This window comes from Streptomyces sp. 351MFTsu5.1, from assembly GCF_000383655.1.
GTDB classification, from domain to species: domain Bacteria; phylum Actinomycetota; class Actinomycetes; order Streptomycetales; family Streptomycetaceae; genus Streptomyces; species Streptomyces griseorubiginosus.
This window is the reverse complement of the sequence record NZ_KB911777.1, coordinates 396,592-589,358: the sequence shown is the minus strand read 5'-3', so window position 1 is coordinate 589,358 and position 192,767 is coordinate 396,592. Positions and strand designations below refer to the sequence as shown.

The 192,767-nt window shown below is 70.5% G+C and carries 236 protein-coding genes, 1 pseudogene and 1 riboswitch (1 of these 238 running past the window's edge); of the genes and pseudogenes, 148 read left to right on the top strand and 89 right to left on the bottom strand.

Features of this window, described 5'->3' with window-relative positions; genetic code table 11:
- The 4 genes from H295_RS0109595 to H295_RS0109580 form a co-directional block, all read right to left on the bottom strand.
- Positions 1-390: MBL fold metallo-hydrolase (locus H295_RS0109595; RefSeq protein WP_020135141.1), on the bottom strand; the 390-nt coding region annotated here is incomplete at its 3' end.
- 9 nt (positions 391-399) lie between these two features.
- Complete coding sequence (locus tag H295_RS0109590) at positions 400-1,038, bottom strand: DsbA family protein (RefSeq protein ID WP_020135140.1); 639 nt, start codon at positions 1,036-1,038, stop codon at positions 400-402.
- A gap of 173 nt (positions 1,039-1,211) precedes the next feature.
- A complete protein-coding gene (locus H295_RS0109585; protein ID WP_020135139.1) occupies positions 1,212-1,715 on the bottom strand; it encodes a MarR family winged helix-turn-helix transcriptional regulator in 504 nt (167 codons plus the stop codon).
- A 132-nt stretch (positions 1,716-1,847) separates the two neighbouring features.
- Complete coding sequence (locus H295_RS0109580; RefSeq protein WP_020135138.1) at positions 1,848-3,980, bottom strand: nitrate- and nitrite sensing domain-containing protein; 2,133 nt, start codon at positions 3,978-3,980, stop codon at positions 1,848-1,850.
- A gap of 192 nt (positions 3,981-4,172) precedes the next feature.
- On the opposite strand from H295_RS0109580, the gene H295_RS0109575 reads away from it, so the two are divergent.
- Positions 4,173-4,916, top strand: a complete 744-nt coding sequence (locus H295_RS0109575) for an SDR family oxidoreductase (protein ID WP_020135137.1) — start codon at positions 4,173-4,175, stop codon at positions 4,914-4,916.
- Positions 4,917-5,367: 451 nt separating this feature from the next.
- On the opposite strand, the gene H295_RS0109570 is transcribed toward H295_RS0109575, so the two are convergent.
- The 6 genes from H295_RS0109570 to H295_RS0109545 form a co-directional block, all read right to left on the bottom strand.
- Positions 5,368-6,285: an RNA polymerase sigma-70 factor gene (locus tag H295_RS0109570; RefSeq protein ID WP_020135136.1), complete on the bottom strand. Its 918-nt coding sequence runs from the start codon at positions 6,283-6,285 to the stop codon at positions 5,368-5,370.
- A 52-nt stretch (positions 6,286-6,337) separates the two neighbouring features.
- Positions 6,338-7,459, bottom strand: coding sequence for a PP2C family protein-serine/threonine phosphatase (locus H295_RS0109565; protein WP_020135135.1), 1,122 nt, complete (start codon positions 7,457-7,459; stop codon positions 6,338-6,340).
- A gap of 238 nt (positions 7,460-7,697) precedes the next feature.
- The gene (locus H295_RS0109560) at positions 7,698-9,410 is read right to left on the bottom strand and encodes a sigma-54-dependent Fis family transcriptional regulator (RefSeq protein ID WP_020135134.1); all 1,713 of its coding nucleotides are present in this window, start codon (positions 9,408-9,410) and stop codon (positions 7,698-7,700) included.
- A gap of 223 nt (positions 9,411-9,633) precedes the next feature.
- Positions 9,634-10,872, bottom strand: coding sequence for a hypothetical protein (locus H295_RS0109555; RefSeq protein WP_020135133.1), 1,239 nt, complete (start codon positions 10,870-10,872; stop codon positions 9,634-9,636).
- 19 nt (positions 10,873-10,891) lie between these two features.
- On the bottom strand, positions 10,892-11,281 hold the full coding sequence (locus H295_RS0109550) for a hypothetical protein (protein ID WP_158691036.1): 390 nt from the start codon (positions 11,279-11,281) through the stop codon (positions 10,892-10,894).
- Positions 11,282-11,387: 106 nt separating this feature from the next.
- Positions 11,388-11,912, bottom strand: coding sequence for a helix-turn-helix transcriptional regulator (locus H295_RS0109545; protein ID WP_020135131.1), 525 nt, complete (start codon positions 11,910-11,912; stop codon positions 11,388-11,390).
- A gap of 216 nt (positions 11,913-12,128) precedes the next feature.
- Here H295_RS0109545 and H295_RS45340 point away from each other — a divergent pair, with 216 nt between their 5' ends.
- From H295_RS45340 to H295_RS0109420, 24 genes are all read left to right on the top strand, one after another.
- Positions 12,129-12,335: a helix-turn-helix domain-containing protein gene (locus tag H295_RS45340; protein WP_028809210.1), complete on the top strand. Its 207-nt coding sequence runs from the start codon at positions 12,129-12,131 to the stop codon at positions 12,333-12,335.
- Entirely contained in the window at positions 12,332-12,649 is a 318-nt protein-coding gene (locus H295_RS0109535) for a hypothetical protein (RefSeq protein ID WP_020135129.1), read from the top strand. The genes H295_RS45340 and H295_RS0109535 overlap by 4 nt, the downstream gene beginning before the upstream one ends.
- Before the next feature lie 103 nt (positions 12,650-12,752).
- Complete coding sequence (locus tag H295_RS0109530) at positions 12,753-13,559, top strand: phage antirepressor N-terminal domain-containing protein (RefSeq protein ID WP_078616605.1); 807 nt, start codon at positions 12,753-12,755, stop codon at positions 13,557-13,559.
- A complete protein-coding gene (locus H295_RS0109525; RefSeq protein ID WP_020135127.1) occupies positions 13,556-14,125 on the top strand; it encodes a hypothetical protein in 570 nt (189 codons plus the stop codon). Before H295_RS0109530 ends, H295_RS0109525 begins: the two co-directional genes overlap by 4 nt.
- Positions 14,122-14,853: a hypothetical protein gene (locus tag H295_RS0109520; RefSeq protein ID WP_020135126.1), complete on the top strand. Its 732-nt coding sequence runs from the start codon at positions 14,122-14,124 to the stop codon at positions 14,851-14,853. The genes H295_RS0109525 and H295_RS0109520 overlap by 4 nt, the downstream gene beginning before the upstream one ends.
- Positions 14,850-15,155, top strand: coding sequence for a hypothetical protein (locus tag H295_RS0109515; RefSeq protein ID WP_020135125.1), 306 nt, complete (start codon positions 14,850-14,852; stop codon positions 15,153-15,155). The genes H295_RS0109520 and H295_RS0109515 overlap by 4 nt, the downstream gene beginning before the upstream one ends.
- The gene (locus H295_RS0109510; protein WP_020135124.1) at positions 15,152-15,400 is read left to right on the top strand and encodes a hypothetical protein; all 249 of its coding nucleotides are present in this window, start codon (positions 15,152-15,154) and stop codon (positions 15,398-15,400) included. Before H295_RS0109515 ends, H295_RS0109510 begins: the two co-directional genes overlap by 4 nt.
- Positions 15,397-15,639: a hypothetical protein gene (locus tag H295_RS43005; RefSeq protein ID WP_020135123.1), complete on the top strand. Its 243-nt coding sequence runs from the start codon at positions 15,397-15,399 to the stop codon at positions 15,637-15,639. The genes H295_RS0109510 and H295_RS43005 overlap by 4 nt, the downstream gene beginning before the upstream one ends.
- Entirely contained in the window at positions 15,636-15,887 is a 252-nt protein-coding gene (locus tag H295_RS0109500) for a hypothetical protein (protein ID WP_020135122.1), read from the top strand. Before H295_RS43005 ends, H295_RS0109500 begins: the two co-directional genes overlap by 4 nt.
- The gene (locus tag H295_RS47170) at positions 15,888-16,061 is read left to right on the top strand and encodes a hypothetical protein (protein ID WP_020135121.1); all 174 of its coding nucleotides are present in this window, start codon (positions 15,888-15,890) and stop codon (positions 16,059-16,061) included.
- The gene (locus H295_RS0109490) at positions 16,046-16,243 is read left to right on the top strand and encodes a hypothetical protein (RefSeq protein ID WP_158691035.1); all 198 of its coding nucleotides are present in this window, start codon (positions 16,046-16,048) and stop codon (positions 16,241-16,243) included. Before H295_RS47170 ends, H295_RS0109490 begins: the two co-directional genes overlap by 16 nt.
- Positions 16,243-16,515 (top strand): DUF6197 family protein, encoded by a 273-nt coding sequence (locus H295_RS0109485; RefSeq protein WP_020135119.1) that lies wholly within the window; start codon positions 16,243-16,245, stop codon positions 16,513-16,515. Before H295_RS0109490 ends, H295_RS0109485 begins: the two co-directional genes overlap by 1 nt.
- Positions 16,512-16,955, top strand: coding sequence for a hypothetical protein (locus H295_RS0109480; protein ID WP_020135118.1), 444 nt, complete (start codon positions 16,512-16,514; stop codon positions 16,953-16,955). Before H295_RS0109485 ends, H295_RS0109480 begins: the two co-directional genes overlap by 4 nt.
- Positions 16,956-17,018: 63 nt before the next feature.
- Positions 17,019-17,237, top strand: a complete 219-nt coding sequence (locus H295_RS0109475; RefSeq protein ID WP_020135117.1) for a hypothetical protein — start codon at positions 17,019-17,021, stop codon at positions 17,235-17,237.
- A 68-nt stretch (positions 17,238-17,305) separates the two neighbouring features.
- Complete coding sequence (locus tag H295_RS0109470; protein WP_020135116.1) at positions 17,306-17,959, top strand: hypothetical protein; 654 nt, start codon at positions 17,306-17,308, stop codon at positions 17,957-17,959.
- An 18-nt stretch (positions 17,960-17,977) separates the two neighbouring features.
- A complete protein-coding gene (locus tag H295_RS47165; RefSeq protein WP_020135115.1) occupies positions 17,978-18,139 on the top strand; it encodes a hypothetical protein in 162 nt (53 codons plus the stop codon).
- Positions 18,136-19,245, top strand: a complete 1,110-nt coding sequence (dnaN, locus tag H295_RS0109460) for a DNA polymerase III subunit beta (protein ID WP_020135114.1) — start codon at positions 18,136-18,138, stop codon at positions 19,243-19,245. The genes H295_RS47165 and dnaN overlap by 4 nt, the downstream gene beginning before the upstream one ends.
- A 202-nt stretch (positions 19,246-19,447) precedes the next feature.
- Positions 19,448-20,401 carry a YqaJ viral recombinase family protein gene (locus H295_RS0109455; protein WP_051135522.1) on the top strand — a complete coding sequence of 318 codons (954 nt, stop codon included), beginning with the start codon at positions 19,448-19,450 and terminating at the stop codon, positions 20,399-20,401.
- Positions 20,401-20,772, top strand: a complete 372-nt coding sequence (locus H295_RS43000) for a hypothetical protein (RefSeq protein WP_020135112.1) — start codon at positions 20,401-20,403, stop codon at positions 20,770-20,772. The genes H295_RS0109455 and H295_RS43000 overlap by 1 nt, the downstream gene beginning before the upstream one ends.
- Positions 20,769-21,584 (top strand): recombinase RecT, encoded by an 816-nt coding sequence (locus H295_RS0109445; protein WP_020135111.1) that lies wholly within the window; start codon positions 20,769-20,771, stop codon positions 21,582-21,584. The genes H295_RS43000 and H295_RS0109445 overlap by 4 nt, the downstream gene beginning before the upstream one ends.
- Positions 21,585-21,649: 65 nt before the next feature.
- Entirely contained in the window at positions 21,650-22,048 is a 399-nt protein-coding gene (locus H295_RS0109440; protein WP_020135110.1) for a hypothetical protein, read from the top strand.
- Positions 22,045-22,383 (top strand): hypothetical protein, encoded by a 339-nt coding sequence (locus H295_RS42995; RefSeq protein WP_020135109.1) that lies wholly within the window; start codon positions 22,045-22,047, stop codon positions 22,381-22,383. Before H295_RS0109440 ends, H295_RS42995 begins: the two co-directional genes overlap by 4 nt.
- Positions 22,384-22,492: 109 nt before the next feature.
- A complete protein-coding gene (locus H295_RS0109425) occupies positions 22,493-22,777 on the top strand; it encodes a hypothetical protein (RefSeq protein ID WP_020135107.1) in 285 nt (94 codons plus the stop codon).
- Positions 22,774-23,727, top strand: a complete 954-nt coding sequence (locus H295_RS0109420; protein WP_020135106.1) for a hypothetical protein — start codon at positions 22,774-22,776, stop codon at positions 23,725-23,727. The genes H295_RS0109425 and H295_RS0109420 overlap by 4 nt, the downstream gene beginning before the upstream one ends.
- Positions 23,728-23,865: 138 nt before the next feature.
- Here H295_RS0109420 and H295_RS0109415 read toward each other — a convergent pair whose 3' ends face one another.
- On the bottom strand, positions 23,866-24,150 hold the full coding sequence (locus tag H295_RS0109415; RefSeq protein ID WP_078616604.1) for a type II toxin-antitoxin system Phd/YefM family antitoxin: 285 nt from the start codon (positions 24,148-24,150) through the stop codon (positions 23,866-23,868).
- 156 nt (positions 24,151-24,306) lie between these two features.
- Between H295_RS0109415 and H295_RS44725 the strand changes: the two genes are divergently transcribed.
- From H295_RS44725 to H295_RS0109335, 16 genes are all read left to right on the top strand, one after another.
- The gene (locus H295_RS44725) at positions 24,307-25,095 is read left to right on the top strand and encodes a hypothetical protein (protein WP_051135521.1); all 789 of its coding nucleotides are present in this window, start codon (positions 24,307-24,309) and stop codon (positions 25,093-25,095) included.
- A gap of 2 nt (positions 25,096-25,097) precedes the next feature.
- Positions 25,098-25,811, top strand: coding sequence for an ATP-binding protein (locus H295_RS0109405; RefSeq protein ID WP_020135104.1), 714 nt, complete (start codon positions 25,098-25,100; stop codon positions 25,809-25,811).
- Complete coding sequence (locus tag H295_RS0109400) at positions 25,808-27,181, top strand: replicative DNA helicase (RefSeq protein WP_020135103.1); 1,374 nt, start codon at positions 25,808-25,810, stop codon at positions 27,179-27,181. The genes H295_RS0109405 and H295_RS0109400 overlap by 4 nt, the downstream gene beginning before the upstream one ends.
- Positions 27,181-27,468, top strand: a complete 288-nt coding sequence (locus tag H295_RS0109395) for a hypothetical protein (protein WP_020135102.1) — start codon at positions 27,181-27,183, stop codon at positions 27,466-27,468. The genes H295_RS0109400 and H295_RS0109395 overlap by 1 nt, the downstream gene beginning before the upstream one ends.
- Positions 27,465-28,871: a DNA cytosine methyltransferase gene (locus H295_RS45335; protein ID WP_020135101.1), complete on the top strand. Its 1,407-nt coding sequence runs from the start codon at positions 27,465-27,467 to the stop codon at positions 28,869-28,871. Before H295_RS0109395 ends, H295_RS45335 begins: the two co-directional genes overlap by 4 nt.
- Before the next feature lie 30 nt (positions 28,872-28,901).
- Positions 28,902-29,459 (top strand): hypothetical protein, encoded by a 558-nt coding sequence (locus tag H295_RS0109385; RefSeq protein WP_020135100.1) that lies wholly within the window; start codon positions 28,902-28,904, stop codon positions 29,457-29,459.
- Between the two features lie 109 nt (positions 29,460-29,568).
- Positions 29,569-29,880 (top strand): hypothetical protein, encoded by a 312-nt coding sequence (locus H295_RS0109380; protein ID WP_020135099.1) that lies wholly within the window; start codon positions 29,569-29,571, stop codon positions 29,878-29,880.
- A complete protein-coding gene (locus H295_RS0109375) occupies positions 29,877-30,068 on the top strand; it encodes a hypothetical protein (RefSeq protein ID WP_020135098.1) in 192 nt (63 codons plus the stop codon). The genes H295_RS0109380 and H295_RS0109375 overlap by 4 nt, the downstream gene beginning before the upstream one ends.
- Complete coding sequence (locus H295_RS0109370) at positions 30,065-30,355, top strand: hypothetical protein (RefSeq protein WP_020135097.1); 291 nt, start codon at positions 30,065-30,067, stop codon at positions 30,353-30,355. Before H295_RS0109375 ends, H295_RS0109370 begins: the two co-directional genes overlap by 4 nt.
- A gap of 113 nt (positions 30,356-30,468) precedes the next feature.
- Positions 30,469-30,696 (top strand): hypothetical protein, encoded by a 228-nt coding sequence (locus H295_RS0109365; RefSeq protein ID WP_020135096.1) that lies wholly within the window; start codon positions 30,469-30,471, stop codon positions 30,694-30,696.
- A 20-nt stretch (positions 30,697-30,716) separates the two neighbouring features.
- Complete coding sequence (locus H295_RS0109360) at positions 30,717-31,775, top strand: hypothetical protein (protein ID WP_020135095.1); 1,059 nt, start codon at positions 30,717-30,719, stop codon at positions 31,773-31,775.
- Between the two features lie 2 nt (positions 31,776-31,777).
- A complete protein-coding gene (locus H295_RS0109355; protein ID WP_020135094.1) occupies positions 31,778-32,017 on the top strand; it encodes a hypothetical protein in 240 nt (79 codons plus the stop codon).
- A gap of 394 nt (positions 32,018-32,411) precedes the next feature.
- A complete protein-coding gene (locus H295_RS0109350) occupies positions 32,412-32,972 on the top strand; it encodes a DUF5565 family protein (protein WP_020135093.1) in 561 nt (186 codons plus the stop codon).
- A gap of 55 nt (positions 32,973-33,027) precedes the next feature.
- The gene (locus tag H295_RS0109345) at positions 33,028-33,348 is read left to right on the top strand and encodes a hypothetical protein (protein WP_020135092.1); all 321 of its coding nucleotides are present in this window, start codon (positions 33,028-33,030) and stop codon (positions 33,346-33,348) included.
- Positions 33,345-33,494 carry a hypothetical protein gene (locus tag H295_RS47160; protein WP_020135091.1) on the top strand — a complete coding sequence of 50 codons (150 nt, stop codon included), beginning with the start codon at positions 33,345-33,347 and terminating at the stop codon, positions 33,492-33,494. The genes H295_RS0109345 and H295_RS47160 overlap by 4 nt, the downstream gene beginning before the upstream one ends.
- Positions 33,491-33,850 carry a hypothetical protein gene (locus H295_RS0109335; RefSeq protein WP_020135090.1) on the top strand — a complete coding sequence of 120 codons (360 nt, stop codon included), beginning with the start codon at positions 33,491-33,493 and terminating at the stop codon, positions 33,848-33,850. The genes H295_RS47160 and H295_RS0109335 overlap by 4 nt, the downstream gene beginning before the upstream one ends.
- 58 nt (positions 33,851-33,908) lie before the next feature.
- Here H295_RS0109335 and H295_RS46590 read toward each other — a convergent pair whose 3' ends face one another.
- The 6 genes from H295_RS46590 to H295_RS0109310 form a co-directional block, all read right to left on the bottom strand.
- Positions 33,909-34,073: an FXSXX-COOH protein gene (locus H295_RS46590; RefSeq protein WP_106960794.1), complete on the bottom strand. Its 165-nt coding sequence runs from the start codon at positions 34,071-34,073 to the stop codon at positions 33,909-33,911.
- A 198-nt stretch (positions 34,074-34,271) separates the two neighbouring features.
- Entirely contained in the window at positions 34,272-34,625 is a 354-nt protein-coding gene (locus H295_RS0109330) for a hypothetical protein (RefSeq protein ID WP_020135089.1), read from the bottom strand.
- 219 nt (positions 34,626-34,844) lie between these two features.
- Complete coding sequence (locus H295_RS42980) at positions 34,845-35,156, bottom strand: hypothetical protein (protein ID WP_158691034.1); 312 nt, start codon at positions 35,154-35,156, stop codon at positions 34,845-34,847.
- 277 nt (positions 35,157-35,433) lie between these two features.
- Positions 35,434-35,847 carry an NUDIX hydrolase gene (locus H295_RS0109320; protein ID WP_020135087.1) on the bottom strand — a complete coding sequence of 138 codons (414 nt, stop codon included), beginning with the start codon at positions 35,845-35,847 and terminating at the stop codon, positions 35,434-35,436.
- Positions 35,844-36,428, bottom strand: a complete 585-nt coding sequence (locus tag H295_RS0109315) for an NUDIX domain-containing protein (RefSeq protein WP_020135086.1) — start codon at positions 36,426-36,428, stop codon at positions 35,844-35,846. Before H295_RS0109315 ends, H295_RS0109320 begins: the two co-directional genes overlap by 4 nt.
- A gap of 135 nt (positions 36,429-36,563) precedes the next feature.
- On the bottom strand, positions 36,564-36,899 hold the full coding sequence (locus H295_RS0109310; RefSeq protein ID WP_020135085.1) for a hypothetical protein: 336 nt from the start codon (positions 36,897-36,899) through the stop codon (positions 36,564-36,566).
- Between the two features lie 215 nt (positions 36,900-37,114).
- Between H295_RS0109310 and H295_RS0109305 the strand changes: the two genes are divergently transcribed.
- The 12 genes from H295_RS0109305 to H295_RS42975 all read left to right on the top strand — a co-directional run bounded on the left by H295_RS0109305 (position 37,115) and on the right by H295_RS42975 (position 44,614).
- Complete coding sequence (locus tag H295_RS0109305) at positions 37,115-37,570, top strand: hypothetical protein (RefSeq protein WP_020135084.1); 456 nt, start codon at positions 37,115-37,117, stop codon at positions 37,568-37,570.
- Positions 37,567-37,740 carry a hypothetical protein gene (locus H295_RS47495; protein ID WP_020135083.1) on the top strand — a complete coding sequence of 58 codons (174 nt, stop codon included), beginning with the start codon at positions 37,567-37,569 and terminating at the stop codon, positions 37,738-37,740. The genes H295_RS0109305 and H295_RS47495 overlap by 4 nt, the downstream gene beginning before the upstream one ends.
- Before the next feature lie 172 nt (positions 37,741-37,912).
- Positions 37,913-38,119, top strand: coding sequence for a hypothetical protein (locus H295_RS0109295; RefSeq protein ID WP_020135082.1), 207 nt, complete (start codon positions 37,913-37,915; stop codon positions 38,117-38,119).
- A 118-nt stretch (positions 38,120-38,237) separates the two neighbouring features.
- A complete protein-coding gene (locus H295_RS47155; RefSeq protein ID WP_020135081.1) occupies positions 38,238-38,414 on the top strand; it encodes a hypothetical protein in 177 nt (58 codons plus the stop codon).
- Between the two features lie 45 nt (positions 38,415-38,459).
- Positions 38,460-38,669 carry a hypothetical protein gene (locus H295_RS0109285; RefSeq protein WP_020135080.1) on the top strand — a complete coding sequence of 70 codons (210 nt, stop codon included), beginning with the start codon at positions 38,460-38,462 and terminating at the stop codon, positions 38,667-38,669.
- Between the two features lie 332 nt (positions 38,670-39,001).
- A complete protein-coding gene (locus H295_RS0109275; protein ID WP_020135078.1) occupies positions 39,002-39,298 on the top strand; it encodes a hypothetical protein in 297 nt (98 codons plus the stop codon).
- Between the two features lie 17 nt (positions 39,299-39,315).
- The gene (locus H295_RS0109270) at positions 39,316-39,582 is read left to right on the top strand and encodes a hypothetical protein (RefSeq protein WP_020135077.1); all 267 of its coding nucleotides are present in this window, start codon (positions 39,316-39,318) and stop codon (positions 39,580-39,582) included.
- A gap of 5 nt (positions 39,583-39,587) precedes the next feature.
- Complete coding sequence (locus H295_RS0109265) at positions 39,588-39,782, top strand: DUF4236 domain-containing protein (protein ID WP_020135076.1); 195 nt, start codon at positions 39,588-39,590, stop codon at positions 39,780-39,782.
- A 24-nt stretch (positions 39,783-39,806) separates the two neighbouring features.
- Positions 39,807-41,156: a hypothetical protein gene (locus tag H295_RS0109260; RefSeq protein ID WP_028809206.1), complete on the top strand. Its 1,350-nt coding sequence runs from the start codon at positions 39,807-39,809 to the stop codon at positions 41,154-41,156.
- Positions 41,153-43,165, top strand: a complete 2,013-nt coding sequence (locus H295_RS0109255; protein WP_020135075.1) for a hypothetical protein — start codon at positions 41,153-41,155, stop codon at positions 43,163-43,165. The genes H295_RS0109260 and H295_RS0109255 overlap by 4 nt, the downstream gene beginning before the upstream one ends.
- Positions 43,166-43,373: 208 nt before the next feature.
- Positions 43,374-44,144: a hypothetical protein gene (locus tag H295_RS0109250; RefSeq protein WP_020135074.1), complete on the top strand. Its 771-nt coding sequence runs from the start codon at positions 43,374-43,376 to the stop codon at positions 44,142-44,144.
- Positions 44,145-44,167: 23 nt separating this feature from the next.
- Positions 44,168-44,614, top strand: a complete 447-nt coding sequence (locus H295_RS42975; protein WP_020135073.1) for a hypothetical protein — start codon at positions 44,168-44,170, stop codon at positions 44,612-44,614.
- Between the two features lie 266 nt (positions 44,615-44,880).
- Here the strand turns inward: H295_RS42975 and H295_RS0109235 are convergent, their stop codons facing one another.
- Together H295_RS0109235 and H295_RS0109230 are read right to left on the bottom strand one after the other, a co-directional pair.
- Positions 44,881-45,072 carry a hypothetical protein gene (locus tag H295_RS0109235; protein ID WP_020135071.1) on the bottom strand — a complete coding sequence of 64 codons (192 nt, stop codon included), beginning with the start codon at positions 45,070-45,072 and terminating at the stop codon, positions 44,881-44,883.
- 53 nt (positions 45,073-45,125) lie between these two features.
- Positions 45,126-45,413, bottom strand: coding sequence for a hypothetical protein (locus H295_RS0109230; protein WP_020135070.1), 288 nt, complete (start codon positions 45,411-45,413; stop codon positions 45,126-45,128).
- 126 nt (positions 45,414-45,539) lie between these two features.
- Between H295_RS0109230 and H295_RS0109225 the strand changes: the two genes are divergently transcribed.
- The 8 genes from H295_RS0109225 (at position 45,540) to H295_RS0109190 (ending at position 48,189) form a co-directional block, all read left to right on the top strand.
- The gene (locus tag H295_RS0109225; RefSeq protein WP_020135069.1) at positions 45,540-45,935 is read left to right on the top strand and encodes a hypothetical protein; all 396 of its coding nucleotides are present in this window, start codon (positions 45,540-45,542) and stop codon (positions 45,933-45,935) included.
- 10 nt (positions 45,936-45,945) lie between these two features.
- Positions 45,946-46,227: a hypothetical protein gene (locus H295_RS0109220; RefSeq protein WP_020135068.1), complete on the top strand. Its 282-nt coding sequence runs from the start codon at positions 45,946-45,948 to the stop codon at positions 46,225-46,227.
- Positions 46,224-46,493 (top strand): hypothetical protein, encoded by a 270-nt coding sequence (locus H295_RS0109215; RefSeq protein WP_020135067.1) that lies wholly within the window; start codon positions 46,224-46,226, stop codon positions 46,491-46,493. Before H295_RS0109220 ends, H295_RS0109215 begins: the two co-directional genes overlap by 4 nt.
- A complete protein-coding gene (locus H295_RS0109210) occupies positions 46,493-46,834 on the top strand; it encodes a hypothetical protein (RefSeq protein WP_020135066.1) in 342 nt (113 codons plus the stop codon). Before H295_RS0109215 ends, H295_RS0109210 begins: the two co-directional genes overlap by 1 nt.
- The gene (locus H295_RS48360) at positions 46,834-46,965 is read left to right on the top strand and encodes a hypothetical protein (protein ID WP_020135065.1); all 132 of its coding nucleotides are present in this window, start codon (positions 46,834-46,836) and stop codon (positions 46,963-46,965) included. The genes H295_RS0109210 and H295_RS48360 overlap by 1 nt, the downstream gene beginning before the upstream one ends.
- 3 nt (positions 46,966-46,968) lie before the next feature.
- Positions 46,969-47,202 (top strand): hypothetical protein, encoded by a 234-nt coding sequence (locus H295_RS0109200; RefSeq protein WP_020135064.1) that lies wholly within the window; start codon positions 46,969-46,971, stop codon positions 47,200-47,202.
- A complete protein-coding gene (locus H295_RS0109195; protein ID WP_020135063.1) occupies positions 47,199-47,435 on the top strand; it encodes a hypothetical protein in 237 nt (78 codons plus the stop codon). The genes H295_RS0109200 and H295_RS0109195 overlap by 4 nt, the downstream gene beginning before the upstream one ends.
- Positions 47,436-47,571: 136 nt before the next feature.
- A complete protein-coding gene (locus tag H295_RS0109190; protein WP_020135062.1) occupies positions 47,572-48,189 on the top strand; it encodes a PASTA domain-containing protein in 618 nt (205 codons plus the stop codon).
- A gap of 60 nt (positions 48,190-48,249) precedes the next feature.
- Here the strand turns inward: H295_RS0109190 and H295_RS0109185 are convergent, their stop codons facing one another.
- On the bottom strand, positions 48,250-48,447 hold the full coding sequence (locus H295_RS0109185) for a DUF7218 family protein (RefSeq protein ID WP_020135061.1): 198 nt from the start codon (positions 48,445-48,447) through the stop codon (positions 48,250-48,252).
- Between the two features lie 148 nt (positions 48,448-48,595).
- Between H295_RS0109185 and H295_RS0109175 the strand changes: the two genes are divergently transcribed.
- The 23 genes from H295_RS0109175 to H295_RS0109065 all read left to right on the top strand — a co-directional run bounded on the left by H295_RS0109175 (position 48,596) and on the right by H295_RS0109065 (position 71,644).
- Complete coding sequence (locus tag H295_RS0109175) at positions 48,596-49,213, top strand: hypothetical protein (protein ID WP_020135060.1); 618 nt, start codon at positions 48,596-48,598, stop codon at positions 49,211-49,213.
- Entirely contained in the window at positions 49,210-49,449 is a 240-nt protein-coding gene (locus H295_RS0109170) for a hypothetical protein (protein ID WP_020135059.1), read from the top strand. The genes H295_RS0109175 and H295_RS0109170 overlap by 4 nt, the downstream gene beginning before the upstream one ends.
- A gap of 1 nt (position 49,450) precedes the next feature.
- Positions 49,451-52,024 (top strand): LAGLIDADG family homing endonuclease, encoded by a 2,574-nt coding sequence (locus H295_RS44710; protein ID WP_020135058.1) that lies wholly within the window; start codon positions 49,451-49,453, stop codon positions 52,022-52,024.
- A gap of 45 nt (positions 52,025-52,069) precedes the next feature.
- Positions 52,070-53,626 carry a phage portal protein gene (locus H295_RS0109160; RefSeq protein ID WP_158691033.1) on the top strand — a complete coding sequence of 519 codons (1,557 nt, stop codon included), beginning with the start codon at positions 52,070-52,072 and terminating at the stop codon, positions 53,624-53,626.
- Positions 53,626-54,639, top strand: a complete 1,014-nt coding sequence (locus H295_RS0109155) for a hypothetical protein (RefSeq protein WP_020135056.1) — start codon at positions 53,626-53,628, stop codon at positions 54,637-54,639. Before H295_RS0109160 ends, H295_RS0109155 begins: the two co-directional genes overlap by 1 nt.
- A gap of 17 nt (positions 54,640-54,656) precedes the next feature.
- Positions 54,657-55,199 (top strand): 3'-5' exoribonuclease, encoded by a 543-nt coding sequence (locus H295_RS0109150; RefSeq protein WP_020135055.1) that lies wholly within the window; start codon positions 54,657-54,659, stop codon positions 55,197-55,199.
- 55 nt (positions 55,200-55,254) lie between these two features.
- Positions 55,255-56,025, top strand: a complete 771-nt coding sequence (locus tag H295_RS46585) for a phage scaffolding protein (protein ID WP_028809204.1) — start codon at positions 55,255-55,257, stop codon at positions 56,023-56,025.
- 135 nt (positions 56,026-56,160) lie between these two features.
- A complete protein-coding gene (locus H295_RS0109140; RefSeq protein WP_020135054.1) occupies positions 56,161-57,066 on the top strand; it encodes a phage major capsid protein in 906 nt (301 codons plus the stop codon).
- Between the two features lie 65 nt (positions 57,067-57,131).
- Complete coding sequence (locus tag H295_RS0109135) at positions 57,132-57,551, top strand: hypothetical protein (RefSeq protein ID WP_020135053.1); 420 nt, start codon at positions 57,132-57,134, stop codon at positions 57,549-57,551.
- 1 nt (position 57,552) lies between these two features.
- Entirely contained in the window at positions 57,553-57,996 is a 444-nt protein-coding gene (locus tag H295_RS0109130) for a hypothetical protein (RefSeq protein WP_020135052.1), read from the top strand.
- Entirely contained in the window at positions 57,996-58,325 is a 330-nt protein-coding gene (locus H295_RS0109125; RefSeq protein ID WP_020135051.1) for a hypothetical protein, read from the top strand. Before H295_RS0109130 ends, H295_RS0109125 begins: the two co-directional genes overlap by 1 nt.
- Before the next feature lie 102 nt (positions 58,326-58,427).
- The gene (locus tag H295_RS0109120) at positions 58,428-58,799 is read left to right on the top strand and encodes a hypothetical protein (RefSeq protein ID WP_020135050.1); all 372 of its coding nucleotides are present in this window, start codon (positions 58,428-58,430) and stop codon (positions 58,797-58,799) included.
- Positions 58,796-59,263 carry a hypothetical protein gene (locus H295_RS42965; protein ID WP_020135049.1) on the top strand — a complete coding sequence of 156 codons (468 nt, stop codon included), beginning with the start codon at positions 58,796-58,798 and terminating at the stop codon, positions 59,261-59,263. Before H295_RS0109120 ends, H295_RS42965 begins: the two co-directional genes overlap by 4 nt.
- Positions 59,260-59,490, top strand: coding sequence for a hypothetical protein (locus tag H295_RS0109110; protein WP_020135048.1), 231 nt, complete (start codon positions 59,260-59,262; stop codon positions 59,488-59,490). The genes H295_RS42965 and H295_RS0109110 overlap by 4 nt, the downstream gene beginning before the upstream one ends.
- Positions 59,487-59,705 (top strand): hypothetical protein, encoded by a 219-nt coding sequence (locus tag H295_RS0109105; RefSeq protein WP_020135047.1) that lies wholly within the window; start codon positions 59,487-59,489, stop codon positions 59,703-59,705. The genes H295_RS0109110 and H295_RS0109105 overlap by 4 nt, the downstream gene beginning before the upstream one ends.
- Before the next feature lie 2 nt (positions 59,706-59,707).
- Positions 59,708-60,268, top strand: coding sequence for a hypothetical protein (locus H295_RS0109100; protein ID WP_020135046.1), 561 nt, complete (start codon positions 59,708-59,710; stop codon positions 60,266-60,268).
- A gap of 38 nt (positions 60,269-60,306) precedes the next feature.
- Positions 60,307-60,699 carry a hypothetical protein gene (locus H295_RS0109095; protein ID WP_020135045.1) on the top strand — a complete coding sequence of 131 codons (393 nt, stop codon included), beginning with the start codon at positions 60,307-60,309 and terminating at the stop codon, positions 60,697-60,699.
- Positions 60,633-61,094: a hypothetical protein gene (locus H295_RS47150; RefSeq protein ID WP_158691032.1), complete on the top strand. Its 462-nt coding sequence runs from the start codon at positions 60,633-60,635 to the stop codon at positions 61,092-61,094. Before H295_RS0109095 ends, H295_RS47150 begins: the two co-directional genes overlap by 67 nt.
- Complete coding sequence (locus tag H295_RS0109085; RefSeq protein WP_020135043.1) at positions 61,095-65,693, top strand: hypothetical protein; 4,599 nt, start codon at positions 61,095-61,097, stop codon at positions 65,691-65,693.
- On the top strand, positions 65,693-67,339 hold the full coding sequence (locus tag H295_RS0109080; protein WP_020135042.1) for a hypothetical protein: 1,647 nt from the start codon (positions 65,693-65,695) through the stop codon (positions 67,337-67,339). The genes H295_RS0109085 and H295_RS0109080 overlap by 1 nt, the downstream gene beginning before the upstream one ends.
- A 4-nt stretch (positions 67,340-67,343) precedes the next feature.
- The gene (locus H295_RS0109075) at positions 67,344-70,202 is read left to right on the top strand and encodes a fibronectin type III domain-containing protein (protein ID WP_020135041.1); all 2,859 of its coding nucleotides are present in this window, start codon (positions 67,344-67,346) and stop codon (positions 70,200-70,202) included.
- Positions 70,195-70,746: a hypothetical protein gene (locus H295_RS0109070; RefSeq protein ID WP_020135040.1), complete on the top strand. Its 552-nt coding sequence runs from the start codon at positions 70,195-70,197 to the stop codon at positions 70,744-70,746. The genes H295_RS0109075 and H295_RS0109070 overlap by 8 nt, the downstream gene beginning before the upstream one ends.
- Positions 70,739-71,644 carry a hypothetical protein gene (locus H295_RS0109065; RefSeq protein ID WP_020135039.1) on the top strand — a complete coding sequence of 302 codons (906 nt, stop codon included), beginning with the start codon at positions 70,739-70,741 and terminating at the stop codon, positions 71,642-71,644. Before H295_RS0109070 ends, H295_RS0109065 begins: the two co-directional genes overlap by 8 nt.
- Here the strand turns inward: H295_RS0109065 and H295_RS0109060 are convergent.
- The 16 genes from H295_RS0109060 to H295_RS0108975 all read right to left on the bottom strand — a co-directional run bounded on the left by H295_RS0109060 (position 71,641) and on the right by H295_RS0108975 (position 79,335).
- Positions 71,641-71,874 carry a hypothetical protein gene (locus H295_RS0109060; protein WP_020135038.1) on the bottom strand — a complete coding sequence of 78 codons (234 nt, stop codon included), beginning with the start codon at positions 71,872-71,874 and terminating at the stop codon, positions 71,641-71,643. The genes H295_RS0109065 and H295_RS0109060 overlap by 4 nt on opposite strands.
- Positions 71,871-72,110 carry a hypothetical protein gene (locus tag H295_RS0109055; RefSeq protein WP_020135037.1) on the bottom strand — a complete coding sequence of 80 codons (240 nt, stop codon included), beginning with the start codon at positions 72,108-72,110 and terminating at the stop codon, positions 71,871-71,873. Before H295_RS0109055 ends, H295_RS0109060 begins: the two co-directional genes overlap by 4 nt.
- Positions 72,107-72,316 carry a hypothetical protein gene (locus H295_RS0109050; RefSeq protein ID WP_020135036.1) on the bottom strand — a complete coding sequence of 70 codons (210 nt, stop codon included), beginning with the start codon at positions 72,314-72,316 and terminating at the stop codon, positions 72,107-72,109. The genes H295_RS0109055 and H295_RS0109050 overlap by 4 nt, the downstream gene beginning before the upstream one ends.
- On the bottom strand, positions 72,313-72,942 hold the full coding sequence (locus H295_RS0109045; protein WP_020135035.1) for a glycosyltransferase family 2 protein: 630 nt from the start codon (positions 72,940-72,942) through the stop codon (positions 72,313-72,315). The genes H295_RS0109050 and H295_RS0109045 overlap by 4 nt, the downstream gene beginning before the upstream one ends.
- Positions 72,939-73,160, bottom strand: coding sequence for a hypothetical protein (locus tag H295_RS42960; RefSeq protein ID WP_020135034.1), 222 nt, complete (start codon positions 73,158-73,160; stop codon positions 72,939-72,941). The genes H295_RS0109045 and H295_RS42960 overlap by 4 nt, the downstream gene beginning before the upstream one ends.
- A complete protein-coding gene (locus H295_RS0109035) occupies positions 73,157-73,576 on the bottom strand; it encodes a DUF6221 family protein (RefSeq protein ID WP_020135033.1) in 420 nt (139 codons plus the stop codon). Before H295_RS0109035 ends, H295_RS42960 begins: the two co-directional genes overlap by 4 nt.
- On the bottom strand, positions 73,573-74,097 hold the full coding sequence (locus H295_RS44705; protein WP_020135032.1) for a class I SAM-dependent methyltransferase: 525 nt from the start codon (positions 74,095-74,097) through the stop codon (positions 73,573-73,575). The genes H295_RS0109035 and H295_RS44705 overlap by 4 nt, the downstream gene beginning before the upstream one ends.
- Before the next feature lie 21 nt (positions 74,098-74,118).
- Positions 74,119-74,796 (bottom strand): glycosyltransferase family 2 protein, encoded by a 678-nt coding sequence (locus H295_RS44700; RefSeq protein WP_020135031.1) that lies wholly within the window; start codon positions 74,794-74,796, stop codon positions 74,119-74,121.
- Entirely contained in the window at positions 74,793-75,443 is a 651-nt protein-coding gene (locus H295_RS42945) for a 2OG-Fe(II) oxygenase (RefSeq protein ID WP_020135030.1), read from the bottom strand. The genes H295_RS44700 and H295_RS42945 overlap by 4 nt, the downstream gene beginning before the upstream one ends.
- Positions 75,444-75,449: 6 nt before the next feature.
- Positions 75,450-75,647 (bottom strand): hypothetical protein, encoded by a 198-nt coding sequence (locus H295_RS0109010; protein WP_020135029.1) that lies wholly within the window; start codon positions 75,645-75,647, stop codon positions 75,450-75,452.
- A complete protein-coding gene (locus H295_RS0109005) occupies positions 75,644-76,702 on the bottom strand; it encodes a glycosyltransferase family 4 protein (protein ID WP_020135028.1) in 1,059 nt (352 codons plus the stop codon). The genes H295_RS0109010 and H295_RS0109005 overlap by 4 nt, the downstream gene beginning before the upstream one ends.
- Complete coding sequence (locus H295_RS0109000; protein WP_020135027.1) at positions 76,699-76,974, bottom strand: hypothetical protein; 276 nt, start codon at positions 76,972-76,974, stop codon at positions 76,699-76,701. Before H295_RS0109000 ends, H295_RS0109005 begins: the two co-directional genes overlap by 4 nt.
- Positions 76,971-77,495: a DUF6221 family protein gene (locus tag H295_RS48355; RefSeq protein WP_020135026.1), complete on the bottom strand. Its 525-nt coding sequence runs from the start codon at positions 77,493-77,495 to the stop codon at positions 76,971-76,973. The genes H295_RS0109000 and H295_RS48355 overlap by 4 nt, the downstream gene beginning before the upstream one ends.
- Positions 77,492-77,830 carry a hypothetical protein gene (locus tag H295_RS0108990; RefSeq protein WP_020135025.1) on the bottom strand — a complete coding sequence of 113 codons (339 nt, stop codon included), beginning with the start codon at positions 77,828-77,830 and terminating at the stop codon, positions 77,492-77,494. Before H295_RS0108990 ends, H295_RS48355 begins: the two co-directional genes overlap by 4 nt.
- Positions 77,831-77,941: 111 nt before the next feature.
- Positions 77,942-78,973 (bottom strand): hypothetical protein, encoded by a 1,032-nt coding sequence (locus H295_RS0108980; RefSeq protein WP_020135023.1) that lies wholly within the window; start codon positions 78,971-78,973, stop codon positions 77,942-77,944.
- Positions 78,970-79,335, bottom strand: a complete 366-nt coding sequence (locus tag H295_RS0108975; protein ID WP_020135022.1) for a hypothetical protein — start codon at positions 79,333-79,335, stop codon at positions 78,970-78,972. Before H295_RS0108975 ends, H295_RS0108980 begins: the two co-directional genes overlap by 4 nt.
- A gap of 174 nt (positions 79,336-79,509) precedes the next feature.
- Between H295_RS0108975 and H295_RS0108970 the strand changes: the two genes are divergently transcribed.
- The 7 genes from H295_RS0108970 (at position 79,510) to H295_RS0108940 (ending at position 83,744) form a co-directional block, all read left to right on the top strand.
- The gene (locus H295_RS0108970; protein ID WP_028809202.1) at positions 79,510-80,430 is read left to right on the top strand and encodes an N-acetylmuramoyl-L-alanine amidase; all 921 of its coding nucleotides are present in this window, start codon (positions 79,510-79,512) and stop codon (positions 80,428-80,430) included.
- Positions 80,431-80,450: 20 nt separating this feature from the next.
- Positions 80,451-80,807 carry a hypothetical protein gene (locus H295_RS0108965; protein ID WP_020135020.1) on the top strand — a complete coding sequence of 119 codons (357 nt, stop codon included), beginning with the start codon at positions 80,451-80,453 and terminating at the stop codon, positions 80,805-80,807.
- A 15-nt stretch (positions 80,808-80,822) separates the two neighbouring features.
- Positions 80,823-81,119: a hypothetical protein gene (locus H295_RS0108960; protein ID WP_020135019.1), complete on the top strand. Its 297-nt coding sequence runs from the start codon at positions 80,823-80,825 to the stop codon at positions 81,117-81,119.
- Complete coding sequence (locus tag H295_RS45320) at positions 81,116-81,751, top strand: hypothetical protein (RefSeq protein WP_078616601.1); 636 nt, start codon at positions 81,116-81,118, stop codon at positions 81,749-81,751. The genes H295_RS0108960 and H295_RS45320 overlap by 4 nt, the downstream gene beginning before the upstream one ends.
- 14 nt (positions 81,752-81,765) lie before the next feature.
- The gene (locus tag H295_RS0108950) at positions 81,766-82,203 is read left to right on the top strand and encodes a hypothetical protein (RefSeq protein ID WP_020135018.1); all 438 of its coding nucleotides are present in this window, start codon (positions 81,766-81,768) and stop codon (positions 82,201-82,203) included.
- 159 nt (positions 82,204-82,362) lie between these two features.
- Complete coding sequence (locus H295_RS0108945; protein ID WP_158691030.1) at positions 82,363-83,460, top strand: hypothetical protein; 1,098 nt, start codon at positions 82,363-82,365, stop codon at positions 83,458-83,460.
- Positions 83,461-83,465: 5 nt separating this feature from the next.
- On the top strand, positions 83,466-83,744 hold the full coding sequence (locus H295_RS0108940) for a hypothetical protein (RefSeq protein ID WP_020135016.1): 279 nt from the start codon (positions 83,466-83,468) through the stop codon (positions 83,742-83,744).
- 153 nt (positions 83,745-83,897) lie between these two features.
- Here H295_RS0108940 and H295_RS0108930 read toward each other — a convergent pair whose 3' ends face one another.
- Entirely contained in the window at positions 83,898-84,176 is a 279-nt protein-coding gene (locus tag H295_RS0108930; protein ID WP_020135014.1) for a hypothetical protein, read from the bottom strand.
- A 229-nt stretch (positions 84,177-84,405) separates the two neighbouring features.
- On the opposite strand from H295_RS0108930, the gene H295_RS42940 reads away from it, so the two are divergent.
- Positions 84,406-85,032, top strand: coding sequence for a recombinase family protein (locus tag H295_RS42940; RefSeq protein WP_020135013.1), 627 nt, complete (start codon positions 84,406-84,408; stop codon positions 85,030-85,032).
- Complete coding sequence (locus H295_RS0108920) at positions 85,029-85,667, top strand: HNH endonuclease (protein ID WP_020135012.1); 639 nt, start codon at positions 85,029-85,031, stop codon at positions 85,665-85,667. The genes H295_RS42940 and H295_RS0108920 overlap by 4 nt, the downstream gene beginning before the upstream one ends.
- A gap of 293 nt (positions 85,668-85,960) precedes the next feature.
- Here the strand turns inward: H295_RS0108920 and H295_RS0108915 are convergent, their stop codons facing one another.
- Positions 85,961-86,299, bottom strand: a complete 339-nt coding sequence (locus tag H295_RS0108915) for a DUF6233 domain-containing protein (RefSeq protein WP_020135011.1) — start codon at positions 86,297-86,299, stop codon at positions 85,961-85,963.
- Between the two features lie 45 nt (positions 86,300-86,344).
- Between H295_RS0108915 and H295_RS0108910 the strand changes: the two genes are divergently transcribed.
- Genes H295_RS0108910 through H295_RS0108900 form a run of 3 tightly spaced genes read left to right on the top strand, consistent with a single transcriptional unit; the run spans position 86,345 to position 87,335 of the window.
- The gene (locus H295_RS0108910; RefSeq protein WP_020135010.1) at positions 86,345-86,566 is read left to right on the top strand and encodes a LexA family protein; all 222 of its coding nucleotides are present in this window, start codon (positions 86,345-86,347) and stop codon (positions 86,564-86,566) included.
- Positions 86,567-86,586: 20 nt separating this feature from the next.
- Positions 86,587-87,015: a hypothetical protein gene (locus H295_RS0108905; RefSeq protein WP_028809200.1), complete on the top strand. Its 429-nt coding sequence runs from the start codon at positions 86,587-86,589 to the stop codon at positions 87,013-87,015.
- Positions 87,016-87,035: 20 nt separating this feature from the next.
- The gene (locus H295_RS0108900) at positions 87,036-87,335 is read left to right on the top strand and encodes a hypothetical protein (protein WP_158691029.1); all 300 of its coding nucleotides are present in this window, start codon (positions 87,036-87,038) and stop codon (positions 87,333-87,335) included.
- 73 nt (positions 87,336-87,408) lie between these two features.
- Here H295_RS0108900 and H295_RS0108895 read toward each other — a convergent pair whose 3' ends face one another.
- Together H295_RS0108895 and H295_RS0108890 are read right to left on the bottom strand one after the other, a co-directional pair.
- Entirely contained in the window at positions 87,409-87,645 is a 237-nt protein-coding gene (locus H295_RS0108895; protein WP_020135007.1) for a hypothetical protein, read from the bottom strand.
- Positions 87,646-87,654: 9 nt separating this feature from the next.
- Entirely contained in the window at positions 87,655-87,840 is a 186-nt protein-coding gene (locus H295_RS0108890; protein WP_020135006.1) for a hypothetical protein, read from the bottom strand.
- Positions 87,841-87,912: 72 nt separating this feature from the next.
- Here H295_RS0108890 and H295_RS0108885 point away from each other — a divergent pair, with 72 nt between their 5' ends.
- Positions 87,913-88,551: a DUF262 domain-containing protein gene (locus H295_RS0108885; protein WP_078616600.1), complete on the top strand. Its 639-nt coding sequence runs from the start codon at positions 87,913-87,915 to the stop codon at positions 88,549-88,551.
- Between the two features lie 87 nt (positions 88,552-88,638).
- Here the strand turns inward: H295_RS0108885 and H295_RS42935 are convergent, their stop codons facing one another.
- Positions 88,639-88,839 carry a hypothetical protein gene (locus tag H295_RS42935; RefSeq protein WP_020135004.1) on the bottom strand — a complete coding sequence of 67 codons (201 nt, stop codon included), beginning with the start codon at positions 88,837-88,839 and terminating at the stop codon, positions 88,639-88,641.
- 69 nt (positions 88,840-88,908) lie between these two features.
- Between H295_RS42935 and H295_RS0108875 the strand changes: the two genes are divergently transcribed.
- Positions 88,909-89,151 carry a hypothetical protein gene (locus H295_RS0108875; RefSeq protein WP_020135003.1) on the top strand — a complete coding sequence of 81 codons (243 nt, stop codon included), beginning with the start codon at positions 88,909-88,911 and terminating at the stop codon, positions 89,149-89,151.
- On the opposite strand, the gene H295_RS0108870 is transcribed toward H295_RS0108875, so the two are convergent.
- A complete protein-coding gene (locus H295_RS0108870; protein ID WP_043217230.1) occupies positions 89,121-89,381 on the bottom strand; it encodes a GntR family transcriptional regulator in 261 nt (86 codons plus the stop codon). The genes H295_RS0108875 and H295_RS0108870 overlap by 31 nt on opposite strands.
- A gap of 167 nt (positions 89,382-89,548) precedes the next feature.
- Here H295_RS0108870 and H295_RS0108865 point away from each other — a divergent pair, with 167 nt between their 5' ends.
- Positions 89,549-89,893 carry a DUF6415 family natural product biosynthesis protein gene (locus H295_RS0108865; RefSeq protein WP_020135001.1) on the top strand — a complete coding sequence of 115 codons (345 nt, stop codon included), beginning with the start codon at positions 89,549-89,551 and terminating at the stop codon, positions 89,891-89,893.
- 223 nt (positions 89,894-90,116) lie between these two features.
- On the opposite strand, the gene H295_RS0108860 is transcribed toward H295_RS0108865, so the two are convergent.
- A complete protein-coding gene (locus H295_RS0108860; RefSeq protein WP_020135000.1) occupies positions 90,117-90,359 on the bottom strand; it encodes a helix-turn-helix domain-containing protein in 243 nt (80 codons plus the stop codon).
- 604 nt (positions 90,360-90,963) lie between these two features.
- Here H295_RS0108860 and H295_RS0108855 point away from each other — a divergent pair.
- The 5 genes from H295_RS0108855 (at position 90,964) to H295_RS0108835 (ending at position 96,990) form a co-directional block, all read left to right on the top strand.
- Positions 90,964-92,706 (top strand): FAD-dependent oxidoreductase, encoded by a 1,743-nt coding sequence (locus tag H295_RS0108855; protein WP_020134999.1) that lies wholly within the window; start codon positions 90,964-90,966, stop codon positions 92,704-92,706.
- Between the two features lie 48 nt (positions 92,707-92,754).
- Complete coding sequence (locus tag H295_RS0108850) at positions 92,755-93,624, top strand: intradiol ring-cleavage dioxygenase (protein ID WP_020134998.1); 870 nt, start codon at positions 92,755-92,757, stop codon at positions 93,622-93,624.
- Complete coding sequence (locus H295_RS0108845) at positions 93,621-94,688, top strand: maleylacetate reductase (protein WP_020134997.1); 1,068 nt, start codon at positions 93,621-93,623, stop codon at positions 94,686-94,688. Before H295_RS0108850 ends, H295_RS0108845 begins: the two co-directional genes overlap by 4 nt.
- 43 nt (positions 94,689-94,731) lie before the next feature.
- On the top strand, positions 94,732-95,646 hold the full coding sequence (locus H295_RS0108840) for a YceI family protein (RefSeq protein ID WP_028809197.1): 915 nt from the start codon (positions 94,732-94,734) through the stop codon (positions 95,644-95,646).
- Positions 95,647-95,883: 237 nt separating this feature from the next.
- A complete protein-coding gene (locus H295_RS0108835) occupies positions 95,884-96,990 on the top strand; it encodes an NAD(P)/FAD-dependent oxidoreductase (RefSeq protein WP_028809196.1) in 1,107 nt (368 codons plus the stop codon).
- Between the two features lie 46 nt (positions 96,991-97,036).
- Here the strand turns inward: H295_RS0108835 and H295_RS0108830 are convergent, their stop codons facing one another.
- On the bottom strand, positions 97,037-97,714 hold the full coding sequence (locus H295_RS0108830) for a LuxR C-terminal-related transcriptional regulator (RefSeq protein ID WP_020134994.1): 678 nt from the start codon (positions 97,712-97,714) through the stop codon (positions 97,037-97,039).
- A 191-nt stretch (positions 97,715-97,905) separates the two neighbouring features.
- On the opposite strand from H295_RS0108830, the gene H295_RS0108825 reads away from it, so the two are divergent.
- Positions 97,906-98,418 (top strand): GNAT family N-acetyltransferase, encoded by a 513-nt coding sequence (locus H295_RS0108825; RefSeq protein ID WP_020134993.1) that lies wholly within the window; start codon positions 97,906-97,908, stop codon positions 98,416-98,418.
- On the opposite strand, the gene H295_RS42930 is transcribed toward H295_RS0108825, so the two are convergent.
- A complete protein-coding gene (locus tag H295_RS42930) occupies positions 98,402-98,992 on the bottom strand; it encodes a GNAT family N-acetyltransferase (protein ID WP_234021582.1) in 591 nt (196 codons plus the stop codon). The genes H295_RS0108825 and H295_RS42930 overlap by 17 nt on opposite strands.
- 57 nt (positions 98,993-99,049) lie before the next feature.
- The gene (locus H295_RS0108815; RefSeq protein ID WP_020134991.1) at positions 99,050-99,886 is read right to left on the bottom strand and encodes a helix-turn-helix transcriptional regulator; all 837 of its coding nucleotides are present in this window, start codon (positions 99,884-99,886) and stop codon (positions 99,050-99,052) included.
- A 103-nt stretch (positions 99,887-99,989) separates the two neighbouring features.
- Between H295_RS0108815 and H295_RS0108810 the strand changes: the two genes are divergently transcribed.
- Positions 99,990-100,697: an SDR family oxidoreductase gene (locus H295_RS0108810; protein ID WP_020134990.1), complete on the top strand. Its 708-nt coding sequence runs from the start codon at positions 99,990-99,992 to the stop codon at positions 100,695-100,697.
- Between the two features lie 77 nt (positions 100,698-100,774).
- On the opposite strand, the gene H295_RS0108805 is transcribed toward H295_RS0108810, so the two are convergent.
- Positions 100,775-101,041 carry a hypothetical protein gene (locus H295_RS0108805; RefSeq protein ID WP_020134989.1) on the bottom strand — a complete coding sequence of 89 codons (267 nt, stop codon included), beginning with the start codon at positions 101,039-101,041 and terminating at the stop codon, positions 100,775-100,777.
- A gap of 133 nt (positions 101,042-101,174) precedes the next feature.
- A complete protein-coding gene (locus H295_RS0108800; RefSeq protein ID WP_020134988.1) occupies positions 101,175-101,633 on the bottom strand; it encodes a MarR family winged helix-turn-helix transcriptional regulator in 459 nt (152 codons plus the stop codon).
- 134 nt (positions 101,634-101,767) lie between these two features.
- On the opposite strand from H295_RS0108800, the gene H295_RS0108795 reads away from it, so the two are divergent.
- Positions 101,768-102,301 (top strand): 2'-5' RNA ligase family protein, encoded by a 534-nt coding sequence (locus H295_RS0108795; RefSeq protein ID WP_020134987.1) that lies wholly within the window; start codon positions 101,768-101,770, stop codon positions 102,299-102,301.
- Between the two features lie 93 nt (positions 102,302-102,394).
- On the opposite strand, the gene H295_RS0108790 is transcribed toward H295_RS0108795, so the two are convergent.
- Positions 102,395-103,399: a PucR family transcriptional regulator gene (locus tag H295_RS0108790; protein ID WP_020134986.1), complete on the bottom strand. Its 1,005-nt coding sequence runs from the start codon at positions 103,397-103,399 to the stop codon at positions 102,395-102,397.
- Positions 103,400-103,573: 174 nt separating this feature from the next.
- Positions 103,574-104,551 (bottom strand): alpha/beta hydrolase, encoded by a 978-nt coding sequence (locus H295_RS0108785; RefSeq protein ID WP_020134985.1) that lies wholly within the window; start codon positions 104,549-104,551, stop codon positions 103,574-103,576.
- 334 nt (positions 104,552-104,885) lie between these two features.
- On the opposite strand from H295_RS0108785, the gene H295_RS0108780 reads away from it, so the two are divergent.
- Positions 104,886-105,767, top strand: coding sequence for an LLM class F420-dependent oxidoreductase (locus H295_RS0108780; RefSeq protein WP_020134984.1), 882 nt, complete (start codon positions 104,886-104,888; stop codon positions 105,765-105,767).
- Here the strand turns inward: H295_RS0108780 and H295_RS0108775 are convergent.
- A complete protein-coding gene (locus H295_RS0108775; protein WP_020134983.1) occupies positions 105,764-105,970 on the bottom strand; it encodes a hypothetical protein in 207 nt (68 codons plus the stop codon). The genes H295_RS0108780 and H295_RS0108775 overlap by 4 nt on opposite strands.
- Positions 105,971-106,087: 117 nt before the next feature.
- Between H295_RS0108775 and H295_RS0108770 the strand changes: the two genes are divergently transcribed.
- On the top strand, positions 106,088-106,993 hold the full coding sequence (locus H295_RS0108770) for a LysR family transcriptional regulator (RefSeq protein WP_043217311.1): 906 nt from the start codon (positions 106,088-106,090) through the stop codon (positions 106,991-106,993).
- A 124-nt stretch (positions 106,994-107,117) separates the two neighbouring features.
- On the opposite strand, the gene H295_RS0108765 is transcribed toward H295_RS0108770, so the two are convergent.
- Positions 107,118-107,681 (bottom strand): NAD(P)H-dependent oxidoreductase, encoded by a 564-nt coding sequence (locus tag H295_RS0108765; RefSeq protein WP_020134981.1) that lies wholly within the window; start codon positions 107,679-107,681, stop codon positions 107,118-107,120.
- Positions 107,682-107,781: 100 nt separating this feature from the next.
- Between H295_RS0108765 and H295_RS0108760 the strand changes: the two genes are divergently transcribed.
- From H295_RS0108760 to H295_RS0108745, 4 genes are read left to right on the top strand one after another with little or no spacing between them, the layout of a single operon-like run.
- Entirely contained in the window at positions 107,782-108,462 is a 681-nt protein-coding gene (locus H295_RS0108760) for a TetR/AcrR family transcriptional regulator (RefSeq protein ID WP_020134980.1), read from the top strand.
- Between the two features lie 59 nt (positions 108,463-108,521).
- Positions 108,522-109,562, top strand: a complete 1,041-nt coding sequence (locus tag H295_RS0108755) for a LacI family DNA-binding transcriptional regulator (protein WP_020134979.1) — start codon at positions 108,522-108,524, stop codon at positions 109,560-109,562.
- A 20-nt stretch (positions 109,563-109,582) separates the two neighbouring features.
- On the top strand, positions 109,583-110,761 hold the full coding sequence (locus tag H295_RS0108750) for a 4-hydroxybenzoate 3-monooxygenase (RefSeq protein WP_020134978.1): 1,179 nt from the start codon (positions 109,583-109,585) through the stop codon (positions 110,759-110,761).
- Between the two features lie 30 nt (positions 110,762-110,791).
- On the top strand, positions 110,792-112,228 hold the full coding sequence (locus tag H295_RS0108745; RefSeq protein ID WP_020134977.1) for an aldehyde dehydrogenase family protein: 1,437 nt from the start codon (positions 110,792-110,794) through the stop codon (positions 112,226-112,228).
- 9 nt (positions 112,229-112,237) lie between these two features.
- Here the strand turns inward: H295_RS0108745 and trxA are convergent, their stop codons facing one another.
- Complete coding sequence (gene trxA, locus H295_RS0108740) at positions 112,238-112,624, bottom strand: thioredoxin (RefSeq protein WP_020134976.1); 387 nt, start codon at positions 112,622-112,624, stop codon at positions 112,238-112,240.
- Between the two features lie 130 nt (positions 112,625-112,754).
- Between trxA and H295_RS0108735 the strand changes: the two genes are divergently transcribed.
- Positions 112,755-114,194: a dihydrolipoyl dehydrogenase family protein gene (locus H295_RS0108735; protein WP_020134975.1), complete on the top strand. Its 1,440-nt coding sequence runs from the start codon at positions 112,755-112,757 to the stop codon at positions 114,192-114,194.
- On the opposite strand, the gene H295_RS0108730 is transcribed toward H295_RS0108735, so the two are convergent.
- Complete coding sequence (locus H295_RS0108730; protein ID WP_020134974.1) at positions 114,191-114,838, bottom strand: peptide deformylase; 648 nt, start codon at positions 114,836-114,838, stop codon at positions 114,191-114,193. The genes H295_RS0108735 and H295_RS0108730 overlap by 4 nt on opposite strands.
- 121 nt (positions 114,839-114,959) lie before the next feature.
- Here H295_RS0108730 and H295_RS0108725 point away from each other — a divergent pair, with 121 nt between their 5' ends.
- A complete protein-coding gene (locus H295_RS0108725) occupies positions 114,960-116,354 on the top strand; it encodes a PepSY-associated TM helix domain-containing protein (RefSeq protein ID WP_020134973.1) in 1,395 nt (464 codons plus the stop codon).
- 8 nt (positions 116,355-116,362) lie between these two features.
- Here H295_RS0108725 and H295_RS0108720 read toward each other — a convergent pair whose 3' ends face one another.
- On the bottom strand, positions 116,363-116,809 hold the full coding sequence (locus H295_RS0108720) for a winged helix DNA-binding protein (protein WP_020134972.1): 447 nt from the start codon (positions 116,807-116,809) through the stop codon (positions 116,363-116,365).
- A gap of 2 nt (positions 116,810-116,811) precedes the next feature.
- Entirely contained in the window at positions 116,812-117,315 is a 504-nt protein-coding gene (locus H295_RS0108715) for a MarR family winged helix-turn-helix transcriptional regulator (RefSeq protein ID WP_020134971.1), read from the bottom strand.
- Between the two features lie 191 nt (positions 117,316-117,506).
- On the opposite strand from H295_RS0108715, the gene H295_RS0108710 reads away from it, so the two are divergent.
- Positions 117,507-118,472, top strand: coding sequence for a pirin family protein (locus tag H295_RS0108710; RefSeq protein ID WP_020134970.1), 966 nt, complete (start codon positions 117,507-117,509; stop codon positions 118,470-118,472).
- A gap of 190 nt (positions 118,473-118,662) precedes the next feature.
- Here H295_RS0108710 and H295_RS0108705 read toward each other — a convergent pair whose 3' ends face one another.
- On the bottom strand, positions 118,663-119,256 hold the full coding sequence (locus H295_RS0108705; protein ID WP_020134969.1) for a TetR/AcrR family transcriptional regulator: 594 nt from the start codon (positions 119,254-119,256) through the stop codon (positions 118,663-118,665).
- Between the two features lie 79 nt (positions 119,257-119,335).
- Here H295_RS0108705 and H295_RS0108700 point away from each other — a divergent pair, with 79 nt between their 5' ends.
- The 6 genes from H295_RS0108700 to H295_RS0108675 all read left to right on the top strand — a co-directional run bounded on the left by H295_RS0108700 (position 119,336) and on the right by H295_RS0108675 (position 124,370).
- Positions 119,336-120,259, top strand: a complete 924-nt coding sequence (locus H295_RS0108700; RefSeq protein ID WP_020134968.1) for an oxidoreductase — start codon at positions 119,336-119,338, stop codon at positions 120,257-120,259.
- Between the two features lie 381 nt (positions 120,260-120,640).
- On the top strand, positions 120,641-120,808 hold the full coding sequence (locus H295_RS47145; RefSeq protein ID WP_020134967.1) for a hypothetical protein: 168 nt from the start codon (positions 120,641-120,643) through the stop codon (positions 120,806-120,808).
- 122 nt (positions 120,809-120,930) lie between these two features.
- The gene (locus H295_RS0108690; RefSeq protein ID WP_043217227.1) at positions 120,931-122,067 is read left to right on the top strand and encodes a molybdopterin-dependent oxidoreductase; all 1,137 of its coding nucleotides are present in this window, start codon (positions 120,931-120,933) and stop codon (positions 122,065-122,067) included.
- On the top strand, positions 122,064-122,468 hold the full coding sequence (locus tag H295_RS0108685) for a hypothetical protein (RefSeq protein ID WP_020134965.1): 405 nt from the start codon (positions 122,064-122,066) through the stop codon (positions 122,466-122,468). The genes H295_RS0108690 and H295_RS0108685 overlap by 4 nt, the downstream gene beginning before the upstream one ends.
- Before the next feature lie 154 nt (positions 122,469-122,622).
- The gene (locus tag H295_RS0108680) at positions 122,623-123,264 is read left to right on the top strand and encodes a hypothetical protein (RefSeq protein ID WP_051135518.1); all 642 of its coding nucleotides are present in this window, start codon (positions 122,623-122,625) and stop codon (positions 123,262-123,264) included.
- Positions 123,265-123,317: 53 nt separating this feature from the next.
- Entirely contained in the window at positions 123,318-124,370 is a 1,053-nt protein-coding gene (locus H295_RS0108675; protein WP_020134963.1) for an NAD-dependent epimerase/dehydratase family protein, read from the top strand.
- 147 nt (positions 124,371-124,517) lie between these two features.
- Here the strand turns inward: H295_RS0108675 and H295_RS0108670 are convergent, their stop codons facing one another.
- Positions 124,518-125,630 carry a sensor histidine kinase gene (locus tag H295_RS0108670; RefSeq protein ID WP_020134962.1) on the bottom strand — a complete coding sequence of 371 codons (1,113 nt, stop codon included), beginning with the start codon at positions 125,628-125,630 and terminating at the stop codon, positions 124,518-124,520.
- Positions 125,620-126,372 carry a response regulator transcription factor gene (locus tag H295_RS0108665; RefSeq protein ID WP_028809195.1) on the bottom strand — a complete coding sequence of 251 codons (753 nt, stop codon included), beginning with the start codon at positions 126,370-126,372 and terminating at the stop codon, positions 125,620-125,622. Before H295_RS0108665 ends, H295_RS0108670 begins: the two co-directional genes overlap by 11 nt.
- A 112-nt stretch (positions 126,373-126,484) precedes the next feature.
- Between H295_RS0108665 and H295_RS0108660 the strand changes: the two genes are divergently transcribed.
- The 8 genes from H295_RS0108660 (at position 126,485) to H295_RS0108625 (ending at position 137,430) form a co-directional block, all read left to right on the top strand.
- On the top strand, positions 126,485-127,282 hold the full coding sequence (locus H295_RS0108660) for a glycosyltransferase family 2 protein (protein WP_106960802.1): 798 nt from the start codon (positions 126,485-126,487) through the stop codon (positions 127,280-127,282).
- Positions 127,279-127,935: a TIGR04282 family arsenosugar biosynthesis glycosyltransferase gene (locus H295_RS0108655; protein ID WP_020134959.1), complete on the top strand. Its 657-nt coding sequence runs from the start codon at positions 127,279-127,281 to the stop codon at positions 127,933-127,935. The genes H295_RS0108660 and H295_RS0108655 overlap by 4 nt, the downstream gene beginning before the upstream one ends.
- Positions 127,932-128,741 carry a class I SAM-dependent methyltransferase gene (locus tag H295_RS0108650; RefSeq protein WP_020134958.1) on the top strand — a complete coding sequence of 270 codons (810 nt, stop codon included), beginning with the start codon at positions 127,932-127,934 and terminating at the stop codon, positions 128,739-128,741. Before H295_RS0108655 ends, H295_RS0108650 begins: the two co-directional genes overlap by 4 nt.
- Positions 128,738-130,174: a glycosyltransferase 87 family protein gene (locus tag H295_RS0108645; RefSeq protein WP_020134957.1), complete on the top strand. Its 1,437-nt coding sequence runs from the start codon at positions 128,738-128,740 to the stop codon at positions 130,172-130,174. Before H295_RS0108650 ends, H295_RS0108645 begins: the two co-directional genes overlap by 4 nt.
- Positions 130,175-130,498: 324 nt before the next feature.
- Positions 130,499-133,351, top strand: coding sequence for a PQQ-dependent sugar dehydrogenase (locus H295_RS0108640; protein ID WP_028809194.1), 2,853 nt, complete (start codon positions 130,499-130,501; stop codon positions 133,349-133,351).
- Between the two features lie 17 nt (positions 133,352-133,368).
- Entirely contained in the window at positions 133,369-135,153 is a 1,785-nt protein-coding gene (locus H295_RS0108635) for a ThuA domain-containing protein (RefSeq protein ID WP_020134955.1), read from the top strand.
- 214 nt (positions 135,154-135,367) lie between these two features.
- Entirely contained in the window at positions 135,368-136,567 is a 1,200-nt protein-coding gene (locus H295_RS0108630) for a glycoside hydrolase family 64 protein (RefSeq protein ID WP_028809193.1), read from the top strand.
- Between the two features lie 77 nt (positions 136,568-136,644).
- Positions 136,645-137,430 (top strand): DUF1963 domain-containing protein, encoded by a 786-nt coding sequence (locus tag H295_RS0108625; protein ID WP_106960801.1) that lies wholly within the window; start codon positions 136,645-136,647, stop codon positions 137,428-137,430.
- A gap of 31 nt (positions 137,431-137,461) precedes the next feature.
- Here H295_RS0108625 and H295_RS0108620 read toward each other — a convergent pair whose 3' ends face one another.
- Positions 137,462-137,914, bottom strand: a complete 453-nt coding sequence (locus H295_RS0108620) for an NUDIX domain-containing protein (protein ID WP_020134952.1) — start codon at positions 137,912-137,914, stop codon at positions 137,462-137,464.
- An 85-nt stretch (positions 137,915-137,999) separates the two neighbouring features.
- Positions 138,000-138,404, bottom strand: coding sequence for a DUF302 domain-containing protein (locus tag H295_RS0108615; protein WP_020134951.1), 405 nt, complete (start codon positions 138,402-138,404; stop codon positions 138,000-138,002).
- A 168-nt stretch (positions 138,405-138,572) separates the two neighbouring features.
- Here H295_RS0108615 and H295_RS0108610 point away from each other — a divergent pair, with 168 nt between their 5' ends.
- From H295_RS0108610 to H295_RS0108600, 3 genes are all read left to right on the top strand, one after another.
- Entirely contained in the window at positions 138,573-139,937 is a 1,365-nt protein-coding gene (locus H295_RS0108610; protein WP_020134950.1) for an MBL fold metallo-hydrolase, read from the top strand.
- A gap of 94 nt (positions 139,938-140,031) precedes the next feature.
- Positions 140,032-140,418: a rhodanese-like domain-containing protein gene (locus H295_RS0108605; protein ID WP_028809191.1), complete on the top strand. Its 387-nt coding sequence runs from the start codon at positions 140,032-140,034 to the stop codon at positions 140,416-140,418.
- On the top strand, positions 140,415-141,170 hold the full coding sequence (locus H295_RS0108600; protein WP_020134948.1) for a sulfite exporter TauE/SafE family protein: 756 nt from the start codon (positions 140,415-140,417) through the stop codon (positions 141,168-141,170). Before H295_RS0108605 ends, H295_RS0108600 begins: the two co-directional genes overlap by 4 nt.
- 18 nt (positions 141,171-141,188) lie before the next feature.
- On the opposite strand, the gene H295_RS0108595 is transcribed toward H295_RS0108600, so the two are convergent.
- Positions 141,189-141,476, bottom strand: coding sequence for a metal-sensitive transcriptional regulator (locus tag H295_RS0108595; protein ID WP_020134947.1), 288 nt, complete (start codon positions 141,474-141,476; stop codon positions 141,189-141,191).
- 81 nt (positions 141,477-141,557) lie between these two features.
- Between H295_RS0108595 and H295_RS0108590 the strand changes: the two genes are divergently transcribed.
- Complete coding sequence (locus tag H295_RS0108590) at positions 141,558-142,145, top strand: rhodanese-like domain-containing protein (RefSeq protein ID WP_020134946.1); 588 nt, start codon at positions 141,558-141,560, stop codon at positions 142,143-142,145.
- Between the two features lie 56 nt (positions 142,146-142,201).
- On the opposite strand, the gene H295_RS0108585 is transcribed toward H295_RS0108590, so the two are convergent.
- The 10 genes from H295_RS0108585 to H295_RS0108540 all read right to left on the bottom strand — a co-directional run bounded on the left by H295_RS0108585 (position 142,202) and on the right by H295_RS0108540 (position 151,992).
- Positions 142,202-143,038, bottom strand: a complete 837-nt coding sequence (locus tag H295_RS0108585) for an alpha/beta fold hydrolase (RefSeq protein ID WP_020134945.1) — start codon at positions 143,036-143,038, stop codon at positions 142,202-142,204.
- A gap of 147 nt (positions 143,039-143,185) precedes the next feature.
- Positions 143,186-144,199 carry a 4-hydroxy-2-oxovalerate aldolase gene (gene dmpG, locus H295_RS0108580; protein WP_020134944.1) on the bottom strand — a complete coding sequence of 338 codons (1,014 nt, stop codon included), beginning with the start codon at positions 144,197-144,199 and terminating at the stop codon, positions 143,186-143,188.
- A complete protein-coding gene (locus tag H295_RS0108575) occupies positions 144,196-145,158 on the bottom strand; it encodes an acetaldehyde dehydrogenase (acetylating) (RefSeq protein WP_020134943.1) in 963 nt (320 codons plus the stop codon). Before H295_RS0108575 ends, dmpG begins: the two co-directional genes overlap by 4 nt.
- Positions 145,155-145,961, bottom strand: a complete 807-nt coding sequence (locus tag H295_RS0108570) for a 2-keto-4-pentenoate hydratase (RefSeq protein ID WP_020134942.1) — start codon at positions 145,959-145,961, stop codon at positions 145,155-145,157. Before H295_RS0108570 ends, H295_RS0108575 begins: the two co-directional genes overlap by 4 nt.
- Positions 145,958-146,278, bottom strand: a complete 321-nt coding sequence (gene fdxA, locus H295_RS0108565) for a ferredoxin (RefSeq protein WP_020134941.1) — start codon at positions 146,276-146,278, stop codon at positions 145,958-145,960. Before fdxA ends, H295_RS0108570 begins: the two co-directional genes overlap by 4 nt.
- A gap of 6 nt (positions 146,279-146,284) precedes the next feature.
- Complete coding sequence (locus H295_RS0108560; protein ID WP_020134940.1) at positions 146,285-147,289, bottom strand: NAD(P)/FAD-dependent oxidoreductase; 1,005 nt, start codon at positions 147,287-147,289, stop codon at positions 146,285-146,287.
- 159 nt (positions 147,290-147,448) lie between these two features.
- On the bottom strand, positions 147,449-148,318 hold the full coding sequence (locus H295_RS0108555; RefSeq protein ID WP_078616599.1) for an IclR family transcriptional regulator: 870 nt from the start codon (positions 148,316-148,318) through the stop codon (positions 147,449-147,451).
- Positions 148,315-149,274: a 3-carboxyethylcatechol 2,3-dioxygenase gene (locus H295_RS0108550; protein WP_020134938.1), complete on the bottom strand. Its 960-nt coding sequence runs from the start codon at positions 149,272-149,274 to the stop codon at positions 148,315-148,317. The genes H295_RS0108555 and H295_RS0108550 overlap by 4 nt, the downstream gene beginning before the upstream one ends.
- On the bottom strand, positions 149,271-150,638 hold the full coding sequence (locus H295_RS42925; RefSeq protein ID WP_020134937.1) for a M20 family metallopeptidase: 1,368 nt from the start codon (positions 150,636-150,638) through the stop codon (positions 149,271-149,273). Before H295_RS42925 ends, H295_RS0108550 begins: the two co-directional genes overlap by 4 nt.
- Before the next feature lie 115 nt (positions 150,639-150,753).
- Positions 150,754-151,992, bottom strand: coding sequence for an aromatic ring-hydroxylating oxygenase subunit alpha (locus tag H295_RS0108540; protein ID WP_020134935.1), 1,239 nt, complete (start codon positions 151,990-151,992; stop codon positions 150,754-150,756).
- A 162-nt stretch (positions 151,993-152,154) separates the two neighbouring features.
- Between H295_RS0108540 and H295_RS0108535 the strand changes: the two genes are divergently transcribed.
- On the top strand, positions 152,155-153,654 hold the full coding sequence (locus tag H295_RS0108535; RefSeq protein ID WP_020134934.1) for an AMP-binding protein: 1,500 nt from the start codon (positions 152,155-152,157) through the stop codon (positions 153,652-153,654).
- Positions 153,655-153,768: 114 nt separating this feature from the next.
- Here the strand turns inward: H295_RS0108535 and H295_RS0108530 are convergent, their stop codons facing one another.
- The 8 genes from H295_RS0108530 to H295_RS0108495 all read right to left on the bottom strand — a co-directional run bounded on the left by H295_RS0108530 (position 153,769) and on the right by H295_RS0108495 (position 161,832).
- Complete coding sequence (locus tag H295_RS0108530; RefSeq protein WP_020134933.1) at positions 153,769-154,716, bottom strand: quinone oxidoreductase family protein; 948 nt, start codon at positions 154,714-154,716, stop codon at positions 153,769-153,771.
- The gene (locus H295_RS0108525; RefSeq protein WP_020134932.1) at positions 154,716-155,570 is read right to left on the bottom strand and encodes an alpha/beta fold hydrolase; all 855 of its coding nucleotides are present in this window, start codon (positions 155,568-155,570) and stop codon (positions 154,716-154,718) included. Before H295_RS0108525 ends, H295_RS0108530 begins: the two co-directional genes overlap by 1 nt.
- Positions 155,571-155,607: 37 nt before the next feature.
- A complete protein-coding gene (locus tag H295_RS0108520) occupies positions 155,608-156,456 on the bottom strand; it encodes an alpha/beta fold hydrolase (RefSeq protein ID WP_020134931.1) in 849 nt (282 codons plus the stop codon).
- A gap of 107 nt (positions 156,457-156,563) precedes the next feature.
- The gene (locus H295_RS0108515) at positions 156,564-157,343 is read right to left on the bottom strand and encodes an SDR family NAD(P)-dependent oxidoreductase (RefSeq protein WP_020134930.1); all 780 of its coding nucleotides are present in this window, start codon (positions 157,341-157,343) and stop codon (positions 156,564-156,566) included.
- A 79-nt stretch (positions 157,344-157,422) separates the two neighbouring features.
- On the bottom strand, positions 157,423-158,220 hold the full coding sequence (locus H295_RS0108510) for an enoyl-CoA hydratase/isomerase family protein (RefSeq protein ID WP_020134929.1): 798 nt from the start codon (positions 158,218-158,220) through the stop codon (positions 157,423-157,425).
- Positions 158,217-160,529 carry a CaiB/BaiF CoA-transferase family protein gene (locus H295_RS0108505; RefSeq protein ID WP_020134928.1) on the bottom strand — a complete coding sequence of 771 codons (2,313 nt, stop codon included), beginning with the start codon at positions 160,527-160,529 and terminating at the stop codon, positions 158,217-158,219. Before H295_RS0108505 ends, H295_RS0108510 begins: the two co-directional genes overlap by 4 nt.
- A gap of 130 nt (positions 160,530-160,659) precedes the next feature.
- The gene (locus H295_RS42920) at positions 160,660-161,511 is read right to left on the bottom strand and encodes an IclR family transcriptional regulator (RefSeq protein WP_020134927.1); all 852 of its coding nucleotides are present in this window, start codon (positions 161,509-161,511) and stop codon (positions 160,660-160,662) included.
- 87 nt (positions 161,512-161,598) lie between these two features.
- Positions 161,599-161,832 carry a hypothetical protein gene (locus H295_RS0108495; protein ID WP_020134926.1) on the bottom strand — a complete coding sequence of 78 codons (234 nt, stop codon included), beginning with the start codon at positions 161,830-161,832 and terminating at the stop codon, positions 161,599-161,601.
- Between the two features lie 207 nt (positions 161,833-162,039).
- Here H295_RS0108495 and H295_RS0108490 point away from each other — a divergent pair, with 207 nt between their 5' ends.
- The 5 genes from H295_RS0108490 to H295_RS0108470 all read left to right on the top strand — a co-directional run bounded on the left by H295_RS0108490 (position 162,040) and on the right by H295_RS0108470 (position 166,948).
- Positions 162,040-163,008 (top strand): ABC transporter substrate-binding protein, encoded by a 969-nt coding sequence (locus H295_RS0108490; RefSeq protein ID WP_106960799.1) that lies wholly within the window; start codon positions 162,040-162,042, stop codon positions 163,006-163,008.
- A gap of 143 nt (positions 163,009-163,151) precedes the next feature.
- Entirely contained in the window at positions 163,152-164,165 is a 1,014-nt protein-coding gene (locus H295_RS0108485) for an ABC transporter substrate-binding protein (RefSeq protein ID WP_020134924.1), read from the top strand.
- Positions 164,165-165,079 (top strand): ABC transporter ATP-binding protein, encoded by a 915-nt coding sequence (locus H295_RS0108480; protein ID WP_020134923.1) that lies wholly within the window; start codon positions 164,165-164,167, stop codon positions 165,077-165,079. The genes H295_RS0108485 and H295_RS0108480 overlap by 1 nt, the downstream gene beginning before the upstream one ends.
- A complete protein-coding gene (locus H295_RS0108475) occupies positions 165,076-165,909 on the top strand; it encodes an ABC transporter permease (protein ID WP_020134922.1) in 834 nt (277 codons plus the stop codon). Before H295_RS0108480 ends, H295_RS0108475 begins: the two co-directional genes overlap by 4 nt.
- 67 nt (positions 165,910-165,976) lie before the next feature.
- Complete coding sequence (locus tag H295_RS0108470; RefSeq protein ID WP_020134921.1) at positions 165,977-166,948, top strand: quinone oxidoreductase family protein; 972 nt, start codon at positions 165,977-165,979, stop codon at positions 166,946-166,948.
- Positions 166,949-167,299: 351 nt separating this feature from the next.
- Here H295_RS0108470 and H295_RS0108465 read toward each other — a convergent pair whose 3' ends face one another.
- The 5 genes from H295_RS0108465 to H295_RS0108445 form a co-directional block, all read right to left on the bottom strand.
- Positions 167,300-168,178 carry a carbohydrate ABC transporter permease gene (locus tag H295_RS0108465; RefSeq protein ID WP_020134920.1) on the bottom strand — a complete coding sequence of 293 codons (879 nt, stop codon included), beginning with the start codon at positions 168,176-168,178 and terminating at the stop codon, positions 167,300-167,302.
- Positions 168,175-169,155: a carbohydrate ABC transporter permease gene (locus tag H295_RS0108460; protein WP_020134919.1), complete on the bottom strand. Its 981-nt coding sequence runs from the start codon at positions 169,153-169,155 to the stop codon at positions 168,175-168,177. Before H295_RS0108460 ends, H295_RS0108465 begins: the two co-directional genes overlap by 4 nt.
- Positions 169,156-169,254: 99 nt before the next feature.
- Positions 169,255-170,565 carry an ABC transporter substrate-binding protein gene (locus H295_RS0108455; protein ID WP_020134918.1) on the bottom strand — a complete coding sequence of 437 codons (1,311 nt, stop codon included), beginning with the start codon at positions 170,563-170,565 and terminating at the stop codon, positions 169,255-169,257.
- 67 nt (positions 170,566-170,632) lie between these two features.
- Positions 170,633-173,599: a glycoside hydrolase family 2 TIM barrel-domain containing protein gene (locus H295_RS0108450; protein WP_020134917.1), complete on the bottom strand. Its 2,967-nt coding sequence runs from the start codon at positions 173,597-173,599 to the stop codon at positions 170,633-170,635.
- Between the two features lie 108 nt (positions 173,600-173,707).
- On the bottom strand, positions 173,708-174,706 hold the full coding sequence (locus H295_RS0108445; protein ID WP_106960798.1) for a LacI family DNA-binding transcriptional regulator: 999 nt from the start codon (positions 174,704-174,706) through the stop codon (positions 173,708-173,710).
- A 468-nt stretch (positions 174,707-175,174) separates the two neighbouring features.
- On the opposite strand from H295_RS0108445, the gene H295_RS0108440 reads away from it, so the two are divergent.
- The 5 genes and pseudogenes from H295_RS0108440 to H295_RS0108420 all read left to right on the top strand — a co-directional run bounded on the left by H295_RS0108440 (position 175,175) and on the right by H295_RS0108420 (position 180,623).
- Positions 175,175-177,970: a DNRLRE domain-containing protein gene (locus H295_RS0108440; protein ID WP_020665699.1), complete on the top strand. Its 2,796-nt coding sequence runs from the start codon at positions 175,175-175,177 to the stop codon at positions 177,968-177,970.
- 83 nt (positions 177,971-178,053) lie between these two features.
- Positions 178,054-178,251 (top strand): annotated as a pseudogene (locus tag H295_RS47855) (MFS transporter); the annotation flags it as partial.
- 298 nt (positions 178,252-178,549) lie between these two features.
- Positions 178,550-179,194, top strand: coding sequence for a hypothetical protein (locus tag H295_RS0108430; protein WP_020134914.1), 645 nt, complete (start codon positions 178,550-178,552; stop codon positions 179,192-179,194).
- 132 nt (positions 179,195-179,326) lie between these two features.
- The gene (locus H295_RS0108425) at positions 179,327-180,202 is read left to right on the top strand and encodes a glycine betaine ABC transporter substrate-binding protein (protein ID WP_020134913.1); all 876 of its coding nucleotides are present in this window, start codon (positions 179,327-179,329) and stop codon (positions 180,200-180,202) included.
- A 58-nt stretch (positions 180,203-180,260) separates the two neighbouring features.
- Positions 180,261-180,623, top strand: a complete 363-nt coding sequence (locus tag H295_RS0108420) for a hypothetical protein (RefSeq protein WP_020134912.1) — start codon at positions 180,261-180,263, stop codon at positions 180,621-180,623.
- Positions 180,624-180,732: 109 nt separating this feature from the next.
- Here H295_RS0108420 and H295_RS0108415 read toward each other — a convergent pair whose 3' ends face one another.
- The 4 genes from H295_RS0108415 to H295_RS0108395 form a co-directional block, all read right to left on the bottom strand.
- Complete coding sequence (locus H295_RS0108415; protein WP_020134911.1) at positions 180,733-184,425, bottom strand: WD40 repeat domain-containing protein; 3,693 nt, start codon at positions 184,423-184,425, stop codon at positions 180,733-180,735.
- A gap of 273 nt (positions 184,426-184,698) precedes the next feature.
- Entirely contained in the window at positions 184,699-185,796 is a 1,098-nt protein-coding gene (locus H295_RS0108410) for a ricin-type beta-trefoil lectin domain protein (protein ID WP_267974089.1), read from the bottom strand.
- Between the two features lie 73 nt (positions 185,797-185,869).
- The gene (locus H295_RS0108405; protein ID WP_020134908.1) at positions 185,870-187,285 is read right to left on the bottom strand and encodes a non-reducing end alpha-L-arabinofuranosidase family hydrolase; all 1,416 of its coding nucleotides are present in this window, start codon (positions 187,283-187,285) and stop codon (positions 185,870-185,872) included.
- A gap of 568 nt (positions 187,286-187,853) precedes the next feature.
- The gene (locus tag H295_RS0108395) at positions 187,854-188,780 is read right to left on the bottom strand and encodes a LysR family transcriptional regulator (RefSeq protein WP_020134906.1); all 927 of its coding nucleotides are present in this window, start codon (positions 188,778-188,780) and stop codon (positions 187,854-187,856) included.
- 132 nt (positions 188,781-188,912) lie between these two features.
- Here H295_RS0108395 and H295_RS0108390 point away from each other — a divergent pair, with 132 nt between their 5' ends.
- The 3 genes from H295_RS0108390 to H295_RS0108380 all read left to right on the top strand — a co-directional run.
- Complete coding sequence (locus H295_RS0108390; protein WP_020134905.1) at positions 188,913-190,031, top strand: PrpF domain-containing protein; 1,119 nt, start codon at positions 188,913-188,915, stop codon at positions 190,029-190,031.
- Complete coding sequence (gene dctA / locus H295_RS0108385) at positions 190,028-191,491, top strand: C4-dicarboxylate transporter DctA (RefSeq protein ID WP_020134904.1); 1,464 nt, start codon at positions 190,028-190,030, stop codon at positions 191,489-191,491. Before H295_RS0108390 ends, dctA begins: the two co-directional genes overlap by 4 nt.
- A gap of 150 nt (positions 191,492-191,641) precedes the next feature.
- A riboswitch (cobalamin riboswitch) is annotated at positions 191,642-191,818 on the top strand.
- 53 nt (positions 191,819-191,871) lie between these two features.
- A protein-coding gene (locus H295_RS0108380; protein ID WP_020134903.1) for an ABC transporter substrate-binding protein crosses the window boundary here: on the top strand, positions 191,872-192,767 show its 5' portion. 154 nt of this gene lie beyond the right edge of the window; only the first 896 of its 1,050 coding nucleotides appear in the window; it begins with the start codon at positions 191,872-191,874; its stop codon lies beyond the right edge, outside the window.

The following is a 192,767-nucleotide window of genomic DNA, read 5'->3' as shown; positions in this document are numbered from 1 at the left end:
CTCCAGGGTGAGGTCGCCGGTCAGCGGCTGCAGGGTGACCAGGCGGGTGGGGAGGTTGGGGCCGAGTGCTGCCCAGGCCTTGAGCTTGCCCTCGTAGGAGTGGGCGATGTGCTCGATGACGATGGGGGTGGCGACGAACGTGGCCTCGGGGAAGGCGTCGGCGATGACTTCGGCGCCGAAGTAGAAGTCGGGGTCGGCGTGGGAGACGAAGACGGTGGTCAGCGTCTTGCCGGAGTCGAGGATCTCGGCGACCAGGCGGTGGCCGTCGGCGCGGGTGAAGGCGGCGTCCACCAGCAGTGCTTCGTTCTCACCGGTGACCAGGGTGGCCGTCTTGTTCTTGCTGCCGGCCGGGAAGTCCAGGTCGAGGACCTTGAAATCGAGGGTGCTCATGGCGGTCTCCTAGTTGCGGGATGAGGAGGTGCGGGTGGCTTCGAAGGCCGTGAGACGCCGGTCCACGTCGTCGGCGGTGGCGTGTCCGAGGGCCAGCGGGACGACGTGCCCGCCGTCCACGGCCAGGAGCGTGGGGAAGCCGGTGACGCCGAGTTCGGCCGCGCGGTGGAAGTCGTCCGCCGCCGTACCGGCACCCTCGGGGCTCTCGAACGCGGTCACCACGGCATCGGCGTCGAGACCGGCCTGCTCGGCGAGCCTGCGGTAGGTGGCGGGGTCGGACAGGCTCAGTCCGTCGACGTAGAAGGCCTGCTGGAGCGCGGTGGCCAGTTCCACCGCACGGTCGGGGGCCACCCGGCGCAGGGCCGCGACACCGCGGGCGGCGGCCTCGGAGTCCATCACGAACGAGCCGTCGGCGATCAGTCGCTCGTAGCCCTCGCCGAAGCGGGCGCCGGTCTGTGCGGCGATCTGGGCGTTGGCCCCCTGGACGTAGCCGAACTCGCGGATCGGGACCCGGCGGCCACCGGTGAACAGGCCGCCGGAGACGACCTCGACCGGCAGTTCGGGGTGCCGGGAGACGGTCTCGCGCAGGGTGGCGGAGAAACCGTGGGACCAGCCGCAGTAGGCATCGAAGACGTAGACGAGCTTCATCGAGGACCTCGGGGGACGAGGCGCCCACCTGGTGCGGGCACTCACCCCTGAGAACATTATCTGACTCGTCAGATATTTCAACGCGGAGGGGTTCGATCGAGTGACGCGCGTCTCAGGGCCCCCGCTCCGGACCCGGCCGTACCGCCCCCGCTCGCCCCCCGCCCGGAGCCTCGTCAGGGCAGCTGCGGCAGGGCGTCCCGGGCCGAGTGGCTGAGGATCCGCAGGTCCTCCGCGAAGCGCTCCCGGTGATCCGCGGGCAGCGGGTTCAGGAAGTACCGCTTGATGTTCTCGACGTGCAGCCGGGCCGCGCGTACGACGGTCTCCTCGCCCAGGGGTGTCAGGCGCACCAGGCGCCCGCGCCGGTCGTCCGGGTCCGTGACGCGCAGCACGAGACCCGCCGCCTCCATGCGGTCCACCAGGCGGGTCGCGCCGCCCGTGCTGAGCACCTGCTCCTGGCCGATGGCCCGCATCGACATCCCCGGCTCGCCCGCCCGGCCCAGGATCAGCAGCACCTCGAACATCAGGTGGCTGATCCCGCACTCCTCCTCTATCCGCCGGCCCAGGAGGTACTCCAGCCGGTTCGCGGCGCCCTGCAACCGCCCGAACGCGAGGACCAGCGCGTCGTCGGCCGCCTGCTTCGCGGTCGTGATCTCCCTCTGAGCGTCCTGCTCGCCCACAACACCTCCGTAAGTTCCCAGACGCGGAACCTATCGTGCTCACCGCCCGGGAGGGGCACGACCGGGTTCGAGACCAGGACGTTCCCCACCGTGCGCCTGCGTCGACCACGGCATGGCGTGCCGCGCCGGCCCTCAGCGCTGCCTCGGACGGGTCGGCTCGTCGTCCCATGCCTCGAAGCCCTGGCCGAAGGTTTCCGGGCGCCCGGTGTCGGGGACGGCGGCCAGGGCCAGCGTGTCGGGGTCGGGGGCGGCTCCCGGGGCCCGGTAGGTGATCGTGTCGGGCAGCATCGCCAGCGCGGTCGTGCCCTGGCCCTGGTCGCCCGGGCGCAGCTGGACGCGGACGCCGTGCCGGTCCGCCAGCCGGCCGACCACGTACAGGCCCATGCGCTGGGAGATCGAGGCGTCCACGGTGGGCGGTTCGGCCAGGTGGTGGTTGATGTCGGCCAGGTTCTCGGGTGGCAGTCCGATGCCCCGGTCGTGGATCTCGACCATGATCCGCCCGTCGGGCAGCCGCGCCGCGGTGACCCGGACCTGGGAGTGCGGCGAGGAGAACGTCGTCGCGTTCTCCAGGAGTTCGGCGAGCAGGTGCACCAGGTCGGTGACGGCCCGGCCGTGGATCTCGGTCTCCGGGACCCCCGACAGCTCGATGCGCTCGTACTGCTCGACCTCCGAGGCCGCCGCCCGGATGACGTCGACCAGGGGCAGCGGCTGGTTCCACTGCTGGGCGGGGGTCTCGCCGCCCAGCACGAGCAGGTTCTCGCCGTTGCGGCGGACCCGGGTGGCGAGATGGTCCAGCTTGAACAGGTTGGCCAGCTGGTCGGGGTCGGCCTCCTTGCCCTCCAGGTTGGTGATCAGGGCGAGTTGGCGTTCGATCAGGGACTGGTTGCGACGGGCCAGGTTGCTGAAGATCGTGTTGATGTTGGCGCGCAGCAGGGCCTGTTCGGCGGCGAGCCGCACGGCCTCGCGGTGCACGTGGTCGAAGGCGCGGGCGACCTCGCCGATCTCGTCCGTGGTGGTGATCGGGATCGGTGCCACCTCGGACTCGACCCGGCCGGGTATGGCCCGGGTGAGCTGGGTCAGCAGTGCGGGGAGCCGCTGCTCGGCGATCTCGTGGGCCGAGGCGCTCAGCCGGCGCATGCTGGTGCTCATCGTCCGGGCCACCCACGCGGCGAGCAGGAAGGCGACCAGCACCGCGGCCAGCACCAGCACGGCGTTGACGACGGCGTCGTTGCGGGCGTCGTCGGCGATGCTGCGGCTGTTCGCGAGGGCCGTGTCGGTGAGCTGGACCTCGACGCTGCGATAGGCGTCGAAGCTGAGGGTGGACGCGGCGAAGAAGGTCTCGGGCGTGATGCCCTGCGCGGCGAGCTGCGCCGGGGACCTGCCCGAAGCGATCTCGCTGTTCATCTTCGCCAGGCCGGGCGGGACCACGAAGGTCCTTCCGGCCGCCTCGGCCTGTCCCTGGGCCGTCGCCACCTGCTCCTTGCCCCGTCGCTCCGCGTCGGTCAGGGCCTTGCGCAGCCGGGTCATGTCGTCACCGGTGCCGGCGCCCGCGTACTCCTGGAGGCCGACCTGTTCGAGGTAGACGTAGGAGCTGAACGAGCCGAGCAGGGACTGGAGTTCACCCGGCGCGAGCTGCGAGCGGTCCTCCGTCAGCAGGTGGGTGCCGATCGCCCGGATCAGGGACTCGGCGGCCTGTGTGAGCGAGACGGAGTAAAGGGTGCGGCCGTAGCTGGCCTGGTTGGTGCTGCCGTAGCCCAGCTCGTTGGATATCTCCATCAGCGGGTGCTGGACGGCGTGGTAGCTCTCCTCGGTCTGCACGCCGGTCATCCGCGCGGTGAAGGCGTTAGCGCGCACCGACGCGAGCTGCTGCTCGCCGGCGCGGACGAGCGCGACGCGGCGCAGCAGGCCGGGGGTCTGCGGCATCCGCCGCACCGCTTCGTCGAACAGCTTCGCGTCCGCGTCGGTGACGGCCCGGGCCCGGGTCACCACGCTCGACGTCCGGTCGCCCCTGAGCAGGGGGATGACCGACACGTCGCGTTCGTTGATGGCGTCGTTGGCGTACTTGTTGGCCGCCTGGACCAGTTCCGCCACCCGGACCGCCTGGTCGGCGTCCTGCCAGGTGTTCACCGAGCGGGTGACCCGGATGCCGCCGAGCACGAGCGCGATGAGCACCGGGATGAGAAGGATGGCCTGGAGTTTTCTGGCCACGCGCCAGTTGCGGGTCCCCAGGCCGCCCAGGCGGGCTGCGGACGGAGTCTTCGACAAGATGGCCTCACGGTTCTGGGTCGCCTGGTTACTTCACCCTTGAACAACGTGGGAGCCCTGTGGAGTTGTTCAGATTGCGGAGTATTTCGTCTCCTGTCACAGATTCCGCCGCTGCCCTGTCCTGTCACCGAGGGGTTCCGTCACCGAGGGATCCCGTCGCCGGGGAGACCCGGACACGAGAGGGAGACAGAGATGAAGATCGTCGTCATCGGAGGCACCGGGCGCATCGGATCGCAGGTGGTGCGCCTGCTTGAGGACAACGGCCACGAGGCGGTGGCCGCCGCGCCGAGCACGGGCGTGGACACGCTCACCGGGGAAGGGCTCACGGACGTCCTCAAGGGCGCGGACGTGGTGGTGGACGTGGCGAACTCCCCGTCCTTCGAGAAGGAGGCCGCCCACGACTTCTTCACGCGCGCGATGCGGAACCTCACGGCCGCGGAACAGGAGGCCGGGGTCCGCCACCATGTGGCGCTCTCCATCATCGGCGTCGACCAGGTGCCCGGCCTCGGCTACTACCTGGCCAAGGTCGCGCAGGAGGACGCCGTACGGGCGAGCGGTGTGCCCTTCACGATCGTGCGGGTGGCCCAGTTCTTCGAGTTCGTCGCGCCCGTGATGGACCTGACCACCCAGGGGCGGGACGTGCACCTGCCCTCGACCCAGCTGCGCCCGATCGCCGCCGCGGACGTCGCCGCGGTGGTCGCCGAGGCGGCGCAGGGCGAACCGGTGAACGGGCTGCGGCAGTTGGCCGGCCCCGAGATCCACCGCCTCGACCGGCTCGCCGAACTGACCCTCGCGGCCCAGCCGGACGGCCGCCGTGTCGTCACCGACCAGAGCGCGGGCATGTTCGCGGGCATCCCGGACGGCATCCTGACGGGCACCCCCACGGTCCCGACGGCCCCGACCCGCTACGAGACCTGGCTTCTCGGCGGGGACTGACTGGGGGCAGGCGGGGGAGGAGGGCGGAGGCGGAGGAGGAGGGGGAGGGGGGAGGTGGCTGGGCCGGGTGGTGAGGTCCGCCCAGGGCAGTACGGCCGGGTCGGGGCAGCGGGGGCTCAGGCCGGTGCGGGTCCAGGACGGGCGGCCCAGGCCGCGCGGGTTCTGGCCAGCCGGGTGAGGGGGGGCGAGGGCGGTCGTGGTCAGCTGGTCTGAGGGCGGCCGAGGGCGGTCCAGGTCAGCCGGTCTGAGGGCAGCCGGTTCAGGCGGGCCGGGTTCGGGTTAGACCAGTCTTGCCCGGCTCGGCCTGTGCCAGCCCTGACCAGCGCTGATCAGCTCAGCTCGGCCTTGCCAGGCGGGCTCCGCCGACCCATCCAGGTCAGCCCAGCTCGCCGCCCCCAAGGACCACCAGTCCCCCCGGCCGAACCACCCTCCACCCTCCGCCCCCGGACGCTCAGCCCCTCCCGGCCCGCACCCGTCCCGAAGACCTCTCGTACGCCCGCAGCTTCTCCGGTGCCAGGACCCAGTACAGGCCGTCGATGCCGTCCGGGCCCACCGTCGCGCTCACCAGGCCGACGGTCTCGCCGTTCCTGCGGAGCAGCAGGCCGGGCAGGCCGTTGGCCTCGGTGAAGGCGAACTCGGCGCCGGGGAGGAACTTCCTGACGAACGCGCTGATCTTCGCGACCCGCCCCGCGCCCACCACCTCCAGTCGCGCCACACCCCGCAGCCCGTTGCCGTCCGCGTAGGCGACGACATCGGCGGACAGCACGCTCTCCAGCCCGGCCACGTCACCGTCCCGCGCCGCCGCGACGAAGGCGTCGAGGAGCCGTCGGTGCTCCGCCGCCCCGACCCGTTCACGACGCTCCGCGGACAGCCGTTTGCGGGCCCGGCTGACGATCTGCCGCACATTGGCCTGGCTGAGCCGGACGATCCCCGCGATCTCGTCGTACGGATAGTCGAACGCCTCCCGCAGCACATAGGCCGCCCGCTCCACCGGATTCAGCTTCTCCAGGACCAGCAGCACGGCCAGTTCCAGCGCCTCGCCGCGCTCCGCGCCGACCAGCGGGTCCACGCTCGTGTCCACGGGCTCCGGCAGCCACGGACCGACGTACGCCTCGCGCCGCACCCGGGCCGACTGGGCCACGTTGATCGCCAGCCGGGTCGTGGTCTTCGCGAGGAACGCCCCGGGATTCAGCACCCCGGCCCGGTCGGCGCCCTGCCACCGCAGCCACGCGTCCTGCACCACGTCCTCGGCCTCGGACACACTGCCCAGCATCCGGTAGGCGATCCCGAACAGCCGGGGCCGCAGCCGCTGGAACGCGTCCGCCTCCGCGTCGAGAGAACCGTCGGCCGGCAGCGGAGGCTTGTCCATGGACCCGATGCTACGGGCCTCACAGCCCGCGCCACCTCACAGCCCCACCCCCTCAATGCCGCCGCGACCGCCGCACCGTCAGCACCGCCACATCGTCCTGCTGGCCGCCCCGCCCGGCGAACGTGCGGGCGTCCTCGTGCAGGGCCTGCGGCAGCTCGGTGGGGGAGAAGTCGACGTACTTCGTCAGCGCCTCGTCGACCGGGTAGAACGTGCCGTCCGCGGACCGCGTCTCGGTCAGGCCGTCCGTGCTCAGCAGCAGCGTCGCGCCCACGGGGAAGTCGAACCAGCCGACGGTCGTGGGTTCGGCGGCGAGTTCCGCCAGGCCCAGCGGGACACCCGCCTCGAGCTCCAGGGCGCTGACCTTGCCGTCGTACAGGACGTACGGCAGGACGTGCCCGCAGTTGACGGCCTGCACCTCCATCTCCGCGTCGACCCCGATGACGAGCGCGGTGACGAAGCGTTCGTCGTCACCGGTGTCCGTGGCGTAGGAGTTGTGCCGTACGACCGCCGCGTCCAGGGCGTCCACGAGCGCGGTGAGGGTGGGCTCGCGGTGGGCGGCCTCGCGGAAGGCGCCGATGACGGCGAACGCCGCGCCCACCGCGGTCAGCCCCTTGCCCTGCACGTCCCCGATCAGCACCCGGGTCCCGAACGGTGACGCGACGACGTCGTAGATGTCGCCGCCGACGAGCCGGTCCTCCTGGAGCGGCTCGTACACACCGTTGACCAGGACGTCGTCGGTGAGCAGGGGCAGCGGGTGCAGGATGTGCCGCTGCATCGCCGCGGCGGTGGACCGCAGCCGCAGCATCGCCTCCTCGCGCCTGATCCGCCGGTGACAGCCGTAGACCGAGGTCGCGGCCAGGCCCACGGTGAACAGGATCAGCAGGAGCCGGTCGAACCAGTGGCCCGCCTCCCGGTCCCGCAGCAGCACACTGACGGTGACGACGATCGTGGTCCACACGGCGACGAACGTCGTCTGCCGGACCGTGCCCAGCGCCGAGGCCGCGCCCGGCAGGAACACCAGGAGCCCGAGGAGCCACACCTCGGACCCCGACAGCACGCCGAGGGCCTCCACGAGGACGGTCACCGACACCACACCGACGACCACCTCGGCGTCGCCGGGGGGCTCGATGGCGTCGAAGGCGTCGCCGGGTGTCTTACGACGGCTACCGGACATGCGTGCTCCCGGGCAGGTGGTGATCTCCCCCTACGGTATGCAGCCTCGCTGTGACCCGGTGCGCCGCCCCGCCGATCGACGCGGCAAGTCCTCGGCACCTCCGTCCCTGCGGCACCTCCCGCCCCCGCGGCACCTCCGCCCTCGCGGCACCTCCGCCCTCGCGGCACCTCCGCCCTCGCGGCACCCCCCGCCCCCGCGGCACCCCTGCCCCTGCGGTACCTCCCGCCCCTGACGGGCCTCAGCCCTCGTACTCCCGCAGCTTGCGGTACAGCGTCGCCCGGCCGATGCCCAGGGCCGCCGCCGCGCGGGACTTGTTGCCGCCGTGGCGGTGCAGGGTCTCGAGGATCGTGGCGCGCTCGGCGTGCTCCATCGGGCTGAGCGGGCGGACGGCGGGTCCTTCGCGCACGGGGTCGGGCAGCTCGGCCCGGCGGACCGGTCCGGAGGATCGCCGGTGTTCCGCCAACGCCTGCACGACATGGGCGAGTTCGGTGACGTTCCCGGGCCACGGATGCTGTTCGAGCGCGCGCACGGCGTCCAGGGTCCAGGTGAGCGGCGGGCTGCCCGGCGCGGGTCGGGGCGCCAGGGCCGTCAGCAACTCCCTGATGTCCTCGGCGCGTTCACGCAGCGGTGGCAGAGTGACCGAGCGGGCGGCCAGCTTGTCGAGGAGGCGCTGGAGGCACGGTCCGGGCGGGGTGCCGGGCGTGTGGGTGACCAGCAGCCGGGCGTCCGGGTGCGCGTCGAGCAGGGAGTTCAGCGCGGCCACGGCGGGTTGTGTCAGCCGCTCCGCGTGCCGCAGCAGCAGCGGACCCCGTGCGGCCCAGCGCCCCAAGTCCCCTTCGAGCGAGCCGGCTTCGGCGGCGTCGACGACCTGGACGGGCGACTGCCCCAGCAACTCGCGGGCCAGCGTGGTCTTGCCCGTGCCGCGCTCGCCGGTCAGCAGCATCGGCTCCAGCGAGCCGGCCAGGTCGGCGGCGCGCTCGACGGCGTACCGCCAGGGAAGGGAGGAGCCGGCCAGGGCGGGGAGGGTGCGTGGCCGGGGCCGCGGTGCGGTCTCGATCCGTGATTCCAGGACGGCCACGATCCCGAGGACCGCGCCGTCCTGCCGTACCACCTCGATCCGGGCCGTGCACCCGGCATCCTCGGGCAGTGCGGCGGCCGGTGGCGGGTCCGAGTGCCGTGCCGTCATCGCCGTACGTTCGAGGGCTCGCAGCACCTCCTCGGTCGCCAGCCGTTCCGCCGCCGCGCTGAGCAGCCGGTTGCGGCCGTCCAGCGCGGCCACCGCACGGTCCTCACCGCGTGTGGCCCGCAAGTAGGCGTCGAGGAGCAGCTGTTCGGGGCGTCCCGCCCGGGCGAGCAGTTCGGCCTCCACCGCGGTGGCGGCGGCCTCGGCGAGAGCCGCCTGCGGATGCGGCGGGCGGCCGCCGCACAGCCGGCAGGCGACGGTGAGGGTGCCGAGCGCGTGGCCGCTCTTCGGTGCCAGCACGGGAACGCTGACCGCGGACACGTCCTGCCAGACGTCCAGGAAGTGCTCGGGTCCGTGCACCTCGGCCCGGCGCCGGTCGCGCAGCGCGAGTGCCGCGCTGTTGTGGCCGACCTCCTGCTCGGACAGGCCCGGGCACGGGGGCAGCCCGGGAGCCGCGCCGGACGTCCACAGCACCCGCAGCCGTGCGTCGGTCAGCAGGAGGACCGAGGGGCCGGGGCCCAGGGCGGGGGCGATCCGTTCGAGCACGGGCCGGGCGGCGCCGAGCAGGGGCGAGTCGCCGGGCCGGGGCGGGGGAGCGGAGGGTTCTCCCAGGTCGCGGGGCACACCGAAGAACCGAGCCCGGCGCCAGGCCGCGAGCACCTCCTCCGGTACCCACTCGGGCACCGGCCGCCCGGACAGGAAGCGTTCCCGCGCCACTCCCAGCGGCGGGAGGGCGTGGACTGCGGGCGACGGCTCTGTGGTGGTCACGAGGTATCCACCGTAACGGGTGCAGTTGAACGCGCAACGACCGCCCTGCGTGAGAACTCGCAACGACCGCCCCGCACGGGAACCCGCATGGACCGCCCCGCACGGCACGGACCCCTACACAACGAGCGGGTGTCTCGTATTGAGACACCCGCACGGCCTGACTTGCCTTGCGGGACAAGGTCTGAGGCGTCCGCTGGAGATCATTTAGGAGATATTCTGGAGATCAACTCTCCCAGATCTCCCGCCACCCCAGACTCCTCAACGCCCTCTCGAACAGCTCCTGCAGGCCGTCCAGCCGCTCCTGCCGCATCAACGGCGTCGCATGCTGATACGTGCCTTTGATGCCAGGGTACTTATGCCCCGCCTGCTCGAAGGCCAATACGGGCTTCACCCCGATCTGGGCCTGATAGGTGTCGTGCGAGTGCCGCAGATCCCGCAGCGACAAGCCCGGCTTGATGGGGGACCACGCCCTGGCGCCTTCGCCCGGGCGCCCGTCCGCGACCTTGCGAATCAGTTCCTGCAACGTCCCGCGCGGCCACCAGCTGCCGTCCGCGCGGGCGAAGACGAAGTCGTGCGGCCAGTCCTTCAGCCGCGCATCCAGCAGGCCGGCCAGAAACGGAGGCACGTCAATGGCCCGTGCGCTCTGCTCGTTCTTGAGCGGCTCCAGCCCCCGGAACTTGATGCGGCGGCCGTCCTCGCCGTACTTGTAGTACTCGACGAGCGCCCCCGTGTCCCCGTCGATCCGCACGGTGGGGCAGGTGAACACGCCGTCATCGTGCCGCTGCCTGCGCTCAAGCAGGGTGTTGTGGCGCCGCAGCCCCAGCGCTTCCTCCACCCGCAGGCCGAGGAAGGCGACGGCTACGACCAGCAGCCCATCGACCGGCCCCATCCGCCGCGCCATCTGGAGGACTTCCTCGGGCCGGGCCCACATCTCCTCGTGCTCGGTCTTCCTCTTCTTGGCCGTCTCCGCGGGCAGGCCGCTGAGGCGGCGCCCCTGAAGGGGGTTGACGGCCAGGTAGCGCGCGTCGACCGCGCCCTTGAGGATCTGCGACATGAGCCGCACGCAGATCTTCGTAGTGACGTGAGCGCACGTCAGAGTGCGGGCCCACGCCTCCACTTCGAACCAGGTGATGGAGATCAGCGGAACATGCCGCCAGTGCGGCAGGATGGTCTGCGTCAGCCGCTCTCGCCGATTCATGACGGTCTGGCCGCGCGGCCTCTGTGCCGCCATCCACTCCTCGGTGAACTCGCCGAATGTCTTGCGTGAAAGCACGGGGTCGACCCAGCGGCCGGCTCGGATGGCGGCTTCCTGCTCTTCGCCCCACTTCTCCGCGGTTCCCTTGGTGGGGAATCCGGGCTCGCTGCCCCATGTGCCGTCGGGCCTCTTGTACCTGGCGCGCCAGGTGTATTTGGTGGTCTTCTTTCCGTCTTTGACCTTGTAGACCTTCTCGGCGTAGGCCACGGTGCCCCCTCGCGCTCGGCTACTTGACGTCGTCGTGGTAGCCCTTGGGTACACGCTGCCAGTGGGGCGACCGTTCGGTGTCGAGTCTGCCGAGATAGTCGCCGGCGCGCTGGCTGAGGATGGACGAGTCCACGGTGTAGATGATGGCGTCCGGCCCGTCGTCGACTCCTATGGCGAAGGGCTCGGGAAGGTCCGGCACGCAGTCCCAGTGCACGGGGATGACGGGTCCGACCTCGTCGGCCGGCCGGGGGGCCCAGCGCTGGGCTTGTTCAGTGAGGAGGTCGGCAAGCATCTTCGTGCCGTCCTCGCTGATGTCCGACTCGTGAATTTTGAACAGGCAGCCGGTGCCGTCTTCCAGATCGATGATTTCGGGGTCTCGGTACTCCCCCTGGACGCGCTCAACTTGCATGACCCACATGCTCTTCCCCGATCCGAGCAGTGCCCCCCCTCGGTGACGGTCCGTGCATCGAAGCACAGTTTTGAGTCACCGTCGACCGTCTGAGGCCGGAATTGCCTCAGGTTTCCTGGGGGGTGTCTGTTTCGCCGGGGATTGCCTGAAGGTGACGTCGAGTCTTGCGCCATTTCTCCCAGGCTGCGTCGATCTCTTCCTCCGTCATGTCCTCTCCGCCCTGGAGGACGACGATGAGCCTGGTGTCGTCATCGGCCTCGCTGCCGAGGTTGACGACGGCGTGGTCGAGGGTGCGCCCGGAGCGCAGTTCGCGCTGCACGGCCATCGGGAGATCGGAAGCCGACTCGGACTCCGCACCCGAATCGGGGCGCGTGGCCTGTTCTGGCTCCTCCCCGCGGAGGATGCGTGCGGGGGAGTCCTCAGTCCAGCCGACAAGACGCGCGTAGGCGCGCATCGTTGCGGTGATCTTGTTGAACGGGTTGCCGTTCGGCTGCCTGCCGCGCTCGACGGCCTGGATCGGCGTCCGGGTCACGGACAGGCGCTGTGCGACCTCGACCTGCGTGAGGCCGGCTGCTTTGCGCGCGTCGGCGAAGGCGTTGCCCAGCCGTTCCCAGTCTCGCTCTGACTCCATGTCTCCACATCATGCACTACCGCCATGCAACCACCTAGCCGTGTTCCGGCCTTTTGACCTGCGGATGAGCGCACAAACAGAGCGTTTGGGTTGCATGGGGCGTGCAGTACGTACCGGCACGTCGGTGACATCTGAAGCATCGACAGCTCTAAAAAAGTGCCACCAAAGCTCTCCTGAGGCTTGCCGAAGGCTCTCCATGTGGCTAGGTTTTGAGGCGTGAGACCGCACTCCAGCGCTATCCGCTACAGAAGGAGGGCTCTCAATATGAGCCTGCGCACGCTCTCCGCCAAGACGGGGATCCACAGGTCGCATCTGTCCCGCGTCGAACGCGGACTCGCCGGCCTGAGCGACACCAACATCGAAATCGTGGCGGACGCGCTGGGTGTCACCCCCAACGACATCACCCACAAGGAGACCCCGTGACCACCCCCCAGGCCACGACTGACGCACCCATCCGCGACAGCGCCCCCCACGCCCCCGTCCGCAGGAAGCCCCCCACCTGGGACCAGATCCGCGAGGGCATCCCCGCGCCGGGCACGCCGGAAGGCGCCTACTTCCACTACACGCCGGCCGAGGCCGCCCAGTGGCTTCCGTTCGAGAAGCACAAGCTCAAGAAGATGGCGTTCGCCCGCCAGGTCGAGCATGTGAACAACGGCAACCGCATCTGGTTCTCCGGCATGAACATCCGGGCCATCTCCGAGCAGTTCACGGTCCAGCCGTTCAACAAGGCTGCCTGAGACGGCAAACGCCCCGACCGCCGGGTGCACACCGGCAGCAGGGGCGCCGCGGCCCTAGAGCCGCCGATCCACCCACACATCCCGTAGAGAACAGGAGTGGACCTTGTCCACATCGTCGCACGAGGTCGTGAAACTCGATCTCACTGCCGGCTCCGTTCAGACCGTTCTGGTCGACGGCGAGCCGCACGTGGTGTTCCGCCCCGCGGTCGAGGCGATCGGCCTCGACTACTCCACCCAGCTCCGCAAGCTTCGCGACCGCTCGTGGGCCAGTCGTAGGGATATCCCCACAACTGGCGCCGATGGCAAGACCTATCGCATGGCCGTGGTGGACGTCCGCACCTTCCTCATGTGGCTCGCCACGGTGAACGAGAACAAGGTCGCCGAGGACGTCCGCGAGACGCTCGTCGCCTACCAGAAGGAGACGACCTCCGCGGTCAACGCCTACTGGACCGAGGGCGGCGCGATCAACCCCCGCGCCACCGAGAACCAGCTTGACTCCCTGATTTCCCGCGCCAAGCAGCAGGCCGAGGTGCTGTCGATCCTCTCCGGGATCGTCTCGCCGGAGTGGCTGGAGACGAAGGGCCGCCTCGTCGCTGCCCGTGCCTTGGGCGAGGAGCCGGAGGTCGACCCGCTCGATGTCCCCCTGTACGTGCCGGACTTCCTGAAGGCGCTGGGGTTGAAGCGCAAGGACATCGAGTCGGTGCAGTCGTGGTTCGGCCGGTACGCGATCGAGATCTGCACGGAGCTGGGTGTTGAGGCTCCGCAGGAGCGTCAGTCGGAGCTGCCGAACGGTTCGGTGCGCAGGACGAAGGCGTGGACGGAGCGCCACCGGCCCGTGTTCGAGCTGACCTGGGCCCGCAAGTACGCCGCCAAGTACCCCACCACGCTCACCCTGGACGGTGCGGCATGACTGACTACCCGGACATGGACCCGTTCTGGGTCGAGGCCCGCGCCAAGCACCTGGCCGCGAAGAGCAGCCACGCCGACCCGTCCGCGTGCGGCACGTGCCGCGGCAATGTCGCCGCCGGTGAGCCGGTCGAGCACGATGGCTGCGCGCGGCGGGCCACCCTGCTGCAAGCCCCGGACCACCCGCACTACGAGCTCCTCGCGGGCTTCTCGCTGGAGGACAACGAGAAGCTTCCGGCCCGCTTCCACGTCCCCGTCTTCGACGGCTGCGGTGTGCCGAACTCGTGGCTGTGCGCGGTCTGCTGGGAGGAAGGCGAGGTCACCGGCTGGCCGTGCGCCACCGCCCAGAAGTACGGCACGCAGGTCTTCTCCCCGGAGCACGCAGCCGAGACGGCCCACGCCAAGCAGCAGGCCGAGCTCGCCGCGTTGCAGGCCGCGATGGCTGTGGCTGTCCAGCGCCTGCAGTTCATGCAGTCCACGGAGCCGGACCACGTGAAGGCTGCCTCGCTGTTCGAGGTCGAGATGGGCCTGCGGATCGCGGCCGGAACCCAGGACGAGGTGACGGCATGAGCGACTACGCAGAGATCGCCCGCCACTTCGCCTCCGACTTCGCCGAGGCCAAGCTCAAGGAGCAGCGCGAGGACGGCCTGTTCCGTCACATCGAGTTCGCCGCCCCGAAGACCATGAACCGTCTGATCGTCGTGACGTGGCCGTACAACCTGCTCGTCGCCGGCTCGCACGGCTCGTACCACTTCGAGCGGTACGGCAACGACACCAAGGACATGTTCGACTGGCTGCGAGGCCTGCGGGCCGATGCGGGCTCCTGGTCGTCGAAGCTGGTCAACGGTACCGACTCGGTCCGCGAGTACGACCGCAGCCGGATGGAGGCCCAGATCAACGAGCGGGTCGCGGAGGCGATCCGGGACGACTGGGCGCCGGAGGGCCTGGAGGCGGCGGTCCGCGAGGAGATCCTCGACAGCCACCTGCTGGACACCAAGGACACGGCATTCGAGCTCGTCAACGGGTTCGAGCACGAGGTGAAGTACCGGGCTGAGTGCTCGTGCGGCACCACCAGCGACGAGGGCTCCTACGACTCGGTGGCGCTCTGGAAGTACTACGACCACAAGGCGGACGGCAAGAAGCACACTGTCCGGCTCCAGCGTGTGAGCGGCTTCGACTTCGACGACTTCACCGAGTGGGACGTCGACAAGCTGAACTACCACTTCGTCTACCAGTGCCACGCCGCCGTGTGGGCGATCGGCCAGTACGACGCCGCCCGTAAGGCGGTGGCCGCATGACCCGCCGCAATCACATCAACCACTTCACCGTGGCCGCCGCATGCCGCGCGAACCCGGGCGTGTGGCAGCCGGTCGGCGAGTACAACTCGTCGCAGAGCGCCGAGGGCGCGGTCGACTACATCAGCAGCGCCTACGTGAAGACGTCGACGCAGCGGTCGGCGTACACCCCGGCCGGCTCGTTCGAGGCCCGCTACGAACTGACCGAGTTCGGCGCCCGGGTTGAGGCCCGCTTCGTGGGGACCGGCAACGACCTGGCGTGGGCTGACGCCCTGGCCGGCCTACCCAAGGCGGTGGCCCGATGACCCGCCCGGCCACACCCCTGGACATCCCCGTCGAGTTCGCGGGCGCCCTGCCGGTGCCGTTCGGTCACGCCAGCCCGATCACCCCGGCCCCGCGCATCGAGGCCGCGGATGTGCCCAGCACCCGCCTGAAGCAGCAGATGAACGACCTGGTTGCCCGGCAGCGCGAGCAGCTCGCCGAAGCCTCCGCCGCCCGCCTGCGGGCGTTCCTCGCACCCACCACCACGCCCGAGGAGGGCCAGTCGTGACCGGACCCGAGCACTACCGCACCGCCGAGGGTTTGCTGCGGCGCGCTGCGAGCCGCGACTACGCCGACCTCAGCCGCAACCTCGTGGACGCCGCCCAGGTTCACGCCACCCTCGCTCTCGCCGCGGCGACAGCCCTTAACGACCACGGGACCGAGGCGGACGGCGGCGGGATGCCGCTCGACGACTTCAACGAGTGGCGCGAGGCCGTCGGCACCAACCTTCAGAGGAGCACCTCATGAACCGTGCCGAGATCTACGGCGGGATCAACCTCGACCTGAACGACGGGCCGATCCGGACCAAGCACTTCCGGGACCACGACGGCAAGCCGTGCGCCCAGCTGATCATCGGTGAGGCCGGGCAGTCCGTGGCCATCTCCGTCACCCGCACCAGCCCCGACGTGCTGGACGAGCTCGCCGAAGCGGTTGCCGAGCTGAAGGCGTGGACGCTGCGCCAGCAGCAGCCGCAGCCGCTCAAGGCGGTGGTCTGAATGGCCTCCCCGATCCGCCTCGCCGACGTCGTCGAGGACGCGCTCATCAAGGTGTGGGCCGAGGCCCACCGCGAGTTCGGCCCGGACGAGCGGGATTGGACGTCGGGCCAGATCCGCGAGTACGAGCTGCGTCTCGACGCCGCACGCATCGACGCCGGATGGGTGGCCGCGTGATGGCCGTCCTCGACCTGCCGGCGATGCCCGACGACGCGAAGCCGGTGATCCTGCCGGGCCTGCTGTCCGCCCTCGGCGTCACCCGCCGGATCGTGCCCGCATGGATCACGGACCCGGACGTCATCGCCTCCATCGAAGCCGGGCTCCTGGAGCTGCCCGACGAGTTCACAGGCGGTGCCTGATGTCCGGCCAGGACTTGGGGACGCACGGGCTCGGCCCGGTCTGGCTGCCCCGGCACGTGCAGCGGGCCGCCGCCCTCAACATCGCCGCCCACGGCGCCCCCGTCTACACCGGGCGGTCGCTGCTCGTGTGGCGGGCCGAGGAAGCCCTCCTGGCCCGCATCGAGCAGGCCGCGATCGTCACCTGGAACGACGCCCGCGGCCACGGCAAGCGGGAGGCGGCCAAGCTGCTCCGAGACACCGCGGCCAGCGTGCGGGGGGTGGCGGCGAAGTGAGCCTCCTCCAGGACGTGAAGGCGAAGGCCAAGCATCGCGGCCTCACCCCGTGGCAGCTCGTGCAGAAGATCCGCCGCCTCGAAGCCGACCTCGACGAAACCACCTGCAAGGTCATCGAGCTGACCACCGAAGTCGACGAGCTGAAGGCCGAACGCAACCAACTGGAAGCCGACTTCGACCAGGCCGCCATCGACCTGTCCGGCAGCCGCGAAGACCTCCAGGCCGCCGAGGACGAGATCGCCTACCTGCGGGAGCGGCTCGCCCCGTACCTCGCCGCCGAAGCCAACGCCAACCGGATCGACGTGCCGGCGATGGAACGGGACACCAGCCACCCGGCCGACCAGGCGACCGCCCCGATCGACGTCCGGCCGCTGTGGGCCGCACTCGGCGTCGGGCCGACAAAGGCCGTCACTGACCCCGGCCGGGTCACCACCCCCTGAACGCGCCTGCCGGCCGGTGCCGTTCCTGGCCGGCAGGCGGACAACCCGACAAGGAGCCTTCACATGCCTGTCCGACAGATCACCTGCCATGTCGCCGAATGCGACGTGTGCGAGCAGCGACTCATCGTCGACGACGGGGAGCTTCGCCTCGACACCCCGGAACTGGCGGCCGACTGGGCCGTCAGTTCGGAGTGGACCGACCTCGGGGGTGGGCGTCTCGCCTGCACGGCCTCCGATGCGGCGCACGACAGCGCCCGCGACGCGGTGCTCAGCGCCGTCTGATCAAGAAGAAACCCCGCCGGGGTCCAGCCGGCAGGGGTCCACCACCGAGTTTCCCATGGAGGGATCCTGTGACCGCCACACCATCCGCCGTTGAGCGTATTGCCGCGATCCGCGACGAGTACGCCCGCTTCGGCGAGGACGTCACCAGCCTGTCTGACACGGAGCTGTTGCTGCGCCAGGTCGACCGGGCCTGGGCCGAGTCCCGCCGCCACGAGAACAACCACAGCAGCCTGCTGCAGGACCAGGTCAAGCATGACCGTTCCGTGTACGCGGCGGCCCGTGCCTCCGCGCAGGGTGACATCACCGCCCGCGCCGGCCTGTACCTGCAGGTGATCCTGCGCAACTCCGCCCGGCCTATCAACGAGGTCGTACACCGCGCCTCGGAACTCCCGGTTGACGGCAGGGCGCCGATCCAGCAGGTGCGTGACCTGAAGGCGGCAGCGGACAACGCGAAGTGGCTGCTGTCCGGAATGGTCGGCGACCGCCAGAGCCTCGAAGACGCCGCGAAGAACCCGGGCGTGCAGCTCGTGGAGAAGCTGAACGGTGAGATCCGGCGACTGCGTGAGGTGGTTCTGGCCGAGGGGCGGCGGCTGCACGCCGGCCACGGTCACCGCCAGGTCGGGTCGCGCTGTGAGTGCACCGGCTGCGAGCTGATCCGCGCCATGGACGACGTGCCGGCCGAGCAGGCAGACCCCACCCCTTCCGCGGCCGCGGCCGCCTGACCCCGCCAGGAGATCGTCATGGACGCCAACCAGCTCGCCTTGTTCCCCGACACCGCGGTCACCGGCAGCGGCCAGCCCAAGCCGTGGCCCGCCGTCGAGACGATGCCCGAGCCGAAGACGCCGGCCGTCGACCCCAACCAGTTCGCCTTCGACGACGAGGACGGGGAGGCGGCGGCATGAAACTCCGCATCGACCAGAAGGAGCTGGCGGACGCGGCACGCCGCGCACACCGCCGCCTCCCCAACAACCCGATCGCACCGATCCTCGCCGGGCTCCTCATCGAAGCCACCGAGGACGCGGTCACCCTGTCCGGCTTCGACTACGAGACCAGCACCCGGGCCGTCCTGGACGCGGAAATCCTGGAGCCGGGAACCGCGCTGGTGTCCGGGCGGCTGCTCGCCGACGTGTCCGCCACCTTCCCGGCCGGCCTCGTAGACGTGGTCGCCGACGAGCACGAGGTGACCGTCTCGGCGCCGGGCACCACGTTCGCACTGCCAGCGATGCCCGTGAGCGACTACCCGGCCCTGCCCGACGCCCCCGGGGCCGCGGGCAGCGTCGACGGGGATCTCCTGGCCGCCGCGGTTGGGCATGCCTCCCAGTGCACCCTGCCGATGAAGGAGGCGGTGGGCAGCCTCGTCGGCTTCGCTGGCGTGCACGTCCTCGTCGACGGCGACCAGCTGACCGTGTCGGCTTCGGACCGGTACCGCATCGTGCGCCGCACCCTGCCGTGGCAGCCCGACAACGACCGGGCCGGCGAACTGCTGATCCCCGCCGGAGAGTTCGCGGCCACCGTCAAACAGACCGCCGGCCGCCCCGTGCAGCTCGGCTTCGCCGACTCCTACGGGGCCGTCGCCTCGCTGGCCACCGACACCCTAACGGTGACCAGCCGCACCATCGCCGGCAAGTTCCCCGACATCGCAGGCTTCTTCCCCAAGCCGGAGGCCGCCGCAGGCTCAGCGCTCGTCGACACCGCCGAGCTGCTGGCCGCAGTGAACCGTGCCGCCCTGGTCATCGAGGACAAGAACCCGATCAACATCACCTTCGCCGAAGGCAAGGCCACGGTCCGGGGCGGCGGTGCGGGCCAGCGCGGCAGCAGCGAACTCGCCGCGGACGCCGACGTCGACGACTTCGCCATCGCCTTCAACCCGCACTACCTCGCCTCACTGCTCGCCCCCGTTGAGGGCCCGGTGCGGATCTGGCTGTTCACGCCCCGCAAGCCGGTGCTGATCGAGCCGGTCGACGACGACACCTACCGGGCCGTGTGCATGCCCGTCCGGCTCACCTAGACCGCCGCTGGCGCGCACTTCCCCCCAGCGTGCCGCGGCCGGGTCCCGCCGCCAACGCCCCCCCTGCGGCGGCGGGGCCCACCCCAACTTCACAGCCCGCCGCAGCGACCCCCACGCCGCGGCATCCGAGGCGGCCGGCCCCGCACCCCCCCCCCGGTCGGGGCCGGCCCGCCACCCATCAGCACACCTTCTGGAAGGTCACATGAGCACCGAAAGCACCATCAGTCACCCCTATCCAGCGCCGGAGGGAGTCTTGCTCGGCCACCTCACCCCCGGCTCGGAAGCCTGGGACGAGGCCCGCGCCGGACTGTGCATCACCGCCACCGAGATCGCCGCCGCCGTCAACCTCTCCCCGTGGATGTCCCGCTTCACGCTGTGGCACAAGAAGGCCGGGCTGCGGGTCGCACCGTTCGAGATGACCCCGGCGATCGAGTGGGGGAGCCGTCTGGAGGATGCGGTCGCCGGCAAGTGGCAGGACGAGCACCCCGGCCGGCTCGCCGCCCCCGCGGGCACGTGGCGGCACCGTGAGCGTGCCTGGCAGCGGGCCACCCCGGACCGGCTCATCTACCCGCAGCCCGCAGGCGAGTTCGAGATCCCGGAGCGCGCTGAGGAACTGCTGGAGGTGAAGACCAGCCCGTTCGGCGACGACTGGGGGCCGGACGGCGCCGAGGACGGGGTGCCGGTCTGGTACCGCTGCCAAGTCATCTGGCAGATGGACACGCTGGGCCTGCGCCGTACCCGCTTCGCCCTGCTGATCGGCGGCTGGGACTACCGCGAATACGTCGTCGACTACGACGAGGCCGAGGCGAAGATCCTCCGCGAGGCGGCCGTGAAGTTCCTCGAAGAGGTCCGCGACGGAGTGCGCCCGCCCATCGACACGGCGGACGACACCTACCAGACGATCCGCGTCCAGCCCGACCACTTCGACGACGTCGACGTCGAGATCCCCGCCGAAGACGCCGCCCGCTACGAGAACGCGCAGGCCGCCTCCAAGGCCGCTGCTGCCGAACTGACCGCCGCGAAGAGCGTCGTCCTCGACCACATCGGCACCGGCCGGCGGGCCGTCGTCGGCGAACGCCGCATCGCCTACCGCATCGCCAAGCCCGACGGCACCACCAAATCCCTCAACCCGTATCAGCAGAAAGCAGCCGCCTGATGGGCTCCATCGTTCACGACGTCATCGTCGTCACCACTGTCGACTTCAGGCCCGGTGGCCTGCCCGACATCGACTCCTTCCGAGCCTCCCTGCCGGAGGACTTCCGCCAGCTCGTCGTCGGCCCCATCCCGGCCGCACTCAACGGCTACGTCTCCTACGCCTTCCTGCCCGACGGCAGCAAGGAAGGCCGCGCCGCCTCAAACGAGGGCGACGACTACAGGGCCCGCTTCGCCGCCCTCTTCGACCAGAGCTTCACCGACGGCGACGGCCACGAAGACGTCGTGTCGCTCGGCTACGGCCCCGACCACCGCTCCCGCTTCCACCACCCCGTCGCCTGCTACATCGAGATCGAAAAGGACCACACCGCATGAGCCAGATCAGCAACGCCATCGAGAAGCGCGACCAGGGCCCCGGCGCTGTCATCGAGCAGTACAAGCAGGAGCTCGCCCTCGTCGCCGCCAGCCACGTCAAGGTCGACACCTTCGCCCGCCTCGCCGTCGGCGCGCTGCGCCAGAACCCCAAGCTCGCCGCCGCCGCACAGTCCAACCCGGGCAGCCTCATGTCCGCCCTGATGACCGCGGCCCGCCTCGGCCTGGAGCCCGGCACCGAACAGTTCTACCTGCGCCCCATCAAGCGCAAGGGCGTCGCCGAGGTGCAGGGCATCGTCGGCTACCAGGGCATCGTCGAACTCATCTACAACGCGGGTGCCGCATCCTCCGTCGTCGTCGAAGTCGTCCGCGCCAACGACCAGTTCAACTACGTGCCCGGCCTGCACGAGAGGCCCGTCCACAACGTCGACTGGTTCGGCGACCGCGGCGACCTCGTCGGCGTGTACGCCTACGCGGTCATGGCCGGAGGCGCCACCTCCAAGGTCGTCGTCCTCTCCCGCACCCACATCAACCGGGCCAAGGCCAAGTCCGACGGCGCTGACAGCGACTACTCGCCATGGCGCACCGACGAAGAGGCCATGTGGCTGAAGACCGCGGCCCGCCGCCTCGGCAAGTGGGTGCCCACATCTGCCGAACGGCTCACCATGCCAGCCGAGCGCACCGACACGGTCTTGCCGGTCGGGTCGGCGGCCCCGGCTCTGGACGCGGCCGACCCGGACGAGGACGAGGGCCCTGTCGACGGAGAGCTCGAACCCGCCGGCGGCTGGCCCGAGACCGCGCAGCCCCCGCAGTAGCCCGCACACGCGAACGGCCGCCCGCGGGCGAATCGCGGGCGGCCTCTCACCCCAAGGAGTAGCACATGACCAACTACAAGGCGTTGTACGGCCGCCTCGCAGATCTGTCCATGCCGTTCGACACCGACGGCATCGACTTCGACGAGTACCTGTGGGACGCGCTCTACGAGTACGCCGACGAGGGAAGCCAGATCCCCGAGCCGGGCCACATCGTCGAGGTCGCGAACCTGTGGGCCACCTCGCCCGAGGGGTACGGCTCCACCGACATCAACGTCCTCGGACGGCTCGTCGACGGCTGCTGGTTCACGGTCGTCGCCTGGTCCGACACGACCGAATTCGGATGCCGACAGGGCGTCGACTGGCGCATCAACGACACCCGCGAACTCGCCATCAGTCAGGGCCTCGACAAAGAAGCCCGCGCCCACCTCGGCCTGGCCCTCCCCGGCGAGGAGGCCGCGTCATGACCCACATCCAGCCCGCCTTCGACGGCACCGAGCTCGCCGCCCCAGCCCCGTCCGCGACCCGCCGCACCGTGGACGACTACGAGGCGTGGGAGTCCGAGGTGCGCCCCAAGTTCGTCGAGGTCGCCAAGACCGGCCGCCCCTTCCTCTGCTGGAAGATCGCCCGCGAATACGACCTGCCCGAGCCGCCCAACCAGAAGTTCGACTGGGCCCGGCTCATGTCCGGCCTCCACCGCGACCGCATCGTCCGCGTCGACGGCTTCGGGTTGGCGCGGGATAAGAGCGCCTGCCGCCGGTGGCGCGGCACCGCCGAGGCGATCAGCGGGAGGGCCGCGTGATGGACCGCTTCCTCGACAACGCGCTGTGGCCGTTCGCCGGCGGAGTCCTCCTCGGACTCGCCTGCCTCGCCGCCGCCTGGATCCTCGGCAAGCTCCGCGGGAGGCGGACGTGAACCACGACCTGTACGCCGCGATGCACACCGCGGGGGCGTGGCTGGCCGAACGTTGGACCGGGCTCGCCGCCTGGGGCATCGCGATCGCCGGCCTCACCGTCATCGCCTGGGTGCTCTGGCCGCGCGACGACTACCGCAGCCGCAACGACCAGACCGCGGCCCGCCTCATCACCGCCCTCGAAGCCCGGCCCGAACCCGACCAGCCCGGCAGTGACGAGCAGCTGCTCGCCGCCTGCCAGCAGATCTGCCCCGAACTCGCCAGGAAGGAGAACGAGTCGTGACCACCGACCAGGCAGTCCGCGAGGCCAAGAACCGGTGGGCGCGACGCCGCCGCCGGCTCATCGGATACGGGCAATGGCAGCCCTGGAGCGACGCCCAGCCCGTCCGCGAACACGTCCTCGCCATCAAAGCCTCCGGCATGGGGCTCGCCGGCATCGTCAAACACACCGACGTCAGCATCGGATCCCTTGAGCACCTGCTGTACGGCAACGACGGCTACCCGCCCGCCGTGAAGATCCGCACCGAGAGCGCGCAAGCACTCCTCGCCTACTGGCCGAGCCTCGACGACTACGAAGACGGGGCCATCGTCGACGGAACCGGAACACGCCGCCGCATGCAGGCCCTCGCGGTCGCCGGCTGGCCGTCCAAGTCAGTCCACCGGCGCGTGAACGTCGGCGGCGCACAAACCTTCGAACGGCTGCGCTACCGCACCAAGGTCACAGCCCGACTCGCCCGAGCCGTCCGCGACTTCTACGACGAGGTGTCCGCGAAGACCGCGGAGGACTACGGCGTCGAACCCTGGTGCGCCGCCCGCTGCCGCACCTATGCAGCAAAGCACCAGTGGGCCGGGCCCGAAGCCTGGGACTCCGACACCATCGACGACCCCGACGCACACCCCGACTGGACTGGGGAGTGCGGCACCGACCGCGGCTGGTGGATGCACACGATCAACGCAATCCCGGTCTGCCCCCGCTGCGAAACCGCCCACCAGGCGTGGCTTGCCGAACGACGCCACCTGTCCAGCCCTGAACGGTTCCGGCAGCTCGCCCTCGCCAAGGGCGCCGCCTCCCAGCGCGGGGCCGCCCTCGCCGCCGACGCCCGCGAACTCCTGCGCGTCACCGGCCACGACATCGAGCAGATCGCCGAACGCCTCGGCGTGACGAAGGCCCACCTCTACCAGGAGCTGCTCCGCCACCCGGAGACGGCCGCCGAGTTCGGGGAGGCGGCGTGACCGCCGGCCAGCAGCCGCCCGGCACGCCCTGACCCATCGCCGCAGACGACCACGTCGGCACCCCATGCCGGGCGGCAGCAGACACAGCAACGGCCCCGCACAGGCGAGGCCGGAGGAGAGGGAGGAGGGGAGATGCGATCAGTCCCAGTTGGTGGCCATGACGTCGTTGTAGAGCGTCGAGTAGTGCGCACGGAAGGTGTTCGCCACCGACGTGTCCTCATCGAACACGGAACGCAGCTGCGCGATGACGTCCGCGTGGGCGAGCGCCTGGTTGTGCCGCTTGATGGACATGAGCACGGCTTGCGGCTTGTCGCGGCGAGTGAGCACGAAGTCGACGTCGAGGAGCCGCGCTTCGGCGATGACGTCGGTCATGTTGGCGCGGGCGTCGGAGACGCCCATCTCGCGAATCTTCCTCTCACTCATGCGACCAGGATACACACAAGTCCTGTTGTAATGTCCGTCGCGTTGTACAATTCAGTGGTGAGCGGAACCCCAGCACCACGGGCAACGCCGCCCCCATGAGGGCTGCCTCAAAACAGCGAATCACCAGCAGAGACACCCCTCCGAGAGAAGAGATCCGTGAGCCTCGACGCGCAGGACTGGGTTTGGGAGCACTCCGCTTCCAAGGGCACAGCACGTCTCGTACTGCTCGCCATCGCCGACAAGGCGACCGGGCGGGACTGCTCGGCGTATGCCGGCACGACGCTGCTCGTGAAGCGGTCCAACGCGGCCCGGTCCTCCGTCGTGGTTGCCGTCGACAAGCTCGTCGAATCCGGCGAGCTGAAGGTCATCGAGGGGAAGCTCGGGCCGCGCGGCGAGACCTGGTACTGCCTGCCGAAGGCTGTCGGACACCGCCGCAAAGGGGGTCCGGATTCCGGACCGGTCCGGAATCCGGACCGGTCCGAAAACGAGACCCCCACCGGTCCGGATTCCGGACCCCAGGGGTCCGAAAACGAGACCCCCACCGGTCCGGATTCCGGACCCCAGAACAACAACAAACGCAAGCCACCAGAGAGAACCCATAAAGAAGATCGCGACCGAGGCCCGGCGGCTGACGATCAGCGCGACTATCGCTGGCCCACCTTCGGCGAGTTCTGGGTTTGCTACCCGAACCCGATGCAGATCGAGAAGACGAAGCGCGCATGGCGCGACGCCCTCGACCGCGGCGCCGACCCGGACCTGATCGTCAAAGCCGCCAAGGCCTACGCCTACGCCCGCCGCAACGAGGACGCCAAGTACACGCCGTACTCGGCCACCTGGCTGAACAACGGCGGCTACGACGACCCGATGCCAGCCGCCTCCTCGCAGGCAGATGGCCCGCACCGCAACCCCGACGACCAATCCGAATACGACCAGGGATGGAAATAGCCATGCAGTGGACGCCGCCGATCAACCCGAAGCGCTACCACCTCGAACAGCTCCTCGCCGCCCGCGGCGTCACCCTCGACTGGCTCAACTCGGGCGACACCGACCCGTACCACCCGGCCAACGTCGCCCGCTACTCCATCACCGAGGCAGCAAAGATCATCCCCGCGCACTACCGGGCCGCCTCCGTCGGCAGCCCCGAGATCCACGCCTGGCTCCAGGAGCTCATCGCCGCCGCCCGCCAGGACCAGGCCGAGCGCAGCGCCCCCGTCGCGTCCGTCTTCGAAGGCCGCTCGCTGCTCCTCCTCGGCCCGACCGGCACCGGCAAGACGCACCAGGCATACGGCGCCATCCGCGAGCTCGCCATCACCGGCGTCGCCGCCCGCTGGGGCATCACCACCACCGCCGACCTGTACGCCGCCCTGCGCCCCCGCCACGGCATCGACTCCGAAGCCGAGTTCCGCCGCTACCGCGACGCCCGCATCCTCCTCATCGACGACCTCGGAGCCGACCGCAAGCCCACCGAGTTCACCGAAGAGGTCAACTTCCGGCTGATCAACCACCGGTACGAGCGGCACATGCCGACCCTCATCACCTCCAACCTGCTGCCGAAGGAGATCTCCGAGCGCCTCGGCGACCGCGTCACCAGCCGGCTCGTCGAAATGTGCCAGCGCGTCGTCTTCAAGGGCACGGACCGCCGCCGGGGTGAGGCCGCGTGACCACCGAGATCGACCCGTGGCTCGACACGGCAGACCCCGACGACCTCGGCCCGCGCATGCCGCGCGACGTCGAAGCCGAACGCGTCATCGCCGCCTCCGCCATGGAACGCCCCGAGATCGTCGACGAACTCGCCGCCGAAGGCTTCGACCCCGCCGACATCACCACCGAGCAGTACCGGTGGGTGTGGTTCGCCGTCGAAGAACTCCGCACCCGCTTCAAGCACGGCGACATCCGCTGGCTGCCCATCGCCCGCCAGCTCGAAGCCTGGTACGCCGACGGCCATATGCCCGTCCGTCCCATGACCGAGCACGAACTCGCCGAGCTCTACCGCTGGTCGCAGCCCGGCGCCGCCGCCTGGCACGCCGAGCGCGTCGCCAAGAAGGCCGTCGCTGCCCGCATCGTCGCCCTCGGCCATGACGCCGCCAGCCGCGGCAACAGCGCCGCCTTCGACCCCGACACCGACGTCGCCGCCCTCCAGGACGCCCTCGACGGCGTCGCCAAGCCCGACGCCGCCCGGCAGGCCAAGCACGTCCGCGAGTTGATCGGCGCGGCCCTGGAGCGCTGCATCACCCCGCCCTCCAAGGAGGACCGCATCCCGACCGGCTTCATCGACCTGGACGCCCTGCTCTGCGGCGGCTGGGCGCCCGGCCAGATGGTCGTCATCGGAGCGCGGCCCGCCATGGGCAAGTCGACGATCGCCACCGGGTTTGCCCGCGCCGCCGCAGTCAAGAACGGCATCGCCTGCCTGCTCCACACCCTGGAAATGAGCGAAGACGAGATCGCCAACGGTGTGCTGTGCGCTGAGGCCCGCGTTGCCCTGCACCACCTCAAGCAGGGCATCGTCGACGACGCCGGTGTGGCCCGCGCCGCCGAAGCCGGCCAGCGCATCGCCGCGGCTCCCCTGTTCATCGACGACGTGTCCAACCTGACCCTGCCCGGGCTCCGGGCCAAGGTCCGCCAGCACGTCCGCACCGACGGGCTCCGCCTCGTCATCGTCGACTACCTCCAGCTGATGACCGCCCCCAAGGCGGAGAACCGGCAGAACGAGGTGTCGAAGCTCAGCCGTGGCATCAAGCTCCTCGCCCGCGAATTCGGCATCACGGTGATCATCCTTGCGCAGCTCAACCGCGGGCCAGAACAGCGCCAGGACAAGCGGCCCATGAAGTCCGACCTGCGCGAGTCCGGCTCCATCGAGCAGGACGCCGACATCGTCATTCTCCTCCACCGCGACGACGCCTACGAGCGCGAAAGCCCCCGCGCCGGCGAAGCCGATCTGATCGTCGACAAGCACCGGGGCGGCCAGATCGGCACCGTGACCGTCGCCGCCCAACTCCACTACGCATCCTTCGTCGACATGGCGGCCACCTGATGAAGCCCGAGATCGAAGACATCGCCGTCATGCGCCAGCAGGGCGACCTGAAGGACTACCTGCTCGCCCTCGTGAACGCGGCCCCGCGCCCCGAAACGGCCAAGCCGAAGCCCGCCCTGGCCGCGGTCCCGGCCCCCGCCTACCGGATTGCCCACACGGGCGGCTGGCCGCTCGGCACCGCCGCCACCGGCCCGACCCCGCCCCCGGACGCCTGCACCTGCGCCCGCTGCGGCGGCAACCCCGCCAGCCGCACCAGCCACCGACCCCAGCAAGGAGAAGCCGCGTGAGCGCCTTGCGTATCGGATCCCTGTTCACCGGCACGGGCGCCCTGGACCTGGCCGTCATGGACGTCTACGACGCCGAGGTGATCTGGCATTCGCAGTACGAGCCGCCGGACAAGAAGGGCCGCGAGGACAAGAACCAGTACGCGGCGAAGATCCTCGCCCGCCACTGGCCGACCGTCCCGAACCTGGGCGACATCACGAAGGTCGACTGGCAGGCCGTCCTCGACGAGCACGGCCCCATCGACATCCTCACCGGCGGCTTCCCCTGCCAGGACGTTTCCTCGGCGGGCCGCCGCGTCGGCCTCGCACCCGATTCCCGGTCCGGGCTGTGGACCCACATGGCCCGCGCCGTCGCCATCCTCCAACCACGATTGGTGATCATCGAAAATGTCGAAGGGCTCCTCTCGGCACCGGCTGCCAGTGACATGGAACCCTGCGCGTACTGCGTGGGAGACGGACGTTCTGAGCCTCTACTGCGGGCATGCGGAGCCGTACTTGGCGACTTGGCCAGCCTCGGGCTCGATGCGGAATGGGGTCGCTTCGGAGCGGATGAAGTCGGCGCCCCCCACCGCCGTCGCCGCATCATCATCCGCGCCTGGCCGGCTCATGCCGACACCGCGAACCTCGGACACGAACGGTTCGGGATCGCACGGGGACGGGGGAATGGACCTGCGGACCGCGATCTCGCTGCTGCCGACACCGCGGGCCACAAGGGGTGGGTCGGCGACCGAAACGATGTACGAGTTGGGTGCGGAGCGGACGGACGAGAGCCGGCCGCAGGGCGAAGTGAAGCTCTTGCCGACACCAGCAGCCTCATTCCCGGGGACGACCGCGAACTACCGGCCGGACGGGACGCCGTACAGCGAGGGGTACGGGATGACGCTCCTCGATGCGGTTCGACTGCTACCGACGCCAACGACGAGCGCTCAGGAGAAGAGCGCCAGGGCGCTCACCTCATCCACGGCCAACGGCAGGCGCAGCGGCGGCGGACAGTCCAGCAGCCTCGGACTGACGGAGATCGCGAAGCTGGTGACGGGGGAGCGGCCGGCGAACCTACCGGCGGACGACAAACTGCCGCCCGCCAGCAGGCGGATCGTCGAACAGTTCTCGACCTCCGCGACGGAGACCCCGACCTCGACTGGGGTGACTACGAACCCGCCATCCGACGGTGGGAGCGAGTCCTCGGACGCCCCGCCCCCTGGCCCACTGACCTTCTGGGACGACTGAGCCCCGTCTTCACCGAATGGCTCATGGGCCTGCCCGACGGCTGGGTCACCGACACCCCCGGCCTCACGCGGGCCGCCATGCTGCGCGCCCTCGGCAACGGCGTCGTCCGCCAACAGGCCGCCGCCGCCCTCCGCGAACTCCACCAGCGCGCAGCCGGCGACGAAGCCACCGCCGCCTGATCCGCCCAACCCCAACCCAAGGAGCACCCGATGAACACCACGACCGAGCTGATCGCCAAGGCTGAAGTCGGCCGCCGCGTCACCTACGCGTACTACAACGCCCGCCCCGCCGAGCACCCCGGCGTGATCACCGGAACCAAGATCGCACCGAGCGGCACCCTCGTCGCCCTGGTGCGGCTCGACGGCACCCGCTCCAGCATCCACATCCCCGCCGACCACGAGGGCCTGCACTACCTCGACGAGGTCGGCCCCGTGCCCGAGCTGCCGATGGGCCGCTTCCAGCCCGGACTTCAGCACCCGGCCATGGACTACGCCTACGACGGCGTGCTGGTCCTGGAGTTCGACGAAGGCGACATGGCCGCGATCACCGGCGATCGAGACAAGGCTGAAGCGGCGGTGGCCACCTACCTGCGGGAGCAGGCGGGCGTCGAAGACGAGGCCGACATCCGTGACGAGCTGGCAGAGCTGAAGTCGCAGTGGGTGGTCTTCGAGTGGGAGCCCGAGGGTGCCGAGTGCGCCTGGCTCATGAACCACGCCGCCGAGGGCGACGACCAGGCGCTCCAGGTCCACTACCTGCCCGCCCCGTGACCGCCCGCACCCCGGGGCGCCGCTAACGCCCCGGGGCTGCCGGAACCGTACCGGGGGACCGGTGTCGCCGAAATGCACGTTGAATCCCGATCCGTCTGGAGAACACCCGATGAGCATCAACCCGACCGTCACGATCGACGGCAAGCCCGTACCCCTCGACGAATGCGGCTGGCTGGAGCGCGAGCCCTGCGGCTGCATCGTCTCCGTCGTCGTCGCGGTCGTCGAAGCCAAGGGCGGCACCGGCTGGGTGCTGGCCACCGCCGACCAGGCGCGCCAGCACTTCGCCCCGAAGAAGCGCGACCGGGAGCAGGCCGAGAAGGCGGGGCTCACTGTCGAGCTGATCACGATGAAGTACTACCGGGAGAACATCGGCGCCAACTGGGAGTGCGAGCAGCACGCCACGTCGGAGGCCGCGTCGTGACGCGCCCGCCATTGCGCTGGCAGCCGGATGACGGCAGTGCCGCGATCCTGGCCGCGTATGCCCGGCGTCGTGAGGACCGGGCCGACGTGCTACGCCGAGCGCTGCGCCTGCTGGCCCGCGCGGATGGGGTGCTGGATGCGCGCGGCCGGATCGTGACCGAGCCGGGGTATCACCGGAGGCCGTCGTGAGGCGGCGCCCGAACGGCCACGCGTTGAAGCCGAACCAGCGGGCACGCCAGCAGCGTGAGGCCGCGGTGGAGGCCCTGCTGCTGAAGGCGGCGGCCGGGACGCTGTCGATCCCGGAGGGCCTGCTGCTGGCGGAGTGCTGGCGGGAGGAGCGCCGGCTGGATGCGAAGACCCGGCAGCGGTTGACGGATACGACGCGGGCTTTGGAGCGGCATCGGGAGGCGGCCGACGGGGAGATCCGGCGGCTGGAGGCGGAGCTGGCGGCAGGCACCGAGGGAGCCGCCGCTTGAAGTTACCCGCCAGTTAACTCCCTGAGGCGTTTAACCCCCCTCTCCGGGCCGTCACCCTCAACTACCCCCGAACGGCCGCCTACGGCCCCACCGCTCACCGAATTGAGGCCTAAATGCCCAACACCGAAGACCCCTGGCCGCCAACCCGCCCCGAGAGGCCCCACCGGCGCACCGGACGCGGCGCCCTCACCCCCGAGCAACTCGCCCTCGCCGACGACCTCCACACCCGCGCGCTCGCCCTCCGGGCCGCCTCCGAAGACGGGCTATCCATCCGAGAAGCCGTCGCCCTAGCCGCCGTCCAGCTCGGACTCGAACCGCCCCGCGACAACACCCCCGCCTGACGCGCCGAAAGGACACCCCGATGACCGACCAGCCCGACACCGCCCGCGACTTGCTGTGGCGGCACAACGTTCCCGAGGACGTCATCGACGGCGCTCTCGCCCTGTTCGCCCAGGAACTCGCTGGGAAGATCCGCGCTCACCGCGACCACACGCGTGGTGCGACGCAGGCAACGAAGGTGATGGACTTCGCCGCCGAACTGATCTCGCCGGATCACTGGGCGCGCACCGTCCCGGCTGTGGCGCCGCCTGCGGACCGGGCCGCCCTCCGCGACCGCATCGCCGAGGCTCTGTACGCCTCCGACCACCCGGGTCACCTCGTGCCACTGCACGAGACCGGCCTCGTGCCCGCCTACGCGGCGACCGCCGACGCGGTGCTTGCGGTGCTGCCCGCGCCGGCCGACCGGGCCGCCGAGGGAGACCCGACTGCCGCCGAGTTGACCGCGCAGGAGGCCCGCGACCTCGCCGACGAACTCGGCACTGAGCTGTACCGCGCCCAGGACGCGCTCGCGTTCGTCGAGGAATGCTGCGTGATCGCCGACCGGGAAGGCCGTCAGCCGACGACGGCCGATGTACGGGAGTGGCTGAAGGGCGCACGCTGCGGACGGCAACTGCTGGCCGACGCGCAGGAGGAGATCGCGCTGCGCGACCGCATCCGGCGCGTTCTGGCCCAGATCGACGGCTTCGACTTCGACAGCCTGGAGCCGCACGACTACCAGATCCAGGCGGCCGCGATCGCCGCTGTGCTGCCCGCGAGCGTCGACCGAGCAGACGAAACCGCCGAGGACGAGGTTGCCCGGCTGTCCCAGTGGCTGTGGGACAACTGCGCCGAGGATGAGCGCAGCGGCCTCCTGGCCGATGACCCTCGCCGCATCGCTGCCGTGGCGCTCCGCTGGCCCGAGCTGCGTCGTGTGGCCGCCGACATCCCCAACACCACCGAGACGGTTCCGTGCGTCCGCCACGACCCCCACCCAGCGCACCTCCACTCCGGCCTCCGCAAGGGGGTCGCCGTGCACGGGAGGTGCCCTGGCGTACCCGCCGCCCCGCCTGCTGGTGGGGTGCCGCACCCGAAGGAGGCCTGACCGTGGCCGACGACCTCACCCGCCGCTTCGTCGCCCGCCAACTCCAGCTCACCATTGACGAACTCAAGCGCGACGCCGAGCGACTTGCCTCTGCCGCCCGGCAGTACGCCGACGACCTTGCGGTCGGCCGCCACGGCAGCGCCCACCGGATCGCGCAGGACGCTGCGGCGCTTGCCCTCACGGAGCGGCGGCTGGCCGGGATGCGGGAGATCGCGTCTCTGCTCGGCGAGGACGACTCGTGACCGCCCTGCTGGCCTACCTCGCGTTGGTGGTTGCGGTTGCCGCCTTGTGCTGCGGGCATCAAGGCGAGCCGTTCCCGCCGTTCGCATGGTGGCGGTCCGCGAGGGGCGCGGGACGGCCGTGCGCGTGGCTGTACGGCCGCTGGAGGCTCCCGGGAGGCCGGAAGGCAGACCGGGAGGCTCGAAGCCCGGAACGGCCCCCACAGGGGCTCCTGCGCCCTCGGTCGGTTCGGGTGCCGCGTCCCGGCTCCGGCACAACAGGCCCGTCCCGCCCTCACAGTCCGCGCCACAGCGCCCCGCAGCCGCCAGACGGCCCCGACAGCCACCACACCACCCCCAAGCCGCACAGCGCCCGCACAGCCCCGTCGTGGGCCCGAACCGACACCAAGGAAGCCGCATGAACAAGATCCCAACCCTCTTCATCCGCAACCCCGAAGACCGAGCCCACGTCCTCCCCGACGTCACCCCCGGCTGCGAATGGGTCCTCGCCGGAGAAGGCCGACCCACCCGCAAGTGGGACGGCACCTGCACGATGCTCGACGACAACGGCCATTGGTGGGCTCGCCGCGAGGTCAAGCCCCGCAAGGAGCTCCCGCCCGGCTACAAGGTCGTTGCCCACGACGAGACGACGGGGAAGCTCTTCGGCTGGGAGCCGATGGCGCAGTCGTCGTTCGCGAAGATCCACGCCGAGGCACTCGCCAACAGCGCCGCGCGGGTGCCCGGAACCTACGAACTCCTCGGCCCGAAGATCAACGGCAACCCGGACCAGTTCGACGAGCACCTCCTCATGCCCCACGGCTGGGCGCCACTGTCCGAACGCATCGACTGCGAAGCCGCACCGCGCGACTACGACGGCCTCCGCGCCTGGTTCGCGAGCCGCCCCTACGAGGGCCTCGTCTGGCACCACCTCGACGGACGCATGGCCAAGCTCAAAGCCCGCGACTTCCCCCGCACCTGACCCCCGCCTGCCGGGCCTTCACCGGCCCGGCCCACCGCCGACCCGAAGGAGCACCATGACCCCCGCCCAGGAACTTGCCACCGCCGCGCAAACCCTCCTCGACCTCGCCGACGACGCCGACCGCGACATCAACACCAACCCGTACTGGCACTCCCGAATCGCTCCGAAGCACCACTGGTTCGGCCACGGAATCGAAAACGCCGTCGGCACCCCGGCCGGACAACTCGCCGGACTCCTCAACCCCACCACCGCCCGCCACCTCGCGAAATGGCTCCGCAGCTGGACGCCCATCGAACTCCGCGAAGACGCCCCCATGCCCGAAGACGCTGCTGCGGCCCTCGCGATCGCCCGCGAAATCAACCGGAGCCAGCCGTGACTGCCCCACCCGACGCCGAGCCGAACTGGCGCACCAACCCGGCCGCCCTCGACCGACTCTGCGAGCAAGGCCGGCAGGAAATGTGCGGGGAAACGCTGGTCGTGCGCGACGTGACAACGATCAAGCCGAGCGAGGACTACCTGTGACCGACCGCAAAACCCTCGACCAGATGACCAGCGACGACCTCGACCAGTTGCACGCCGAGCTCGAAGACCAGCATGCCGCCCGACGCACCGCAGCCGGAGCCGCCGACCGCTTCCGCGACATCCTCTGCGAAGCCCTCGGCCACGACCACGACAACCCCGGCGACGACGTCCTGGTTGCCGAACTCCGCGCCCACTTCGGCAAATCCGGACCCGAGCCCACCAACTGGCGCGACCGGCTCACCGGATACGAAGCCATCCGCGACCAGATCAACGCGGCACACGCCGACCACCCCAGTGTCGCCGAACTGGCCGCCAACGACCGCAACTGGGACATCGACCGGGCGGGCGAGAAGTGAGCACCGGCGCACGACGAAGGCCCCGCACCCATCCCGGGCGCGGGGCCTTCTGCTGCGTTCACACGGCCGACTGGAACGCGGCCACCGCCACCGGCCTCGGACCCTCCTCCGGCCCCCGGCGCACGACCCGGGCCAGCAGCGGCGAACCCGCCGACGAGCGAGCCGCCAGACGGGGCAACGGGGTACGCGGGGCGGTCGGGGCCGGGGTGGGCGGAGTGCTCATGGCGGGCACCGTACACGGCGACCCCAGGCCAGGTCGCGCGCGCCTGCGCGAACAGCGGCGGGAAGAGAGGCAGGCTTCTCCTCTTCGAGGAGCGGATATTCCAGTCCAGCCTTCTTCCTGTAGACGTCTTAGGTAGTTGACCCCCCAGCCACGGGACTCCGGACAGTCCGGCATCCGGAGCCTCCGGACCCCGGAAAATCAGGGGTCCGGTGAGACCTCTTTGAGGAGGCGCAACAGGCCCTCCGGTGTGTCGCTCACGAGGGTCGTCGTCTGCCACCGACCGCCCTTGCCCTTCTCCTTCACGTGCGTCACCAAGCCGGCGGATCGCAGCTCCTTCAGGGCCTCGCGGATCGCGTGCTCGCCCTCACCCTTGCCGCCAGCAGCCTTGTGGAGATAGGCGAGCCGTTCGACCGTCATTCCGCCGCCGTCCGGCTGCGACAGGAAGGTGACCAGCAGGCCCTTCGCCTTCAGGCTCAGGACGTAGTTCCGGGCGACGTGCTCGTTGCTGGTGGGCGTCCAGCCGCTCTTCGGCTTGGATCGGAAGATCCTCAACTCGCCACCGCCTGGTGGCGACATTGCGGCGTCATCGGTATCGTCATGGTGTTGCTCGACTTTCTGGCGAGGGTCGGACGGCAGGTGATGGCAGCGGGGTGATGACCCGCTCTACGCGAAACGGCCGGACGGATTGAGCCCCGTCCGGCCGTCGCCGTTTTCCTGCAATTCTATGTGAATTCTGTGGCCGAATGGCCTATTCCGCCCAGGTGTTGGCGGCTAGAACTCCGTCGTCTCGAACGGCTCCGGCAGGGGCGGCAGGCCAACGCCGAAAGCCTGCGCGAGCAGGTAGCGGGCCACCGTGTCGTGCTCGAACTCGCTGCGCCCGACAGGCATCGACAGGGAGAGCCGGCCGTCCGCGTACTGCACGACCGCGCCGAAGAACGTCCGGTCCGTGATCTTCGAGTCGAACAGCTCGACGCCCAGGTCGACGAGCAGCACCTCAAGCGGAGCGGCCATCAGCCATTCGGCGGTCAGGTCGGGCGTGACGCAAGCCGCAGGCGCGGTGGGGGTGTCAGCCAGTAAGCTCACAGGGAACCTCTTCTCTTGCGGGGAGTGGTTGATGATCAGCGAGTTGACGCTCGCTGGTCGAAACGGCCCGGTGTTCGCGCACCGGGCCGCTCGCTTTTCCGCCGCTGACGCTAGGCCACTTTCGGCCTCCGCCTACACGGCCGGCTTCAGATCCAGACCGTTGCCGATCTGGGCGTCTAGCTGGGCTGATTGCGGGTTTGCCTGATCCGATAGGATCTGTCGCGCCTCCCTCCCCTCGCCGCGGACATATCGACCGCGCGTTGAGAGTGGCCGGAACTCAGCCCGCCAGCACCTCATCCAGGTACTCCTGCACCGGGCCGAACAGGCCGTAGGGCACGTATTCGGGGATCTCGTCGAGGCTCACCCAGGCGACCGCGTCGAGCTCGTCATCGTCGGCCACGTGCGCTTCGCCGGAGACGGGCTCGCAGGCCGTGTACGACATCAGCCGCTGTGTCTTCGGGTGGACCCGCTCCCCGAGGAGGCGGATCGCCTTCACGGTCAGGCCGGTCTCCTCCTCCGTCTCCCGGGTGGCAGCTTCTTCCGCGGACTCGCCGGCCTCGATAGCGCCGGCCGGGAACTGCCACATCAGCTCGCCCTCGGAGACGCGGCGCCGCACCATCAGGACGCGCCCAGAGCTGACGATGATCGCGGCGGAGATGCCCGGCTTCTCGGTGGTCGTCTCGGTCGTCATGCGATGGCCTCCAAGGCGCTCAGGATCGGCGGGAAGATCTGGTCTTGCGGAATGAACCGGGTCAGCGCCGAACGCGGCACCCACGTCACGTCGACGTTCTCCAGCGGGTCGAGGTTTCGCGCCTCGCCCGCCAGGTGATCGGCGAGGAAGTACGCCGCGACGACACCGGTAACCGGGTGGACGCGTTCACCCAGCTGCTCGCGGATGATGCAGTGCACGCCCGTCTCGCCGTGTGTCTCCTGGACGGCGACCGTTTCCGGTGTGGCGCCCGGCTTGACCATGCCGGCCGGGAACTGCCAGCGCAGCTCGCCGTCCCCGCGCCGGCAAACCAGCAGCACATCATTTCCGCGCAGCACGACGGCTATCGCTACCCGCAGGGCCTGCGCGGTCACGCGCGGCTCGGCGGGCCTCATGAGAAGCGCGAACCGTCGCTGCACCGCCTCACCTGCCTGCTCGTATGCCGTGTCGAGGATCTGCTGGACCTCGATTCGATGGGTCATCTCCGGCGCCTGATGCCACCGGGTGATAGTGCGGGGAGAGATCCCGAGGCGTTCGCCGAACGCCTCGTTCGTCATCCGCATCGCCTCTTGGAGGAGGCATGCTGATCGGCCTGTCCAGGTGCCGACGACATCCACTCTGCTGCTCCCGTGCTCGCTGCGCTCGGGTCTGGCGTGGCGGTGTCCACTCGGTGGCGCCGCCGTGTCTAGGTGCTGCTGTTACGACTGATCGATGTCGGGGTCACGTCCTTCTGCCGCGCCCGCGCGAGGCGTTGACTCGGCGGCATGGTCAGTCTTTCCCCGCTTCGCGCTGCGCCCCTTGGCGATGGCTTCTGCCCAGGCATGTGTGCGCCCGAACAGTTCGCCCACCTGCGCCCACGTGCGTCCCTCACGCAGTCCTTGCAAGGCGGCCTGCTGAATCGCGTAGAGATCGCGGTCGCTGACCGCCAGCAACTGGCGGGCCTCGATCGCGGCGCGGCCTCGCGCGAGCAGGTCGTCTATGGCTTCAACTTGGGCGACTTTCGCCTCCAGGGACTCCGCGAACGCATCTGTCATGAGCTCAGAGTAGAAGTCAACACGCCAGTTCTCAAGAGGGTGTTGACAGAGCCTCAGACTGGCTTCAGGATGGTGTTGAAGCGAACGGCGCTCCACCGCCCGAAGCTTCAGCGACCGCTCCACAGGCCGCACCCCACAAACGAAGACGGCCCCAGCACCGGGACTCCACTCCCAGGCCAGGGCCTAACCACGAGGAATCTCTGAAGGGTCCCCTCATGGCTACGCAGATCGTACCGGCGCCCCAGAGCGCCGACGACCAGGGCATGTCCTTGGCCGACCGCAAGGCCCACGACGCGGCGTCCTACGTCTGTACCGCCCCGCTCCCGCTCCCGATCGTCCGTGCGGTGCGCCGTTTCGAAGCGGCGTCGGCCCGGCGCGACGAGCTGGCCGGGAAGCCCGCTTCGCAGTGGTCGCCGGCGGAGTTCGACTCGTTCAAGGCGGCGCACGACACGGTCGTCGAGTCGGTCTTGACGCTGGGTGCCGCGGGCCGCCTGGACTTGATCGCCCCCTTCGAGGCCGCGACCCGCTACCGGGACGCCTCGGCCCGCTGCTCGGCCGCCTCCCAGGCCGGGAACATCGAGCGCTGCTTGTCCGCGCAGGACGAGATGCGGGACTGCCTGTGCCGGCTGAAGGCCGCCGGACGGCTCGACCTCGTCGAGGTTGCGCGATGAGCCGCCGCATCCTCGCCACCTCCCCGATGGGTCATCCTCGCGGCAGTCGTCCGGCGGAGGAGCAGGCGCAGCAGTTCCGTGACGCAGGTGTTCCCGCGACGGTGGTTGCCGAGATCCGCTCCGACCGGTTCCTGGTCGTCGTGCCGGACCAGGACGGCGAGCAGCAGTGAGTGCCGCCGACTACGAGCGGATGATGCGCCGCCTGCGCGAGGTCAACGACCGCAGCGAGCACCCCACCCGCTGACCCCATAGACCGCCTCGGTGGCGGTCCGACAATCCCCCAGTCCCGCCACCGAGGCATCCCACCCCCGCCCCACCCCTACCTTCCCGAGGAGTCCCGCCATGCCCCGTTACACCGCTGAGCAGCGTGCAGCGATCGCCGCCGAGTACGACGGCTACGCGAACGGCCTGGAGCGAGTCGCCGCCGACCTCGACTCCCAGGGCCACGACATCGCCGCCGACATCCAGCGCGGCACCGCCGCCAGTCTCCGCGAGGTGGCCGACGCGGCCCGCGAGTCCAGCGCCGCCCTCAACCGCACCGGCTACTGACCCGCCCCGGGCCCTGGCCCGGCTCGAAGGCCGCTCCGACCACCCCCGACGGGGCGGCCTCCTAGCCAGACCAGCGTCAGTCCACCCATCCCGGCATGACCAACCGAGGAGATCAGCCGTGTCTCAGATCGACATCAGCGCCCTGGACGAGGGTGACGAGCTCGGCCTCGCCGAGACCCCGCGCTGTTGCGACGCCGCGATGGACAAGTACCGCTGCGGCTTCCAGTGCGGCAACTGCGACTCGATCGTCAACTTCGACGTCAGCCGCACCGTCACCTACGTCCAGATCAACTGACCCGCCCTACCCCATTGCACCCCCACGTCCTGAAAGGACCCCGTCATGTCCCCGTACCTGTTCTCCGCCGACCACGCCACGCTGACGGGCGGTGCCGAGCGTGCGCGCGTCTTCGTCCCGACGGCGCTGTCGATCTCCGACCTGTTCGCCGAGTACGCGGCTGCCAGCCGGGCCCGCCGGGCGGAGATCCGCCTCGCCGCCGACCCGGAGCTGCAGGCGCAGCTCGACGGCTTCGACTACCCGGCCGCCGCCTGATGGCCGCCTGGCGGAACACGCAGCAGGGCGGTGTGGCCCGTACCGATGACTCGCGCGGCCCGAAGCCGTCCCGCGCCTGGCAGGGCGCCGGCCCGGGTGACGACGACTGGAATGGGCGGCATCCCACCCCGGACGGCTCCCGGCAGGGCCAGGACGTTCGTCTCCGCCGCCATCTCCGCGTCACCGCGTCCTGACCCCCTGATCCGCCGGGCGGGGTCCATCCCCCTGCCCCGCCCGGCACCTCCTGGCCTTGCCGGGGACCGCATCGCTGGTGCGGCGCCCTGCACGACCAGCAGCATTGCCACTCCGCACCAGCCCCGAGAGAGGCCTTCATGCGCCCGTATCTGATCACCGCGAAGCCCGGTCGGCTCCATCGTGCCGCCGTTCAGGCCGGCCGGTGGGCGCTGAAGGCCCTCGCCCTGGCGGTGATGGCCGGGCTCGGCGCCGTCGTCCTGACCGTGCGCTGCGCCCGGCCGATCGTCAACTACGTGGCGACCAGGGCCGCGTGGCTGGAGTTGTGGGCCGCCTCCGTGACCGGCATCGGGCCGGTCGGGGCGGCGGTCGGCTCCGGCCTGACAGACGAGTTCATCCGTGAATTCCACCGTGCGCGCACCGGCGCGCCCGCCTGACCTGAGAGGAGCCCGTCATGGGCTGGTTCACACCGAAGTACCCGCAGTCCGACACACCTGACGCCACTGGCACCCCGCCGACCCGGCGTGAGCGTCGCGCGGCCCGGCAGCAGCCGGTCGACCACAGCACGATCGGTGAGGCCGAGCTGCGCGAGTACGAGCGCCGCGGCTGGAGCGTGGAGCGCCGCTCTGGCCACGTTCTCGTCGAGCGCACCGACGACAACGGCGGCAGTGCAATGCGGTCCTTCAGCGTCCTCGGCAACGGCCGCTTCGGGAAGCGGTGACCGCAATGCCGATCACGTTCCGCAAGAGCTTCCGGGTCCTGCCCGGCGTCCGCATCAACGTCAACGCCAAGTCGTGGTCGATCACCGTCGGCCCGCGCAACGGGCCGAAGCGCACCTGGTCCAGCACTGGCCGCACCACCACCTCGGTCGACCTTCCCGGCCCCTTCGGATACAGGTCCACCCGCCGCCGCTCCCGCTGATCAACGAAAGGACACCGAACCACCATGACCGCCAGCCCGCCCCTGAACGGCCACAAGAGGCCGACCATGCCCGTACTCGGGGACTGGCGGCCCGCCACACCCGAACCCGCCGAGGAACAGCGCACCCCCCAGCCCGAGCCGGCCGTTGACGCCGAGGTCGCGCGCGCCAAGGCGTGGGCCGAAGCCGAAGAGCGGCGCGTTGCCGCGGAGGCTGCCAAGGAAGAGCGCCTGATCAAGGCTCGGGCGGAGGCCGACGCCATCCGCGCAGAGGCCGAGGAGAATGCCCGCAAGGCCCGGCTCGCCAACGACCGGCAGGAGCGCAAGGACCGCGAAGCCGCATCGGCATCCGACGCCCGGATCGCCGAGAACAACCGGCGTAGGGCCGCCGCCGAGCGTGCCCAGTGGGAAGAGGCTCGCGAGGTCGAGGAGCAGCAGGCCGCCGAGGCCGCCGCAGCGGCTGAGATTCAGGCGGCCGACGACAAGTGGCGGTCCTATGCGATCAAGTTCGCGATCGTCTGCGGCATCGTCTCCCTGCCCGTCCAGATGTCGTTCTTCTGGAACCCGAAGGCTCCATGGATGGCAGCTGCCCCGATCATGCTCGAAGGTGCGGCCTGGGTTGTTCACCGCGGAGCCCGCGCGGCAGCCGTCTCCAGGCGCCCGGTGTGGCACTACCGGACCATCGTGTGGCTGCTCGCCTTCCTCGCGGCCGGCGTGAACCTCTACCACGGCCTCCACTCCTTCGACCCCGGCACCGCTGTTGCGACCGCGTTCGCCTCCATCGCTGGCCCCGGCGTGTGGGACCTCCACGAGAACGGGCGACTCCGCAAGCGGGAGGGCGTGCTCACCCGGCGCGAGCGTGCGGCGGCCAAGAAGGCGGCCAAGGCGGAGGCCGCGGCGAAAGCGGCCGAGGAGGACCGGAAGGGCTCCGAGAAGGAAGCCGCCGATCAGGCCGCGAAGGAAGCCGCCGAGATGCTGGCCGCCGCCCGCGCTGAGGAGTTCCCGGAGGTGTGGGACGAGGCCGAGAAGATCGCTGCGGCCGTCGGCGAGGTGACCGTCACCGAGGCCGTCTGGGCGCGCGCCTACCGCAACATCCAGGGCTGCGACCCGGGTGAGTCCATCGAGTCCATCAGCTCCCGCCGCAAGGCCGAGGCGCGCGTTGAAGCAGCCCTCTCCGGCACCCCTGTGAACACTCTCAGCAAGACCACAAACGCGCAGCGTGCGATCCAAGTGAAGGCGGCCCGAAGTGCCTCCTCCTACCGGCCCGTTCCGCCCCGCCGTAAGCGCAACGACACACCCAAGTTCCACCCCGTCGCTCGAACCCTCGCAGCCGACGCCAAGCGCGCCGCGAACACCCGCCAGAAGGACGAGTCATGAGCCTCGACCAGCACCCCGAGTTCCCCGCCGACTGGGATACCAGCAAGGTGATCCCCGGCGAGCTGCTCGTGCCCGACGACCTGTCCGGCGAGGACGTCGACGACATCGCTCCCGGCATCGTCGTCCCCTACGAGCCGCGCCTGCCCGTGCTGACGAAGACGGGCGGGGCCGCGATGGTCGCCGTCGCGAAGACCGCCCGCTTCTCCGGCCTGTCCGTCCGCTACTTCGGCGCCGGCCTGAAGGCGGTCGGAGTCCTCGGCTGGCGGTACGTGCGCGCCCACGACCTCCAAGAGGTGCTGGGCGGCATGTCCCGCGGCGCCGACTGGAACAAGGTCGACATCATCCGCAAGAAGCGGTGGCGGTTCCTCGGCTGGTCCGCCGCCGCCGTCGCCGGGCTCAACCTGGCCGGCTGGTGGGCGCTCGTGAAGTTCGCCGGCATGACCGCCGCCGACTGGTCGTGGAAGATCCCGCCCAGCCTCACCGCCGCAGTCGCCGCCGCCGCAGTCGCCATCTACGGCCGCTACCGGATCAACAACCCGGGCCTCGCCCCCCAGCAGATCATCGCCGAGCAGGACGACCCCAACAGCGACGAGCCGTTCCCGCTCGCCCTCGCCCAGTCGCCCGACCAGGTCGAGGAGTGCGTGTCACGGGCGCTCGCCTACGAAGGCATCGGCACCCGTGCGGTGCGCGCGCTTGGCTTCCGCGGCAAGTTCTGGGAGATCGACGTCGTCCTCAAGGGCTCCACCCCCGGCAAGGTCAACGCGGTCGCCGAGCAGCTGGACTCCCACTTCAACATCAAGCAGGGCGGCACGCTCATCGACCCCGACCCGGCCGAGTCCGCGCACATCGTGCTGCGTCTCGTCACCGGCAACCCGTTCGAGGCCATGACGAAGCCGGCGATTCACGCCCCGAACAGTCTCGACATCACCGAGGCGCACAACTTCGGTCGCTGCATGGACGGATCCCCGCTCGATCTGGTCCTGGAGGGCCTGCGGATTCTCGTCATCGGAGTGTCTGGCGCGGCCAAGACCACCGGCGTGCTCCGCGACCTTGCCGAGGTCATCACCGCCTGCCACAACGCGATCGGCCTCGACCTGGATCCCGTCAAGGACGGGCTGCGCGAGTTTGAGGGCGTCATGGCCACGCCTCCGATCCGCGGCAACAAGGCGTGCGAGGAGTGGCTCGGCTACCTGGTCAAGATGGCCACGGCCCGCAACACCGTGCGGAACCGGCTCGACATGGGCGACACGTGGATCCCCACCCGCGAGCATCCGGCGATCTTCCCGTTCGTAGACGAGTTCATCTACCTCAGCCCCAAGGCGAAGGAGCTGTTCATCGAACTGCTGCGCCTGGCCAAGCAGTCCGGGATCTATCCGATTGCAGCAGGTCAGGACGCTACGAGCGAGGCCATGGGGGACGCGATCGCCGACTCCTTCACTCTCAGGGTCATGCTGGCCGCCCGCTGGGACGACATCCGCATCGTCTTCGGCCAGGGGTCCGCAGCGAAGGGCTACCGCCCCGACCGCCTGGTGCCCGCCCAGAACAAGGACATCAAGAACGACGCCGGCCAGTCCTACATCAAGGGCCCGGGGCTCGACCGCCCGCTGCTGTACGGGTGGAACGAGCACTCCCGGGACGGCATCAAGCGGGCCGTCGCCGACCGGGTCGCCGCAGGCCGGCCGTGGTTCGACCGCGACACGCTTCAGGCGGCTGGACTGCTGCATCTCGCCGACGGGGGAGCGGAGTCGAAGCGGATCTCCGGCGATCGGCAGATCGTGCTCGATGCGATCGAGGTCATGGCCGATGCGGGCGTGGACCGGATGAAGACCGAGACGCTCACCGAGGCACTGGGTGATCTCAACCCGGAGCTGTACGGCGACCTTGGTGCGGCCGAGCTTCGCAAGCTGCTGAAGGACGCCGGGGCTGGGTCTCCCGTGACGCTCGGCTACCTGAACGGCGAGAACAATCCGCGCGGCTTCAAGCTCGAAGCCCTGACCGCTTTGACCTAGAAAATTCCCTGCTCAAGAGGTGCTCAGCGCTGCTCAACCGCAGGTCAGAGCCGCTCAACCCGCTGCTCAGCTAACTGCTCAACAAGATCTTGAGCACCCATTGAGCAGGTCACTGAGCAGCCCTGACCTGCAACGGAGCAGCCGTGAGCACCCATTGAGCACCTCGCAAACCGCAACAAATCGATCACTCGCCTGAGGAGTCCCGTTCATGGCCGCAACGCGCACCGCGACCCGCCGGAAGGCCCCGGCGCGCCGCACGACCGCCACCCGAAGCCGCCGCCCCGTATCCCGCGTCAAGATCCCCCGCCGCGGCCCGCTACACGCCCGCCTCGGCGCCTGGATGGCCCTCAGGGTCGTCACCCGGTTCGCCGACCACCAAGACGTCCTGCGCTCCCGCAAGGACGCCGCCATCCTCCGCGCCACCCACGAAGGCTGCCCCAAATGCCACGGCAACGGGCAGATCTTCACCAAGGGCAAGGACGGATCCTTCACCGGCTCCAAGCCCTGCCCCGCACCCGCCACGAAGGAGACAGTCTCCCGCTGGGAGATCAACAAGGCGGCCCGGCTCAACGACAAGCGCACCGGCCTCGTCGGCTGGGCCTGCCCCTGCGGCAAGAAGGAAAAGCCCCGCTACCGCGACGCCCGCGAAGCCACGAAAGCCCTGCGCACCCACGAACGGAACAAGCACGGCGGCAAGACCGTCGGCGGCGCCTGGTACGCCCAGACCGCCACCGCCACACCCGCCGCCGGCCCGAAGGAGAAGGAGGCGATGCCGTCGAAGGTCGTCACCGACTCCGGACTCACCGACGAGCAGTGGATCAAGAAGAACAAGGGCATGGCGCCCGCCAAAGCCATCGCCGCCGGCAAGTGCTGGAAATGCTCCGGCAACGGCAAACTCCACGGCGCTTTCGGCGGCGAACAGATCCTCGTCGTCTGCCCCGAATGCCGCGGCAACGGCAGAGCCCCCAAAGCCGCCTGACCCCCGAAAGGAACCCACCCGCCATGTATGACCTGCCCGAGCCGCCCGCCACGACCGGGCAGGCCCCCAACCCCCTCGCCGACGCCGTCATCCAGGCCGCCATCGACAACGCCATCCACGAAGCCAGGCGCACCGGCACCGCACCCCCTGCGCCGCGCCCGGAACGCCCGGCGATGAGCCAGAAGGCCACCGACGACAGCGTCCGCATGATCGCCTTCGGGGGGATGTCGCTCATGGTGTGCACAGGCGGCGGCATCGTCATGATCGCCTCCGACTTCGCCGACCCCACCGTCATCGGCGTATCCCTCGGCGGCCTCGCCGCCCTCACCCTCGCGATCGCCCGGCTCATCCGCCGCGCCGGCGAAGCGGCACCCACTGAGATCCACCAGACGTACACCGGGCCCGTCCACCACGACACCCGCATCACCCAGACCCGGGCCGTCTGGTCCAAGACCACCAACCGGCACTAGGGGAGGAGAACCAGAAGCCCCCGCCAATACGGCGGGGGCGTCTTTGCTGGCCGCGGTGCCGCCTGGCGCTTCCCGTCGCGCCCCATCAAGACCTCATCGAAAGCGGTGGGGTCTTTCTGCTGTCAAGGAGGAACTCACTCATGCAAGCTCTGGAAATCGCCGAACGAGTCCTGACCTGCCTCGGGTTGATCGTGTCCCTGCTGAATCGAACCGCGCGCAGGACGCAGGGCCCCACCGACCAGGCGGAGGAGGACTGACGAACCCGTCTAAGGCACGTCGAAGCCCCGGCCGGGATCGTCTCCGGCCGGGGCTTCAGTCGGTACGGCCCGCGCCATCCACCGCTGGTCGGTCAGCTGCCGGGGCGGCATCGCCGGCTGTAATCCCAGCGTCAGCAGCAGCCGAAGTCCGGCCGCCGTCTCCTGCTCGGTGTCGCCCTGCACCGTGTATCGAAGGGTCATGCGGGCAGTGTCGCGCGGCAGGTGGGGGAGGCGGGCGGGAATCAGGGAAGCGGCTACTCGGTGGCGGCTTGGGCCTTCTTGAGTCGCTCGGCCCGTTCGCGGTACCGCTCATCAGGCTCGATGCCTGCGTCGCGGGCCATCTTGCGCACGTGGGCTCCCGTCCAGCCGGAGGCTTTCGCGACCTCGGTCGGCTTCAGGTGGCCTTCGCGGAGGGCGGCTAGGACGAGGTCCCTCAGGTCGTCGCTGGACTTCTTGAGGCGGTCGGCGTCGCGGAGGCGGCGGTTGCCGGCTGCCGCGATGTCCTCCAGGGAGGGCGGCTCGGTGGGCGGGGTCGACGTCATGGCATCAATGTATCGCAAGCGGGTTGCGGTGGCGATGCCTCAGGCGTAGTGTCTGAGTCAGCAACAGCGCAACTAGTGATCGCTAGTCACTTGCTATGTGATCACGCAGCACCGAGGGGGACCCGCATGAATGCCGCCGCCCAGCTCCGCCGAGTCCACGCCGCCGCACAGGCCGTCTCCAAGCCCCTCCAGTACCGGGCCATCAGCGGCGACGTCATCCGGCAGCTCGAAGCCGGGACCCTCGTCCGCACCGGCGACATCCTCGACCGGCTCGGCGCCGGAGACCTCCGCGACGGCTACCAGTCGCACTACGGCAAGCACGTCGCCAAGGCCTACCGCGCCGCCAACGAGCAGGAACCCACCCGCTGCTGGGTCCAGCACCGCACCACCGGGCGATGGATCCGCGCGTTCGTCTACTCGCCGTTCGATCTTGCCCTCTATGTCGGGCTCGTCACGTACAAGCGGACCGCGTTCCTCGCCAGCCCCGCCCACTTCCAGGCCGCCTACACCGCCGCCGCGTAAGGAGTTCGCCATGCAGGAGATCGCTAACCGTGAGCCGCAGTCGGCCGGACCGATCGTCTGGGTCCTCTCCACCGGCGAGGACCACGAAGGCGGCGAGGTCCTCGGCGTCTACGCCAGCAAGGAAGCCGCGAAGGGCCCGTTCGTTGAGGCTGCCAAGCGCATCCCGTTCGACCTCGACCGGACGTGGCAGGACGAGGAGAGCGGTGCCGTTCACGCGCACGGAGGATGCGACTGGGTCTCCCTGGAGCCGCACCAACTCATCTCGCAGACCCAGATCGAGGCCCAGCCGTGATCGCCTTCCCGCGCACCCCCGTCCCGGTCCCGGATGCGGTCGCCGACCTGTCCGCCCGGCAACTCCCGCCCCACATCCGCCAGGCCGTGAAGGATGCGGCCGACGCGGGCCGCAGCCTCAGCCTGTGCCGGCTGCCCCGGTACGAGGAAGGGCGACAGCGGGCGCTCGCCTCGATCGCGCGCGCCAACAAGCAGCTGGCCGCCCACAACCCGCACCGCATGTACGGCTGGGAAGACCTGCCCGGCCTCCAACGGAAGGAAGCCTGATGGCCGTCAACTACTACGCGTTCGGCCCGTTCCCGGGCGGTAGCCCCGACGGCGAGGGCCTTCACATCGGCCAGTCGGCGGGAGGGGTGCGCTTCCTCTTCCGAGCCCACCCAGATCAGGGCCTGACCACTCTGGGCGACTGGACCGCCTTCCTCGACCGTGACGGTGTGACCATCCGCGCCGAACACGGCAGGGAGGTCCCGCTGGAAGAGATGCGGGAGACGATGACCGAGACCACCGACGAGCGGGGACTTCCCCTGCGGCGCCGCTGGAGGTTCGACAACGAGCACCGCTACACCACGTCAGGCGGCCACTGCTTCGACCGCCGCGAGTTCTGCTGATGACCGCCGACACCGTCCCCGCCGTCCCGCTGGAGCCCCGCCCGGCCGACTGGTGGGAGGAAGACGCCGCTGAAGCCGGGCGGGCCGACCGGCGGCACTGGGACGACCTGTACGACCGAGACGAGGAGTGAGCCATGACCGCGAAGAAGCCCTCCCAGCCCTGGCGGCTCGTCCTGACGACGCCGGGCGCCCCCGTCTACACCAAGCACCGGTCGAAGCCCGCCGCCTACCGCGCAGTCGAGGACGAGAAGGAACGCGTCGAGGCCGGGATGAGCCGCGTCGTCCGGATCGCCGTCGAGCAGTGGGACGTCGAGACCCAGCGCTGGCAGCGGTACGAGAATGTGTGGCAGAAGGACGGCGGCGAGTGACCGCGCCCACCCCGACGGCCGCCGAGCAGTACCCGATCCGCGGCGTGCGATTCGTCAACGGCCGCACCACACACCGCGTCCAACGCCCCGTCGACAACCGGTGGTGGGACCTGCTGCAAGCCGCCTGCGGGAACAGCGGATACAAGACCGACGCCTACACGCTCGGCCAGATCCGGGCCGGGAAGATCCCGGCCTGCCGCGGATGCGAGACCGCCGTCGGCGAAACCGCGTGACCCAGAGCCCCACTCCCGCCGAGTGGGGCCGTCAACGTGCACCACCCGATCCGGTCACAGGCCCGTCACAGGGCCACCAACCCGCCCACGCCGCACCTACGATCGCCCCCTCAACCCGCACCAACCAGGGGGACCCATGCGCCACCACACACTCGCCGCCGCCGCCGTCCTCGGGATCGCCGCACTCACCGCCTGTGGCCCAACCGAGAAGACCAGCAGCAGCCCCACCAACGCAACCACGGCAACGGCCAGCAGCGGCAAAACCGCCGGCGAGACCAAGACCGTCCCCAACTTCGTCGGCAAGGGCCTCCAATCCGCCCAAGACGAAGCCCAAGCCGCCGGGTTCTACAACCTCGACAGCCACGACGCCTCCGGCCGCGACCGCAACCAGATCCTCGACCGCGACTGGAAAGTCTGCACACAGACGCCCACAGCAGGGGTCAAGGCGGACGCCAGCGCGAAGCTCGACTTCGGCACCGTCAAGTTGGACGAGACCTGCCCCGCCAAGGATCAGTCCGCGCCCGCCGAAGCTGGCGCCACGATGCCCAACTTTGCCGGCAAGTCCGTGAAGGCCGCCCGGTCCTCCCTCGACTCCAGCACCTCGATCACCGTCAAGGACGCCAGCGGCGAGGGCCGGATCATCGTCGTCGCGTCGAACTGGAAGGTGTGCACGCAGGACCCGAAGGCCGGAGCGAAGCTGAACGGGCAGCCGGTGACATTCACCGCGGTCAAGTACGAAGAGACCTGCCCCTGATGCGGCGAGGCCCCGGAGCGTGCCGCCGCAGCCGCCCCGGGGCCTCTGTCATCCGCTTCCTCAGCGGCGTTTCCTGCCCCGCATCTGGCGAGTCTTCGCCGCCTTGCGGGCCATGGCGCTGCGCTGCGGGAAGGTGCGGCCCGCGTTACTGATGCGCGCAGCCTTCGACTTCGTCATGCCCTGGCGGCGCAGCGCGCGATACACGTCCTGCCGCGTCCGGTACACGAATCCGTACCGTCCTCCGCGAGCGCTGACCATGCCTGCCTCCTCGTCTCGGCCGCCTTCAATGATGCGCCCGATGTGGACGTTCCGGCAGGGTCTCTACATCGATTACTCCACAATGTCCTACGATTCGAAGGCGAAGGCGATGTGATTCGAGCCAGCCCACGGTGAAGGAGAGGCCGACATGCCAGGAGGACCCGCACCCTACAGGCGCGTCAACCAAGCACGCCGCGCCGAACTCGCCACCCTCGTCTTCGACCTCATCGCCCAAGGGAACAGCCTCCGCGGCATCGAACGCCTCACCTCCCAACCCGACGGCCCCACCGGCGGCGAACGCCTCCCCTTCAGCACCGTCCACGACCTCCTCGAAGCCGAAGTCGGCCGCCGCGTCGACCCCCGCGTCAAGGAGTACCGCACCATCCAGCTCGCCCGCCTTGAAGCCTCCCTCGAACGTCTCATCAACATGGAGGACTCTGTGCGGAGGGTGATGGGCCGCAAGCACATCACCGTCAACAACGGGCGCGTCATCAAAGCCCTCAACTCCGACACCGGCGACGAAGAGCCCGTCGAGGACGACACGTTCATCCTCCAAGCCGTCGACCGCCTCGGCCGCATCGAAGAACAGCGGCGCAAGGTCAGCGACTCCATCTGTCGGCTCCTCGGCCTCGACATGCCCGTCAAGGTCGACGCCACCGTCACCGAAGTCACCCAGCAGGACGTCGAACTGCAAGAGATGGTCCGCGACGCCAAGGCGAAGATGCAGCTGGAGGAACAGCAGATCATCGACGGCGGTGACGCGTGACCCGCAGCATCCACTACATCGAATCCCTCGTGCCGTCCTGGCTGGTGCACGACGGCGGATACCGCAGCGCCCTCACCCAGCACCTCCGCGACCGGATCAAGGCGCAGGGCTACGAGATCGTCGCCGCCATTCGCATCCGCCCCGCCGACGGCCAAGTCCCGCCGCCGGTCGGCATGGTGATGCTGCGCGTCGAAACCGAAGTCGAAGAGTTCGACGTCGAGGTCGACGAGGCCTGACATGGCGACCGCGGTCCGCGCGCCCGGCTACCTCGAAGGCCTCGACGCCGAGACCTTCGACTTCCAACGCTGGCTGGCCGGCTTCGACGCCACCCTCCTGACCAACGAGGACGCCTCCGTGCGATCGGAGGCCCGCCGCATCTTCTCCCGCCTCGACCCCATGTGCTTCGCTGCCACCTACCTACGACACCACCTCCGTGACGCGCAGGGCCAGATCACGTTCGGGGACGCACACCTCGACTGGTGCCGGGCCGCCCGTTCCTGGGTGCGCCGGCCGACCGAACCGGGCAAGAACCGGGACGCCTACATCGCCCCGCGGAACATGGGGAAAGCCCTCGCCATCGACACGCCCGTCCTCACCGCTAATCGAGGCTGGGTGGCTCACGGAGACATCAAGCCCGGCGACGAGGTCTTCTCACCCTCCGGTAAGCCTGTCCGTGTTGTCGCCGTATCCCCGCACTGGGAAAACCGGCCGGCATACAGGGTGACCTTCTCTGGCGGAGAGAGCGTGATCGCGGACGAAGCCCACGAGTGGGAAGTCCGCGATCGGTGGAGCGACAAGCCCCGCCACGTCCGAGAGACGGGCCAGATCGCCAAGAACTGGCGCCTCCCTTCCAGCCGATCTCGAATCGAGACGCGCTACTCGGTCCCTCGGTACGAGGCGGTGGAGTATCCCGAAGCTCGTCTACCAATCTCCCCTTACGTTCTTGGTGCGTGGCTCGGAGACGGCCACTCGACCGGTGTGGCCTTCACCTCTGCGGACTCTGGCGTCATCGAGAGGATGGAGGCCGAGGGGCAGGAGTGTCGCAAGCGGACGGCTCGGTACCTGTACGGAACGCCAGGGTTGGTCGCCCAGCTCCGCAAGGTCATGCCGATCAAATCGGTGGCCAGTAACCACGCGCCGACGTTCGAAAAGCTGATACCTGAGGAGTACCTCACCGCATCGGTTGAGCAGCGCCTCGCCCTCCTCCAGGGGCTCATGGACACGGACGGCACCATCGACACGAACGGCTGGGCGGAGTTCTGCACCACGACACCAGTCCTGGCGGAGGGAGTGCTGCGTCTCGTCCGCTCCCTTGGCATCACTGCGCAGAGCAAGGAGTCCGAGGCGGTTCTCGACGGCCGCGCGGTAGGCCGTAGGTGGCGCATCTGCTTCGCCACCGACTTGCCTGTCTTCCACTTGCAGCGGAAGCGGGAACGCCTTCGCGCGAAGGCACGCACCACCCGCCGTTCCATCATTGGCGTCGAACAGGTGGAGAGCCAGGCCACGAACTGCATCTCCATCGACTCCGAGGACCACCTCTACTTGGCGGGACCTGGACTCGTCCCCACCCATAACTCCACCTGGTGGTTTCTGATCCTGCCGATGTGGGCTGCCGCGCACGGTCACGTCCGTTTTGCTGCCGCCTTTGCCTCGTCGGCAACGCAGGCGGAAACGCATCTCAGCACCTTTAAGCGGGAGTTGGATGGCAACGCACTCCTGCGCCACGACTACCCCGACCTGTGCTCGCCGGCCAAGCGGCCGTCCGGCGGGAATGTGGCCGACACCCAGTCGATGTTCATCGCCCGCAGCGGCTTCGTGTTCGCGGCCCGCGGCATCGACTCCTCCAACCTCGGCATGAAGGTCGAGGAGCGGCGCCCGGATCTGATCCTGTGCGATGACATCGAACCGGACGAGTCGTCCTACTCACTCGACCTGGCGCGCAAGCGGCGCACCACGCTGGTGGACTCGATCCTGCCGCTCAACGTGTACGCCCGCGTCGTCATTTCCGGAACCGTAACGATGCCGGGGAGTGTGGTGCACCAGCTGGTCAAGCATGCTCGCGGTGTCGAGACGGCCGACTGGATCCGCGAGGAAGGATTCAGTGCCCACTACACGCCGCCGATAGTGAAGCGAGACGACGGTTCTGAGCGCAGCGTATGGCCCGCAAAATGGCCCATTTCGTACATGAAGGCCATAGAGGCGACGCGCAGTTTTGCCAAAAACATGGCCAACGATCCGATGGGTGCCGACGGGGATCTGTGGACGCCGGACGACTTCCGCTACCCGGACGAGGCCGGGCCGGACCCGGTGACGCACATGATGCTGTCGATCGACCCGGCGGTGACGGCGAAGAAGTCCTCCGACTTCACGGGCCTGGGTGTGGTGTCGTGGTCGGCGCGGCATCAGCGGTGCACGGTGCACGCGGCGACCGCGGTGAAGATCCAGCCGGGACCGTTGCTGCGGGAGAAGGTGCTGGCGCTTCTGGACGAGTTCCCGCAGATCGGCCTGATCCTGATCGAGGTGAACCAAGGTCACGACACGTGGAAGGCGATCCTGCACGACATGCCGGTGAAGGTGAAGACGGTGTCGCAGACGGAACCGAAGTTCACCCGGGCCGAAGGGGTCTTGAACCATTACCAGCGCGGCCGGGTGATTCACGCCCGGCGACTGCGGGAGCTGGAGGAGCAGATGTGCGCCTTCCCGAAGGCCCCGAATGACGACCTGGTCGACTGTGTGGGGTCGGCGGTGCGCCGCTTCATCCCGAACCAGCCGAGGAGGATTCCGCAGGCATCGAGCGGCAGTTACCTTTGATTCAAAGGTGATCAGTTATCATCACCTTGATGAAGGGTGGTGGGTGTGAGCCTTGAGGACCTGATGCACGGCATCGAGGAGCTCGCCGCGGCGCGCCCCGGATACGACAAAGCCGCCACCTACTACAAGGGCGACGCCCCCGAGGTCTTCTCCTCCAGCCGCATCCGCGCCGCCCTCCGCGCCCACGACATCGAGTTCGACCTCAACTTCGCCAAGACCCCCGTCAACGCGGTCACCAACCGGCTGAAGGTCGCCTCCGTCACCAGCCCCGACCCGGCCACCAGCGAACTGATCTCCAAGATCTGGCAGGACAATCAGCTCAACCTGGAGATGCCCGACCTGTTCCGCCGGGCCGGCGAGTTCGGCGACGCCTACCTGATGGTGCTGCCCGTCGAGGACGACAACGGCCACGTGCAGCGGGTCGAGATGTTCTACAACTCTCCGCAGACCGTCCGCGTCATCTACGACGAGGAGAACCCGCGCCGTAAGGCGTTCACCATAAAGCGCTGGTGCGAAGGTGCCTATCTGCGGGCCGAGTTGCTGTACGACGATCACATCGAACGCTGGACCACCGGCGAGAACTCCACTGGGACTGAGCCCAACGACTGGAAGCCGTGGACTGTCACCGTTGCGCCACCACCGGACGGTGAGGAGGGTGCCGAGCCGGAGGTAGATGCCGAGTCGTGGATCATTGAGCACGACTGGAACGAGCAGCCCGTCTTCCACTTCCGTACCGACCGGCCCTACGGCATACCCGAGCACTACGGCGCCTACGGCCCGCAGAACGCCATCACCAAACTGCAGGCCACCCACATGGGAACCGTCGACTACCAGGGTGCCCCGCAGCGGTACGCGCTCACCGACGCCGCCACCACCGACACCTCCGACCTGGAACCCGGCGACTGGGACGACGACGACTGGCCCGAAGACACCAACGGTCTCGGCCCCACCGACACCGGCGACGACAGCAGCCTGAAAGCCGGCCCCGGCGAACTGTGGCTCCTGCGCGGCTACAAGGCCGTCGGCCAGTTCGACGCCGCCAAACCCGACGTGTTCCTCGACCCGATCCTGTTCAACGTGCGGGCCATGGCGCAGATCACCGACACCCCGCTGCGCATGTTCGACCCCCAGTCCAACCAGCGCTCCGGCGAGTCCTACCGCGAAGAAGACGGACCGTTCATCGCCAAGGTCGAAAACCGGCAGACCTCCTACGGCGCGAGCCTCCATGCCGCGTTCACGTTCGCGCTGCGCCGCCTCGGCATCGACAACCCCGTCATCACCGTCGGCTGGGTGCCCGCCAAGTCCGTCACCGACACCCAGGGCTGGCAGACCGTCAAAGCGAAGATCGAGGCCGGGGTGCCGCGCAAGCAGGCCCTCATGGAAGCCGGCTACCGGGCCGAGCAGGTTGACAAGTGGCTCGCCGGCGTCGACGACGCGGAACTGCAGCGCCGCGTCGACATCCTCGCCTCCCTCGCCGACTCCGCACAGAAGATTGCCGCCGCCTCCGCTCTCGGCGCCATCACCGAAGACCAGGCCAAAGCACTCCTGTCCGGTGCCCTCTCCGACCTCGAAGTCCTCGCCGGGGCGCAGGAGGAGGAATAGTGGCCTACCGCAGCAGCGACCTCTTCCGCCTGACCCAGGAAGACCATCTCGCCCAGGTCGTCGACCTGGAGAAGCGCATCACCGACGACATCGTCGGCGACAGCGACAGCCAGCTCGCAGAACTCGCCCGGCGCACCCTGGCCGCCTGGACCCGCGCCTTCGGCGGCCCCGGACAGGCCGCCACGCCCGGCGACGTCCTGCGACGCATCCTGGCCGCCGCCCGCGAGGCTGTCCTGCGCATCCTCGACGCGCTCGCCCCGCGCGCGGCGTTCATCCTGGAGAGCGCCCTGGGGGAGGCTCTGACGCTGGGGGCCCGGCAGGGCATCGAGTTCGCGCGTGCGGCATCCGGGCGGCGCCGTCCGGTGCCGCGCCTGGTGCCGGGCCGCGAGCTGCGCGACGAGGCCCGCCGCCTCACCTCCATCCTGGCCGAGCGCCGCGACCGGGCCCTGCTGCTACTCCGGGCACCCCGCATCACGCAGTGGGTGGACCTGTCGGCCGCCCTCAGCGCCGCGCAGGGTGCTGTTTCGGCCGTGCGCACGCACGTCGCCTGGACGACAGGCGCCGCCGTCAACGAGGGCCTGGACACGGTGACGAGGGCCGTGAAGGCGATGCGGCTGTGGGTGTCGGAAGCGGACGCCTGCGTGCGCTGCCTCGCCTACACCGGCCGCACTGCCGCCGTCGGCGAACCGTTTCCGGGCGGCCTGTCGTGGGATCCCCGCCAGCGCCGCATCGGAATGCCCGCGGTCGACGGGCCGCCCCTGCATGGCAACTGCCGCTGCCGCACCGTCCCCTGGTCCGAGACGTGGACTGCCCGCGGCATCCCGTTCCCTCTGGCGCTGCAGCGTGAGGCGCACCGCAACATCGCCTACGGGCGCGCCCGCCCCTCCGAACCCAGGGCCGCACGCCTGCGTGCCGCCCGTGAACTCCTGCGCATCGAACCCGACCTGCTGCCCGCAGTCGAGGCCCGAGCCCGCAGGGCCCTCCGCACTGGCCGCTTCCCAGCCGCCGTGTAACTCAAGGAGCCGTGACCATGCGCATCTTCTACGACACCGAGTTCATCGAGGACGGTCGTCACATCGACCTCATCTCGATCGGCATGGTTGCTGAGGACGGCCGCGAGTACTACGCGGTGAACCGTGACATGCCCGTTCGCAAGATCCGGAAGCACAAGTGGCTGATGGAGAACGTCGTCCCGTCCCTCCCGAAGGGCCACGGAGATGCCCGCATCCACATGCCGAAGCGCTGGCTGTTCCATTACGCCGACCCCGTGGTGAAGCACCGGACGACCATCGCCACCCAGGTCGCCAAGTTCATCCAGGCCACGCCCGACCCGCAACTGTGGGCCTGGTACGGCGCCTATGACCATGTCGCCCTTGCACAGCTCTTCGGTCCGATGATCGACCTTCCGGACGGCATCCCCATGTGGACCAACGACCTGCGGCAGGAGTGCGAGCGGCTCGGCAATCCGACACTGCCCCAGCAGCCGGACGGCGTGCACAACGCGCTCGCAGATGCGCGACACAACCGGGTCCGCGCGCAGTACATGGACAGCCTCGCCACGAAGGGGCAGTAACTCGCCCCGGCGCCCGCCGATGGGCTGCCACCAACCCCGTGATGGGAGAACACAGATGGGCATCCACACCACCACCCGCAGCCGCCGCCGGGCCATCAGTCTGCCGCCCAGCAGCATCCTCGGCTACCGCGCCGACGGACGGCCGATCCACGTCATCGCCGGCGGCGCCGAGGACGACGACATCGACGTCGAGGTCGGCGCCGACCCGGACCCTGAGCCGGAGCCCGAAGGCGACGACGACCCGGAGCCGGACACCGCGCCGAAGCCCAAGCCGCCCGCGGGGGACGACGACCCGGACCCGGAGCCCGCAGGCGAGTACGTGCCGCCGTCCCGCGAGGAGTGGGAGCGGGTCCGGCGAACGCTCCGCAAGCGCAAGGAAGAGAAGCTGGAAGTCCAGCGCACCCTCAACGAGTTGCGCGACAAGTACAAGGAGCAGGAGACCGAGACGGAGCGGGCCGTCCGGGAAGCCGAGGAGAAGGCTGAGGCACGGTACAAGCCGATCGCCGTCCGCAAGGCCGTGCGCGCCGCCCTCATCGAAGCCGGAGCAACGACTGCGGTCGAGGGCGACAAGGAGAAGACCGAGGCCCGCATCGCCCGGCTGATGAAGCTGGTCGACGTCGGTGACCTGAGCATCGACGACGACGGCGAAGTCCTCGGCGTCGACGAGCAGATCGACGGGCTGCGCGCCGACTACCCGGAGCTGTTCGAGCCGGCGGCGAAGGCGAAGCCAAAGGTGCGGCCCACGGCGGCGCCGCGTCCGGCCGCCCCGGACAAGCCGAAGTCGGCTGCGGAGCAGCACGCGCTGCGTGCCCTGGGTCGTGCTTGACAAACCAAGGTATATTCATCGCTAGGTGAATTGATTCGGTGATCGAATCAGGCCGCCACCCTTGCTTGCGAAGGCGCCCGTGATGGGGCCAGAGCCCACCAGCCGTCCCCATCACGCCGCCCGCAGGAGGGCCCAATGGCGCGCAACACCATGGAAGCCTGGATCCCCGAGGAATACGACTCGGCCGTCATTCAGCGCATCACCGCAACCTCCGTCGTCGAAGCCGTCGCCAACCGGCTCCCCATGACGAGCGACACCCGCCACGCCCCCCGCTCCGCCGGAATGGGCGTCGAGGTCATCGACAAGGGCAGCGCCTACGGCGAGGACACCAGCCTCAACGACGACGTCACCCTGACCGCGAAGAAGTTCGGCAAGGTCGTCCGCATCGCGGAGGAGGACATCAACGATGCCCTCCCCAACACCCTCGCGGTGAAGATGAAGGACTGGGGCATCTCCTACGCGAAGATCCTCGACAACGCGTGCCTCGCCGTCACCGCGGCCCCCGGCACCGGCGTCCCCTTCCAGTCCCTGTACAACCTGCTGGCCACCACCGACAACAACATCGGCTACACCGGCAGCAGCAACATCACCGTCTCGGGATCCGCTGGCGCTACCTACGCCGACTTCTCCAGCACCATCGGATTCGTCGAGGCTGGCGACTACTACGACCCGGGCACGATGCTCGCCATCGCCCACCCCGGTTTCAAGAAGAGCCTTCGAGGGATCCTCGATGGCCAGAGTCGCCCCATTTTCATCGAGGGCCTGGCTGGGACCCCCGACACCATCTTCGGCGTCCCGATCCGCTGGTCGCTCGGCGCCCGCACCTCGCCGACGGCCACCGCGTCCCCGGCTGGCCGGCCCATCATGGCGTTCGTCTCCACCGACCTCATGCTCCTCGGCGTCCGCTCCGGCCCCGAGTCCGTGTTCATCGACGGACGCGACGGAACGAGTTCCCTGACCGACGAGTCCCTGCTGAAGATGCGCGCCCGCCGCGGATGGGCCTACGGCCACCCCGCCGGTGCCGCCATCCTCGTCGGCTGACCCACTCCTGAACCCCGCACCGCCCGACGGCTCCGGGCGGTGCGGCGGCAGATGGGAGGTGAGCCATGGCAGCAGCGAAGAAGACCACCAGCAGCACGGCCGAAGCGCGCACCAAGCAGTTCCCCGCCAAGGACGGCGAGGCGGCCGTCGAGGTCGACGAACGCTCGGCGGACGGCGCCGAAGGCACCCGCTACGTCAAGGAGTTCGTGGTCCTGAAGTCGTCGTGGCCTGCCCGCGACGAGGAGGCGGCCCACGATGCGAACGCTGCGGCCGTCGCCAACGAGGCCATCCAGCGCGGCCTGCACCCGCGCGGCAAGGCCACGTTCGACGGCTCCGAAGACCACCCCGACGGCCTGTCGCTGATCCTCACGTACAGCGTGAACACGGTGCCGTCATCGGTCGACGACCAGCCGCAGGACACCACCACGCCGCGCGACGTTATCGAGAGCGTGGGCGGCGACACCGGCACCGCGGGCAGGGGCTGACATGGTCAACGCCTGGGCGACCGCGCAGGACGTCATCGACGCCACCGGCGTCTCAGTGACGGATCAGCAGCTTGCCCAGGCGCAGTCAGACATCGAGATCTTCTCGAACCGTATCTACGCCGACAGGGATCGAATGCGGTCGAGGGATCTCTACTGGCTGGGCCGGGCCGTCGCCCGACAGGCAGCTTGGCTGGCGGGCCAGTTCGGGCTGGAGACGCGGCTGGATGCCACGCAGATCCAGCAGGACCAGGTGTCCACCACGCTGCAGGGCGACGGCCTGGTCCTCGCACCCATGGCCGCCCGCGCACTGCGCCGGGTGTCGTGGATGCGGTCGCGGACCGTCCACATCCGCTCGGCCCTGGAGGGGGCGGGCGTGGTCGGCAATCCGCTGCTGGAGGCCGCGGACGACCAGCAGGCGTGGACCCCGTATGCGGGGGGTGCGTGATGCAGGCCGTCGCCACCACCACGATCGCCGTCCTCCGTGGCACCGAGGAAGACGCGTTTGGCGATGAGCGGGACACGAACACCCCGCACGCCACTGGCATCCCCGCGTCGCTGATCGAGCAGACGCGGCGGGTGACCACCCGCGAGAACCCGACCCCGCGGATCGTCCGCTACGCCGTCGCCCGGGTGCCGGCGAACACCGACATCACCGACCAGGACCGGGTGCGTGACGAGCGCACCGGCGCGGTCTACATCGTCGAGGCCGTCTCGTCGATGACCAACCCCGCACTCGCAGTCGACCGACGCGTCGACCTGCGGCGCACCACCTGATCGCTTTGCGGATGCCCGCAACGTGATCAAGAACTGAACAGGCCACATGCCCGGGGAGACCGGGCGGCCACCAGAACGACCACCTTCGGAGAGGAGGCGGCCATGGCGCGATCCGGTGTGCGGATCGACCCCTCAGCGCGCGCACACGTCGACGCGGCGATCAACGACTGGCTGGGCGACACCATCGGCCCCGCCATCCTCGGCGACGCCCGCGGCTACGTACACAAGCGCTCCGGCCGCCTGCACGACTCCCTGCGCTCCGAATGCCATGACAAGGTGCTGCGCGTCGGCTCCCTCGACTGCAACTACGCCACCGACGTCGAGATGGGCACCGCCCCGCACGTCATCCTGCCGCGGAACAAGAAGGCGTTGCACTGGCCCGACGCCGACCACCCCGTGGCCCGCGTCAACCACCCCGGCACACCGCCGATGCCGTACCTGCGTCCGGCCCTCTTCCAGCGGAGGACGGCATGACGACGCCCACGCTGCACGCCACCCCGGAACTCGTCACGACAGCTTGGCTGAAGACCGTTGTCGGCGACCGGGTGTCGACCACCCTGCCGAAGCCCGGGACGGACGGCACCCTCTCGTGGGCCGACGGCGGGTTTGTCACCCACGTCGTGACCGGCGGCTCCTCCAACATCTACGTCCCCCTGCGGACACCGGTGATGGGCGTGTCCTGCTGGGCGGTCAACCCCGGCTCGCAGAAGCCCCCGTGGGGGCAGGCGTCGAACCTGGCGGAGGCGATCGTCGCCGCCTGTCTGGACCACCCGAACATCTCGAAGACCCTCCTCGAACTCCCGGGCAGCTACCCGGGCGTGCAGATCAAATCGGCATACACGGTCGGGGATCCGCGCCGCATCCCCGACGACGCATCCCCCTACGCCCGCTACGACATCCCCGGCCTCGTCATCGCATGGACGGAGGTGCCGCCGTGAGCCGCATGTGGGCGATCCAGGAAGACCGGCTGCACGGGCAACTCCTCTCCTATGGCGGCAAAGTCCTCGTGCACGGCGACCGCGCCGAGCTGGAGTTCCTCCTCGTCGGAAACATCCGCATCATCCCCTGCCCGCCGAGCATCCCGCCCGAGCAGACCATCGAGCTCCGCTTCCACCCGCACTACTCCCACCACCAGTTCCCGCTCGACAGGAGCCAGTACCGATGACCCACACGGTCCGCACCACCATGCGCCCTGACCAGGAAATCGAGGTCGACGACGCCGAGTACCTCGACCTGCAGCGGCAGGGCCTTCTCGTCCAGGAGACCGCCGAGGAGGAAGTGCCCCCCGCAACCGCGGCCCCGGCGGCCCCTGAAGCACCGCCGCAGCCCGCGATGGTCGCGCCGAAGAAGCCGTCCTCGGCCGCAAGCAAGGAGAACTGATCATGTCGGTGAACACCGGAAACCTCATTCAGGGGCCGGCAACCCTCTACTCGGGCGCTTTCGGCGCGACGGAGCCGACCGACGCCGCGGTCAACTCCACCCCGGCCACCTCGGCCTGGACGGACCTCGGCGGCACCCAGGACGGCGTCAAGTTCGGCGCCGACCAGACCTACTCGGAGCTGGAGGTCGACCAGATCACGCTGCGCGTCGGCTCCCGCCTGACGAAGGCCGACTACACCATCGAGACGTCGCTGGCCGAGGCGACGCTGGAGAACCTGTCGCTCACCCTCAACGGAGGTACATCCGCGTCGGGTGCCGGCTGGAAGTCCTACGAGCCGAACGTCACGTCCAGCGCGACGCAGCCGAACTACTTCGCGGTGATCCTCGACGGCTATGCGCCGCAGCAGTTCCGGCGCCGGATCATCGGCCGGAAGGTCCTGAACGTCGACAGCGTCGACCTGGCCTACACCAAGGACAAGCAGACCTTGATTCCGGCGAAGTTCGCAGTGCACTTCGTGTCCGGGAGCATCGCGCCCATCCACATCGTCGACCAGACCAGCTAGTCGACTGTCCACCTCTGCCCGCACCGAGGAGCACGACCATGGCATCCACCACACGTCAGACGACAGCGGCCCGCAAGAGGGCCGCCGCCAAGCCCACCAGCACCGAAGACGCCCTCGACTTCGAGCCCCTGCGGATCGCCGCCAACGACGACGTCGTCGAGGAGCGCGTCCCCCTCTTCTACGTCGGCGACGACCCGTACACGATCCCGAAGTCCATCCCGCCCGGCGTCGCCCTCCAGTACCTGCGCGAGGCCCGCGAGCACGGCCGCGACCTCGCCACCGCCCCCCTCCTGACTGCCGTCCTCGGCGAGGACGCCTACATGGCGCTGGAGCAGTCCAAGGCCCTCACCGAGGACCAGATGGAATGGATCATCAACAAGGTTCTCGACCTCGCCCTCGGACGGAAGACGAAGGAGGGAAAAGCGAAGTAGACAGCCGCCGCCCCTGGCTGCGACTGCTCGACGAGATCAAGGAACCCGACTGCGCCGAAGCCATCGGCGACCGCGTCGAACAACTCCTACCGGTTCTCGACCACCTGGACGACATCGACGCCGACTTCCTCGCCGTGTACCGGATCGACCTGGAACGCGACGAGATCTCTGCCCGCCGCTACTTCGCCCTCGTCCACCGACTCACCGCCTACCAAGGCGTCCTCGCCGCCCTCGCCGAAGAGGAACGCGAGCGCACGGAACCCCGCACCACCCCAACCCGCACCAGCACCACCGCCGCCCCCGCACAGGGCGGCAGCAGCGAGACGACCGAAGTCTCACTGACCCAGTTCCGGGCCCAGTTCCCCGGGCTCGTGAGCGTCGCGCAGGGAGGGTAGATGGCAGGCGCGTTCCGCATTGCCGAGGGATACGTCGAGGTAACCGCCGACGAGTCCGAATACGACCGCGCCATGGACCGCCTCAAGTCGAAGCGAAACAAGGCCACCGTCACCCTCGACCTCGACGACACCGTCGCCCTCGCCAAACTCAGGCGGTTCGCCGACGACCACGCCCGCACCGTGTTGAAGGCGGTCATCGACGCCGACCTCAACGAGGCCTCCAAGCGGCGCGTCACCCAGCAACTCGACCGGCTCACCGCGGACCGCGTCGTCAACATCCGCGCCTCCGTCGACACCCGCGTCGCCGCAAACGAGATCCGCAACCTCACTCAGCGGCGCACCGTCCGCATCGGCATCGACGTCGACACCCGCGTCGCCGCCGACTCCATCGCCAACCTTGTGCGGCGCCGACAGATGACTGTGCAGGCGCGCGCCGACACCACAGACGCCGCGAACAGCCTCCGCTTCCTGACCCGCGACCGCAACGTCAACGTTCGCGCCCGCCTCCTCGGCGGACTGGGCGGACTGGGCGGCGGAGGGACCAGTGGTGCGGCGGGCGGGATCGGCATCCTGTCCTCCCGCATCGCCCAACTCGCCGCCCTCGCCGTGGGCGCGCTCCCGACGGTCGCCTCCTTGGTGCAGTCGATCGCCGCGATGGGCCCGGCCGCTGCTGTGGCTGCGCCCGCAGTGCTGTCGCTGGCGACGGCGTTCGCTGCGGTCAAGGTCGGCACCAGCGGGATCGGGGACGCCTTCAAGGCCGCGTTCGCGCCGGCGACGTCGTCCGCCAGCGCGGCCACCAAGTCCACGCGGGCGCTGGAGAACGCGCAGCGGTCGCTGGCGAAGGCGCAGCAGGGTGTGAAGGACGCCGAGCAGCGCGCGGCTGAGGCCCGGGTCGCGGCGGCCCGGCAGATCGAGGACGCCCAGCGCGACCTGAAGAACACCGTGCAGGACACCGCGGACGCCAACCGGCGCGCAGCCCAGCAGGTCGCCTCCGCGGAACGTGACCTCGCCGACGCCCAGCGCGCGGCACGGCAGGCACAGCGCGACCTGAACGACGCCCGCAAGGAAGCCGCCCAGGATCTCGAAGACCTCAACAACCGGCTCGAAGACGCCCAGTTGGACCAGCGGCAGAAGGTGCTGGACCTTCAGGACGCCGAACAGGAACTCGCCGCGGTCAAGGCCAAGGGCGGCAAGGCGGGGCAGGAAGAGTTCGACAAGGCGCAGTTGCAGTACGACAAGGCCGTTCAGGCTCTGGAGGAGCAGCAGACCGAGACCGCCCGCCTCCAGCAGCAGACCGCCGACGCCAACAAGGCCGGCGTCGAGGGCTCGAAGACGGTCACGGACGCCAAGCAGGGCATCGTCGACGCCAACCAGGCCGTCGTTGACAAGACGCAGGCACTGAAGGATGCGGAGCTCGACCAGGCCCGCACCACCCAGGACGGCTTGCAGCGGGTCATGCTCGCCGAGCGGGACGTCGCCGACGCCCGGGAGGCTGCCCGCAAGGCTGCGGTCGACGGGGCCCGGGAGATCAAGGACGCGCAGGATGCGGTAGCGGACGCCGCCCGGGCACTCGCCGACGCCCAGACAGCCGGGGCCGCGGCAGCGAACAAGCTTGGCGACGCCATGGCCCGCCTCTCCCCGAACGCCCGGGAGTTCGTGGGCGCGGTCATCGCCCAGGGCGCCGCCTGGCGCGGGCTGAAGCTCGACGTGCAGGACCGGCTCATGGCTGGGCTCGGGCAGACGTTCACGCAGCTGTCCACCGCCGTCATCCCCCCGCTGCGGGGCGGCCTCGGCGGCATGGCCGACACCCTCAACCGCATGGCCAAGAACGCGGCCACCGCGATCATCGAGCTGTCGAAGACCGGTCAGCTCCGGCAGATGTTCGACGGCGTCAACGCCGGGTTCGGCAACCTCAACCGGGTGCCCGCCCAGTTCCTCACCGGGCTCACCCAGCTGTCCATCGCAGCGGCGCCCGCGTTCGACCGCATCACGCAGGCCGCCGCAGGTGCCGCGGACCGGATCTCTCAAAAGCTCTCACAGGGGCTGGCGTCGGGGAGCCTCACCGAATCGATCAACGGGGCGATCGACGTCGCCAAACAGTTCGGTGACCTGCTCGGCGACATCTTCGGCACGCTCAACAACGTCATGAAGGCCGCGGCGGCCGGCGGAGGAGACGCACTGGGCGCGCTCGGCTCGGTGTTCGCGGAGCTGCGCCGCATCACCGCGATGCCGGATGTCCAGCAAGCCCTGACGAGCATCTTCACCGCGGTCAACGCGATCGCCAAGCTCGTCGCGGGCACCCTTGGTGCGGTGATTCAAGCGGCGCTGCCGCTGCTGTCCGCGCTCGCCCCCGTGGTCACCGAACTGGCAACGAAGTTCGGGCCGGTGCTGGCCGATCTGGCGCGAGCTCTCGGCGAAGCACTGATGCCGATCATGGATGCGCTGCTGCCCGTACTGTCGGACATCGGCGACATCCTCGTCGGCCTGGTCCGGGCTGTGATGCCACTTTTGAAGCCGATCGGTGACGTCCTTGGCGCGATCGTCACGGCGCTCGCTCCGGTCATCTCGGCCGTCGGCGCGGCACTGGTGCCCGTGGTGGCGGCTCTGGCCCAGGGACTGAAGCCGGTAGTGGGCGCGCTGGTACCGATCGTGCAGGTGCTGGGCCAGTTCATTGCCCAGTTGACGCCGGCGATGGTGCCGATCACCACCGCCCTGATACCGCTGCTGCCGGCTTTGGCAGAGCTGACGGTGTCGCTGCTGAACCTGGCGCTGCAGGTGATCGCTCCGCTGCTGCCGTTGATCGCCCAGCTGGCGTCGATGATGGCGGGCACGCTGGCGGGCGCGGTCGGGATTCTGGTACCCGTGATCACGACGGTGATCGGGTGGCTGACGAAGTTCATGGACACCGTGACGGGCGTGGTCAAGTGGATCGTCGACCAGTTCCAGCACCTGTATGACGTGCTGGTCGGGCATTCGATCATCCCGGATCTGGTGAAGGCGATCATCTCGTGGTTCACGAGCCTGTGGACAAAGACGAAGGAAATCTTCAACCAGCTGAAGCAGGGCGTCATCGACCGCTGGAACGCCCTATGGAAGGCCGTCACGGACCGGTGGTCCTCGTTCTGGAACGGGCTACGGACGGCACTCGGCAACGCGAAGACGTCGGTCCTGAACTGGGTGACCGGGCTGAAGACGTCGTTCACGAACACGTGGAACAGCCTGTGGAACACCGCCGTGTCGAAGACCACGAGCATCTTCACCACGCTGCGCGGGAAGATCAGCGACTTCAAGACGTCGATGCTGAACAGCGTGAAGGCGCTCCGGGACGGCGTCGGCACCCTGTGGGCTGGGATCCAGTCCAAGTTCGCCGCCCCGGTGAAGTGGGTCGTCTCGCACGTCTACAACAACGGGCTCCGCAAGATGTGGAACTCCATCGCCGGAAAGATCAACAGCAAGATCTCGCTGCCCACCATCAGCCTCGGCTTCCAGAAGGGCGGTGTCGTCCCCGGCAGCGGCAAGGGCGACAAGGTCCCCGCCATGCTCGAACCCGGCGAGCGGATCCTGTCCAACCCGCAGGTCGACCGCCTCGGCGGCCATCGCGCGATCGACGCCATGCTCGGTCAGGATCGTCCCACCAAGACCGGCGGGAATCCGTCGAGGCAGGAAGAGAAGACCCGCTACCAGGGCCCCACCCAGCACTACGCCGAGGGCGGCATCGTCGGCAAGGTCACCGGCGCGATCGGCGGCGCCGTCGGATCGGTCGCCTCCTGGGCGAAGGATGTCGTCGTCGGCGGCCTGAAGGCTGCCGCGCAGAAGGCGCTGTCCGCGCTGGTGCGGCCGCTCATCGCTCAGATCCCCGGCGGGAACGCGGGCATCGGCGGCCTCCTGAAGGGCCTGTCGAACCGCGCAGTGGACGGGATGATGAGCTGGTTCACCAGCGAGGACAAGAAGGCCGTCGGCGGACCCGCCGTCCAGAAAGCCCTGTCGTGGGCGAAGTCGCAGTCCGGCCTGCCCTACCAGTGGGCGGGCAACGGCAACCCGTCGTGGGACTGCTCGGGGTTCATGTCCGCCATCGAGTCCGTCATCCGCGGGGAGCGCCCGCACCGCCGGTGGGCAACGGGCTCGTTCCCGCCCGGCCCGTCCGGATGGGTCCGCAACCTCAACTCCCCGTTCATGATCGGCATCACGAATGCGGGCGTCGGTCACACCGCGGGCACCCTCGCCGGCGTGAACTTCGAGTCGTCCGGCGGTCGCGGCGTCCACTACGGCAAGACGGCGCGCGGCTACAACGACCCCATGTTCACCAGCCGCTGGGGCTTCGCACCCGCCGCGAAGTACGACAACGGCGGGCTCCTCCAGCCCGGCGCGACGATGGCCGTCAACAAGACCGGGCGCCCGGAACGAATCCTCGACCCGCAGCAGACCGCGCTGTTCGAGCAGCTCGTCACCAATGGGGCAGGCGGCGGCATGAGCGTGACGGTGAACATGACCGTGAAGAGCCTCACCATGCCGACCCCGGCCGAGGCGAGGCGGTTCGCGAACGACATGGCTGCCTACACCAAGGAAGCCATCCGTAAGTTCGACAAGGAGCGGGCCTGATGGCGCTGTACGGATGGGGCGACGTCCAGCTCGGACGCATCCCGCTGCGGGAGACGTTCACCGTCACCGAGTCTGGCGGCGACGGCCGGACCCTCGACCTCGAAGGGCAGGAGTCCTACCCGCCCCTGACCCGCGCGCAGGTCGTCGCCCGGCACGACGGCATCAACGCCCTGACCGTCGGACAGTGCATCCCCGTCACGTTCACCGACAAGCCGGAACGCAACGGCTACTACATGGTCAAGTCCTCGGGCAGCACGTACACCGAGTACCTGAACAGCATGGTCACCGCCGACTGGAAGGTCTCCCTCGACCGGATCGGCTCCGACGCCGAAACCGACCTCCAGTCCCGCCTCACCGGCGCCGTCCGGCTGAACGACTTCTCCCTCACCGGGGAACGCTGGCACGCCCCGCCGATCGGCCACTACGGCTACTACACCGGCAGCTCGAACCCCACCACCATGACCCGCACCGGCGCCGACGGAGCCATGACCGTCTACCGCAGCGTGCCGGCCAACACCTCCCCGCGGTGGGGGTGTCTGCCCACGTCGTATCTGACGGGCCGGGTGAAGGCGACGACGACGGGCGGGCAGGAGGTGTACGGGGCGGACGTGCCGCTCGCGGCAACCGGCTGGTCACTGTCGAACGGATTCGTGAACGTGACCACGTCGGCGTCCGCGTCCCTGGACGTGCAGACCTATGCGGGCGGCGCCTACCGGTCGAAGCTATGGAACGTCAGCGTCGCCGGGTCCGGTGCGCCCATCTCCTCGTGGGACGGGGCGACGCTGCTGCGCAACGACCCCGAGATGGTCATCCTCCGCCTCACCAAGAGCCTGTCGCCGGGCCGGGCCACCCTCGACCTCACCCTCCGCCGCGGCTCCCGCTTCGTCGAGGGCTACCTCCAGACCGGCACGGCAGCAACCCTGGCCGCCTACCGCAGCACGCTGGAGACCAACACGTCGGCTGCGGCGTCCGGGTACATCACGGCGACCGCCGACGACTCCGACGGCAACGTCTTCGTGATCGGTTCCGCGAGATCGTTCACCGCGCACGCGAACGGCGGCATCACCAAGGCCGCGGCCACGGCGATGGACTTCTTCATCGGCGCCGTCGCCTCCCAGCCCACCCTCAACGCCAACCCCACCTTCGACACCGACACCTCCGACTGGACGCCCGTCAACGCCACCCTGACCCGCTCCAGCGTCCAATCCAAGTACGGCGGCTGGTCAGGGCTGCTCACCTCGACGGCGGGCTCGTCGCCCCGCGCGGAGGCCGGGAAGGCGGCGGCGGTGGCCGGGCTGTCCTATCGGGCGTCGGGCTGGTTGTACGCGCCCGCCCCGATCCCGTCCGGCACCGGCATCAACATCAACTGGTACGACGTGTCCCAGGCATATCTGACCACGTCCACGAACTCGGTCACGCCCGCTTCGGGCGCCTGGTTCTTCATGGACGCAACCTTCACCGCACCTGCCAACGCCGCCTACGGCGGGGTCCACTTCGTCATCGGCGGCAGCCCGGGCGCCGGCGTGCTGCTGTACGGCGACGACATCAGGATGCGCGCCGCCACACCATCCGGGGACACGGCGTTGGACCTGCGGAACCAGTACGCGGCTGCGATGCCGGAAGCCGTCTACGGCGTGAGGAGGTGACCGGGTGAGCGTCTCAGAGGTCCTGAAGAGTCTCGGTTCGTGGGAGGTCAAACTCCTCCCGAATACGCCCCGCGACGTCCTCGACGCCCTCGATTTCTTCGGGCATGTCGCGATCATCCCCGGCCGGTTGGACCCGCTGCAGTACGGCGACAACCTCCTCACCACCGCCCGCTACGTCGGCGTCCTGCGTACCCGCACCATCGGCGACGACGGCCGCACCAGCACCCCCGCCGACGACCTGTCCATCGGCGGCGTCGGCATGGCATTCTGGCTTGGCGACGAAGACGGCAAAGGCTCCGTCTACGAAAACGCCGTCGAACCCGCCAGCGCCTCGTTCGCCACCGCCATCACCATGCTCCTGCCCGCCTCCGGCGCCGTCACCGCAGGCACCCTGTACTCCGTCACCGGCACCTACACCGGCCACCACCAGTACGAGTCCCCACGGGCGGCGATCGGCTACGTCTGCGACACCATGTCCACCGCCAGCGTGCCCGTGTCGTGGCGGGTCAACGGCAACGGCACCTTGGACGCGGGCCCCGACTCCAGCCTGTTCGTCACCACGCCGACCTGCGTGATCACGACCCGGGATGCCGGCGAGGACATGAGCCTGCGCGCTTTGCCGGGGTCGGTGGATGTGACGCGGGATATGGAGGACTACAGCACGCGGGTGGTGCTCCTCGCGGAGGGCGACGGCACGAGCATCGCGACCGGGGCGGCGGACATCTCGCCGGCGACCGGCTTCAAGGACATCCACGGGAACCTGCTGAAGCTGACCCGGCTTGTGTCGGAGTCGGATACGGCGACGGCGAACGCCGCGGTGCGTGCCCAGCTGGCGCTCAGCCAGTTCACGTCGACCCGCAACGCGCTCCAGCTGTCCACCGCGGACTACGACGTGCACGGCAGCTTCGTGGTCGGGGACCGGGTGTGGGTGTACGACCCGGACAGTGGGCTGATCGACACGTCGACGGAGATCACGTTCCGGGGCCAGCGCATCAACCCGATCAAACTCCAGGTCACGGAAACCCAGTGGGCCATCACCGAGCAGCACACGGTCGCCTACCGCACCGCGGCCGGGGCGTGGATTGACCTGACGCAGTTCGTCGAGTTCGAGACTGACGCCACGTCGACGGTGACGGTGGGGGACTTCTCCCGCCAGCTCACCAACAGCAGCATGGAGCCGGTCGGATCGCGGCCGAACGCCGACACCTCCGTGCCTGGGCAGCCGGTGTTCGTCACGCCGTTCACCGGGGTCGCCTACCTCGACGGCCGCGGCCTGACCCGCTCCCGGGTCGTGGTCTCCTGGAACGCACCGAACAACGTCGACGGCAGCACGGTCCTGGACGGGGATCACTACGAGATCCGGTACGCCGTCGACACCGACATGATCTATCCGGCGACCTGGTCGCAAGTCAGTCAGGTGCGCTGGCAGGACTTGCAGACGTGGGCGCAGCCGTTCGCTGCACCGACCGGCAAGTGGCAGGTCATGTACGTCGCCTGGGGTGAGACCTCGGCTCAGCTGCAAGACCTGTCACCCGGGGTCGGCTACGACATTCAGATCCGGGCGGTCGACAAGACCGGCAACACCGGGGACTGGTCGTCGGTGACGACGTTCACGGCGTCGTCGGACAACATCGCCCCGTCGACTCCTGCCGCTCCGAGCGTGGCCGGGTCGCGGATCGCGGTGCAGGTGACGCATCAGCTCGGCAAGAGCTCGGGTGGGACGTTCAACCTTGAATCCGACCTGGATCACCTGGAGATCCACGTCTCCTACGAGCCCGGCTTCACCCCGGATGCGACCACCCTGAAGGGCAAGGCGGTCGCCAACGCGGGGATGATCCAGGCACAGATCCCCGTCGTGTTCACCGCACAGATCGAGGAGACCAGCGCCCGATATGTGCGGGTGGTGGCGGTCGACAAGACCGGCAACAAGAGCGGGCCCAGTGACGCGGCGTCCGCGACCGCCCTCCTGATCGACGACGCCCACATCTCCGACCTGACCGTCTCCAAGGTCACCGCCGGGCAGATCAACGCCGACTGGATCGTCGGCGCCCGCATCAAGACCGCCGACACCGGCGCCCGCGTCGAACTCAACTCGGGCGGCATCGGCGCCTGGAACGCGGCAGGCACACAAACCGTCGCGATCGCGGGCGCCGACGGCTCCGTCAGCATCGTCGGCCAGCTCAAATCCGGCACAGCAGGCAAGCGCATCGAGATCAACCCCACCGGCGCCCTCCTGCCCGAGATCCGCTGGTACGCCAACACCGGCACCGACTACGGCTACATCAACGCCTTCAGCACCGGCACCGACATCAACCTCGGCATGAACAGCTCACCGTATGACGACGGCACCGGCACACAGGTCACCTCCCGCGCCTACCTCAGCACCGCTGGCGCTCAGTTCGCCGTCGTCCGAGCAGACACCCAGGACAGGCGTGGCGGATACGTACTGGCCATGGGTACCGCCTACTACACGGGCTTCATTTCCGGCGGCGTCGATGGCGGCCTCATGTACGCCGACGCCAACCGCGGCCGATTCGCCTGGAACCCGGACGACGCCACTGGCCAGTACCTGGAGCTCACCACAGGCCGCACCCGGCACGTCGGCAAATGGGCCGACTACGTCGCAGCAGGAGCGACCGACGGCATCTTCACCGCCGACGAACCCGTCTTCACCGCAGGCGACACCTCCCTCGGCCTCGGCTACGGGCCAACCATGGCCTCCACCATGGTCCCCCTCGTCACCCTCCGGCACCCCACCCTGCGGACCTGGCAGGTCACGGCATCGAGCACGACCGGTTTCACCGTCACGTTCGGGACGTCGTCCGGTTCGCCGTCCATCAGCGTCTGGAGCTACCGTGTCTGACCCCCGCATCCTCACCGTCGACGCGGTCGGCGAACGCCTCACCCGGGGCGCACCCCGCTGGGTCGTCCACCACGTCGACCAGGACGGCGCTGGCGGTAGCTACGTTTTCCCGAAGGAAACCCTGGAGTGGCGGGCTGCCGAATACGGGCTGTCAGATGTGGACGAGATCCTCGACATCGTGCTGCACGAGCCTCACCTGCCCGACGAGCCCGACAAAGATGACGCCGCCGCCCGTGCCGGGCTGGTCACTTCGAATCGGCCGGACGCCGAACCGATCACCCTGTTCAACGCGGCGAGCTCCACTGACGCGCTCGCCGCGCACCGGCTGCGGATCGCCGACGCCAAGAAGGTGCGTGCCGTCGTCCAGGCGCCCGCGAAGGGCAAGAACCCGCTCGACGCGATCCGCGCCGCCCACGGCATCACCACGGCCGGGCTACGGGCCAAGCGTGAGGCCGTTGACATGCACCGGTGGCAGCTCGTGTACGGGGGCCTGCCCGTGCGTCTTCCGTCCCCGTCGTCTCTGCTGGAGGTTCCCCGTGCCTGACCCGTCCACCACTCGGCTCGCGCTCTACAAGTCGAAGAGCGACGGGTCCGAACTCGTCTCCTACACGCAGGATCTGGGCCAGAACTGGGACAAGGTCGACGCCGCGGCGGGCTTCCAGGTCGTCACCTCGTCGACCCGGCCCAGCAGCCCGTACTCGGGCAAGCCGATCGCGCAGTCCGACACCCAGTACTCCACCTACTTCTCCAACGGCACCGCACCCGCCAGCGCCTCCTGGGTCGAGATCCCCAACAGCAGCAGCACCTTCGGCTCCAACCTGAAACTCGCCTCCAGCGCCCAGCTCGTCATCGGCGCCGACTGCAACCTGTTCCGCAACGCCGCCAACGTCATGCGCACCAACGACAGCCTGATCGTCGACGGCAACCTCACCATCGGCTCCGCCACCTACCGGCCCGGCCTCTCCGCCGCAACCACCGTCGCCAACACGGTCACCCAGACCGCGATCGCCACCTACACCGTCCCCGCGAACGATGCGGTGGCGGGCGCCGTGTACCGGATCAAGGCGTGGGGCACGCTCGGGGTGACGGGCACGCCGACGATCACCTTCGTGTGCAAGCTCGGCGGAACCGGCGGCGCAACGATGGTCACCTTCCCCGCGGTCACCGTGCGCTCCGGTGCGACGGACGGGTACTGGGAGGCCGAGTTCTACCTCGCCTGCGCCACCACCGGCGCATCCGGCACATGGGCGCCGATGGCGCGCTACACCCACAACTTCCTGACCTCGGTGACCACCTACACGCCGGTCGGGCCGATCACCGCAGCCCCCGTCACCCGGGATACGACGGTCGCCAACGACATGGTGCTGTGCGCAACCTGGTCCGCAGCCTCGTCGTCGAACACGATCACGTGCCGGGGGTTCGCCGGCGAACGGGTCGCCTAACCGCGGTCCTCCGCCGGCGGGTACGGGGGCTGCGCGGCAAGGTCTGGGCCCGCCGGCGCCTCAGGCGCGGGCTCGCCGTTCTTGAGGCGTTCGTTCTCCTCGCGGAGCGCGGCGAGTTCGCGGGCTTGGACGTCGACTTGGGCTTGGAGGAGCATGTTGGCCTCGAAGAGTTCGGTGGTCTTCTTCTGGAAGGTGGGGAAGGCGGCTTCCATGCTGATCCGCTGGGTCACGGCTGGGTCTCCTTGCTGGCGTGCTGGACCTGGGGGTCGATGAGGTTGGGGAGTCCTTCGACGTCTTCGGGGCGGTAGAGGGTGCCCCAGTGGTCGTCGCGGTCGAAGCCTTCGATGGCCTTGCGCTGCTGCTCGGCGAGTTCGCGGGCGAAGTTGTCGATGAGTTCGTTGGCCTCGTTCGGGTGCCAGTCGTGGAGTTGCACCAGCGTGCCGAGCAGTTGGTCGCGGCTCCTCACGGCTGCTCCTGTCCGTTGATGGCGTGGTCCCAACTGGTGCTCTGCGGGTGAGTGCTGGCGGCGTGGCTGGCTGTCAGGGCGAGCAGGGCGCGCGTCTGCGCTTCGGAGCGGCGCTGGCCTGCCATCTCCAGGTCGCCTTCGGCTTCGTACTCGTTGGCGGCTGCGAGTAGGCGCTCGGCCTCGCTGAAGCACTGCGGGCCGTTCATGGCCGCCTCGCTGCTGCGTCGCCGCGCCCGGGGATCCCGGAGCTGTTCGCGCCATGGTGGCACCACGCCCAGGTTCGCCTCGGGACGTGCACCATCTTGGCTCCGGCTTGTGCGCAGCCGACGGTGAAGAACCAGTCCTCGCCGCCCCGATGCCCGCCGATCTCAGCTCCTTCGGGCGGGTCGAAGAACCCGATGCTCTGTGCGAGTTCGGTGCGCACGAGCGTGGTGATCGTCGTCTGGTGCGGTGCCTGCGGGTTGAACTGCTTCCCGAAGTGCCCGAGCGGGTCGTTGGCGGGCCAGGGCTTCCCGTCGGGGAAGTGGACCATGTAATAGCTGAAGACGTACTGGGCGTTGAAGATGCGCGCCCCGGCGGCCAGCACCTTCAGATGCTCGGGGTAGAACCAATCATCCGAGTCGAGGAAGGCGGTCCACTCTGTCTTCACCGCGTCCAGGGCCCGCTGTCGGGTGATGGCCGCGCCGTCGCCGTGTTCGTCGATGGCGATGCTGATGTCGGCGGCCGGGAGCAGCTGGTTCTTTACGGAGGCGACGGCGCGGTCGAGCATGCCGTTCGCCACCCGGGCGACGTGCGCTGGGATCGCGACGGTGATCTCTCCGAAGGCGGTCATGGTCGCCCCTCCCCTTGGTAGTCGGGTTCGTTGAACTCGCGCCCGTCCGCGCTGTGATGGGTGTACGTCCACCCGTCCGGACGCCCCTCGCGCGGGATGCACCGGGCGCGGGGCCCGCAGGGGCAGTCGGGGGTGAACTCGTGGACGATGACGTCGTCGAGAGGGACGGTGTGGACTGCGGTGTCGCTGACCTCCTGGGCCAGCCACTGGCCGCTCATGGCCGCCACCTTTCGTCGTAGTCCGGGTGCGCGGCGAACGACACCGCGAGGAGCCGCAGCGCGGGGATGTCGTCCGGCCGAGTCCCTTCGCACATCCCGGCCTCGATCTGCCCGGCGCTGTGGCAACACCCCCACTCGCCATCGATCTTCGCTTCGTATGCGAAGATCTGACTGATCAACTGCTGCTTGGCGTCCAGATCGGCGAGCACCGCAGGATCGACTGCGGGTTCCCCGTACCGCTCCCAGAACTCGGCAGGCGCCATGCGGAACCCGCCCGCTCCGATCTCTATGAACTCCTCGTCGAACTCCTTGCAGATGCTGACCTCATACGGGAAGTCGCCGCGAACACGCCGCTGATTTTCCTCGCGCTGCCGCGCCTCCGCGTACCGCGCCCGCAGGAACTCGACGATGCTCACCGCAGCACCCCTTGAGCCCACGCATACGCGTCCCCGGGGTTGGCCCGGTACTCGACGTGCGAGTACCGGAACAGGCCCTCCAGCGCGTTCCGTAGGGCGCCCGGGGAGACGTTGCCGTACCACTCGCCCGGCAGCGGGCGCGGTCCACCCGACGCCCCATGCTCCGGGCGCCCGGTCGATGCGCACGTCACGAACAGGGCCTCCGGGCCGCCAGCTTCGAGCGCCTGCGACGCGGTCCGTAGCAGCGCACCCCAGCGTTCGACATGCTCCAGCACCTCCGTGCACACCACGAGGTCGAACCGCTCGAAGGCGTCCGGCCACGGCCTCGTCGCATCGTGCACCAGGTCCACGCCCGGTCCCGGCTCGACGTCCAGGCCCGTCCACTTCGCCGCCGGGAGCAGGTCCCGGATGCTGCCGTTGATGTCCCGGCCGCCCAGATCCAGCACCCGCCACGGGGCGCTCAGGTCCAGGCAGGACGCGTCCAGTTGACGGGCCAGCCCCTCACGCGCTTCAGGATGCATCCGCTCGCCCCTCTCCAACGTTCACCACGGTCTGACCCCCCACTTCGCAACGAACGTGTCCATGTCCCTGGCCGTCTGCGCCGACAGGACAGGGCTCGCGTTCGTCTGGACGTCTGGCGCCCGATGCTCGACTGGGATGCCGGGCACGAGCAGCGCGCCACCAGCAGCCTGGGCCCGCAGCCCGAGGTCGTCGTCGCCTGCCCACCACATGAAGTCCTCGTCCGCCCGCAGCCCGCTCTCGCCGCGGAGCATGAACGCGTACCCGGTGATCCGCTGACTGAGCGGCACCGGCGCGGCCCCCGTGTGGAGGATCTCCTGCTGGCCGCCCGCCTGATCCGGGTAGGCCATTGCCGCGCCTCGCTCACGCATCCGGGCGCCGAGCGTCTCCACCAGGCCGGGCGGGCAGACGACGTCGTCGTTCACGACGAGTACGTCCCACTCGCTGTCGCCCAGCCAGCCCGCATGCTGCGCCGCCAGGTCGAAGCCGATGTTCCACCAGCGGGAAATGTTCCTATCGGCGCCACCGTCCGCGACCACCACGGGAAGCCCCGAAGATTCGAGCCAGTCCGCGGGGTCCGGCCGCTGCCAGTTGTTGGCCACCACGATGACGTCATAGACCTGTTCCTTGAGGGAGTCGATCAGGTCGTCAAGCATGGGCCGCCCGTTGGACGGGGTGACGGCCCAGGTGCGCGGGCTCATTCGCCACCCCAGATGGTGCTGTGAGCGTTGCCGGTCTCCTCGCGCAAAGGGGCGTACATGTAGATCGCGAGGCTCTTGCGCCAGTGCTCGCCGACGATCGGCTCCGGATGCCCGTGCCACGACTCCGGGCCGCACGCGAAGAGGACGGTGCGGTTGAACAGCGGCAGCACCTCCACCTCCCGCTCGCGCCCGAGGTAGAGGACGCCGCCCCACTCCCGCTCCCACTCCTCGTTGAGGAACACGAGGAGGTTCAGGCGGCGCTCCAGCGGCAGCGTGGGGTGCCGGTTGAAGTCGCGATGGAGAGCCAGCCGCCCGCCTTCGCCGGTCATGTGCATCCCGCCGCCGAGATCGTCCGCAGTGAGCGGGCCGATCCCCGTCAGCTCCTCCAGCGTCCGGCAGGTCGCCTCGGACCGGGCCTGCTCGAAGAACGCCTTCGTGGCCGGCCCCCACATGCGGGAGTCGCCGGCGCGTTTGCCGTACTCCTTCGGGTCGGGGTAGGTCGTCCAGCGGGGGTCGTGGGCGGGCGGGAACTCGGCCGCGCACTCGCGAAGCTGGTCGGGGTCCCACAGGTCGTCGAGGACGAGGTGCGGGAACGGGCGGGCGCCCTGGAAGGTGGCGCGTCCGGCGGCGGGGATGGGGAGGTTCATGGGTGGTCAGTCTCCGTTGCGGTCGTCGATGACGTAGGCGCTGCCGTCCCACGACACCATCAGCACGTTGTCGTCCAGCCCCAGCTCCAGCCGGGCCTGCGGGGTGAGACTGACGCCGTGGGTCTTGGTGATCTCGGTCAGCTCGTCGAGAACGATGCCGAGCGTGCGGAGCTGCTCAGCGGTCAGGTTCAGCGGGGCGCTCATCCGAGGAGCACTTTCTGCCAATCGCCGACGTTCGCTTCGATCGTCCAGGCCGCCGCCTTCGCCCGCGCGTTCGCGCCCATCTCGGTCCGCATCGCGTCGTCCTCGACGAGGGCGCGGAGGTGGCGGCCCCAGTCGTGGTCGTTCTTCGCGAGGAGCCCGGTGACGCCGTGGTCGACGAACTCGGCATACGGGCCGTAGTCGGTAGCGATGACGGGGATCCCGAGCATCGCCGCCTCCAGTGGGCGCAGCGGACTCTTGCTGCGGTTAAACGGATGGGGGCGGAGGGGGGCGAGCATGATGTCGTAGTCGATGGCCCGCCAGTAGTCCGCCACGCTCTTGTTCCACGACGTCCACCGGACCCGGTCTTCGGGGATCATGTGCCGTTCGGTCCACGGGGTGTGGGGGCGGATGACGCCGCGCCGGCGCGGGGGCGGCTTGGGTTCGCCCATGACGTGGAGCTCGACGTGGGCTGGCGCGCGGTTGAGGTAGCGGCGGAGTTGGGGTGCGGCTTCGGCGAGGTCCATGTCGTGGGTTTGGGAGCCTCCCCACCCGATGACGACCTTGCCCTCTTGCCGGGGGCGTTGGTGGTGGAGGAGCCAGTCGGGCAGGTAGTTGGGGATGACGTGGACGTTGGGGTTGTGTGGGCGGATGAGGTCGGCGAGGGGGTCGGTGGTGACGGTGACGGCGTCGGCGATGCGGATGTTCTTGTTGAGGTTGTCGACGACGCCGGGTTCGTTGAAGAACTCGTGGGCTTTCGCGCTGCGGTAGTCGACGTCCCACAGGTTGTCGTCGACCTCGTAGATGAGCTTGGGGCGGCCGAACGTTTTCGCGATGTCGTGCCAGCCTTGGGTGGGGCCGTCCTTGCAGATGCGTTGGCCGATGAGGGCGCGGGTGGGGAGCTGGTTGGTGTCGATGCGTTCGGACCAGCCTGCGGTGTGGCCTTGGGTGCGGAGTGTGGTGAGGGGGGTGATGATGCGGATGGTTCCGCAGCCGTCGCGGTCAGCGAGCCATCCGTAGACGTCGAGGCGTCCGGGCGGCGCCGTGGGTTCGGTCACGGCGCCTCCTCGTCGAGGTCGCCGTCGGCGGCGATGACGAGCTTGCGGGCGACGAGGGTGACGTTGACGGTGACCATGTCGTCGCCGAGCCGAATGTCGCTGACTTTGATGCCGCCGTTGTCGCGGTTGGCGCTGTAGACGGAGACGCCGTTGATGCGGAGTTCCCGGGGGATGATCATGCTGCCGGGGCCGTCGTTGGTGGGCTTGTAGCCGGTGGCGATGATCTCGATGATGGAGGCGCGGGGCTTGTCGGGGGTGGGCTGTTCGGTCATCGGGATCTCCAGTGGGGGCCTCGGAGGGCGGGTGGGACGTGGCTGGTGTCTGGTTCCGGGCCGCGCGGCTTGAAGGCGGGGCGGGGCGGCAGTTCGGGTCGGTCGAGGCTGGCGAGGATTTCCGGGGTGAGGCCGTGGCCTTCGGCGAGGGAGAGCAAGGTGGGGCAGTCGTTGGTGTTGTCGACGTGCGGGCCGCTCTCGTAGTCGGTGCCGCAGCCGACGCAGTGGGTGCTGCCGTCGGCGAAGACGTTGTGGTCGTCGAGGATCTTCCGGTCGGCGGCGCAGCGGCGGAGGACGGCGGCCGGGTCGTTGAGGGCGATGTGTTCGGACTGCGCCTGCACGTTGCCGTACACGACGAGCCGGTTGATCTCGACGCCGGTACCCAGCTCTTGGTCTTCAGTGCGGTAGACGTTCCACTTGCGGCCGACGAACCACTCACCGGAGTCGCCGTCGGCTGCCGCGCGGGCAACAGCTTCGACGCGGTCGACTTGCTGGGTGATCCAGCCGTGCAGGTCCGTCACGGCGTCTCCAGTCCGATGTGGCCGCAGGCCGGGCAGCGTGCGGGCATGAGCCTGCGGAGGGCGTCCCAGAAGGTGCGGGCGGCTTCGTCCGGGGTGTAGCCGGGCCCGTAGTCGAGGGTGCCGTCGGGGTGGATGGTGACGAGGGGCTGCCCGTCGGTGCCGTTGATCGTGATGTTCGGAGGGGGTGGCGAGGTGATCACCCAGTCGTCGATGAAGACGGGGCTGCCGTCCAGCTCGACGCTGGTGACGTTGGCGGTCTGTTCCGGGGAGCCGCCTGCGATGACGGTGTGGGAGACGACGCCCTTGGCCTTCAACTCGTCGAGGTTGTCGCTCATGGGTGGCTCCGGGCGGTCGCGGGTGGCGGGTAGGTGTAGTGGACGGGCGCGTGCGGGGCGAGCACCACGAACGCGAACAGGAGACCGAGCAACTGGCAGATGACGGTCACGTCAGTCGACCTCCACGTCGAAGTCGCTGCCGTCGACCACGACGGGGGCTCGGTAGCCGTACCGGGTCCGGTCCTTCGTCATCTGCGCGGCGATCCCCGCAGCAGCCTCAGCGGGCCACGCGCCCTCGGTGACGGACTCCGCGCTGACGTCGACCGCCGAGCCCAGCGTCAGGCCACGATCGTGCTGCTTCGTGGGAATGCCCGGCCGGGTCGACCAGTCAGCCGTCCAGGAGTGGAAGCGCCGCCGGTTCCGGCCGTCGGTGACCCGCTGGAGCTGAAGCTTCACGGAGTGGTCGTCGCCGTGCGGCATGCGCACCGTGACGGTGACCGGGTCGCCGACGTTCTCGTACTCGTACCGTCGGCGGCCGAACAGCTTGTCGCGCGGGTCGAGTTTGATCGTGCCGCGCATCCACCACGGGTCGTCGCGGGACGACTCGTCGCGCTTGGCCCACAGCTTCCAGTCGATGCCGCCGTACTGGATTCCGATGGAGATGACGCGGGACTGGTAGCCGACCGGGTTGAGGCGGCGCTGGAGCCACGTCCCGAAGCGTTCGGTGTGCAGGTAGATCGCGCCGAAGGGGTGGAGGCGGAGGTGGGCGGCGAGGGTGTGCTCGCTGCCTGCGTTGCCGATCTTCAGTTCGGCGTCCCAGCCGGGGAACGATTTGCCGATGATGACCTGGGCGCCGAGCTCGCCGGTGGGCTGCTTCGGCCACGGGCCGGGCGTCCGAGCCTGAGCACCAAGGTCGAGTTGGTTGTCGAACGGACCCACGTACTGGTCGCCGATCTCGGAGACTGCCGGGTTTAGCTGGCCTTGAGGATCAGGGCGTACACCGCAGCGGTCGCAGCACACCCAGCGATGGCCCGGCCGGTCGCGGAACCCGGTAGTGCCGTCCACGACGGGTCGGTGGCCGAACAGGCGGCACAGGAGGATGAGTCGGGGCAGGTCGTTGAGGAAGTAGCCCTTGTTCAGGAGGGTGCCACGGCGCTCGGACTCGTCCTTGCGGTAGTCGACCGTGAGGCGGTGCACGCTCACACCGCCTTCGGCTGACTGGCGTGGACCGGCTGCCCGCTGTCGCTGGTCTGCGGTTCTTCGCCGAGCAGCGTGTACGTCTTGCCGCCGTCCGTGCTGAACGCGCTCGGGTTACGCGTGGACTGCCACAGCGGAACACCGGACGCCTCGGACTGGTCCTGCCACTCCGCCGGGTCATCCGTGAGAGGCGACAGGGGCTCGAAGCGCATCAGCTTCTCGATGCGGGCGATGACGAACGGCGTGGATCCGCCGGAGTCGGCGACCTTCGTAAACGCTTCGATCACCTTGGCGATGCCGTCGATGACGTCCTGATCCTCGCCGATGAGGGCGAGTTCGCGACGGGCGTGGTCTACGAGATTGCTCATAGCGCTGCTCCTGCGGGTTGTTTGCGGGTTGAGGCGGCAGGGGTCAACCCGCAAAGAAAGCCCCCTACCGCCATCCCCGAGCCAGGGATGATTGAACTGTAGCCTATGAATCGTAGGTGAAATGGGTGGCTACAGCTACGATTCGAAGGAGCATCCGAGCTCGGGAGGACCCGCATGGCCACACCACTCACAGCAGACAAGATGCTCGCCGCACTCAGAGCCGAAGGCCTCACCGTCCACGAACACACCGGCTGGCGAACCCACAACCGCGACACCGCCACCGGCAAGACCTTCGGTCCCGTCATCGGTGTGCTGATTCACCACACCGCCGGACACGGTGACCGCGAAGTCTGCTTCAACGGCCGCCCCGACCTCCCCGGCCCGCTCTGCCACGCCTGGCTCGGCAAGACCGAAAGCCTGTGGACCATCGGCAACGGCCGCACCAACCACGCCGGGTTGGTCGACCTCGACGTCCTCGACGCCATCCGCGAAGAGAAGTCCCCGCTCCCCAAGGACGACCAGGCCAACGCCGACGGCAACGACGTCCTCTACGGCCTGGAAATCGAGAACCTCGGCAACGGCAAAGACCCGTACCCGGTCAGCCAGTACACGCAGGCCGTGCTGTGGGCCGCCGCGATCTGCCGGGCGCACGGCTGGACAGAGAAGTCCGTCGCCGGGCACAAGGAATGCCAGCCCGGAAAGATCGACCCCAGCTTCGACATGGACGCCTTCCGCGCCGACGTGAAGAAGCAGCTCGCCACCAAGCCGCCCAAGGCCGTACCCGCCCCCACCCCGGCCAAGCCGCGCGTCGACCTCTCCCGCCTCATCACCGCCGCCAAGACCGACCCCGGCGCCAAGCAGGGCCACGTCACCTACATGGCTGGCACCAACCTCGTCGAAGCCGCACTCGTCCACCGCGGCTTCCTCGCCAAGACGTATGCAGGCGACGGCAGCTTCGGCTCCACAACGGTCGCCGCCTACAGCCGCTTCCAGAAGAGCCTCGGCTACACCGGCACGGACGCGAACGGCATCCCCGGCATCACCAGCCTGACCAAACTCGGCGCCCAGACCGGGCTGTTCACCGTCGTCGCCTAACCCCCGAAAGGACAACCACCGTGAAGATCTTCGGCAGAGAGCCCGTCGTCGTTCTGAACACGCTGTCAGCCGTCCTCGGCCTCATCGTGTCCCTCGGCGTCACCAGCCTGAGCGCGGAGACCGCCGGCGCCATCGTGGCCGCCGTATCCGCGATCCTCGGCGGCATCGCCGCAGCCATGACCCGGCCGATCGCCCCGCAAGCGTTCACCGCGATCGTCACAGCAGGGGCCGTTCTGGTCGGGACGCTCGGCTACGACGTCTCGCAGTCCACCGTGGGCGCCATCAACACCGTCGTCCTCGCCGGGCTGACCCTCCTGACCCGCGTACAGGTCACCCCTTCCTCGCCCACGGCGCCCACCGGCCCGACCAGCGTCTGACCGTAGGAGCCCCACGTGTCGGATGAACCGACCCTCGGCGAGGTTGTCAGAAGGTTCGAGGACCGGTTCACCGACGTCCGCGACGACATCCAGCAGCTCGGCCGGCGCCTCGACGAGAAGGTCGACCAGAAGCTGTACGACCTGCGGCACGAGGCTCTCTCCTCCCGCGTCTCCCAACTGGAGACGCTGCGGGAGAAGGACACAGAGAAGATCGTGGCCACACGCCGGTGGCTGATCGCCTCGGTGATAGTGCCACTGATCGGGATCATGCTGCCCGTGATCCTGTTGCTCATGCAGGGGTCTGGATCGTGACGCGGGCACAGATCCGGGCCGAGGAACGGCGTTGGCGCCGCGGCGACCTCCTGGCCGTCATAGCCGCCGTCGCGGTGGGCTCCGCGTTCGCCTGGATCGTGCTGAGCATCCAAGGCATGGCAGATGACCTGCACGATAAAGACACGGCCATTGCCGCCCTCTCCCAGCAGGTCCGCGACCTCGGCGGCAAGCCCGTCTCCGGACCGCGCGGCGAAGCTGGCAAGAGCGTCGTCGGCCCACAAGGACCCAAAGGTGAGAAGGGCGACCAGGGCGAACCTGGATCGCCCGGCGCCTCAGGCTCGCCGGGGACGAATGGCAAGAGCGGCGCCAACGGAACCAACGGACAGGCTGGGGAGCCCGGTTCTGTCGGCGCCACCGGCCCCGCAGGACCGGCGGGGCCTGCGGGGCCCCAAGGCGAAGCTGGCCCGGCAGGACCGCAAGGCGTCAAGGGCAACACCGGGGAGCAGGGCCCGCCAGGACCCACCTGCCCAGACGGCTACAGCCTCCAAGCCCCCAGCTACGACCCGGACGCGTTGGTGTGTCGCAAGGACGGCGCCTCGCAGCCCGGCGATCCCGACTCGCCGTCCCCGCAGTCCCTGGCGCTGGATCCGCAGCGCCGTCAGTACGCGTAAGAACTGGAGAGATCATGGCCAACATCACCTTCAACGTTGCGCTCGGCCGGGCCGCAGCGCTCGCCGCGCTGCCTGCCGCGAGCGACGCCCTCATCCTGATCCCGCTGGAGTCCAGCGGCCTGGAGACCGACGCCGTCCTCAAGGACAAGGACACCTTCGCCGACGTTGTCGCGGGCACCACCAACGAGCAGACCACTGTTGGCCGCAAGACCCTCTCCAGCATCACGGTCACGGTCAACGACACCGCCGACCGTGTCGAGATCGACGCCGCCGACGTGACCTGGACGTCACCGACCGGCAACCCGGTTGGCGCCATGGTCGTTGTCTACGACCCGGACAGCGGCACCGGCACCGACGCAGACCTGATCCCCATCACCAAGGCCGACGTCACCTGGTCCCCGGATGGCACCACCTTCACCCTGGCCATCGCCGACTTCTTCCGAGCCAGCTAACCCGCAGCCGTGGCTTCATTCAGCGACAACTTCGCCCGCGCCGACTCCACTTCGCTGGGGGCCGGCTGGGTTGAGGTGTCTGGAGACTGGTCGATCGTCTCCCAGCAGCTCTCGTCGGGGAACGCGGGCGGCACGATCATCCTGCGTGCCGCCGGAGCGATGGACACCGCCGACCACTCGGTGCAGGTCAAAATCGCCGCCACCGCGGCCGTCAGCCACGGCGTATGGGCCCGCGGCAACAGCAACATCACGCAGGGCTACTTGCTCCGCAACGATGGCACGTCGTGGAACATCTTCTCCGTCGTCGGCGGCAGCTTCACCAGCATCGGCAGCTACGCCGTGGCGGCCGCAGCTAACGACATCGTGAAGCTTGAGGTCGTCGGCTCCAGCATCAAGGGCTACATCAACGATGTCCTGAGGATCTCCGTCACCAACACCGCGGTGACGACCGGCACCAGCGTGGGCATCCGCGCCGAGTCCACGAGCGCCCTGCGCTTCGACGACTTCACCGCCGCGGACGTCACCGCCGGCGCAACCCTCGGAACATCCAACAGCACCGAAACCGCACAGACGCTCACCGGCACGAAAGTCGGCACGCTCACCCCCGCCACAGAAGCCGACGCCGCGCAGGGCCTCGCGGGCTCGAAGTCCGTGACACTTCCGCCCGGCACGGAGCAGGGCACCGCGCAGGCGCTCGCCGGCGCCAAGACGACGCCGCTCACCCCGGCCGGAGAGACGGACGCAGCACAAGCACCCACCGGAACCAAAGCCGCAGGACTCGCCCCGGCCACGGAACAGGACGAAGCCCAGGCCCAGACCGGCGCGAAGACTGCCGCCGCCGGCACCGCAACCTCGACCGAACCCGCGCAACCGCTCACCGGGGCCAAGGCCACCACCCTCACGCCGGCCACGGAGGGGGACACGGCCCAAGGCGTCGCCGGCGCGAAAGCCGCCACTCTCGGTACTGCCACATCCGTTGAGGAGGCCCAGCCGCTCACCGCGGTCACCCCTGCCGCGACGCTACCCACCGTCGGCAGTGAGGAGGCGGCGCAACCCCTCACCGGCTCCAAGGCGGCCACACTGAACCCCACGGCGGAAGCCGACGCCGCCCGCCCTCTCGCCGCGCCGTCCACCATCGAGTCCAGCCCGGAGCAGACCTTCCGGATCCCCGCCGGGCGGAGGCAACTGACCGTGCCCGCCGGACGCCGGCGTTTCACCGTTGCGGCCGAGAGCCGCACCCTGACTGTCCGGAGGTAGGCCGCATGCCCCAGAACTTCACGAAGGACCCGGTGGACCTGCTGCCGTACACCTGGGACTGGGGGGACTGGCTGACGGAAGTGGGCGACACGATCAGCTCGGCAACGGTCACGGTTCCCGAGGGGCTCACCGCCGACGGAGCCGCGACCTTCGACGAGACCAGCGTCACCCAACGGATCGCGGGCGGCACCGTCGACGAGACGTACACGGTGTCCTGCCAGATCACCACCGCCGGAGGACTGATCGACAAGTGGTCGATCTACATCACCATCCGCGAGCAGTGAGGAGCAGCCCCATGGACGAAGAGACCGAGCCGTTCTGGCTGTCGCCGCGGCCCTTCCGCGAACCGCCGCCGATGCCGCCAGCCGACGACGAGGCCGAATGACAGACGCCCCCACCCTCCCGCTTCGGCGGGGGAGTGGAGGCGCTTCGTCGTGTCAGAACGGCGCGTCGCCGTTGCCCTCGACGCGGATCCGCACCTTGTCGGCGGGGGAGCCGATCCAGTCGGACGTGTCCGGGCGAACGAACCTGCCTTCCTGGTCGTCGACCAGCAGAACGCCCTCGGTCGCGTTCAGCAGGCCCAGCGACTTCGCCGCGGCAGGGAAGAGGAGCGTGCCCGACCAGGTGCCGGCCCCGTCCTTGCTGAGATCGGCCTCGGCCGTCAACTGGCGGCCGCCTTGCAGGATGAGGACCGCGGTCCCTCGGTACGTGTTCATGCCGCCGACGCTAGTGCAGGCGCGCGGGCCGGCGACTTGAGTATGAGTTCCGGGGACACTCGCGATGGCCTACCGGGAGTGACTGTCCATCAATCGATCGAGACGTGAACCTGAACGCGATCTTGCGCAACTCGGCGTTCAGCAAGTCAAGTTGTTCAGAAACTCGTTCATCAACCTGGTAGTGTTCAGATTGCCTACCAACACGTTTGATGAACGAAAGGGGAGCTGGATGGCCCTAGTTGGCCTCGTCCGCGTCAGCACCGACAAGCAGAACACTCAGCGGCAGCACGACGCCCTCGACCCGATCTGCCTCAAGGTCTTCGAGGAGAAGATCAGCGGCAAACTCAGCGCCGAAGAACGTCCGGCCCTCACTGCGGCTATCGAGTACCTGCGCGAGGGCGACATGCTCTGTGTACAGGAAGTCGACCGCCTCGGCCGCAACCTCCTCGAAGGGCTGATCGTCCTCAACGACCTCTTCGAGCGCGGAGTCTCCGTCAAGGTGCTGGAGGGTATCGCGGCCGGCGAGCATAAGGAGCGGTCCCTCATCCTCGACCTCGCCCTGGCCCTCGCCGAAGACCGGCGCCGCGACATCGTCAAGAAGACCAAGAGTGGACTCGAAGCCGCCCGCAAGCGCGGACGCGTCGGCGGACGCAAGCCCGTCATGACCGAAGCGCTGACCGTCCAGGCTGCCGCCCTCCGAGACAGCGGCTTCACCATTCGACAGATCCAACCCCACCTCCGGATCGCCGAAGGTGCCAACAAGGGCAAGAACCCGAGCGTAGGTGCCATCTCTCAGGCCCTAAGGGCATACGACGAGGCGGGCTTCACGGTCGTTCGAAAGGGGACCGCGCAGTGACCGACTCCAAGCCGACGAAGTGGGCCATCGCCCAGTACTGGGCCAACACTCCGGATGAGGATGGTCGCAAGATCTTCGCCCCGCACCTCGGTCTCGAAGACCCGTGTTGCTTCACGTGCGGCTGGTACTCCGAGCGCTGGAAGGAAGGTCGCAGCGCCAGGAGGGCCTGGGAGCGCGCCCGACTGGAACGCGCCCACATCATCCCCGCGGGACTCGGCGGTTCCGACAAGGTGGACAACATCATCCTGATGTGCACGCCCTGCCACGAGGAATCACCGGACTGGTTCAGCCCGTGGGAGATGGCCATCTGGATCTCAAAGCGGGCCGATCGCCCCAGTGCCGAGCTGGAGCAAGTGAACGACTGGATCGCCGCAATCAACGATGTGCCCCAGTTCAGGGAGATGCTCGGCGAGATGGCCACCAGAGAAGACGGCACCGAGGTCGTCCTTGCAGCCATGCGTCGATCGCTCGCGGGTGCGGTGGTTCACGGTGCCGGCGTCGGCCTCAGGAGGTCCACGATGACCGCGATAGCCAGGCGAACCGTTCAGGAAGTGCGCGGCGCCCCGTACCTGCCGCCCTTTCCGGTCTCGCGCGCCAGGTGTTCCATCCCTCTCCAGCAAGAGGCCGGCGAGTAGTGCCAGACTGGCCTTGCCCCTCGCCGAGTCACCCCCGTCCCGGCGAGGGGTTTCGCCTGCCGTGAGTTTCTGCCGCCCCGTTCTGCCATGCTGGTGGTGGCTCGTCCGCCCGTCCGGCGTGAAACCCGGGGGTCGATTTTAGCGATCGCAGGCGGGCGGGCCGCACTGGCTCGCTCGTCTGCCGCTGGGAGACCGTGGCACCCGACGGAGTCGGCGTATAGCCGGGCGGCCTGCGGGGCGGCGCGATCCACGGCAAACGCGCGTGACACCTGGCGGTGACGGCCGCCGCCCCGCTACCCGTCCAGGTAGCCGAGCTCCGAGTCTGGCCGGCAGTGGCTGCATGCGGGGGTTCCGTCGGCGAGCGCCCGGAGTGCGGCGGCCCGGTCGATGCCGCGGCTGCGTTTGCCGGCCATGTGGCAGCCGCCGGCGTGCACGCATGCGGGCGGCCCGTCTCGGTTGAGGCCGTGGTCGAGCAACCAGTCGGGCGGTGCCGGCCGCTTGTCGATGCCGCGCTGCTGTTCCTTTTCGCGTGTCTCTGCCGCCGCGATGGCGTCCCGTACCTGGGCGAGCTGCATGGCGAGCCAGGTCTCCAGGGTGCGGAGTCTGGGCAGGTCGGGCGGCAGGTCGGGCACGTCTCCAGCTTGCACCAAAATTCGAACACGCGCTCTAATCGGTGCATGGCCCAGCACAAGGTCGAGCACCTCACCGACACCCAGGAGCGCATCCTCCGCATCATCCGCCGACACATCGTCGACACCGGGGACGCCCCCACCGTCGCGGAAATCCGCGCAGAGACCGGCCGGTCGGCGGGCGCTGTCCACTACCAGCTGGGCGAGCTGGAGGCGAAGGCCGCGATCGTCCGCGAGCCGCACCGGCCCCGCGGGATCCGGCTCACGTGAGCGTCTGCGATCCTGGCGGCATGAGTGATGGCCAGACGATGACGTGGTACGACCATGAGGGCAACCTGATGAGCGCACCAGCGAGCGACGAACCGACCGGGTGGGGCCGCTTCGATCGGCTCACTCACCGCATCGTCAAGCCCCCAGCCGGGCAGGTCGTGCAGGCCGTCACCAGGTGTGGCCACCGTGCGCACAAGGTTCCGGGGCGTGGTGAGGTGAACTGTCCCGAGTGTCTTGCGATCACGCGCGGCGAGGACCCGCACGATCGCTTCCACCTCACGCTCGACACGGGTGATTGGCCGTGCATGCAGGGCTGGTGGGCGGATAGGGCGACGGCGGAGGCCAAGTTCAAGTCGTGGGTTGGCGAGCACGGCAGGCCTGGTGCCCGCATCACCCTCGTCGACGAGGACACCGGCGAGACGTTGACGGAGTGGCCGGGCGAGGCGTGACGGTCTGCGATCCTGGCGGCATGGAGACTTCCGCGCCGCCGCTTCCCCTCCCCATCCGTGAGGGCACCGTCTGGTGCTGGGAGCCACTCAAGCCGCACGCTCGCTGCGACGTGCGGATCACGGAGACGCGCTGGAACGGCGAAGAGTGGTTGGTCGAGTGCGAGATGCTCACCGCCGACCAGTACACCCCGGCCGGGTCGCGCTACTGGAACGAGCTGGACCGCTTCATCGAGGCCGCCGTGTTCCGTGGAGACGAGGAGTTCCCCGTCGACACCTACCGCTTGTCGTCGCGCCCCGGCGTTGTCGGTGGTGGCGCTTAGAGTGGTTGGACTATCAGCCCACGCTCTGGCGCTGGTGGCGCCCCGGCCGTGATGCAGCCGGGGCGCGCTGCTGTCAGGCGTCGGCCGTCTCAGGGTGCCGGACGGCCTTCTTGACGGCCATCTCCACCTCGACCCGGCTCTCGCCCTTGGCTGCCGCGTACTCCGTGACGGCGGCCTGGAATCGGGCTGCTGCATCGACCCAGGCTTGCCGGGCCGCGTCGAGGTCGTCGACGCCGGGGGCCGTGTACTGGTGGTGCGCGTCGACGGCGTCCTGCTCTAGCTGCACGAGATCTTCGAAGGTGTGTGCCACCGGGGGATCCTACGTGGCGTTGCCGTCCGCCCCGCGCTCGCGTTCCTTCTTCTTGATCCAGTCGTGCATGGCTTCGATGAGCGCGTCGGAAGGTGACCGCTCCTCGGCCTTGGCGAGCGCCTCGAACTCGTCGCGTAGCGGCTTGGGTGGTCGGAAGCCCATGACCTTGGTCTGCCCAGTGGCGGGTCGCCCCATCGTTCCCCCTCCTCGGTAAGTGTTTAACAGAATCTAGCATCCATCTGCATTGATGGGTTGACAAGGGGGTGCATGCGCGAGATTCTTGTTAAACAGAAACCGACCTTCACGAGCAAGGAAGCGGAAATGACGCGACAGACGCTCGAACCGTTCGACCACATCAGCTTGAACCCGTCGTTTCAGTCGGCCCTCTGGCTCGCGCGACGCGTGAAGGACGGTGAGATCCTCCTCGACCCGCCGTACCAGCGCGGTCGCGTCTGGGGAGAGGATCAGCGCATCGCCCTCGTCCAGACCTGGCTGCGCGGCCTACCCGCCGGCGTCGTCATCCTCGCTGACCGAGGCAATGGGGCATGGACGGGCGAGGACCCGTGGCAAACCGGGCAGGGCATGTGGGCGGTCGTCGACGGCAAACAGCGCCTCACCACCGCCGTCATGTGGTTCGCCAGCGAGTTCGCCATCCCGGCGTCATGGCTCCCCGAGGACCACGTTGCGACAACCGAGGACACCGCTGACGGACCGTATGTCCGCCACAACGGCTTGACCCCCAAGGGGCAGCGCTTCATGGAGCGGTACTGCTCGCTCCTCGTTGCCGAGACGAAGGACTGCGCCACCGAGGCGGACGAGGCCGCCTTCTACCTCCTCGTCAACGGTGGCGGAACTCCGCAGACCGATGCCGACATGGCGAACGCCCGGCGCGTGGCCGACGCGTGAGCGAGAGAAGTGCGATGCCCCGGCTGAAGGAAACAGCCGGGGCATCGCCCGTACCGTACCTGACTGGAGAACCCGTAACCGACCTTGTCACGCTGCCGTCGTCACGTCTCCGCGCTTGACCCGGTCCAGTTCGGCGAGCAGCCGCCGGTACTCGGCCCGCTGCGCCTCCGACAGGGGCGGTGCCGGATGCCCGCGTCCGGTCCACAGGGCGCGGATGCGCTCGTTGAGCTCGGCCGCAAGGTCGGCGGCCGTGCGCGACGGAGAGCGCTCCGGGGGAGTGGGGGACATGCCGTGATTCTATCGACGGGCACTGTCAGAGACTCACGGCGCGGGCGGCTGATCTGCCATCCTGACTGCATGAGCGAAGCGACCTATACGGCGCGCTACTGGCGCCACTTCAGTGAGTGCGAAGAAGACTGCGACTCGCTCGACGATGCTGTCGCCTTCCTGGCGAACGGATGGGCCAACGGCGACCTCTCGGAGATCTCCATCGACGACCGCGCCGGGGAAACCGTTCTGGCTGGCGACGAGCTGCACCAGCGAATGTGGTCCGCCCTCGGGAACGATCGTCAGCCCTCGACGGGCGGCTCGGCGACGTAGGTGCCCTTCGCGGCCAGCGTGACCAGCCGCCCGGCTCCCCGCAGCTCCTTCACAGCACGCCGCACGCTGCCCACGGCCACGCCAAGCTGCTCGGCCAGCTCCCGCTCACCTTCCAGCCGGGCGCCCGGCTGGAGTTCACCGCTGTCGATACGGCGAGCGATCCAGTCGGCGACCTGCTGCCACACATAGACGGGTCGAGACGCATCCACCACCGGCTCTTGATCACCCATGGCGTCAACGTAGGGCGGCCCGGTACTCCACGCAGGGACAGGTAGCGGCATGCTGCGCCATACAGCGGTATGGAGCAGTAGGCAGCGGTATCGTGCAATTGCACGGGACCCCCGCGACCGCCTGCACCGCGGCCCGGGGGCATGGCCGACGAACCGGAGCCGTCGACGTGGAACACAGTACGGAGCAACGCGCAACAGCACAGCAGGCAGACCTCGACCAGCTCATCGCCGAAGCCGCCAGCGCGACCGGCATCCTCCCCACCATCGACCGCTGCGAGCAACTACGCGACCGGCTACGGCCCCACATCCGCCGCCTCTCCGAGCAGGTACGCCAACGCCAAGACCACCTGCCGCGCGACGACGCCGACTGGATCCGCTGCGAGCGGGCCCTCCTGCAAGCCCAAGGCGCGCTCACGGGCAGCCTCGGATCCGGGCTCCGGTCCGCAGCCCTGCACGTACACACCCTCGGCGAGGCCGCCGCCGTGCTCGCCGACTGCATACGCGACGACTGAGCCGGCGCATGCCGGTCAGATCATCGGGTTACCAGCAGGAACGTTTGGCCACAGCCTGACCTGCGGCCCGGCATTCATGGCCAGAGGATCGCGCGGGGCGAGAACTTCACATCCCGGACACAAGATCCGCCCAGATATATGCAGTGGGCACAGTTCCCCTACGGGTACGCGGCCTATTGACTCGAAGTCGACGGCGCACCGGCCCCCACACGGAGCACCGCACTCAGCCGCTCAGGAGGTCGGTCACATGCACCCGCAGGGCATGAGCGATCAGCAGGAGATCCGAGTACCGGGGATCCCGCCGCCCTGACTCGTAGCGCTGGATGCTGCGGCGCTCCATGCCGGCGGCGTGGGCCAGCTCCTCCTGTGAGAGTTCGGCTCGCTGGCGGAGTTGGGCGATGCGGTGGCCGAGGGCTACCTGTCGGGCGATGACCCAGTCGGGCTTGGCTGTACGGCGTGCTGGCACTCCGCACACGCTTCGGGCCTAGTGATCTTGTGTCAGTACCCAAACGGTCGCCAATCGATCAAGATGAGGGACCGGGCCCGCGAGGGCATGGCATATGCCGAGACGGTCTGTGTAGTGTGCAGAAATCGAACGCGCGTTCGCTCAATCGAGTGAATCAAGGCATCGACCTGCATCTTCCAGGGGATGCGCCAGGTGGAACTCCATAGACGTGCCGGCCTGTCGCCAAGCGGCAGCCCCCCCTCGGCGACGGGGGCCGGCACTTGGGGTGGCCCCCCGCGCCCGCGTCGGCGGGGGATGGCGGGGGGCCACCTGTCAGTCTGACCTGCATCAATGCCTAGATCATTTAGGGGATTGATAGGGGACGGCACTGACGTCTACCAAGGATCCGCGGAGGGTCCGCCAAGGATCCACGAGAGGGGACGGTTGATTGAGCGGCACCGCCTCAAGCCTGTGACCAGCGAATACCTACCCGTTCAGCCTGCTCAGCCGCCCGCCATTGCGAGGCTCTGCGGACTCAAACTGTCTCGTATTGAGACACCCGCACACCGCCCCGCCCCACCATGATCAAGACTGTCCGTCGTCCGTGATTCCGCCTGGAGCGCCCGTGTCCACCGTCGTCGAGACCGACGTCCTGATCGTCGGCAGCGGGCCCGCCGGTGCCTCGGCCGCGCTCGCCCTGAGCACCTACGGCGTCCCCAACATCGTCGTGACCCGCTACGCGAGCCTCGCCGACACACCCCGGGCGCACATCACCAACCAGCGCACGATGGAGGTCCTGCGCGACCTCGGCGTCGAGCAGGACGTCATCGCCCGCGCGACCCCGCAGCACCTGATGGGCAACACGACCTTCTGCACCAGCCTGGCCGGCGAGGAACTCGGCCGGGTGCGCTCCTGGGGCAACGACCCGCTGGTCCAGGCCGCCCACGAACTCGCCAGTCCCACCCGCATGTGCGACCTGCCCCAGCACCTCATGGAGCCGGTCCTCGTCGACGCGGCCGTGGCCCGCGGCACCAGCCTGCGCTTCGAGACCGAATACCTCTCCCACACCCAGGACTCCGACGGCGTGACGGCCGTCGTCCGGGACCGGCTGCGCGGCGACACGTACGAGATCCGCGCGAAGTACCTGATCGGCGCCGACGGCGGCCGTTCCAGGGTCGCCGAGGACGCCGGGCTGCCGATGGGCGGCCAGATGGGCGTGGCGGGCAGCATCAACATCGTCTTCGAGGCGGACCTGACGCGGTACACCGCGCACCGGCCCGCCACCCTCTACTGGGTCCTCGCCCCGGGTGCCACCGTCGGCGGCATCGGCGCGGGCCTGGTGCGCTGTGTGCGGCCGTGGAACGAGTGGCTGATCGTGTGGGGCTACGACGTCACCGCGGGCGCCCCGGATCTGACCACCGAGTACGCCGAGTCCGTCGTACGGCAGCTGGTCGGCGACGACGAGATCCCGGTGACGATCAAGTCGTCCTCGGCGTGGACCGTCAACGAGATGTACGCCGAGACGTACTCCAACGGCCGGGTCTTCTGCGCCGGGGACGCCACCCACCGGCACCCGCCGTCCAACGGCCTCGGCTCCAACACCTCCATCCAGGACGCCTACAACCTCGCCTGGAAGCTGAAGCTCGTCCTCGACGGCAACGCCTCGCCGAAGCTCCTCGACACCTACACCGCCGAACGCGCCCCCGTCGGCAAGCAGGTCGTCACCCGTGCCAACCGGTCCATCGGCGAGACCGCCCCCATCTTCGAGGCACTCGACGGCCTTTCTCCGCAGACCCCCGAGCAGCTGTGGGCCAACATCGCCGCCCGCAAGGAGGCCGGCGAGGCCGCCGAGAAGCAGCGGGCGAAGCTGCGTGAGGCCATCGCCTTCAAGGTGTACGAGTTCAACGCGCACGGCGTCGACCTCAACCAGCGCTACACGTCCGACGCGATCGTCCCCGACGGCACCCCGCCGGAGACGTTCCCGCGTGATCCCGAACTCCACCACCAGCCCACCTCCCGCCCGGGCGCCCGCATCCCGCACGCCTGGATCACCTCGGGAACCCGGACGCTGTCCACGCTGGACACGGTCGGCCAGGGCCGCTTCACCCTCCTCACCGGCATCGGCGGCGAAGGCTGGATCCGGGCCGCCGAGGCGCAGGACGTGGACATCGCCACCGTGGTCATCGGGCCCGGGCAGGAGTACGAGGACCCCTACGGCGACTGGGCGCGGCTGAGCGAGGTCTCCGACGCGGGCGCCCTGCTCGTACGGCCCGACGGCTTCGTGGCCTTCCGGCACGCGACCGCCGCGCCCGACGCTCTCGACGTCCTTTCGGACGCGCTGCGCCGCATCCTCGGTCACGCCCGATAACGCGCGACCATGGCAGAAGCGGAACGCCGTCGAGCACGAGGAGCCGGGATGACCACCGACACGATCGGAAGCAGCGTCACCGAGGAGGCCGTCGCCAGTCTCCACGCGACCGCCGATCCACGCCTGCGCGAACTGCTCACCGGCCTCGTCCGTCATCTGCACGACTTCGCGCGCGAGACCCGGCTCACCCAGCAGGAGTGGGAGAAGGCGATCTCCTTCCTGACCGCGACCGGGCAGAAGTGCACCGACACCCGGCAGGAGTTCATCCTCCTCTCGGACGTCCTCGGCCTGTCCATGCTGGTCGAGACGATCAACGGCGACCGGGTGCAGGGCGCCACCGAGTCCACCGTGCTCGGCCCCTTCCACATGACCGAGTCGCCCGTCCGTGCACTCGGCGACGACATCGACCTGGTGGGCGGCACCGAGCCCTGCGTGGTCAGCGGCCGGGTGCGCTCCGCCGACGGCACCCCGCTGCCGGGCGCCGTCCTCGACGTGTGGCAGGCCGACGACGGCGGCTTCTACGACGTCCAGCAGCCCGGCGTCCAGCCGGCGGGCAACGGCCGCGGACTGTTCACCGCGGACGCCGAGGGCCGCTTCTGGTTCCGCACCTGTGTCCCGGCGCCGTATCCGATCCCGACCGACGGCCCGGTCGGCGACCTGCTCCGCGCGACCGGACGGCACCCCTACCGGCCCGCGCACATCCACTTCATCGTGGGCGCCGAGGGCCACACCCCCGTCACCACCCACATCTTCGTCGCGGGCAGCGACTACCTCGACTCCGACGCCGTCTTCGCCGTGAAGCGGAGCCTGGTGCAGGACTTCGCCACCACCGACGACCCGTCCCTGGCCGCCGAGTTCGGCGTGCCGAACCCCTTCCGCCACGCCCGCTTCGACCTCGTACTGGAGCCGAACGCATGACGTTCACCGGCGACTTCACCTACGAGAGCCGTCCCGGCCGGGTCGTCTTCCGGGCCGGCGCCGCGGTGAGCGCCACTCCCGCCGAGGCCGAACACCTGGGTCTGCGGCGGCTGTTGGTGGTGTGCGGCAGCCGGGGCGAGGCCGTCGCGCGGGCGGTCGCGGACGCGCTCGGCGACTCCTGCGCGGGCCTGCACGCCGAGGCCCGGATGCACGTTCCCGTCGAGGACGCCGAGCGGGCCGTGGCGGCGGCGCGCGCGGCCGGGGCCGACGGGGTCGTCGCGGTCGGCGGCGGTTCCTCCATCGGCCTCGGCAAGGCGATCGCGCTGCGCACCGGACTGCCGCTGATCGCCGTCCCGTCGACCTACTCGGGCTCCGAGATGACCCCCGTCTGGGGCCTGACCGAGGCGGGCGTCAAGCGCACGGGGCGGGACCCGAAGGTCCAGCCCCGCAGTGTCGTCTACGACCCCGAGCTCACCGTCTCCCTTCCGGTGCCCCTGACCGTGACCAGCGGCGTCAACGCCCTCGCGCACGCCGTGGAAGCGCTGTACGCCCCGGACACCTCCCCGCTGATCGCGCTGATGGCGGAGGAAGGCGTACGGGCGATCACCGAGGCGCTTCCGCTGCTCGCCGCGCGGCCCGGCGACCTGGACGCGCGCGGCCGTGCCCTGTACGGGGCGTGGCTGTGCGGGGCCTGCCTCGGGGCGACCACGATGGGCCTGCACCACAAGCTCTGCCACGTCCTCGGCGGTACCTTCGGACTGCCGCACGCCGAGACCCACACCGTCGTCCTGCCGCACGCGCTCGCCTACAACACGCCCGCCGTTCCCGGCGCGTCGGCCGCGCTGAGCAGGGCACTCGATGCCGAGAACCCGTCACAAGCCCTGTGGGACCTGGCCGGACGCCTCGGCGCTCCGCGCTCCCTCGCCGAACTCGGCCTCAAGGAGACCGACGTGGCCGAGGCGGCCCGACAGGTGGCGGGACAGCCGTACGCCAATCCGCGTCCCGTGACGACGGAGGGTGTGCGGGCGGTGCTCCAGGCGGCCTTCGAGGGCCGCCGACCGTGAGTCCCGCGGCAGAACAGCACGTCCCCTAGGAAAGGTGAACATCATGGCCCTCGCACTCCTCAGGCGCCGGCGGTCCAAGGCTGCCCTTGCCGAGGCGGCGGGCCTCTCCGTCCCCCTCCCGGAAGGCGCGGGCGCCGTGGCACGTGAGATCGTCGACCCGATGGGCTCGCCCCTGTCGGGTGCCGACGTCACCGTCACCGCCCTCGACACGCACCGGGTCGCGGCGCGCGGAATGTCGGACCCCTACGGCTACTTCGTGGCCGTGCTCCCGCCCGGCCGCTACAGCCTGATGGCCGCGGCCGAAGGACTCCAGCCGCACCGCGAGACCGTCGAGGTCGGACCCACCGGCGCGGCGCCCGCCGAGCGGGTCTGGCTCCAGCCCGCCCAGGCTCTCCAACTGCCCACCCCCGGCGTGTGGTTGTTCGATCCGCCGCACACCGCGATCCGCTTCATCGCCAAGCACGTCGGCATGGCCCATGTGCACGGTCGTTTCGAGCGCTTCGAGGGCGGCATCCAGATCGCGCAGGACATGTCGCAGTCCCGGGTCCAGGTCCGGATCGACGCCTCCAGCATCACCACCGGCAACACGACCCGCGACAACCACCTGCGCTCCGGGGACTTCCTCGACGTCGAGCGCTTCCCGCACATCGACTTCGTCAGCACCCGCTTCGTCTACCGCGGCGGCAGCAAGTGGACCCTCCAGGGCAGCCTGACCATGCACGGCGTGAGCCGCTCGGTCGCCCTGGACACCACGTACCTGGGCACGGTCAACGGCGGCTACGGCGAGGAACTGCGCTGCGCGGCCCTCGCGACGGCGGAGCTGCACCGCGAGGACTACACCCTCAACTGGCGTTCCATGCTGGCCCGGGGCATCGCGGTGGTGGGCCCCACGGTCCAGCTGGAACTGGACGTCCAGGCCATGTACCGCACCCACGACACGCCTACCCCGCCGGAGTAACCGCGCACGGGCGGCGGGGCGTTGTCGGATCCGGTCGGTGCCGTGCCGACCGGACTCAAGCCCGAGCACTCGTGACCAGCGGCACCGGCGGCCTCGCCGTCGAACTTCACGGAAAGCTCACAGACACCAACCGCAGCTTTATGTTTCAAGCGTTACGCTCGCCGTCATCCGAGTGCACGGGGGAGCGGACTCGTCCGTCATGGCACTCCCTCCCCCCACGGTTTCAGGAGACTCGGCGTGAGTGACGGCGATGTAGTGGTGATCGGCGGCGGATATGCGGGCGTCCGCCTTGCCAGGCGGCTGGACCACACGGCACGGGTGACGCTGGTGGACCGCAAGGAGGTCTTCTTCCATCGCATCTCCTCCCTGCGGGCCGGGGTGCGCAGGGAGTGGACGGTGACTCCCTTCATCCCGTACGACCGTCTGCTGCGGCACGGCCAGGTCCTCCTCGGCAAGGCGGTCACCATCGACACCGCCGCGCGGCAGGTGCTGCTGGCCGACGGGACGCGGCTGCCGTACGACGTGGTCGTGATCGCGACCGGCGCCGACTACCCGGCGCCGGCCCGGTTCGGCGGGAGCACCACCGAGGAGGCAGTGAAGACCTTCAACGAGCACCAGCAGAAGATCGCCGGCGCCGAGCACGTCCTCGTGGTCGGCGGCGGTCCCTCCGGCGTCGAACTCAGCGCGGAGATCCGGCTGGCCCGGCCGCAGGCCCGGGTCACGCTCGCGCACTCCGGCCCCGCCCTGCTCGGCGCCACGGGCAGCGAGCGGGCCGGACGCCGGGCGCGCGCCTGGCTGGAGGCCCACGACGTGGAGATCCGGCTGAACTCCTTCATGTCCCCGGGCAACGACTTCGGCACCTACCGCGATGCCCACGGCGACGTCATCGCCGCCGACCTCTCCTTCTGGGCCACCGGCACCACCCCCAACACGCTCTGGCTGCGCCTCGCCGGTCACGGCGACTGGCTGACCCCGTCCGGGCACGTGAAGGTCGACCGTGCGCTGCGGGCCGAGGGGCACCAGGACGTCTTCGCGGTCGGCGACGTCAACGACGCCAGCGAGCTGAAGATCACCCCGGCCGCGCTCGCCCAGGCGGACCTCGCGGCCTGGAACATCCGCGCCCACCTGAGCAGTTCGGGCCGGCACCGCAAGGAACCGCGCTTCTACCGCCCCGTCCACCGCACCCCGCTGATCGTCCCCTTCGGCCCGGCGGACGGCGTCACGATGCTCCCGGTACCGGGCGGCGAGACCGCGGTCCTCGGTGGCCGTACGACGACGCTGGCCAAGGCGAAGACGCTGATGACGCCGTACATGCGGCGACAACTCGGCTATACGGCGGCGTGATCGCGCCGCGCGGGTGTGGCCGGGCCTGGTCCCGGTCGGCCACGGCTCACGCGTGCAGGACGTGCTGGGACGGTGTGACCAGTCCCGATTCGTAGGCGAAGACGACCGCCTGGACCCGGCCGCGGGCGCCGATCTTGGTGAGGATGTTGCTGACGTGGGACTTCACCGTGGTCGGTGCGATGGAGAGCCGGTCGGCGATCTCGGAGTTGGAGTCGCCGGAGGCGACCGCGGCGAGCACGTCGCGCTCGCGTCCGGTGAGGCTGCCCAGCCGGTTGCCGGACGCCGGCCCGTCCACGGTCCGCTGGTTGCGGACGGCGTCGATGAGCGCACGGGTCAGCCCGGGGGAGACGACGACGTCACCCGCGGCCACGACCCGGACGGCCGCGACGAGTTCCTCGGCGGTGGCCCCTTCGGGCAGATGCCCCGCGGCCCCGGCGCGCAGGGCGGCGTAGGGCGAGGTGTCGTCGTCCGCGGTGAGCAGCAGGACGTGGGGGGCGGGGCCGTCCGGGGCGTGGGCGATACGGCGGACCGTCTCGGCGGTGTCCGGGTCGGTGCTCCGGCTGTCCAGCAGGACCACGTCCGGTCGGAGCCGGGCGCTGAGGCGGACCGTCTCGGGTCCGGGTGCCGCCTCGCCGACCACGGTCAGATCGGGCTGCGACTCCAGGAGCATACGAAGGCCGACACGCTGAAGTGCCTGGCCGGTGGCGATGAGGATGCTGGTCATGGCGTGCGTGCTCCGTCCCCGCCCAGCGGGCAATCGTGCTAAACGAAACGGTTTCGTTTTCGTGGGATCAGCGTAACTCCGGAGCTATCGAAACGGGAGCGTATCGATTGTGGGGTGGCTCACATCCTGATTCGGTTTGGGCGGGCGCCCACCGCAGGAACCGCTCGCTCTTGTGCGATAAGTTCCCCGCCATGGCTGAACCCGGACCCGTCGCCTGGCCACCCGCCCCGATCCGGACCCGACGGCTCGTGCTCCGCGCCTCCGAGGCCCGGGACCGAACGGCGTTCATCGACCTGTTCGCCTCACCGGAGGTGCACGCCCATCTCGGCGGCCCACGGCCCCGTGACGAACTCGAACTCTTCGTGGTCGAGCTCGACGGCGCGATGATCGGCATCGTCGAGCTCAACCGACGGGACGCGGACCACCGGAGCCAGGTCCGTCCCGGCGCCGGAGAGGCCGAACTCGGCTACCTGCTGCTGCCCACGGCGTGGGGACACGGATACGCGACCGAGGCCTGCGCGGCGGCGCTCGACTGGTTCGCCGGCGAGCAGCCCGGCGCACCGATGGTGCTCTCCACCTCGACCGCCAACGAGCCTTCCCTGCGTCTCGCGCGGAAACTGGGCTTCACCGAGGTGGGCCGCTTCGAGGAGTGGGGCGCCGAACACTGGGACGGGGTGTGGGTCCCCGTCACGAAGACCGACTGACCTCGTCGCGAGACGCGTGGCCCGGCAGGGTTCTCGTGACGACCCAGTGATGCTTTCCGATCCGCCGGGTGCGCCCGAAGCCCTGCGCCTCGAACATCGCCACCGTCCCGTTGTGCAGGAACGAGGAGGAGACCGCGCGGTTCCCGGCGTCCTCGGGATAGCTCTCCACCGTGCCGCCGCCGAGCCGCGCGATCTCCCGCAGGGCGCCGGAGAGCGCGGCGGCCGCCACGCCCTTGCGCCGGTAGCCCCTGTCCACGAAGAAGCAGGTGACGCGCCAGTCGGGCGGAGTGCCCAGGCCCTGTTCGTAGACCCGCCTGTGCTTGATCCGGGGCAGTTCACCGGTCGGCCCGAACTGGCACCAGCCCACGCAGACCGAGCCGTCGTACACGAGTGCGGCGTGCGCCCTGCCCTCCCGGACCCGCAGCTCCTTCTCCGCGCGGTTCTGCTCCGGGGACTTGTGGCGGCCCACTCCCTCCGCGTGGAAGGCCATGCACCAGCAGCCGCCCCACACGCCGTTGTGCCGCTCGACCAGCGACACGAAGTCGGGCCAGGTCGTCTCGTCCAGAGGTCTCACGCGGTAGGCGTCCTTCGGCACCCCACCAGGCTGCCACAGGAGACCGCCGGACAGGCCCTAGACCAGACTCTGCGTGCCGAGGACCGAGATCAGGCGCAGCTTCTCGGCGTCCTCGGTGCCGGGCTCCGCCGAGTAGACGAGGATGTGGAGGTCGCCCTCGTCGACCCGGAGCAGGTCGCAGTCGAGGGTGAGGATGCCGGCCTGCGGGTGCTCGATCGTCTTGCGCGAGGCGGTGAGCCGACCCACCACCCCCGTGTCCCACAGCTCGGCGAACCGCTCGCTCCGGCCCCGCAACTCGCGTACCAGAAGCGGGATGTGACGGTCGGCGGGATAGCGGGCCGCGGTCGCCCGCAGCTCGGCGACCATGCCCGTCTCGAAAGCCGCCCGCTCCTCGGGGGTGTGCCGCACCCGGCTCGCCATCCGGGTGAAGTTCCGCCAGACACCGTTGCGTTCGAGGCCGCGCAGGACGGACGGATCGCCCAGCAGTGCCGCGTACATCGGGTTGGTCACGAGCAGCGTCATGGCCGCGTCGGAGACCGCGACGGGGGTGTCGACCAGCCGGTCCAGCAGGCGCTGCACACTGGGCGTGATGAAGGCCGGCACCACATCGGGGCCCGGTGGCACCTGGCCCGCGAGCCCGAACAGGTACGTGCGTTCGTCCCCCGACAGCCGCAGCGCCCGGGCCAGCGCCTCGACCACCTGCACCGACGGGTTGACCGCACGGCCCTGTTCGAGGCGGGTCACGTAGTCGACCGAGATGCCCGCCAGCAGGGCCAGTTCCTCGCGGCGCAGTCCGGCCGCGCGCCGGTGCCCGCCGTAGGGCAGCCCGGCCGCGTCCGGGGCGACCCGGTCACGCCAGCGCCGCAGTGCCTGTCCCAGTTCCGTCGCCGCCATGCCCCTCAGTGAACACCGTCGGCCGCCCCTGTGCCTGGTACCGCCAGTCCCAGGAAGAAGGGTCTTCTGGCTGCCTCCGGGACGGCGCGGGACGGTGGGTGTCATGACGACAACACTCATCACCGGAGCCAACAAGGGCCTCGGCCACGAGACCGCCCGCCGACTCGTCGCCGCCGGCCACACCGTCTGGGTCGGGGCCCGTGACGCCGAGCGCGGCCGGCGCGCCGCCGACGAGCTCGGAGCCCGCTTCGTGCTGCTCGACGTCACCGACGACGCGTCCGTGGAGGCGGCCGCCAAGACCGTCGAAGCCGACGGGGGCCTCGACGTCCTGATCAACAACGCCGGTATCGAGACCCGTACCGACGACAACAGCGTGCCGGTCGCCGAGACCGTGACCGCGGACCACATGCGCACCACCTTCGAGACCAACGTCTTCGGAGTGGTCCGCGTCCTGCACGCCTTCCTGCCGCTGCTCCGGCGCTCGGCCGCGCCCGTCGTGGTCAACGTCAGCAGCGGACTGGCCTCGCTGACCCACCTCTCCGACCCCGAGCACCCCGCGCACTTCTATCCGGGCATCGCCTACCCGACGTCCAAGACCGCGGTCAACATGCTCACCGTGCAGTACGCGAAGGCGTTCCCGGACCTGCGGATCAACTCCGTGGAGCCCGGCTTCACCAGGACCGACCTGAACGGCAACACGGGCACCCAGACCGTGGCGGAGGGCGCCGAGATCATCGTACGGATGGCGCAGATCGGACCGGACGGCCCGACCGGGGGCTACTTCGACGTCCACGGCCCACTGCCGTGGTGACGCACGGCTGAACCGGGCGGCGCCCCGGGCCGCGGAGGCCGCCCGCCCCCAGTGCGGCCCGGGGGCCGGCCGGTTCGTCAGTTCTGGCGGTCCGGCGTGCAGAGCACCAGTACCGCCCGGGCGACGAGTTCCCCGGCCCCGCCGAGCTCCTGGCGGTAGCGGTCCGTGATCTCCCGCACGGTCTCGGTGAACCCGGGGTCCACCGCGCGGGCCCGGGCCGGAGCGGGGAGCTCCTGCGCCATCTCGCGGCGGCGCGCCAGCAGCGCGATGATCTCCTCGTCGAGACGCTCTATCCGGGTGGGTGACGCGTCGTTCCCGGGGGCGGTGGCCTGGTTCGTCGGCACGCTGAAACTCCGTTCCTCTGCGCGAGATGCACGAAACGCGGCGCGTTCCTTCACGGCTGATCCCTGAAGACCCTGCCCGTGGAGATCGGCGGGAATGCGTCCGGGTGCCAGGAGTTGCAGCCGACGACCACGCTCAGGCGGGGACGCCGAGGGTTTCGATCGCCTTGACGAGCGGGGCGAGTTCGGGATTGCGGGCGGCTTCGTCGAGCGCCTCGCGCAGGGCCGCCTCGTTGGTCGGGCGGGCCGTGTCCAGCAGGGTGCGGCCGGCGTCGGTGACATCGGTGTAGATGCCGCGCCGGTCGGTGGGGCACAGATAGCGGGTCAGCAGCCCGCGGTCCTCGAGGCGGGTGACCAGCCGGGTCGTGGCGCTCTGGCTGAGGACGACCGCGTCGGCGACCTGCTTCATCTGGAGATGGCCGCCCTCCCCGTCGTGCTGCCGGCTCAGCACGTCCAGCAGGGAGTACTCCCGCACGCTCAGCTCGTGCCCGGCCTGGAGGGCGCGCTCGATGTGCGCCTCGATCCTGCCGTGCAGCAGGGAGAGCGCACACCAGCCCTGGGCGAGGGCGGTGAGTGCCGGGTCAGTCGCGGTCATGGCGCTGGGCCTCCGTCCCGAAGTGGTGGGGTCAAGAATATGTCATCGGTGAAATAGTCGGCGTCGGCCTGATGTGCGTGTGTGCAAGTTCTGTCGGGTCGCGGCCTCCGGGCGCCGGCTGGTACACCCCTGTCATGACTGTCGACGCATCCGCCTCTTTCGTCAGCGGCCAGACGGCCCTCGTGGTGCCCGTGCCGGAGGCCGAGCCCGCGGTGCGGGCCTGGCGCGACCGCTTCGATCCGGCGGCCCGGGCCGGCGTCCCGGCACACGTCACCGTGCTCTTCCCGTTCCTGCCCGAGCCGCTGGTCGACGCCGGCACCCGCGCCGCCCTCGGCGAGATCCTCGGCAGCCACCCCTCCTTCGACGTGCGGTTCGAGGGCTGCGGCCGCTTTCCCGGACTGCTCTACCTCGCCCCCGCCCCGGACACGCCGTTCCGCCGGCTCACGGAGGCCGTCGTCGCACGCTGGCCGGAGGCCCCGCCGTACGGCGGGAAGTACGAGCCGCACCCGCATCTGACGGTCGCCCAGTCCCGCGACGACACCGTCCTGGACGAAGCCGAGGCCGACATCCGCACCGGCCTCCCCTTCGCGGCCCGGGTGTCGAAGGTCGACCTCGTCACCTACACCGGCACCGACTGGCAGCACCTGACGTCCTTCGCGCTGAAGTAGCCGAGCGCACCCGCACCGGCGGCCGGTCCCCGCGGAGAGCGAACCCGGTCGGGGCCGAGTCCGGGTTCCGCCGGACGGGCCGCGGCGGTTCCCTCACGACCGGGTCAAGTGCCGCATCGTCAGGGCCAGTTGCAGTCGCAGCCGGCCCTGGGGGGTACGCAGCGGCCAGCCCAGCAGATGCTCCGCGTGGGACAACCGGTCCTGGAGCGTGGAGTGGTGGACGTTGATCCCGGCGGCGGCCGCGCGCAGGCTCGCCGTCGAGACCACGGCGTCCAGGGTGGTCAGCAGCCAGGGCGTGCTCGCGCCCGCCGCCTCCAGGGCCCGGACATCGGGCGGCGCCTCCGCGCCCGGTGCCACGAGGTCGGCCAGCAGCGCCACACCGCCGAGCTCGTCGGCGTGCACGATCCTCGGCCCCGGATCCTGGGCGGTGCCCTCCGCGGTGAACCGCAGCGCGGTACGGGCCTGGGCCCAGGAGCGCGGCAGCTCGGGCACGGGCACCTCGGGCCCCACTCCGACCCGTCCGGTGCCCGTACGTCCGGTGAGCGTTTCGGTGTCCGCCCGTCCGGTCATGACGAGGGGCCGCCCGCCGAGCGGCGCCAGCGCACGTGCCGTTCCCCCGGGATCCAGCCCGAGCCCCCGTGCCGCGTGCACCCGCGCCGCCTCCGGGGCCGCGGCGTCCAGCACGGTCTCGACCAGCGCGGGGTCGTCCACGGGCGCCCGTCCGCGGGTACGGTCCAGCACGAGCCGTACGGCCCCCGCGGCCCGCTCCAGGATCACCGCGTCCACGACACTGGGCGCCCCCTCGGTCCGTTCGAGCCACAGCGCGGCGGCCCCGCCGGGTGTGAGCGCGGCGGAAGGCCAGCCGGCTTCCGGCGGGGCCCCGGAGTCCCGGCGCGTGCCGTCGGCCTCGACCCGTACCCGCACCCGCCGCTCCACGTCGACCAGCCTCGCGGGCACCCCGGCCAGCACGGCGGCGCCCCGCACCAGGGACTCCAGCCCCGCCCGGGACTCGGACAGCCGATCGAAGTAGGCGATGACCCGCACGGCGGCACCGGCGTCCGGGTCCAGCGCGGTCAGGCGCCCGGCCAGCTCTTTCATACGGCTATGGTGCGCCATCGGCGCCGCGAAGCGCCCTGAGAGGGCGCGGGGAACCGCACGGCCGGGCCGTGGCGGAGCCGCGGTGGCTCGATGCGGGCAGCGGGGTGGGGCGTTCCGGCGCTGCCGCATCCGCCCGACACGCCACGCCACCCCGCGGCACCCCCTCCCGCAGCCTCAGTTGCCCAGCAGCCTGCGCAACCACGTCACCTGAGCCGCGCGTGCGGTCTGTGACAGCGCCGCCTGCGGAGCGAAGCCGTCGAAGCCGTGGAAGCCGCCGGGCCACACGTGCAGTTCGGCCACTCCGCCCGCCTGCCAGATCCGGGACGCGTACGCGACGACCTCGTCGCGGAACGTCTCCGCGGAGCCCACGTCGAGGAAGGCCGGCGGCAGCCCCGAGAGGTCCTCCGCCCGGGCCGCCGCCGCGTACGCCGGTACGTCCGGTCCGCCCCGCCGCTCACCCAGCAACGCCGTCCACCCGGTCTCGTTCGCCGTACGGTCCCACACCCCCAGGCCCGCCATCTGGTAGGTCGACGGACTGTCGTTGCGGTCGTCCAGCATCGGGCACATCAGCAGCTGACCGATCGGGCGGGGTCCCTTCCGGTCCCGGGTGAGCAGGGCCAGCGCCGCCGAGAGACCGCCACCCGCGCTCGCTCCCGCGATGACGATCCGCTCGGCGTCGCCGCCGATCTCCCCTGCGTGCTCGGCGGTCCACACGAGCCCGGCGTACACGTCCTCGATCGGTTCCGGATGCGGATGCTCGGGCGCCAGCCGGTACTCCACCGACACCACCACCGCGTCCAGTTCCCGCGCCCAGGCCAGCGGAGCGTCGACGCCGAGCCGGTTGTTGCCGAGGACCATGCCGCCGCCGTGGACGTGGTAGATCACCGGCCGCCCGGGACCGCCGGGCTCCGGGGTGACGGGCCGGGCGATGAGCAGCGAGATCTCCGGGGCACCCTCCGGCCCGGGCACGGACCGGTCCTCCACCTTGAAGAACCCGCCCAGCGTCAGGTCCAGCTCGGCCAGCATCTGGATGCCCGGTCCCTGGCGCACGACGTCGATCTCGTCCAGGGTGAGGCCGGGCGAGATCACGTCCCTGATCAGATCCAGGGCGGCACCGAGTTCGGGGTCGAACGGGGGCGGCACATGCGTCATGGCTTCTCCTCACGCGGGGTGCGGCGGCTCGTGGCGCCATGATCGGCCCCTCGGCGCCGGTCCGGGGCGCCGCCGTACGGCGGAAGCTGCCCGCCGTACGGCGGGTGACAACGGAGAGCGACGCATGCGCGCATGCGTGACCTGCGTGTCCTTTCCCTGGCCTGCTGGCAGATCGACGTCCCCAGCCCTGGTGACGACGGAACGCGCCGCCTCCACCCACCCCTTCGAGAGGCTCCGCCCCTGCTCCCGCCCTCGCCTCCCTCCCCCTTGACTTCGAGCGCGCTCGAAGTCGTAGCGTCGCCGTCATCGGCCAGGTCCCGGGAGCGGAGACGACATGCGTGTGGGTGTGCACATCAACCGGTTCGACCATCCCGCGGGCGGCCCCGCTCTCGGTGCCGAACTCGCTGCCGCCGGCCGCGCGGCCGAGGCGGCCGGGGTGAGCTGGCTGTCGGTGATGGACCACTACTTCCAGATGGAATTCAACGGCGGCGCCGAGGACCCCATGCTGGAGGCCTACACGACTCTCGGCTTCCTCGCGGCCCACACCGAGACGGTCCGCCTCGGCGCGCTGGTCACGGGAGTGACGTACCGTCATCCGGGCCTGCTCGCCAAGATCGCGACCACGCTCGACGTGCTCTCCGGCGGCCGCGCGACCCTCGGGATCGGGGCCGCCTGGTACGACCGTGAGCACGAGGGCCTGGGCGTGCCGTTCCCGCCCGTCGCCGAGCGCTTCGAGCGGCTGGAGGAGACCCTGCGGATCTGTCTCCAGATGTGGGACCCGGCGACGAACGGTCCCTTCGAGGGCACCTACTACCGGCTCGCCGAGACGCTGTGCGTACCGGCCCCGGTCAGCAGCCCGCATCCCGAGATCATGATCGGCGGCAGCGGGGAGAAGAAGACGCTGCGCCTCGTCGCCCGCCACGGCGACGCCTGCAATCTCTTCACCACCTCGCCCGAGGAGGTCGTCCACAAGCTCGACGTGCTGCGCGGCCACTGCGACACCGAGGGACGCGACTACGACGAGATCCGCAAGACCGTCCTCTATGCGGGCGAGTCCGCCTCCGAGGGCGACCTCGACACCTTCACCCGGGACATCGCGCGCTACACCGAGCTCGGCATCGACACGGTCATCCTCGCCCCGCGACTCGGCGCCCCCGCGCAGTGGATCGAACAGTTCGCGGCGCCCGCCGTACGGCGCCTGGCGGAACTGGACTAACCGGCCTCGGCAACGGCGGGCCGACTGCGCGAGACGACCCGCGTGCCCCCACCGTCGACCACCCGCACCTGCAACGACCCGCAGCCGCATCGCGCCCACACCGTGCGACCGTCGCCCGTGCCGTGCCGGGACACCACCTGGAAGGGCTCGGCGTCGTCCGGCCAGCCGCAGTGCGGGCAGACGGCGCGGGTGGGACTGGTCATGGTGGCTCCTTCGCATCCACTGACTGAGTACGGCCGTCGCGACACAGCCAGCATGCGGCGGGGTCTTCGTTCACGTCCACGTTGACTTTCTGGACGTGACCTTGAAGCGTGGGCTTCATGATTGACCTGCGCCGGCTCCACGTCCTGAGGGCGGTCGCCCACTACGGCACGGTCACCGCCGCGGCCCGGGCCCTGCACTTCACCCCGTCGGCGGCCTCCCAGCAGATCCGCCAGCTCGCCCGAGACCTGGGCGTGGACCTCCTCGAACCCCAGGGCCGCGGCATCCGACTCACCCCGGCAGCCGAGAGCCTGCTGGCGCACGCCGACGCGATCCAGGCCCGCTGGGAACAGGCCGAACTGGAGCTGCACGCCGACCAGGACGAGTCCGCGGGACTGTTGCGGGTGGGCGGTCTGGCCGGTGCCGTCTCGGCGCTGCTCGCTCCGATGGCGGTCCGGCTGCGCGAGCGGCACAGCCGACTCACCGTCAGCATCCGGGAGTTGGGGCTGCCCGAGAGCTTCGACCTGCTCTTCGAGGGGGCGATCGACCTGGCCGTGGTGGAGGCGACTCCGTACAACCCGCCGATGAGCGACGCCCGCTTCGACCAACAGCCCCTGCTGGACGACCCGTTCGACCTGGTCGTAGCCGCGGACCATCCGCTGGCCCGGCGTGACCGGGTGGATCTCGCCGACGCGGCCCACGAGGACTGGATCGCCCCCGTGGTGGACAGCGCCTGCCGCACCCACGTCATGTCGGCCTGCGGCGCGGCAGGCTTCACCCCGAACGTGGTCCATCAGGCCGTGGAGTGGAACGTCACCGCTCATCTCGTCGCCCACGGCCTGGGCGTGGCGCTGATCCCCTGCCTGGCCCACCTGACCCCCGACCTGCCGATCACGAGGATCCGCTGTGTGGGCAACCCCCACCGAAAGATTCTGACCTGCACCCGCACCGGAGCCCACGAACGCCCGGCGGTCGCGGCGGCGGTGAGGGAACTGAGGGCTCTGGCAAAAACCGCGGTGGCGTGAAGCGCCCCGTCAGGGGCGCGGGGAACTGCGCGAACAACCCCCACCGACCCGCAGGCGACACACAAAGGGGCCGGAGTGCAAAGAACTCCGGCCCCTCGAGCCAAACGCTTCAAGCACCGCAGGTTCAGGCGGCCGCAACCTCACCCGCGTTGCTGTGCAGCTGCGCCACGACCTCGGCCAGCTGTGCGGCGACCTCCGCGTCGTCCGCCGGGTGCGTCTCGGCGAACCGGACCACGGAACCCGGGATGGACAGCTTGACGTCCTCGAGCACCTTGCCGCCGGCGATGCCCACGGCCTTGCGGGTCTCGTCCTGCGCCCAGACCCCGCCGAACTGGCCGAACGCGGTGCCGACGACGGCGACCGGCTTGCCGGCGAAGGCGCCGGCGCCGTACGGACGCGACAGCCAGTCGATGGCGTTCTTCAGGACGGCCGGGATGGTGCCGTTGTACTCGGGGGAGAAGAACAGGAACGCGTCGGAGGCCTGCGCGGCCTCGCGCAGCTTGGCGGCGGCCGCCGGGACGCTGCCCTCGACGTCGATGTCCTCGTTGTAGAAGGGGATCTCGGCCAGGCCCTCGTAGAGCACGATCTCCGCGCCCTCGGGAGCGTGCTTGACGGCCGCCTCGGCGAGCTGGCGGTTGTGCGAGCCGGCGCGAAGGGATCCGACGAGCGCCAGGATGCGAACAGACATGCGTTACTCCAAGGGTGCTGAAACACTGCCGTAATGTTCCGGACCGGGGTCCGTTTAATTTCTAGCATCCCAAACGGACCGGGGTCCAGTTTTCTTCCCGATGCTTTACGCTGGCTTCATGTCCGAGACCCTGTCCCCGTTGCCGATGCCCGAGGAGCCCTCCGACAAGCCCCGTCTCCTGGAGGTCGGATTCGCTTCCGACGAGCCGTGCCTGCGTGCCGACGCGGCCCGCAACCGGGCTCGGCTGCTGGAGGCCGCGACCCGGCTGATCGCGGAGCACGGTGTGGCAGGCGTCACCATGGAGGCGGTGGCCACGGCCGCCGGAGTCGGCAAGGGCACGGTCTTCCGTCGCTTCGGCGATCGCACCGGACTGCTCCTGGCGCTCCTCGACCACTCCGCCCGCATGCTCCAAGCGGACTTCCTCGCCGGCCCGCCCCCGCTGGGCCCGGGAGCCCCGCCGGTGGACCGGCTGCGGGCACTCGGCGTGGCCGTGCTGTACCGCTACGCCGAACAGTTGGACCTGCTGCTGGCCGCGCAGTCGGAGCCGACCCGGCGCCACTCCCACCCGGCGGCGCGCGCCCTGCACATGCACACCGCCATGCTGCTTCGGCAGATACTCCCGGACGCCGACTGCGAGTTGCTGGCCCAGACGCTGATGGCGTACCTCGACCCGGCCCTCATCCACCACCTCACCCGGCAGTGCGACATGCCGCTGGGGCGCCTGGAGGCCGGCTGGAACGACCTCGTGACGCGTGTGACCGGCGCCGATCCGCAGCGCTGAGCGGCAGCCCGGCGAGAGCGGCAACCCCACATGTGGGCGCCGTCACAGCTTCTGCAAAGATGACGATCGTCATGGTGCAGATACAGAACACGTCCGCGTCCGCCTTACCGCGTTCCGTGCCCACGAGTGCCGATGTGGCCCGCCTGGCCGGCGTCTCGCGCGCGACCGTCTCCTACGTCCTCAACAACACCAGCGCCGTCCGGATCAGCGAGCCCACCCGCCGCCGCGTCCACGCCGCCGCGAAGGAACTCGGGTACGTCCCGCACGCGGCCGCCCGCAGCCTGCGCGCCGGCCACAGCCGGATGGTCCTCATGCCGGCCCCGTCCATCCCGGTCGGCCCCCTCTACAGCCAGTTCATCAGTGAACTCCAGTGGGCCCTCGGCCGCCTCGACTACACCGTCGTCCAGTACGGCAGCGTCGGCCTCCAGGGGGAGGAGGCGGCCCGCGCCTGGGCCGAGCTGCGCCCGGTCGCCGTCCTGGTGCCCGGCACCGGACTCGGCCCGCAGGGTGTCGCCCTGCTCCGCCGCTCCGGCGCCCGAGCCGTGGTCACCTTCGCCCCCGAGGCCGTCGAGGGCGCCCACGCCCTGCTCATGGACCACGAGCGGGTCGGCCACTGCGCCGCCGCCCACCTGTACGCACGCGGCCGGCGCCGCATCGGCGTGGTGGTGCCCGAGGAGGCCGGCCTGGAGGCCTTCTCGCTGCCCCGCCTGGCAGGTGTGCGCCGGGCCCTGCTCGGCACGGACGCCACGCTCACCGAGCTGCCCCTCGCCTTCGAGGAGCAGGCCGCGGTCAAGCTCGCAGCCCGCTGGCGGGAGCTCGGACTCGACTCCGTGTTCGCATACAACGACGAATACGCGATGCTGTTGATGCGAGCCCTTCAGGACGAGGGGCTGCGCATCCCGGAGGACACGGCGGTGATCGGCGCCGACGACCTGCTCCTCGGCCGGCTGCTGCGCCCCCGGCTCAGCACCGTCCACATCGAGCTGCCGTCCGGCCGTGACCTGGCCGAACTCGTCGACCGCGCGGTGCGTGAACCGGGTGCCGCGACCGAGACGCACACGGTGCTGGGTGCCACGGTGGTGCACCGCGACTCCAGCTGACGGACGCAGGGAGGCCTGCCATGCGCACCACGGTCGGGATCATCGGCGGCGGCCCCGCCGGACTGCTCCTCGCGCGCATGCTGCACCGCGCCGGCGTCGACTGCGTGGTCCTGGAGAGCAGGACGCGGGAGTACGTCGAGCACCGCCAGCGGGCCGGAATGCTGGAGCAGGGCACCGTCGACGCCCTGCGCGCCTGCGGGGCCGCCGACCGCCTGGAGGCGCAGGGCCTGGTCCACCGGGGCATCGAGCTGCGGTTCGCGGGGGAGCGGCACCGCATCGACTTCCCCGCGCTCACCGGCGGCCGCACGGTCACCATCTACGCCCAGACCGAGATCGTGAAGGACCTCGTCGGGCTCCAGCTGGCCGAAGGGCCACCGCTGTTGTTCGAGGCGGAGGCCCTCGCGGTCGAGAAACCGGACAGCGACGCCCCCGTGGTGCGGTTCCGGCACGAGGGCCGTGAACGGACGCTGGCCTGCGACTGGGTCGCCGGCTGCGACGGCTTCCACGGCATCGCCCGCAGGGCTTTCCCGGCGGCCACGAGCCGGACGTACGCGCGCGACTACCCGTACTCCTGGCTCGGGATCCTCGCCGACGTCCCGCCCTCCTGCGAGGAGTTGATCTACGCCCGCGGCGAGCGCGGCTTCGCGCTGCACAGCATGCGCTCCCCGTCCGTCTCCCGCCTCTACCTCCAGGTCCCCAACGGCACGGACGCCGCCGACTGGTCCGACGAGCGCATCTGGGACGAGCTCGCCGCCCGCTTCGCGATCGACGCCGACTGGACCCTCGCCAGGGGCCCGGTCACCGCCAAGTCGGTGACCCCGATGCGCAGCCATGTCCACGAACCCATGCGGCACGGCCGCCTGCTGCTGGCCGGGGACGCCGCGCACATCGTGCCGCCGACCGGGGCCAAGGGGCTCAACCTCGCCGTGTCGGACGTGTCCGTCCTCGCGCGGGCCCTCACCGAGGCGCACCGCAAGGGATCCACACAACTGATCGACAGATATTCGGAGTTGTGTCTGTCTCGTGTGTGGCAGGCCACGCGCTTCTCGTACGACATGACTAGGATGTTGCATGCTCAACCAAACGGGGATGCGTTCGAGAGCCGGATGCAGCTCGCACGGCTGCGCCGCATCACCGTATCCCGCCATGCGGCCGCCGAACTGGCCGCGAACTACACGGGACCACCCCTGCCCGCGTGAGTCCCGCAGGTGATCGAACGGAGAGCCGTCATGTCGTTGCTCGACCCCAAGAGCTGGCAGCCCCACCCCCTTTCGGGACCTGAGTACGCGGTCACCGAGCCCGCAACCGGCGACACCCTCGCCACCGTCACCCTCGCCACCGGCGAGGACGTGGAGCGCTCCGCTCAGGCCGCCCGCGCCGCCCAGGCCGAATGGGCCCGGCTCCCGCACTTCGTCCGGGCCGGGGTACTGCGCAAGGCCGGTGACCTGTTCGCCGCGCACGCCGAGGAACTGCGCGGCTGGCTCGTCCGCGAGTCCGGGTCCATACCCGGCAAGGCCGACTTCGAGCTGCACGTGGCCGCCCAGGAGTGCTACGAGGCCGCCGCCCTCGCCTCCCGCCCCGCGGGTCAGGTCCTGCCCAGCGAGGCGCCGAGGCTGTCGTACACCCGCCGGGTCCCGGTCGGTGTCGTCGGCGTGATCTCGCCGTTCAACGCCCCGCTGATCCTGTCGATCCGTTCCGTCGCCCCCGCGCTCGCCCTGGGCAACGCGGTGCTCCTCAAGCCCGACCCGCGCACCGCGGTCTGTGGCGGTCTCTCGCTCGCCGCCGTCTTCGCGGAGGCCGGGCTGCCCGAGGGCCTCTTCCACGTCCTGCCCGGCGGCCCGGACGTCGGCCAGGCCCTGGTCGCCGACCCGCGCGTCCCCGTCATCTCCTTCACCGGGTCGACCGCAGCCGGCCGCGCGGTGGGCGAGGCGGCCGGACGCCACCTCAAGCGCGCCCACCTGGAACTCGGCGGCAACTCCGCGCTGATCGTCCTGGAGGACGCCGACATCGAGGCCGTCATCTCCACGGCCGCCTGGGGATCCTTCTTCCACCAGGGCCAGATCTGCATGACGACGGGCCGCCACCTCGTCCACGAGTCGCTGTACGCGGAGTACGTCGAGCGGCTGGCCGCCAAGGCCGACTCGCTCGCCGTCGGCGACCCGAACCGGGAGCAGGTCCACCTCGGCCCGATCATCGACGACAACCAGCTCGCCAAGGTGCGCGGCCTGGTCGACGCCAGCACCGCCCAGGGCGCCAAGCTGGCCGCGGGCGGCACCCACGAGAAGCTCTTCTACCGGCCGACGGTCCTCGCGGGCATCGACGACAGCACGCCCGCCTACGCGGAGGAGGTCTTCGGGCCCGTCGCGCCCGTACGGTCCTTCGCCACCGTCGACGAGGCGGCCGCCCTGGCCGCCGCGGGGCCCTACGGCCTCTCGCTGGGCATCGTCACCGGGGACGCGGCCCGCGGTCTCGACCTGGCGGAGCGGATCCCGACCGGCATCGTGCACATCAACGACCAGACCGTGAACGACGAGGCCGTCGCGCCCTTCGGAGGCATCGCCGCGTCCGGCACCGGCGCCCGGTTCGGCGGCGAGGCCAACGTGGAGGCCTTCACCGACGTGCGGTGGACGACGGTACGTGCGGACGTGGCGACGTACCCGTTCTGATCAGGGGTTTTACTGGTCGTTCTGCTCGGCCTGGGCCTGCTGCGCGGCCACGGCCTTGCGGACCTCGTCCATGTCCAGCTTGCGGGCCTGCCCGATGACGTCCGTCAGGGCCGACTCGGGCAGCGCGCCCGGCTGGGCGAACACCGCGACCTGGTCGCGGACGATCATCAGCGTCGGGATCGACTGGATGCCGAAGGCCTGGGCCAGCTCCGGCTGGGCCTCGGTGTCCACCTTGCCGAAGACCAGGTCGGGGTTGTCCTCGGCGGCCTTCTCGTAGACCGGCGCGAACTGGCGGCAAGGACCGCACCAGGACGCCCAGAAGTCGATCAGGACGAACTCGTTGTCCGTGACCGTCTGGTCGAAGTTCTCCTTGGTGAGCTCCACGGTGCTGCTCATTGAGCCAACCCTCTTCCTGGTATCGGGGAAACCGTCCGGCACAACACGCCCGGTGGGGCACGTATTCCACGCGCTGTCCCGCGCGCTTACCCATGTGGCCCCGGCGCACACCACCCACCAGACTGGGCCCATGACGGAAACGGAAGACATCGCGAACAGCACCTACGACGTAGTGGTGCTCGGTGCCGGACCCGTGGGGGAGAACGTGGCGGACCGCACCCGTGCGGCCGGGCTCTCCACCGCGGTCGTGGAGAGCGAGCTGATCGGCGGGGAGTGTTCCTACTGGGCCTGTATCCCCAGCAAGGCCCTGCTGCGGCCGGCGATCGCCCAGGCGGAAGCGCGCCGCCTGCCCGGTCTGAGCGCCTCGGTGCAGGGCCCCCTCGACGCGGCCGCGGTCCTCGCGCGCCGGGACTACTGGACCTCGGACTGGAAGGACGACGGCCAGGTCGGCTGGCTGGAGAGCATCGGCGCCGAGATCCACCGCGGTCACGGTCGCCTCAGCGGAGAGCGGACGGTCACGGTCACCGCCCCCGACGGCACACAGAAGGTGCTGACCGCCCGGCACGCCGTGGCCGTCTGCACCGGCACCCGGGCCGTGCTGCCCGACCTGCCGGGTCTGGAGAAGGTCAAGCCCTGGACCAGCCGCGAGGCCACCAGCGCCAAGGCGGCGCCGGGACGCCTGGTCGTGGTCGGCGGTGGCGTGGTCGCCACCGAGATGGCCACGGCCTGGCAGGCCCTCGGTTCACGGGTGACGCTCCTGGTCCGTGGGAAGGGCCTGCTCAACCGCATGGAGCCGTTCGCGGGCGAGCTCGTCGCCGAGGCGCTCACCGAGGCCGGCGTCGACGTCCGCACCGGCACCTCGGTCGAGTCGGTCACCCGGGAGAACGGCACGGTCGTGGTGGTCACCGGCACCGGCGACCGCATCGAGGCGGACGAGATCCTCTTCGCCACCGGACGCGCCCCGCACACCGACGACATCGGCCTGGACACCGTCGGCCGGGAGCCCGGCAGCTGGCTGGAGGTCGACGACAGTCTCCTGGTGACCGGAAGCGACTGGCTCTACGCCGTCGGCGACGTCAACCACCGCGCGCTCCTCACCCACCAGGGCAAGTACCAGGCCCGCATCGCCGGCGCCGCCATCGCCGCCCGCGCCTCGGGAAGCCCGGTCCAGTCGGACCCGTGGGGCCCGCACGCCGCGACCGCCGACCACGACGCCGTGCCCCAGGTCGTCTTCACCGACCCGGAGGCCGCCGCCGTGGGCCTCTCCCTGGCGGAGGCCGAGCAGGCGGGCCACCGGGTCCGCGCGGTCGACTACGACCTCGGCTCGGTGTCGGGCGCCGGCCTCTACGGCGACGGCTACCGCGGCCGTGCCCGCATGGTCGTCGATCTGGAACGCGAGATCCTCCTCGGCGTCACCTTCGTCGGCCCCGGCGTCGGCGAACTGATCCACTCCGCGACGATCGCGGTCGCGGGCCAGGTCCCGATCAGCAGGCTCTGGCACGCGGTCCCGGCGTTCCCGACGATCAGCGAGGTGTGGCTGCGGCTCCTGGAGGCCTACCGGGACAACTAGGAGGGCAGCTCGAACCCGAGGGACGCAGCCGCCTGCTCAGGGGTCGGCTGCGTCCAGCGTTCGGCCATCGCCCGGTTCGAGGACAGCGAGCGCGGTTCCGCGCGGTCCAGGTAGAGGGTGCCGTCCAGGTGGTCCGTCTCGTGCTGGACGATCCGTGCGGGCCAGCCCGTGAACAGCTCGTCCACCGGTCGACCGAGCTCGTCCTCGCAGGTCAGCCGGACCGCGGCAGGCCGTGCCACCACGGCCTGCCAGCCCGGCACGCTCAGACAGCCCTCGAAGAACGCGGCCCGCTCGGGACCGGCCGCCTCGTACGACGGATTGACCAGCACCCGGAACGGCTGCGGGACGCGTCCGCGTGCCAGCCGCACCTCCTCGGGCACCGGGGCGGGGTCCTCGATCACCGCGATCCGCAGGAGGACCCCGACCTGAGGTGCGGCCAGACCGACGCCGGGCGCCGCGTGCATCGTGATGCGGAGGGCCTGGACGAAGCGGGACAGGAGGGCGGCGTCCAGGTGGCCGTCGTAAGGCTGGATGCTGTTGCGCAGCACCGGGTCGCCGGCCGCGACGATCGGGAGCGGGCCGTCCGTGGCGAGGAGTTCCTCGATCAGGTCGGCAAGGGGCTTGCGGGGACTCGGGGTTGCCATCGCGTCAGGATGCCATGGGCGCCTCATGTGTGATGCGGGTCACTCGGCGTGCCGGGAACTCGGCGCCCCCGCCCTCCGACTACTGGACCGCTACCGTCCCCAGCCCCCGGAGAAGCCGCCGATGTCCACCGCTCCCACGACGACCACGGACGAGGCCCCCGGGCCGGCCGCTCCGACGCCGGCCCCCGGCAGATGGGCCCCGCTGCGCCCGCTCGTGCTGCGCCTGCACTTCTACGCCGGCGTGTTCGTCGCACCCTTCCTGCTGGTCGCCGCCGTCACCGGCTTCCTGTACGCCGGTGCCTTCCAGGCCGAGAAGATCGTCTATCGCCACGAGATGACCGTGACCGCGGTCGGAGACAGCAAACTCCCCCTCTCGGAGCAGGTGGCCGCCGCGCGCAAGGCCCACCCCGAGGGCACCGTCTCGGCGGTACGGCCCTCTCCCGAGGCCGACGCGACGACCAGGGTGATGCTGTCGGGCGTGAAGGGTGTCGACCCCGGTCACACGCTCGCCGTGTTCGTCGACCCGTACACCGGAAAGGTGCGCGGCGCGCTGGAGCAGTACGGCTCCACCGGGGCGCTGCCCCTGCGCACCTGGATCGACGAGTTCCACCGCGACCTCCACCTCGGCGAGAACGGCCGCCTCTACAGCGAGTTCGCCGCGAGCTGGCTGTGGGTGATCGCGGGCGGCGGCATCGTGCTGTGGTTCTCCCGCCGCCGCGCCCTGCGCAAGGTCCGCGGCACCACCGGGCGGCGCCGCACCCTCGGTCTGCACGGCACCGTCGGCGTCTGGGCCGCGGCCGGCTTCTTCTTCCTGTCCGCGACCGGCCTGACCTGGTCCACGTACGCGGGCGCCAACATCGACGAACTGCGCACCTCGCTGGGCCAGTCCACCCCCTCGGTCTCCTCCGCCGCGGGCGGCGACCACTCCGGCCACGGCGCCTCCGCCTCCGCCGGGGACGCCGAGCACGGCGTCGGCCTTGACAAGGTGCTGGCAGCGGCCCGCGCCGAGGGACTCGGCGACCCCGTGGAGATCGTCCCGCCCGCCGACGCGTCCTCGGCCTATGTCGTACGACAGGTGCAGCGCAGCTGGCCCGAGAAGCAGGACTCCGTCGCCGTCGACCCGGCCACCGGCAAGGTCACCGACACGCTGCGGTTCGCCGACTACCCGCTGCTCGCCAAGCTGACCCGCTGGGGCATCGACCTGCACACCGGCGTCCTGTTCGGGCTGGTCAACCAGATCGCCCTGATGATCCTCGCCCTGTCGCTGGTCCTGCTGATCGTGTGGGGCTACCGGATGTGGTGGCAGCGCGGCCGGGGCTCCGCCTTCGGACGGCCGATCCCGCGCGGAGCCTGGCAGCAGGTGCCGCCGCAGATCCTGGTGCCGGGCGTCGTGGTCATCGCGGTCCTCGGCTACTTCGTGCCGCTGCTCGGCATCCCGCTGGCCGGGTTCATCGTGGCCGACGTGATCCTCGGTGAGATCGCCCGCCGGAAGGGGAGGAGGACAGCGGCGGTCTGAGGCGGCTGCTACGCCGTCAGTGCCGCGAGTTCCCGGTTGGCGCGCTCGGTGATGAGGCTCAGCACCCGCCCGGCCACGGCGAGTTCCTCCTCGGGGATGCCGTCGTAGACCCGCGCGGAGAGGGGAGCCGTCTCCGCGGACGTCGTCTCGTGCAGCTGTCGCCCGGCTTCCGTGATCCGGATCCGGGAGGGCTGTTGGGGGCTCAGGGCGCCCGATGCGATCAGTTCGTCGACTACAGCGTCCGCCTCCGCAGCCTCGATCTTGAGGGAGTCGACGACACCGTCGACGAGGTGCTGCCGCTCGACCGGGTCCTCGGCGACGGCGGCCAGGCGCAGGGTGACGGACTGCTGGAAGGTCAGGCCGTGGCGGGCGAGGACGCGCTCCAGGATTCCGCGGGCCGCGTAGTGGGCCAGGGCGATGACGCGGGGGTTCAGGAGGGGAGGGGTGGTGGTCATGGCTACTGCTCCTTCGGGTTGCCGTTCGCCGGGTCGAGGGGTGTGTAGATCGCCGGGTCGAGGGGTGTGGCGAGCAGGGTTGCCAGCTCGCGCTTGAACGCTTGTGCGCGGGTGCTGTCCAGGCCTCCGAGGGGCGCCAGCAACTGCTCCAGGAGCCCCTGGACCACCGCGATGGCCTGCCCGGTCCGCTCCCGGCCCTCCTCGGTGAGCGCCAGTTGCACCGCGCGCGGGTCGCGCGGGTCGCGCGTGCGCTCCAGGAGCCCGGCGCTCTCCAGGGAGCGCGCGAGCTTCGAGACGTAGAGCGGTTCGAGGCCGGTGTGGTCGGCCAGGCGCCGCTGACTGGGCCGCTCGCCGCCGCGCTGCATGCCGTACAGCGAGGTCACCAGGGAGTACTGGGCGTGGGTCAGGCCGAGCGGGGCCACCGCGCGGTCGACGGCGACCCGCCACTTCATCGACAGTCGCCAGACCAGGAAACCGGGCGTCGCGCCCTCGGGTGCCGTACTCATGCCTCGATACAGTACATGGCTACTATGTCCATGGCTACTGTTATCCGGTCGTGGCCACGGCCCTGCGGCGGCCGCCTCGCCCCGTGGCTGTGCTGTCCCTGTGCCGTCCCCGTGCCCTGCGGCCCGCGCCCGCGCCCTGTGCCCGGCGGACGACCTGACGCGAATCGCCTCACGGGACTAGGTTGGGCGCCATGAGCAATCTTGATCGCGAGGCGGTACCCGCCCTGTGCGGTGGCCGCGGCTTCGTGGTGGCGGAACCCGTGCGCGAACTCCTCAGCCCTCGCCACGTCAAGCTCGGCGAGTCCAGCGAGGTGCGCCGGCTGCTGCCCAACCTGGGCCGCCGCATGGTCGGTGCCTGGTGTTTCGTCGATCACTACGGACCCGACGACATCGCCGACGAGCCGGGCATGCAGGTGCCCCCGCACCCGCACATGGGCCTCCAGACGGTGAGCTGGCTGCACCAGGGCGAGGTGCTCCACCGCGACTCCACCGGCAGCCTCCAGACGATCCGCCCCCGTGAACTGGGCCTGATGACCTCCGGCCGCGCGATCAGCCACTCCGAGGAGAGCCCCAGGTCCCACGCCCGCTACCTGCACGGCGCCCAGCTCTGGGTCGCCCTCCCCGACGGGCACCGCCACACCGACCCGCGCTTCGAGCACCACGCCGAGCTGCCGCAGATCACGGCACCGGGGCTCACGGCCACGCTCATCCTGGGCGACCTCGACGGCGCGCGCTCACCCGGCACGGCGTACACCCCGATCGTCGGCGCCGACCTGACCCTGGCCGGCGGCGCGGACGTACGGCTGCCGCTGGAACCGGACTTCGAGTACGCCGTGCTGTGCATGTCCGGCGAGACCCGTGTGGACGGGGTGCCGGTGCTGCCGGGATCGATGCTCTACCTCGGCTGCGGCCGCACCGAACTCCCGCTGCGCGCCGAGTCGGACGCGGGCCTGATGCTCCTGGGCGGCGAGCCGTTCGAGGAGGAGCTCGTCATGTTCTGGAACTGGATCGGGCGGTCGCAGGCGGAGATCGAGCAGGCGCGCCGCGACTGGATGGAGGGGACACGGTTCGGGGAGGTGAAGGGGTACGACGGTGCTCCGTTGCCGGCTCCGGAACTGCCGCCCGTGGCGTTGAAACCACGCGGAAGGGTGCGTTGAGCCGCGCAAGCATCTGAGGTGGGGCTGTGCTGTGGAGGGGCGGGGCGTGCGGGCGGCCGTGGGTGGGTATTGCTGCCGCCCGTCTCTGATGAATGACCCTCAGCCGCTTCCTGAACGGTGACCCCTCTGGTCATCCTGCGCGGCTCTCCTGGGGCTCCCCTGTGGCTCTACTGCGGCTCTCCTGAGAGATCTACTGTGGAGCGCAGCCGCGCAGGGTGGACGCGATCAGGTCGTCCAAGCCGTGCTCAGTCACCTCCGGCGGCAGGACGCCGCTCACCGTCAGGCCGGCGTAGCCGTGCAGCGCCGCGAAGACCGGCAGGCCAATCCGTTCGAGTGGGCCCTCGCGCACTTCGCCCCGTCGCTGCCCGTCGCCGATCAGTTCCAGGAGCTGATCGGACCATCGGTGGGAGGTCGCCCCGAGTGCCTCCGACGCCTGCGGACTGTGCTTGACCGAGAACATCAGGTCGAGCAGTGCGGCGTTGGCCACGGCGAACCCCACGTAGGCGCGGGCCGCGGAATCCAGCCGGTCGGCGAACGCCTCACCCGCGCCTTCCTGTGAGGCTGCGATGGCCTCGGCCAACCGCTCGAACCCGGTCAGCGCCAAGGCGTCCAGCAGTGCCTGCTTGGACTTGAAATGGCGACTCGGCGCGGCGGGGCTCACCCCGATCTCGCGGGCGAGTTCGCGCAGGGACAGCGCGGACGCCCCCCTCTCGCGCAGTGTCTTCTCGGCTCGCGCGAGCAGCGCGGCGGGGAGGTCTCCGTGGTGGTAGGGGCGGTTCGTCATGCCCTCAGCCTAGCCGGGTGTAGACGACGCACACTTTGTTAATGTTGCCTACATTGTGATCGGTGCATACATTGGGGTCATGGCAAAGAACACGCACACCCAGTCCTGGAACACCACCGACATCCCCGACCAGAGCGGCCGCACCGCCGTCGTGACCGGCGCCAACAGCGGCCTCGGCCTAGCCACCGCCACCGCTCTGGCCGCCGCAGGCGCCCACGTCGTCCTCGCCGTACGGGACACCGAGCGCGGCGAAGCCGCGGCCGCGACGGTGGGCGGCAGCGTGGAGGTCCGCCGCCTCGACCTGGCCGACCTCGCCTCCGTGCGCGAGTTCGCCGCCGACTGGCACGGCGACCTGGACCTGCTCATCAACAACGCCGGCATCATGAACGTCCCCGAGGGTCGCACCAAGGACGGATTCGAGACCCACTTCGGCACCAACCACCTGGGCCACTTCGCGCTGACCAACCTGCTGCTGCCGCACATCGCCGACCGCGTGGTGACGCTGACGTCCCTCGCGCACAAGTCCCCGGGCCGTCCGCGCATCCGATTCGACAACCTCGACATGACCGGCGAGTACGGCGCGGTCTCCGCCTACAGCCAGTCCAAGCTCGCCAACCTGCTCTTCACCCTGGAACTCCAGCGTCGGCTCACCGAAGCGGGCTCGCCCGTACGTGCCCACGCCGCGCACCCCGGCTGGGCCGCCACCAACCTCCAGGGACACGACGCCAGCCTGCTGCGGCGCGCCCTCATGCGCCTGGGCAACCGGCTCATCGCCCAGGACAGCCGGGCGGGCGCACTCCCCACCCTGTACGCCGCCGTCCAGGACCTCCCCGGCGCGAGCTATGTCGGCCCGGACGGCATGTTCGAGACCCGCGGCGCCCCGACCCTGGTCGGTCGCTCCCCGGCGGCCGCGGATCCGGAAGCAGCCCGACGCCTGTGGGCGGCCTCGGAGGAGCTGACGGGCGTCACCTTCCCGGAGCCGACCGCGGCAGTTCAGCCCTGAGGCCGTGTACGGCTCCTCCGGTCGGCGATCCTGTGACGGGACGGCCATGTGCCGCTGGGCGGAGGCTGTTGGTCCCCCTTGAGGTTCCGGCCGAGGCGCCGGGGGGCGGGTGAGCCTCTTCGGGGCGTGCGGGAGGTTCTTACGAGACGGTGACGTGGGGGCCGAATCGCTGATGTGTCCTCGTCCCACGGACCACTCTGGCTCTGTCGGTCGGCCGCAGTGGCTGGTTGGCGATGAGTGGAGGGCTACCGCATGAGCAGGCGCATCAGGCGCATCAGGCGCAGGTCGCCGGGGCACGATGACTTCGTTCCGAGTCCGGAGACGTGAATTGACGGGTCGTCAAGTGATCAGCCCCGGAGGGGACTTTCCGTAGACACCGTCGTGCAGAGGCCGCTGCTCAACGAGCAGTTTCTGTACGTGCAGAACGCGACGTCGGGCACGGTCGACGGGTTCCGGATCGGCCGTAACGGTTCGCTCACCAAGGTCACCACTCTCACAGGACTGCCCCCCTTCGCCGAGTCCGGCATGGAGGGCATCGTCGCGGTGTAAGAAAGCGGCCGCCGCGGCACACGGCGCCCCGGAGGGAGATCCTTCCGGGGCGCCGTTATGCGTTCTTGTTCCGTAAGAGTTCGTTTGTTCCGGTAAGGCCGCGCAGCCGGTGGGATGGAGGCATGAAACCACGCGTCACACCACCGGTGTTCAAGGGCGGACTGCACGACGCCCGGACCGCGACGGTGATCGGCCGCTGGCTCGGCCCGGCCTTCGCCGTCTGCTTCCTCACCGGTCTCGTCAGCCACTTCATGCAGCACCCGCCGGGGTGGCTCGCCGACGACATCCCCAGCCGCCCGGTATGGGGATACCGGCTCACCCAGGGACTGCACGTCGCGTCCGGCATCGCCGCGATCCCGCTGCTTCTGGCGAAGCTGTGGACGGTGTACCCGCGGCTGTTCGCGTGGCCCGCGCTGCGCTCGGTCCGGCATGCCCTGGAACGGCTGTCGGTCGCCGTGCTCGTCGCCGGTGCCGTCTTCGAGCTCGCGACCGGGCTGCTCAACACGGCCCAGTGGTATCCGTGGCCGTTCTCGTTCGTACCGGTGCACTACGCGGTGGCGTGGCTGGTCGTCGGAGCGCTGCTGCTGCACATCGCGGTCAAGTCCCCGGAGATCAGGGCGCATTGGAGCCGTCGTTCACCGGGCACGCTCGCCCTGCCGGCCACGGAGGGCCCTGACAGGCGCTCGCTGCTGGCCGCGCTGACCACGGCCGTCGGAGCGGTGACGCTCACGACCGTCGGCCAGTCCTTCACCCCCCTCAAGGACTTCGTCCTCTTCGCTCCCCGCGACCCGGACAAGGGCCCTCAGTCCCTGCCGGTCAATCGCACCGCCGCCGCGGCCGGAGTCGGCCGGATCGCCGACGAGGAGTACCGCCTGACGGTGTCCGGACCGCGGCCGTACACCCTGACACTCGACGACCTGCGCGCGCTGCCGCAGCACGAGGTGGAGCTGCCGATCGCGTGCGTGGAGGGCTGGAGCAAGTCGGCGCGCTGGACCGGCGTACGCGTGGCGGATCTCCTGGACCGGGCGGGCGCGCCCGCACAGGCACGCGTGCGGGTGGTGTCGCTGCAACTGCGCGGCGGCTACCGGGTCTCGGAGATGGGACACCTGCACGCGCGCGACCCGCTGACCCTGCTCGCACTGCGGCTGAACGGTGAGGAACTCGATCCCGACCACGGCTACCCCGCGCGGCTCATCGCCCCCGACCGGCCGGGTGTGCTCCAGACCAAGTGGGTCGGCCGGCTGGAGGTGGTGGCATGAGCACCCTGCGCGTGGCCGTGGGCGCGGCGGGCGTGGCGCTCATGGGCGTCGGGGCTTTCCTGCTGGGGACGGCCGGTGACGTCCCGGACGTCCTCGTATGGCTGGCCGGGGCGGTGGCCCTGCACGACGCGGTGGTCGCCCCCGCGATCCTGCTGACCGGGCTGCTGCTGGTGCGCGGAGGTGTGCGCGGGCCGGTCCGCGGGGGCCTGCTGGTCGCGGGCGCGCTGACGGTGGTGGCGCTCCCCGTGCTGCTGCGACCGGGCCGGACGGCCAACCCGTCGGTACTCCCGCTGGACTATCCCCGCAACTGGCTCATCGCGCTCGGGGTGGTGGCCGCGGTGACGGTTCTGTGGGCGGTGGGGCGGAGGTTGGGGCGGGGGCGCAGTCGTCGTGACGACTGAGTGCGTCGCGGTCGGGGCGCGGTCGGCATGGCGACCGGTTTCGGATCGGGTCGTCTGACGGGTGCCTTACGGGTGCCTTACGGGTGCCTTACGGGTGCCTTACGGCGTGCGGGCAACCGCGTCGGAGCGCCCGGCCGCGTCCTAGCGTCGCCGCATGCGACCCTTTCGAACGTTGTGCGTGCTGCTCGTGGTGACCGCCCCGCCCCTGCTCCTGGCCGTCGCGGGCCTGGTGCATCCCCGGCATCTGACGACGGCCACGGCCGGCCGGTGGGCCGGGTTGCACGTCGTCCTTCTCCCGGTCTTCCCCCTGCTGGTCCTGGGGTTGCTGGTGCCGTTGTGGGGCAGGCCGCGCCGTGACGTCGAGGGAGCGTTGACGCTGCTCTCCTGGGCGGGGTGTCTCGTCTTCGCCGCCTACTACTCCGGTCTGGACGCCGTGGCCGGCATCTCCGCCGGCACCGTCGTGGATCACGGTGTCCACGGGGCGGCGGGGCACCTGTTCGCCATGGGGGACCGACTGGGCAGGGCCGGGGTGTACGGGCTGGCCGTCGCCTCGTTCGCCACCTGCGCGGTGCTGTGGCGCAGGCACGGCGTGCGGGTGCTGCCGGGTGCGGCGGTCCTGGCCGTCGCGTGCTGGTCCTTCGTGGACAGTCACATCTTCTGGCCCAGGGGCGTGGTCACGATGACCGGATTCGCCGCGGCTTTCGCCCTGCTGACCCTGGCCACGTGCCGGCCGAATGAGGTTGCGGGGAGGCCGAACGGGGGAGCGGGGAGGCCGCCAAGGCTTACGAACCCCTGACGTTCCCGGTGCGAACGCACCGCGAGCGGATGTTCCGCCCTACCGTCGGGGCCATGCTGATCCTGGTCACCGGAGGTGCGGGCTTCATCGGCTCGCACATCGTCACCGCTCTCGTCGACGCAGGGCACGAGGTGCGCGTCCTCGATGCCCTGCTGCCCACCGCCCACCGCACGCCCCCGACCATTCCCCCAGGGGTGGACTGGCGGCACGCCGACGTCCGCGACAGGGATGCGGTGGCCGACGCCCTGCGGGGCGTGGACGCTGTCTGCCACCAGGCAGCCATGGTCGGCCTCGGCAAGGACTTCGCCGACGCCCCCGACTACGTGGGCTGCAACGACCTCGGTACCGCCGTCCTCCTTGCGGGCATGGCCGAGACCGCCGTACGGCGTCTGGTCCTGGCGAGTTCGATGGTGGTCTACGGCGAGGGACGCTACGCGTGCGCGCGGCACGGAGTCGTACGGCCCGGTCCGCGGCTGCCCTCGTCCCTGGAGGCCGGCGACTTCGAGCCGCCGTGCCCGCACTGCGGTGCGGCGCTGGCATCCGGGCTGGTCGGGGAGGACACCCCGGCCGATCCGCGCAACGTGTACGCGGCCACCAAGCTGGCCCAGGAGCACCTCGCCGCCGCGTGGGCGCGGGCCACCGGCGGTCGGGTGGCCGCCCTGCGCTATCACAACGTGTACGGCCCTGGCATGCCGCGCGACACCCCCTACGCCGGGGTCGCCTCCCTGTTCCGGTCCGCGCTCGCCCGCGGTGAGGCACCACGCGTCTTCGAAGACGGCGGACAGCGGCGGGACTTCGTCCACGTACGGGACATCGCCGACGCCAACCTCGCGGCACTGGACGGAACGTACGCCCTGCCCGAGGGCGGGCTGCGGGCCTACAACGCGGGCAGCGGACAGCCGCACACCGTGGGGGAGATGGCGGCCGCACTGGCCCGGGCGTACGGCGGCCCCGAACCGGTGGTGACGGGGGAGTACCGGCTCGGCGACGTCCGCCACATCACCGCCTCCTCGCAGCGACTGCGCGACGAACTCGGCTGGAAGCCGAGGGTTGAATTCGGGGACGGGATGGCGGAGTTCGCGACGGCGGTGCTGCGGGCGGGGTGAGCCGGAGGGGGTGTCCCGCGGGGAGGGGCATCCGCGGCTCGCGTTCGTTGCGCGCCTTCCCCGCGGAGGGCTCGTCGCGCGTCTTGCCGGGCCCCGGCCCACGGCGTGGCTCTCCGCGGCCGTGTCCGCAGCCCGCCCCGTCCGGCCTCAGACTGCCGCCGGCAGATGCACCTCGAACCGGCACCCGCCCGGGACGTTGCTCACGGCCGCCCGCCCCTGGTGGGCCTCGACGATGCCCCGCACGATGGCCAGTCCGAGCCCCGCCCCGGCCGGCGGGGTGCGGGCGTCGGTGCCGCGCCAGCCGGTGTCGAAGACTCGGGGGAGATCCTCCGGGCGGATGCCGCCGCAGCCGTCGGTCACGGACAGCACGACCTGGTCCGCCTCCCGGCGGGCCGCGACCGCGACCGTGCCGTCGGCCGGGGTCCGGCGGATCGCGTTGACCAGCAGGTTGGCGAGGACACGGGACATCTCGCGGCCGTCGACCTCCACCGGCACCGGTTCGACCCCGTGCCCCACGAGCCGTACCCCGTGTTCCCTGGCCAGCGCGTCGACGCCGGCGATGGCGTCGCCGACGAGGTCGTAGACCGACATGCGGGCCGGGGTCAGGGTGAGCACGCCGGCCTGGATGCGGGAGAGCTCGAACAGGTCGCTGACCATGGAGCTCATCCGCCCCACCTCGGCGCGGATCCGGGTGTGGTAGACGCGCGGGTCGTCGACCATGCCGTCTTCCAAGGCCTCCGTCATCGCCTGGAGGCCAGCCAGCGGAGTGCGCAGGTCGTGGGAGATCCAGGCGACCAGCTCGCGTCGGGAGGCCTCCAGCGCCCGCTCGCGTTCCCTGGAGGCGGCGAGCCTGGCGCTGGTGGCGGCCAACTGGCGGCTCAGGTCGGCGAGTTCGGCGGTGGGCGCGGCGACGGGCGGAGTGAAGCTGCCGTCGTCGCCGAGGGCCCGGGTGGCCTCGGTCAGCTCCCGGCTTCCCCGCACCACGCTGTGCCCCAGCAGGAGGGCCACGACGAGCGAGACGACGGTGGCCATGGCGCACACCATGGTCACCACCCACAGGTCGTGGTCGGACAGGAACATCGCCCACGACACGAGCATGGTCCCGGCGAGCATCGCCGCCACGGTGACGGCGGCGACCACGGCCAGGGACACGGCGACGGACCGGTGCCGCAGCACCCGCAGGGCCGCCACGCCGACCAGTCCGGCACCGGCCGCGCCGATCGCGGCGTAGAGCGCTATGAGCAGCGTGTCACCGAGCATGACCCACCTCGTCCTCCTGCGCCTGGGGGGCGTCGAAACGGTAGCCGATGCCCCACACCGTGCTGATCAGCCGCGGGCTGGCCGGATCGTCCTCGATCTTCTCGCGCAACCGTCGCACATGCACCGTGACCGTGGACAGATCGCCGAACTCCCAGCCCCAGACCCGCTGCATCAACTGCTCCCGGCTGGTGGCCTGACCGGGGTGCCGGAGGAAGAACTCCAGCAGGTCGAACTCCCTGATGGTGAGGGCCAGTTCGACGCCGTCGCGGGTGGCTCGGCGCGCGGCGGGGTCCAGTGCGAGGGAGCCGGCCCGCAGCCAGGGCTCCGCCGCGCCGTCGGTCCCAGGCGTCCCGGGGTCCCCGGGACGTGCGGCCGGCGGTGAGCCGGCCCGGCGGAGCACGGACTCCACGCGCAGCACCAGTTCCCGGGGGCTGAACGGCTTGGTGACGTAGTCGTCCGCGCCGACCTCCAGGCCGAGGACACGGTCCTCCTCGTCGCCGCGCGCGGTCAGCATGATCACGGGCACGGGGCCGGTCAGGCGGATACGGCGGCAGACCTCCAGTCCGTCCATGCCGGGCAGCATCAGATCCAGCACTACGAGGTCCGGCGGCCGGGCGGCGGCCCGGGCCACGGCGAGGGGGCCGTCGTCGGCGACGTCGACGTCGAATCCGGCCCGGCTCAGATAGCCGGCGACAACCTCGGAGACCGTGGGGTCGTCGTCCACGACGAGTACATGTTTCACCCTTTGAGTCTCACACCGGCAGGTCTTCGGCGGAGAACGCCGCGGGCGACGTCAGGGTTCCGTAAGGACAACGAATCCCTTATGTCTGTTTTGTGTCCGTAGGGTGAGTGACGTGATCGAGACACCCCCTTCTTCCGTGGACGTCGTGCTGCCCTGCCTCGACGAGGCCCAGGCCCTCCCGTGGGTGCTGGAACGCATCCCGCCCGGCTGGCGGGCCATCGTCGTCGACAACGGCTCCTCCGACGGGTCCCCCGACATCGCCCGGCAGCTGGGCGCGTACGTCGTCCACGAGCCGCGGCGCGGATTCGGCGCCGCCTGTCACGCCGGCCTTCTCGCCGCCACCGCCGACACGGTCTGCTTCTGCGACTGCGACGCCTCCCTGGACCCCTCCTTGCTGCCCGTGGTCGCCGGACCCGTCCTGGACGGGACCGCGGACCTCGTCCTCGGCCGCCGCAGGCCCACCGCCCGTGGGGCCTGGCCCGTGCACGCCCGCGTGGCCAACATGGAGCTCGCCCGCCTGGTCCGCCGCCGTACCGGACTGCGTCTGCACGATCTGGGCCCGATGCGCGCGGCCCGCAGGGAAGCGCTGCTGGCCCTGGACCTCACCGACCGCCGTTCCGGCTATCCCCTGCAGATGGTGGTCCGTGCCGCCGACGCCGGCTGGCGGGTGGCGGAGACCGACGTGCCCTATCACCCGCGGACGGGCCGCTCGAAGGTCACCGGCACCTGGCGCGGCACCTGGCAGGCCGTACGCGACATGCGCGCGGTCCTCGCCGAACTGCCGGCCGCGGCCTCGACTCCGGCCGAACTACCGACCGTGGCCCCGACGTCGGCCGAACTGCCGGCCGAGCAGCTGGTCGTCACCCCGACTCCGGCCCCAGGTGAGGGCATTGCGGGAGCTGCCCGGTGAACGCCCCTTCTGCTACGGCGAGTTCGGCCACCCTGCTGGTCATCGCCAAGGAGCCGGTGCCGGGGCGGGTCAAGACCCGTCTGACCCCTCCCTACACCCCCGAGGAGGCGGCAGCCCTGGCCGAGGCCGCGCTGACCGACACGCTCCACACCGTCCTCCAAGTCCCCGCGCGGCGCCGGATCCTCGTCCTCGACGGAACCCCCGGGCCCTGGCTGCCACCCGGATTCGAGGTCCTGCCCCAGACGGACGGAGGCCTCGACGAACGTCTCGCCGCCGCCTTCGAACACTGCGACAGCGGCCCGGCGCTCCTGGTCGGCATGGACACCCCGCAGCTCACCCCGGACCTGCTGGCCGGCGTCGGCCGCGACGGGCACGACGCCTGGTTCGGCCCGGCAGCCGACGGAGGCTTCTGGGCCCTGGGCTTCGCCGACCCGGCCCGCTGCGGTGCGCTGGTGCGGGGCGTCCCGATGTCCACCGAGCGCACCGGAGCCGTTCAGCGCGGCAGACTCGTGGCGGCGGGACTGACGGTCGGCGACCTGCCGACGCTCCGTGACGTGGACACCGCCGCCGACGCGGCCTCGGTCGTCACGTCCTGTCCGCCCGGGTCCCGCTTCGCCGCCGTTCTCGCCTCCCTCGCGGAGACGGTCCGATGAGCGGCACGGCGGCCGGGACGGCCGTAGTCGGCCACGCCCCCTCGGACGCCGCCGGTCCGGCGGAGACCTTCGGACCAGCCGAGGCCGTCGGACCAGCCGAGACCTGGACGGACGACCTCTACGGCCGCGCCCTGCACACCGGCCGGGGCCCGCTGTTCCTGCGCCGCGTCGCACCGCTGCCCGACGCGGCGACGGCGCTGCTGCCCCTGGACGTGGAGCGCTTCTGCGCCCCGCCCGACGCCGCCGACACGGCCGTACTGCACCGCTGCCGGGGCCCCGTCCTGGACGTCGGCTGCGGCCCGGGACGCCTGGTGGCCGCACTCGCCGCCATGGGCGTACCGGCACTCGGAGTGGACGTCAGCCCTGCCGCCGTGGCGCGCACCCGACGGCACGGCGGAGCGGCCCTGCGCCGATCCGTCTTCGACCGGCTGCCCAGGGAAGGCCGCTGGGCCACGGCCCTGTTGATGGACGGCAACGTCGGCATCGGCGGCGATCCGGCGGCACTGCTCGCCCGCCTGCGCCATCTGATCCGCCCCGGTGGCCGTCTGCTGGTGGAAGCCGCTCCGCAGGACGTGGACGAACGCCTCGTCGTCCGCGTCGAGGACGGTGACGGCCGGCACGGGCGGCCTTTCCCCTGGGCCCGCGTCGGCACCGCCGCCCTGCGGCGCGCCGCCGACGCCACCGGGTGGGTCTCCACCGGCAGTTGGACCACCGACGGCCGCGCCTTCCTGGAACTCGGCCGCCCGCACACGGGGCTCCTGGCCGTACCCGCCCCCGCACCGCACGGAGGGCACCCCCGCCCATGACAGACGCCGCCACCCTGCCCCGCCAGAGCCCGGCAGCCCCGTCCACGCGCCCCTCGGCGTCCCTGTGGATCGCCGGCACCGGGCTCCTCCTCGCAGCCCTGACCGCCGTGGTCGTCGTGACCCTCCAGGCCGGCAACAGGGCGAACGCGTCCGGCCCCTTGCTGGCCGGATACGCCGTGGCCTGGGCCCTGTTCGCCGCCGCCGTGTGGGCCGTCCGCAAGGTCCCGGTCCGCGCCGCGACCGTGCTGGTGCTCATCGGCTCGGCCGCGGTGGCCCTGGCCGGGCTCACCGCACAGCCGCGCACCAGCGACGACATGTACCGCTACGCGTGGGACGGTCGCGTCCAGGCCGCCGGGATCTCCCCCTACGCCCATCCGCCCGCCGCACCCCAACTCGCCCACCTGCGTGACCAGTGGCTGTTCCCCACACAGGAGGAGTGCAAGGGGTGGGGCCTGACCCAGACCCGGAGCGGCCTGTGTGTCCGCATCAACCGGCCCACCGTCCCGACCATCTACCCACCGGTCGCCGAGGGTTGGTACTTCCTCGTGCACACGGTGTCCCCGCCGGACAGCCGGCACAAGCCGCTCCAAGTCGGAGGCGCGGCACTCGCCTTCGGTACGACCCTCGCCCTGCTCCGCGTCCTGCGCCGCCGCGGTGACCCGGGGCGGGCCCCGGCCCGGGCGGCCCTGTGGGCATGGTGCCCCGCGGTCGCTCTGGAGGCGGTCAACAACGCCCACATCGACACCCTCGGCGTCCTGTTCCTCGTGCTCGCCATGGGCACGGCCACGGCGGGGGCCCGCCGGGGCGCGCTGCTGGGTGCCGCGATCGCCGTAAAGCTCCTGCCCGTCCTTGCTCTGCCCGGAGCTTTGTCCGGGCAACGCGGACCGGCCCGCGTCCTGCGGCTGACCGGGGCTCTCATCGCCACCGTCGCACTCGCCTACCTGCCGTACGTGGCGATGTCCGGGCCCGGGGTGCTCGGCTACCTCCCCGGATACCTGCACGAAGAGGGGTACGAGCCCGGCCATGTACGCCGCTTCGCCCTGCTACGGCTCCTGCTGCCGGACGCGGCCGCAGGAGTGGCCGCAGCTGTCGTCCTGGTGGTGATCGGCGTGTACGTGTGGTGGCGCGGGGACCCGGACCGACCCTGGCGCGGCGCACTGCTGCTCACCGGCACCGCACTGCTCCTCTTCTCCCCGAGCTACCCGTGGTACTCCCTGCTCGTGGTCGCTCTCGTGGCCCTGGACGGCCGCTGGGAATGGCTCACCGTCACGCTCGCCGGCACCGCGCTCTACCTCGCGGGCCGTCTCCTGCCCGGTTTCCCCGTGCAGGCCTGGGCCTACGGCACCGCGGCGGTCGCGATCGGCCTCGGTGCCTGTCTGCGGTCGCGGACGAGAGAGCGAGGGAGCGTTGTCGGCGGTGCTTCTCCAGGCTGAGGACGGCTGTCCGGCAAGCCGGGGGTGACGGCCTTGGCTGGGTTGGCCTGAGCCGTGGTCTGTCGCCGTCTCGCGCCCCCTCAACGGCTCTTGTGGCCTCGACGGCCCTTGCTCCCTCGGCGCCCTCGCGCTTTGTCCTGATCATGGAAAAAGTTGAGCGATCTCGCGCCAAAGGGGTTACGCCCACGAAATAAGGCCGCTAACTTCCTTGCACCGGACCGGTCATGTGCATGCAAGCGCGCAGACCGGTTCGACGGCGCGCGCCTGCACTCCCCGAACAGGACCGGTCGGGTCCTGCACATCCCCACGCCTCGGGAGACATTTGTGCGCAAGGAATCCGTCAGACTCGCAAGACCAGGACCCCTCCGCTCGCTGGCACTGGCGCTGGTGTGCGCCGTCGGCTGCCTCGTGCCGGGAACAGCGGCTGTCGCCGCACCGGATTCGGCCGGGCGTGCCGCGGCGGCGGTCGAGTTCCAGCAGGTCACGCTGGCCAAGGGCGTCGCCGAGACGGGTGAGCCCATGACGCTCGCCGTACTGCCGGACAGTTCGGTGCTGCACACCTCGCGCGACGGCACCCTGCGCCGCACCGACAGGGCCGGAAGCACGGCGGTGGTGGGCAGGCTCGACGTCTACAGCCATGACGAGGAGGGCCTGCAAGGCATCGCCGTGGACCCGGCTTTCACCTCCAACCGCTTCATCTACCTGTACTACGCGCCGAAGTTGAGCACTCCGGGCGGCGACGCCCCCTCCGACGGTTCGGCTTCCGACTTCGCGCCCTTCGACGGCGTCAACCGGCTGTCCCGGTTCGTTCTGAAGCCCGACAACACCCTTGACCTGTCCACCGAGAAGAAGATCCTCGACGTGCCGGCCTCACGCGGCATCTGCTGTCATGTCGGCGGCGACATCGACTTCGACGCGGCGGGCAACCTCTACCTGTCGACCGGCGACGACTCCAACCCCTTCGCCTCGGACGGCTACACCCCGATCGACGAGCGCGCCACCCGCAACCCCGCCTACGACGCCCAGCGTTCGGCGGGCAACACCAACGACCTGCGCGGCAAGGTACTGCGCATCAAGGTCGAGGCGGACGGCACCTACTCCGTCCCGAGCGGCAACCTCTTCGCGCCCGGCACCGCCAGGACCCGCCCCGAGATCTACGCGATGGGCTTCCGCAACCCGTTCCGCATGAGCGTGGACAAGGCCACGGGCATCGTCTACCTCGGCGACTACGGCCCCGACGCCGGTACCGCGGCGCCCGGGCGAGGACCCGAGGGCCAGGTCGAGTTCAACCGCATCACCCAGGCCGGCAACTACGGCTGGCCGTACTGCACCGGCAACAACGACGCCTACACCGACTACGACTTCGCCACCAACACCTCCGGCGCCCAGTTCTCCTGCTCCGCCCCGAAGAACACCTCACCGCGCAACACCGGCCTGACCGACCTGCCCGCGGCGCGACCGGCCTGGATCCCCTACAACGGCACGTCCGTACCGGAGTTCGGCGGCGGCTCCGAATCCCCGATGGGCGGGCCCGTCTACCGTTACGACACCACGTCCACCTCCGAGGTCAAGTTCCCCCAGGAGTACGACGGCGACTACTTCGCGGGCGAGTTCGGCCGCCGCTGGATCAAGCGCATCGAGGCCGGCGGTGACGGCACCGTGCAGTCCATCAACGCCTTCCCCTGGACCGGCACCCAGGTGATGGACATGGCCTTCGGCCCCGACGGCGCCCTGTACGTCCTCGACTACGGCACCGGCTACTTCAACGGCGACGAGAACTCCGCCCTGTACCGCATCGAGCACGTCACCGACGGCCTCGCCCCGATCGCCCAGGCCAAGGCGGACCTCACCTCCGGAAAGGCACCGCTCGCGGTCTCCTTCTCCTCGGCCGGCAGCTCCGACCCGGACGGCGGCGCTCTCACCTACGCCTGGACCTTCGGTGACGGCTCGACCTCCACCGCCGCCGCGCCCTCTCACACCTACACGGCCGAGGGGCAGTACACGGCGACGCTGAAGGTGACCGACCCGACCGGCAAGAGCGCCACGGCATCCGTGCAGATCACCGTCGGCAACACCGCCCCCACCGTGAGGATCGACCTGCCCGCGGACGGCCGTATCCACGACTTCGGCGCCGCGATCCCCTTCAAGGTGACGGTGACCGACCCCGAGGACGGCACCGTCGACTGCTCCCGGGTCAAGGTCTCCTTCATCGTGGGACACGACAGCCACGGCCATCCGCAGACCTCGGCGACCGGCTGCACGGGCACGCTGCAGACCCTGGCCGACGGCGAACATGACCCCAACGCCAACATCTTCGGTGTCCTCGACGCCGAGTACACCGACAAGGGCGCGAACGGCCAGCCCGCGCTGACCACGCACGACCAGCACATCGTCCAGCCCTCCCACCGGCAGGCCGAGCACTACGGCGGCTCGGCCGGAGTGGATGTCATCACGCACGGTCCGGCCCACGGCGGCAAGACCGTCGGGAACATCGACAACGGCGACTGGATCTCCTTCACGCCGTACGCCCTCGACAACGCCACCAAGTTCACCGCCCGGGTCTCCTCCGCGGGCGCCGGCGGCACGATCGAGGTACGCGCAGGGTCCCCGGCCGGCACCCTGCTCGGCACGGCGACCGTGCCGGTGACCGGCGACTGGGAGACCTTCCAGGACGTGACCGCGAACCTGGCCAACCAGCCCGGCGGCACCACGCAGTTGTACCTCGTCTTCAAGGGCGGCGCCGGAGCGCTCTTCGACGTCGACGAGTTCTCCTTCACCACCTCCGACGGCGGGCCCCGCTCGGGCGCGGTCAAGGGCGTGAACGGCAAGTGCCTGGACGTCGACAACGCCAACACCGCCGACGGGACGAAGGTCCAGCTCTGGACCTGCAACGGCACGAGCGCGCAGAGCTGGACCGTCGCCGGGGACGGCAGTGTCCGGGCGTTGGGCAAGTGCCTGGACGTCTCGGGCGGCGCCACCGCGGACGGGACGAAGGTCCAGCTGTGGACGTGCAACGGCAGTGGCGCGCAGAAGTGGGCGCCTCAGGCCGACGGCACCGTGCGCAACCCGCAGTCCGCCAAGTGTCTCGACGCGTCCGGCGGTACCTGGAACGACGGCACACCGGTCCACCTGTGGACCTGCCACACCGGCGCCAACCAGAAATGGACCCTTCCGTAGAGAGGAGGCGACTTCACATGCGCAAGCGACTCACAGCGGTCCTCGGCCTGTTCACCGGCCTCGCGCTCTGTCTGGCCCCGCAGGCCACCGCCCTGCCCACCGCGCAGGATCAACCCGCCGGCCCGGCCCGGCAGGCCGCACCGGCCACCGCCCGCCCCGAGGCGCAGGCGGCCGCCGATCCCGCGTACAGGATTCTCGTGTTCTCACGGACCGCCGGATTCCGGCATTCCTCGATCGAGGACGGCATCGCGGCGCTGCAAGCCCTCGGTACGCAGAACAACTTCACCGTGGACGCGTCCGAGGACCCCCAGGTCTTCACCACCGGCAACCTCGGCCAGTACAAGGCGGTCGTCTTCCTCTCCACCACCGGGGACGTGCTCGGTGACGCCCAACAGACCGCCTTCGAGCAGTACATCAAGGGCGGCGGGGGCTACGTCGGCATCCACGCGGCCGCCGACACCGAGTACGACTGGCCCTTCTACGCGGGCCTGGCAGGCGCCCTGTTCCAGTCCCACCCCGCGATCCAGTCCGCCACCGTCAAGGTGGAGGACCGGGCCCACGACGCCACCGCCCACCTCGGAGCCACCTGGCAGCGCACCGACGAGTGGTACAACTACCGCACCAACCCCCGCACCACCGCCCATGTGCTGGCCTCCCTGGACGAGTCCAGCTACACCGGCGGGAACATGTCCGGGGACCACCCCATCGCCTGGTGCAAGGACTACCAGGGCGGCCGGGCCTTCTACACCGGCGGCGGCCACACCGAGGAGTCCTTCAGCGATGCCGCCTTCCGCCGTCATCTGCTCGGCGGTGTCCGCTGGGCCGCCGGCATGACCGAGGCGGACTGCCGTCCCGAGACCGGCTACACCCCCCTGTTCGACGGCACCTCCACCACCGGCTGGAGGCAGGCCGGCCCGGGCGGCTTCACCCTCGCCGACGGCAGCCTCACCTCCTACGGCGGACTGGGCATGCTCTGGTACGCCGCGAAGGAGTTCACCGGCGACTACAGCCTCAAGCTCGACTGGAAGATGGCCGGCGACGACAACTCCGGTGTCTTCCTGGGCTTCCCCGCCTCCGACGACCCCTGGTCGGCCGTGGACAACGGCTACGAGATCCAGATCGACGCCACCGACGCGGCCGACCGCACCACGGGTGCCGTGTACGGGTTCAAGTCCGCCGACCTCGCGGCACGGGACGCCGCGCTGAACCCGCCGGGGGAGTGGAACACGTACGAACTCAAGGTCACCGGCGAACGGTTGGAGATCTACCTCAACGGCGTCAAGGTCAACGACTTCACCAACACGGACCCCGTCCGCAGTCTCCAGCAGGGCTACATCGGTATCCAGAACCACGGCGACGGCGACGACGTCACGTTCCGCAACATCCGGATCAAGCCGTCGGGCGACACCCCGCCCGGTCCCCGCTCGGGCGCGGTCAAGGGCGTGAACGGCAAGTGCCTGGACGTCGACAACGCCAACACCGCCGACGGGACGAAGGTCCAGCTGTGGACCTGCAACGGCACGAGCGCGCAGAACTGGACCGTCGCCGCGGACGGCAGTGTCCGGGCGTTGGGCAAGTGCCTGGACGTCTCGGGCGGTGGCTCGGCCGACGGGACGAAGGTTCAGCTGTGGACGTGCAACGGCAGTGGCGCGCAGAAGTGGGCCCCGCAGGCCGACGGGACCGTGCGCAATCCGCAGTCCGCCAAGTGTCTCGACGCGTCCGGCGGTACCTGGAACGACGGCACACCGGTCCACCTGTGGACCTGCCACACCGGCCCGAACCAGAAATGGACCCTTCCCTGACGCCCTGAACAGCCGTCAGCCACGGGTGAGTTGAGGGTGGGGGTCACGCGGAGCGTGCTTCGCGCGACCCCCACCCTCAACGCGATCCACCGGTATCGATGCGCATTTGATGCGTGAACCGTTGACATGCACGTAACCACGATGTCACTTTGAGAGCGCTCTCAGAACAGGTACGGACCAATCTCCCCCAGTGCCCCCCACACGGAGGTGGAGCGTGCTCAGGAAGCTCACTCGCCGGATCACGGCGCCAACGGTGGCGGCCGCGCTGCTCGGCGCCGCCCTCACAGTCCTCGCACCGACTTCCGCCGACGCGGCGGTGCCCGCCACGATCCCCCTCAAGCTGACCAACAACTCCGGCCGCGGGGACGCGGTCTACGTCTACACCCTGGGTACCCTGCTCAGCACGGGGCAGCAGGGCTGGGCGGACGCGAACGGCACCTTCCACGCCTGGCCGGCCGGCGGCAATCCGCCGACGCCGGCGCCCGACGCGTCCATCGCGGGACCGGCGAACGGGCAGACGAAGACGATCCGTATCCCGAAGTTCTCCGGCCGGATCTACTTCTCCTACGGCCAGAAGCTCGTCTTCAAGCTGACCACGGGCGGCCTGGTGCAGCCCGCGGTCCAGAACCCGTCCGACCCGAACCGCAACATCCTCTTCAACTGGTCCGAGTACACCCTCAACGACTCCGGCCTGTGGATCAACAGCACCCAGGTGGACATGTTCTCCGCCCCCTACGCGGTCGGCGTGCAGCGCGCGGACGGGAGCACGCTCGCCACCGGCCACCTCAAGTCGGGTGGCTACAACGGGTTCTACAACTCGCTGCGCAACCAGGCGGGCGGCTGGGCGAACCTGATCCAGACCCGCTCCGACGGCACCGTCCTGCGTGCCCTCTCACCCACCTACGGGCTGGAGACGGGAGCGCTGCCCGCGTCGGTGATGGACGACTACATCAACCGCGTATGGCAGAAGTACGCGACGACCAACCTGACGGTCACCCCCTTCACCGACCAGCCGAACACCAAGTACTTCGGCCGCGTGTCGGGCAACGTCATGAACTTCACGAACAGTTCGGGCGCCGTCGTCACCAGCTTCCAGAAGCCGGACGCGGCCAGCGTCTTCGGCTGCTACAAGAACCTGGACGCGCCCAACGACCAGGTGCGCGGCCCCATTTCACGCACCCTGTGCGCGGGCTTCAACCGCTCCACCCTCCTGGTCAACCCGAACCAGCCGGACACCGGAACCGCGAACTTCTATGTGGACTCGGTGACCAACCAGTACGCGAAGAAGATCCACGCGCAGATGGCGGACGGCAAGGCCTACGCCTTCGCGTTCGACGACGTCGGCAATCAGGAGTCCCTCGTCCACGACGGCAACCCGCAACAGGCCTACCTGACACTGGACCCCTTCAACTGACGGATCCTGTCGATGACATGGTGCTGAGCCGCTCCTCCTGGGCTCCGGTGTCAGTGGGCCCTGGCACGATCGCGGTCATGACTTTCTCGCTTCAGCAGGAACTCGTGCTTCGAACGGCCCGAAGCCATGGCGTCCCGGAGCCGGTCGCCCAGGAGATGCTCCGAAGCGCGCGGCCGTGCCTGCACCTGGTCCCCTTCCAGAACCTGACGCCTGCTCAGCAGGAAGAGGCCCGCCCGGCCGCGCGCACAGGAGGTCTGCCCGCCCTGCCGGACGGCGTGGACTGGCCCGACGGACGCGAACCGCTGGTCCTGACGGTCGACTGCGCGGCCCTGCCGTCCGGAGCCCTGGACATCGAACTGCCGCGCGACGGAAGGCTGCTGTTCTTCACCGAGATCGAGTACGAGCCGGAGTCGTCGGTGGTCCTCCACATCCCCGCAGGGGTGCGGACCACGGAACGTTCGGCGGCGTATGACATCGAGGGGGATCCGGCGCAGGTCACGGTCTATCAACCGGACGACCTGTACCCGGTGCCGGGACTGACGTGGGCGCCCGACTGGCGCGACGCCCCCGGGACCAGTGCCTTCCTGGACGGCGGCGCGGACCGGGACGACCTTCTGGACGACTTCGAGGACGCCGCCCGAACTGCGGCAGCGGGCGGCGCCTCGCACGGAGTCGACGTCCAACTGGGCGGTTTCTCCAGCCCCTGGCAGTTGGCGCCGGACGAGGGCGAGCTGGTTCTGCTGGCGCAGATCCACGGTCAGGCGATCGACCACACCGTCTACACCCAGACCCTGATCGTCGGCCCCCGGGACGACATCGCCAAGCGTCACTACGAGGCCCTGGAGTTCGAGCAACAGGTCTGAGCGCGAGGCGACCAGGGTCTGGGCGACCCGGCTACGGCGCTCCTGCCTCCAGGCGGTCCAGCCAGGCGTCCTGGCCGTCCGCCAGCGGGAAGGACAGGGGCAGCGGCTCGAAACGGCAGTGGAACGTCATGCCGTTGTCGCGCCCCGCGCCCGTCACATGGTGGTCCCACGCGTCCGGGACATCTGCGTCGTCGTCCACCTCCAGTTCGAAGAAGGTGGTGTGGCGGGGGAAACGCCGGATCGGGTGCGGAGTGTGCTCTTCCGCGAGAGGGCGCACCACCCGTACGCAAGTCAGCCCGCACTCCTCCGCGACCTCCCGCAGTACTGCCTCCTCCAGCGGCTCCTCCGGGGCCACACCACCCGCCGGGACGTGTGTGCCGGGCGGCAGGTCCGCGTCGTGGTCGAACACGAGCAACTCGGACCGTCCCGCGCGGCGGCGCAGCACGTAGGCGGCCACCCGGATGCGCAACGTCATCTCCCGCATCCCCGAAGCGTAGGGGTTGCGCACTCAAGGGTGCGATGGCCCGCTTGTCCGTCGACAGCGGATGCAGGCGCGGGCCCGGCGTGCGTCAGCTGCCCGTGCCGGCTGCGACGAGTGAGGCGAGGGCGGCGTCGAGGCGACGGGTGGCCTCCTCGGCGACGGGGCGCAGGGCGTCGATTTCGGTGAGGGCGACCATCGTGTTCGGGTCGAGGGCCTGTACCGCGGTGTGGTCGCCCTCGCGGCGGACGACGACGTTGCAGGGCAGCAGCAGGCCGATGGAGCGGTCCGTCTCCAGGGCGCGGCGGGCGAGCGGCGGGTTGCAGGCGCCGAGGATGACGTAGTCCTCCATCTCGTGGCCGAGCTTGGCCTTGAGGGTGGCGGTGACATCGATCTCGGTGAGGATGCCGAAGCCCTGGGCGGCGAGGGCGTCGCGGGTGCGGGCGACGGCGGTGGCGAAGTCGGTGTCGAGGTGCACGGTGCGGTCGTAGCGCATGACGGTGGTCCTTCTGGTCGGCTCGGGTGGCGGGTGTCCTGCCGTGTGCGAGGCACTCGTGAAGCGTTTTCCGGCTCTTTCCCGCCTGTGAAAATACCCCCGGGGGTACCCATGCTACGGTCGTAAGCATACCCCCGGGGGTAATTCTTCGCTGGAAGGGAGTGCCAGGTGTTCTTCGTCGACACGATCGAGGTGTCAGGGCTCGGCAACCGCAGCTATCTCGCGGGTGGTGAGCGCGCGGCGGTGGCGGTGGATCCGCCGCGTGACATCGACCGGGTGATCGCCGCGGCGGCGCGGCGCGGGGTGCGGATCTCGCACGTGGTCGAGACGCACGTGCACAACGACTACGTCACCGGCGGCCTCGAACTGGCCCGGGTCACCGGTGCGGACTATCTCGTCCCAGCCGGGGCCAGGGTCTCCTTCGTGCGGACACCCGTACGGGACGGCGACCGCGCGGAGATCGACGCCGCTTCCGCACTGGCCCTGCGCGCCGTGGCGACGCCCGGGCACACCCCGCACCACACCTCGTACGTGCTGGAGGAGGGCGGAGCCGAGGTCGCGGTGTTCACCGGCGGCTCGCTGCTGATCGGCACCGTCGGCCGACCCGATCTGGTCGAGCCCCGGTTGACCGAGACGCTCGCCCGCGCCCAGCACGCCTCGGCCCGACGGCTGGCCGCCGAGTTGCCCGACGAGACGGCAGTGCTGCCCACCCACGGGTTCGGAAGCTTCTGCTCGTCCGCGCAGACCGAGGGCGGTGACACGACCATCGGCAAGGAGAAGGTGTCCAACGAGGCGCTCACACGGGACGTGGACACATTCGTCGCCGAGCTGCTGGCGGGCCTGGACGACATCCCCGCCTACTACACGCACATGGGGCCGGTCAACGCCGCCGGACCCGCGCCGGTCGACCTCACCCCGCCCGCTGTGGCGGACGCCGAGGAGATCGCCGCCCGGCTCGCGGCGGGGGAGTGGGTGGTGGACCTGCGCCACCGGGTCGCCTTCGCCGAGGGGCATGTGGCGGGCTCGTTCAACTTCGAAGCGGACGGGCAGCTCGCCACGTACCTGGCCTGGCTGATCCCCTGGGGCAAGCCGGTCACCCTGCTCGCCGAGTCGGCCGGGCAACTCGCCGCCGCACAGCGCGAGCTGGTGCGGGTCGGCCTCGACCGGCCGGCGGCCGCGGCGACCGGCGGACCGGCCGACTGGACGCGCGAGGGCGAGTCGCCGGCCACCTTCGCGCGCGCCTCCTTCGCCGACCTCGCCGCACGAGCCGGGGACGGTGCGGTCGTACTGGACGTGCGGCGGGCGTCGGAGCGGGCCCGGGGACACATCGAGGGCTCGGTCCACATCCCGATCCACACCTTGCACCGCCGTCTCGACGAGGTTCCCGACGGCGAGGTGTGGGTGCACTGCGCCGGTGGCATGCGCGCCGCCGTCGCAGCCTCCCTGCTGGACGCCGCGGGCCGTCACGTCGTCGCCGTGGACGACTCCTTCGAGGCCGCGGAAAAGGCGGGGCTCGTCCTCGAGAAGCCCTGACGGCGCCGAAGGCCGCAGCAGCCCGCCGATCCTCACCGACGACACGACGACACGACGACACGACGACACGACGACACAGGAGCCAGGAACAGAGATGAGCATCTTGCGACGAGGCCGGGGTGGCCCGGGCCGGGTGAGCGTGAAGGAGGCGGCCCTGCGCACCGGGCACGACAAGACCGCCGGCGGTGGGCATGCCGTGCTGCTGGATGTGCGGGAGCCCTACGAGTGGCAGGCGGGGCACGCCCCGCTGGCCGTGCACCTGTCGCTGTCCGCGCTGGCCGCCGGGGCCGCCCTGCCCGCCGAGGCGCAGGCCCGGCCGCTGGTGGTGATCTGTCGTTCGGGCAACCGCTCCCGCGCGGCCGCCGAACTCCTCGTGGCGCGCGGTGTGCAGGCCGTGGACGTGATCGGCGGAATGCGGGGCTGGGCCGCGGCGGGCCTGCCGGTGGTGGACGCCCGTGGCGGGAACGGCTCGATAGCGTGAGCGCGGTCGTGCTCGCCCTGGTCGCGGGCGCCGTGATCGGGCTGGCACTGGGCGCGCTCGGGGGCGGCGGGAGTGTCCTGGCCGTCCCGGCGTTGATCTACCTGCTCGGCTTCAGCCCGGTCGGAGCCACGACGGCGAGTCTGGTCATCGTCACGCTCACGTCGGTCACGGCGATGGTCGCGCACGCCCGCGAGGGGCATGTGCGCCGACGTACGGGGCTGCTGTTCGCGGCGGCCGGGATCGGCCCGGCGATGCTGGGCGGCGCGCTCGCCGCGGATGTACCGGCGGGCGTGTTGACTGCCGCCTTCGCCCTGGTCGCGGGCATGGCCGCGGTGCGCATGCTGCGGTCCCGGCCGTCCGCGAAGTCCGCGGAGGGTGCCGCGACGGTACGGCCGGGGCGGGCGGCGGCGGCCGGTGCCGGACTCGGCGCGGTGACCGGTGTGCTCGGTGTCGGCGGCGGCTTCCTCGCCGTACCGGCGCTGGTCGGGGTGCTGGGCATGCGGATGCGCGATGCCGTGGGCACCAGCCTGCTGGTCATCACCGTCAACTCGCTGGCCGCGCTGTCGATGCGCGCCGACAGGGTCGAGGGCCTGGACTGGGCCGTGGTCGGGCCGTTCATCGCCGCCGCGATCCTCGGGGCCTGGGACGGCAAGCGGCTGGCCGCGAAGGTCACCGGGCACACGCTCCAGCGGATCTTCGCGCTGGTGCTGCTGGCCGTGGCGGGCTTCATGCTGATCGACGCGGTCGCGTGACGCGGCTCGCCCGACGTGTCACGCCAGGGAGAGGAACAGCTTCTCCAGACGGGCGCGCATCGCCTCCGGGTCCTCGCCGTTCCTGCGGCCGGACTCCATGTCGGTCAGGCACTGTTGCAGGCCGGTGGCGATGATCGCGAAACCGGCCCGGTCCAGCGCGCGCGAGGCGGCGGCGAGCTGCGTGACGACGTCCTCGCAGTCACGGCCCTCCTCGATCATGCGGATCACTCCGGAGATCTGACCCTGCGCCCGGCGCAGCCGGTTCAGCACGGCCTTCAGGTCCGCGCCCTCAAGCTCCAGTTCCACGACTACTCCTCCAAAAATACCCCTAGGGGTACTGTACGTCCCGGTCCGGGACGGCGTCGACCATCAAGGATCACACCTGTCATGACTCACTCCCCGACCCCCGCCGCGCTCGCCACCGAGCAGGCCCGCACCCGACTGCACGAACTGACCGTCATCGACGTGCGTACGCCTGCCGAGTACGCCTCCGGTCACCTGCCGGGCGCGCTGAACATCCCTCTGGACCAGGTCCGGCGGGCGCTGCCGGAGATCCGGCGCGCAGCCGAACGCGGCGACGTCCTCGTGGTGTGCGCCTCCGGGGCCCGCTCCGAGAAGGCCCACAGAGAACTGGCCGAGCAGGGCATCCCCACGGCGACGCTCACCGGCGGCACCGGCGCCTGGGCGGCCGAGGGCCACGATCTGCACCGGCCCGCGGCCTGCGACACCCGGTCCCGCTGGAGCATGGAACGCCAGGTGCGCTTCTCCGCGGGCGTCCTGGTGCTCCTCGGCCTCGTGCTGGGCCTCCTGGTCCACCCGGCTCTTCTGCTGGTCTCGGCCGGCATCGCGGGCGGCCTGGTGTTCTCCGCCCTCACGAACACCTGCGGCATGGCGGTCATGCTCGCCAAGCTGCCGTACAACCGCCCCCGCGCCGCCGATCTGGACGCCGCGATCGCCGCCCTGCGCGAACGCTGAACCGGTTTGGCGTGTCCTGTTCCCGCTGTGCCTGCGGTGTGGGGCGGTCATGCGCCTCAAGCGGACTCGGCATCCCGGCCGAGGCCCACCCAGGCGAGTACGGTCCGGGCGAACTCGCCCGGTATCTGCTCCGGCGCGGCCACATGCCCGTCGGACAGGACCCGTGTCTCACAGCCGAGAGCGGCCGCGAACTTGGCGAGTGAGGGAAGGGAGTAATGATCGTCCGGCGCACACACCGCGAGGGTCCGCGCGGTGATGTGCGGCAGCCGGGTCTCCATGGCGTAGCGGCGCAGCGACTCGTGCCCCTCTTCCACCCGGTCGAGCACGGTCAGTGCGTCGATGACGTAGCGGGTCAGCGGGGCTTCCTCGCCCGACCGGTAGAAGCCGCGCCGTCTGTTCCACAGGTCCAGAAGATGGGAGCCGTCCGGCTTCGGGTCCACGTGGTCGACGCCGCCGTGCCCGCCGCCGCTGCGCTTCGCCTCGTCGACGAACGCCGCCGCCGACAGCATCAGGCTCGCGACGCGGTCCTGGAACCGGGCGGCGACCTCGACGGCGATGACCCCGCCGGTGTGGTGTCCCACGAGATGGAAACGGTCGAGGCCGAGTGCCTCGACGAGGTCGGTCACCCCGTCGGCGAAGCGTTCGACGGAATGGGGGCCCTCGGGCTTCGCGGAGGCCCCGAAGCCGAGGGTGTCCATGGCGATCGCCCGATGCCGGGCACCGACGAGAGGGAGCACGTCCAGGTACTCCGTCCAGGAGCGCGGCGTCTGGTGGAGCAGCAGCACCGGTTCGCCGTCACCGCACTCCACGTAGTGCAACTGGCCGAAGCGACTCGGCACATACGCTTTGTGCAGCGTGCTCGTGCCCGGGTGGGGGAGCGGGGTGTACGTCATACGTGGATCGCTTTCGTCACAGGACCGGCAGCGGGCAGCACCGCGGTGCCGACGGCTTCGATGAGGGCGTACTGCCGCAACGACACGGTCGGGCACGGTCGGGAGGCGGGATCCGGGTGTCGGTCCGCAGGGGGCCGCTCCGGCCGCTCACCCGGCGTCTCGTGCCGTCAGGTCGAGAGCGATGTCCGTGATCATGTCCTCCTGGCCGCCGACCATGCCCCGCCGCCCGACCTCGACGAGGATGGCGCGGGTGTCCAGGCCGTAGCGTGCGGCGGCCGCCTCCGCGTGGCGCAGGAAGCTGGAGTACACGCCCGCGTAGCCGAGGCTGAGGGTTTCCCGGTCGACGCGCACCTCGCGGTCCTGCAAGGGGCGGACGAGGTCGTCGGCGGCGTCCATCAGCGGGAAGAGAGTGCAGTCGTGCTTCCAGCCCAGCAGGTCGGCGACCGCCACGAACGCCTCCAGGGGACAGTTGCCCGCGCCCGCTCCCTGTCCGGCGAGGGAGGCGTCGACGCGGGTCACCCCCTCTTCCACGGCCACGACCGTGTTGGCGACGCCGAGTGCGAGGTTGTGGTGGGCGTGGATGCCCAGTTCGGTGGCCGGGTCCAGCACGTCGCGGTAGGCGCGGACACGGTCGCGTACGCCGTCCATGGTGAGGCGTCCGCCGGAGTCGGTGACGTACACGCAGGCCGCGCCGTAGGACTCCATGAGCTGGGCCTGGCGGGCCAGTTCGGCGGGCTCGGCCATGTGGGACATCATCAGGAAACCGGCGACGTCCATGCCCAGTTCCCGGGCGGCGGCGATGTGCTGGGCGGCGATGTCGGCCTCGGTGCAGTGCGTGGCGACGCGCACCGAACGGATGCCCAGCCGGTGGGCCTGACGGAGGTCGTGCAGGGTTCCGATGCCCGGGAGGAGGAGCGTGGTGGGGATCGCGGTCCCGGTGGCGTCGACGACGGCCTCGATCCACTCCCAGTCGGTGTGCGCGCCGACGCCGTAGTTGACGCTGGAGCCCGCCAGCCCGTCGCCGTGCGCGATCTCGATGGCGGCTACTCCCGCGGCGTCGAGGGCGGCGGCGATGGAACGCGCCTGGCCGGTGGTGTAGCGGTGGCGGACGGCGTGCATACCGTCCCGCAGGGTCACGTCCTGGACGTAGAGACGGGTCATGCGGTGGCCTCCGTCGCGTGCTGAGCGGCCATGCGTTCCGCGGTGCGCAGGGCGGCGGACGTCATGATGTCGAGATTGCCGGCGTAGGCGGGCAGGTAGTGGGCGGCGCCCTCGACTTCGAGGAACACGGACACCTTGAGCGCTTCGCCGGTACCGGCGGGAGCGAGGGTGTGCAGCGGGTCGCCCGGGCGGACCGTCTCGTACTGCACCTTCTGCTTGAGGCGGTAGCCGGGCACATAGGCCTGGACCCTGCCCACCATGTCCTCGACGGACGCGGTGACCGCTTCGGTGGCGCAGGCGGAGACGACGCAGTGCACCGTGTCCCGCATGATCAGCGGAGGTTCGGCCGGGTTGAGGATGATGATCGCCTTGCCGCGTGCGGCGCCGCCGACCTTCTCGACGGCGGAGGAGGTCGTCTCGGTGAACTCGTCGATGTTGGCGCGGGTGCCGGGACCGGCCGAGCGCGAGGAGATGGAGGCGACGATCTCGCCGTAGTGGACCGGGGTGACCGCGTCGACCGCGGCGACGACCGGAATGGTGGCCTGGCCCCCGCAGGTGACCATGTTGACGTTCGGGGCGTCGAGGTGGGCGTCCCCGTTGACCGGTGGCACGACGTACGGGCCGACGGCCGCCGGGGTCAGGTCGATCAGCGTACGGCCCAGGGGGCGCAGCACGTCCTCGTGGTGGCGGTGGGCGCCGGCCGAGGTCGCGTCGAAGACGTACTCCACGTCCGCGAACTCGTCCGTCTTCACCAGGCCCTCGATGCCGCCGTGGGTGGTGGCCACCTTCAGCCGGCGGGCGCGGGCCAGGCCGTCGGAGTCCGGGTCGATGCCGGCCATGGCGACGATCTCCAGCGTCTCGGACAGCCGGAGGATCTTGATCATCAGGTCGGTGCCGATGTTCCCGGAGCCGATGACGGCGACTTTCGCGCGGCCGCCCGGGGTGCGTGTGACGCTCATGCGGTGTCTCCTTCCGGTGCGAACTGCACGCTGATGCGGCCCAGTTGGCTGATGCGGGCCTCGAAACGACTGCCGGGGGCGGCGACGGCCATCGGGCCCAGGGCCCCGGTGAGCACGACGTCCCCGGCGCGCAGCGGATCCCCGGCGCGGGCCAGCGTCGAGGCGAGCCAGACGGCGGCGTTGAGGGGGCTGCCCAGGCAGTCGGCGCCGGTGCCCTCGGAGACCGGGTCCTGTGCTCCGTCGCGGGTCATCGTCATGCGTACGGCCCGCAGATCGAGCCCGGACAGCGGCACGGGTGTGCCGCCGAGCACGTACAGACCGCTGGAGGCGTTGTCGGCGACGGTGTCGACGATGGTGATGTCCCAGTCGGCGTTGCGGCTGTCGACGATCTCCAGCGCCGCGAGGGCGAAGTCGGTCGCCCGGATCACGTCCGCCACCGTGCAGTCGTGGTGCGGCAGGTCCGCGCCGAGCACGAGGGCCACCTCGGCCTCGACCTTCGGCTGGATGAGCCGCCCGGCCGGGACGGTACCGCCGTCGGGGACGGCCATGTCGGCGAAGAGGGTGCCGAAGTCCGGTTGTGCCACGCCGAGTTGGGCCTGGACCGCCGGGGAGGTCAGCCCGATCTTGCGGCCGGTGATGCGGCGTCCGGCCTCCAGGCCGCGCGCCACGTTGATGCGTTGCACGCTGTATGCGGCGTCGAGGTCGCCCTCGGGGAGCAGGGACCGCACCGGGGGACAGGCGTCGCCGGTGCGCTCGGCCGTCAGCAGCGCGTCCGCCGCCTTCGTCACGTCGGCGGCGCTCACAGGGCGCTCACCAGCGGGGTGTCGACACCGACCGGACCGAGAGGCGTGGCCCCGCCCGGTGAGCCGAGTGCGCTGTCGCGGCCGGGGAGCGTCTCGGTGAAGAAGCGCCGGTTGTCCTCGCGGAAGTCGGGGTCCGCCTTGCGGTCCACGGTGATGGCCTGCTCGGGACAGGCGACTTCGCAGGCCCCGCAGTCGATGCACTCCGCGGGGTTGATGTAGAGCTTGCGCTCGCCCTCGTAGATGCAGTCGACCGGGCATTCCTCCATGCAGGACCGGTCCATGATGTCGACGCAGGACGCGCCGATGACGTACGCCATGGTGAGTCAGTGCTCCTTCTCGGTGGAGTGCCCGGGGAACAGGGCAGCGTCCGGATCGATGACGGTGGCCGCGTTGTTGACGGCGGTGGCGGCCTCGCCGAAGCCGACCGAGATGAGGCGGACCTTGCCCGGGTAGTCGGTGATGTCACCGGCGGCGAACACCCGGGGCAGGTTGGTCGCCATGTGGGTGTCGACGGTGATCTTCCGGGCGTTGAGGTCCAGTCCCCAGTGCTGCAGCGGGCCGAGGTCGGCGAGGAAGCCGAGCGCGGCCACCACGGTGCCGGCCGGTACGAGACGGGTTTCCTTGGTGACGCGGTGCCGGAGTTCCGCCTGCTCCACCCGGCCGGTGCCGATGAGCCGGCTCACCTCGCATTCGGTGACGATCTCCACGCCGAGGTCGCGGACCTTGTCGACGGATGCCGCGTGGGCACGGAAGCGCGCGGTGCGGTGCACGAGGGTGACCGACCGGGTCAGCGGGGCGAGGAGGGCCGCCCAGTCGAAGGCGCTGTCACCGCCGCCGACGACCACCACGTCCCGGTCCGTGTGCACGGAGGGATCCGGCACGAAGTAGTCGAGTCCGCGCCCGAGGAACTCCTCCCCGGCGGGCAGCGGGCGGGGGGTGAAGGTGCCGACGCCGCCGGTGATGACGACGGCCTCGGCCCGCACGGTCGTCCCTCGGTCGCTGTGGACGAGGGGCAGTCCGTCCGCGTCGTACGTCAGCTCCGTGGCCCGGTGGCCCAGCAGATAGCGAGGCGAGTACGGCTCGGCCTGAGCGACGAGCCCGTCGACCAGGTCGCGGCCCCGCACGGCGACGAACCCGGCGATGTCGAAGATCGGCTTCTCGGGGTACATCGCGCTGACCTGGCCTCCGAGCTGCGGCAGGACGTCCATGACGGTGACGGTCAGGCCGCGGAACCCGGCGTAGTACGCGCCGTACAGACCCGCCGGACCGGCGCCGATGATCAGGACGTCGGTGGACAGAACGCCGGTGTCGTCGGTGAGTTGGCTCATGTCGGCGAGCGTAGGAAGGCGGGTGGGGTTCTCCCTACGGAGTCGGTCCGCTGAGCAGGACGGGCCCACCGCGAGCGGCTCACGACACGGCGAGGGGCCCGGGAATCGAGCATCCCGGGCCCCTTCGGACTTGCGCCGCGCATCCTGTCTTCCCCGCGTTCAGGCCAGGGAGCGGCCGATGCCCAGCGCGGCGGTCCGTAGCGCTGTCGCGTGCCCCGCCGCGTCCATCCGGTAGGTGGGCGCGGTGATGGACAGGGCGCCCACGAGTGTGGTGCCTCCGGCGAAGACGGGCACGGCCAGACTGGCGTAACCGAGCCTGATCTCCTCCGACTCCAGCGCGATGCCCTCTTCCCGGATGCGGTCGAGCTGGGCGCGAAGACGCCCCGGTGAGACCACCGTGTGCCGGGTCAGCGGTTTGAGGCCGCCCCGGACGACGTCCACGAAGAGCGACGGCGGCGAGTGAGCGAGGATCGCCTTGCCGGTGCCCGTGCAGTACAGGGGCAGCCGGCCCGCCACGCGTGACTCGGCGTTCAGCCCGCGGTGCGGGAAGATCTTGTCCAGGTAGACGACGTCCAGGCTGTCGTGGATGGCGAAGTGGATGGTCTCCCGGGTGATCAGGAGCAGGTCCTCCATGTAGGGCTGCACGGCCTCGCGCAGGATGCGCTGGCGGTGCACCCGCTGCCCGAGCTCGAACAGACGCAGACCGAGGCGGTAGTCACAGCCCTCCCGCTCCAACAGCCCCCACGCGACCAGTTCCTGGGCCAGCCGGTGCACCGTGGCCTTGGCCGCCCCCGAGCGACGGACCAGCTCGGCGAGGGAGAGGGCGGCGTCGTCGGACGTGAACGCCTCCAGGATGGGGCGGACCTTGCCCAGAACGGAGTTCATGGGGTCGGTGCCGCCCGCCTCCGTGGCCCCGGCCGCATCGGCGGGGCCGGGCGCGGCGCCGTGCGCGGAGAGCACGAAGCCGTGCGGCGCCTGTACGGCGAGGGGGTGGTGACCGGCCACGGATACCTCGGCCGGCGTTTTCATGCCGACTGCCCCGCGTCCACGGCCACCGGGTCGATGACCGCGACGGCCATCCCGGTGAGCCACTCGGGCATCGGCTCGTACGCCAGCCGCCGTGCGGGCGCGTGGCCGAGGGCGGCGGCCATCATCAGCCAGGTCCGCAGCTCCTGGGCCCCGTTGCCGGCGGCCTCCTCCAGCTCGGCGCTCGTGAACTCGGTGAGGCGATGGGCCTCGCCGCGTTCGAGGAGTGTGAGGAACTCGTCGTCGAACTCCGGGGTGAGGGAGGCTTCGGCGGCACGGATGATCTCGCGTCGGCGCGTGTCGTAGTCCTGCCAGTTGTCGCGGCCGTCGAGCCACGCGCCGACCATGAACTCCTCGTCGTCGCCGTGCGGTTCGCGCCAGTCCGGCCAGGGCAGGCGGTGTGAGAGACCGCCGGAGCCGACCACCGCGACGCGTCGGTCGCCGGGGAAGGCGAGCACGGCCTCGCGGATGGCGTGACCCAGTTCCGCGCACCGCTCCAGGGTCGGCAGCGGGTGCGCGAAGACGTTCACCACCAGAGGCACGATCTCGACTCCCAGCCCGTCGAGCAGGTACTGGATGGCATGCGTCTGCCCGTGGTCGATCTGGAGCCGGGCGGAGAACGCGGGATCGAAGCGTCCGCTCTCCACCAGCGAGTCGGCGATGTGCCGGGCGAGCGGCACGTCCACCGGCTGCGGGCCCTTCGGGGTTCCGGATTCGCCGCTCGCGACGCACTCCCCGACGCCCAGCGTGAACGGCGGGATGAGATCGAGCCAGAATCCGCGGAAGTGGTTCGAACCGATCAGGACGACGGTGTCGGCCCCGGTCCGGGCCAGTTCGTCCCGGGCCGCGCCGAGGGCGTCGCGGAAGCGTTCGGCGCGGTCCTTGTGGAGGGTCTGTTCCCAGTGGGTGTTCATCAGGGTGCTGTGGGACGCGCCCACGCCGAGCACGATGTCGCTCATGTCGTTGCTCCTTCCGGCGCCGCGGGGGAGTCGCATTCCGCGCGGGAACGGGTGACGGTGTCGACCGCGGTACGGATCAGGTGACGGGTCAGTTTCTGCATCTCCCGGACGGAGACGGTGTTCATGCCGCGGGCGAAGTCGATGTCGAACGGTGCCTCGGTGACCTTCGGCATGCCGACGCGCACGGTCGGGATGCCGCGCCCGCGCAGGATGTTGGCGTCGGTCGCACCGCTGTTGCCGTCCACCACCTCGTGCGGGCGTCCTTCGAGGGCCTCCCAGCCGGCGACCGCGCTGCGGAAGACCCAGCTCTCCCGGCTGGTGGTGGTCCCCGGGACGGCCAGGATCATCTCGACCGTGGCGTCGAGGCCCGGCACGGCCCGCCGCAACTCCGCCAGGGCCGCGGTGAATTCCCGCTTGGCCTGCATCGGCGTCACGTCCGGCGCGATCCGCAGATCGACCCGCAGGGTGCAGGCCGCCGGGGTCACCGCGGCCATCCGCGGCCAGCCGCCCCGCACCGACGACACGACGCCCTGCGGCGCGACCGTCCCGCCGGTGTGCCGCTTCGCGTAGTCGGAGAACCACTCCTCCAGATGCCGTACGACGTCCGCGGCACGGCTGATCGCGTTGTCGTACGGGAGCCGGTGGCGCGAGCCCACATAGGTGTGGGTCCCGTGCACCGTCACCTCGAACCACACCAGGCCGACCTCGTCCCACGACACGGTCCAGCCGGGTTTGGCGATGACCGCGTAGTCGGTGTAGACGCCCTGTTCGAGGAGGAACGAGCAGCCGGCGCCCTGCCCGGTGTTGCGGCGGGAACTGCCGGGCCGCGCGTTGGTGGGCATGCCGCCGGCCCCGAACGCGGCCACCAGATCCCCGGTCAGCGGGACACCGGCCAGCGCGATCGCCTCGGCCGCCATCATCACGCAGGCCGCGTGCCCCTTGGGGTTGGAGGCGCCCAGGCCGGTCACCAGATCGTCGTAGACCGTCGCCTCGGGGCGCATGTCCTCGCGCAGCTTCGGCCCGATCCACGGCACGTCCTCGCTCTCGTTGCCGACGGTGAGCGTGTCGACGGGGGCGTACAGCATCAGGTCGGGGCCGGTGCCGTCGCCTTCGAGGCGGGCCCAGGCGTTCGCCTGGCGTGCGTCGATCGGCTGGGTGACCGCGCGCAGGCCCGCGGATGCGAGGGTCGCGGCGATGTGCTCGGCGAGGGGGCGCTCGTCGCCGGTCGGGCTCGGCACGCCGACCAGGCCGACGACCAGCTCGCGCAGCCGCTCGTCGGTGACATGGCGCCAGGCCTCGGTCACCCAGGAGCGCCGCTGGTCACTGAGCCCGTGGAGCCCGTCGGCGTTGCGGAGGCCGGTCACTGGTTGATCCGGTGAACCTGGGTCATCGTCGTCCGCGCGAAGCGGCGGCCGGCACGGGGGAGCGCCACGGCGACGGCGACACCGAGCAGGATCTTGAACAGGGTGCGGGCCACGGTCAGGCCTCCTCGTCGGTGGTGGGGACGGTGACTCCGGCGGCCGCGAGCTTCTTGCCGTACTCCTCCTCGCTGAGGTTGCGCCAGGAGGTCAGCGACACGTCGGGGCGGTAGAGCTTCTCGGGGGGCGCGTCGGTCACGTCGACCATCCAGGCGTCCTGTCCGGAGAACTGGCCGTGGAAGAGCCAGCGGACGGCACCCAGGTACTTGGCGTAGAAGCGCAGCGTGTCCCAGCCCTGCTTGAAGTTGACCATGACGCCGACGTACTGGTGGTGGTCGGCGTCGACCGGGACGTAGAACTCGTAGTGGATGAACTTGGGGTAGGCGATCCGCAGCACACCCGGCATCGACAGGGACGCGAAGCCGGGGAACTCCTGGGCTTCGATCACCGGGTCGACGCTGTCGGCCTTGCCGGTGTTGCCGAGGTTGAAGGTCTCCTTGGGCGGCTGCTTCTTCCACCACCGCTTGTTGGACCAGCGTCCGACACCGGGGAAGTCGGCCTCCCAGTAGACCTCGTCCTGGACGCGGTAGATCCAGCGGCCCTGCGGCACGATCCGGGTGATGTTCCATGTCGGCATCGGCTTGAACAGCCGCCACAGCGCCGTGCGGTGCAGGTACTTGGCGTGCCCTTCGTCGAAGCCGTTCTCGCAGGCGAAGCGCCAGTTGCCGCCGCGCGGCTCGATGCGGCCGCCCATCACGAAGGCGTTCGACACCAGTTCCTCGGGAAGCTGCTCGTCGATCGGGTGCGGCTCCTCCTCGGCGACCGGGACGTACACCCAGACCATGCCGAGCCGCTCCTCGACGGCGTACGTGCGCACGCCCAGCTTGCCCGTGAGCCGGCAGCCCGGGCCGTCGGTGATGACCGCCGACAGCTTGCCCGTGGGCAGGTCGAAGGTCCAGCCGTGGTAGGGGCAGCTGACGGTGCCCGGGAACTGCTGGTTGCCCTCGGACAGCGGGACACCCCGGTGCGGGCAGCGGTTGTGCAGGGCGTACACCGTGCCGCTGTCGCGGATCAGCGTGATCTTCTCGCCGCAGAGCGTGAACGGCTTCGGGTCGCCGGTGATGTGGCTCGACCAGGTGACCGGGTACCAGTAGCCGCGGAAGCCGGACGCCGCCGCGTCGTAGTGGGGCCAGGACGACCAGTCCTGCCGGCCGAGCTTGTCGGCGGATGCGCGGCGCGCCCTGACCGGTTCCTTCGCGGCGGCTTTCTCAACGGCGGGGGGTCGTTCGCTCGTGGTCATCTCGTCGTGGCCTCCTGCTTCGGTGGGTGTGCGGCACGAGCATCGGGCGCGGTGCGACGGCTTCCCATGAACTTGTTCCGGTGAACGGACCGTGGCCTGCGACGGACCGGTCAGCGAACCACCGGCCTTGATCACGCGGAGGCGGGCGGCCAGCATCCGTTCATGAACCGCTTGACGATCCCCGGCCTGCTCGACGCGGCGGCCGCCCGCCACGGCGACCGGGTGTTCCTCACCGTCGGCGACACCCGGCGCACCTACGCGCAGACCCGCGAGGCCGCTGTCACGACGGCGGGCGCGCTGGCGGCGCGGGGCTGCCGTCCGGGCGACCGGGTCGCCGCGCTGCTCTCCAACCGCGTCGAACTGATCGACCTCGTGCTGGGCTGCGCCTGGCTCGGGGCGGTGGTGGTCCCGCTCAACACCGCACTGCACGGACGGCTGCTCCGGCACGCGCTCGACGCGTCGCAGCCACGGTTCCTGTACGTCGAGGAGGAGCTGTCCGGGCGTGTGGCGGAGGTGGGATACGCGGGGCAGGTGCGGGTGGTGGGTGCGGATGAGCCGCCGACGGCCGTTCGCGGGGGCAAGCGCACACGCGATCCCCATCCCTCCCGCCCCGGTGACACGGCCGCCGTCCTGTTCACCTCCGGCACCACCGGGCCCTCCCGCGGAGTGCGCTGTCCGCACGCCCAGTTCGTGTGGTGGGGGCGCAACGTGGCCGACTCGCTGCGGCTGACCGCCGACGACACCCTCTACACGTGCCTGCCCCTGTTCCACACCAACGCCCTGAACACGCTGGCCCAGGCCATGACGGTGGGGGCCTCGGTGGTCGTGGACCGCCGGTTCTCCGCGTCGAGGTACTGGGCGCGGGCGGATGCGGCGGGCGCCACCTGCGTGTACCTGCTCGGCGCCATGGTGCCGATGCTGCTCGCGCAGCCGTCCGGGCCCGCCGACCGCGCGCACCGGGCATGGCGCGGTCTCGGCCCGGGTACGCCCGGCGAGCTGTGGGGTGACGTCCGGGAGCGGTTCGGGGTGGTGCTCGTCGACGGGTTCGGCTCCACGGAAACGAACCTCGTCATCGGCTCCGTGCCGGAGGACTGCCGGCCCGGGTCCATGGGCAGGGTGCGCGACGGCTTCGAGGCACGGGTGGTCGACGCGGACCTCACCCGCGTGCCCGACGGGACGCCTGGTGAGCTGGTCGTCCGCACCGACCTGCACCATGCCTTCAGTACGGGCTACCTGGGTGACGCGGCCCCGGATCCGGGTGCGTGGCGCCGCACCGGGGACCGCGTGGTGCGCGATGCCGAGGGCTGGTTCCGCTTCGTCGACCGCGTCAAGGACTGCATCCGCCGCCGGGGCGAGAACATCTCCTCCTACGAGGTGGAGACCGCGGTGCGGGAGCATCCTGACGTGGCCGAGGTGGCCGCCTTCCCGGTGCCGTCCGCACTCGCCGAGGACGAAGTGATGGTGGCGGTCGTCCCGCGTTCCGGCCGCACGCTGGATCCGGCGCAGGTGGCGCGGCACTGCGTCCGGGAGCTTCCCGCGTTCGCGGTGCCGCGCTATGTGGACGTGGTCGCCGCGTTGCCGCTCACGGAGACGGGGAAGGTGCGCAAGTCCGTCCTGCGGGAGCGGGGGGTGACCGCGCGGACGTGGGACCGGTGCGGCTAGCGCCGCATGGGCCGGGGCTCTTGGTGTGTGGTGCGTGCAGTCGCGAGGGGTGGGGGAACCGGCCGGCCGGTTCCCCCACCCCTCATTCCGGCGACGCCGTGTGCTGCCGGGCCCTCACCCGGGAAGCAGCACGGCCCGCCCCCGCACGCGCCCGCGCCGCAGGGCGTCGAGTGCCGCGGGCGCCTCCGCGAGGTCGAACTCCTCGACGGCCAGGGTCAGTTCACCTTCCGAGAGCCGCCGGACCAGGTCCTCCGAGACCTCGCGGGCCCGCCGCTCCTGGCGGATCATGTTCACCGGCAGCAGCGCCACCTCGTCAAGCAGCCAGGTCGGCAGATCGAGCTCGACGCGCGGGCCAGCCACGTACCCGATGACGACGGCGCGTCCGCCCTGCCGCACCCAGCGGCTGCGGCCGATCAGCCCGCTGCCGCCGAGCGTGTCGACCAGCAGCGAGGCCGACCACTCGGAGGCGAGACCTTCCGCGTCGTCCAGCGTGACGGCCTCCGCCCCCTTCGGGACGTCCGCGAGCTGATCCTCCCTGCCGACCACACCGGTCACCCGTGCACCAGCGGCCAGCGCCTGCTGGACCACCATCGCGCCTACCGCGCCGGCGGCGCCCACCACGACGACGTCCTCGTCCCGCTCGATGCGCGCGACATCGTGCAGCGCCACATACGCGGTCGTGGCGGGGACGAAGAAACTCGCCGCCACCGCGGGATCGAGCGGAGCGGCGAGGGGTGTGACGGCCTTGCGCTGCACGCTGACCCGCTCGGCCCATGTGCCGTCGCGCAGCAGCCCCAGGCCACCGCCGCGCAGCACGACCTGCGTACCGGGTGCGAGACCGGAGTCGGCGTCGGACTCCAGGACCGTCCCCGCGCCCTCGACCCCGCCGACGTACGGCAGGGCAGGCTTGAGCTGGAAGTCACCGGCGGCGACGGTGGCGTCGAGATGGGAGACGCCCCCTGCCGTGACCTGGACCAGGACCTCACCGGGCGCGCGGACGGGCTCCGGCAGCTCGTCGAGGACCGGGGCGGCGCCCCAGGAGTGGAAGCGTACGGCCCGCATCAGCCGGCGGCCTTGGCGATGAACTCGAGGCTGAGGGCGTTGTAGCGCTCGGCCTGCTCGTGCTGCGGCCAGTGCCCGCAGTTCTCGAACAGTTCGAGGCGCGAGCCCGGGATGCCCTCGTGCAGCGCCGTCGCCTCGGGGGTGTCGCCGAACGGGTTCTGCCGTCCCCACACCACCAGCGTCGGCTGGGTGATCTGTGCCAGGTGCTCGGGGCGCAGCAGATTGCGCTGGCGGCGCTCCATCTGCTGGAGGGAGAGGAGGTTGTCGACGCCCGCGACGAACTCGGGCGTGTGGTAGATCGCGTGCCGGATCTCGACCAACTCCTCGGTGGCGGAGGCGTCGTCGGCCATGAGCAGCCGCATCCGCTTGCGGGTGAGGTCGATGTCGTCGGAGGTGACGGCCTTCTTGGTGCTGGTGCGGATGCGCTCCATCACCTCGGGGTTGGCCACGGTGCCCCCGGAGCACAGGAGTTGCAGGCTGCGCACCCGCTCCGGGTGCTCGACGGCGGCGCGGGCGCCGACCCAGCCTCCCAGGGACTCACCGACGATGTGGACGCTGTCGACGCCGACGGCGTCCAGGTAGTCCAGCAGGTGGGCGACGTAGTCGGCGATCTCGTACGGCTTGTCGGGCTTGCCGGTCCAGCCGTGGCCGAGCATGTCGATGGCGTGCAGGTCGTAGGCGGCGTGCGCGGTGATGTTGCGCGCGAAGGCCTCCAGGTGGCCGCTGGTGCCGTGCAGGAAGACGACGGCCTGGGCGTCCGGGTCGCCGGCGCGCAGGGTGCGGGTGCGGACTCCGGCGGCGTCGACGTACTCGACGCGGAAGGGGGTGGGGCTGATCTCGGTCCAGATGGACATGGCTGCACTCCGTGTGAAGGGCGGGGGAGGAAGGGGTTCAGTTCAGGGAGTCGAGGAAGCCGCTGACCACCGAGTGGTAGGCCTCAGGGCGCTCTTCCTGGAGGTGGTGGGAGGCGTGGTCCATCACGTGGAGGCTGCCGCTGGGCACCATGCGGGCGAGCATCAGCGGGTAGTCCGGGGTGAGGAAGGCGTCCTGCATGCCCCATATGAACAGCGTCGGAGCCTGGATGCGGCCCAGTTCCCCGGTGAGGTCCTGCCAGTCGCCGCGCGGCGAGTCGGACATGGCGGCGAGTGAGCGCTCGCCCTCGTCGAGGCTCTGCTCGTAGCGCAGGGTCAGGGTCTCCTCGGGGAGTTGCGCGCCGTCGTACCACTCCAGCGTCGTGATGAGCCGGCGCATCTTCTCGCGGGTGGGACCCTCACCGCCGTAGTAGACGTCGCGGGCGGTGCGGCCGCGGTGACCGTTCTCGGGGAGGGGGGCGAGGGGCCCGTAGAAGACCGGCATGCTGCCGGTGATCACGAGGGACCGGACGCGGTCGGGGTACTTCGCGGCGAGGTTGAGGGCGATGGTGCCACCCCACGAGTTGCACACGAAGTCGGCGCGGTCGACGCCGAGCGTGTCCAGCAGGCCGACGGTCTTCGCCGCGTGGTGGTCCCACATCGGACCCTCGATGCGCGACTTCTCCGACCTGCCGTACTGGTGGATGTCGACGAGCAGACAGCGCCGGTCGGCCGCGAACAGCGGCGCCACCGGCCCGAAGTCGCTCCATGCGGTGCAGCCGGGGCCGCCGCCGTGCAGGAAAACGGTGTCGGGTCCCGAACCGAGGTCGTGGTAGTGGTAACGGATGCCCGCGCCGTCCGCGTAGTGGCTCTTGGGTGCTGGTGACATACGAGTCCTTCCGTACGGATGCGGGGGGTACGGTGTCGAGCCCATCACCGGGCCGGGCGTCGGCCCAGCGCCGCGGTCCGTTCAGCGAACCCCTCCCACCAGGCCGTTCACTGCGCGGTGTAGCCGCCGTCCACATGCACGACGGCACCCGTGGTGAAGGACGAGCCGGCCGCGAGCAGGGGCAGCACGGCGTGCGCGACGTCCTCGGGCCTGCCCCAGCGACCCAGCGGCACCTTGGCCGTGAAGGCGGCCTGGGCGGCCGCGTCGGTCCGGGCGTCGCTCTCGTTCATGGGGGTGCGCACGGGGCCGGGGGCGACGCAGTTCACGGTGACACCCGTCCCGGCGACCTCGAGGGCCGCCGACCTGGTCAGCGCGGCGACCGCGCCCTTGGTGGCGGCGTAGCCGGACCGCTCGGGGGCGCCGGTCGAGCCGAGCACGGAGCCGATCGTGACGATCCGTCCGTGACCGGCGTCGAGCATGCCGGGCAGAACGGCGCGGATCGCCAGCCAGGTGCCGATGAGGTTGGTGTCGAGGGCGGCGCGGAAGTCGTCCGGGGTCAGGTCGAGCAGCGAACCGCGGGCCAGCCGGCCGGCAGCCGTCACCAGACCGGTGACTGGGCCCCACCGGTCCGCGGCCCGGCTGACGGCATCGGCCAGCGCGTCCGGGTCGGTGGTGTCCGCGACGAGCGCCAGATGCTCGCCCGGGGAGGCCTGTCGGAGCTGGTGTCCGGCTGTGCGGCACCGTTCCGCGGACCGCCCGGTCACCACCACGGGCCGTCCCGTGCGGGATACGGCCGTGGCGATCGCGAGGCCGATCCCGCTGGTGCCGCCGGTGACGAGGACGCTTCCGTCCCGGGTGACGTCGTCCGGGTGGTGTGTCGAGATCATCCGGTGAGCATGCTCACCGGCCGTGGCCACGCCAACGCGGGTGGTCCGGCCAGCGGACCAACCCGCGTCGGGTCTGCCGTCACCGCCCGGTGAACACCGGCGGCCGCTTGTCGAGAAAGGCCTGCAACCCCTCCGCCGCGTCGGCCGTGGCGGTCAGGTCGGCGACACCCTTCTCCTCGCGCTCCAGCGCCTGCTCGACGGGCAGCCCGTAGCCCTCGTCGACGACCCGCTTGAGCAGCCCGATGGCTGCCGTGGGCTGTGCGGCGAGTCCGCGGGCCCGCTCGGCCACCACCGCGTCGAACTCGTCAGGCCCCACCACCAGGTCCACGAGTCCGAGCTCCAGGGCCCGGCTCGGTGCCAGGCCTTCCGCCTCGATCATCAGCCGCTTCGCCAGATGGGGGCCGACCAGTCGCGGAAGGCGCTGGCTGCCGCCGGCCCCCGGGAACAGTCCGAGTCGCATCTCAGGGAACCCGAACGTGGCCCCGGCCGAGAGGATCCGCAGATCGCAGGCGAGCGACAGCTCGGCCCCGCCTCCGAGTGCGTGGCCGTTCATCGCCGCGACCACCGGCTTGGGAGCCTGCTCGATCACCCGCTGTACGTCGATCCAGCGGCGCATCCTGGCCTGGTTGTCCGCGGACAGGTCCCGCATGACCGCGATGTCGGCGCCGGCGATGAAGAACCTGCCGGTGCCGGTGATGACGACGCAGCGCACGTCCGGGTCGTCGGCCAGCGGCGGCAGGACGGTGAGGAACTCCTCGATCATCGCCGGGTCGACGGCGTTCGCCTTGGGGCGGTCGACCCGGATCGTGGCCACGGCGTCCTCGCGGGTCACCCGCAGGACGGAGCGCTGCTCCCGGGGTGCCTTCGTCTCGCTCATGCGGTCACTCCCTCGGCGGCCAGGGCCGCCAGCTGTCGATCACTCAGGCCCAGCAGTTCGCACAGCACCTCGTGGGTGTGCTCACCGAGGAGAGGTGCGGGCCGGTCGAGGGCGCCGGGCGTCGCGGCCAGCCGCGCGACGATGCCCTCGTGGCGGACCGGTCCGGTCAGCGGATGGTCGAGTACGGGATAGAAGCCGCGGGCGGCGAGGTGGTCGTCGGCCTCGACCAGGTCCTGCCCGGTGGCCACGACCGCGGCGGCCACCCCCTCGGCCTGGAGCAGCTCGGCCAGCTCGTGGCCGTTCTGCCCGCTGGTCCAGCCGGCCAGGGCGGCGTCGATCTCGTCCTCGCGCTCCCGTCGGGCAGCCAAGTCGCCCCCGGCGCAGGGAAGTTCGGCCAGACGTGTCAGAGCGTGCCACTGCTCGTCGTCCGTCACCGAGATCGCCACCCACCGGTCCTGTCCGGCGGCCGGGTACACCCCGTGCGGCACGGCGTGCGGAGACCGGTTCGGGTGCGCGGCGGTCCTGGGGTCGGGCGCATCAGCGCCGAGGACGGGTTCCAGGGCCGCGGGCCCCATCGTCGCGGCCATCGCCTCCAGCTGCGACAGGTCCACATGGCCGCCCTGTCCGCGGGCCAGCAGGTCAAGCGTGGCGAGCACCGCGGAATTGGCCGCGATCATGTCACCGAGGCCGAAGGTCAGACCCTGCGGCGGGCCGCCCGGGTCGCCGGTCTCGCTGGACAGGCCGGACATCGCGGCGAGCGTGTCGGCGAACGTCACGGCACTGCGCCAGGGGCCGGTCTGCCCGACGCCGGCCATCGACACCAGGATCACGTCCGGGTTGAGCTCGCGCAGCGACGCGTGGTCCATGCCCCACCGGGCCAGCACGCCCGGGCTGAAGTTCTCCACGACGACATCGCAGTGCGGGACCAGGCCGCGCAGCAGCCGTCGGCCCTCCTCGGTCCGCAGATTCAGGGCGACGCCGCGCTTGTTGCGGTTGAAGTTGAGGAAGTAACCGCTGTCGTCGGGGTCGGAACCCGGCCGCAGGTGCATCGAGGGCGCGAACCGGGTGGGGTCCTGGCGGTGCCGCGACTCGATCTTGACGATGTCCGCACCGTGCTCCCCGAGCTGCTTGGTCACGTACGGACCGGCGAGGACCCAGGTCAGATCCAGGACACGCACCCCTTCCAGGGCCCTTGCCGGCCGCCGCTCGCCGCCGCGACGGATCAGACTCGGCCCGGGCCCGTCCCACCGCACGTCGGCCGGCGCCACCTGGTGGAGGGCTCGCAGAGTGACCGGCCGGGGGAGCGCCGCCCACGGGAAGCCGACGTCTTCGACACCGCCGTCCGGCAGCCCTTCGCCGGTGATCGTGACGAGCGCGTCGCGGTCCCGCAGCTGCGGGTTGTCCGTCAGCTGTGCGGCCGGGACGACCTCGGCCCACGGCAGGGCGCGCTTGCGTGCCTCGGCGGCCAGACCGGCGGCCGGCTGCCGCGCCGCGAAGCGCTGTACGAGGGCATCGACATGGGCCCGCTGCCGCCACCGGAACGCGGCGTCCTGCCAGCGTTCCTCGAGGAGGTCACCGGCCTCACCCCGTTCCGCCATCCACGCGAGCAGACCGGTCCACATGCGGTCGCTGCCGGAGTAGCCCCCGGCCACGTACCCGTCCGTGGCCTCGAAGATCCGGTGCGCGACATGCTCGTACACTCCCGCGTTGCGCACGGGGAAGCGTCCGGCGTGGATCCAGGCCAGGGCGGCGGTCTCCAGCGTGGCGGCGACGGCCTCCTGCACCGAGACCTCGACCAGCTGAGGCCGGCCCGACACGACGGCCAGGAGCGCCCCGATCGCCGCATGGGCCCCGGCTGTCTGGAGTGCCTGTTCCCGGGGCGGCGGCTTGGGCTGCCCGTCGGGGCGGCCGCCGAGCCAGGTCATGCCCCCTGCCGAGGCCAGGACCAGATCGTCGCCGATCCAGTCGCGGCGCGGCCCGGTCAGCCCGAAGGGCGTCACCACCACGTGCACGGCGTGCGGCCACCGGGACGAGCCGTCCTCCCGCAGGCCCCGCAACCCCGGCGCGGGACCGCTCTCCAGGACGATGTCGGCGCCCGCCGCCAGTTCGTCGAGTTCCGCCGGTCCCGCCACCGCCACCCAGCGCTTGCCCGCGTGCCAGTGGGCGCGGGCCGCCGGTCCGAGGCCGGTGCCAGGATCCGTCCGTACGACGTCGGCGCCGATCCCGACGAGCAGCCGGGCGCCTTGCAAGGCGAGCTCATCCGTCAGGTCCAGCACGCGCAGTGCCGCCGGGTCCGTGTCTGGTCGCACCACGGCTCCTCCCCTTACGTGTCCGCAGCCTTTGCGGAATCTCACGATCACGGGGGCGAGGCGAGGCGGACCACCAGGGCGTTCTGGTGACCGGACCGACATCGGCCCGGGCGGTCGCGGGGCGGGTTGTTCAGCCGGCGGCCCGGCCGGTAGGCACCCCGCTCGGCTTGGACCCGCGCACCGGGCGCGTGCTGCCGCGGGCCGGGCCGTCCGGCGTCCTCTGGGCCACGCCCCGCTCGATGCTCTCCGCCGTGGCCCGCAACGCCGCGAGGCACCGGTCCACCGAGACCTGTGCGACCGGCGCGGTGACCGAGAGCGCCGCGAACTGCGATCCGGGCAGGGCCACCGGTACGGCGAGGCTGGCGTAGCCGGCTCTGACGCCCTCGACCTCCAGCGCGTACCGCTGCCGTGCCGCCTTGGACAGCCGCTGAACCAGTGCCTGCGGGTCCGTCACGGAGCGTGAGGTCATGACGGGCAACCCTGCCTCGGCGAGCGCCGCCACCCGTTCGTCTGCGTCCGGGGCCAGGGCGAGCAGGATCTGCCCGGTCGCCGTGCAGGAGGCGGGCAACCGGCCGCCGACGTGGGAGTGGGTGAGCACGTTGGCCTCACCGGCGATCTTCTCCAGGAACAGGACGTGGGCGCCGTCGAGGACCGCGAGGTGCACGGCCGTGCGGGTCCGTGTGAACAGATCAGCCATCAGGGGACGGGCCACCGTACGCAGCACCGCGGAGGCGGGCACGCGCTGCCCCAGGTGAAAGAGCCTGATGCCGAGTTCGTAGGTCTCCCCGTGCCGGTCGAGCAGTCCCCACTGCACCAGCTCCTGGGCGAGACGGTACGCCGACGCCTTCGGGACGCCCGATCGGCGGCTCAGTTCGCTCAGCCGCAGCCGGTCCGCCCCCGACTCGAACGCGGCGAGCAGCAGCTGCGCCTTGCCGAGGACGGAATTCGGCAGCGGGACGTCCTCGTCGGCGTACGGGCTCATCGGCGTCCCCTTACCTCGGCGCATGGCGATACAGGCCATTTGAAGTGCAACAACGCCATGTTGCCTAGAGGAACGCGGGTGTAAAAATCAGGAAACAGGTGTCTCGATGTGTTCGTTGCGGGACCGGTGTGCGCCGCAAGAGGCGTGCGGGTCGGACGCCTTGGGACCCTGTGCGAAAAGGAGCAGGGCCACGAGTGTGACGAGAGCCATGCCCATGGTCAGTAACGCGACCGGCAGGAAGTGCCCGGTGGCGGCCGGCAGCGCGGTCGCCACTACCGGCGACAGCCCGCCGGCGATCGCCGACGACAGCTCGTGCCCCAAGAAAGGCCGCCCACACCGCCGCGGCCCGCTCCTTGCCGGTCGACCCTGCGATCGGTGGAGCGTACGAACCGCCCCGTGCCGCCTCCATCGCACCGGTCCGCCAGACGGGACACCGAACTGTCCGCCGGCTCTCCGCAGTGTCAGCGTGCCGCCACCCCGACAGCACTCCGACCCCGGAGGTCCGACCCGATGTTCCCCCGTCACCGCATGTCAGGGCTGCCGTCGGCTGCCCTGTTCGCGCTGCTAGCCCTGCTTCTCACCACCGCCTGCGGGGCAGGCACCACCGACTCGGCAGGGAACGCGAACGGCAAGAGACCGACCGTGCGCATCGCCCTGGGCGTCGACGCCTCCTACGCTCCGCTCTATCTCGCCGCCGAGCGCGGCATGTTCGAGAAGGCCGGACTCGACGTGCAGCTGATGCAGGTGGAGGGAGGACCGGCCGCGGCCCAGGCGGTCACGGCCGGCACGGCACAGATCTCCGCCAACGCCGACTCCACCGCACTGCCCCAGATGGTGAGCAACCCGGACCTGCGCGCTCTGGGCGCCTTCCAGTCGTCGGGCCGCTACCTCAAGGTCGTCCTGCGCCAGGGCATCACCTCACCGGACCAGATCAGGACGATGGGCTCGATCCAGGGCATCGGCCTGTACGCGACGCACGAGTACCTGCAGCACCACGGCATCGATCCGGACTCCGTGACGATCCGGCAGAGCGCGCCGCAGGAGATCCCCACCATGCTCCAGCGCGGCGACATCGACGGCTACATCCTCTTCGACCCCTGGGTGAGCAAGGGCGTCGCAGCGGGCGGCCACATCGCGGGCTCCATCGGTGACTTCGGTGTGACGTACGTGCAGTGGCTCATCGCCGACCAGAAGTGGCTGGCGGACCACCAGGAGCTGGCCGGAAAGGTCTTCAAGGTGGTCGCGGAGGCCGACAGGCTGGTGACCGAGGACCCGCACGCGGCCGCTCTGGCCGCCCACGAGCAGGCACAGCTTCCGGTGGCGGCGACGGAGAAGGCCATCGGTGAGATCTCGTTCACGTCCCGGGCCCTCACACCGGCCGACGTGACCTCCGCGGGCCGGATCGTGGACTTCCTCGAGCAGCAGCGCCTCATCAAGAGCGCACCCGATCTCGACACGGTCCTGCTGCGCGGTTGGTACGACCAGCACGCCGGGTGACGCACCGCCCCGCGTCGTTCCCGAGACGTCCCGCTGAACGGACCGTCGCGCATGCCTCCCCCCTCCCACCGGCAGTAGCGTGCGCCAACTTGTCCGCCCACCCCCCGCTGACCTGCCCAGAAGCGTTGCGATCCGAGGTGCCCATGAACACTGCGTCCCGCCCGAAAGCCCGTCCCACAGGGCGCATCACGAGCTCCGCCCTCCTCAGCGCCGCCCTGTTCGCGGCAACCGCGTGCAGCGCGGGCACCACCGACACCGACACCGGGGCCGGCTCCGGCGGGGCGGGTGATCCCCACATCCGCATCGCGGTCGGGGTCGACGCCTCCTACGCGCCGTTCTTCGTGGCCGGCGCCGAAGGCCTGTGGGCCAAGCACGGCGTCGATGTCGACCTCGTCCAGTTCGCCAAGGGCGGGGAAGGCGTGGACGCCCTCAACGCCGGACAGGTCCAGATGGCGGGCAACTCCGACGCCACCACCATCGGCCTGCTGGGTCAGAACCCGGACCTGCGCTCGCTCCTCGTCTACGAGGACTCCGGACAGTACCTGAAAGTCGTGCTCGGACCGGGGGTGAAGTCCCCCGCCGAGATCCGGAAGATGGCCATCGTCCCGGGCCTGTCCGAACTGGCCGCCACCCGGTTCCTCGAATCGAAGGACATCAAGCCCGGCTCGGTCGACTTCGTCACCGCGGACCCGGCCGAGATCCCGGCCCTGACCAAGCAGGGCGACGTCGACGCCTACGTCCTGTGGGAACCGTGGCCGAGCAAGGGGGCGGAGCTGGGCGAGCGGGTCCTGGAGACCACGGGCGACTACGGGCTCAGCTACCAGCACTGGCTGCTGTCGACCTCGTCCTGGCTGAAGGACAACAACGGCATCGCCGCCAAGGTGGCCGCAGCCCTCACGGAGGCGGCCGCGAAGACCGAGAGCGATCCGCAGGCCGCCGCCCAGGCCACCAAGGACGCCGCGAAGATTCCCACCGCGCAGACCGTGAACGCGGTGAAGGAGATCGACTTCGCCGTACGCGACTTCACCGCCGAGGACCTGGAGGGCTACGACGACACGGCCCAGTTCTACCTGGACACCGGCAAGCTCAAGTCCCGCCCCGATGTGTCCCGCACCGTCCAGCGCGGCTGGCTTCCCGACCACACGAAGGGGTCCTGATGACTGAGGCGACCAAGGGAATCGACCGGGAGCCGGTGCCCGTCGAGGGGACAGCGACCGCAGCGAACACGGCGGCTCCGCAAGCGCGTACGCAGCCGACGGCCGGACGCGGTGCCGCGCTGCGCGTCGAGGGCGCCGGCATCGCCTTCGGTGACTTCCGTGCCGTACAGGGCATCGATCTGGACATCCCGGCCGGTGAGTTCCTCTGTCTGCTCGGGCCCAGCGGCTGCGGCAAGTCCACCCTGTTGTCGGCCATGGCCGGCTTCATCCAGGTCAGCGAGGGGACGCTCACCGCCGACGGTGCCCCCGTCAGCGGCCCTGATCCGGAACTCGGCATGGTCTTCCAGAGCAGCGAGGCCCTCTTCGACTGGATGACGGTGCAGCAGAACGTCACCTTCGGGCCTCGCATGCGCGGCCGCTCCCGCAGTGAACAGGCGCGGGTGGCCGACGAGTTCCTGGGCCTGGTGGGATTGCGCCACTGCGCGGACCGCTACCCCGGCCAGCTCAGCGGCGGTATGCGCCAGCGGGTCCAGATCGCCCGGGTCCTGGCCAACGAACCGGGGGTCGTCCTCATGGACGAGCCCTTCGGCGCGCTCGACGCGCAGACCAGGCAGGTGCTGCAGCAGGAGACGGCCCGTATCTGGAGCGCGTCCGGCTGCACCGTTGTCTTCGTCACGCACGACATCGACGAGGCGATCCTCCTTGCCGACCGGGTCGCCGTGATGACGGCGGGACCCGCGGCGTCGATCAAGTCCCTGTACACCGTCGACCTGCCGCGTCCACGCGACGAGTCCGACCCCGCCGCGCTGCGTCTGCGCAACCAGCTGCGCGAGGACATCGGCGAAGAGGTCCGCAAGGCCATGCGTGCCCAGGGACTCGACGACCAGCCCGACCGAGAGGCGAAAGGCGCATGACGATCACCACAACCGAGGCCCCGACCCCGGCCCGTACCCGCACCCGCCCGCGCCGCACCGGCAGTGCGACGCGCGGACAGGGACTGCGCACACTCGTCCTGTACGGCGTCGCCGTCCTCGTCGGCATCGGTGTCTGGCAGCTCGTGGCCATGAAGTACGGCTCGTCCCTGGTCGCCTCGCCCAGGGAGACCCTGTCGGCCGCGCGCGAGCTGGCGTCCGACGGCACGTTGGGCAACTCCGTCATCGCCTCCAGCCGCCGCATCCTGATCGGCTGGGGCCTCGGCGTCGTGGTGGGCGCACCGGTCGGCCTGCTCATCGGGCAGATCAGGATCGTCCGCCAGCTCCTGGAGCCCTACATCGAGTTCTTCCGCTTCATCCCGCCCGTCGCGTTCGTGACGCTGGCCGTGGTGTGGCTGGGCATCGGTGAGACGTCCAAGGTGGTCCTGATCTTCTACACGGCTGTCTTCATCGTCACCCTGAACACCAGTGCGGGGGTGATGGCCGTCAACGAGAACAAGCTCAGGGCCGCGGCCAGCCTGGGAGCGAGTCGTCGCCAGATCCTTCAGCGTGTGGTGCTGCCGTCCACCGTCCCGTACATCCTCACGGGAGCCCGGCTGGCCATGGGCAACAGCTTCCTGACGATCGTCTCGGCCGAGATCGTCGCCGCCCAGGTCGGTCTCGGCTCACTGATCTGGACCTCCCGCAACTACGGCCGTATCGACTGGGTCTTCGTCGGCATCATCACCCTGGGCGTCCTGGGCCTCGTCTACGACCGGATCCTGCGCCTGGTCGCGATGCGTGTACTGCACAAGTATGGAGCCAAGGTGTAAGCCGGACGCCAGTGACCAACGTGAGCCGGCGCAGTGTCCAACGGGGGAAGAACGGAGAACACAGCACGTGAGCACCACCTCGCCCACATCCCGCTCCCTGGTCCTCGAGGAGTTCGGCACGCTGCCGCGCCTCGGGGAGCGGGCCGTGCCCGAGCCGTGCGCAGGGCACACCCTGGTGCGGGTGGCGGCGGCCACCGTCGCGCACCTGGACCTGAACATCCTCGACGGGCGGTTCGGCATCCTGCCCCGGCTGCCGTTCATTCCCGGCACCCAGGGCAGCGGCTATGTCGTCGCCTCGGACACCCACCCCGAGGGTGCCCTGGTCCGGCTGCGGGGCGAGGGGCTGGGCCTGAGCAGGGACGGTGCCTGGGCCGAGCACGTCCTCGTGCCGGACGCCGCCGTCGAGCCCATGCCGGAGGGCACCGATCCCGCACTCGCCTGCAGCTACTTCTCACCCGTCGGCACCGCCTGGGCGACCGTCCACCCGATCGCCCAGGTGCGGCCGGGGGAGCGGGTGCTGGTCACCGGGGCGTCCGGCGCGGTCGGCACCATGGCCGTCCAGCTCGCCGCGCGCGCCGGTGCCGAAGTCATCGGCGCTGTCGGGCGACCCGCGAAGCTGGAGCACGTGCCCGCCGTCGCCAAGGCACTGCTGGCCTCCGACCTCTCCGAGGAGGCGATCGGCGGCAAGGCCGACGTACTGATCGACACGGTCGGCGGCCAGATCCTGCGCAACGCCCTGGCCCTGGTCCGTCCCCGCGGCCGCGCCGCGCTCCTGGGCTACACGGCCGGTCGCGAACTCACCCTGGACCTCGCGGACTTCTTCCTCGCCGACGTCTCCCTCCTGCCGGTGAACATGATCTCGCGCAGCAAGGAGGTCGCGCCCGAGGTGCTGGAACTGCTGCCGGACCTGTCCTCGGGCACGCTGACACTGCCGTACGAGACCTACGGGATGGACGCGCTCGACGAGGCGGTGCGGCGGCTGCGGGCCGGTACGGCCGTGGGGAAGGCAGTGCTGGAGATGAGGATGTCCGGCAGCTGATTCCGCGGCGAGTTGGTCCGGGTCGACCGGCAGCCAGTCGTGGTCGACGGACCTCGCTCACCAGACAGGCGAGTCTCCTTCCGAAGGTGGATCGCACTGAATCTCCCGGGAGACCGGAGCGATGGGGGAGACATGGTGTGCCGTGCGCGACGGGCGTACCACGCTCGCGGTTCCCTCAACAAACCGTCGCCGCGGGGCCGGCCGGGGCGTGGCGCACCAGGATTGTCCGGCCCGGCGGACGGCGCGGACCCTGGTCGCGCCGACACCGCATCTCGGCCCTTCGCCCGTGTCCGGCTTCCGCGCCCGGGAGTTCCGGCTCGTTGACCCCGGTGTACTCGCAGCGGCCGAACGCTACTTGACCGCTCCCGCCGTCAGGCCCTTGCGCCAGAACCGCTGGAGGCTGATGAAGGCGACGAGCAGTGGGATCAGCGACAGGAACGCACCGGTGATCGGCAGCAGCGGCGGCACCCCGCTGGCGAACTCCGCGCGCCACTGCACCAGGCCCACCGTGACGGGCTGCAGCGAGGGGGTGTTGAGCATCAGCGAGGGCAGCAGGTAGTTGTTCCAGATGCCGACGAACTGGAACAGGAAGACGGTCACCAGTGCCGGGGACATCAGCGGCAGGGCGATCCGGAAGAAGGTGCGCTGTTCGCCCGCTCCGTCCAGCCGTGCGGCCTCGAGGAGTTCGTCCGGGACGGACGCCGCGGCGAAGATCCGGCACAGGTAGACGCCGAACGGGCTGACACAGCTGGGCAGCAGCACCGACCAGTAGGAGTTGGTGATGTCGAGCTTGGCCATGAGCAGGAACAACGGCAGGGCGAACATCGGCGCCGGGATGAGAACCGAGGCGAGGACGATGTTGAACACGCTTTCCCGGCCGCGGAAGCTGAACTTGGACAGCGCGTAGCCGGCCATCGCGGACAGCAGGGTGCCGACGGTGGCGCCGGCGAAGCTGTACAGCGCGCTGTTGGCGAGCCAGGTGGCGTAGATGCCGCCCTCGAAACTGAACACGTTCCTGACGTTGGTGACCAGGTCGAAGTGGGAGAACCACAGCGGCGTACCGGTGTAGAGGTAGCCCGAGGCCTTGGTCGAGGAGACGAACAGCCACCACAGCGGGATCAGCGTGTACAGGGCCATCAGGCCCAGCATGCCGTTGACGACGACCTTGCTCGCCATGTCCGTGCCGCGGCGGCCCGGTCGGGTCGGGCGGTCGGCCGAGATCACGCTCATGCCATCGCTCCCTTGCGCTGGTTGTACTTGAGAAAGCCGAAGGAGAGCACCAGGGTGATCACCGCGAGCACCACGGACTGGGCCGCGGCCAGGTTCTGGCCGCCCACGTCCATGCCCAGGGTCGCGTTCATGATCGGGGAGAACTTCGGGTCGACGCCCGGGATGCGCGCGCTGACCAGCACCGCCGGCTCGGTGTACAGCTGCGCCGTCCCGATGATGGAGAAGATGGTGGTCAGCACCAGCGCGGGACGCACCAGCGGGATCTTCACCGCCCACGCCAGGCGCCATCCGGAGCAGCCGTCGAGCGCGGCGGCCTCCATCACCTCCGCCGGGATCGTCTGGAGCGCCGAGTAGATGATCAGCATGTTGTAGCCGGTCCAGCCCCACGTGATCATGTTCCCGATCGAGAACGGGACCCACGACGGCGACAGGAAGTCGACGCCGATCCCGAGGTGGGCCAGCGGGCCGGTGAACGGCGAGAGGTCTTTCGCCAGGAGGAAGGACCACATCAGCGCGGCGATCGCACCCGGCAGCGCGTAGGGCAGGAAGAACGTGAGCCGGTAGGTCTTCCGCAGCCGGGCCGAGCGGGAGTCCAGCAGAAGCGCGAGCAGGAGGGCCAGGCCGAGCATGACCGGGACCTGGACGCAGCCCAGCAGCACGACCCGGACGATCGACGCGGTGAAGTCGTGGTCGCTGAAGGCGTCGACGTAGTTGGACAGTCCCGCGAACTCCGTGGACTGCGTACCGCCGAACAGCCCGGCGCGGTGGACCTTGAAGAAGCTCTGGTAGATGGCGTACCCGATCGGCGCGACCATCATGGTCAGGAAGAGCACCGCGAACGGTGCCAGGAAGCCGGACGCGGTCAACGCGCTGCGGCGGCTGCCGCGGCGCGGCCGACGGGCGGCGGGGGCGCGGCGGGTGGCCGCGGGCGCCGGCCGCGGCGGTGACGCGGTCCGGGTGCTGCTGGGACTGCTCATGGAGACCTCGCTGGGCGGTTCGTCGTCAGGGAGCGGGTCCCCGCGGCGCCGGGTACCGGCGGCCGCGGGAACTCTTCGGGGCGGCTGGGGTCCGCTGCCTCAGCCGTTGGTCACCGACAGGCCGAGCTTCTTGATCGCGGCGACCGTCGAGGCCTGGACCTTGCTGACCGCGTCCGGCAGGGTGTCCTTGCCCATGGCGCCGGTGAGGTCCGTCTGGACCTGCTGATAGGTCGGGCCGTTGGTCCAGGTGCTGGGCACCTGCGCGGCGGAGGCCTTGAACACGTCACCGACCTTCTGGCCGCCGAAGTACGGGTCGCCTCCCGTGAGCGCGGGGTCTTCCTGTCCGGCCTTCGACGCCGGGTACAGCCCGCTCTCGATGCCCGTCTTCACGGCCTGCGGGTCACTGGACAGGAAGTCGGCGAACTGCACGGCCTCGCGGGGCGTCTTGCACCCGGACATCACCGAGGTGGCCGAGCCACCGTTGCTGGAGCTCTTGCCGTCGCCCGCCTCCCAGGTCGGCATCGGGGCGACCCGCCACTTGCCGGACAGGCCCTTCAGGTCCGACTTCAGGCCGCCGGCGGCCCAGGACGCGTTGACGAACGTCAGCACCTTGCCGGCGGTGGCGGCCTTGTCGAACTTCGGGTCCCAGGCGTTGCCGGACTTCTGCACCAGGCCCTTGTCCTTCAGGCCCTCCCAGAACTCGGCGACCTTGCGGGTGCCGGGGTTGTCGATGCTGACGGTCCAGCTGTCTCCCTTGACCGAGTACCAGGACTGGCCGGTCTGCAGCGTGTAGGCCGCCAGGTCGTTGCCCTCGCTGGGCGCGTTGCCGAACTTCACGCTCGGATCGGCGGCGGCGACCTTCTCGGCGTCGGCCTTGTACTCGGCCCAGGTGGCCGGCGGCTTGGTGATGCCGTACTTGGCGAACAGGTCCTGGCGGTAGAAGAGGACCATCGGGCCGACGTCCACCGGGATGCCGTAGATCTTGCCGCCGACGCTGGAGGCGGAGACCGCCGACGGGGCGTACTTGGCCATGTCGGCGCTCGCGTACTTCGTGATGTCCATGACCGTGTCCTTCACGAGCATGGACGGGACGGCCTGGTACTCGATCTGGGCCAGGCACGGGCCCTCGCCTGCGGTGATCGCGTTGCTGATCTGGGTGTAGCCGCCCGTGCCGCCCGACGGGATCTTCTTGAAGACGACCTTGGTGTCCGGGTGGGAGGTGTTCCACTGGTCGACGATCTTCTCGTAGCCGGCCCAGCCCCAGAACTGCATCGTCACCGGCCCGGCCTGGCTCTTCTCGGGGCCGGCGGAGGTGTCCTTGCTGCTGCTGCACGCGCCGAGGCCGGCTACGAGGAGCGCCGCGGTGGTGAGTGTCAGGAGTCTGCGGGTGCGTATGGTGGAGCTGTTCATGTGAGGAGCCTTCTGTGACAGGGGCGGACTTGCTGGATGTGCCGGTGGGCGGGCGGGCAAGGCCCGCCTACCGGCAGGTGCCGAACTCCACGCCGAACGCGGTGGTGACCGCGGCCAGGACGTCCGGTGCCGACGGGCCCGGACCGCAGGCCGCGCTGCCCAGACCGTGGTGCGCGTGGTCGAGGTGCAGATGGAGTCGGCCGTCGGGGACCAGGTCGTGCTGGTGGGCCGCGGCGGCCAGGGCTTCGGTGCTCCAGGGGCGAACGGTCAGGTCGGTGACCGGGGCGCCGGTGAGGAGCAGGGTGCCGTCCGGGGTGGTGATCCTGGCGCGGCGGACTTGGTGGCGGTTGCCGTTCTCCTGCGGGCGGACCTGAGGGGTCTGCATCGCCGAGACGGTGGACCGGTGACGGCCGACGCGAGCCGCGGCGCGGGAGTCGCGGTAGGCCTCACCGGGACCGGGACCGAACCACTCGACGTCGGCGTCGGTGCCGGGCAGCGACATCGCGACGCCCAGTCGGGGCAGCGGCATCGGCCACGAGCCGTCGGGGGTGACGACGGTCTCCAGCCGGAGCCGGGCCTGGTCGGCATGCGGTGTGTCGCAGGCCGTCCAGTGGTAGACGACGCCGAGGCCGGACGAGGACCCCGCGGCGGCGAGGCGGGCGATGACCCTGAGTCCCGAGACGTCGGGCTCGACGCTCAGCACGTCGTGGCGCATCCGGTGCAGTCCGGCGGCGAACCAGGCGTCGGCCTGCGGCACCCCGAAGGCGCTGAGCAGGTCGTTGTCGAGCGGGGCCCGCCAGATGTCCAGCCTCGGACCGTCGAGCTCCAGGTCGCCGAACCGTACCAGCAGCCCGCTGCGGGCGTCGAACCTCGCGGACCCCAGTGTGATGTACCCGTCGCGGGCGATCGCCGGCGCCGGCGTGAACGGGACGGACGCGGCGGTGGGGGCCACGACCAGCCCCTGGGCCCAGGCGATCTCGTGGCCGGCCTCGGCCCAGCTCTCGTCGGCGGCCAGCACCGCGGTGACGGTCAGCCACACCTCGTGGCCGGAGTCGTTCTTGCGCGCCGCGTCGAGCGCGGCGGTGACCTCGGCCGGCCATGCGACGGTGGCCGTCGCGCCCGCCGCGGTCGCGGGCACGCTCAGAGCGCCGGAGCCCACCGGCTCGCCGCCGTCCTCGACGGTCCACCGGAAGTCCAGGTAGCCGCTGTCCCGGACGTGGTGCAGGTTGTGCACGTCGATCTGCCGAGCCGCCGGGCGGATGCGGATCCTGACCGGTTCGATGACCTTCTTGTACTCGGTCAGGCCCGGCGACGGCGTGCGGTCCGGGAAGAGCAGCCCGTCGGCGACGAAATTGCCGTCGTGGACCTCCTCGCCGAAGTCGCCGCCGTAGGCGTAGAACGACCGGGGGTCCTCCTGCCCGGTGCGCCGGGCGATCCCGTGGTCGATCCACTCCCAGATGAAGCCACCGGCCAGGCGCGGGTGTGCCTCGATGACCTGCTGGTACTCGGACAGCCCGCCGGGGCCGGTGCCCATGGCGTGTCCGTACTCGCACAGCACGGCCGGCAGGGCGCGGCGGTGTGCGTCGTCGGCAGGGTCCGCCGTCGGTGCCTCCTGGCCGCGTCCCACGGCGGACAGCTCGTCCACGCCGATGTACATGCGCGAGTACAGGTCGACGTAGGCGCAGCTCGCCCAGTCGCCCTCGTAGTGGATCAGGCGGCCGGCGTCGCGCTGTCGGATCCATCCGGCCGCGGCGGCCAGGTTGGCTCCGGTGCCGGACTCGTTCCCCAGCGACCAGACGATGACCGAGGGATGGTTCTTGTCCCGCTCCACCAGCCGCGCGGCCCGGTCCAGGTAGGCCTCGCGCCAGGCGGGGTCGTCGCTGGGGTTGCGCCGCCAGCCGCCGGGTTCGAAGCCGTGCGTCTCCAGGTCGCCCTCGCAGAACACCCACAGGCCGTGCTCGTCGCACAGGTCCAGGAATCGGTGGTCGGGCGGGTAGTGGGCGGTGCGCACCGCGTTGATGTTGTGCTGCTTCATGAGCAGCACGTCGGCCAGCATGGTGTCCTCGGTCAGGGTCCGCCCGGTCAGCGGATGCCATTCGTGGCGGTTGACGCCTCGCAGGGAGATCGGCCGGCCGTTCGCGGTCAGGACGCCGTCCACGACGGCCACGGTCCGGAAGCCGACGCGCAGCGGGATCCGTTCCCCGGCCTCGGAGACCAGTTCCCCCGCGTACAGGCGCGGCTGCTCGTCCGACCAGGGCTCGACGCCGTCGATCACGTGCGGGCCGGCCGGATCGGCGGCGGATATGCCGAGCTCGGGCACCGACAGGGACACCGGGACCGGGGCGGTGACGTCGACGGTCAGGGTGCCCTGTCCCGTCGTGTGGTCGTAGGCGGCGTGGACGAAGAAGTCCTCGACACCGCGGGCGGCCACGGACACCGACCGGAAGATCCCGGACAGCCACCACATGTCCTGGTCCTCCAGGTAGCTGCCGGACGACCACTGGTGCACGCGCACCGCGAGGACGTTCCGGCCGGGCCGCAGAGCGGCGGAGACGTCGAACTCGGTGGTCAGCCGGCTGCCCTTGCCGTCGCCGAGCCGGATCCCGTTGAGCCACACCGCGAACGCGGAGTCGACGCCCTCGAACCGGAGCACCGCGGCCGATGCCGGGAACCCGTCCGGTACGTCGAACGCGCGGCGGTACTCGCCGGTCGGGTTCTCCCGGGGCACCCGCGGCGGGTCGACCGGGAACGGGTACAGGATGTTGGTGTAGGCGGGGGTGCCGTAGCGCGGCTCGTCGGGCAGTCCGGTCATCTGCCAGCAGGACGGTACGGCCAGCAGGTCCCAGGCGGTGTCGTCGAAGTCCGGCGCGGCGAGGTCCCCGGTGAGGTCGTCCAGCCCTGCCGCCAGTCGGAACCTCCAGTCGCCGTCGAGGGCGATCGTGGGCAGGTCGGTGGCGAACGCGGCGCGCGGCCGCAGCCGTCCGGTGCCCGGCGACCGGTCTTCGACGTAGGCGGCGGTGTCGAGGTCTTTCATCAGTGGAGGTGCTTTCTCTCGGAATACGTGAGGGTGACGGCAGGGGGCGAGGCAGGATCGGCCGCCGCCTCACGGGGGAGTGGTGTGCAGGCCCGGCGGAGCCGACGGCTACCCGCGCGCCGGGGGTGGGGCGCTGCTGTCCCGGACGGTCAGGGTCGGGCGGAGCAGTGTCAGTACGTTGGTGGGCGGCCGACCGGAGTCGACGGCGCGCAACAGCAGTTCGACGGCCTGCTGAGCCATCTCCCGTTTGGGGAAGGTGACCGTGGTCAGCGCCGGTTTGATCTGTCCGACCTGGGCGATGTCGTCGAAGCCGACGATGCTGACGTCGTCGGGGACCCGCCGTCCTGAGCGGACGACCGCCTCGATGGCACCGACGGCCAGGATGTCGTGCGTGGCGAAGATCGCCGTGACGTCCGGGTCCGCCGCCAGCGCCGCGGAGCTCGCGGCGAATCCGCCTGCCGCGTCGTCTCTGGTGCAGGCGAACACCTGGCGCTCTTCGATGGTCAGACCGTCGTCGGCGAACGCCCGGCGCAGCCCGCGTACCCGCGGCGAGTGCGCGGGGAGATCGGCGATCACCGCGACGTTCCGGTGACCGAGACCCCGCAGATAGCGTCCGGCCAGGAGCCCGGCGTGCTCGTAGTCGATGGACACCACGGGCAGCGTGGTGGGCGCGTCTCCCTCCCAGGCGCACAGCGCGACCGGGAAGGCGGCTTCGATGAGCATCGGCAACTGCTGTTCGACGGCGTTGTCCCCGGCGACCAGCAGGGCGTCCACGGAACGCGCGGCGAGGTTCTCCAGGTGGGCCCGGGTGTAGTCCGGGTCGTCGCGGGTCGTGGCGAGCAACAGGTTGTACCCGTGGCCGACCAGCACGTTCTCCACCTCCTCGACCACTTCCGAATAGAACGCGTTGGCCACCCGCGGTACGAACAGGCCCACGGTCGCGGTGCTGCCGGTCCTCAGGGAGCGTGCCACCAGGTTCGGCTTGTACCCGAGTTCCGCTATCGCCGCGTTCACCCTCGCCAGGGTCTCCGGCCGCACCTTCTTGCCGGACACCACGTTGGAGACGGTCTGCTTGGCGACTCCCGCCCGAGCGGCCACCTCCGCCATCGTCACCACGAGTGCACCCCCTGAACATGTATCGATCCACGAAAGTGGCGACAGCGTAGGTCGGCTGTCGCGCCAGAGCAAGACTCTGTTCGAAATGTTGTTGAACCGGTGGTTACACGGGCCTACTGAAGAGAGAGCACGTCGCGAGAGGTTCTCCCGCGAAAGTGCCACGGACCCGTTGACGGTTCCAGAAATGCGACATTAACATCCCGGACACGCCGACCACTTGGATCGGTCAACGAACCGATCACTTGGATCGGTCAACGAGGTGAACTGTCGCGGTCCATCGCGCGAGACGACACCCAGCCGCTCGGCGCCACCGCTTTCGAGGCGCCGCAGCGGTCCTCTCGGTCGCGACAGCGCCGACGGCCGCACCCGGCCCCGGCTTCGCGCATGCTCCCCGCCGTCCCCAGCGGACGGGAGCGCCTGAACAGACCTGGAAAGGTCTCGTCCTGAGGAGAGACAGGCATGATCCGACCGGCCGGCGACGCCGCCGCCCCGACCCCCGCCCCGGCGCGACGCAGATCGCACGTGCAGCGCTTCGTCGCGGCCACCGCGAGCGCCCTCATCGCGGCGGCGAGCCTCACGCTCGCCGGCGCCCTCCCCGCGCAGGCAGCCACCACCGTCCACACGTACGCGCCGACCGGAGTGGGGGGCGGTACCACGACGTCCCCGGACGCGGTGTCCACCAAGTACCAGGTACAGGTCGCCGGCACGTCGGTCCAGGCCGTCAAGTACGCCCAGAACGGCAACAACTTCGACATCGCCCGCTTCGCGTCGGACTCCCGGACACCGACGGTCACGGTCACGCTGCCCAGCACCACGATCAACACGGTGAACATCTACCCGGCGCGCTACTACCCCGCCGGCAGCGTCTCGGTGAGCACGGACAAGCACACCCTGACGTTCCAGATGTCGGCCGCCGCCGGGTTGAACCAGGCGATCGTGATGGTCAACGGCGACTCGACCAACGCCACCGGACAGCCCTACCTGGCGGTCGTCAACGATCCCCTGGAGGACCCGGCACAGCATCCCGACACCACGAGCGCGTCCGACGGTTCCGGCGTCAACCTGCAGACCGGTGTCCTCAACTTCCAGCAGTTCGCCACGAAGTACCTCGCGGACCACCCGAACAGTTCGGCCCAGACGGCTCCCGCCGCGACCACGAGCTCCATGGCCGGCAAGACCGTCAACGGCACCGCCATACCCGCCGGTCAGAAGACCTCGGCCGGCACCCTGGTGAGCGCGAGCTCCACCAATGTGCGGTATCCGAATGTGCGGGTGATGGCCGCCAACGACCTCACCTTCGCCCTCAAGGCCGCCATCGACACCATCAAGGCCAACCCCACGGCGCTCAACACGCTCTACTTCCCGAACGGCACGTACGTGTGGTCCGGTCTCCTGGTCAACGGTGTGGACGGCAGCAAGCTCAAGGGCGGCAAGCTGAAGATCTACACCGATGAAGGGGCCCTGCTGCAGAACCGCATCCAGGCGTACATGGAGGCGTTCGAGCCGGCGGTCGGCATCATCAACTCCAGCAACATCGAGATCGACGGCCGCGGCATGATCGACGGCAGGGGCGTGTCGAACTACCGCGCCGACTCGCACGACGCCTACCGCAGCGTGCACCAGGGCGGCGTCATGGTCATGCACTCGTCGGACATCACGTTCAACGACACCTACCTGCGCGACGCGAAGCAGTGGAACTGGGAGACCCACACCGCCAGCAGGGTGACGTTCAACAACATCAAGGGCCTCACCCCGTACAACCAGCCGTGGATCGACGGGACGGACTTCGCGAGCGGCCAGGACATCACCGCCAACGGCGTCTTCACGCTCGGCAACGACGACGCGTTCGCCTCCGGTCACTACAACCCCAGTGACGGCTTCACCCCGATGGCGTCCGGTGTGTGGGGCAACTTCGCGCTCGGCACCTCCACCCCCGACATCCAGGGCTACGTCAACGCGGCCGGCGCCCACGACACCGTCGCCGACATGCTCGGGTTCGACTCCTACCACTGGGACAAGGCGGACTCGAAGAACATCTCCGTCAGCAACACGCTGAACTGGTCCGTCGGTGCCGGCAACTCGATCCGCATCGGATGGAGTTCGTGGGGATACAAGCTCAACAACTACACCTTCGACAACTTCAACTCCGTGTCGGCGCCGGCCGGCGGCATCTTCACGCAGAACAGCCCCAAGCCGTACCCGCGCATCTCGAGCATCGTGATCAAGAACAGCTCGTTCGACACCTCCCGGTACTCGTCGGGACCGGTCAGGCTCAACGGCGGTAACGGATCCACCCAGACCATCACCGCGGACGACCAGGCGACCTACGGGTTCGCCCCCAACCCCGACGGCTCGGGGAACACGTACACGTACACCAAGACCCCGATCAGCACCTTCCAGCTCGACAACGTGTGGTTCTCGCAGCAGAAGACGAACAGCAGCCCGCTGAACGGCGCCACGAACGTGACGATGAACAACCTCAGCGTCGCGAACCAGCCCGTCCAGTACACCAGCCAGTTCCCGCTGGCCCCGAGCGGCATCGGCACGCTGACCACCACCTACACGGACGCGAACGGCCAGACCCGGAACGTCAAGGCGGGCGCCCTCACCAACGGCGACACCTATGTCGGTGCGTGGACCGGCGACCAGACCAAGAACAACTCCTCGGACCTGACCCTCATCACCCGCAACACCGGCGTCGGCCTGATGGGCGAGCAGTACACCACGGGATCCGGGGACGGAAAGCTCTCCTACATCCAGTTCCCGCTCAACAGCCTCACCAGGGCACCGAGCCAGGCGACACTCCATCTCACCTACGTCGGCCACCGCTACTCGACGGTCCCGTCCACTGACACCGACCAACTCCTCGTCCAACCCGTCACCGACACCACCTGCACCGGCGGCGGCACGTCCTGCCCGGTCTCCACGATGACCTGGCAGAACCGGCCGAGCTTCACCGCCACGAACTCCTCGGTCGCGAAGTCGGCCACCTTCAACCTCGGTTCGACCGTCGTCGCCGAGGGCGGCGGTAACCACCAGACCAACCCCGTCGACGGCCGTGACATCACCGTCGACATCACCTCCTTCGTCCAGAACGCCTACACGGCAGGAAAGTCCACGCTCCTGCTCGCCGTCGGCAACGCGGGGGGCACCAACCACGAGCTGCGCTTCGTCAGCTCGGAAGGCGCCATCGGCTCCGGAAAGCTCACCAACGGGACCGCCGACATGGCGCCCGGGGTGACCGTGACCCCGTAAAGCCCCTTCGAGAGGCCGGCCCACCCCCTGGGGGAGGGCCGGCCTCAGCCGTTTCCCGGGGTGCACTGCGGACGATCCGGCTGCTTCGCCGTGCCAAGCGAGGAGTTGCCGCCGCGCTCGACGACGTCACCCGCGAGTTCGGCACCGCCCTCGGTGTCGCGATGCTCGGCGCGCTCCTGGCGGCTGGCTACCGCAGCGCCATCGACGCCAGGCTCGACGGCATCCCCGACGGGGCCGCGGACCCCGCGCGTGACGGCCTCGCCCATGCCCTCGAGGTCGCACGTGCAAGCCGACGAAGAGACCCGCGCGCAGCCCGGGGCCGCGGAGAGTGCCACCTCCCGCTGACCGCACAGCAAGAAGGTCCTGCACCTCGCGCTCGCATTGATTGCGCTGGTCAGAATGGGTTGCTGATCAATTCCGCGCTGATGACAGTGGTGCTCGCTCGGTCCGTTCCGGAAGCGGACGAGCGACGGGAGCCCCTGGACGTGGCTATCCCCCTCACCACCGGGGGCTCCCTCCCACCCCACTTGCCTGTGGGCAGCGAACACCCGCCGGCACCTCTCCCAGGGAGCTGTATTCATGGACCGCGCACAGAGCGCATCCAAGCCCGCCAAGCGCCTCGGCCGTGCCGCCTCGGCGGTCGCGGCCCTCGCCTTCGGCGCATCACTCCTCGGCGCTCCGAACGCCATGGCCGAGGACACGCCCAGCACCGCCCAGCTGCTCGGCGCCTGCAGCTGGGCAGACCTCTGCGAGTTCCACCCGCAGAGCTACTGGACGTACACGGGCCCCAGCCACCAGGTCGGCAGCACCGCCTTCAACTGCGCCAGCCAGGTCAACCAGCACCGCATCGACTGGTCGGACACGACGGGCACCACCAACTCGGTCGGCGTCTCGGTCAGCGCCGAGATGAAGTTCTTCGAGGTCTTCGAGGCCGGTGTCTCCGCGAGCTACGGCCACTCATGGCAGGCGTCGCACACGGACAGCGAGGGCGAAACCGTCAACATCCCGCCGGGTTACAAGGGATGGGTCGAGCGCGCTGCCCCCAAGCAGCAGGCCACCGGCTGGTACGAGATCCACTTCGGGAGCCGCTACTACGGTCACTACATCTGGTACGTCCACGACTACCAGTCGTCCGGGTTCAACGCCGACAACCCCCGATCGGGCGCCGTCAACCTCAAGGACGCACCGATGAGCCAGACCGAGCGGAACCAGCACTGCCGCTGACCCGGCCCCAGGTCCGGCACGCGGCCCCGCGCGTGCGGCCACCCGCTGGGCCGCGTGCCTCCTCCTTCCGGTTCCTCCTTACGGTTCCTCCCCTCCGGCTCCTGTTCCTCCGTCCACGGAAGTTGCCCTCAGATGTCCCGACGCCCGCGGCTGCGCCCTGCCGCCCTGGCCGCCCTCTCCCTTCTGCTCCTCACCGGCTGCGGCAGCACGGTGTCGAGCGGTACGACCGCGTCGTCCGCCGACCACCAGGGTCCGCTCGTGATCGGCAGCGACACGTCCGCGGAGAGCCGGATCGTGGCCGCGCTCTACGCGAAGCTGCTGACCGCTTCCGGAGAGCAGGTACGCGCGGCGCCCGCTTCCTACCCGAACGCCGCCGACAGCGCGCGAGCCGTGGTGAACGGTGAGATCGACCTTGTTCCCGCCTACGAGACCGCCCTGTTGCGGGCGCTGCCCGGCGGCGGAAAGCAACCCGGCGACATGGCCGCGACGCTGAGCATGGCCCTACCGCCCGGCGTCGTGGCGCTCGGGCCGGCCCGAGCGGAGCGGGACGTGGTCCTGGCCGTCAGCAAGACGCTGTCCCGGAGCCACGGCCTGCGCGGTCTGCCCGACCTGCGACGCGCGGGCAGCCGGCTCACCCTGGGCGGCCCCGCTGCCGGCGACCCGGACGCGCCCTCGGCCGCCGCACTCTCGAAGGCGTACGGCGTCACCTTCACCGCGGTGCCGAGGTCCGTCGCCCCGGACGTCATGGTCCTGCGGGCCACGGACCCCGTGATCGCCCGGCGTCACCTGGTGGTGCTGTCCGACCCCGACGCCGTCATGCCGCCCGAACATGTCGTCCCGCTCGCCGACGCCGCGGCCGTGGACCCGTCCGCCAGGCAACGGCTCGCCACCCTCGGCACCCTGCTGACCACCACCGAACTGGCCGCCCTCACCGCCCGCGTCGCGAGCGGCGACGCACCCGCCTCCGTGGCCGGAGCCTGGCTGCGCACCCACGGGCTCCTCACCTGAGCACCGCTCGGCCCCACTTCGACACACCCCAGCGACACAGCAGAAAGCGACAGTCTCCATGCGCACTCTCCTCAACAAGGTCACCATCGCCGCGCTCGCGCTGGGCGCCCTGTGCATCGGGCTCGCCGTGCCCGGCACCGCCAGCGCCGACCAGGTCGACAGCGTGCAGCTGCAGGTCTGCAACAACAACCCGCGGCCGATGAGGTTCTTCGTCGTCGGCTACAACCAGTTCCACGACTGGACCGGCTCGCGGTTCTGGGACGTCCAGGCGAACTCCTGCGACACGGCCTGGAACTACTGGTGGCAGACCGACCGCTCCGTCGAGTTCCACTTCGAGCGGTCCAACATCGGCTGGCACACCAACTTCGTGTACGTCCCCCGCCAGTCGGACGGCGGAACCTGGACGTACTCCATCAACTGACGGCTGGAACCCCCTCCACCGCACGCGCCGACCGCGACGTGGTCCTGCTGACACGCCGCGGTCGGCGCGTACCGCGAACGCTCGCGGCGGCACCTGCCGTCAGTCGCCGTCACGTCCGGCACACCCGCCGGTACGGGGCGTCCGGCACGTAGGTGTGCCACTGCGCTCGGCTCAGGGTGGTCCCGGCCGCGCGGGCGCACACCCGTGACAGGGCGTGCGCGGGGTCAAGGTCGTACCTCTGGACGGGGACGTGAGCGCTGCCCGCGTACAGGGTGGTGCCGTCGGCGGCGAAGGCGAGTGTGTACACCGCCTCGCCGGGGGTGGTGAGCAGTGCGCCGATCGGCTGTGCGGTGGGCATGTCCCACAGTTGCAGGCCGCCGCCGTCCCCACCGACCGCCAGGGTGCGCCCGTCGGGACTGAGGGCGAGCGCAGACACCGCCTCCAGCTGGTTGCCGAAGGGCAGCCGGAAGGTGTTGGGCAGCACGGCGAGACGGTGACGGAGACCGCCGTCCCACAGGGTGACCCGGCCCGTCATGTCCCCCGCTGCCAGCCGGGAGCCGTCGGGGGAGAAGGCCAGCGCCCCCAGGGGACTGCCCTGGACGAGGTCCACCGCCCGCGCCCGCCAGGACGGCGGGCGGGCCGCGGTGCCGTCGCCCGCAAGGAGCTGCCCGTCGCCGCGAAGCGCCGGGTCGTGCGCACCGGGGCCGCCGGGCGCCTGGATGCGCCGTCGCGCGCGGGTGTCCCACACCTCGCCGACCCTGCGGTCGTCGCCGCCCAGGCGGGTGAGGTACAGGGTGCGGCCCCGGGGGCCCAGCGCGGCCTCGGTGACGGAGGCGCCGGGTAGGTCGAGTGCGGTGACGAGCCGTTCGTGCCGCACGTCCCAGAGCGTGAAGGACTGGGTGGGAAGCGTGTGTCCGCCGGCGGTGACGCCGTACCCGAGGCGGGTGCCGTCCGTGCTGAACACGAGCAGCACGTCGATGTCGAGGGCCGGAACGGACGGTATGCGGGCCGGGAGCGCGGGGAAGGTGTGCAGCACGTGTCCGTCGGCGGTGCTGCGCAGGCGGATGAGATAGCGGTCGCGGGTGAGCTCGGCGGTGGCGCAGGTGCGGCCGTCGGGGCTGAGTACGACGTCGCTCTGGCCGTTCGGCTGCCAGGACCGCGTGACGGCGGCGCCGACGTCGAGGGTGTGGACCGTTCCGCCCTCCAGATAGCGCAGGGTGTGGCCCTCCAGGCGCAGGGCCGGGTCGAGGCCGAGTTCCTGGTTGTCGAGCGGGGCCCGGAACACAGGCCTGTCCGGGGCGGTCAGCCGCCACACCTGCACTTCCTGGGGCGTGGCCAGGGTCAGGAACGCGCCGTCCGCGGTGAAGGCCATGTCCCGAGCGCCGGAAACGTTCAGGTCGGCGATCCGGCGGCCGGATCGCAGGTCCCAGACGCGGACGCCCGCTCCGGTGACTGCGGCCATCCGGCCCGCGCCGACGGTGAGCTGCGTGTCACCGATGCGGCACGGCCGGTCCTGCTGCCAGGCACCGCTCAGCGGCCGGTGCGCCACGGTGTCCCACAGGCTCGGTGACCGCTCGGCGGGGCAGGCCGCCACGTAACGTCCGTCCTCACTGACCGCGCCGGCCGTGGACTGCCGCGCCGGTGCCTCGAACAGGGCACGGCCGTCCGTGACCGAGTCGAGGTGCAGGCTCTTGTCGTCGGTGACGAGAAAGGTGCGGCCGTCGGCGGTGAGGTGCACGTCGCCCAGGCCGGGGAAGACCGCGGAGTCGGCGGTCCACCGGCCGCGAGCGGTGTCCCACAGCCGTGTCCCGCCCGGGCCGGTGAGCGCCACGACGCGGGCGTGCGGGCCGACCGCGCTCACCATGCCCGCGGGCAGTCCGCCCTCGCCGGTACGCCGATGGCCGGCGACGTCCCAGGTGCGCCACCTGCCGCCCGCCGCGCTGAACAGCGTCCGCCCGTCGTCGGTCAGCCGCCGCTGGGGCGTGTTGCCGGGTGTCGGGTCCGTGAAGGTGTCCGACTGGGGCTGGACGAGGGAGCCGAGCAGGGCCCGGCGGGTCTCGGGCAGCCGTGCGATGCGCCAGGACGCGGCGCCCAGCAGCAGCGCGGTGCGGGGGTCGGTGCCGCGCAGCCCCTCGGCGGCGGACGCGACGCGGCGGGCCGCGTCCTGGGTCCGCCGCACCAGGACGTCGTCGTGTTCCCGCCAGACCGCGAAGGCCGTCAGCAGTGCCACCGCCAGCACGGCCGACAGCGACCGGGTCAGGATGCGGTGGCGGCGGTCGATCCGGGCGGCGGCACGCTGTTCCGCCTCACGCGCATCGAGGGAGGCGGTGAGGAAGGAGCGCTCGTGCTCCGTGAGGGCCGGATGGTCTGCGGGGTCCGGGAAGTGCTCCGTCGCCCTTGCCAGTCGGGCGCCCCGGTACAGGGTGCCCGTGCAACGGCCGTGTTCCTGCCAGGCGCGGGCCGCTTCGGTGAGCGTCCGGTGGTGGCGCAGGCGCTCGCGGTCCTCCTCGATCCAGGCGTGGAACCGGGGCCAGCCGGTGATGAGTGCTTCGTGGGCGAGCTGCACGCCGTCCGCGTCGGCGGTCAGCAGCCGTGCACGGGTCAGCCGTTCCGTCACCACGTGAGCGTCCGGGCACTGCGACATCTCCTCATGGGTGAGCGGCCGCCGGGTGTCGGGTGTGCCCCGGCCCGGTACGACCATGCGCAGCAGCAGATGCCGGGCGGCCTGCGCCTGCTGGGGCGACAGGGTGCCGTACACCTCCTCGGCGGTGGCGCCGATCGCCCCGTGCAGTCCGCCGGCGGCCTGGTATCCGTCGAGGGTCAGCAACCGGCCCCGGCGGCGCCGCCAGGTCTCCAGGAGGACGTGCGAGAGCATCGGCAGGCTGCCCGGCTCGGCCTGGACCTCCTCGACCAGACGGGCGGTCAGGGCGCGCTCCACCAGGCAGCCGGCGGCCTGCGCCGGTCCGACGACCGCCTCGCGCAGTTCCTCGGCGGTCATCGGGCACAGCAGCAGCCCGGACTCGTTCAGGACCTGGGCGAGCGCGGGGTGCTCGGCGCAGCGGGCGTAGAAGTCGGCGCGCACGGCGACCAGCACCCGCAGCCTGCTGTCCGGCTCCCGGGCGGCCAGCAGCATCACGATGAACCGGGAGCGCTCCCGCGCGTCGTCGCAGAGGGTGAAGACCTCCTCGAACTGGTCCACCACGACCCAGCTCTCGGGCTCGTCCGGGCCGGGATCGAGAAGGTGGGCGTACGTGGTCGCCGGGGCGGCACCCGGGGTGAGGATCCGCAGTGCGGCCGGGGAAGGCCGTGCGGCGAGTTCCTCACGCAACCGCGGCAGCAGCCCGGCGCGCAGCAGGGAGGACTTGCCGCTGCCGGAGGGGCCGAAGAGCAACGCGAACCGGTGTCCGCACACCAGCTTGCCCAGGTCCGCCAGCATCCGGTCACGACCGAAGAACAGGTGCCGGTCGTCCGGCTCGAACCGGGCGAGACCGCGGTAAGGGGCCGGACCTGTGTCCAGGGGCTCAGCCGGCACCCGGTCGGCCTCCTCCTGGGCCTCCGCCCAGCGCAGCCGCCACGGTTCCGGATCGCCTCCGCAGGCCCGCACGTACGCCTCGACGGCGGCGAGGGCGGGCAGACGGTCCCCGGAGGCGGCCTGTGACAGCGTTGTCGCCCCGCAGCCGACCGTCTTCGCCATCGTCCGGTACGAGGGGCTGCCGGCGGCGACGCGCAGCTGCCGCAGCTCATGCGCGAACCGCGCGACCGGCCCGGCCGACGGGTCCAGGGGTCTTTCGGGGCGCCCCATGGGCTCGTACCTCCGCGCATCGGATGAAAGCGACTCGGATGAAAGCGACATCGAGTGACACCGGCAGCGATGACCATAAATGGCGGGTGATGGCCGCCGAATTAATTGCGGGTGACAAGCGAGAGGGCGATCAACCGCACGAAGGTGACCCGGCCGTTGCAGCGGCCTACGGATCAACTCCCGCCTTGCCAGTGCCTCGGTCTGTGCGGAGCCCGGGAGCGGGAACCCGGGAGACCCGCCTGCGGTGGCCCCGGGTTCCCGCTCATGGACGGCTCACCCAGGGGTCAGAGCGGTCCACTTCTGGTTGGAGCCGTTGTTGCAGTCCCACAACTGGAGCTGTGTGCCATCGGCCGTGGAGGAGCCGGGAACATCGAGGCAGCGGCCGGAGGCGGGATTGCGGTAGCCGCCGTTGTAGACCTGCCAGACCTGGTTGGAGCCGCCGTGGCAGGTCCACAGCTGGACCTTGGTGCCGTTCGCGGTGGCCCCGCCGGCGGCGTCGAGGCATTTGCCCAGGGAGCGCAGGGTGCCGTCGGTGTAGGAGGACCAGTACTGGTTGGCGCCGTCACCGCAGCTCCAGGTCTGGACGCCGGTCCCGTCGGCGGTGCCCGCGCCGTTGACGTCCAGGCACTTGCCGGCGATGCCGGACTGTACGCGTGCGGGGGCCGGGGCGGGGTTCCTCAGCCACCCGGCGCTGTCCGCGGCCTGAACACCGCGGTGGAAGGCGTCGGCCATCTTCTGGTAGCCGGCGTCGTTGGGATGCAGGGGATCGGCCAGGTCGGCCGTGGTCAGGCTGCTCATGTCGACATAGGCGACATGCTTGCCCGCTGCCTGGGCGTCGCTGACGATACGCGGGACGGCCTGGTTGTACGCGCCGCGGAACTGCTCCTCCGAGCTGCTGGTGGACACGACGAGGGAGGCGACGAGCACGGTCGCGTCGGGAACGTCGGCGGTGATCTGGTTGACCAGCGACCTCAGCCCTGCGATGGCGCTGTCGACCCCGGAGGCTCCTTGCAGGTCGTTGGTCCCGATGTGCAGCGTCACGACGTTGGGCCGGTAGCGGGTCAACGTGGCGTCCGCGAGGGCGGCGATCTGGTCGATGCGGTAGCCGGAGTGACCCTCGTTGTCGGGATCGGACATCGACCCGCCCCGCAACGTACCGACGAAGTCCAGCGGATGGCCGTCCGCCGCCAACTCGTTCCACAACGCGCTTCGGTAGCCGTTGCCTGTACTGCTCCCCACGCCCCACGTGATCGAGTCGCCCAACGGCATGACTCGCAAAGGTGTGTTGGGGGCGGCGGAGGCGGGGGTCACGCCTGACACCGTCGCCCCGAGCGCGGCGGCGACGAGGGAGACGAGGGAGACGAGTAACATCCTGGGCTTTCTCATGCAGTGTCCTCTTCTACGAGTGATTGCGGGGCCGTTGCCGTGATGGGGACGGGTCGGGTCAGCGCTGCAGGGTGAGCAGGCCAGGCCGGTACGGCAGTTGGATGTAGGGGGTGCCCGACGGGGTGTTCGGGGACAGGCCCTGGTAGAGGAGCTGCAGGTTGCACGGGTCGACGGTCATGGTCTGGTCGGGGTTGTTGCGGACCAGGTCGCCGTGGCTGATGTCGTTGGTCCAGGTCGCACCGCTGTTGGCCTTGCCCGCGAAGGGGTTGCTCTCGGTGGCGGCCTGCGGGGTCCACGGGCCGTCCAGGCTCGAGGCGGTGAACGAGCGGAAGAACCGCTGCTCACTCGCGCCGCGGGCCTCGACGATCATGAGGTACTGGTTCTGGTCCTGCACCTTGTAGACCTGGGGCGCCTCGAACAGGTTCTTCACTGTGTCGCTCATGACCGTCGTGTACGACGAGCCGAAGCTGGCCGGGAAGTTTCCTATCGGCATGGCCGACCTGTAGATCTTGCCGTTGTCACCGGCGAAGAACATGTACATGTTCTGGCCGTCGGCGATCAGGGTCGGGTCGATCGCGCTGCCGTCGGGGACGCTGCCGGTGAACAGAGGCTGTGCCGCGGACCAGCTGTTGGCGTTCGTGGGATCGCTCGACGTGCGGTAGACGAACGGCCATTGGGTGCCCCACCCGTTGGAGGTCAGCACCCAGATGTTCTTGGGCGCGAAGTAGAACAGGGTGGGAGCCACCGCGCCCTGACTCATCAGGTTCTGGCCGGACGAGGCCATGTCCGACCAGTTGGTGAAGGGGCTGAACGCCATCGACTTCCACGACGAGCCGTCCGAGACGGTCGCGTACACGAGGTGCCTGCCGTTGTAGGTGACGGTGGTGAAGTCCTTCAGGGCGGCCCACCCGTTCGCCGGCTGGGCCAGCGGGCCGGTCGAGCTCCACCGGTAGGTCGACGGAAGGGTGCAGGTGCTGCCCGACGGCGCGGACAGGCCGGTCCACTTCTGGTTGGCCGCCCCGTTGCAGTTCCAGAGCTGCACGGCCGAGCCGTTGGACGTCGCGCCGCCCGACACGTCCAGGCACAGGCCGGACTCCACGGCGACGATCGTGCCGTCGGACTTGACCTGCCACTGCTGGTTGGTGCCGCCGGTGCAGGACCAGATCACCGGTCGGGTGCCGGCCGTGGTGGCATGGCCCGGAACGTCGAGGCACTTGTTGCCGTACACGGTCAGCTGGTTGGTGTCCGTGAGGGTCCACTGCTGGTTGGTCCCGCCCCAGCAGTCGTAGATCTGAAGGCTCGTCCCGTCGGTCTGGGCGGCCCCCGGTATGTCGAGGCACCGGCCGGAGCCGACGCCGCGCACGGCGCCTGTGGTGGCTGCCTGTGCCGGATCGGCGATCAGCAGGGCTGCTACGGCGGTGAGAGCCGCGAGCACCACGGACAGGTGCTTACGGCCTGCTGTACGTCTGAGCATGGGGTCCTCGTTTCAGAGTGCGCGGTTCCGGTCAGCCCATGGCTGTTCGACATGTCGAACAATGGTCGAAGGGTCGCGCAGGCGAAAGGCGGAACAGGGGCGATCCACTTCACTCATACATGGGATGGATTAGCGGGTAAGGGGGTGGTCGGTGTCTAGCCCTGCGACAAAGATTGCAGCGTTGAGGCGCTAGAAGTCTGATTCGCTTCCTGGACAACCTTGTCAAACATGGGGTGTTTTGTAGAAGCGGTGGAGGTGATGTGGGCGCGCGGACACAGGTTGGCCCGCACGTCTGAGACATCCGCCGCCGGTCGCCGTGAGCAGCGTGGTGCCGCGGCCGGAGTGATCGGGGAGGCAGGCGCGCCGGCGCCGCTGCGCCAGGCTCAGGTGGAAGTCCAGTGCCGGCAGGAGTGGTCGAGACCGAGATCGAGATCGAGGTCACCACCGTCCTGGCCGGTTCGGGCGCCGGCCGGTGCCGGCCCGTCGCAGTGAGCGTTCCAGCCGGCCCTCGCACCGCTGAACCGCCGGTGGACCGGGGCCACGCTGAGCATGCGTCATGGAGCGGCGGTCAGGGCTGCTCCGGCACGCTCCCACCCCCGGCGGCCGCCGCGCTGTCCCGCAGAAAGCCCACGAAGGCCTCGGCGGCCGGGGTCAGGGCGTGGTCGCTCATGCGGACGAGGAGGATGCGGCGCACCGGGGCGGGAGGCAGCAGCGGCAGGACGCTGACGCCGCCGCGGATGCCTTCCAGGGCCAGGGTGGGGGCGAGGGCGACGCCGATGCCGGCCGCGACCATCGCCTGGGCCTCCTGGTAGTCGTGCGCCTCGTAGGCGATCTGCGGCTCGAAACCGGCCGTACGGCAGCTGCGGGCCAGGGCCTCGGCCACCGGGTGGTTCTCCGCACGGGTGATCCAGGCGTCCTCCGCGAAGTCGGCGAGGGCGGCGGAGGCGCGGCCGGCGAGGGGGTGGTCCGCACCGACGAGGAGCGCCGGAGGGTCGTCGACGAGCGAGGTGACCACGATGTCCTCGCGGTCGATGCGGTTCCAGTCGTAGTCCCACATCAGGGACATCTCGATCTCGCGGTTCTCCAGCATCGCCCACAGTCCCGCGATCCGGGCGCTGCGCACCGTCAGCCGTACGTCGGGGTGCGTGCGGCGGAAGGCGATCACCGCCCGGGGGAGCAGGGACGCGCCGACGGTGGGGAAGGTTCCGACCCGCAGGGTGCCCGCCCGCAGTCCCGCGAAGTCGGCGAGTTCGTTCTCCGCGGCCGTCAGTTCGCGCTCGATCCGCTTTCCCCGCTCGGCCAGCGCGCGCCCCGCGTCGGTCAGGGTGACGCCCCGCGCATGACGCTCGAGCAGGGGTTGTCCGGCTTCCGCTTCCAGTCGGCTGACCTGCTGCGACACCGCTGACGGCGTGTAGTTGAGGGCGCGTGCGGTGGCCGTCACCGAGCCCCGGCGGGCGACCTCCGTGAAGAGCAGAATGCGCCGGACGTCGAGCATCCCGCCACCTCCAGCGTTCAGTTCACGTTAATACCCATGCAGATTTTCGAGATTGTACTTCACGCTGCCCGCGCCCACTGTGGATCGCAGCCCGCACGGAGATGCCGTCGGGATGTCCCTGAGGAGTCCGTTGTGTTGCGTGTGCAGGGCGAGATGATCCGCGGCGGAACCAGCAAGTGCTGGATCTTCGACCACCACGACGTGGTGGCGACCGGCGTGGACGCCGACACCCTGCTGCTCGCCGCCTACAATGCCGCGGACCCCCGCCAGATCGACGGCGTCGGCGGCGCCTCCTCCACCACCTCCAAGGCGGCGATCGTCCGGACCTCGACGAAGCCGGACGTCGACGTCGAGTACGCCTTCGCGCAGGTCGGCATCGGCGACGCGCGGGTGGAGTGGACCAGCAACTGCGGCAACTGCGCCACCGCCGTGGCCCTGTACGCCGTCCACCACCACCTGGTGCCTCTCGGACCGGAGTCGACCACCGTACGGATGCTCAACATCAACACCGGGGCCCGGCTCAGCGGCACCATCCCCACCCCGGGCGGGACCGCCCCCGACGCGGGGACGGCCCGGGTGCCGGGCACCGCCGCACTCGGCGTGCCGGTGCTCCTCGGCTTCGAGGACCCCGCCGGTACGTCGACCGGCCGGGCCCTGCCGACCGGCCACGCCCTGGACACGCTGACCGGGGCCACCGGCACCGTCGAGGCCTCCCTGGTCGACGCCGGCGCCCCGGCGGCGCTGTTCGAGGCCAAGGCGTTCGGCCTCGACGGCACCGAGTCCCTCGCCGACTTCGCCACGGCGGTGCCCGCCCTCACCGTGCTGCGCCGGCAGGCCGCCCTGGCCATGGGGCTGGTCAAGGAGAGCGACCCCGTCAGCCACGCCGTCCCGAAGGTCGGAGTGGTCGCCCGCCCTGTCACTTACCGCACCACCGATGGCACCCTCGTCCCACAGGACGAGTACGACCTGGCCGTGCGCATGGTCTCCATGCACGCGCCCCACCCGGCGATCGGTCTCACCTCGGCCGTAGCCCTGGCCACCGCTGCCGCCATCCCCGGCACCCTCGCCCACCGCGTCGCCCGGCAGACCGCCGACGGCTCGCTGCGGCTGGGCACCCCGGCCGGTGTCATCACCGCCCGAGCCGTCCCCGCGAAGGAGGGTGCGTCCCCCACGGTGCTGCTGCACCGCGCCGCCCGCCGCATCGCCCGAGCCGAACTCCTCGTTCCCGTCCTGGAAGGACGCCCCGCATGAGCCGCAACGACGCCGCCCCGGGTACCGTCGACGCACCACCGAGCCGCCTGCGCGGTCTGCTGTCCCTGCTCTACGTCCAGTGCCTGATCGGCGTCCTGGCCGGGGCCGCCGTCGGCGCGCTGTGGCCGTCGTTCGGAGCCGACCTCAAACCGCTGGGCGACGGGTTCATCGCGCTGGTCCGCATGATGATCGCGCCCGTCATCTTCTGTACCGTCGTCCACGGCATCGCCTCCATGGGCAACGCCCGTGCCGTCGGCCGGGTCAGCCTCAAGGCGCTCATCTACTTCGAGGTCCTGACGACCGTCGCCATGGTGATCGGGCTGGTCGTGGTGAACGTCGTCCAGCCCGGCAGCGGGCTGCACGTCGACCCCTCGACCCTGTCGACCAAGGGGCTGCCGCCGGAGGCGACCGCGAGCCACGAGAGCGTTTCCGCGTTCCTGCTCGCCATGATCCCGGACACCCTGCTCAGCGCGCTGACCGGCCACGAGATCCTGCCCGTGCTGTTGGTCTCGGTGCTGTTCGGCTTCGGCCTGAACGCCGCGGGCGAGGCGGGCGCGGGGATCATCCAGGGCATCGAGAAGCTCTCCAGGGTCCTGTTCACGCTGATCCGCTGGATCATGCGGCTGGCCCCCATCGGCGCCTTCGGCTCCATGGCCTTCACCATCGGCAACTACGGCCTGGACACCCTGCGCCACCTCTTCCTGCTGGTCGGCTCCTTCTGGCTCACCGCCCTGTTCTTCGTCCTGGTCGTGCTCGGCACCGTCATGCGCCTCAACGGCCTGCGCCTGCTGCCCTTCCTCCGCTACATCAAGGAAGAGCTGCTGATCGTGCTGGGCACCTCGTCCTCCGAGCCGGTGCTGCCCCGCATGATGGCCAAGCTCCAGCACGCCGGTGCCTCGAAGCCGGTGGTCGGGATCACGCTGCCCGCCGGGTACTCCTTCAACCTCGACGGCACCGCCATCTACCTGACCATGGGCTCGGTCTTCCTCGCCCAGGCCCTCGGCATCGACCTCAGCCTCACCCAGCAGCTGTCCATGCTCGCCGTCATGCTGCTGACCTCCAAGGGCGCGGCCGGGGTGACCGGTTCCGGCTTCATCGCCCTCGCGGCCACTCTCAGCGCCGTACCGCATGTGCCCGTCGCCGCGCTGGCCCTGATCTTCGGCATCGACCGGTTCATGTCCGAGGCCCGCGCCCTGACCAGCGTCGTCGGCAACGGCGTCGCCACCCTCGCGGTCGCCAAGTGGGAGGGACAACTCGACGAGGAACGCGCCAGGGCCGTGCTGCGCGGCGAGATCCCGTACACCTCCACGCCGTCCGGAGCACAGCCCGAACCGGCGTCCGACCCGCAGGCCGGGGCGCCCGAGGACACGGACCCGAAGGCCGCGGCCGGTGGGGCCGGGGACACCGACCCGAAGGTGGCGGCAGGGGCGGGCCGTGAGCCGGTGCCAGCCGCCGGCTGACCCACCCCGCACCGCCGGTCCGGAGCACGCGCTCCGGACCGGCTCTTTCGCGGGTGACGGCTGTCGCGCCTCGGAGTACGGCACACGCGGACGCCCCACGATCGTGCCGTACCCCGTCACGGACCGCAGCGTCCGAGCATGCGACGGGCTTGGTAGCCTCGTCGGGCCAGTCGAGCCACATCCGAGGCCAGGGAATCCGGTGCGAATCCGGAACTGACGCGCAGCGGTGAGGGGGACGGGCGGGGCACGACGCCACTGGGAGACCGGGAAGGCGTCCCGTCCGGACGAACCCGAGTCCGAAGACCTGCTGGCACCTCCGCGCCCCGGCGCGGGGGACGTCCGTAGGCCAGGCTCCGCGTAAGAGCCCCGACTCCTAAGGCATGCCCGTGCTCCGCACCCCCGTCCTGCTCCGTACCCCGGCGCTCCTGCTCGTGTCAGCCCTGCTGCTCACCGCGTGCGGTGCGTCCGACGCGAACGACCCGAAGTCGCAGGAGGCCGCCGCCGGTTACCCGGTGACCCTCGACAACTGCCGTCGCGAGATCACCCTGACGTCGGCCCCGAAGCGGGCCGTCTCCCTCAACCAGGGCTCCACCGAGATCCTGCTGTCCCTCGGCCTCGCCAACCGGACGGCGGGTACGGCGACTTGGACCGACCCGGTGATGAAGGGCCTGGAGAAGGCCAACGCCTCCGTGCCGCGCCTCGCCGACAACAACCCCTCCTTCGAGAAGGTCCTGGACGCCCGGCCCGACTTCGTCACGGCCTCGTTCGTCTCCACCCTCGGCAGGGGCGGGGTCGCCACCCGCGAGCAGTTCGAGAAGCTCGGGGTGCCGACGTACGTCTCGCCCTCCGACTGCTCCGCGGGCAAGGACAACGCCGGCGGCGGCGACGGGTCGCGCAGCGAACCGCTCACCCTCGACGTCGTCTACGGCGAAATACGCGACCTCGCCCGCGCGTTCGGTGTCGAGGAGCGCGGCGAGAGGCTCGTCGCCTCGCTGAAGAAGCGGGTGAGCACGGCCACCGCCGGGATCGACGCCTCGGACGTCTCCCTGATGTACTGGTTCGCCAACTCCCAGTCGCCCTACCTCGCCGGCTGCTGCGGCGCGCCGGGTGCCATCACCCGTGCGGTCGGTTCGCGGAACGCCTTCGCCGACACCCACGACGAGTGGCCCCAGATCAACTGGGAGACGGTCGCGGACCGCGACCCCGACGTCATCGTGATCGGCGACCTGACCCGCAAGCAGCAGACCGCGGAGACCGCCGAGGCGAAGATCCGGTT

What these genes read in the sequence shown, in the direction of transcription:
- H295_RS0109485 (WP_020135119.1), top strand. Translation starts at nt 16,243, where the DNA reads ATGTCCGGCCAGGACTTGGGGACGCACGGGCTCGGCCCGGTCTGGCTG.
- H295_RS0109405 (WP_020135104.1), top strand. Translation starts at nt 25,098, where the DNA reads ATGCAGTGGACGCCGCCGATCAACCCGAAGCGCTACCACCTCGAACAG.
- H295_RS42945 (WP_020135030.1), bottom strand. Translation starts at nt 75,443, where the DNA reads ATGAACCTCCCCATCCCCGCCGCCGGACGCGCCACCTTCCAGGGCGCC.
- H295_RS0109345 (WP_020135092.1), top strand. Translation starts at nt 33,028, where the DNA reads ATGACCCCCGCCCAGGAACTTGCCACCGCCGCGCAAACCCTCCTCGAC.
- H295_RS0108850 (WP_020134998.1), top strand. Translation starts at nt 92,755, where the DNA reads ATGACCACCGACACGATCGGAAGCAGCGTCACCGAGGAGGCCGTCGCC.
- H295_RS0108825 (WP_020134993.1), top strand. Translation starts at nt 97,906, where the DNA reads ATGGCTGAACCCGGACCCGTCGCCTGGCCACCCGCCCCGATCCGGACC.
- H295_RS0109270 (WP_020135077.1), top strand. Translation starts at nt 39,316, where the DNA reads ATGGGCTGGTTCACACCGAAGTACCCGCAGTCCGACACACCTGACGCC.
- H295_RS0109445 (WP_020135111.1), top strand. Translation starts at nt 20,769, where the DNA reads ATGAGCCAGATCAGCAACGCCATCGAGAAGCGCGACCAGGGCCCCGGC.
- H295_RS44710 (WP_020135058.1), top strand. Translation starts at nt 49,451, where the DNA reads ATGGCGACCGCGGTCCGCGCGCCCGGCTACCTCGAAGGCCTCGACGCC.
- H295_RS0108675 (WP_020134963.1), top strand. Translation starts at nt 123,318, where the DNA reads ATGCTGATCCTGGTCACCGGAGGTGCGGGCTTCATCGGCTCGCACATC.
- H295_RS0108780 (WP_020134984.1), top strand. Translation starts at nt 104,886, where the DNA reads ATGCGTGTGGGTGTGCACATCAACCGGTTCGACCATCCCGCGGGCGGC.
- H295_RS0108520 (WP_020134931.1), bottom strand. Translation starts at nt 156,456, where the DNA reads ATGTCACCAGCACCCAAGAGCCACTACGCGGACGGCGCGGGCATCCGT.
- dctA (WP_020134904.1), top strand. Translation starts at nt 190,028, where the DNA reads ATGAGCCGCAACGACGCCGCCCCGGGTACCGTCGACGCACCACCGAGC.
- H295_RS0109510 (WP_020135124.1), top strand. Translation starts at nt 15,152, where the DNA reads ATGACCCGCCCGGCCACACCCCTGGACATCCCCGTCGAGTTCGCGGGC.
- H295_RS0108510 (WP_020134929.1), bottom strand. Translation starts at nt 158,220, where the DNA reads ATGAGCGAGACGAAGGCACCCCGGGAGCAGCGCTCCGTCCTGCGGGTG.
- H295_RS0108735 (WP_020134975.1), top strand. Translation starts at nt 112,755, where the DNA reads ATGACGGAAACGGAAGACATCGCGAACAGCACCTACGACGTAGTGGTG.
- H295_RS0108760 (WP_020134980.1), top strand. Translation starts at nt 107,782, where the DNA reads ATGCTTTACGCTGGCTTCATGTCCGAGACCCTGTCCCCGTTGCCGATG.
- H295_RS0108560 (WP_020134940.1), bottom strand. Translation starts at nt 147,289, where the DNA reads ATGAGCCAACTCACCGACGACACCGGCGTTCTGTCCACCGACGTCCTG.
- H295_RS0108730 (WP_020134974.1), bottom strand. Translation starts at nt 114,838, where the DNA reads ATGGCAACCCCGAGTCCCCGCAAGCCCCTTGCCGACCTGATCGAGGAA.
- H295_RS0109545 (WP_020135131.1), bottom strand. Translation starts at nt 11,912, where the DNA reads ATGGAGTCAGAGCGAGACTGGGAACGGCTGGGCAACGCCTTCGCCGAC.
- H295_RS0109250 (WP_020135074.1), top strand. Translation starts at nt 43,374, where the DNA reads ATGGCCGCAACGCGCACCGCGACCCGCCGGAAGGCCCCGGCGCGCCGC.
- H295_RS0108635 (WP_020134955.1), top strand. Translation starts at nt 133,369, where the DNA reads ATGCGCAAGCGACTCACAGCGGTCCTCGGCCTGTTCACCGGCCTCGCG.
- H295_RS42935 (WP_020135004.1), bottom strand. Translation starts at nt 88,839, where the DNA reads ATGTCCCCCACTCCCCCGGAGCGCTCTCCGTCGCGCACGGCCGCCGAC.
- H295_RS0109150 (WP_020135055.1), top strand. Translation starts at nt 54,657, where the DNA reads ATGCGCATCTTCTACGACACCGAGTTCATCGAGGACGGTCGTCACATC.
- H295_RS0109080 (WP_020135042.1), top strand. Translation starts at nt 65,693, where the DNA reads ATGGCGCTGTACGGATGGGGCGACGTCCAGCTCGGACGCATCCCGCTG.
- H295_RS0108410 (WP_267974089.1), bottom strand. Translation starts at nt 185,796, where the DNA reads ATGTTACTCGTCTCCCTCGTCTCCCTCGTCGCCGCCGCGCTCGGGGCG.
- H295_RS0108615 (WP_020134951.1), bottom strand. Translation starts at nt 138,404, where the DNA reads ATGCGCTACGACCGCACCGTGCACCTCGACACCGACTTCGCCACCGCC.
- H295_RS0109275 (WP_020135078.1), top strand. Translation starts at nt 39,002, where the DNA reads ATGCGCCCGTATCTGATCACCGCGAAGCCCGGTCGGCTCCATCGTGCC.
- H295_RS0108430 (WP_020134914.1), top strand. Translation starts at nt 178,550, where the DNA reads ATGGACCGCGCACAGAGCGCATCCAAGCCCGCCAAGCGCCTCGGCCGT.
- H295_RS0108900 (WP_158691029.1), top strand. Translation starts at nt 87,036, where the DNA reads ATGGAGACTTCCGCGCCGCCGCTTCCCCTCCCCATCCGTGAGGGCACC.
- H295_RS47170 (WP_020135121.1), top strand. Translation starts at nt 15,888, where the DNA reads ATGGCCTCCCCGATCCGCCTCGCCGACGTCGTCGAGGACGCGCTCATC.
- H295_RS0109220 (WP_020135068.1), top strand. Translation starts at nt 45,946, where the DNA reads ATGCAGGAGATCGCTAACCGTGAGCCGCAGTCGGCCGGACCGATCGTC.
- H295_RS0109260 (WP_028809206.1), top strand. Translation starts at nt 39,807, where the DNA reads ATGACCGCCAGCCCGCCCCTGAACGGCCACAAGAGGCCGACCATGCCC.
- H295_RS0108650 (WP_020134958.1), top strand. Translation starts at nt 127,932, where the DNA reads ATGAGCGGCACGGCGGCCGGGACGGCCGTAGTCGGCCACGCCCCCTCG.
- H295_RS0109305 (WP_020135084.1), top strand. Translation starts at nt 37,115, where the DNA reads ATGGCTACGCAGATCGTACCGGCGCCCCAGAGCGCCGACGACCAGGGC.
- H295_RS0108420 (WP_020134912.1), top strand. Translation starts at nt 180,261, where the DNA reads ATGCGCACTCTCCTCAACAAGGTCACCATCGCCGCGCTCGCGCTGGGC.
- H295_RS0109235 (WP_020135071.1), bottom strand. Translation starts at nt 45,072, where the DNA reads ATGACCCTTCGATACACGGTGCAGGGCGACACCGAGCAGGAGACGGCG.
- H295_RS0109000 (WP_020135027.1), bottom strand. Translation starts at nt 76,974, where the DNA reads ATGACCGAACAGCCCACCCCCGACAAGCCCCGCGCCTCCATCATCGAG.
- H295_RS0109190 (WP_020135062.1), top strand. Translation starts at nt 47,572, where the DNA reads ATGCGCCACCACACACTCGCCGCCGCCGCCGTCCTCGGGATCGCCGCA.
- H295_RS0108905 (WP_028809200.1), top strand. Translation starts at nt 86,587, where the DNA reads ATGAGTGATGGCCAGACGATGACGTGGTACGACCATGAGGGCAACCTG.
- H295_RS0108720 (WP_020134972.1), bottom strand. Translation starts at nt 116,809, where the DNA reads ATGACCACCACCCCTCCCCTCCTGAACCCCCGCGTCATCGCCCTGGCC.
- H295_RS46590 (WP_106960794.1), bottom strand. Translation starts at nt 34,073, where the DNA reads ATGAGCACTCCGCCCACCCCGGCCCCGACCGCCCCGCGTACCCCGTTG.
- H295_RS0108490 (WP_106960799.1), top strand. Translation starts at nt 162,040, where the DNA reads ATGTCAGGGCTGCCGTCGGCTGCCCTGTTCGCGCTGCTAGCCCTGCTT.
- H295_RS0108810 (WP_020134990.1), top strand. Translation starts at nt 99,990, where the DNA reads ATGACGACAACACTCATCACCGGAGCCAACAAGGGCCTCGGCCACGAG.
- H295_RS0108575 (WP_020134943.1), bottom strand. Translation starts at nt 145,158, where the DNA reads ATGAGCGTCACACGCACCCCGGGCGGCCGCGCGAAAGTCGCCGTCATC.
- H295_RS46585 (WP_028809204.1), top strand. Translation starts at nt 55,255, where the DNA reads ATGGGCATCCACACCACCACCCGCAGCCGCCGCCGGGCCATCAGTCTG.
- H295_RS0108705 (WP_020134969.1), bottom strand. Translation starts at nt 119,256, where the DNA reads ATGACGAACCGCCCCTACCACCACGGAGACCTCCCCGCCGCGCTGCTC.
- H295_RS47165 (WP_020135115.1), top strand. Translation starts at nt 17,978, where the DNA reads ATGGACGCCAACCAGCTCGCCTTGTTCCCCGACACCGCGGTCACCGGC.
- H295_RS0108830 (WP_020134994.1), bottom strand. Translation starts at nt 97,714, where the DNA reads ATGACCAGCATCCTCATCGCCACCGGCCAGGCACTTCAGCGTGTCGGC.
- H295_RS0108625 (WP_106960801.1), top strand. Translation starts at nt 136,645, where the DNA reads ATGACTTTCTCGCTTCAGCAGGAACTCGTGCTTCGAACGGCCCGAAGC.
- dmpG (WP_020134944.1), bottom strand. Translation starts at nt 144,199, where the DNA reads ATGACCCGTCTCTACGTCCAGGACGTGACCCTGCGGGACGGTATGCAC.
- H295_RS0109350 (WP_020135093.1), top strand. Translation starts at nt 32,412, where the DNA reads ATGAACAAGATCCCAACCCTCTTCATCCGCAACCCCGAAGACCGAGCC.
- H295_RS0108990 (WP_020135025.1), bottom strand. Translation starts at nt 77,830, where the DNA reads ATGAGCGACAACCTCGACGAGTTGAAGGCCAAGGGCGTCGTCTCCCAC.
- H295_RS0108910 (WP_020135010.1), top strand. Translation starts at nt 86,345, where the DNA reads ATGGCCCAGCACAAGGTCGAGCACCTCACCGACACCCAGGAGCGCATC.
- H295_RS0109095 (WP_020135045.1), top strand. Translation starts at nt 60,307, where the DNA reads ATGGCATCCACCACACGTCAGACGACAGCGGCCCGCAAGAGGGCCGCC.
- H295_RS0109105 (WP_020135047.1), top strand. Translation starts at nt 59,487, where the DNA reads ATGACCCACACGGTCCGCACCACCATGCGCCCTGACCAGGAAATCGAG.
- H295_RS0109570 (WP_020135136.1), bottom strand. Translation starts at nt 6,285, where the DNA reads ATGGACAAGCCTCCGCTGCCGGCCGACGGTTCTCTCGACGCGGAGGCG.
- trxA (WP_020134976.1), bottom strand. Translation starts at nt 112,624, where the DNA reads ATGAGCAGCACCGTGGAGCTCACCAAGGAGAACTTCGACCAGACGGTC.
- H295_RS0109295 (WP_020135082.1), top strand. Translation starts at nt 37,913, where the DNA reads ATGCCCCGTTACACCGCTGAGCAGCGTGCAGCGATCGCCGCCGAGTAC.
- H295_RS0109360 (WP_020135095.1), top strand. Translation starts at nt 30,717, where the DNA reads ATGACCGACCAGCCCGACACCGCCCGCGACTTGCTGTGGCGGCACAAC.
- H295_RS0108685 (WP_020134965.1), top strand. Translation starts at nt 122,064, where the DNA reads ATGAGCACCCTGCGCGTGGCCGTGGGCGCGGCGGGCGTGGCGCTCATG.
- H295_RS44700 (WP_020135031.1), bottom strand. Translation starts at nt 74,796, where the DNA reads ATGAGCCCGCGCACCTGGGCCGTCACCCCGTCCAACGGGCGGCCCATG.
- H295_RS0109135 (WP_020135053.1), top strand. Translation starts at nt 57,132, where the DNA reads ATGGCAGCAGCGAAGAAGACCACCAGCAGCACGGCCGAAGCGCGCACC.
- H295_RS0108405 (WP_020134908.1), bottom strand. Translation starts at nt 187,285, where the DNA reads ATGCTCAGACGTACAGCAGGCCGTAAGCACCTGTCCGTGGTGCTCGCG.
- H295_RS42965 (WP_020135049.1), top strand. Translation starts at nt 58,796, where the DNA reads ATGACGACGCCCACGCTGCACGCCACCCCGGAACTCGTCACGACAGCT.
- H295_RS0108455 (WP_020134918.1), bottom strand. Translation starts at nt 170,565, where the DNA reads ATGAACAGCTCCACCATACGCACCCGCAGACTCCTGACACTCACCACC.
- H295_RS0108585 (WP_020134945.1), bottom strand. Translation starts at nt 143,038, where the DNA reads ATGACGTACACCCCGCTCCCCCACCCGGGCACGAGCACGCTGCACAAA.
- H295_RS0109285 (WP_020135080.1), top strand. Translation starts at nt 38,460, where the DNA reads ATGTCCCCGTACCTGTTCTCCGCCGACCACGCCACGCTGACGGGCGGT.
- H295_RS0108800 (WP_020134988.1), bottom strand. Translation starts at nt 101,633, where the DNA reads ATGACCGCGACTGACCCGGCACTCACCGCCCTCGCCCAGGGCTGGTGT.
- H295_RS0108950 (WP_020135018.1), top strand. Translation starts at nt 81,766, where the DNA reads ATGGCCAACATCACCTTCAACGTTGCGCTCGGCCGGGCCGCAGCGCTC.
- H295_RS0108690 (WP_043217227.1), top strand. Translation starts at nt 120,931, where the DNA reads ATGAAACCACGCGTCACACCACCGGTGTTCAAGGGCGGACTGCACGAC.
- H295_RS0108715 (WP_020134971.1), bottom strand. Translation starts at nt 117,315, where the DNA reads ATGAGTACGGCACCCGAGGGCGCGACGCCCGGTTTCCTGGTCTGGCGA.
- H295_RS0109230 (WP_020135070.1), bottom strand. Translation starts at nt 45,413, where the DNA reads ATGACGTCGACCCCGCCCACCGAGCCGCCCTCCCTGGAGGACATCGCG.
- H295_RS42975 (WP_020135073.1), top strand. Translation starts at nt 44,168, where the DNA reads ATGTATGACCTGCCCGAGCCGCCCGCCACGACCGGGCAGGCCCCCAAC.
- H295_RS0109515 (WP_020135125.1), top strand. Translation starts at nt 14,850, where the DNA reads ATGACCCGCCGCAATCACATCAACCACTTCACCGTGGCCGCCGCATGC.
- H295_RS0108590 (WP_020134946.1), top strand. Translation starts at nt 141,558, where the DNA reads ATGACTCACTCCCCGACCCCCGCCGCGCTCGCCACCGAGCAGGCCCGC.
- H295_RS0108540 (WP_020134935.1), bottom strand. Translation starts at nt 151,992, where the DNA reads ATGACCACGAGCGAACGACCCCCCGCCGTTGAGAAAGCCGCCGCGAAG.
- H295_RS0108940 (WP_020135016.1), top strand. Translation starts at nt 83,466, where the DNA reads ATGCCCCAGAACTTCACGAAGGACCCGGTGGACCTGCTGCCGTACACC.
- H295_RS0108450 (WP_020134917.1), bottom strand. Translation starts at nt 173,599, where the DNA reads ATGAAAGACCTCGACACCGCCGCCTACGTCGAAGACCGGTCGCCGGGC.
- H295_RS0108945 (WP_158691030.1), top strand. Translation starts at nt 82,363, where the DNA reads ATGGACACCGCCGACCACTCGGTGCAGGTCAAAATCGCCGCCACCGCG.
- H295_RS0109500 (WP_020135122.1), top strand. Translation starts at nt 15,636, where the DNA reads ATGAACCGTGCCGAGATCTACGGCGGGATCAACCTCGACCTGAACGAC.
- H295_RS0109120 (WP_020135050.1), top strand. Translation starts at nt 58,428, where the DNA reads ATGGCGCGATCCGGTGTGCGGATCGACCCCTCAGCGCGCGCACACGTC.
- H295_RS42960 (WP_020135034.1), bottom strand. Translation starts at nt 73,160, where the DNA reads ATGAGCGGCCAGTGGCTGGCCCAGGAGGTCAGCGACACCGCAGTCCAC.
- H295_RS0109550 (WP_158691036.1), bottom strand. Translation starts at nt 11,281, where the DNA reads ATGCAAGTTGAGCGCGTCCAGGGGGAGTACCGAGACCCCGAAATCATC.
- H295_RS0108790 (WP_020134986.1), bottom strand. Translation starts at nt 103,399, where the DNA reads ATGAAAGAGCTGGCCGGGCGCCTGACCGCGCTGGACCCGGACGCCGGT.
- H295_RS47150 (WP_158691032.1), top strand. Translation starts at nt 60,633, where the DNA reads ATGGATCATCAACAAGGTTCTCGACCTCGCCCTCGGACGGAAGACGAA.
- H295_RS0108475 (WP_020134922.1), top strand. Translation starts at nt 165,076, where the DNA reads ATGACGATCACCACAACCGAGGCCCCGACCCCGGCCCGTACCCGCACC.
- H295_RS0109565 (WP_020135135.1), bottom strand. Translation starts at nt 7,459, where the DNA reads ATGTCCGGTAGCCGTCGTAAGACACCCGGCGACGCCTTCGACGCCATC.
- H295_RS0108870 (WP_043217230.1), bottom strand. Translation starts at nt 89,381, where the DNA reads ATGGGTGATCAAGAGCCGGTGGTGGATGCGTCTCGACCCGTCTATGTG.
- H295_RS0108465 (WP_020134920.1), bottom strand. Translation starts at nt 168,178, where the DNA reads ATGAGCGTGATCTCGGCCGACCGCCCGACCCGACCGGGCCGCCGCGGC.
- H295_RS0109085 (WP_020135043.1), top strand. Translation starts at nt 61,095, where the DNA reads ATGGCAGGCGCGTTCCGCATTGCCGAGGGATACGTCGAGGTAACCGCC.
- H295_RS0108515 (WP_020134930.1), bottom strand. Translation starts at nt 157,343, where the DNA reads ATGATCTCGACACACCACCCGGACGACGTCACCCGGGACGGAAGCGTC.
- H295_RS47495 (WP_020135083.1), top strand. Translation starts at nt 37,567, where the DNA reads ATGAGCCGCCGCATCCTCGCCACCTCCCCGATGGGTCATCCTCGCGGC.
- H295_RS0109125 (WP_020135051.1), top strand. Translation starts at nt 57,996, where the DNA reads ATGCAGGCCGTCGCCACCACCACGATCGCCGTCCTCCGTGGCACCGAG.
- H295_RS0109455 (WP_051135522.1), top strand. Translation starts at nt 19,448, where the DNA reads ATGAGCACCGAAAGCACCATCAGTCACCCCTATCCAGCGCCGGAGGGA.
- H295_RS0108700 (WP_020134968.1), top strand. Translation starts at nt 119,336, where the DNA reads ATGGCAAAGAACACGCACACCCAGTCCTGGAACACCACCGACATCCCC.
- H295_RS42920 (WP_020134927.1), bottom strand. Translation starts at nt 161,511, where the DNA reads ATGAGCCCGTACGCCGACGAGGACGTCCCGCTGCCGAATTCCGTCCTC.
- H295_RS0109100 (WP_020135046.1), top strand. Translation starts at nt 59,708, where the DNA reads ATGTCGGTGAACACCGGAAACCTCATTCAGGGGCCGGCAACCCTCTAC.
- H295_RS0108970 (WP_028809202.1), top strand. Translation starts at nt 79,510, where the DNA reads ATGGCCACACCACTCACAGCAGACAAGATGCTCGCCGCACTCAGAGCC.
- H295_RS0109130 (WP_020135052.1), top strand. Translation starts at nt 57,553, where the DNA reads ATGGTCAACGCCTGGGCGACCGCGCAGGACGTCATCGACGCCACCGGC.
- H295_RS0109045 (WP_020135035.1), bottom strand. Translation starts at nt 72,942, where the DNA reads ATGACCGCCTTCGGAGAGATCACCGTCGCGATCCCAGCGCACGTCGCC.
- H295_RS0109315 (WP_020135086.1), bottom strand. Translation starts at nt 36,428, where the DNA reads ATGCGGATGACGAACGAGGCGTTCGGCGAACGCCTCGGGATCTCTCCC.
- H295_RS0109140 (WP_020135054.1), top strand. Translation starts at nt 56,161, where the DNA reads ATGGCGCGCAACACCATGGAAGCCTGGATCCCCGAGGAATACGACTCG.
- H295_RS0108765 (WP_020134981.1), bottom strand. Translation starts at nt 107,681, where the DNA reads ATGTCTGTTCGCATCCTGGCGCTCGTCGGATCCCTTCGCGCCGGCTCG.
- H295_RS0108395 (WP_020134906.1), bottom strand. Translation starts at nt 188,780, where the DNA reads ATGCTCGACGTCCGGCGCATTCTGCTCTTCACGGAGGTCGCCCGCCGG.
- H295_RS0108725 (WP_020134973.1), top strand. Translation starts at nt 114,960, where the DNA reads ATGTCCACCGCTCCCACGACGACCACGGACGAGGCCCCCGGGCCGGCC.
- H295_RS0109365 (WP_020135096.1), top strand. Translation starts at nt 30,469, where the DNA reads ATGCCCAACACCGAAGACCCCTGGCCGCCAACCCGCCCCGAGAGGCCC.
- H295_RS0109590 (WP_020135140.1), bottom strand. Translation starts at nt 1,038, where the DNA reads ATGAAGCTCGTCTACGTCTTCGATGCCTACTGCGGCTGGTCCCACGGT.
- H295_RS0108745 (WP_020134977.1), top strand. Translation starts at nt 110,792, where the DNA reads ATGTCGTTGCTCGACCCCAAGAGCTGGCAGCCCCACCCCCTTTCGGGA.
- H295_RS0109415 (WP_078616604.1), bottom strand. Translation starts at nt 24,150, where the DNA reads ATGAGTGAGAGGAAGATTCGCGAGATGGGCGTCTCCGACGCCCGCGCC.
- H295_RS0108770 (WP_043217311.1), top strand. Translation starts at nt 106,088, where the DNA reads ATGATTGACCTGCGCCGGCTCCACGTCCTGAGGGCGGTCGCCCACTAC.
- H295_RS0109525 (WP_020135127.1), top strand. Translation starts at nt 13,556, where the DNA reads ATGACTGACTACCCGGACATGGACCCGTTCTGGGTCGAGGCCCGCGCC.
- H295_RS0109380 (WP_020135099.1), top strand. Translation starts at nt 29,569, where the DNA reads ATGAGCATCAACCCGACCGTCACGATCGACGGCAAGCCCGTACCCCTC.
- H295_RS0108645 (WP_020134957.1), top strand. Translation starts at nt 128,738, where the DNA reads ATGACAGACGCCGCCACCCTGCCCCGCCAGAGCCCGGCAGCCCCGTCC.
- H295_RS0108750 (WP_020134978.1), top strand. Translation starts at nt 109,583, where the DNA reads ATGCGCACCACGGTCGGGATCATCGGCGGCGGCCCCGCCGGACTGCTC.
- H295_RS0109010 (WP_020135029.1), bottom strand. Translation starts at nt 75,647, where the DNA reads ATGAGCGCCCCGCTGAACCTGACCGCTGAGCAGCTCCGCACGCTCGGC.
- H295_RS0108755 (WP_020134979.1), top strand. Translation starts at nt 108,522, where the DNA reads ATGACGATCGTCATGGTGCAGATACAGAACACGTCCGCGTCCGCCTTA.
- H295_RS0109050 (WP_020135036.1), bottom strand. Translation starts at nt 72,316, where the DNA reads ATGAACGGCCCGCAGTGCTTCAGCGAGGCCGAGCGCCTACTCGCAGCC.
- H295_RS0108930 (WP_020135014.1), bottom strand. Translation starts at nt 84,176, where the DNA reads ATGAACACGTACCGAGGGACCGCGGTCCTCATCCTGCAAGGCGGCCGC.
- H295_RS0108550 (WP_020134938.1), bottom strand. Translation starts at nt 149,274, where the DNA reads ATGAGCGACATCGTGCTCGGCGTGGGCGCGTCCCACAGCACCCTGATG.
- H295_RS0109225 (WP_020135069.1), top strand. Translation starts at nt 45,540, where the DNA reads ATGAATGCCGCCGCCCAGCTCCGCCGAGTCCACGCCGCCGCACAGGCC.
- H295_RS48360 (WP_020135065.1), top strand. Translation starts at nt 46,834, where the DNA reads ATGACCGCCGACACCGTCCCCGCCGTCCCGCTGGAGCCCCGCCCGGCC.
- H295_RS0108840 (WP_028809197.1), top strand. Translation starts at nt 94,732, where the DNA reads ATGGCCCTCGCACTCCTCAGGCGCCGGCGGTCCAAGGCTGCCCTTGCC.
- H295_RS0109440 (WP_020135110.1), top strand. Translation starts at nt 21,650, where the DNA reads ATGACCAACTACAAGGCGTTGTACGGCCGCCTCGCAGATCTGTCCATG.
- H295_RS0108710 (WP_020134970.1), top strand. Translation starts at nt 117,507, where the DNA reads ATGAGCAATCTTGATCGCGAGGCGGTACCCGCCCTGTGCGGTGGCCGC.
- H295_RS0109385 (WP_020135100.1), top strand. Translation starts at nt 28,902, where the DNA reads ATGAACACCACGACCGAGCTGATCGCCAAGGCTGAAGTCGGCCGCCGC.
- H295_RS0109320 (WP_020135087.1), bottom strand. Translation starts at nt 35,847, where the DNA reads ATGACGACCGAGACGACCACCGAGAAGCCGGGCATCTCCGCCGCGATC.
- H295_RS0109520 (WP_020135126.1), top strand. Translation starts at nt 14,122, where the DNA reads ATGAGCGACTACGCAGAGATCGCCCGCCACTTCGCCTCCGACTTCGCC.
- H295_RS0108440 (WP_020665699.1), top strand. Translation starts at nt 175,175, where the DNA reads ATGATCCGACCGGCCGGCGACGCCGCCGCCCCGACCCCCGCCCCGGCG.
- H295_RS0108815 (WP_020134991.1), bottom strand. Translation starts at nt 99,886, where the DNA reads ATGGCGGCGACGGAACTGGGACAGGCACTGCGGCGCTGGCGTGACCGG.
- H295_RS0109475 (WP_020135117.1), top strand. Translation starts at nt 17,019, where the DNA reads ATGCCTGTCCGACAGATCACCTGCCATGTCGCCGAATGCGACGTGTGC.
- H295_RS0108795 (WP_020134987.1), top strand. Translation starts at nt 101,768, where the DNA reads ATGACTGTCGACGCATCCGCCTCTTTCGTCAGCGGCCAGACGGCCCTC.
- H295_RS0108445 (WP_106960798.1), bottom strand. Translation starts at nt 174,706, where the DNA reads ATGGCGGAGGTGGCCGCTCGGGCGGGAGTCGCCAAGCAGACCGTCTCC.
- H295_RS0108775 (WP_020134983.1), bottom strand. Translation starts at nt 105,970, where the DNA reads ATGACCAGTCCCACCCGCGCCGTCTGCCCGCACTGCGGCTGGCCGGAC.
- H295_RS0108555 (WP_078616599.1), bottom strand. Translation starts at nt 148,318, where the DNA reads ATGAAAACGCCGGCCGAGGTATCCGTGGCCGGTCACCACCCCCTCGCC.
- H295_RS0108885 (WP_078616600.1), top strand. Translation starts at nt 87,913, where the DNA reads ATGCGCGAGATTCTTGTTAAACAGAAACCGACCTTCACGAGCAAGGAA.
- H295_RS42940 (WP_020135013.1), top strand. Translation starts at nt 84,406, where the DNA reads ATGGCCCTAGTTGGCCTCGTCCGCGTCAGCACCGACAAGCAGAACACT.
- dnaN (WP_020135114.1), top strand. Translation starts at nt 18,136, where the DNA reads ATGAAACTCCGCATCGACCAGAAGGAGCTGGCGGACGCGGCACGCCGC.
- H295_RS0109395 (WP_020135102.1), top strand. Translation starts at nt 27,181, where the DNA reads ATGAAGCCCGAGATCGAAGACATCGCCGTCATGCGCCAGCAGGGCGAC.
- H295_RS0108620 (WP_020134952.1), bottom strand. Translation starts at nt 137,914, where the DNA reads ATGCGGGAGATGACGTTGCGCATCCGGGTGGCCGCCTACGTGCTGCGC.
- H295_RS0109210 (WP_020135066.1), top strand. Translation starts at nt 46,493, where the DNA reads ATGGCCGTCAACTACTACGCGTTCGGCCCGTTCCCGGGCGGTAGCCCC.
- H295_RS0108425 (WP_020134913.1), top strand. Translation starts at nt 179,327, where the DNA reads ATGTCCCGACGCCCGCGGCTGCGCCCTGCCGCCCTGGCCGCCCTCTCC.
- H295_RS0108845 (WP_020134997.1), top strand. Translation starts at nt 93,621, where the DNA reads ATGACGTTCACCGGCGACTTCACCTACGAGAGCCGTCCCGGCCGGGTC.
- H295_RS0108605 (WP_028809191.1), top strand. Translation starts at nt 140,032, where the DNA reads ATGAGCATCTTGCGACGAGGCCGGGGTGGCCCGGGCCGGGTGAGCGTG.
- H295_RS0108875 (WP_020135003.1), top strand. Translation starts at nt 88,909, where the DNA reads ATGAGCGAAGCGACCTATACGGCGCGCTACTGGCGCCACTTCAGTGAG.
- H295_RS0108530 (WP_020134933.1), bottom strand. Translation starts at nt 154,716, where the DNA reads ATGCGGGCCGTACGCTTCCACTCCTGGGGCGCCGCCCCGGTCCTCGAC.
- H295_RS0108535 (WP_020134934.1), top strand. Translation starts at nt 152,155, where the DNA reads ATGAACCGCTTGACGATCCCCGGCCTGCTCGACGCGGCGGCCGCCCGC.
- H295_RS0108415 (WP_020134911.1), bottom strand. Translation starts at nt 184,425, where the DNA reads ATGGGGCGCCCCGAAAGACCCCTGGACCCGTCGGCCGGGCCGGTCGCG.
- H295_RS43000 (WP_020135112.1), top strand. Translation starts at nt 20,401, where the DNA reads ATGGGCTCCATCGTTCACGACGTCATCGTCGTCACCACTGTCGACTTC.
- H295_RS0109175 (WP_020135060.1), top strand. Translation starts at nt 48,596, where the DNA reads ATGCCAGGAGGACCCGCACCCTACAGGCGCGTCAACCAAGCACGCCGC.
- H295_RS44705 (WP_020135032.1), bottom strand. Translation starts at nt 74,097, where the DNA reads ATGCATCCTGAAGCGCGTGAGGGGCTGGCCCGTCAACTGGACGCGTCC.
- fdxA (WP_020134941.1), bottom strand. Translation starts at nt 146,278, where the DNA reads ATGGCGTACGTCATCGGCGCGTCCTGCGTCGACATCATGGACCGGTCC.
- H295_RS0108785 (WP_020134985.1), bottom strand. Translation starts at nt 104,551, where the DNA reads ATGACGCATGTGCCGCCCCCGTTCGACCCCGAACTCGGTGCCGCCCTG.
- H295_RS0109310 (WP_020135085.1), bottom strand. Translation starts at nt 36,899, where the DNA reads ATGACAGATGCGTTCGCGGAGTCCCTGGAGGCGAAAGTCGCCCAAGTT.
- H295_RS42995 (WP_020135109.1), top strand. Translation starts at nt 22,045, where the DNA reads ATGACCCACATCCAGCCCGCCTTCGACGGCACCGAGCTCGCCGCCCCA.
- H295_RS0109255 (WP_020135075.1), top strand. Translation starts at nt 41,153, where the DNA reads ATGAGCCTCGACCAGCACCCCGAGTTCCCCGCCGACTGGGATACCAGC.
- H295_RS0109185 (WP_020135061.1), bottom strand. Translation starts at nt 48,447, where the DNA reads ATGGTCAGCGCTCGCGGAGGACGGTACGGATTCGTGTACCGGACGCGG.
- H295_RS0108975 (WP_020135022.1), bottom strand. Translation starts at nt 79,335, where the DNA reads ATGAGCAATCTCGTAGACCACGCCCGTCGCGAACTCGCCCTCATCGGC.
- H295_RS0109575 (WP_020135137.1), top strand. Translation starts at nt 4,173, where the DNA reads ATGAAGATCGTCGTCATCGGAGGCACCGGGCGCATCGGATCGCAGGTG.
- H295_RS0109490 (WP_158691035.1), top strand. Translation starts at nt 16,046, where the DNA reads ATGGGTGGCCGCGTGATGGCCGTCCTCGACCTGCCGGCGATGCCCGAC.
- H295_RS0108670 (WP_020134962.1), bottom strand. Translation starts at nt 125,630, where the DNA reads ATGCTCGGTGACACGCTGCTCATAGCGCTCTACGCCGCGATCGGCGCG.
- H295_RS0108460 (WP_020134919.1), bottom strand. Translation starts at nt 169,155, where the DNA reads ATGAGCAGTCCCAGCAGCACCCGGACCGCGTCACCGCCGCGGCCGGCG.
- H295_RS0108480 (WP_020134923.1), top strand. Translation starts at nt 164,165, where the DNA reads ATGACTGAGGCGACCAAGGGAATCGACCGGGAGCCGGTGCCCGTCGAG.
- H295_RS0108485 (WP_020134924.1), top strand. Translation starts at nt 163,152, where the DNA reads ATGAACACTGCGTCCCGCCCGAAAGCCCGTCCCACAGGGCGCATCACG.
- H295_RS0109265 (WP_020135076.1), top strand. Translation starts at nt 39,588, where the DNA reads ATGCCGATCACGTTCCGCAAGAGCTTCCGGGTCCTGCCCGGCGTCCGC.
- H295_RS0109200 (WP_020135064.1), top strand. Translation starts at nt 46,969, where the DNA reads ATGACCGCGAAGAAGCCCTCCCAGCCCTGGCGGCTCGTCCTGACGACG.
- H295_RS0108525 (WP_020134932.1), bottom strand. Translation starts at nt 155,570, where the DNA reads ATGTCCATCTGGACCGAGATCAGCCCCACCCCCTTCCGCGTCGAGTAC.
- H295_RS0108890 (WP_020135006.1), bottom strand. Translation starts at nt 87,840, where the DNA reads ATGGGGCGACCCGCCACTGGGCAGACCAAGGTCATGGGCTTCCGACCA.
- H295_RS0108680 (WP_051135518.1), top strand. Translation starts at nt 122,623, where the DNA reads ATGCGACCCTTTCGAACGTTGTGCGTGCTGCTCGTGGTGACCGCCCCG.